Below are 227,119 nucleotides of genomic sequence, written 5' to 3'. Positions count from 1 at the left end.
TGCCCTCGGGCGCGGTGATGGAAGAGGACACGCTCTACCTTCCGAAAGATGGGATGGGATCGAAAACGATCACACAACGTCCATCAAGGCTAGCAGCTCGCGCGCCACGTCCTCGACGGAGGTGTTGACCAAGGTCACATCGAACTCCGGCTCGGCCGCCAGCTCGACCTTCGCGGCCGCCAGTCGCCGCTCGATCACCTCGGGCGGCTCGGTGCCACGTCCGGTGAGCCTGCGCACCAGCTCCTCCCAGGAAGGAGGAGCCAGGAACACCAGCTGGGCGTCCGGCATTGACTCGCGGACCTGCCGGGCTCCCTGAAGGTCGATCTCCAGCAGGACGGGCTCGCCCGCCTCCAGACGCTCCAGCACGGCCTTGCGCGGCGTGCCGTAGCGGTTGCCGGCGAATTCCGCCCACTCCAGCAACTCGCCGTTGGCGATCAGCTTGTCCATCTCCTCGTCGGTGACGAAGAAGTAGTGGACTCCATGCCGCTCGCCGGGGCGGGGCCTGCGGGTCGTCGCCGACACCGAGAGCCAGACCTCGGGGTGTTCCTTGCGCATATGGGCGACGACCGTGCTCTTGCCGACCCCGGAGGGGCCGGAGAGCACGGTCAGCCGCGGACGTTCACTCATGCAGCGATTATTCCAGCTATCCCGGCATGCCCGGGACTCCCTGACCGCATGACCGGACTCAGGAGCCGGTGCTGCCGAATTCACGCTCCAGGGAGGCGATCTGGTTCGAGCCGAGGCCGCGCACGCGGCGGCTCTCGGAGATGCCGAGTCGCTCCATGATCTGCTTGGCGCGGACCTTGCCCACGCCCGGCAGGGACTCGAGCAGCGCGGAGACCTTCATCTTGCCGATGACGTCGTTCTCCTGGCCCTGCTTGATGACCTCGTGCAGGGAGGCGCCGGAGTGCTTGAGTCGATTCTTGACCTCGGCCCGCTCCCGGCGAGCCGCGGCGGCCTTTTCGAGCGCGGCTGCGCGCTGTTCAGGGGTAAGGGGCGGAAGAGCCACGCCTACGTCACCTCGGATGTTGAACTGTCGGATACGGACCGGTGAGGAACCTAGTCGCCCCACACCTGGGGAGCCACGAGCAACACGCTTGCCCGTTAACTCTGCTCGGAGACTAGCGGCCAAGTCCGCCAGAGTCAGCGAGAACAGCGGAAAAGTCCTGGTCAGCCTCTCCAGAGAAGGACATTTCCGACATATTGCCCCGGATTTGAGGATGTATTCAGACTCAAGTCGGTCCCGAGCCACTCATCGGAGGACTGCTTCGACCGGTTCGAACGCCTCATGCGGCGGTCACGGCCGCCCGGATCTCCTCCGCGAAGCGCTCGGCCGCCCCGCGCAGCGCGCCGACGTCGGGCCCGTGCCGCAGCACACCCCGGCTGACGTTCGGAACGACATTGCGCACCGCCGCGCCGAAGACTCCGGGGAGGTCCGCCGGAGTCGCCCCCTGGGCCCCGATCCCGGGCGCGAGGAGCGGACCGTTGATGTCGAGGTCGTACGACGACAGGTCGCCGAGCGTGGCGCCGACGACCGCCCCGAAGGAGCCCATCGGCTCCTCCCCCGCGTTCTCGGCGGCCAGGTGCGCCAGCATGGTCGCTCCGACGTTCCGTCCGTCGGCGCGGACGGCGTGCTGGACCTCGCCGCCCTCGGGGTTCGAGGTGAGCGCCAGCACGAAGAGGCCCGCGCCGCTCTCACGGGCCAGCGCGACGGCCGGACCGAGCGATCCGTAGCCCAGATACGGCGACACGGTCAGCGCGTCGGAGAAGAGCGGGGCGTCCTTCCGCAGGAACGACTCGGCGTACGCGGCCATGGTCGAGCCGATGTCGCCGCGCTTGGCGTCCATCACGACCAGCGCACCGGCCGCCCTGGCATCCGCGACGGACTTCTCCAGGACGGCGACACCCCGCGAGCCGAAGCGCTCGAAGAAGGCGCTCTGCGGCTTGAGGACGGCGACCCGGTCGGCCATCGCCTCGACGACCGTGCGGCTGAACCGCTCCAGGCCGGCGATGTCGTCGTTCAGGCCCCACTCGCCGAGCAGGGACGCGTGCGGGTCGATGCCGACGCACAGCGGGCCGCGCTCGTCCATGGCACGGCGCAGCCGGGCTCCGAAGGGTTCCGGGCTCATGCGGCCTTCCTTACGTCGGCGCCGACCGCGTCGGCGAGGGTGGCGTACGAGCTGGTGCGGAGGCGGGCGGCGAGGCCCTTGTGGAGGGCGCGGCCCCAGAAGGGACCCTCGTAGATGAAGGCGCTGTAGCCCTGGATGAGGGTGGCACCGGCGAGGATGCGCTGCCAGGCGTCCTCGGCGTCCTCGATGCCGCCGACGCCCACGAGGGTGATCCGGTCCCCCACGCGCGCGTAGAGGCGGCGCAGCACCTCCAGGGAGCGTGCCTTGAGCGGGGCGCCCGAGAGTCCGCCGACCTCCTCGACCAGGGAGGGCTCGGAATTCAAACCGAGGCTCTCGCGCGCGATGGTGGTGTTCGTGGCGATGATCCCGTCCAGTCCGAGCTCGACGGCCAGGTCGGCGACCGCGTCGACGTCCTCGTCGGCGAGGTCCGGCGCGATCTTCACCAGGAGCGGGACCCGGCGGTCGGTGACCGTACGGTCGGCGGCCTCGCGGACGGCGCTGAGCAGCGGACGCAGGTGATCCACGGCCTGGAGATTGCGCAGGCCGGGCGTGTTCGGCGAGGAGACGTTCACGACCAGGTAGTCGGCGAAGGGCGCGAGACGCTCGGTCGACTTCACGTAGTCCCCGGCGGCGTCGGCCTCCGGGACGACCTTGGTCTTGCCGATGTTGACGCCCACGACGGTGTTGAAGACGGGCGTACGGGAGGCCAGCCGGGCGGCCACGGCCAGCGAGCCCTCGTTGTTGAATCCCATGCGGTTGATCAGCGCCCGGTCCGGCACCAGCCGGAACAGCCGCTTCTTGGGGTTGCCCGACTGCGCCTCCCCGGTGACCGTGCCGATCTCGACATGGTCGAAGCCCAGCATCGACATGCCGTCGATGGCGATCGCGTTCTTGTCGAAGCCTGCGGCGAGCCCGAAGGGGCCGTGCATACGCAGCCCGAACGCCTCGGTGCGCAGCTCCTTGTAGCGGGGCGCGAGCGTGGCCGCGATGAAGGTGCGCAGCACGGGGATGCGGACGGCCAGGCGGATCCAGCGGAAGGCGAGATGGTGCGCCTGCTCCGGGTCCATGCGCTTGAAGACGAGGTTGAAGAAGAGCTTGTACATGGTGTCCTCACGAAGACGTGGTGTCCTCACGAAGAGGGGGACACCGTTTCCGATGTCCCCCTCAGGGCTGCTAGTCGCGGGCTGCGATCAAATGCTCGGCGTGTTCCTGGAGCGAACGCACGCCCACGTCACCGTGGTTGAGGGCGTCGATGCCCTGGACGGCTGCGGCGAGCGCCTGGACCGTCGTCAGACACGGCACGGACCGCGCCACGGCCGCCGTACGGATGTCGTAGCCGTCGAGCCGGCCGCCGGTGCCGTACGGGGTGTTGACGATGAGGTCGACCTCGCCGTCGTGGATCAGCTGGACGATGGTCCGCTCGCCGTTCGGGCCGGTGCCCTCGGACTGCTTGCGTACGACGGTGGCGTGGATGCCGTTGCGCTTGAGGACCTCGGCGGTGCCGGACGTGGCGAGCAACTCGAAGCCGTGGGCGACCAGTTCACGCGCCGGGAAGATCATCGAGCGCTTGTCGCGGTTGGCGACCGAGATGAAGGCGCGGCCCTTCGTCGGCAGCGGACCGTACGCGCCGGCCTGCGACTTGGCGTACGCCGTGCCGAACACGGAGTCGATGCCCATGACCTCGCCGGTGGAGCGCATCTCCGGGCCGAGGATCGTGTCGACGCCGCGGCCGTGGATGTCGCGGAACCGCGACCACGGCATGACGGCCTCCTTGACGGAGATCGGCGCGTCGAGCGGGAGTTCGCCGCCGTCGCCGGTCGCCGGGAGCAGGCCCTCCGTGCGGAGTTCGGCGATGGTCGCGCCCAGCGAGATCCGGGCGGCGGCCTTCGCCAGCGGCACCGCGGTCGCCTTCGAGGTGAAGGGGACGGTGCGCGAGGCACGCGGGTTGGCTTCGAGGACGTACAGGATGTCGCCCGCCATCGCGAACTGGATGTTGATCAGTCCGCGGACGCCGACTCCCTTGGCGATGGCCTCCGTCGAGGCGCGCAGCCGCTTGATGTCGAAGCCGCCGAGGGTGATCGGCGGCAGTGCGCACGCCGAGTCGCCGGAGTGGATGCCGGCCTCCTCGATGTGCTCCATGACGCCGCCGAGGTACAGCTCCTGGCCGTCGTACAGCGCGTCGACGTCGATCTCGATCGCGTCGTCGAGGAAGCGGTCGACGAGCACCGGCCGGGAGGGGCTGATCTCGGTCGACTCGGCGATGTAGGACGACAGCCGGGTCTCGTCGTACACGATCTCCATGCCGCGGCCGCCAAGGACGTACGACGGCCGTACCAGGACCGGGTAGCCGATCTCGTCGGCGATGGCCTTGGCCCCGGCGAAGGTGGTGGCGGTGCCGTGCTTGGGGGCCGGCAGGCCCGCCTCGGCCAGGACCTGTCCGAAGGCGCCGCGGTCCTCGGCGGCGTGGATGGCCTCCGGCGGGGTGCCGACGACCGGCACGCCGTTGTCCTTCAGCGCCTGTGCCAGGCCCAGCGGCGTCTGGCCGCCCAGCTGGACCACGACACCGGCGATCGGCCCGGCGAGGGACTCCGCGTGGACGATCTCCAGCACGTCCTCCAGCGTCAGCGGCTCGAAGTACAGGCGGTCGGAGGTGTCGTAGTCCGTGGAGACGGTCTCGGGGTTGCAGTTGACCATCACGGTCTCGTAGCCCGCGTCGCTCAGCGCGAAGGAGGCGTGGACGCAGGAGTAGTCGAACTCGATGCCCTGGCCGATGCGGTTGGGGCCGGAACCCAGGATGATCACCGCGGGCTTCTCGCGCGGAGAGACCTCCGTCTCCTCGTCGTACGAGGAGTAGAAGTACGGCGTGCGGGCCGCGAACTCGGCGGCGCAGGTGTCGACCGTCTTGTAGACCGGGCGGATGCCCAGCGCGTGCCGCACCTCGCGGACGACGTCCTCGCGCAGCCCGCGGATCTCGCCGATCTGCTGGTCGGAGAAGCCGTGCCGCTTGGCCTCGGCCAGCAGGTCCGGGGTCAGCTTGGGCGCCCCGGACAGTTCGTCGGCGATCTCCTTGATGAGGAAGAGCTGGTCGACGAACCAGGGGTCGATCTTCGTGGCCTCGAAGACCTCCTCGGGCGTGGCGCCCGCGCGGATGGCCTGCATGACCGTGTTGATCCGGCCGTCGGTCGGCCGGACGGCCTCCAGCAGCAGCCCGGTCTTGTCCCCCGGGTCCCCGACGAAGGTGAACTGGCTGCCCTTCTTCTCCAGCGAACGCAGCGCCTTCTGGAACGCCTCGGTGAAGTTGCGGCCGATGGCCATGGCCTCGCCGACCGACTTCATGGTGGTGGTCAGCGTGGAGTCGGCCTGCGGGAACTTCTCGAAGGCGAACCGCGGTGCCTTGACCACGACGTAGTCGAGGGTCGGCTCGAAGGAGGCCGGGGTCTCCTGGGTGATGTCGTTCGGGATCTCGTCGAGGGTGTAGCCGACGGCGAGCTTCGCGGCGATCTTGGCGATGGGGAAGCCGGTCGCCTTGGAGGCGAGGGCCGAGGAACGCGACACGCGCGGGTTCATCTCGATGACGATGACGCGGCCGTCGACCGGGTCGATCGCGAACTGGATGTTGCAGCCGCCGGTGTCGACGCCGACCTCGCGGATGATCGCGATACCGACGTCACGAAGGCGCTGGTACTCGCGGTCGGTCAGCGTCATCGCGGGCGCGACGGTGATCGAGTCACCGGTGTGCACGCCCATCGGGTCGAAGTTCTCGATGGAGCAGACGACCACGACGTTGTCGTGCTTGTCGCGCATCAGCTCCAGCTCGTACTCCTTCCAGCCGAGGATGGACTCCTCCAGGAGCACCTCGGTGGTCGGCGAGAGCGTGAGGCCCTGCCCGGCGATACGACGCAGCTCCTCCTCGTCGTGCGCGAAGCCGGAGCCGGCGCCGCCCATGGTGAAGGACGGGCGGACGACGACGGGGTAGCCGCCGAGCGTCTCGACGCCCTTGACGACGTCGTCCATGGAGTGGCAGATCACCGAGCGCGCGGACTCGCCGTGCCCGATCTTGGCGTTGACCGCCTCGACGACCAGCTTGAACTGATCGCGGTCCTCGCCCTTGTGGATCGCCTCGACGTTGGCGCCGATCAGTTCGACGCCGTACTTCTCCAACGCGCCGTTCTCGTGCAGCGAGATCGCCGTGTTGAGCGCCGTCTGACCGCCCAGCGTCGGCAGCAGCGCATCCGGCCGCTCCTTCGCGATGATCTTCTCGACGAACTCCGGGGTGATCGGCTCGACATAGGTGGCGTCGGCGATCTCCGGGTCGGTCATGATCGTCGCAGGGTTGGAGTTGACGAGGATGACGCGCAGGCCCTCGGCCTTGAGCACCCGGCACGCCTGCGTGCCGGAGTAGTCGAACTCGGCGGCCTGGCCGATGACGATCGGACCGGAGCCGATGACCAGGACGGACTGGATATCGGAGCGCTTAGGCACGCTGGCCCTCCATCAGGACTGTGTTCATCAAAGACGTGAAGCGGTCGAACAGGTAGGCGGCGTCATGCGGGCCCGCTGCCGCTTCGGGGTGGTACTGGACACTGAAGGCCGGCCGGTCGAGGAGCCGGAGCCCCTCCACCACGTTGTCGTTGAGGCACACATGGGAGACCTCGGCGCGGCCGTAGGGGGTGTCGGACACCTTGTCGAGCGGGGCGTCGACGGCGAAGCCGTGGTTGTGCGCGGTGACCTCGACCTTGCCGGTCGTACGATCCTGCACCGGCTGGTTGATGCCGCGGTGGCCGTACTTCAGCTTGTACGTGCCGAAGCCGAGCGCGCGCCCCAGGATCTGGTTGCCGAAGCAGATGCCGAACAACGGCGTACCGCGGTCCAGCACCGCCTGCATGACGGAGACCGGGTGGTCGGCGGTGGCCGGGTCGCCGGGGCCGTTCGAGAAGAACACGCCGTCCGGGTCGACGGCGTAGACGTCCTCGGCGGTCGCCGTCGCCGGCAGCACATGCACCTCGATGCCGCGCTCGGCCATCCGGTGCGGGGTCATGCCCTTGATGCCGAGGTCCACGGCGGCGACGGTGAACCGCTTCTCGCCGATCGCCGGGACGACGTACGCCTCCTTGGTGGCGACCTCGGCGGAGAGGTCGGCGCCCTTCATCTCGGGCGCCTGGCGCACCTCGGCGAGCATGGTGCCCTCGTCGGGCAGCGCGTTGCCGGAGAAGATGCCGACGCGCATGGCACCGCGCTCGCGCAGATGACGCGTCAACGCGCGCGTGTCGATGCCGGAGATGCCGACGACGCCCTGGCCCCGCAACTCCTCGTCCAGCGAGCGGCGGGAGCGCCAGTTGGAGGGCACGCGCGCGGGGTCCCGTACGACATAGCCCGCGACCCAGATCTGCTTCGACTCCGGGTCCTCGTCGTTGACGCCGGTGTTGCCGACGTGCGGGGCGGTCATCACGACGACCTGGCGGTGGTACGACGGGTCGGTGAGGGTCTCCTGGTAGCCGGTCATGCCGGTGGAGAACACGGCCTCGCCGAAGGTCACCCCCACGGCCCCGTAGGCACGGCCGCGGAAGATACGGCCGTCCTCCAGGACGAGTACGGCGGGAGCCGCCCGGTGCCTCTGAGAGGCGGTCCCCTGGATGGAGGTCGTCATCGTTCGGCGCCTTCCGTGCTGGTTGCTTCGATCATGGAGTTGATGGCGGCGACCCATTCGTTGTGCTCGGCCGCGTGGTCGGAACGGAACCCGGAGTCGAGCAGCCGCTCGCCGTGCGCCCACGTCACGACGAGCAGCCCGCCCTCGGTCAGGACCTTGCCTGCGATGCCCTTGTCGAGCCGGGCCTCGCGCAGGGCCGCCAGGGGGACGAAGAAGTCGGTCGCGCCTGGGCGGACGACGTCCAGTCCCGCATCCGTCAGCGTGAGCTCGACCCGGCTGCGGGTGCCGAGGCCGTGCGCCACGATGCGGTCGAGCCACTGCCCGGCGGTGGTGGAGCCGTGGTAGCGGCCACTCATCGACAACACAGCCAGTTTCGCCGCACCCGGCTCGTCCGGCGCGGTGGGGAGCTCCGGCAGGTCGCCCTGGAGGGTGCCGCGCCACTTCCAGCCCTCGCGCATCAGCCAGTAGATGAGCGCGACGAACAGGGCGAGGCCGACGAGCCAGCCGACCCGGGCGGCCCAGTCGGTCACCTCCGCCGACTTCTGTCCGGCGGCCAGGTAGGTCAGATGCAGAGGTGTCACGTGAGCTTCCCGTCGACGAGCGTGGCCTTGCCCCGGAGCCACGTGTGCGTGACACGGCCCGGCAGCTCACGCCCCTCGTACGGAGTGTTGCGGCTGCGCGAGGCGAAGCCCTTGGGGTCCACGGACCCACGGTATTCCGTGTCGACGAGCGTGAGGTTGGCGGGCTCACCAGCCGAGACGGGGCGGCCGTGCCCACCTGCCTGCCCGATCCGCGCGGGCTTGAAGGACATGCGCTCGGCGACCCCGGCCCAGGTGAGGAGCCCGGTGTCCACCATCGTCTCCTGGACCACTGACAACGCGGTCTCCAGGCCGACCATGCCCATGGCGGCCGCGGCCCACTCGCAGTCCTTGTCCTCGTGCGGGTGCGGGGCGTGGTCGGTGGCGACGATGTCGATCGTGCCGTCGGCGAGGGCCTCGCGCAGCGCCAGCACGTCGCGCTCGGTGCGCAGCGGCGGGTTGACCTTGTAGACGGGGTTGTACGTGCGGACCAGCTCGTCGGTGAGGAGGAGGTGGTGCGGGGTGACCTCGGCGGTGACGTCGATGCCGCGGGACTTGGCCCAGCGGATGATCTCGACGGACCCGGCGGTCGACAGATGGCAGATGTGGACGCGGGAGCCGACGTGCTCGGCGAGCAGGACATCCCGGGCGATGATCGATTCTTCGGCCACCGCCGGCCAGCCGCCGAGACCGAGCTCGGCGGAGACGACGCCCTCGTTCATCTCGGCGCCCGCGGTCAGCCGCGGCTCCTGCGCGTGCTGCGCGACGACGCCGCCGAAGGCCTTCACGTACTCCAGTGCCCGCCGCATGATCACGGCGTCGTCGACGCACTTGCCGTCGTCGGAGAAGACGGTGACCCCGGCCGCCGACTCGTGCATCGCGCCCAGCTCGGCGAGCTTCTTGCCCTCCAGGGCGACCGTGACGGCGCCGATGGGCTGTACATCGCAGTAGCCGTGCTCCTGGCCGAGCCGGTAGACCTGCTCGACTACACCGGCCGTGTCGGCGACGGGAAAGGTGTTGGCCATGGCGAACACGGCCGTGTAGCCGCCGGAAGCCGCCGCGCGCGTGCCGGTCAGCACGGTCTCGGAGTCCTCGCGCCCGGGCTCACGCAGATGGGTGTGCAGGTCGACGAGCCCCGGCAGCAGCACCTTGCCGGCGGCCTCGACGACCTCGGCGCCGTCGTCCGGCAGACCGCTGCCGACGGCGGCGATCTGCCCGCCGTCGATCAGCACGTCCTGCGCCTCGCCGCCGAGCACCTTCGCACCACGGATCAGGATCTTGCTCATCTGTCTTACTTCTCCTCGGTACGGGGGTGGCTGACGGCGGGCTCGCTGCCGCCCAGCAGCAGGTACAGAACGGCCATCCGGATGGAGACTCCGTTTGCGACCTGCTCGATGGCGGTGCAGCGCTCGGAGTCGGCGACCTCGGCGGTGATCTCCATGCCGCGGACCATCGGCCCGGGGTGCATCACGATGGCGTGCTCGGGCATCTTCGCCATGCGGTCGCCGTCGAGGCCGTAGCGCCGCGAGTATTCGCGCTCGGTGGGGAAGAAGGCGGCGGTCATCCGCTCGCGCTGGACGCGCAGCATCATCACCGCGTCGGACTTGGGCAACGTGCTGTCCAGGTCGTACGACACCTCGCACGGCCAGGACTCGATGCCGACCGGCACCAGCGTGGGCGGGGCGACGAGCGTGACCTGGGCGCCGAGGGTGTGCAGCAGATCGACGTTGGAGCGGGCGACGCGGCTGTGCAGGATGTCGCCGACGATCGTGATGTGCCGGCCGGCGAGGTCCTGCCCGATCCCGGCATCCCGCCCGACCAGGCGCCGCCGCATGGTGAAGGCGTCCAACAGGGCCTGGGTGGGGTGCTGGTGGGTGCCGTCGCCGGCGTTGATGACGGCGGCGTCGATCCAGTCGGAGTTGGCCAGGCGGTAGGGCGCTCCGGAGGCGCCGTGCCGGATGACGACGGCGTCGACGCCCATGGCCTCAAGGGTCTGGGCGGTGTCCTTGAGGGACTCCCCCTTGGACACCGAGGACCCCTTGGCCGAGAAGTTGATGACATCGGCGGACAGGCGCTTCTCGGCCGCTTCGAAGGAGATCCGGGTCCGCGTCGAGTCCTCGAAGAAGAGGTTCACGACGGTACGGCCGCGCAGGGTGGGAAGTTTTTTGATCGGCCGGTCGGCGACCCTGGCCATCTCCTCGGCGGTGTCGAGGATCTGGACGGCGTCGTCGCGGGTGAGGTCGGCGGCCGAGATGAGATGACGCTGCATCTTTCAGGCTCCGTAAGGCAGTTCAGTTCGGGAGATTACGGGCAAGTGGGCGTGCGCCGGGGCACACGGGGCACGCCGGATGCTTGCTACTGGGTCGGCTTCACACCGAGCAGCACGGTGTCGCGACCGTCCTCCTCGGCGAGCAGGACCTTGACCGTCTCCCGCAGCGACGTGGGGAGGTTCTTGCCGACATAGTCGGCGCGGATGGGCAGTTCGCGGTGGCCCCGGTCGACGAGGACCGCGAGCTGCACGGCGCGCGGACGGCCGATGTCGTTCAACGCGTCGAGCGCGGCGCGGATGGTGCGGCCGGAGAAGAGCACGTCGTCGACGAGGACGACCAGACGGCCGTCGATGCCGTCTGGGGGGATGTCCGTGCGGGCCAGCGCACGCGGCGGATGCATGCGCAGGTCGTCGCGGTACATGGTGATGTCGAGCGAACCGACCGGGATCTTGCGGTCGGTGATCTCCTCGAGCTTGCGGCCGAGCCGCTGGGCCAGGAAGACGCCTCGGGTCGGAATGCCGAGGAGCACCACGTCGTCGGCGCCCTTGGCGCGCTCGACGATCTCGTGGGCGATACGGGTCAACACCCGTGCGATGTCAGGGCCTTCGAGAACGGGCCGGGCATCGGACTGCGGTACGTCCTGCGGTGTGCTCTGCTGCTTGTCCATATGAAAACGGACCCCCTTCTCCGCCTCACGGGACGGACCTTAAAGGACGCCGGAATTGCGCCATCCACGGTAGCAGGCCGGGAGGACACCCCAGATCACCCCCTTGGCGTAATCCGATGCCGTCACCACGGAAGAGTCGGTGTGGACCATTCGGCTTGACGCACAAGAGTCACGCTGCGTAACCTCACAGTGAGTTACCAGCCGCGCGGCGTGGAACCACACCAGTCGCGTCGACACAGTGCCGGGGAGCTATATGTCCAGCGAATACGCCAAACAGCTCGGGGCCAAGCTCCGGGCCATCCGCACCCAGCAGGGCCTTTCCCTCCACGGTGTCGAGGAGAAGTCCCAGGGCCGCTGGAAGGCGGTCGTGGTCGGTTCGTACGAGCGCGGCGACCGTGCCGTGACCGTACAGCGCCTTGCCGAGCTGGCGGATTTCTACGGCGTTCCGGTGCAGGAGCTGCTGCCGGGCACCACTCCGGGCGGCGCCGCCGAGCCGCCGCCGAAGCTGGTCCTGGACCTGGAGCGGCTGGCCCATGTGCCGGCCGAGAAGGCGGGCCCCCTGCAGCGGTATGCGGCCACGATCCAGTCGCAGCGCGGTGACTACAACGGCAAGGTGCTCTCGATCCGCCAGGACGACCTGCGCACACTCGCCGTCATCTACGACCAGTCGCCCTCGGTCCTGACCGAGCAGCTGATCAGCTGGGGCGTCCTGGACGCGGACGCGCGCCGCGCGGTCTCCCACGTCGAGGAGAGCTGACCGCAGCCGCTTCAGCAGAAACGTGCCGCCGGGGTGGCCGGACCTTCATGGTTCCGGCCACCCCGGCGGCTTTCTGCGTCCCTGTCGACGCTCCCGTGGACAGGGACGCCGGAGGGCCCGCAGCGAGACCGCTGCGGGCCCTCCGGCCAATCCGTGCCTCTTACGCCTCATCCCGACGCAACGACGGCTTCAGGTCCTTCAGACGGCCGAGCAGGCCGTTGACGAACGAGGGCGACTCGTCCGTGGAGAACTCCTTGGCCAGCTGCACCATCTCGTCCAGCACGACGGCGTCCGGGGTCTCGTCGATCCAGATCAGCTCGTACGCGCCGAGGCGCAGGATGTTGCGGTCCACGACCGGCATCCGGTCGAGCGTCCAGCCGACCGAGTACTGCGCGATCAGCTCGTCGATGCGCTGTGCGCGCTGCGCATAGCCCTCGACCAGCTGCATCGTGTACTCGCTCACCGGCGGCTGCCGGGTGTCGTCCCGGGAGAGCCGGATCCAGTCCGCGAGGACCGTCAGGACATCGGCGTCGCGCTGGTCGCCCTCGAAGAGGATCTGGAAGGCGCGCTTGCGGGCCGTGTTGCGGGCAGCCAATTTAGCTGTTCACCCGGCCGAGGTAGTCGCTCGTGCGGGTGTCGACCTTGATCTTCTCACCAGTGGTGATGAAGAGCGGGACCTGGATCTGGTGGCCGGTCTCCAGCGTCGCGGGCTTGGTGCCGCCGGTGGAGCGGTCGCCCTGGACGCCGGGCTCGGTCTCCTGGATCACGAGCTCGACGGCGGCGGGCAGCTCGACGAAGAGCACCTCGCCCTCGTGCTGCGCGACGGTGGCCATGAAGCCCTCGATGAGGAAGTTGGCGGCGTCGCCGACGGCCTTCCGGTCCACCATGAGCTGGTCGTACGTCTCCATGTCCATGAAGACGAAGTACTCGCCGTCCATGTACGAGAACTGCATGTCGCGCTTGTCGACAGTGGCCGTCTCGACCTTGACGCCGGCGTTGAAGGTCTTGTCGACGACCTTGCCGGAGAGCACGTTCTTGAGCTTGGTGCGCACGAAGGCCGGGCCCTTGCCGGGCTTGACGTGCTGGAACTCGACGACGGACCAGAGCTGGCCGCCTTCGAGCTTGAGCACAAGGCCGTTCTTGAGGTCGTTCGTGGAAGCCACGGTTGCGGAATCTCCTGGACTGACGTGGACGACCCCGGGGGCAGGCGCACAGCTCATTCGCTAGAGCGCGAGCAGCTCCTTGGTCGTGATGGTGAGTAGCTCGGGTCCGCCGTCCGCCTCGGGGCGTACGACGAGCGTGTCATCGATCCGGACTCCGCCCCGGCCCGGGAGGTGGACCCCCGGTTCGACGGTGACCGGCACGCAAGCGTCCAGTTTACCCATGGCTGCGGGGGCCAGCTGCGGGTCCTCGTCGATTTCGAGCCCGACACCGTGGCCGGTGAGGGGGGCGAGGCCCTGTGTGTAGCCCGCGGAGTCCAGCACCTGACGTGCCGCGCGGTCCACGTCCCGGTAGGCGGCGCCGGGTGCGAGGGACTCCCTTCCGGCGCGCTGAGCGGCGAAGACGAGGTCGTACAGCTCGATCTGCCAGTCCGCGGGGGACGTACCGATCACGAAGGTGCGGCCGATCTCGCAGCGGTAGCCGCGGTACGTCGCTCCGAGGCACACGGAAAGGAAGTCGCCCTCTTCCACCCGGCGGTCCGTCGGCCGGTGGGCCCGGCGGCCGGAGTTCGGTCCGGTGGCGACGGAGGTCGCGAAGGCGGGGCCGTCGGCGCCGTGGTCGACCAGCCGTCGCTCCAGTTCCAGGGCGAGGTGGCGTTCGGTGCGGCCGACGAGGATGGACTCCAGCAGTTCACCGAGGGCCTGGTCGGCGATCTCGGCGCCGATGCGGAGACAGGAGATCTCCTCCTCGTCCTTGACGACCCTGAGCTGCTCGACGGCTCCGCCGAGGTCGGTGAGGCGCAGGCGGGGAGCCACCGAGCGGATGGCACGGTGGCGGGTCACGGTGAGGTGGTGTTCCTCCACGGCGAGGGAGTCGCCGTGAGCTGCCGCGAGGTCGGCCGCGGCCACCACGGGGTCGCCCCCGGCGCCGGGGAGGGAGTGGATCCGCAGCGCCTCGTCGAGACGGCCGTCGGTGGAGCGGTCCTCGGGCGGGCCGACACAGACGAGCTGGTCTTCGGTCCTGCCGAGGAGCAGCACGGAGCCCTGGCGGGCGGCGCCCGCGAGGTAGCGGACGTTTGCGGGGCGGGAGACGAGCGCGGATTGGCTGCCGCCTGCTTGGCAGCGGTCCCTGAGCCTGGCCCGGCGGGCTGCGTACACCTCTGACATGACACGAGCGTAGGAGGCTCGTCTGGTTTGTGCCGGTTGGGAGGGAGCCGTTCGGAGGAGGGGTGGCTCGTGGGTCCGTGTTCGGCTCCCGGTGACTACCAGTTCGGGGGGCTGGCGATCGATCGGGCCAGGACGTCGTCCAGGACCCGTGCCGTTGCCGGTACGTCGAGTTGTGAGTTGTCGATGATCGGCAGACCCGAGCCGTACCAACCCGCCATCCGGCCGTGGATGCGGGCCACCTCCTCGTCGGTGAGGCGGCGGTTGCCCGCGCGTTCGGCGTTGCGCTCCAGGACGATGTCGAGGCCGGGGAGGAGGACGACGGGGAGAAGGCCGGGGCCGACGTGGCGCTTCCAGCCGCCGAGGCCCACGACGGGGCGGTCGGGGAAGACGGCGTCGTCGAGGATGCAGGAGATGCCGTTGGCCAGGAAGTTGCGGGCGGCGAAGCCGCAGGTGCGGCGGGCCAGGCGGTACTGGGCCTCCGAGTGGTCGTTCCACCCGGACTGCGGGTCGGCGAAGCCGGAGCGCACCCATTCGCGTACGTCGTCGAGGCTGATGTGGGCCGTGGGGACCCGCCGGTGGTCCGCCCAGTACTTGGCGACGCTCGTCTTGCCGGCGCCCGCCGGGCCGATGAGCAGCACCGCGAGGGTGGTGGTCGTGGCGTCGGGGACGGCTGCCGCGGCGGGCGGCGCGCTGGGCATGGCGACCGGACCGCCGGGGGGCAGTGGCACATGGCCGGTGGTGTCGGGTGCGGGTGTGTGCTGCGGGACCGTGTGGTGCGGCGCGGGGCCGGGCGGGGGCGGCGCGGTGAAGCCCGGTGCGGGAGGCGGCGGAGGCACGGGCGCCGAGCCCTGGGCGGGTTGCGGCAAAGGCACCGGGGCGGGCCCTTGGTGCGCACCCGGTTGGTGTGCGGCCGGTCCATGCCCCGGCTGGTGGGGCGGCGGCAGCGGAGAACCCACTGCGTGCTGCATCCGGTGCCACTCCATCTCGTACAGGCAATTGGCGCTGGCAGCGGGGCGCGAGCCCCGCTCCCTACCGAACGGTACCGTCCCCGGCCGCCGTTTGGTGAACGGCCGGGGGCGGTGCGAAGTGCCCATGCCCACAAGGCAAATCGGGCGTACGGCGTCCTGGAGGACTTACTCGCCCACTTCGCCGTACGCGGCCAGCAGGACGGCCGGGTCCGGTCCCTCCAGGACGGTGGGCTTGGCCAGTCCGTCGAGGACGATGAAGCGGAGCAGGTCGCCGCGCGACTTCTTGTCGACCTTCATGGTCTGAAGGAGCTTGGGCCACTGGTCGTAGCGGTAGTGCAGCGGGAGACCGACGGATTCCAGGACGGTGCGGTGGCGGTCCGCCGTCGCCTCGTCCAGACGGCCTGCCAGTCGCCCCAGTTCGGCGGCGAAGTGCATGCCCACCGCCACCGCGGCGCCGTGCCGCCACTTGTAGCGCTCGTTCTTCTCGATGGCGTGCGCGAGCGTGTGGCCGTAGTTGAGGATCTCCCGGAGGCCCGACTCCTTCAGGTCGGAGGAGACGACCTCGGCCTTGACCTTGATGGAGCGCTCGATGAGCTCGGCCGTGTGCGGGCCGGCCGGGGTGCGTGCGGCCTGGGGGTCGGCCTCGATGAGTTCCAGGATCACCGGGTCGGCGATGAAGCCGGCCTTGATGATCTCGGCGAGTCCGGAGACGTAGTCGTTGACCGGGAGGGAGTCCAGTGCGGCCAGGTCGCAGAGGACTCCGGCGGGCGGGTGGAAGGCGCCGACGAGGTTCTTGCCCTCGGCGGTGTTGATGCCGGTCTTGCCGCCGACCGCCGCGTCCACCATGGCCAGCACCGTGGTGGGGACGGCGATCCAGCGCACACCGCGCAGCCAGGTCGCCGCGACGAACCCGGCCAGGTCCGTGGTGGAGCCGCCGCCCACGCCGACGACGACGTCGGAGCGGGTGAAGTTGGACTGGCCGAGCGCCTTCCAGCAGTAGGCGGCGACCTCGGCGGTCTTGGCCTCCTCCGCGTTCGGCACCTGGATGGCGACGGCCTCGTAGCCCTGGCCTGCCAGGTCCGCGCGCAGTGCCTCGCCGGTGTCGGCGAGCGCCTCGGGATGGATGACGGCGACCCGCTTGACCCTGTCACCGATCAACCCGCCGAGTTCGCCCAGGAGTTGACGACCCACCAGGACCTCGTACGGATCGCTGCCCGCCGTGCCTCCGACCTGGATCCTGGTCACTGCCTCGCTCATGCTTCTTTCAACTCCAGTGCGTCCAGGACGGCTTGGGTGACTTCCTCGGGCGTACGGCCGTCGGTCGCCACGACCGCCGCGGCGACCTCCGCGTACAGCGAACGGCGGGCCTCCATCAGCTCGCGCCACTGCTTGCGCGGGTTGATGGCGAGCAGCGGGCGGGCCGCGTTCAGGCCGGTGCGCTTGACCGCCTCCTCGACGTCCATCGAGAGATAGACGACACGGTGCCCGGAGAGCAGCGCACGCGTCTCGGGGTCCAGGATCGAGCCGCCGCCGAGGGCGAGGATGCCGTCGTGCTCGGTCAGCGCGGTACGCACCGCCCGCTTCTCGATCGCCCGGAAGACCGGCTCACCCTCATCGACGAAGATCTCCGCGATGGTCCGGCCCTCGGCCGCCACGATGTCGTCGTCGGTGTCCCGGTATCCGACACCGAGCCGCTCGGCGAGCAGCTGCCCGACCGTCGACTTGCCGACCCCCATCGGGCCGACCAGGACCACCGCAGGCACAGCGCTCACCGGATCGCCAGGTTCTCGAGGTACGACTGGACGTTGCGGCGGGTCTCGGCCACGTTGTCGCCGCCGAACTTCTCCGCGACCGCGTCCGCGAGGACGAGGGCGACCATCGCCTCGGCGACGATGCCGGCGGCCGGCACGGCGGAGACGTCGGAGCGCTGGTGGTGGGCCTGAGTGGCCTCGCCGGTGGTCACGTCCACGGTCTGAAGGGCCCGCGGCACGGTCGCGATCGGCTTCATCGCCGCCCGCACCCGCAGCAGCTCACCGGTGGTCAGACCGCCCTCGGTGCCGCCGGAGCGACCGGAGACACGCCTGATGCCCTCGGGCGTGTTCACGATCTCGTCGTGCGCCTTCGAGCCCGGCACCCGGGCCAGCTCGAAGCCGTCGCCGACCTCGACACCCTTGATCGCCTGGATACCCATCAGGGCACCGGCCAGACGGGCGTCCAGCTTGCGGTCCCAGTGCACATGCGAGCCCAGACCCACCGGCACGCCGTACGCCAGGATCTCGACCACACCGCCGAGCGTGTCGCCGTCCTTGTGGGCCTGGTCGATCTCCGCGACCATCGCCTTCGACGCGTCCGCGTCCAGGCAGCGCACCGGGTCCGCGTCCAGCCTCTCCACGTCTGCCGGGGTCGGGTACACGCCGTACGGGGCCTTGGCCGAGGCCAGCTCCACTACGTGGCTGACGATCTCGATGCCCGCCGTCTCCTTCAGGTACGACCGGGCCACCGCGCCCAGCGCCACCCGGGCCGCCGTCTCACGGGCGGAGGCGCGCTCCAGGATCGGCCGGGCCTCGTCGAAGCCGTACTTCTGCATGCCGGCGAGGTCGGCGTGGCCGGGACGCGGCCGGGTCAGCGGCGCGTTGCGCGCGAGCCCCGCAAGGATCTCGGGGTCGACCGGATCGGCCGCCATGACCTGTTCCCACTTCGGCCACTCGGTGTTGCCGACCATGATCGCGACCGGCGAGCCGAGGGTCAGTCCGTGCCGGACGCCGCCGAGGAAGGTGACCTCGTCCCGCTCGAATTTCATCCGGGCACCGCGCCCATAGCCGAGCCGCCGACGCGCCAAGTGGTCCGCCACCATCTCCGTGGTGATCGGCACACCGGCGGGAAGACCCTCCAGTGTCGCGACGAGTGCGGGGCCGTGGGACTCCCCCGCGGTCAGCCAGCGCAACCTGCTCAACGGTGCTCCTCAGTGCTCGCGCCCTGGTACTGCCTTGCGTATGCGCGTCCTCGCATACGGCAACGGCGTGACCAGGTGCGCGGCCCTGGCCCGCCACCTCCGATCCTCCCACGTCCGGGGCACGGGTCCGGCCGCCGGTCCAGCAGGCGGACGGCAATGAACTGCGGGAGCGGATCTCAGTGGGCGTCGAGCATGTGCTCGCCCGCTTTGCGCATGGCGTCCAGGGGCGCCGGGGCGAGCCCCGTCATCTGCTCCACCTGGAGCACGGCCTGGTGCAACAGCAGGTCGAGCCCGCTGACGACGGCCCCGCCGTACGCCGACCAGCGCGCCGCGAGTGCGGTCGGCCACGGGTCGTAGAGGACGTCGAACAGGGCGGCGGGCCGCTCCGGTACGGCGGAGGCGAGAGCGTCGGTCGTACCGGCCGGGGTGGTGGCGATGACCAGCGGACGGTGCAGCGCCTCGGCGGCGTCCGCCCAGTCCGCCGTACGAACCTCGACGTCGAGCCGTCTGCCCCACTGCCGCATCTCGGCGGCACGGGTCTCACTGCGGACGTAGGCGACCACTTCACCGGTGCAGATCCGGGCCAGCACCGCCAGCGCGGAGGATGCGGTCGCGCCGGCGCCGAGGATCGCGGCGGAGTCGACCTGCTCGATCCCGCGCTCGCGCAGTGCGGCGACCATGCCGGGGATGTCGGTGTTGTCGCCGAGACGGCGGCCGTCCTCGGTGAACACAACGGTGTTGACGGCCTCGACCGAGGCGGCCGTCTCGCTGATCTCGTCGAGCAGCGGGATGACCGCCCGTTTCAGCGGCATGGTCAGTGACAGTCCGGCCCACTCCGGCCCGAGGCCCCTGACGAACCCGGGCAGGGTCGCCTCGTCGATCTCGAACCGGTCGTACGACCAGCCGGTCAGCCCCAGTGCCTCATAAGCGGCGCGGTGCAGCACCGGGGACAAGGAGTGGGCGATGGGCGAACCGAGTACGGCGGCCCGACGGGCGTCAGTTGCCCGAGCTGTCATTGAACCTGTCCTTGATTACTCGAACCTCAGTCGCCGTTCCTCGACGCGTTGAACTCGTCGACCAGCTTCTCGTGCTCCGCGAGCGTCTTCGTGAACTTGCTGGTCTTGCCGTCCAGCGAGATGAAGTAGTACCAGCCGTCGTCCGTCGGGTTGAGCGCACCCTTGAGTGCTTCCTCGCCGGGGTTGTCGATGGGGCCGGGCGGCAGCCCCTTGACGTAGTACGTGTTGTACGGATTGTTGTACTGCTTCAGCTCGGCGATCGTCAGGTCGATCTTGCTCTGGTTCTTCACGTAGTTGTACGTGGAGTCGAACTCCAGGGCACCGTACGTCTGCGGGTTCCCGGTCTTGAGGCGGTTGTAGACGACCTCGGCCATCTTGCGGAAGTCGTCATGGCTGGTGCCCTCGGCCTGCGCCAGGCTCGCCACCGTGAGCAGTTGCCAGGGGCCGTCGAGACCCAGGGTCTCGGCCTTCTTCTCCAGGCCGAGCTCTTCGTAGGTGTCGTTGGCCCGGGAGACCATCTCCTTCAGGATGGTCTCCGGCTTCTGTCCCTTGCTGACCGCGTAGCTGGAGGGGTAGAGGAACCCTTCCAGCGGATCCTTCAGGTTCGGGTGGTTCAACGCCCAGTCGGGCAGCCCGAGGTCCTTGTACTTCGCCTTCGCGGCCTTCGCCGTGGTGCCGCTCGCCACTCCGAGGCGCTTGTCGATCTCCCCGTAGATCCTCGTGTTGCGCGAGCCCTCGGCGATGATCAGGTTGTTCTGGCTCTTGGGGTCGAGCATCAGCTCGACGGCGCTTGCGGCGGACATCTCCTTCTTCAGCAGGTAGGCGCCCGCCTGGATCTTGTCCCCGTCGGGATTCTGCTGCTGAGCGGAGATGAACGCGTCGACGCTCTTCACGACACCGGCCGCTTTCAGCCGACGCCCGATCTCGGATCCGAACGCGCCCTTGGGGATCTCAACGGTCACCGACTCGCCCGTGCCGTCACCCGCGTAGTCCGGGGCCGCGCCGAAACGATCCTGGTAGAACTGGTAGCCGAAGTACCCGACACCGGCCAGACCGCCGCCGAAGACAAGGACGACCACCAGACAGGCGCACCCGCTGCGGCGCTTCTTGGGCTTGCCGCCCCTGCCGCGCCGGTCGCCGCGTCCGCCGCCGTCCCCGGGCTCGTCGGAGTCGTCGTCATCGTCGCCGCCCGCGAAGAAGGCATGCTCGCCCTGGTCAGGGCCGGGGTCCCAGTCGGTCCGCGGCTCCGGCTCCTCACGTCTTCGGCTCGGTGGCTCCGGCGGCGGGTACGCGTCCGGTGTGCCGTAGTAGTCGGGCTGCTGTCCGTCGTAGTCCACGGCCTGCTGGCCGTACGGGTCCGCCGGGTCGGGGTACGGGGCCTGCGCGTGTGTGCCGGTGGGCCAGCCGTTCTCGTCGTACTGCTGGTGCCCCTGGCCGTCGTACTGCTGCTGGTTGTACTGCTGCTGCTGGAACTGCTGCGCCTGACCGTATCCGGCCTGGTCACCGGTGCCCCAGTCGCCGTACTGCGGCTGCTGCGGCTGCGGCTGCTGCTGCTGCGGATAGTGCTGCGGCTGGCCGCCGTAGGCAGGCTGCTGACCCGAGTGGGCCTGCTGCTGCCCTTCCCATCCGCCGTCCCCGAACAACGGGTCCTCCGGATGCCACGGTTCGGAGCCTTGGCCCCGGCCATACTCAGTCATCGATCCCCTAGAGCCGCGAGGCGGCGGTCGCGCAGCTGTTCGGCTCGGCTACCGTCCCGCCTCTCTTTGTGCGGTGGCTGTTCGAACACCGCCGCATCGCGCGGAACGTTACCGTATCGCGATCAGATGACCACTTCGACGCCCTCGCCCGGGGCTTTACCTGACACCCGTTCGGATTCGAGTGCCTGCTGAAGGATAATCACAGCGGCGGCCTGGTCGATGACGGACCGGCCCTTCTTCGACTTCACTCCCGAGGCGCGCAGCCCCTGACTGGCCGTCACCGTGGTCATACGTTCGTCCACGAGTCTGACAGGTACGGGCGCGATCCCCTTGGCCAGGTCCTGGGTGAAGGCGCGGACCTTGACGGCGGCCGGGCCCTCGCCCCCCTTGAGGGAGCGAGGGAGACCGACGACGACCTCGATCGGCTCGTACTCCTCGACCAGTTGCTTCAGCCGGCGGTGGGCGGCCGGGATGTCACGTCCCGGGACCGTCTCCACCGGTGTGGCGAGGATCCCGTCGGGGTCGCACGAGGCGACCCCGATACGGGCGTCCCCGACGTCGATCGCGAGTCGACGTCCCCTTCTCATCACTTGGCCGTTTCCGCCACAAGGCGCTCGACGGCGTCGACGGCCTCACCGATGGCGGCCGGGTTCTGGCCGCCGCCCTGGGCGACGTCCGGCTTGCCGCCACCGCCGCCGCCGAGGGTCTTGGCGGCCGTACGGACCAGGTCACCGGCCTTGAGGCCGCGCTCGCGGGCGGCCTCGTTGGTGGCGATGACCGTCAGCGGCTTGCCGTTGACCGTCGTGAACAGGGCCACCACGACGGCCCGTCCGCCCTGGATGCGGCCGCGTACATCGAGGACCAGCTTGCGCAGGTCGTCGGCGGTCGTGCCGTCCGGGACCTGACCGGTCACGACGGCGATGCCGCGTACGTCCCTGGCGGACTCGGCGAGACCGGCGGCGGCCTGGAGCACCTTCTCGGCGCGGAACTTCTCGATCTCCTTCTCGGCGTCCTTCAGCTTGCCGAGCATGGCGGAGACCTTCTCCGGGAGTTCCTCCGGGCGGCCCTTGATCAGTTCCTGGAGCTGGGCGACAACCGTGTGCTCACGGGCCAGGAAGTTGTAGGCGTCCACACCGACCAGGGCCTCGATACGACGGACACCCGAGCCGATCGACGATTCGCCGAGCAGCTTCACCAGGCCCAGCTGGGCGGTGTTGTGGACGTGCGTGCCGCCGCACAGCTCCTTGGAGAAGTCGCCGATGGTGACGACGCGGACCCGCTCGCCGTACTTCTCCCCGAACTCGGCGATGGCGCCCTGCTTCTTGGCCTCGTCGATGCCCATGACGTCGGCGCGGACGTCGAGGTCGCGGGCGAGCACCTCGTTGATCTTCTGCTCGACGTCGGTCATCACGGCCGTGGGAACGGCGGACGGGGAACCGAAGTCGAAGCGGAAGCGGCCGGGCTGGTTCTCGGAACCGGCCTGGGCGGCCGTCGGGCCGAGGGCGTCGCGCAGGGCCTGGTGGGTGAGGTGCGTGGCCGAGTGGGCGCGGGCGATGGCGGTGCGGCGCCGGTCGTCGATCGAGGCCTGGGCCTTGGCGCCCACGGTGACCTCGCCGACCTGGACGACGCCCTTGTGGACGTACACCCCCGGGACCGGCTTCTGGCAGTCGCGGACCTCGATGACGGCGCCGGTGTCGACCTTGATGCGACCGGTGTCACCGATCTGGCCGCCGCCCTCGGCGTAGAACGGGGTGCGGTCGAGGACGATCTCGACCTCGTCGCCCTCGGTGGCGGCGGGCGAGGAGAGTCCGTCGACGAGGATGCCGACGACCGTGGACTCGCCCTCGGTGTCGGTGTAGCCGATGAACTCGGTCTCACCGGCGGCGTCGGCGATCTCGCGGTAGGCGCCCATGTCGGCGTGACCGGTCTTCTTGGCCCGGGCGTCGGCCTTGGCGCGCTCCCGCTGTTCCTTCATCAGCCGGCGGAAGCCGTCCTCGTCCACGGAGAGGCCCTGCTCGGCGGCCATCTCCAGGGTGAGGTCGATCGGGAAGCCCCAGGTGTCGTGGAGCAGGAACGCCTTGTCGCCGGTGAGGACCGTGCCGCCGGCGGCCTTGGTCTCGGTGACGGCGGTGTCGAGGATGTTGGTGCCGGACTTGAGCGTCTTGAGGAAGGCGTTCTCCTCGGCGAGGGCGACCTTCTCGATGCGCTCCCGGTCGGTGATGAGCTCGGGGTACTGCTGGCCCATCATCTCGATGACCGTGTCGATCAGGTCCTTGACGACCGGACCGGTGGCGCCGAGGAGGCGCATGTTGCGGATGGCACGGCGCATGATGCGGCGCAGGACGTAGCCGCGGCCCTCGTTGCCGGGCGAGACGCCGTCGCCGATCAGCATCACGGACGTACGCATGTGGTCGGTGACCACGCGCAGCGAGACGTCCGAGTCATGGGCCTGGCCGTACTCGACGCCGGTCAGTTCGGTGGCCTTCTTGATGACGGCCATGGAGGTGTCGATCTCGTACATGTTCTGCACGCCCTGCAGAATCATGGCGAGCCGCTCCATGCCGAGGCCCGTGTCGATGTTCTGGCTCGGCAGGTCGCCGAGGATCTCGAAGTCCTCCTTCGAGGTGCCCTCGCCGCGCTCGTACTGCATGAAGACGAGGTTCCAGATCTCCACGTACCGCTCGTCGTTGACGGCCGGGCCGCCCTCGACGCCGAACTCGGGGCCGCGGTCGTAGTTGATCTCGGAACACGGGCCGCAGGGGCCCGGGACGCCCATGGACCAGTAGTTGTCCTTCTTGCCGAGGCGCTGGATTCGCTCCTTGGGCACACCGACGACGTCGTGCCAGATGCGCTCGGCCTCGTCGTCCTCCAGGTACACGGTGATCCAGAGCTTCTCCGGCTCCAGGCCGTAACCGCCCTTGTCCTGGGGGCTGGTGAGCAGCTCCCAGGCGTACTTGATGGCGCCTTCCTTGAAGTAGTCGCCGAAGGAGAAGTTGCCGCACATCTGGAAGAACGTGCCGTGCCGCGTGGTCTTGCCGACCTCTTCGATGTCGGGCGTGCGCACGCACTTCTGCACGCTCGTGGCGCGGGCGTACGGCGGCTTGACCTCGCCGAGGAAGTAGGGCTTGAAGGGCACCATGCCGGCCGGGACGAGGAGCAGAGTCGGGTCGTCCGCGATGAGCGACGCCGAAGGGACGACGGTGTGACCGCGCTCCTCGAAGAAGCTCAACCAGCGGCGGCGGATTTCAGCCGACTCCATCAGTGGTCCTCATTCCGGTTGTACGAGTGCCTCGTCCTGTCGCTGTCGACGGACTTCGGATTGTTGCGGTTCTCGATGGCGGCGAAGCGCCGGGGTGCGGGGAGTTCGGGGTTCTCGTTGATCCCCAGCGCATCCCCCAGCTCGGCCTCACGCTGGGCCATGCCGTCACGGACGTCGAGCGCGAAGCCCACCGCACGGTCCTTGAGCCGGTGACCGGCGTCGAGCGCCTTGTTGGCCGCGGTCGCGGCGAGGCTCTCGGGAGTCAGCTGCTTCAGCTTGCGGTTGACCTTGGTGGTGGCCCACACACCGGCGGCGACGCCCGTGCTGAACCAGAACGTACGGCGGAACATCGGTTTCCTCAGTCCTTCTTGGTCCGGTTGTTCCACTTCGCCCGCCGCGCGGTCGGGACGGTGCGGCCCACGATCACGGTGCGCCGGGGCTCCTTCGCGGGCGCGTCGTCCTTGCGGCCGCCGATGGCCCGGCGCACGCCGTAGCCGAAGGCCGCGACCTTGACCAGGGGGCCGCCGAAGGTGGAGGCGACGGTGGTCGAGAGCGCGGACGCGTTCGACGTGACCTCCTGGACGTCCGAGGCGATCGAGTCGACCCGGTCGATCTGGGTCTGCGCGGAGCGCACCGCCGCGGAGGCGTCTGCCAGGAGCGGGACGGCCTGATCGGTCACGTCCGCGACGAGCTTGGTGGTCGTCTTGAGCGTCTGGGCCAGCCTCACCAGTGCGACGGCGAGGAAGGAGACCAGGATCGCCCAGAAGACGGCCACCAGGATCCCGGCCACCTCTCCACCGGACACTGTGTGCACCCGCTCCCTGAAACGTGCCTCTACATCGAAAAAGTCGTGGGTCGAGCCTATCGCGCCGGGCATGCCGCTCCGTACCGGATTACGGCCCGTGTGGACGTGAGTTGCGCGAAGCGATTGTACGGACTGAATACGGTTCAGTACGCTCCGTGTTCTGTGTGCACCTATCAGCCGGGCGACGCGGCCGGCCGCGGAAATCTGCCGCCGGCACTCGACGCGTTCGTGGGCCGCACGGCCGAACTCGCCGATCTGGCCCGGATGCTCGATGCCTCACGGCTGGTGACGGTGACGGGTGTCGGCGGGGTCGGCAAGTCGCGGCTGGCGGCGCAGGCGGCCGCCCGGTTCGCGGCCCCGGACGGTGTCTGGCGGGTCGAGCTGGCGCCGGTACGCGATCCGGACTTCGTCGACCATGCCGTCGTGGAGGCGCTGGGGCTGACCGACCACACCACGCGTACGCCGCGCGAAACGCTGCTCGCGCATCTTGCGGTACGTCAACTCCTGCTGGTCGTCGACGGGTTCGAGCATCTCGTGGACGCGTGCGCGGAGCTGGTGGCCGATCTGCTGCGGCGGGCGCCGGGGCTCAGGGTGCTCGCCGTGGGCCGCAGACCGCTGGCCGTTGCGGGCGAGCGGGTGCTGCCGCTGGCGCCGCTGGGCGAGGACGAGGCCGTCGAGCTGTTCGTCGAGCGGGCCGCGTTCGCGGTGCGTGACGATCCGGACGTACGGGAGCTCTGCCGGCGTCTGGACGGGATCCCGCTGGCGATCGAGCTGGCGGCGGGGCGGCTGCGGGCGCTGTCTCCGGGGCAGGTGCTGGAGCGGCTCGACGACCGGTTCCGGCTGCTGACCGGCGGCTGCCGGGATGCTCCGCCACGCCATCAGACGCTGCGCACGGCGATCGGCTGGAGCCATGAACTGTGCACGCCCGAGGAGCGGTTGCTGTGGTCGCGTCTCTCGGTGTTCGCCGGACAGTTCGACCTGGAGGCCGTCGAGTACGTGTGCAGCGGCGAGGGCCTGCACGCCGACGACGTCCTCGACACCCTCACGGAGCTGATCAACCAGTCCGTCGTCGTACGCGAGGAGACGGCGACCGGCGTGCGCTACCGGATGCTGGACACGGTCCGGGCGTACGGCGCGGAGTGGCTGGAGGCGACCGGGGACGCCGACCGGCTGCGGCGGCGGCACCGCGACTGGTACATCGGCCTGGCGACGTGGTGCGAGCTCGACTGGTTCTCGCCGCGTCAGGGCGAGGTGGCCGCGCGCGTCGAGGCGGAGCTGCCGAATCTGCGCTCCGCCCTGGAGCACTGTCTGGGCGAACCGGACGACGTGCATCTGGGCCAGTACCTGGCGGGCTCGCTGTGGTTCTGCTGGGCGGGCTGCGGCCGGCTGTCGGAGGGGCGGCACTGGCTGGAGCAGGCGGTCCAACTGGACTCGGACCACGAGCAGTCCCGGCTGAAGGCACTGTGGGTGCTCGGTTACGTGGCGATCCTCCAGGGCGACACCGTGCCCGCGCTGGCCGCGCTCCAGGAGTGCCGGGAGGAGGCGGAGCGCGCCGCGCATCCCACCGCAGTGGCGTACGCCGAACATCGCACCGGCTGCCTCGCCCTGGTCACGGACGACATGGAGCGGGCGGAGACGCTGCTGCGCTCGGCGCTGGACCGCTACCAGGAGATCGGCGAGCTCAACAGCAATGTGCTGATGGGCCAGGTCGAGCTGGCGATGACACGGGCGTTCCAGGGCGATCTGCCGGACGCCGTACGGCTGTGCGAGGACGTCCGCCGGGTCTGCGAGGACCACGGCGAGCGATGGGCCGGGGCGTATGCCCTGTACGTCCTCGGGTACGCGGCCTGGAGCGACGGTGATCTGGCGCGGGCCCGCGGTCTGCTCACGGAATGCCTGGGCAGCGCCCACACCTTCCGCGATCTGCTGGGCTCGGTGCTGACGATCGAACTGCTGGCCCTGGTCACCGCTTCCGACGGCGATCCGGCGGAGGCGGCGGTGCTGCAGGGCGCGGCGGCCGGCATGTGGCCCTCGGTGGGCCTGCGGCTGTTCGGCTCGGCCCACTACAACGCGCCGCACCAGCTGTGCGAGGCGATGACCCGGGAGGACCTCGGCGACCGGCGCTACGAGGAGTGCGTACGGGACGGTGCCCGGCTCGGCCGGGAGGCCGCGGTGAACCGGGCGCTCGGACGGTCCCTGCCCGCCCTGCCGACGCCGCGTGGTCCGGCACGGCACGGGCGAGAAGCCTCGGACATGCGCAAGCCCGCCGCCTCGCCCACCCCGAAGGGCGGGGAGACGGCGGGCTGACACGCAGGTGGTGCTACGTCCGTTGAGTGATCAGCGGGCGTAGTACTCGACGACGAGCTGCTCGTCGCAGATCACCGGGATCTCCTTGCGGTTCGGCTCGCGGTCCAGGCGGAACGCCAGGGCGCCGAGGTTCACCTGGAGGTAGCGCGGGGTCTCGCCGTCGGGGGCGAAGCCACCGGCGCGGGAGACCTCGAACAGCGTCTTGCTGCGGCTGCGCTCGCGGACCATCACGACGTCGTCGGGCTTGACGCGGAAGGACGGCTTGTCGACCTTCTGGCCGTTGACCTCGATGTGGCCGTGGACGACCATCTGGCGGGCCTGATAGATCGTGCGGGCGATGCCCGAACGCAGGACCAGCGCGTCGAGACGACGCTCCAGCTCGATGATCAGGGCCTCACCGGTCTTGCCCTGGACCTTGGAGGCACGCTCGTAGGCGCGGACGAGCTGCCGCTCGGACACGTCGTACTGCGCGCGCAGACGCTGCTTCTCCAGCAGACGGACCTTGTAGTCCGAGTTCTGCTTGCGGCCACGACCGTGCTCACCCGGCGGGTAGGGGCGGGCCTCGAAGTACTTGACGGCCTTCGGGGTCAGCGCGATGCCGAGGGCACGCGACTTCTTGACCTTGGGGCGGGACTGATTCGCCACTTCTTTTCCTTTTCCTTTTCGGCTGCCTCAGGGTTACGGGAGGTCGCATCCGCAGCCGGGGAAATCCCGACAGGTCCCGAGGGACTTGTCAGGCAGCCGTTCCCCTGGTCTGGGCACATACGTGCAGCACACGAACGGCCCACCGACCGGTCCCGGAACCCCGGGTGGTGGTGGGCTGCCCGCGACACCTACGAAGGTGCGCGACGCTCCTGGATCAAAAGATCCGGCTGGATGTCCCGCCTGAGGCGCCGACCGGAGTCGGACACGGGACGCAGCACTGCGCAGGATTCTACAGGGTGCTCAGGACCGCTTTCGACCGAGGTGTTTCCTGGTCCACTCGACCGCGTCCGCGTACCGCGCCTCCGCGCCGTGCCGGGTCGGTGTGTAGTACTCCCGGTCCTTGAGCTCCTCCGGGGCGTACTGCTGCTCGGCGATGCCCTCGGGCAGGTCGTGCGGATAGACGTACCCCTGCGCGTGCCCGAGCTTGGCCGCGCCCTTGTAGTGCCCGTCCCGCAGGTGCATCGGCACGGGTCCCGCATGTCCCTTGCGTACGTCGTCCATGGCGGCGCCGATGGCGGTCGTCGCAGCGTTCGACTTGGGGGCGAGGGCCAGGGCGATGGTGGCGTGGCTGAGGGTGAGGGCGGCCTCGGGGAAGCCGATCATGGCGACGGCCTGGGCGGCGGCCACAGCGATCGGCAGTGCGTTCGGGTCGGCGAGGCCGATGTCCTCGCTGGCGGAGATCATCAGTCGGCGGGCGATGAAGCGGGGGTCCTCGCCGGCCTCGATCATCCGGGCCAGGTAGTGCAGGGCCGCGTCGACGTCGGAGCCGCGGATGGACTTGATGAGGGCGCTGGCCACGTCGTAGTGCTGGTCGCCGTCGCGGTCGTACTTCACCGCCGCCCGGTCGACCGTCTCCTCCAGGGTGGTCAGGCCGATCTCGGCCTCGCCCTTGTCGAGCGCGGCCCCGGCGGAGGCCTCCAGGGCGGTGAGGGCGCGGCGGGCGTCGCCGCCGGCGATGCGCAGGAGGTGGGCCTCGGTGTCCTCGGGAAGGGTGACGGCGTCCTTGAGGCCCCGCTCGTCGGACAGGGCCCGTCGGATGAGGCCCCTGACGTCGTCGTCCGTGAGGGGTTCGAGGGTGAGGAGGAGGGAGCGGGAGAGCAGGGGCGAGATCACGGAGAAGTACGGGTTCTCCGTCGTCGCCGCTATCAGGGTCACCCAGCGGTTCTCGACGGCCGGGAGCAGGGAGTCCTGCTGAGCCTTGCTGAAGCGGTGGATCTCGTCGAGGAAGAGGACGGTCTCCTTGCCGAAGCCGCCGGTGGCGCGGCGGGCGCCGTCGATGACCGCGCGGACCTCCTTGACGCCCGCGGTGATCGCCGACAGCTCCACGAAGCGCTTGTTGGTCGCCTTCGACACGACATACGCCAGGGTCGTCTTTCCGGTGCCGGGCGGGCCCCAGAGGATCACCGAGGAGGGTCCCGCCGGGCCGCCGTCCGACTCGCCGACCAATCTGCGCAGCGGTGAGCCCGGCTTCAGCAGGTGCTGCTGGCCCACGACCTCGTCGAGGACGCGCGGGCGCATCCGAACCGCCAGGGGGCTGCTGGACGGGTCCTTCTCCTGGCGTTCTTCTGCTGCTGCGGTGAACAGATCGGGCTCCACGCTCAGAACCCTAAATCACCGCACTGACAATCCCGACCGGCGTCAGCTGGTCCAGAAGTCCCACCAGCGGGTCAGGATCAGCATGCCGATGATGCCGATGTGCAGCACGGGCAGGACCCAGGTGAACTCGCCGAAGAAGCCCTTGAGCCAGTTCGGCGCGGGCAGGAAGCCCTTGCGGATGTTGAACGAGGTCACGTACCAGAACATGATGATCGTCGCGACCCAGGCCAGGCAGCACCACAGGCACAGCGCGTTGATCCGGTACAGGGACTGGAACATCAGCCAGGCGCAGAAGCCGACGCCGAAGAGGGTGCCGGCGTTGAAGGTCAGCCAGTACCAGCGCGGGAAGCGGGCACGCGCGAGCAGGCTCATGCCGACGCCGATGACGATGCCGTAGGCGACGAGGCCGAGCATCGGGTTGGGGAACCCGAAGGCGTGGGCCTGGTCGCTCTCCATGACACTGCCGCAGGAGACGACGGGGTTCAGGCTGCACCCGGGGGTGAACGTCTTGCCCTCGACCTTGGCCTCGAGCAGCTTGAACTTGTCGATCGTGATGACCCACGCAGCGAGCAGTCCGGCCGCACCGGTGATCACCAGCAGCAGGGCGAGGGCGCGGCTGCTGTCCTCCGCGCGCGGCTCGGGGGCGGCGCGGTCCGGCTTCTGGTCGGTGGGGACGTCTTTCACTGTCGTCTCGCTCATTACGCCGATTCCGTCACTTGAGAGTTGGACCTTCTTCCGGCAGGGCCATTGTGCCGCACGCGCCCCTGTATCCACCGTTCGATGGACATAAGGAGGTACGCATGGTCGTCCCGGACCGTTCGGTTCCGGACGATGATCGTTTCCATGACCACACACGCGAACGGACTCGCGGTGGACGTACGGGGGCTGCGCAAGCAGTACGGGGACGTGACCGCGCTCGACGGCATCGATCTGGGCATTCACAGGGGCGAGGTGTTCGGCCTGCTGGGGCCCAACGGCGCGGGCAAGAGCACCACGGTGGAGATCCTCCAGGGCAACCGGGCCCGGGACGCGGGCGAGGTCCGGGTGCTCGGGGCGGACCCGGCGACGGGCACGCGCGCGTGGCGCTCGCGTGTCGGAATCGTCTGGCAGGACGAATCGGCACCCGTCGAGTTGACGGTCCGTGAGACCGTACGACATTTCGCCCGCTACTACCCGAGGCCCCGGGACCCCGAGGAGGTCATCGGCCTGGTGGGTCTGGAGGCGAAGGCGGACAGCCGGATCAAGGCGCTGTCGGGCGGCCAGCGGCGGCGGCTCGACGTGGCGCTCGGCGTGATCGGCGGGCCCGAGCTGCTGCTCCTGGACGAGCCGACCACCGGCTTCGACCCTGCGGCCCGCCGCCGGTTCTGGGAGCTGATCCGGAAGCTGTCCGACGAGGGCACGACGATCCTGCTGACCACGCACTACCTGGAGGAGGCGGAGGCCCTCGCACACCGGCTGGCGATCGTCTCCCAGGGGCGGGTGGTCGCCGAGGGCGAGCCCGGTGCCCTCCGGGAGCGCCACGGCACCGAGGCCACCGTGCGGTGGACGGAGACCGACGGAACCCAGCGCACCGAGCACACGGCGACCCCCACCAAGACGGTCGCCGACCTCATGCACCGCTTCGACGGGGAGATCCCGGGGCTACGGGTGAGCCGCCCGACCCTGGAGGACGTCTACCTCCGGCTGACCGGGCAGGAGGAGCCACGATGACCGCGACCTTCGTGCGGTCCGGGGCCGCGACCGGACAACTCCCCGGCGCCTGGAGCCTGGGTTTGCACCGGGGTGCCCTGGAGACAAGGCTGTTCTTCCGCCAGCGCGACCAGGCGGTGTTCACCTTCGCCTTCCCGATCGTCTTTCTGTTCCTCTTCGCGTCGATCTTCAGCAACGACATCACGGGCGCGGGCATCACGGCCTCGCAGCTGTACGTCCCGGCGATGATGGCCGCGGGCATCATGACCACCAGCTTCCAGTCGCTCGGTACGTCGATCGCCATCGAGCGGGACGAGAAGGTGCTGCGCCGGCTGCGCGGCACACCGATGCCCCCGGCCGCGTACTTCCTCGGGAAGATCTGGCTGGTCCTGGTCACCGGTGTCCTGGAGACGGCGGTCATGCTCGTCGTCGGTACGACGCTGTACGACGTGGAGCTGCCGTCGAGCGCCGGGAAGTGGTTCGACTTCGCGTGGATCTTCGTCCTCGGTCTGACGGCGTGCGCCCTGCTGGGGATCGCGATCAGCTCGGTGCCGAGCTCCGGCAAGAGCGCCACGTCCGTGGTCGTACTCCCCTTCCTGGTCCTGCAGTTCATCTCCGGGGTGTACATCTCCGTCGGCACCATCCCCGGCTGGATGCTCGACATCGGCGCGCTGTTCCCGCTGAAGTGGATGTGCCAGGGCCTGCGCGGGGTGTTCCTGCCGGAGTCGGCGCAGGTTCTCGAACAGGCGGGAAGCTGGGAGTTCGGACGCGTGGCCCTGGTGCTCGGGGCCTGGTGCGTCGGAGGATTGCTGCTGTGCCTGCTGACCTTCCGCTGGAAGAGCGAGCGCGACCGGTGAGTGCCGCGGTGGGATCGTGCGACGCGTCCGGGACAGGGCCCGCCGGCCCGAACGTCTGGGAGCGCACCTTCCGGCTCTGGGATCCGTACTTCGCCGTGGTGTGGGTGGTCACGGTGGTGTTCGTGCTGGGCGCGGCGGATCCGGGACGGCCGGTCCGACTGGCCGCCATCGGCCTGCTCGCGCTCCTCGTTCCCTGGTACGTGCTGGTGGGACGGCCGGTCCTGATGGCCGAGGGCCAGGACGAGCGGCGGTCGCTCGGCTATGTCGCCGGGGCGGTCCTCCTCTTCCTGCCGCCCGGCATCATGGTCGGAGAGACCCGGGTGCTGACCTTCGCTCTCATCCCGCAGTGCTTCATGGCGCTGCGGATGCGCTGGGCGATGACGGCCGTGCTCGTCATCAACGTCGCGCCGGTGGCGGGTTGGTCGCTGCTGTGGCGGCCCGCACCGCGGATCCTCTTCGCCAACTCCGTCTCCGCGGTGGTCAGCATCGTCTTCTCGGCGGCCATCGGCAGCTGGATCATCCGCGTCATCGAGCAGAGCCGGGAACGGGCCGATCTCATCGCCGAGTTGGACGCCAGCCGCCATGAACTGTCCCGGCTCTCGGCCGCGCACGGCGCGCTCGCCGAGCGGGAACGGATGGCGCGGGAGATCCACGACACACTCGCTCAGGGCTTCACCAGCCTGCTGATGTTGACGCAGGCCGTCGAGGCCGAGCTCGACCGCGACCCGGCACAGGCCCGCCGTCACCTGGCCCTGATGGACGAGACGGCCCGGCAGAACCTCGCCGAGGCGCGTGCCCTGGTCGCCGGGGGTACGCCGGCCGATCTGGACGGCGCCTCGCTCCCGGACGCGCTCGGCAGGCTCGCCGCACGCCATGACGCGACGCTGAAGGTGACCGGCCCGGTGCGCGCGCTGCCCGCCGGCCCCGAGGTGGTCGCCCTGCGTTCCTGCCAGGAGGGACTGGCCAACGCCCGTAAACACGCCGGGAGTTCGACCTCCGTGGCGATCGGGCTGGCGTACGCGGACGACACGCTCACCGTCTCCGTACGGGACGACGGCTGCGGTTTCGACGCCGGTGCCGTACATGACGGGTACGGTCTGGCGGGGCTGCGTGCACGGGCCGCCGAGGTGGGCGGAACCGCGCAGGTCAGCAGCGCGCCGGGCGACGGCACCACGGTGACCGTCCGGCTGCCCGTCCCCGCCGCGAGGAGTGAGGCCCCGTGATCCGCATCATCCTGGCCGACGACCATCCCGTCGTACGGGAGGGGTTGCGGGCGATGCTCAGCGCCGAACCGGACCTGGAGGTGGTCGCCGACGCGTCCAGCGGGCCCCAGGCGGAGGTGCTGGCGGCCGAGTTGCGGCCCGACATCGTGCTGATGGATCTGCGGATGCCGGGCGGCGGGGGTGTCGACTCGATCGTGCGGATGACGGCGGCCGGGCTGGGCTGCCGGGTGGTCGTCCTCACGACGTACGAGACGGACCGGGACATCCTGAGGGCGGTGGAGGCCGGGGCGGCTGGCTATCTGCTGAAGGACCTTCCGCGGGGTGAACTGGCCGAGGCGGTGCGCTCAGCGGCACGCGGGGAGACCGTACTCGCCCCGTCGGTGGCCGCGCGGCTCGTGGACCAGTTGCGTACGAAGCCGGAGCGGCCGCGGTTGTCGGAGCGGGAGACGGCGGTACTGCGGCTGGTGGCCGAGGGGTGCACGAACGCCGAGATCGGGCGTCGGCTGTTCATCGGCGAGTCGACGGTGAAGACCCATCTGCTGCGGGTCTTCGGCAAGTTGGGTGTGGACGACCGGACGGCGGCGGTGACGAGCGCGATGCGGTACGGGCTGCTGGACCAATGACGAAGGCGCCGGGTGCCTCGGAAGGCAACCGGCGCCTCGTGGGCCTCCTGGGTCTCAGCCCAGCCTCGCCTCCAGCTCGGCCACGATTTCGTTCACGCCGATCGCCGTCTGCTCGCCGGACTCCATGTCCTTGAGCTGGACGACGCCCTCGGCGAGGTCGCGTTCGCCGGCCACGAGGGTGTAGCGGGCACCGCTGCGGTTGGCGTTCTTCATGGCGCCCTTGAGGCCCTTGGCGCCGTAGGAGAAGTCCGCCGCGACGCCTGCCCTGCGCAGCTCCGTGACCTTCGCGAACAGGACCCGGCGGGCCTCCTCGCCCAGCGGAACCGCGAACACGCTCGTGGACGCGGGGAGTTGGAGTCGGACGCCCTCCGCCTCCAGCGCGAGGACCGTGCGGTCGACGCCCAGGGCCCAGCCGACGGACGGCAGTGCGGGGCCGCCGATCATCTCGGACAGACCGTCGTAGCGGCCGCCGCCGCCCACCGCGGACTGGGAACCGAGACCGTCGTGGACGAACTCGAAGGTGGTGCGCGTGTAGTAGTCCAGGCCGCGCACCAGCTTCGGGTCGTCCTCGAAGGCGACGCCCGCCGCGGTGATCAGCTCACGGACCTCCTCGTGGTACGCCTTGCAGGCGTCGCAGAGGTAGTCGCGCAGCAGCGGGGCGCCGGTCAGCTGCTTCTGGACCGACTCGCGCTTGTCGTCGAGGACGCGCAGCGGGTTGATCTCCGAGCGGCGCAGGGTGTCCTCGTCGAGGTCCAGGCCGCGCAGGAAGTCCTGGAGGGCCGCGCGGTACACCGGACGGCACTCCTTGTCGCCCAGGCTGTTCAGCAGGATGCGGAAGTCGCTGAGCCCCAGCGAGCGGTACGCCTGGTCCGCCAGGATGATCAACTCCGCGTCCAGCGCCGGGTCCTCGGCGCCGATCGCCTCGGCGCCGACCTGGGAGAAGTGGCGGTAACGGCCCTTCTGCGGGCGCTCGTAGCGGTAGTACGAGCCCGAGTACCAGAGCTTGACCGGGAGGTTGCCCGCCTTGTGCAGGTTGGCCTCCAGGGCGGCGCGCAGCACGGAGGCGGTGCCCTCGGGGCGCAGCGCGAGCTTGTCGCCGCCCTTGGTCTCGAAGGCGTACATCTCCTTGGTCACGATGTCGGTGGACTCACCGACACCGCGCGCGAACAGCTCGACGCTCTCGAGGCCGGGCGTCTCGATGTAGCCGTAGCCGGAGTTGCGCAGCGGGGCCGCGATCGCCTCGCGGACGGCCAGAAACGTGGCACTGTCCGGCGGGATCAGGTCGTACGTGCCCTTGGGGGCCTTGAAGGTGCTCACGGAAGTCTCTCGTCACATTCCTCGTCGGGGAGGGGTGTGGGAACCCTCTCCGCGTTCTGGACGGCCCGCCGCCACCTGCCGCAGATAGGCGTTGGTGGCGCGCTCCTGGCCGATGGTCGTCTGAGGGCCGTGGCCGGACAGCACCACGGTCGAGTCGTCGAGCGGCAGGCACACGCGGGCCAGCGAGTCGAGCATCTCGGCCATGTCACCGCCGGGCAGGTCGGTGCGTCCGATGGAGCCGGCGAACAGCAGATCCCCGGAGAAGAACACCGACGGGATGTCGGCCGTCTCGGGCATCCGGAAGGTCACCGACCCCTTGGTATGGCCCGGCGCATGCGCGACGGACAGCTCCAGACCCGCCAGCTCCAGCCGCGCACCGTCGGTCAGCTCCTTGACGTCGTCCGGCTCCCCGATGGTCAGCTCACCCAGCAGCGGCATCCCGATGGAGCGCCCGAGAGCCTTCTCGGGGTCGCTCATCATGTACCGGTCCTCGGGGTGGATCCAGGCCGGCACGTCGTGCGCGCCGCACACCGGGACGACCGAGGCCACATGGTCGAGATGGCCGTGGGTGAGGACGACCGCCACGGGCTTGAGCCGATGCTTCTTCAGTGCTTCCTCGACTCCTGGGGCCGCTTCGTGGCCCGGGTCGATGATCACGCACTCCTCCCCGGCGGCGGGGGCGACGAGATAACAGTTCGTCCCCCAGGCCCCGGCGGGGAACCCGGCAATGAGCACGATCGTCCTTCGTTGTGTCGGTTCGGGTGGGCTTGCGAATCGGCTGCGCCTGAGGTCAGAGCCTACCGGCGCTGCCGATTACTCAGCGAACCCATATACGGTACGGGGCACACGCAGGCGGTCGGCTCGAACGACGCACGCGTACCGGTCGACGTACGAGACGTATGAGGAGAAACCCGGTGGTCACCCAAGAACAGCGGAAGCGTCAGCTCGCGCGGGAGAAGTTCTTGCGGCAGCAGCAGCGGCGCACCGACGCACGGCGCAAGGCGCGCATGCGCAACGCCGCGATCGCGTCCGCGCTCGGCGTGATCCTGATCGGCAGCCTCGCGCTGTACACGACCGGGGTCCTCAAGGACGACGACAAGAGCAACGCGAGCGCGGACGTCACCCCGAGCGCCTCGGCGCCCAGCAAGGCCCCCGACCCGTGCGAGAAGCCGGCCGCGGGCAAGGTCAAGACGGCGACCTGGAAGAAGGAGCCGGCGATCACGATCGACAAGTCGGCGGCGTACACGATGAAGCTCGCGACGACCTGCGGCGACATAGACATCGACCTCAAGGCGTCGGCCGCGCCGCACACCGTGAACTCCTTCAACTTCCTTGCGGGCAAGGGCTTCTTCGACCACACCAAGTGCCACCGGCTCGTCAACAGCGGTATCTACGTGCTCCAGTGCGGCGACCCGCAGGGCACCGGTACGGGCGGGCCCGGCTACACGATCCCGGACGAGAACCTCAAGGACAAAACCCTCAAGGGCAACGTGTACCCGGCGGGCACGGTCGCGATGGCCAACCAGTACAACGCTCAGACGAAGGAAGGCCGCAACACCGGCGGAAGCCAGTTCTTCCTCGTCTACCAGGACAGTCAGCTGCCCGCCGACTACACACCGTTCGGAACGGTGTCCGAAGCCGGGATGAAGGTCCTGAAGAAGATCGCGGATGCCGGAGCGCAGGCCGCCGACCCCACGACCGGGAACACCGCCCCCAACGCAACGGTCGTGATCAACAAGGCAACTGTCACCAAATCCTGACCCCCCAACTGCGGAATTTCGGTCGCGCGGGATGCGGACAGGCAACCCGCCGGTCGCCTATGTTGGCCGTGACGAAACTGTGGACGATGCCCGGGGGTGCTGAAGCCCTGCGCAGGCATCATGTGGAGGAGGCGCTGTGAGCAGCGACCCGTGGGGCCGCGTCGACGAGACGGGGACCGTGTACGTGCGTACGGCCGACGGCGAGCAGGTCGTCGGTTCCTGGCAGGCCGGCTCCCCTGAGGAGGCGCTGGCCTACTTCGAGCGCAAGTACGAAGGCCTGGTTGTCGAGATCGGCCTCCTCGAGAAGCGAGTCAAGACCACCGACCTCTCCGCGAAGGACGCCCAGGTCGCCATCGGCCACATCCGCGAGCAGGTGGACGCGCACCACGCCGTCGGTGACCTGGACGCGCTGCGGAAGCGGCTGGACCAGCTCGTGGAGACCGTCGAGGCGCGCCGTGAGGAGCGCAAGCAGCAGCGCGCGAAGCAGTCGGACGAGGCGCGCAAGTCCAAGGAGGCGCTGGTCACCGAGGCGGAGCAGCTGGCGCAGTCCGACCAGTGGCGGGCCGCCGGTGAGCGGCTGCGGGCCCTGGTGGACACGTGGAAGGGTCTGCCGCGGCTGGACCGCAAGTCGGACGACGAGCTGTGGCACCGCTTCTCGCACGCCCGGTCGGCGTTCTCCAAGCGCCGCAAGGCCCACTTCGCGTCGCTGGACGCCCAGCGCGAGGAGGCCCGCAAGACCAAGGAGCGGCTGGTCGCCGAGGCCGAGTCCATGTCGGGCTCGACCGACTGGGGTCCGACGGCCGCGCGCTATCGCGAGCTGATGACGGAGTGGAAGGCCGCCGGCCGCGCCCAGCGCGAGCACGAGGACGACCTGTGGAACCGCTTCCGCGGTGCCCAGGACGTGTTCTTCGCCGCCCGCAGCTCGGTCTTCGCGGAACGTGACGCGGAGCAGTCGGAGAATCTGAAGCTCAAGGAGGAGCTGGCCGAGGAGGCCGAGAAGATCCTTCCGGTCACGGACCTCAGGACCGCGCGCGCCGCGTTCCGCTCGATCAACGAGCGCTGGGAGGCCATCGGCCATGTGCCGCGCGACGCCCGGCCGAAGGTCGAGGGCAAGATGCACGCGGTCGAGCGGGCCATCCAGGAGGCCGAGGAGAACGAGTGGCGCCGGACCAACCCGGAGGCACGCGCGCGTGCCGAGGGTCTGACCGGCCAGCTCCAGGCGGCCGTGGACAAGCTCCACAAGCAGATCGAGCAGGCCCGGTCCCAGGGCAACAACGCCAGGGCCGACAAGCTCGAAAGGGAGCTGGAGGGCCGCCAGGCGCTGCTGGACCAGGCGCTCAAGGGTCTCCAGGAGTTCGGCGGCTGACGCGCTTCGGGCATACGACGAAGGGGCTCCCGTACTCGGTACGGGAGCCCCTTCGTCGTATGCCCCTACGACCGGCTGCGCGCCGACGTCACGCGGTACACGTCGTAGACGCCCTCCACACCGCGCACCGCCTTCAGAACGTGGCCGAGATGCTTCGGGTCGCCCATCTCGAAGGTGAAGCGAGAGGTGGCGACGCGGTCGCGGGAGGTCTGGACGGCCGCGGAGAGGATGTTGACGTGCTGGTCGGACAGGACGCGGGTGACGTCGGACAGAAGCCGCGAGCGGTCGAGCGCCTCGACCTGGATGGCGACCAGGAAGACCGACGACTGGGTGGGCGCCCACTCGACTTCGAGGATCCGCTCGGGCTCTCGGGACAGTGACTCCACGTTCACGCAGTTGCTGCGGTGAACCGATACACCGCTACCGCGGGTGACGAAGCCGATGATCGGGTCGCCGGGGACGGGTGTGCAACAGCGGGCGAGCTTGACCCAGACGTCCTCGACGCCCTTGACGACCACACCCGGGTCCTGGCTGCTGCGCCGCTTGCGACTGCGGCCGCGGGCCGGCGGTACCGACTCGTCGATCTCCTCGGTGGCCGCTTCCTCGCCGCCGAGGGCCTGTACGAGCTTCTGCACGACGTTCTGTGCGGCGACATGTCCCTCGCCGATCGCCGCGTAGAGCGAGGAGATGTCCGGGTAGCGCATCTCGTGGGCGAGGGTGACCAGGGAGTCGCCCGTCAGGATGCGCTGGATCGGCAGGTTCTGTTTGCGCATCGCACGTGCGATGGCGTCCTTGCCCTGCTCGATCGCCTCGTCCCGGCGCTCCTTGGAGAACCAGGCGCGGATCTTGTTGCGGGCCCGCGGCGACTTGACGAAGCCGAGCCAGTCGCGCGAGGGCCCGGCGCCGGCGGCCTTGGAGGTGAAGACCTCCACCAAGTCGCCGTTGTCCAGGGTCGATTCGAGCGGGACGAGCCGCCCGTTGACCCGCGCTCCTATGGTGCGGTGGCCGACCTCGGTGTGGACCGCGTACGAGAAGTCGACAGGGGTCGCTCCGGCCGGGAGCGCTATGACGTCGCCCTTCGGCGTGAAGACGAAGACCTCGTTGCGTGAGAGGTCGAAGCGCAGGGACTCCAGGAACTCCCCCGGGTCCTCGGTCTCCTTCTGCCAGTCGAGCAACTGGCGCAGCCACGCCATGTCGTTGAGATGGTCGTCCTTGCCGGTGGCCTTCGGCTGGTCACTGCGCACCTTGGAGGCGCCCGCGACGGCCTCCTGCTTGTACTTCCAGTGCGCGGCGATGCCGTACTCGGCGCGACGGTGCATGTCGAACGTACGGATCTGGAGTTCGACCGGCTTGCCGTTGGGACCGATCACCGTCGTGTGCAGCGACTGGTACATGTTGAACTTGGGCATCGCGATGTAGTCCTTGAACCGGCCGGGGACCGGGTTCCATCGCGCGTGCACGGTGCCCAGGGCCGCGTAGCAGTCGCGGACGGTGTCCACGAGGACGCGGATGCCCACCAGGTCGTAGATCTCCGCGAAGTCACGGCCGCGGACGATCATCTTCTGGTAGACGCTGTAGTAGTGCTTCGGGCGGCCGGTGACGGTCGCCTTGATGCGGGCCGCGCGCAGGTCCTGCTGGACCTCGTCGGTCACTATGGCCAGATACTCGTCACGCTTCGGTGCCCGCTCGGCCACCAGCCGTACGATTTCGTCGTACATCTTGGGGTAGAGGATCGCGAAGGCGAGGTCCTCCAGTTCCCACTTGATGGTGTTCATGCCGAGGCGATGGGCGAGCGGCGCGTAGATCTCCAGGGTCTCGCGCGCCTTCTTCTCCTGCTTCTCGCGCTTGAGGTAGCGCATGGTGCGCATGTTGTGCAGGCGGTCGGCGAGCTTGATGACCAGGACGCGCGGGTCCTTGGCCATGGCGACGACCATCTTGCGCACGGTCTCGGCCTGCGCGGCCTCACCGAACTTGACCTTGTCCAGCTTGGTGACACCGTCGACGAGCAGGGCGACGGAGTCTCCGAAGTCGCGGCGGAGCTGGTCGAGGCCGTACTCGGTGTCCTCCACCGTGTCGTGCAGCAGACCGGCCATCAGCGTCGCCGGGTCCATGCCGAGCTCGGCGAGGATCGTGGTGACGGCGAGCGGGTGCGTGATGTACGGGTCGCCGCTCTTGCGCTTCTGGCCGCGGTGCCAGCGCTCGGCGACCTGGTAGGCCTTCTCGATCTGGCGGAGGGTGGCCGTCTCGATCTTCGGGTCGTTGCTGCGCACTATCCGCAGCAGCGGCTCCAGGACCGGGTTGTACGGGTTGGAGCGCTGGACGCCGAGACGGGCGAGGCGGGCGCGGACGCGGTTGGAGGAGCCGGAGCGGGCGGGCTGGCCGGAGTTCGGGCGGACCGCGGGTGTGGCCGGGCGCTCGGCCGGGGCCGGCTTGGGACGCGACTGCTCGGCCGACTTGTCGACGGGCGCGGACTGGGCGTGCTCGACCGGCCCACGGGTGTCGTTCTTCGCGTTCGACACCGTCGGCGCGGGCTTGGCCACGGGGCCCGAGGCGGACTCGGGCTTGGCGGCGGTCAGGTGCTGGGCCTCGTCTGGCAAGAGGGCTCCTCGTGCGCGATCCGGGTCCCCCGGTCAGGCTCCGGAGACCCCATGGTAGCGATCCCGGGCCGCAGGATCGCCTTCAGGCCGATGTGACGGCCGTCTACCCCGGGAACACGAGGGGCTGCCGCCGGCATTCCGGGAGGTGACGTGCCGGTGCCCTGGCGGTGTCCGGTGGGTTTGGTCGGGGCCTGTGCGGGGTGCCAGATGCATGGCCGGGTGCGGCGCCGTTGTGGCTTGTCGCGCCCACGCGGCGGAGCCGCACATGGATACAGCCCCGCGCCCCTATGAGGCGCGAAACGGCCGGCCCGGATGTGACCGGGCCGGCCGTCTTTCCAGCAAATAGACCTGCCGTCAGTCTCAGACCACCAGGAGCGCTTCCAGCGGGGCGCCCTCCAAGGCCGGTTTCAGGCGAGCTCGGCCTCCCAGGAAGCCCAGCTCCATCAAGACCGCGACGCCGGCGACCTCGGCGCCCGCGCGGCGGATCAGCCGGAGCGAGGCCTCGGCGGTGCCGCCGGTGGCGAGGACGTCGTCCACGATCAGGACGCGGTCGCCACCGGTGAGGTCCTCGGCGTGCACCTCGATCTCGGCGGAGCCGTACTCCAGGTCGTACGCCTGGCTGAGGGTGGCCCCGGGGAGCTTGCCCGCCTTGCGTACGGGGATGAAGCCGACGCCTGCGCGGACGGCGACCGGGGCGCCGAGGATGAACCCGCGGGCCTCCAGGCCGACGACCTTCGTCGCGTTCGTCCGCTCGACGACCTGGGCGAGGGCGTCGGTGAGTGCGCTGAACGCCGCCGGGTCCGCCAGGAGCGGGGTGATGTCCTTGAACATCACGCCCGGCTCCGGGTAGTCGGCCACATCGCGGATGCGGCTGAGCAGCAACCCCTCGATGTCGGTCATCGGCGCTTCCCGGAGGGGCGGCCGCGGCCTCGGTTGCGGGCCGCCGGCTGGGTGCGCGGCGGACCGACGACCGCGGGAGCGGCGTCCTCCGGCTCGTCCGTGTGCGCCTCGTCGGGGATCCGGGTGTCCGGCGTCCCGCCCTGCGCGGCGGCCTGCGCCCGCTTGGCGAGGACGCGCTTCTTGAGCGCCTTGATCTGCGGCTCGCGCTCCTTGAGGTCGGCGACGAGCGGCGTGGCGATGAAGATCGAGGAGTACGCACCGGCCGCGAGGCCGACGAACAGCGACAGCGAGATGTCGTTGAGCATGCCGGCACCGAGGAAGCCACCGCCGATGAACAGCAGACCGGCGACCGGGAGAAGCGCGACCACCGTGGTGTTGATGGAGCGCATCAGGGTGCTGTTGATGGAGTTGTTGGCGACGTCGCTGTACGTCCACCGGGTCTGCTTGGTGATGTCCTTCGCCTGCTCCTTGAGGCTGTCGAAGACGACGACCGTGTCGTAGAGCGAGTAACCGAGGATGGTCAGCAGACCGATCACCGTGCCCGGCGTCACCTCGAAGCCGACGAGGGCGTAGATGCCGACCGTGATGGTGATGTCGTGGATCAGGGCGACCAGTGCGGCCGCGGCCATGCGCCACTCGAACGCGATCGCCAGATAGATCACGACGAGCACCATGAAGATCGCCAGACCCTGCCAGGCCTTGTTGGCGATCTGTTCACCCCAGCTGGGACCGACCAGCTCGGCGTTGATCTTGTCCGAGTCGACCTTCAGATCCTTGGACAGCTCGGTCTTGATCTGGTCGGCCTTGCCGGTGTCGATGCCCGCGATCTGGATCCGCAGGCCACCGCTGCCGAGCTTCTGGACGATCGCGTCATGACCGGACGCGCTCTCCGCCTGCCCCTCGGCCTCGGAGACCGAGACGCTGGTCTTCGGGGTGGTGAAGACCGCACCGCCCTGGAACTCGATGCCCATGTTCAGGCCGCGCACCGCCAGGCCGACGATGGCCGTGATGGTGATCAGGATCGAGATGCCGTACCAGATCTTGCGGTTGCCGACGAAGTCGTAGCCGACCTCGCCACGGTGCAGTCGGGCGCCGAGGTTGCCGAGCTTCGACATCTCACGCCTCCTTCGGGTCGACAGGGCCGGCTGTGGGGCGGGAGGGACGGCGGGTACGGCGCAGCGGGGGCTTGGCGCCCAGGCCCTTCGGGTCGAGGCCGGACCACTTGTGACCGTCGGCGAAGAACTTCTTGCGGGCGAGGATCGTCATCAGCGGCTTGGTGAAGAGGAAGACGACGACCACGTCGAGCACGGTGGTCAGACCGAGCGTGAACGCGAAGCCCTGGACCTTGCCGACGGTGACGATGAACAGCACGGCGGCGGCGAGGAACGACACGAAGTCGGAGACCAGGATGGTGCGCCGGGCGCGCGGCCAGGCCCGCTCGACGGCGGGGCGCAGTGAGCGTCCTTCCCGGATCTCGTCCCGGATGCGTTCGAAGAACACGATGAACGAGTCCGCGGTGATACCGATCGCGACGATCGCACCGCAGACGGCCGGCAGGTTCAGCGCGAAGCCGATGGTCGGGCCGAGCAGCGCCATGATCACGTAGGTCAGGATCCCGGAGACCAGCAGCGAGGGGAGGGCGATGATCGAGAGGCCGCGGTAGAAGACCAGGAGGTAGATCACGACCAGGGCGAGACCGATACCGCCCGCGATCAGACCGGCGTGCAGCTGCTCACCGCCGAGCGCCGCGGTCACCGTGGTGACGCTGTCCTCCTTGAAGGTCAGCGGCAGGGCGCCGTACGACAGCATGTTGGAGAGGCTCTGGGCCGACTCCTGGTTGAAGTTGCCGGAGATCTCCGCGTTGCCGCCGGTCAGGGCCTGGCTGACGTACGGGTCGGAGACGACCTCGCCGTCCAGGACGATGGCGAACTGGTTCTGCGGGGACTGGTTCTGGGCCAGCTTGCCGGTGATGTCCGCGAACTTCTTGGTGCCGGCGCCCGTGAAGTCCATCGTCACGGTCCAGCCCGCGCCGGTCTGCGTGTTGAAGACGGCCTGGGCCTTGTCGACGTCGGTGCCGTCGACCTCGGCGGGGCCGAGGATGTACTTCTGCCACTGGCCCGACGAGTTCTGGCCGCAGGCCACGGTCGACGCGGTGGGCTTCGCGCCCTCTCCGGCCGTGGCGCGGACCGCCTTCTTGGTGCAGTCGAGCGCGGCGTACTTCGCCTGAAGCTGGGTGGTGTCTTCGGCCGGGGCGCTGCCGCTCGCCGACGGGGAGGCACTGGCGGAGGGCGACGCGGAGCTGCTCGGCGTGGCGTCGGCCTTGAGCGCGTCGGTGACCGCGCGTCCCTGCGTGGTCGAGGTCGCCGAGGGGGTCACCGACGGGGAGGAGGACGAGGTCGCCTTGTCGCCCGAGGGGCTCGGCGACACGCTGCCGGACGCGCTGGGCGACGGGCTGGCCGTGGCGGCGGCGCCGGAGACCTCGGTGGCGAGGACCGGACGGAAGTAGAGCTTGGCGGTGGTGCCGACCTGCTTCCGGGCCTCCTCGGAGTTCGTGCCCTTGGGGATGTTGACAATGATGTTGCGATCGCCCTGGGTCTGGACCTCCGCCTCGGAGACACCGAGGCCGTTGACACGGCGGTTCATGATGTCGACCGCGGTGTCCATGTTCTTCTTGTTGATCGCGGACTGGTCGCCGTCCTCGGGCTCCGCGCGGAGCGTGATGCTCGTACCGCCGGCCAGGTCGATGCCGAGACGCGGAGTGGTGTGTCCGGAGGCGAACATTCCCCCGGTGAGCGCCACGATGGCGATCAGGATCAGGGCCAGTGAGCGCCCTGGCTTGCTCTGGGCGCTCGCGCTCCGGCCCTTCTTAGGTGCTGCCACCTTCTCGTACTCCCTCTCGGGCCGCCTCGCGCCCGTGCGGCGGGCGGGCGGCCATGACATGGTGTCGGGATCCCGGGCAAGCTGCGCATGTCCCGGTGCGCGCGGGAGCGGCCCGCGCGCCCGGGGGCATGACTACTTCGCCTCGGAGTCGCCGTTGGTCTTCGTCGGCTCGTCGTCGACCTTCGGCTCGTCGTCCACCTTCGGCTGGTCCACCTTCGGCTCTTCGGCCTTCGCCGCGGCGGCCGGCGTCTCGTCGGCCGACTCCTCGTCCGCGTCCTTCTTACCGAGGTCGACCGGCTTGTCGTCGGAGGCGTCGCCGACGGCGGTCTCGGCGGACTCCGACTCGGTGAGGGCGGAGGCGTCGTCCGGGACGACGTCGCTCTTCAGGTCGTGCTCGATCCCGTGGACGAGGCGGTTGTACTCGTCGTCGGAGAGGACGGCACCGATCGAGTTCTTCGCGAAGAGGAGCTCGACACCCGGGCCGGCGTCGAGGAGGACCGTGTCCTCGTTGACCTCCTTGACCGTGGCGTACATGCCCCCGATGGTGCGGACACCGCTGCCGGGCTGCATTTCGTTCCGCATGTTGGCGGCCTGCTGCTGCTTCTTCTTGGCCGAGCGGGTCATCAGGAACATGGCCCCGATGAGCACGATGAACGGGAGGAGGGTCACGAGACTCACGGGTCGGTACTTCCTTCACGCGACCGCGGTGGTGAGCGGCCTGATGGTTGGGGGTATGTGTGCCGCCGACAAAGGCGGCATCGGCGGAGTCTAAGCGAGTCCGCGCGCAAGGAACAACGCTCAGCATGGCACCGGGGTTCCTGACCCGGCCAATGCCCTCGCCGTCACGCCCCGAACAGGTCCTGTTGTCCGTTTCCCGCCGTTGACGAGTGGGGCGGGGTGAGGCCGAGATGCGCCCATGCGGCCGGAGTGGCGATGCGTCCCCGCGGCGTCCGGGCGAGCAGTCCCTCCCGTACGAGGAACGGCTCGGCCACCTCTTCCACGGTCTCACGTTCCTCCCCCACCGCGACGGCGAGCGTCGACAGGCCGACCGGACCGCCGCCGAAGAGCTTGAGCAGGGCTTCGAGGACGCCCCGGTCGAGCCGGTCGAGCCCCCGGGCATCGACCTCGTAGACCTTCAGGGCCGCCGCGGCGATGTCACGCGTGATGATGCCGTCGGCCTTGACCTGCGCGTAGTCGCGGACACGGCGCAGCAGGCGGTTGGCGATACGGGGCGTGCCACGGGAGCGGCCGGCGATCTCGGCGGCGCCGTCGACCTCGATCTCGAGGTCGAGGAGGTTCGCGGAACGGTGGATGACGCGTTCCAGCTCGGCGGGCTCGTAGAACTCCATGTGCGCGGTGAAGCCGAAGCGGTCGCGCAGCGGGGGCGGCAGCAGGCCGGCACGCGTGGTGGCGCCGACCAGGGTGAAGGGCGGCAGTTCGAGCGGGATGGCGGTGGCGCCCGGGCCCTTGCCGACGATGACGTCGACGCGGAAGTCCTCCATCGCCATGTAGAGCATCTCCTCGGCGGGCCGGGACATCCGGTGGATCTCGTCGAGGAAGAGGACCTCGCCCTCCTGGAGCGAGGAGAGGATCGCGGCGAGGTCGCCGGCGTGCTGGATGGCGGGGCCGCTGGTGATGCGGATCGGGGCGGCCATCTCCGCCGCGATGATCATCGAGAGGGTGGTCTTGCCGAGGCCGGGGGCGCCGGAGAGCAGCACGTGGTCGGCGGTGGCGCCACGCGCGCGTGCGGCGCGCAGGACGAGGTCGAGCTGCTCGCGGACCTTCTCCTGGCCGATGAACTCGCCCAGGTCCTTGGGGCGCAGCGCGGCCTCCACGGCCTGGTCCTCACGGTCCGCGACTGAGCCCACCAGCCGCTCGGGGGCGGGGGTGTCGGCCGGGTCGTCCCAGTTCATTTCGTGTGCCTCGGGGTTCGGGGGGTTCAGCGGGCGCGGTTCAGGGTCTGGAGTGCGGCCTTCAGGAGCTGACCCACTTGCGGGGTGCCGGCGGCCGCCTCGGCCTGCGGGGCCACGGCGGTCACGGCCTCGTCGGCCTCGCGGGTCGCGTAGCCCAGCCCGATCAGGGCGGCGTGCAGCTGATCGCGCCAGCCGCTGGTGACGGGTGCGCCGACCGCCGGAGCGCCGATCGGCTCACCCAGCCGGTCCTTCAGCTCCAGCATCAGCTTCTGGGCACCCTTCTTGCCGATGCCGGGGACCGCGGTGAGCGACTTCTCGTCGGCTGTCGCGACAGCACGGCGCAGGGCGTCCGGGGAGTGCACGGCGAGCATGGCCTGTGCCAGGCGGGGGCCGACTCCGCTGGCGGTCTGGAGCAGCTCGAAGGTCTGCCGCTCGTCGTCGTCCGCGAAGCCGTACAGGGTGAGCGAGTCCTCTCGGACGACCAGCGAGGTGTGCAGCTTGGCGGGCTGGCCGAGGCGGAGCGTGGACAGGGTGTTCGGCGTGCACTGGACGGCCATGCCGACGCCGCCGACCTCGACCACCGCGGCGTCGGGGGCGAGGGCGGCGACCGTGCCGCTGACGAAGGCGATCATGCCGGGCGACCTTTCGATGCGGTTGCTTTCGCGGTGTGCAGGGCGACGGCCTGCTGGAGTCGGTTCTGGGCGGGCGCTCGCCAGATGTGGCAGATGGCGAGGGCCAGGGCGTCGGCGGCGTCGGCGGGCTTGGGCGGTGCGTCGAGCCGCAGCAGGCGGGTGACCATGGCGCCGACCTGTGCCTTGTCCGCGCGGCCGTTGCCCGTGACGGCGGCCTTGACCTCGCTCGGCGTGTGCAGCGCGACGGGGATGCCGCGGCGGGCGGCACAGAGCATGGCGACGGCGCTGGCCTGGGCCGTGCCCATGACCGTACGGACGTTGTGCTGGCTGAACACCCGCTCCACGGCGAGGCATTCGGGCCGGTGTTCGTCCAGCCACTGCTCGATGCCCTGCTCGATGGCGACGAGACGGTGCCCCAGGTCCGCGTCCGCGGGCGTGCGCACGACGCCGACGCCGAGCATGGTGAGCGGCCGGCCGGCGACGCCCTCCACGACACCGACACCGCACCGCGTCAGACCGGGGTCCACCCCGAGAACGCGCACGCACCCTCCCCTCTTTGCGGCTGAACCGCCGCCGCTCTCGCGGACCTGGCTGAGCACCGTCGGGGTTCCTCAATTGTTGGCCGCGGTCCGTGGACGGTGATCTTTCGACCAAGCCAGGCTATCCGCTGCCACCGACAGCAGCGGCGGGCCGGTGGGGTCCCACCGGCCCGCCGAGTCCGCTCAGCTCGCGGCAGCGTTACGCGTCGACCTTCTCCATGATCTCGTCGCTGACGTCGAAGTTGGCGAAGACGTTCTGGACGTCGTCGCTGTCCTCGAGCGCGTCGATCAGCTTGAAGATCTTCTTGGCGCCCTCCTCGTCCAGCTCGACCTGCATGGTCGGGACGAAGTTGGCCTCCGCGGAGTCGTAGTCGATGCCGGCCTCCTGGAGGGCGGTGCGGACCGCGACCAGGTCGGTGGCCTCGCTGAGCACCTCGAAGGACTCGCCGAGGTCGTTGACCTCCTCGGCGCCCGCATCCAGGACGGCGGTGAGCACGTCGTCCTCGGACAGCTCGCCCTTGGGGACGATGACGACGCCCTTGCGGTTGAAGAGGTACGACACCGAGCCCGGGTCGGCCATGTTGCCGCCGTTGCGGGTCATGGCGACGCGGACGTCGGAGGCGGCGCGGTTGCGGTTGTCGGTGAGGCACTCGATGAGCACCGCGACGCCGTTCGGGCCGTAGCCCTCGTACATGATCGTCTCGTAGTCCGCGCCACCGGCCTCGAGACCACCGCCGCGCTTGATCGCGGAGTCGATGTTCTTGTTCGGGACCGACGACTTCTTCGCCTTCTGCACGGCGTCGTACAGCGTCGGATTTCCGTCGAGGTCCACGCCGCCCATGCGCGCCGCGACCTCGATGTTCTTGATCAGCTTCGCGAAGAGCTTGCCGCGCTTGGCGTCGATCACGGCCTTCTTGTGCTTCGTCGTGGCCCATTTAGAGTGGCCGGACATCTGCCTGTCTCCTTCGCGTAACCCATCTCTGAACGAACGCCCCAGATCTTAAGGGTCTGGGGGACCCCCAGATCCTACAAGGACTCCGCTGTCCGGTACGCGCGCACCATGTCGACGAACAGGCCGTGCACGCGGTGGTCGCCGGTCAGTTCCGGGTGGAACGACGTGGCCAGCGCGTTGCCTTGGCGGACCGCCACGATGTGGCCGTCGTGTTCGGCGAGCACCTCGGCCGCGGCACCGACGGACTCGACCCACGGGGCGCGGATGAAGACGCCCTCCACAGGTTCGCCCGCGATGCCCTTCACGTCGAGCGCGGCCTCGAAGGACTCGTTCTGCCGTCCGAAGGCGTTGCGGCGCACGATCATGTCGATGCCGCCGATCGTCTCCTGACCCGAGCGCGGGTCGAGGATCTTGTCGGCGAGCATGATCATGCCCGCGCAGGTGCCGTAGACGGGCATTCCGTCCCGCACGCGCGCGCGGAGGGGTGCCATCACCCCGAAGAGGACGGCCAGCTTGGAGATGGTGGTGGACTCGCCGCCGGGGATGACCAGGCCGTCGATCTCGGAGAGCTCCTCGGGGCGCCGCACCGGCCTGGCCACGGCAGCATCGGCCGCGGCCAGGGCGACGAGGTGCTCCCGGACATCGCCCTGGAGGGCCAGGACGCCTATGACAGGAGTGCTCATGTGTCCCGCTGCCTCTACCAGCCGCGGTTGGCGTAGCGCTCGGCCTCGGGGAGGGTGTCGCAGTTGATGCCGACCATGGCCTCGCCGAGGTTGCGGGATGCGTCCGCGATGATCTTGGGGTCGTCGTAGAAGGTGGTCGCCTTCACGATCGCGGCGGCGCGCTTGGCCGGGTCACCGGACTTGAAGATGCCGGAGCCGACGAACACGCCCTCGGCACCGAGCTGACGCATCAGCGCGGCGTCGGCCGGGGTGGCGACGCCACCCGCGGAGAACAGCACGACCGGGAGCTTGCCGAGCTCGGAGACTTCCTTGACCAGCTCGTACGGGGCGCGCAGCTCCTTGGCGGCGGCGTACAGCTCGTTGTTGTCGTAGCCGCGCAGGCGGGCGATCTCGTTCTTGATCTGGCGCAGGTGGCGGACGGCCTCGACGACGTTGCCGGTGCCGGCCTCGCCCTTGGAGCGGATCATCGCGGCGCCCTCGGCGATGCGTCGCAGGGCCTCGCCCAGGTTGGTGGCACCGCAGACGAACGGCGTGGTGAAGGCCCACTTGTCGGAGTGGTTGACCTCGTCGGCCGGGGTGAGGACCTCGGACTCGTCGATGTAGTCGACGCCGAGGGACTGGAGCACCTGGGCCTCGACGAAGTGGCCGATGCGGGACTTGGCCATGACCGGGATGGAGACGGCCTCGATGATGCCCTCGATCATGTCCGGGTCGGACATACGGGCCACGCCGCCGTCCTTGCGGATGTCGGCCGGGACGCGCTCCAGCGCCATGACGGCCACGGCGCCCGCGTCTTCGGCGATCTTCGCCTGCTCCGGCGTGACGACGTCCATGATCACGCCGCCCTTGAGCTGCTCGGCCATGCCGCGCTTCACGCGCGCGGTACCGGTCTCGGGAGTCTGGGCGGAGTTGGGAAGCGTGGTGGACACGGGTTGACCTCACTCGGTGAAAGAGGGTTTTCTGCGAACACCGAGGAAACGCGAGAGGACCAGGCCACAGCAAGAGCCAATGGGGAGCCGGTGGATCGTTTTCCGTCCGGGAGCGGCCAAGCGCTCCGCGGGAAGTGCGGCGAAAGGTCGTCGGTCGCCTGCGGACCCGTCGTGGCTGGTCGCGCAGTTCCCCGCGCCCCTTCTGCGGCGCTGTCGATCCGCAGCCGACAACGCCAAGGCCGCTCAGGCAGCCCGCACCATCAGGGCCGCCGGGGGCTCGTCGTCCATCTCGAAGGCCAACGGGAACGGCGCGTGCCCGGCCAGCCGGAACCAGCGCACCTTGCGGTGTTCCCGCAGCCTGCGGGCCGCTCCCACCGCGTCGTTGTGGAAGCGGCGGGCCATCGGCACCCGGCGTACCGCCTCCGTGAGTTCGTGTGCGGCCGCCTCTCCCCCGGGCGCCTCCCGTACCGCCTCCACCTGCTGCGCCTCGGCGAACACAGCCCTGAGCGCCTGGCTCAACTCGCTCTCGGCGACCTCCCGTTGCTCCTCCTCGGCCTGCCGTGCGGCGTGCGCGGCCTCGTACAGGACGATCGAGGCGGCCGGATCGAGCACTCCGGAGGTCGCCAGTTCCTGGGCCACCGAGGCGCGGCGCAGCAGCTGGGCGTCGAGCGCGGCGCGGGTCGCGTCGATCCGGGCGTGCAGACGGTCGAGCCGGCCGGCGGTCCAGCTCAGGTAGAGGCCGATCACCACGAGGGCGGCGAGGATCCAGATGAGGGTTGCGGTCACGGGCGGCAAGGTTAGCCGGGCTCTGTGGAGCAACTGTGGTCAGGCGTGCCCGATCGGATGGGCCACGCGCGCGTGCAGGGTCAGTCGCGCGCCAGCCCGAGCCGCGCCCGCAGCCCCGGCGCACGTTCGTCGGCGGCCACCGCGGTCGTGCCGTCGGTCACCGTCTCGTAGACCGACAGGATGTCCGCGCCGACCGTCGACCAGTCGAACCGCCGGACGTGGGCGCTGCCGCGAGCCCGCAGCTCGGCCCGGCGCTCGGGGTCCTCCAGGAGTCGTACGGCGACCTCGGCGAGGGCGTTCGCGTCCTCGTTGGCGAACAGTTCGCCCGCGGCGCCCTGATCGAGGACCTGCGCGAAGGCGTCCAGGTCCGCGGCGAGCACGGGGGCGCCGGCCGACATGGCCTCGACCAGGATGATCCCGAAGCTCTCGCCGCCGGTGTTGGGTGCGACGTACAGGTCGACGCTGCGCAGCAGGCGGGCCTTGTCCTCGTCGCTGACCATGCCGAGGAACTCGACTCGGGAGCGCATCTCCTCGGGCAGCGTCTCGACGGCCTCCTTCTCGTCCCCGCGCCCCGCGACCAGCAGCCGGGTCTGCGGACGGGCGGCGAGGATCTTCGGGAGCGCCTTCATCAGCACCGGCAGGCCCTTGCGGGGCTCGTCGATGCGCCCTATGAAGCCGATGGTGTCGCCCTGCCATTCGGGCTTGGGCTCGGACTTGGCGAAGAAGTCGACGTCGACGCCGTTCGGGATCACCACCGCGTCGCCGCCGAGATGTTCCACGAGGGTGCGGCGGGCGTACTCGCTCACGGCGATGCGCGCGCTGATCTTCTCCAGTGCCGCCTGGAGGATCGAGTACGCGGCGATCATCGCCCGGGAGCGCGGGTTCGAGGTGTGGAACGTGGCCACGATCGGGCCCTGTGCCGCCCAGCAGGTGAGCAGTCCGAGCGAGGGCGAGGACGGTTCGTGGATGTGGACCACGTCGAACGCGCCGTCGTGCAGCCAGCGCCGCACCCGCGCGGCCGACAGGAAACCGAAGTTCAACCGGGCCACCGAGCCGTTGTACGGCACCGGCACGGCGCGGCCGGCCGAGACGACGTACGGCGGGAGCGGGGTGTCGTCGTCGGCGGGCGCGAGGACGGACACCTCGTGGCCGAGGCGGATGAAGTACTCCGCGAGGTCGCGGATGTGGAACTGGACGCCACCCGGCACATCCCAGGAGTACGGGCAGACGATGCCGATCCTCACGGCTGGTCCCCGTCCGACGGTCGGGGTTCCAGGTCGGCGAGCCACAACCGTTGCAGCATGTGCCAGTCCTCCGGGTGCTCGGCGATCCCGCTGGCGAAGACATCGGCCAGCGCCTGTGTCATGACAGACGTCTTCTCGGCCTTCGTACCTGCCTCGGGTACCTCGATCGGAGGATGTACCCGGCCCTGCATGACGGGCGAGTCGTCGTACCAGAGTGTCACCGGCATCAGAAGCGCATCCGTCTGCTGGGCGAGCAGCGCGGGTCCGGCAGGCATCCGGGCCGTGTCGCCGAAGAACTCGACCTCGACGCCGGAGGCGGACAGATCCCGGTCGGCGACCAGGCAGACCAGGCCGCCGTCGCGCAGCCGCCGGGCCAGCGTGCCGAAGGCGGAGCCGCCGCTGTGCGGCAGGACCTCCATGCCGAGGCCCTCGCGGTAGGCGACGAAACGGTCGTAGAGCTTCTCCGGCTTCAGGCGCTCGGCGACCGTCGTGAAGGGCGTGTCGAGCTTGGTGGTGACCCAGGCGCCGGCCAGGTCCCAGTTGCCGAGGTGCGGCAGCGCCAGGACGACACCGCGGTCGGAGGCGAGGCCGTCCGTCAGATGGTGGACGTCCTTGGGGTCGAACCCGGTCTTCATGCGCTCGGCGCTGTAGGCGGGCAACCGGAAGGATTCCATCCAGTAGCGCAGATACGAGCGCATGCCCGCGCGCGAGAGCTCGGCAAGCCGCTCCGGGGACGCGTCCGGCACCACGCGCGCGTAGTTGCTCTCCAGCCGCCGTACGCTCTTGCCGCGCCGCTTCCAGGCGGCGTCCGCGATCGTGTTCCCCAGCCGTACGGCGACCGGCTCGGGGAGCTTCTTGACCGTGCCCCAGCCGATTCCGTACAGCGCGTCCGTCAGCCGGTCCTGGGCGCTCACTGCGCTGCCTCGCTCCCCTGGGAGGCGTTCTCCCGCGCGGCGGCCTCGTCCGCCTCGGCCGACTCCCGGCGGACCGTGACGACCCGCTGGATCAGTGTCACGAGGCTGCCCACGGCGACGATCCACAGGGCGATCGGCAGCAGGTACCGGATGCCGGGCACACCGAAGTCGTGCAGGCCCGCCAGACCCGCGGCGACCAGCGAGATCACCAGCCGCTCGGCCCGCTCGATCAACCCGTTGACCGCGACCGGCAGGCCGATCGACTCGCCGCGGGCCTTGGTGTACGACACCACCTGGCCGCTGGCCAGGCAGAAGATCGAGACGGCGCACAGGACGAGGTCGTCGCCGCCGCCCGCGTACCAAAGAATGAAGCCGCCGAAGATCGCGCCGTCGGCGACCCGGTCGAGCGTGGAGTCCAGGAAGGCGCCCCAGCGGCTGGAGCGGCCGAGCTGGCGGGCCATGTTTCCGTCGACGAGGTCGGAGAACACGAACAGTGTGATCACGACCGTGCCCCAGAAGAACTCCCCCATGGGGTAGAAGACCAGCGCGCCCGCCACCACTCCGGCGGTGCCGAGGAGCGTGACCGTGTCGGGGCTGACGCCCCGCCGGATGAGAAACGCGGCGAACGGTGTGAGGACACGCGTGAAGAATGCACGCGCGTACTTGTTCAGCATGGCCTTCCCGAGGGTCTCGGTGTCGCCGGGCGGCCCCTGCTGGCCACCGGCTGGCCCATCGTAGCCACGCGCGCGTGTCGGCGACGTCCGGGCACCCGTCGCCCGCCCCGGGATCGGGCGGACGATCCGCAACAGACGGCGGGCGGCCAGATCGCGTCCGCCGTATGGACGCACCGTGACGGGAGTGGAAAGCTCGAAGAACCGCGGGCGTCGCCGGAGCCGCCACCGCACGCGGAGCCGCGTGTCCGCGCCCACAGTGACCTCACCGTGCACGGGAGGCAAGGCCATGGGCGACAAGGCGAACGCACACCCCGGAGCCGCCGGCAGGGCAACGGCGGCCGACCATCCCGCGTCCGTACGGAATGTGGTGCTGGTCGGCCACAGCGGATCGGGCAAGACCACATTGGTAGAAGCTCTCGCCCTCACGGCGGGGGCGGTGAACCGGGCGGGCCGGGTGGAGGACGGCGGCACCGTCTCCGACTACGACGAGATCGAGCACCGGCAGCAGCGTTCGGTGCAGCTCTCCCTGGTGCCCGTCGAATGGGACGGCATCAAGGTCAATGTTCTCGACACCCCCGGATACGCCGACTTCGTCGGGGAACTCAGGGCCGGTCTGCGAGCGGCGGACGCGGCCCTTTTCGTTGTCTCCGCGTCGGACGGGGTGGACGGCTCGACCCGCATGGTGTGGGAGGAGTGCGCCGCCGTCGGCATGCCCCGCGCCATCGTCGTCACCCACCTGGAGGCCGCGCGCGCCGACTACGAGGAGATGACGCGGATCTGCGCGGAGGCGTTCGGCGGGGACGACCCCGACGCCGTACTGCCGCTGTACCTGCCGCTGCACGGTCCGCCGGGACCCGACGGGCACGCGCCCGTGACGGGGCTGATCGGGCTGCTGTCGCAGAAGCTGTTCGACTACTCGACCGGCGAGCGCAAGGAGTCCGAACCGGATCCGGAACGGCTGCCGCTGATCGAGGAGGCCCGCAACCGGCTGATCGAGGGGATCATCTCGGAGAGCGAGGACGAGACCCTCATGGACCGGTATCTCGGCGGCGAGAGCATCGACGTCAAGACGCTGATCGAGGACCTGGAGCGGGCCGTCGCGCGCGGGGTGTTCTTCCCCGTCCTGGCCGCCGCCCCCGCCGCCGACGGCGCGAGGCAGGGCCTGGGCACGATCGAGCTGCTGGAACTGGTCACCAGAGGCTTCCCGACCCCGCTGGAGCGCGCGGCGCCCCGGGTCACCACGGTCGACGGGAAGCCGCGCGAGCTGAAGCTCTGCGATCCGGACGGGCCGCTGGTCGCCGAGGTCGTGAAGACGGCGTCCGACCCGTACGTCGGCCGGGTCTCCATGGTCCGGGTCTTCTCCGGCACCCTGCGCCCCGACGCGACCGTGCACGTCTCCGGGCACGGACTGGCCGACCGGGGGCACGAGGACCACGACGTCGACGAGCGCATCGGTGCCCTGTCGGCGCCGTTCGGCAAGCAGCAGCGCACCCTCACCCACTGCATCGCCGGGGACCTGGCGTCCGTGGCGAAGCTGAGCCGCGCGGAGACCGGCGACACGCTCTCGGCCAAGGACGACCCGCTGCTGATGGAGCCCTGGCAGATGCCGGACCCGCTGCTGCCGCTGGCCATCCAGGCACACAGCAAGGCCGACGAGGACAAGCTCTCGCAGGGCCTGTCCCGGCTGGTCGCCGAGGATCCGACGATGCGGCTCGAACAGAACCAGGACACCCACCAGGTGGTGCTGTGGTGCCTGGGCGAAGCTCACGCGGATGTCGCGCTGGAGCGGCTGCGCAGCCGGTACGGCGTCCAGGTCGACGTGATCCCGCACAGGGTCTCCCTGCGGGAGACGTTCGCGGACAAGTCCACAGGGCGCGGCCGGCATGTGAAGCAGTCCGGCGGGCACGGGCAGTACGCGATCTGCGAGATCGAGGTGGAGCCGCTGCCGGGCGGCTCGGGCATCGAGTTCGTGGACAAGGTGGTCGGCGGTGCGGTGCCGCGGCAGTTCATCCCGTCGGTCGAGAAGGGCGTAAGGGCCCAGGCGGCCAAGGGAGTTGCCGCCGGGTACCCGCTCATCGACATCCGGGTGACGCTGCTCGACGGCAAGGCGCACTCCGTGGACTCCTCCGACGCCGCGTTCCAGACGGCCGGCGCGCTGGCGCTGCGGGAGGCCGCGGCCGACGCGAGGATCCATCTGCTGGAGCCGGTGGCGGAGGTGACCGTCCTGGTCGGCGACGACTACGTGGGCGCCGTGATGAGCGATCTGTCGGGGCGGCGCGGCCGGGTGCTGGGCACCGAGCAGACGGTCGGCGCACGGACGCTCATACGGGCCGAGGTACCGGAGTTCGAGATCGGCCGGTACGCCGTCGACCTGCGCTCCCTGTCGCACGGCACTGCACGTTTCAACCGCACGTACGCGCGGCACGAACCGATGCCGCCGCAGATCGCCGAAAGGATCCGCGAAGAAGCACGCGACGCCTAGTAGTTGGCGCCGGGCGCGCCCCGGGCGACCGCACAACAGGCCTCGGCACAAGGGGCTCCTGACGCCCCACAAGTGAATTCCGGCGTCACACAAGCGACTTTTGTGGAACGCTCCCCTCCGCGTCGGCGGGCGGCTTCGGCCGTCCGCCGACGGATGTCGGTGCCTGGGGATACGCTGATCACCTGATCAACAGGTGTGCGGGGCAGGGAAGTCGGGAAGGCCGCAGGAGCGACAGTGGCGGCGATCGGGGGCGGGAATGACCTTTGACAGCGGCTACGCGGACATCTTCGGACCGCAGGTGCCGCGCGCGGGCGACGGGGACCAGACGGCGACGTTCGCGTTGGCCTCGGCGGCCTATCGGGACAATCTGGTCGCCGCCATCAAGAAGGCCGACAACGACTGGCACAAGACCGACGTCAAGGACGGCCTCAAGTGGGCGAAGATATTCCGGCCCAATCTGGGTGAGGCCTTCTCCCGGGCCGTGGTGGACCGCATGCTGGGCCCCGGCCGCAAGCCCCTGATCCAGTCCTTCGGCACCGAACCGCAGGTCGTCGTCGAGCACTGTCTGGCCGCCAACAACATCCGCAAGGACCGCGACCGGCTGCTGGCCCTGGTCATGGTGGTGTGCGGTCTGCTGTTCCTGCCCGGGCTGCTCGTCTGGCTACTGGTCTTCACCCTCCGCACCATGATCGCCAAGCGGGAGGACAAGCAGGCCGGCGCGTTTGCCACCGGGCTGCTCGTCGCGGTGGGCGCCCTCGCCGTGATCTTCCTGATCCGGACACCGTTCTCGGGTTTCTGGCTCTGGTATGCGCGAGCGTGTGTCGTCATGCCGGTGGTCGGCTGGTTCTGGGCCAAGCAGATCTGCGAGCGCACGGCGAAGGACCTGCGCGGGCGGTGGGACAGTCTGCTGGCCGGCAGCAGCGTCGGCGCGAAGGTGCCGGAGGCGGTGCCCAGCAGTCCCGGTGAGACCGCGGCCGAGCAGCTGCGCCAGTCCCTCGCCAAGCTCAGCGCCGAGCAGCAGTCCAACTCCGTGTTCTACGCCGGGCCCAAGGGCATACTCGGCATGGGCACGCGCTGGGGCTCCTGGCAGCTCGCCGAGGATCTGATCCCGGCCGACGCGGACCGGGAGATCCATCCGTTCCGCAGCTGGGACGTCATCCGCTCGATCCACGACCAGTTGCGCATGCTGGAGCGGAACACACTGAACACGGGCGGCTTCCCGAAGGCGTCCATACGGCACTGGATCGTCACGCCGATCGCGGAGAACGCCAAGGCGGTGTCCCGCCCCGAGGGCACCGACGTCGACGCCTACCAGATCAAGTCGCACGCCATACAGGACATCTGCAACAAGCAGCAGTTCGGCAGTGGTGACCGGCACTACCTGGGTGTCCAGTGGACGCTCTGGGACGGGCAGTTGGTGATCACCATGCTGATCACCGTCACGGTGCTGCACCAGACGCTGCGCATCGAGGTCACCGGCCACGCCCTCGGCCCGGTGAACGGGCTGTTCACCAGCAAGCCCGAGGCGCCGACCAAGGAGGTCGCCAAGTCGCTCAAGCCCTGGGAAACCCGGAAGGTGAAGCTTCCCCTGGTCAACAGCGACGAGGTGGTACGGCTGGCGGTGCGGGCCCCGATCTCCTGGTATCCGCCCCTGCTGAACTGGCTCGGCGGCACGATCGCCCTGCCCGAGCCCTTCGGCCTGCGGCACGCGTGGGCCGATCAGCCGTGGCGGCACCGCTTCATGGCCGACGACGCGCTGCGTGCCGCCACGCCGGTGCTGCGCGTGGTGCACTCGGCGGCGATCAAGGTGCTCGAGGAGAACGGCGTGGACACCGAGAAGTTCGGCAACAGGTCGGCGTTCCTCAGCACGGCCGTTCAGGATCCGATGCCGAGGAAGGCGGATCTGTACGACGCGTAGCGGGTCGGCGCAGGCCTGGCCGGGCTCAGAGCGCCGGCCAGGCCTCCGCCAGCATCTTGCGGGTGTCCGCGAGGAGCTGTGGCAGCACGCGCGTGTGCCCGACGACCGGCATGAAGTTCGTGTCGCCGCCCCAGCGCGGGACGATGTGCTGGTGCAGATGGGCGGCGATGCCCGCGCCCGCCACGGAGCCCTGGTTCATGCCGATGTTGAAGCCGTGCGCGCCGGACGCGGTCCGTAGCGCCGTCATCGCCTGCTTGGTCAGCGCGGCCAGCTCGACGGTCTCCGGCGCGGTGAGGTCCGTGTAGTCGGCGACATGGCGGTAGGGCACGACCATCAGGTGCCCGCCGTTGTACGGGTACAGATTGAGCACGGCGTAGACCTGCTCGCCGCGCCTGACGATCAGACCGTCCTCGTCGGACTTGGCCGGAATGGAGCAGAAGGGGCAGCCGTCCTCGGCACCCGGGCCGGTCGGCTTGCCCTCGCCCTGGATGTAGGCCATCCGATGAGGCGTCCACAGGCGCTGGAACGCGTCCTGCGTCCCCACTCCCAACTGCTGCTCCGGCTCACTCGTCATGCAAGGCAGCATATTGCTTCGCCCGTTCGCGGCGTGTCGGCGGGGTTGCGGGAAAGGCCCGCCGCGACAAGCTGGGCGAGTGGACAATGACCGTCGCGATGCACGCTGGCAACAGCGCACCGAGCTGCCGCTCGCCGTGGCGTCGCTGGCCTTTCTGGCCTCGTACGCGATCCTCGTACTGGCCCACGGCATGCCGGACGTCTGGCAGGACCTGTGCCTCGCGGTGCTGCTGGGCGCCTGGGCCCTGTTCGGCATCGACTACGCGGTGAGCTGGCGGCTGAGCGGGCAGCGGCTGGGCTACGTGCGGACCCACGTGCTGGACACGGTGGTGCTCGTCCTGCCGCTGCTGCGGCCCCTGCGGGTCGTGAAGGTCTACGAGGCCGTGCAGCGGCGGCACGACAGACCACGGCTCGCGCTGTACGGGCGCGTGATCGTCTACGCCGGGCTGTCCGCCGTGCTGCTGGGCTTCGCCGGAGCGCTCGCCGTGTTCCAGCAGGAGCGCGGGGCGCCGGGGGCCACGATCCGCACCTTCGGGGACTCCGTCTGGTGGGCCTGCGCGACCTTCACCACCGTCGGCTACGGCGACGTGGTCCCGGTGACCCCGATGGGACGGGTGATCGCGGTCGGCATGATGTTCATCGGCCTGGCGCTGCTCGGCGCGGTGACCGGTACCTTCGCCTCCTGGCTGCTCCAGGTGTTCTCGCGCGAGGACGACGAAAGGCCCCCGGGGGGCTGAATCCCCGAGGGCCCTCGATCGAGAACGGATCAGACCTGCGCCCGGTCCTCCACGACCTTCGCGATCTTGGCGATGGCCTCGTCGAACGGAATGCCGTTCTCCTGCGAGCCGTCGCGGTAGCGGAAGGAGACCGAGCCGTTCGCCATGTCCTCGTCGCCCGCGATGACCATGAAGGGCACCTTCTGCTTCTGGGCGTTGCGGATCTTCTTCTGCATACGGTCGGAGGACGAGTCGACCTCGACGCGCAGCCCCTGCTTCTTGGCCGCGGCGGCGAACTTCTCCAGGTAGTCGACGTGCCCGTCGCCGATCGGGATGCCGACCGCCTGCACCGGGGCCAGCCACGCCGGGAAGGCGCCCGCGTAGTGCTCCAGGAGCACCGCGAAGAACCGCTCGATGGAGCCGAACAGGGCGCGGTGGATCATGACCGGGCGCTGCTTGGAGCCATCGGGTGAGGTGTACTCGAGGTTGAACCGCTCGGGCAGGTTGAAGTCGAGCTGGATCGTCGACATCTGCCAGGTGCGGCCGATGGCGTCCTTGGTCTGGACGGAGATCTTCGGGCCGTAGAAGGCGGCACCGCCCGGGTCCGGGACCAGCGGCAGGCCCTGCTTTTCGGCGACCTGGCGCAGCGTCTCGGTCGCCTCCTCCCAGGCGTCGTCGGAGCCGACGAACTTCTCCGGGTCCTTGGTCGACAGCTCCAGGTAGAAGTCGGTCAGGCCGTAGTCGCGCAGCAGGCCGAGGACGAAGGTGAGCGTCTTGTCGAGCTCCTCGGCCATCTGCTCGCGGGTGCAGTAGATGTGCGCGTCGTCCTGGGTGAAGCCGCGGGCGCGGGTCAGGCCGTGCACGACGCCCGACTTCTCGTAGCGGTACACGGTCCCGAACTCGAAGAGCCGCAGCGGCAGTTCGCGGTAGGAGCGGCCGCGCGCGTCGAAGATCAGGTTGTGCATCGGGCAGTTCATGGGCTTGAGGTAGTAGTCCACGCCCTCGTCGAGCTGCATGGGCGGGTACATGCCCTCGGCGTACCAGTCCAGGTGGCCCGACGTCTCGAAGAGCTTCCCCTTGGTCGCGTGCGGGGTGTAGACGAACTCGTAGCCCTCGTCCTCGTGACGGCGCCGCGAGTAGTCCTCCATGACCCGGCGGATGATGCCGCCCTTGGGGTGGAAGACCGCGAGACCGGAGCCGATCTGCTCCGGGATGGAGAAGAGGTCCAGCTCGCTGCCCAGCTTGCGGTGGTCGCGCTTCTCGGCCTCGGCGAGGAAGTCGAGGTGTGCCTTCAGCTCGTCCTTCGTCGGCCAGGCGGTGCCGTAGATGCGCTGGAGCATCGGGTTCTTCTCGCTGCCGCGCCAGTAGGCGGCCGCGTTGCGCATCAGCTTGAACGCCGGGATGTTCCGGGTGGAGGGCAGGTGGGGACCGCGGCAGAGGTCCTTCCAGCACAGGTCGCCGGTCTTGGCGTCGAGGTTGTCGTAGATCGTCAGCTCGCCGGCGCCGACCTCGACGTCCGCGCCATCGGCCCCGTCCTGAACGGCGGGCGAGCCCTTGAGACCGATCAGCTCCAGCTTGTACGGCTCGTCCGCCAGCTCCTCGCGGGCCGCCTCGTCGGTGACCACGCGGCGGGAGAACTTCTGCCCCCGCTTCTGGATCTCCTGCATCTTCTTCTCGACGGCCTTGAGATCCTCGGGCGTGAACGGCTTCTCGACGTCGAAGTCGTAGTAGAACCCGTCCTTGACCGGCGGGCCGATGCCCAGCTTGGCCTCGGGGAAGAGCTCCTGCACGGCCTGCGCCATGACGTGCGCGGTGGAGTGGCGCAGGATGTTCAGGCCGTCCTCGGAGGAGATCTCGACGCCCTCGATCTCGTCGCCCTCCGAGACGGCGTACGCCAGGTCCTTCAGCTCGCCGGCCACGCGCGCGGCGATGATCGAGCGCTCGCCGGCGAACAGCTCGGCGGCCGTGGTGCCCGTCGTCACCGTTCGCTCTTCCCGCTCGGAATCGCGTTGGATGATCACACGGACGTCTGACACCGGTCTCTCCTGACTGAAGGTGGATGCGGGCGCCGTACCTGGAGCGCGCGCAATACCGGATCGTACCGACCCGGGACCGCCCACCGCGAAATGAGTTTCCGGACCGGCTGCCGGGGCCGGTGCCGGGCTCAGTCGTCGAAATCGCCGTCCAGGTCGGTGCCGTCCGCTCCGCAGGCCTCCTCGAAGAAGGCTGTGATCTCTGCGGTCTCCTGGAGCGACTTCATCAGCCGGTCCCGCTCGGCTTCGTCCACCTGCACCGGTGCGACCCCGGAGGCGCCGGTGAGCCTGCGGAAGCCGCCCCGGCTCTCCAGCCGGCCGTGCACCCGCACCGGCAGTCCGACGAGGTGGGCGTGCCCGGCGATGCGGTACGCCTCCTCGTCCAGGGTCAGCCGGATGTGCGGGACCTCGGCCCCCGCGATCACCCGAAGCCGTACGGCGCCCTCGCCGCGCGGCCCCGACCTGCGCATCCGTGTCACCGTCCCGGTGATCCGCACCGGCACGGCCGGTTCCTCGCGCAGATAGCGGGCCCCCGCCTCACGCAGCACGGGCAGGTCACCGGGCGAGAACTCGACGGCCTCGACGGGTGCCGCGCAGCCCTCGGGGACCCCGGCGCCGGGCGCCCACTCGACGGCGATGCGGGCGCCCTCGCTGCCGCGGACCAGGGCGACGATCGCCTCGGTCAGTTCGCGGCTGACGCCTGCTTCGACAGCGCCGTCGAAGGCGTCCATCCCGCCGGTGGCCCGCTGGTAGTCGATGGCCTCACGGGCGGCGTACAGGGCCTGGTGCAGTCGTACGGCGAGCAGGCGGCCGGTGTCGACGGGCACGAACGCGGCCAGCTGACGGCCGCCGGGTGCGTTGCCCACGAGGACGTTCTCCAAGGACGCGGCGGCGGGGCGGCGGTGCCGGGCGCCGTAATAGCCCGCACGCGCGCATGTGGCGAGAGCGCCCGCCAGAAGCATCTGGCGGGCGGCGGTGCGCAGTTGTTCCTCGACGGTCCATGGCGCGGCGCCGGCCGGGCCGGTCGGCACATCGCGCCACCAGCGGACCTCGTCGCTGGGCACGGTGAGACCGACCAGGACGTCGCGTGCGGAGGGCGAGCCGCTGCGGGACAGCGCGATGAGGGCCTCGCCGAGCAGGTCGTCGCTGTCGGGAAAGGCCCGGTTCTCGGGCACGAGCAGGCTCGTACCGGCGCCGCCGGGACCCGGCGGGGTCCAGCGGCCGTACCGTCCGGCGGCGCCGCCGCGGCGCTGCCAGCCGTGCCGGTGCAGCAGGGCGCTGAGCACCGCGGGGTCGACCTCGTCGGGCTGGGGCGGACGGTTCCACTGCGCATCCACCGGATGCGGCCGCCCTGGTCGTACCGGCTCCTCCAGCGAGCGGTGTGTCATGGCCTGCCTCCCGTCCCGACGCGCGTCATGATCTCGCAGAGCGCCCGGTCGTCGAAAATGCGTGAGGTCGATACCCGCACGGTGGTCCGGCGCCGACCGGTGATGGGGTGGCCGGCCAGGTTGACCCAGTAGCAGCAGTGCCTCAGGTCGAGCCGGTCGTGGCTGGCGCGCAGCCAGTCGTCCTGGGACCGCGGGACGAGCATCACGACCATGATCTTGTGCACGGACACCGGGGTGCGGGCGAGCTTCGCGAGATGGTCGTTGTCGAGCGTGAAGGAGAAGGAGCGCCCCATCTGACGGGGCGGGGGCGCAGCCCCCTCGGTTGAGGGTGGTGGTGGGAGACGGGCGGGCGGGTTCGGCGGGATCTGGTAGGTGGCCTTGAGCTGCACCTTTATGGTCACTTCGTCGTCGACGGTGTGCCCGGCGGCGCTGTGGCTGACGTGCCAGTCGATGCCGTTGTCCGGAAATGGCTGGGACAGCGAACAGCCCGCCGCGGCGGCGACGGCATGCAGATAGCCCACCTGCAGTGTCTCCATGCAGGCGGTGGTGGCGAGTGAACCGCGATGGGGGCCCGTCCGAGCGGGCAGCAGCCCGCCCCGTTCGGGCTGCGCTATCGCCATGACCAACAGCCTTCCACGCCGGTGAATCCCCGCAATGGGCCCGCTGAACTGCAAAGACCCGCACTCCTGTTGTGTCCTTCCGGCGTACGGCGCAAACAGCCCGGGTATCACCAAACGGGCAGAAGACGGTGCGTCAGCTGCCGTGGGTGAACGAGGAGTTGTGTAGGTATGACGTGCTGGTACGAGGGCCCTCTGGCCGCGTTCGACACGGAGACCACGGGCGTGGACGTCGAGACCGACCGGATAGTGTCGGCCGCTGTTGTCGTCCAGGATGCCCCGGGTGCCCGGCCTCGGGTGCGCCAGTGGCTGGTGAACCCGGGTGTGCCGGTGCCCGAAGGGGCCACGGAGGTACACGGACTGACGGATGAGCATCTCCAGCGCAACGGCCGTTGGCCCGCGCCGGTGATGCATGAGATAGCCAGTGAACTGGCCGAGCAGATGGCGGCGAGCCGTCCGCTCGTGGTGATGAACGCACCCTTCGATCTGACCATTCTGGACCGCGAGTTGCGGCGCCATCGGGCCTCGTCCCTGGACCACTGGTTCGAGACGTCGCCGATGCTGGTGCTCGACCCTCGGGTCCTCGACAAGCATCTGGACCGCTACCGCAAGGGCCGCCGCACACTGACCGACCTGTGCGCGCACTACGGCGTCGTCCTGGACGGCGCGCACGACGCCGCGGCCGACGCCACGGCCGCACTGGATGTCGTACGGGCGGTGGGGCGCCGTTTCGCAGCCCGGCTGGAACGCCTCTCCCCCGCCGAACTGCACACCCTGCAAGCCGTGTGGCATGCGGCGCAGGCGCGTGGCCTACAGGCGTGGTTCGCACGCAGCGGCACCGAGGAGGCAGTGGACCCGGCGTGGCCCCTGCGTCCGGACCTGCCGGCGGCGGCGTGAACACACCACGAGTGCACAAGAAGGCCGGTCCGCCAAGGCGGACCGGCCTTTTCCCGGTGGGCGATACTGGGTTCGAACCAGTGACCTCTTCGGTGTGAACGAAGCGCTCTCCCACTGAGCTAATCGCCCGGGACCGGACTGAACAATACAGGTCCCGGCGGGTTTGCATCAAACCGCTTCCAAGTACGCGGTCAGCCCCCGCCGTCCGGCCCGCATCATCAGCCGGTGGTTGGCCCGGAAGACCGGCCGCCCCGGCACGGCGAGGCGCCTGAGCAGCGGCTTGCTCACATCGACGACCTGGTCGTAGCGGACGCGGGTGCCCGCGCCGTGCGCACTGACCGTCCAGCGCGCCCAGCCGTCCAGGTCGCCGGACATCTCGATCTCCAGCACCCCGGCCGTACGATCGCGCACCATCTCACGCGCGGTGAAGGTCAGGTCGTACGGCAGCGCGGCGCGGATCCTGACGAAGCCGCTGGAGTCGTCGATCGGGTCGACCTCCCTGACCTGCGGCCACCAGTCGGGGTAGTCCTCGGCCCGCTCCAGCACGGCGAACACGGTGGCGGGCGGCGCACGCAGGACCCACACGGTGCGGAAGCGGTAGTGGGACCAGTCCATGGTCCGAGTCTGCCCCGTGCGCCTACACAGCGGATACATATGAGTACGTTCTGAGTATCCGCACTCATGCCGTACGACGTGATGCGGACCACACTCCAAGACATGACGCACACGCCACCACCGGCCGAGGAGTTGCGAATCCTCGACTGGGAGCTACGGCAACTGGACGCCCGTCGGGCGCAGTTGCTGGCCCGTCGGGCCTGGCTGATCGCCTCGCTGCACCCGGTCAAGCAGCCGTCGGCCGAGCCGCCCCGCGTCGAGGCCACCGCCCCGCGGGTCCAGAACGTCCTGCTGCTGCTCGGCGGCGTCCTGCTCACCCTCGCGGCGACGGCGTTCACGCTGGTCAGCTGGCGGCACCTGGGGGTCGGCGGGCGTGCTCTGGTGCTCGGCGCGGTCACCGCGGCCGTGCTCGCCGCGCCGGCGGCACTGCTGAAGCGCGGGCTGCGCTCGACGGCCGAGTCGGTGGCGGGCCTGGGACTGGCACTGACGGTGCTGGACGCCTACGCGCTGCACGAGGTCGCCTTCGCGGGGGCCGACGGCATGAGGTTCGCGGCGGCGTCGGCGGCGCTGCTGGCGGGCGCGTGGGCCGCGTACGGGTTCCTTCCGCGCATGCGGGAGATGCGTCTGCCGCTGCCCGCAGCGCTGGCGGCGGCCCAACTCCCGCTGCTCCTCTGGTCCGTCTCGGTGGACGCGGGTGGGTACACGATCACGGCCGCGCTTCTCGCGACGGCCGGGTTCGACACGGTTGTCGCGCTCCGGGCGACCGCCGGGTCCGTACGTCTCGTCGCCGCCGGCGGCGCGTACGGCCTGGGCGGCTGGGGCGTGCTGGCGGCCGGCCGGCTGTCCTGGACGGCCACCGGTCCGAGCGCCGCCGCCCGTGCGGCGGCGCTCCTCCTCCTTGCCGCGGCCTTCGCACTGGGCGCGGCCTGGCAGGCGGGCGAGAAGCAGGCGAGGGGGCTCGCCGCCGCTTCCGGGCTGCTCGTCGTCGCCGCACTCGGCGGCGCGCTGCGCCCGGTGCTGCCGGACGCGTGGACCGTGCCCGTCCATCTCGCCTGCGGTCTCGCCCTGTTGGCAGCAGCAGCACTGAGTCGGCTCCCGGAGGCCGTGCGGCGGGGTATCGCCTGTGCCTCCGCGGCCGTACAGGCCCTTGCCGTGCTGTGGACGCTTCCCGTGGTGGCCGTCGCCCTGCTGGGGTCGGCCGACTGGTTGGGGCATGTGTGGTCGGGGGCGCCGGAGTCGGCACGCGACGCGGTCACGGTCGAGGTGCCGTGGCCGCCGGACTCGGCCACCGCGTCCCTCGTCCTCGCCGCGGTCGCCGGGGTACTGGCGCTGACGGTGCGGCAGGCCACCTGGCGGCCACGGGCTCTCGACGCGTCCCTGACCCTGGCCTGGGCGGGCGTGCTCGTCGTCCCCGCGACGCTGGAACTGCCGTACACCGCAACCCTGTTGATCCTGGGACTCGGCACAGCGGCGCTTCTGCTCCTCGGGCGGACCACGGCGACCGTCCTCGCCCTTCTCACCTCCCTGAGCCTCGCTTTCCTCGCCCTCGCCTCCGAACCGGCCACCCTGGCGACTCTCGCGTCCCTGACCGTGCTCTTCGCGGTCGGCGTGCGCAGGCCGCTGCCCGCAGCCGCGTCCCTGGCGTACGCCACCGCGCTCGCGGTCGCAGTGGGGGCGGCGCTGGACCTGCGGCCGGAGCACACGGCGCTGTGCGTCCTGGTCGTCACCGCGGCCGCGGCGCTGCTGGCGGCGTACGTCCAGGAGAAGACGACGACTGCCGTCGAGGTGACCGGGGCGGTCGCGGGCCTCGTCGCCGTCGGTCTGGCGATGGGCGAACCGCCGATGCTGGCCCTGGTGCTCGCGCTCGGCGGGGTGATCGCGGCCGGCACGGCGATCCGACCGGACCGTCGCGCCGCCGGATACGTCGCCGCCGCCCTCTTCGTCCTGGCCACCTGGGTGCGGCTCGCGTCCTGGGACGTCGCCACGCCCGAGGCGTACACGCTGCCGGTCACCGTGCCCGCCCTGATCGTCGGCGCCCTGCGCAGGCAGCGCGATCCGCAGACGTCGTCCTGGACGGCGTACGCCCCCGGCCTCGCGGCGACCCTCGTGCCGAGCCTCGTCGCGGTCTGGGCCGGCCAGCAGGGCCCCCGCCCGCTGCTCCTGGGCGCGGCGGCCCTGCTGATCACCCTGCTGGGCGCCCGCCATCACCTCCAGGCACCCCTGCTGCTCGGCGGCTCGGTACTCGTCCTGGACACGCTGCACGAACTCGCCCCGTACCTCGCCGAGATGACGACCACACTCCCCCGCTGGGTGCCACCCGCACTCGCCGGCCTCCTGCTGCTGGCACTCGGAGCGACGTACGAGCAGCGCATCAGGGATGCCAGAAAGGTGCGGGACATCCTGGGAAGGATGAGCTGAAGCGCCCCGAAGGGGCGCGGGGAACTGCGCGACCAGCCCCCACCGGCCCGCAGTTCCCCACAATCCTCAAGGCATCCGATCTCCGAGCAGCGCCAGATTCTCGATCGCCGCAAGCCCGTACAACGCAGTGTCGTTCGTGGACACCCAGCTCGCCTCACGCCCCGCCACCAGCGTCACCGGCCCGCTCAACTCCTCCGTCTTCCAGGGCGCAGCCTCCATGTACCCGTCGGAGTTGTAGAACTTCTCCCACGCGCGCGTGGCCAGCTTCTCGTCCCCCGTCTGCACAGCCGCATACGCATCGAGCCGCGAGTGCCCCTGGAAGAGCAGCAGGGAGCCGAAGTTGGAGCCGTACCGCGCCGCCTGCTCCGCCTTCGTCGCGTTGAAGTAGCGGCAGTAGTCGAAGTACGCCTCATTGAACTTCGGCATGTCGATCAGGTCGATCAGCTCCGCGCACAGTTCGTTGAGGCCGAACACCGCGGAGAGGTGCGAGACACCGACCACGGGCGACGCGGCGACCGCGAACCTGCCGGTGTCGAGGTCGTACAGCCCACTGCCCTGAACGAACCCGTTGGGCTGCGCCGCGATGGTCTCCATCGTCGACAGCACGCGCGCCTTGGCCTTCTCCCACTTGGGGCCCTTGCGCTCCCATTCCGTCAGCCACGCCGACACCAGCCCGCTCCAGTCCGTGCCGAAGCCGATCGACAGGGCGTGCCGGTCGGGTGTGTACGGCTCGGTGCGGATCTTCCGGATGGGGTCGAGGACGAGGAAGGTCTCGTCGGAGTCGACGTTGGCGTGCATGAGGTCGCCGACCCGTTCGTCGGCGGTGAGGAAGTAGTAGTAGCGCCGGTAGGTGGTGTTGGCGATGCGCTGCTGCTTGGCGCTGTCGGCGTAGTGCTGCACGCCGTGCCGGGTGCCGAGGCCCGCCCATTCGCCCAGGTGGTAGACGTCGACCTCGCCGGTGTGCCGGGTCATCGCCTCGGCGAAGCGGAAGATGTCGGCACGGCCCGAGCGGAGGTACGCGTACCAGAGCCAGAGGTCGGGCGAGAGTTCCGAGTTGTCCCAGGCGTAGCCGCCGATGTCGTACCGCCATTGGTGCCGGACCGTGTCGTACGAGTGCATGACGTCGCCGTAGTCCCAGAAGCCGTACCAACGGCGCATCTCCACCTGGTCCTTGTAGTAGGTGAAGAGGAAGTCGAGGTGGTCCTCGATCTTTGCCTTGGCGGGCGTGGAGCGGTCGGGCTCGGCGAAGAGACCCGGGCCGAAGACCTGGGCCCTGACGAGCTGCTTCGGCGGGGCGGCGAGTTGCGGCAACACGCGTACGGCCTCGACCTGTTCGGCGAGCTCGTCGGCCGTCGGCGTGGACTCGTTGGCCCAGAAGAGGAGTTCGGAGGTGCGGGCGATGCCGTAGGGGGTGCCGAAGCCGGGTTCGTAGTCCTCGTAGGTGATGTTGAGGCCTTCGAGCTGCTCGGGGTAGGTGTCCTGGTCCATGCCGTCGTGGTAGAAGCGCAGGTCCATGGGGAGCGCCTCGGGCGACCAGAGCCACATGGTGACCTCGGCCTCGTCGGTGTGGGCGTCGCGGATGTCGAGCTGGGCCGGGAACTTCTCCCAGAAGTCCCGCAGCCCGAAGGAGAGTCCGCCGCTGACGCCACCGACGTATCCGAAGCCGGACGCGCGCCTGCCGCCTCCGGCGCCGATCCAGCCGTAGCCCTTCTTGGTCCGCTTGCGGACGGTGAACCCGTCGGCGGAGAGCTGGGAGAGGGTGTGGTCGCCCCACTCGGGGATGTACTGGAGCCGGGTCGTCACCCGCTGGTCCCAGGTCGACGGGTCGGGCAGTTTCTCCCCCGCGAACTGCGCCGCCTGCACGGCCGCGCCCGGGTCGCGGCGCAGTCCGGTGATGCCCTTGACGGCCTCGCGGAGCAGTCCGGTGCCCTCTCCGCCGATGCGGATGTGGCGGTCGTACGACTCGTCCCGCATCGGCACGGTGAAGCGCACGCCGATGCCGCGGATGAAGTCGCCACTTGCCTTGCCGGGCTCCTGGGTGCCGTCGTAGGTGATGGTGTGCACCATGCGGAAGGAGTCGGCGCCCGCGTAGAAGTAGAGGCGGATGGAGAACGGCAGCCAACTCCGGCCGCCCTTGCGGTGCTTGCCGTCGATGCGGACGACGGCCCGGACCGGGCCCTCCTGCTCGACGGTGACCTCTGCGATCGCCCCCTCGAAGCGCTCGTACTTCACCGTCCCCTGGTCGCCGTCCTCGATCTCCGGCTGACGGAGCAGGACGAGCCTGCCGTTGCGCGCGATCTCCGTCGTGCCCCGCGTGACGGACTTGACCAGCGTGGCGCCGGACTTGCCGATCCTCGCGGTGATGACGCCGGTCGATATGTCGATGGTGCCGCCGCTCTTGTCGACGGTGACCTTGTGTGCGGGTGCGGCGGGCTCGCCGGCGGCGAGGGTGAGCTTGCCGTTGCCCGAACTCACCGCGTGCGCCGACCACTTGAGGGAGCCGTCCGGCCAGTAGGCGATGGGCCACGACTGGACGGGCACGGCCTTGCCGTCGGCGTCGGTCAGCACGAAGGTCTGGTCCGCCTGGTACGCGCCCTTCGGCCAGGGGACGCCGACCGTGGAGCCGGGTGCGGCGCCGAGGCCGCCGTCCTCCAGCCAGTCCAGGGTCACCGGGTCCGCGTCGGCCGGCTCGGCTCTCGGGGCCGCCACCGCGTTCGTACCGAGGGCCCAGCTGAACTGGGCGGCGGCTCCGGCGACGGCGGCAGCCTTGAGAAGGGACCTGCGAGGGATGGGAGACATGGGAGTTTCCACCTTTCCTTTCCGTGCGGATGCAGGGTGGTCAGGGGCATGACAGAGAGAGGTACGACGCCCGGGGCGCCGACCTGTTACGAGCGCACCGCGCGTCAGCGGTGCCGATACCGCTCCTCCACGGCGACGGCCGCCGCCGCGACGGCCCCGAGCACGGGGACCGCCAACGGTGCGATCAACCAGGCGGACAGGGCCACCACCGCCAGTCCGGCGATCACCAGGAAGGATCCGGCCGGGTCGAGGACGGTCCGCCGCCCGGCCGCCGCGAGCAGATCCCGCCAGCGTGCGTCCGGCGTCCACACCGCCGCCGCACGCAGCCCGGCGACGGCGAGCCCGATCAGTGCGCACACCCCGACGGCCCCCACCAGCGGCCCGCCGGGAATCCCGGCCCGCACGGCCTGGACGTCCACCCAGACCGCGGCCGCCGCGATCCATCCGGCGAGCCCGGCGAGCCATCCGCCGCGCACCGCCGCCCGGAAGTCCGCGACGAACTCCCGCCATCCGCCGTCCTCGTGTGCGGTGAGCCGCCGCAGGTGCCGGGCGCCGGCGGCGAAGGCGGCGGGGTAGGTGACGACGCCTAGTGAGGCGACCGTGATCCAGACACCGGTGAGGAGACACTCGGCGAAGACGGCGAACCGCTCGGCGAGGACCGACTCCTTGCGCGGCTTGGCGCGTACCTGGGCCATCGTGACCGCCTCAGCCCTTCAGTCCGGACGTCGCCATACCGTCGATCAAGTACCGCTGGAAGGCGAGGAAGAAGGCCAGCACCGGCAGCAGCGCGACCAGCGACATCGCGATCATGCCGCCGTAGTCGGCCACGCCCTCCTGGTCCACGAACATCTTCAGGCCCAGCGAGACCGTGTACTTGTCGGGCTCGTTCAGATAGATCAACGGGCCCATGAAGTCGTTCCAGGAGTTGATGAAGGTGAAGATCGCGCTGGTGATCAGGGCCGGGCGGCACAGCGGGAGCACGATCGACCAGTAGATGCGCAGGTGTCCGCAGCCGTCGAGGCGGGCGGCCTCGTCGAGTTCCTTGGGCAGGTTGCGCATGAACTGCATCATCAGGAAGACGAAGAACGCCTCCGTCGCGAGGTACTTCCCCAGCAGGAGCGGGGTGTACGTGTTGATCATCTCCATGTTGCGGAACAGCACGTACTGCGGGATCAGCAGCACGTGGTACGGCAGCAGGAGGGTGCCGATCATCAGCGTGAACAGCAGATTCCGGCCCGCGAACCGGATCCTCGCGAAGGCGTACGCCGTCAGCGAGCACGACAGCAGGATCCCGACCACGGAACCGATCGCGAGCGTGAGCGAGTTGACGAAGAACGTGGAGATCGAGATGTCCGCGATGCCTTCGGACAGCCGGGTGTAGTTCGAGGTGATCGGGTCGCTCGGGAGGAGGTCCAGGCTGCCGACGATGTCCTCGCTCTTCTTGAAAGAGCCGCCGATGACCCAGATCACCGGATAGAGGATCACCGCGAGGATCAGCAGGGACCCGAGGTGCCAGGCGAGCGAGCCCGGCAGTTTGCGGCGCAGAGCCCCCGCCCTCGTGGAGGGGGCCGGCGTGATGTCGGTGGCCTGTGCGCTCATCAGGCGCCCTCCTCGTAGTGCACCCAGCGCTTCTGGGACCAGAACAGCACCGCCGTCACCAGGGCGACCGCGACGAGCAGCATCCAGGCCATGGCGGAGGCCAGGCCCATCCGGCTGTTCTCGAAGCCCTGGACATAGAGGTAGCAGGTGTAAACCATCGAACCGTCCGCGGGACCACAGGCGTTGCCTCCGGCTCCGCCGCCGACGATGTACGCCGAGCTGAAGATCTGGAAGGAGTGGATCGTCTCCAGCAGCACATTGAAGAAGAGAACCGGGGAAATCATCGGCAGGGTGACGTTCCAGAACCGCCGCAGCTTGCCCGCCCCGTCGACCTCGGCGGCCTCGTACAGCTCACGCGGGACCTGCTTGAGCCCGGCGAGGAAGATGACCATGGGGGCGCCGAACTGCCAGACGGTGAGCGCCACCAGGCTGTAGATGATCAGCTCCGGGTCACCGGTCCAGCCGCCGGCGTCGATCCCGAACAGCTTCTGCGTGCGGTCGACGATCGCGTCGTCCGAGAAGATCGCCTTCCAGACGATGGCGACGGAGACGCTCGCCCCGATCAGCGACGGCGCATAGAAGGCGGCCCGGTAGAAGGCCTGTCCGCGCCGCTGCTGCGCGAGCAGCAGCGCCACACCGAGGGCGGCGAGCAGCTTGAGCGGCGTACCGACGACGACGTACCACATCGTGACCTGCACCGAGTGGCGCCAGCGGGGGTCGCCGAACATCTCGGAGAAGTTGTCGAGGCCGATCCACTGGGGCGAGTCGAACAGGTTGTAGTCGGTGAAGGCGAAGTAGAGCGAGGCGATCATGGGGCCTGCCGTGAGCAGCAGGAACCCGGCGATCCAGGGGGACATGAAGAGATAGCCGGCCAGGTTCTCCCGGCGCCGCCGCCGCTTGAGGGCGGCGGGGCGCACGGGCTTCACCGGACCGTGCCGCGGCTCGGAGTCCTTGGACAGGCCCTCCATCGCAGGGGCGTGTGTCACGGTGGTTCCCATCAGGCGACGAGAGCCGTCTTCGACTCGGTGAAGAACTGCTTGACGGCCTCGTCCACGGAGCGGGTGCCCAGGCCGAGTTCCTCGCCGATGCGCAGGAACGCGGCCTCACAGATGTCCGCGCCGTTCGGGTGCGGGGTGATGGGCTCCAGGACTCCCGCCTCGACGAGGGACTCCTCGTAGGCGGCGATCGCCTTGTTGACCTCGTCGGTCGGCTTGAACGCGTCGTACTGCGCCTGCGTCGCCGGCACCCCGCGGTCGTACCCCATGATCTTGGCGACCTCGGGGTCGTGCACCATGAAGTCGATGAACTGCGCGACTTCCTTCGGGTGCTGGGTGCGCTTGGAGGCGCTGAGCATCAGCGAGCCGAGGTACTGGCCGGTCTTCTTGCCGTCCGTCGTCGGGATGGGCGCCAGGCCGTACTCGCTCTTGCCCTCGGCGGTGTAGCGGACGGTGAAGTTGTCCCAGGTGAACTCGCCCCCGGAGAGTTCACCGGTGACCGCCGACTTGGGTTTGATCTGGCCGACTTTCTTGACGTCGGCGTAGTAGCCGTCCTCGACGCTCTTCTTGGCCTTCGTCCACCAGTCCGTCAGATCGGCTTCGGTGAAGCCCAGACCGTCCTCGGTGAAGAAGGCCTTGCCGTTCTGGCGCAGGTAGAGGTCGTAGAGGTACATGACGTTGTACGGGCCGGTGTCACCGGCCCGTCCGGTCCTGTCGTGGATCTTCTTCATCGCCGCGTCGAAGTCGTCCCAGGTCCAGCCCTGTTCCGGGGTCACCCCCGCCTTGGTGTAGACGGGCTTGTCGATCACCAGGGCCATCGAGTTGGAGCCGACCGGAACCCCGAGGAGCTTTCCGTCGATCTCGCCGAACGTGTCCAGGCCTGCCCGGAAGCCGTCCATGGAGAGGTTGCCCGCCTCGACCTGAGCCTTGAGATCGAGGAGTACGTTCTTCGCGTCGTATTTCCGCAGGAATCCAATGGCATTCTGGAACACGTCCGGTGGATTTCCGCCGGAGGCCTGCGTGTTGAACTTCTTCCAGAAGTCGGTGTACGGCTGGAAGTCCGTTTTCACCTTGATCTTCGGGTACTTCTTCTCGAAGAGCGCGATCGTCTTGTTGATGCGCTGGGCACGGTCCTCGGCACCCCACCATGCGTAACGGATCGTCACCGTCCCATCGGAGGAGGTGCCTCCGTCGCCGCCGCACCCCGTCGTCGCGGCCAGCCCGAGCGTGACCGCCGTCGCGCCGGCCGCCTTCAGGATTGTGCGTCTCTCAACATTCCTGCTGGTTCCCACAGTCGGGCCCCTCCCCGCAGCGTCGTTGCCGCCTGCATGAATCGTTTCAAGTAAGCGCTTGCTGGCACAAGGTACGGAGGGCTTGAGGGTGCGTCAATGATTCGGACAGGAATTTATTGCCGGGCGGCCGGGCCATCGTGGCGGCACCTGACGGGAGTTGTCGCGGCACGGGGATTGACGTCACAGGTGAGAGGCGCAGGGTCGGCCGGCCGAACGGGGAGTGGTGCGTCGCACGTGTGTGGCGAGCGGCCTGAAATCGCCCAGAGGGAAGGGACTTGAGGGCAGGGAAGGGACGTCGGCAGCGGCATCACTCCCGCAGGCCCAGTGCGCACGAACGACGGCGGCCCGCCTGCTCTCTCGCAGACGGGCCGCCGTTTCGGGTGGGCGATACTGGGTTCGAACCAGTGACCTCTTCGGTGTGAACGAAGCGCTCTCCCACTGAGCTAATCGCCCGGACGCAGGAAGAAGATTACCCCATGTCAGGGGGTGCCTGTGACCTGGGACCAGCGGTCACCGCACCCCCTCGCCGATCACTGGTCCTTGATCTTCCAGGGCATCACGACGCCGAACTTCCAGAGGTAGATCCCGAGAAGAACGGCGATGATCACCAGGGCGATCGCCGTCAGGATGATGTTGCGGCGCCGCACCTTCGGATCGAGCGCGCGCTGTGCCGCCTCGGTCACCTTGCGTTTGGTCCAGCGGAGCACCAGCTGGGCCCAGACGAACTCGGTCGCCCAGATCGCCATGCCGCCGAAGATGACCACCCAGCCCGGTCCGGGCAGCGGCAACAGGATGATGCCCACGACCACGACGGCGAGGCCGATGGCGAAGACACCGACCTGCCAGCTCAGGTGCAGCATCCGCCGCGCCTTGATGAAATCCGGTGCTCTCGAGCCGAGCCCTTGCTCGCTCTTCGCTCCGTCCGCCTTCGTCTCGTCCGCGGCCATGGCGACCTCGCCCGGCTCGTCACTCCCCGTATTCATACGGCCAAACCCTACCGGAGAGAAACCCGTCACCGGAATGGAGGTACCACGCGAACTGGTTCTCGGCCGGAAGAGTTACGTAAAGGCACGCAAAACACTCAGAGGGGTTTACAACGGCACCGTAGGTGGCATGTCGATTTCGCCGACGTGCGAATCCCCGAGCGCACACTGAGCGAAAGGCCCTGGCGCTTATGAACACCACGGTCAGCTGCGAGCTGCACCTGCGCCTCGTTGTGTCGAGCGAGTCCTCCCTGCCTGTCCCCGCAGGCCTGCGGTATGACACGGCCGACCCCTACGCCGTGCACGCCACCTTCCACACCGGTGCCGAAGAGACCGTCGAGTGGGTGTTCGCCCGCGACCTCCTCGCGGAGGGCCTCCACCGCCCCACGGGCACCGGCGACGTCCGTGTCTGGCCGTCGCGCAGTCATGGTCAGGGGGTCGTGTGCATCGCTCTGAGCTCTCCGGAGGGCGAGGCACTGCTCGAGGCCCCGGCACGTGCTCTGGAGTCCTTTCTGAAGCGCACGGATGCGGCTGTGCCCCCCGGCACGGAGCATCGGCACTTCGATCTCGATCAGGAGCTGTCTCACATCCTGGCGGAGAGCTAGGGCGAGGCGCTCACCAAGCCGCCCGGCGCCGTCGACTCGGGGTGACGGCTCGGGCTCAGACAACCGCATATCGCATACAGCGGCACCGCCCGGCTCGTCCGGGCGGTGCCGCTGTGTCGTGCAGGCAACCGGTGCGCCGCACTCCGCTTCGGTGCGGGTCCGTCAGCCATTACCATCGGCCAGCATCGGCGGGCGTCTGCCCGACCCCCCAGGCCAGGGAGCGAAACGTGCTGATCACCCACGACACCCGGTGTTCGCTGGACACCGTGGTGGATCTGGTGAACACCGCGGCGGATGACGATACGACGCCGGACGGGCTGTCGGATCTTGCGGCTCTCGAAGATTTCGTACGAAAGCACGAAATCAGCGAGGTCGGGGTGCTCTCGGAGTTCGATCTCTCGGCGGTACGGAAGATCCGCAGCCGGTTCGCCGGGATCTTCGCGGCACCGGACCCGCGCGCCGCTGCCGGGATGATCAATGAACTGATCGCCGCCGCGGGAACGACACCCCGGCTCACCGACCACGACGGCTACGACTGGCACGTCCACTACTTCGCGCCCGGCGCCTCCGTCGCCGATCACCTGGCGGCGGACTGCGGGATGGCGCTGGCGTTCTTCGTGGTGGCCGGGGAGCAGGAGCGGCTGCGGCGGTGCGAGGCACCGGACTGCCGGCATGCCTTCGTCGACCTCTCGCGGAACCGCTCACGGCGGTACTGCGACAGCCGCACCTGCGGGAACCGGCTGCATGTCGCCGCCTACCGGGCGCGGCGGAAAGAGGCGGCGGGCTGAGGCCCGGAAGCGATCACGCCCCGGTCGGACATCGGTGCCGACGTGGCCCCGGCGGGTGGCGCCGGGGACCACGGGTTGGGCTCACAGCAACAGCAGGTCGTGCAACGCGGCCATGAGCAGCAGACACCCGATCACCGCAAGGAAGATCATCAGCGGTGGCTGGGACAGGGCGAAGAGGCAACCGCGCGGCTCGTCCTGCGGCGGCGCGGATTCCCTCTGGGTCGTATCCAGCATCTCGCCGCGATGATGACGCAGGTGATGCCCCCGGCGCGATCAACACGCCCGGAATGTACGGTAGTTCGCTGTAATCCGTGACGGCAGGCTCAGACCGTGATCATTTCTGGCTGCGCACCGGTCGACTGTGTCGTTTCAGTCCGGTGTGCTGCCGTCATATTCCGTGCTTCTTCAGGATGGCCTCGATGTCGCTGAAGTCGTCCGCCTTGCCGGCGCGCGGCGCGGTCGCGGGGCGGGTCGCCGGGCGGGAGGCCGGGCCGAGCGAGGGCGCCGAGGCCGCCGGTGCGACCGCCTCGCTCTGTGCGGACCGGGCGGCCGCCTTGCGCTCCTTGCGGGTGCCGCCGCGGCGGCGCTCCACCGCGCGCGTGCCCGCGAACAGCAGCCAGGAGACGCCGAGCACACCGAAGCCCGCCCAGGCCACGGGGCTGAACGCGGTGTCGGCGACCCAGTCGACGACCCCGGTCATCACCAGGCCGAGAGGGATGAGGGAGTAGGCCGCGATGCGGGTGGCCGCGAGGAAACGCTTGCGGTACGCCGTGACCGCCGCGATGCCCAGGCCTGCCGCGGCAGCGGCGGAACAGACGGTCTCGGCAATCATCCGGTCCTCCAGGCAGGGCTGTGTCGGGCACTTCGTCCCTTCCATCCTGCACCGTCCTGCCCCCGGCATGCCATGGTCCGGGCGGACATCAGGGACATCTCCGGGTCGCCTCCTCCGAAGGTGCCGGACGGCGGCGCACGCCCCGGGTGCTCGGGCGTCGATTGGGTCGTCCGGGCCGGGGCTGGGAGACTGTGACCATGAGCGACTCCCCCTCCCCCGCCGCCCCACCCGTCCTCGACGTGTGGTGCGAGCTTCAGTGCCCGGACTGCCGTGGCGCGCTGGACGATCTCCGCGCTCTGCGGGCCCGCTACGGCGACCGGCTGGAGCTGCGGCTGCGGCACTTCCCGCTGGAGAAGCACAAGCACGCCTTCGCCGCCGCGCAGGCCGCCGAGGAGGCGTTGGAGCAGGGGCAGGGATGGCCGTACGTCGAGGCGGTCCTCGCCCGGGTCGAGGAACTGGACCGTAAGGGAGAACCCTTCCTGGTCGAGGTGGCCCGTGAACTGGGTCTCGATGCCGGGGAGTTCGACACCGCCCTGATCGACGGCCGGCACATCCTGATCGTCGACGCCGACCAGGCCGAGGGCAAGGCGCTCGGTGTGACCGGCACCCCGACGTACGTCATCGACGGCGAGCGGCTGGACGGCGGCAAGAGCCAGGCGGGGCTGCGCGAGCGCATCGAGGAGATCGCGGACCGGCTGCTCGCCGAGGGCGAGTGAGATTCAGAGCAGGTTCTTGTACAGGGCGTACCGCTTCGTCTCGTAGCCGAGTGACTCGTAGAGCCGCTCGGCCGGGGGGTTGCCCGCGTGGACGTGGAGTCCGAGGGCACGCCGTCCGGCCGCGATCGCCTGGGCTTCCGCCAGCAGCATGAGCGTACGGCCGTGTCCCTTTCCCCGATGGGCGGGTGCGGACTCGACGTCGAAGACGAACGCCGTGTCTTCGCGCCGGGCCACCCACAGGGTGCCCACGGGCGTGCCCTGGTGTTCCAGCACGCTGAACAGCATGTCCTCGGTGGCCAGGCCTCGCGGCAGGAACGATTCCTGATCGCGCCGCGCCTTGGCGTACGCCTCCGCCTCGGGTACGCCCCGCTCGATCCACAGGCGCGCGTACTGCTCGGACGAGACCTCGTGCCATGTCTCGAACTCGGCCTCCGTCATGGGGCGCGCCCGGCTGCCGGCGGGCAGTGCGGGCGGGGTGTCGCCGAGTTGCTTCTCCAACTCGCGGCCGCGAAGGACGTAGCCGAGCGTCTCGAAGAGCTTCAGCGCCGCCTCCGCGCGGCCCGGCACGCCTGTCTCGATCTGCCGGCAGCCCCAGCCGCGCGCCACCTCCTCCGCGGCGAGTGCGGCCACCGTCGCCCGGCCGCGACGCCGGTCGGGCTCTTCGATGCGCAGATCCAGGATGCGGGCCGTCGTGGCGCCGAAGGCGGGAGATGTGCCGAGGTGTATCTCGCCCACGGGACGGCTGTTCACGCATACCTGGTAGCGGCGTGAACGCGTCCCGTCGGCGGCGTGCTGAAGCGGCTCGGTCGGCCGCAGGGTCGTGGTCATCAGAGGAGTTCTACCCGCCGTACCAGCCCGAGTCAGCCCGTTTTTCCAGGCCCTTACGGATCTTGGTCGTCCCCGGACCGCTCGGCGAAGATCCCCATGGCCTTGGCGGTCGCCGGGCCGGGTGCGCCATCGAGCAGCCGGTCGTCGATCCGGTGCACGGCCTGGACGTCCCGCAGTGTGGACGTCAGGAAGACCTCGTCGGCCCGGTCCAGGACGTCCAGCGGCAGGTCCGTCTCCTTCGCCCCGGTCCACTCGATCGTCAACGCGCGCGTGATGCCCGCAAGGCAGCCGGAGGCGAGCGGCGGGGTGTGGATCTCACCGTCCAGGACGACGAAGACGTTCGACCCGGTGCCCTCGCAGAGTTGTCCGACCGTGTTGCCGAACAGCGCCTCGGAGGCGTCGTGTTGGTGGGCGCGGGCGAGGGCAACGACGTTCTCGGCGTACGAGGTCGTCTTCAGGCCCGTGAGTGCACCGCGTTCGTTGCGGGTCCACGGCACGGTGACGACTGCCGTGGAGTCGGGGCGCCGGGCGGTCTCACCGAGGGCGACCACCAGGGTCGGGCCGTGCTCGCCGCGGTCGGAGCCGAGGGGGCCGTGGCCGCCGGTGTAGGTGATGCGCAGCCGGCCGAGCGGCATCGGGTTGGCTTCGAGGACCGCGGCGCAGGCGCGCCGAACCTCGTCGTGGTCCGGGTCCGGCAGGCCCAGTCCGCGCGCGGAGCGGGTCAGCCGGTCGAGGTGGCGGGTGAGCGCGAACGGCTTCCCGTCGGCCGCCTTCACCGTCTCGAAGATGCCGTCGCCCACGGTCAGCCCGTGGTCGAAGACGGAGACGCGGGCGGCCTCGATGTCCTGGAGCCCGCCGTCGAGCCAAAGCTTCACTGGTCCTACCTCGCAAGAATGTGCCGGACGTGTCCCGTCGGCCGGGTTCGGCGCGTCAGAGTCCCGCTCCACTGTCCTCGTACGCTCCCGACGCTACCGCGAGCAGCCGGGACGCCTTCAGTTCGGTCTCCCGCCACTCCCCCTCCGGGTCGGAACCCCAGGTGATGCCGGCCCCCGTGCCGAAGCGCAGGACCCCCTCCGCACGGTCGATCCAGAAGGTGCGGATGCCGACGGCCAGCTCGCCGGTGCCACGGTCCGCGTCGACCCAGCCGATGCCACCGCAGTACGGCCCCCTGGGCTCCGTCTCCAGCGCCTCGATGATCCTCAGCGCACTCGACTTGGGCGCCCCGGTGACCGAGCCGGGCGGGAAGGCGGCGGCGAGCAGCTCCGGCCAGCCGGCGCCGGTGCGCAGCTCGCCGTGGACGGTGGAGACGAGATGGACCAGGCCGGGGTGCTTCTCTACGGCGCACAGATCGGGGACGGTCACGCTGCCGGTGCCGCAGACACGCCCGAGATCGTTGCGCACCAGATCCACGATCATCACGTTCTCGGCGTAGTCCTTATCCAGGAGGTCCGCCTCGGTGCGTCCGGTGCCCTTGATCGGCCCGGACTCGACGATCCGGCCGTCCCGGCGCAGGAAGAGTTCGGGCGAGGCAGTGGCTATTTCCACGCCCTGGACAGGCAGCCGGATCGTTCCTGCGTACGGTGCCGGGTTGCCGCGCGCCAGCAGGGCGGTCAGCGCGTCCACGTCGGCGTCGGGCGGAATCGACGCCGAGAGCACCCGGCAGAGGTTCGCCTGGTACACCTCACCGGCGGCGATGTACTCGCGGATGCGCCGCACCGCGGCCGTGTACGCGGCGCGGTCGAGGGAGGACGTCCAGTCACCGGCCGCCGGTCCGCGCCAGCGCCCCGGCACCGGGGCGGGCACCGGCTCGCGTCGTACGTCGCCGAAGCGGGCGCAGGTCAGCCGGCCCTCGAAGTCCGCGCAGACGGCCCAGAAACCGGTGGAGTCCAGGGCCGCGGGGTCGCTGGTGACATCGAGGAGACCGGTGGCGACACGGTCGCCGAAACGGGCGAGAGGAGGCAGGTCGGGCACGCAGTCGAGTCTATGGCGGGTGTCCCGCAGGTGACCTGGCCATGTCCCTTCGGCCGCCCCGGCCGCGTCCGCGAGCAGGTGCAGCGCAGCACGCTGCACAAACGCGTTTTTGTGCTGGCCCCGGAATCCGCTAGAGTTCAACTCGTCGCCGGGCCGCGCGAGCGGACGGAAACGACAAGCGGACGTAGCTCAGTTGGTAGAGCGCAACCTTGCCAAGGTTGAGGTCGCGAGTTCGAACCTCGTCGTCCGCTCGGATGGAACAGGGGATCTTCCCGACCCCCGCACTCCTGGTGGAGTGGCCGAGAGGCGAGGCAACGGCCTGCAAAGCCGTCTACACGGGTTCAAATCCCGTCTCCACCTCCAAGGACGATTAGCTCAGCGGGAGAGCGCTTCCCTGACACGGAAGAGGTCACTGGTTCAATCCCAGTATCGTCCACTGGATCTTCGGGTCCCCCGCGCGATTAGCTCAGCGGGAGAGCGCTTCCCTGACACGGAAGAGGTCACTGGTTCAATCCCAGTATCGCGCACGCAAGATCCACAGCCTCCGGGCTGTGATCCCGAGGACGATTAGCTCAGCGGGAGAGCGCTTCCCTGACACGGAAGAGGTCACTGGTTCAATCCCAGTATCGTCCACACACCGAAACCCCCGGCCATCTCGTACGGCCGGGGGTTCGTGTTTGCCGGTTTGCCGGGTCAGCAGCCAGCTGTCAGCTGGAGAACAGCATGTGACCGAAGCTCTTGTGACGCTTGTGGCCGTAGTGACCGCCGTGGTGGCCGCCGCCGTGCGGGGCGCCCCAGGCGGGCGCCTGAGGGGCGGGGTACGCCTGCGGGGCGCCCGGGGGCGGCGGGGCGGGCTGGGACCACTGGGACTCGACGCGAGCCAGCGCCTCCAGCTCGCCGTAGTCGAGAAAGATCCCGCGGCAGCCGCTGCACTGCTCGATCTGGACGCCGTTGCGGTTGTACGTGTGCATGGGCGCATGGCACTTCGGACACTGCATGGTCGGCTCAACTCCTCGCCGGTCGGTCCTGCTTCGCGTTTCGCCAGGACAGACTCTGTCCGGCTGCGGTCGGTTGCACACTACTTCGCCGTGTCTGGGCTCAACTCCGGTGGGGCCGAACTCATTCGGTCGCAGGCGTCGACGAGGGACTGCTCGATCTCGTCGAGAGGACGGTCCGCGGCTGCCGCCTTGGTGATCGCACGGGCGGCGGTCTGGACGGTGAGTGCACGGGCGGGGACGTCCAGGGCGGGCCAGGGGTCGCCGTCCGCGGGGACGGCGGGGCCGCCGGCCGCGCGGTAGGCCGCCAGGAAGCGGGTCCATTCGTCGGGTGGCAGGAGGCCGCAGGCGTACCAGGACGCGGGGCGGGCGAGGTCCCAGGCCGGGACGCCGGTGCCGAGGTCGTCGACGTCTATGAGTCGCCAGGCGCCGTCCGGGGCGGGGTGGCGGACGAGTTGGCCGAGGTGGAGGTCGCCGTGGCAGACGGTGGTGGTGTCCGGCATGGGGGCCTCGTCGCGAGCCCAGGCGGGGAGGAGGGTCCAGGCGCGGACGACGGCGGATGCGGCTGCGGCCGGGTGCTGGGCGAGGGCGTGGAGGCCGGCGACGGCGCGGGCTGCTTTGGCGGGGCCTCGCATGGGGGGCAGCGCGTGGGGCGCGGGGGTTCCGTGGAGGCGGGCGAGGAGGGTGGCTGCGGCTTCCCAGGGGGCGGTGTCGGGCTCCTCCGGGTCTACGGGGGCGCCGTACGGCCAGAACGTCACCAGGCGGCCGTGCAGGGTAACGGGCGTCGGCGTGAGCGGCGGGAGGAGGACGCCGGGGAGGTGGGCCGCCAGGGCGAGGCGGGGGGTGAGGTCTGTTGGGGAGGCGTCGGGGGCGTGGGCCTTCGCGACCGTGTTCGCGTGGCGGACGACTGTGGCGTCCGGTCGTTCCGCCAGGGTGACCGGGGCTCCGCAGGGGCAGGCCGGGGTGCGGGCGTGGGCGGCGGCCCTTGCCTTTGCGGTGAGCTCGGGGAGGAGGGGGTTGGCGGTCACGGGGCCCCTTGGTGTGCGGATGGCTTCCTTGGCGAGGGTACGGACGCCTGGGCGGGCGGGGTTTCGGGGGGCGGCAGCCCTGCTGGAGCTTGGGGTCGGATGTCGCTGGGCGGCGCCTGCGATGTGCCCGGCGCTGTCGTTGGAGGGGGGTGGGTCGCGCGGCCCGGCGCCGGCGGGGTGCCGCCTGCGCCCACCCGTGCCGCCCCAGGCGGCACGAATGCCCGCAGCTTGACGGGAGCGGGGCCCACAGCTTGGCGCGACGAGAGCGGCGCCGGTTCAGGCGCAAAGGGGGCACAGCAATGCCGGCGCAGCTCCCCAGCTGCGCCGGCATTTGTGCCGTCCGCCGCACCCCCGTCCCCACGGGGTTTCATGGATGGATGTCCCCGCCCGGACCGCTCTTCCGGGCCTGGGGTCGCCGCTCAGCGCCCCAGCATCACACCCACGGACGACGCCTGTGTGGCCACTGTCTCCCAGCCGTCGAAGACGAGCAGGAGCAGGACCGCCAGGGGAAGGGCCATTGCCGTTGCCACCAAGGGGTGGCGGCGGCCCTGGCGGCGGGGGTGGAACGCGGCGCTGTACGCCCTGCGTCCCTGTGTGCGGATCATCGTCCGCGGTGCCGTTTGGGCCATGGTCCCTCTCCTGACCGAACTCGGTTGTCGTTGGCAGCGGCGGGTGTCTGACCTCGGGGGACGAGTGCTGCACCCGCCGCTTGACTTCAAATCTAGGGGTGGGGCGAGCTCGGGGCGTCATGCCCTCGTACCGATTGGCGGGCCTCCCGGAGGATGAGCGATTCCTCCTGGAGTACTCCCCTGGGTGGAGACGAGGTCCTGGGTCTCGGGGTCTTCCCGGAGGGGGTGCCCGTCCTGTCACGGTTTTTCCGAGCTGTCCTCCCGGGGTATCGGCTGCTCGACCAGCGCCAGGACCCGGTTCGCCATGAAACGGGCCGTCCGCACCACGGACCCGCTTCGGGTGACTTCGCTCACTTCCACGACACCTCGGCGTACCGCCGTCTCCACCCGGCGGCCCGCTCTGCTTGCCACCACCTCGTACGTGCGCGTCGTGTCCCCGGCGTCCACGACTATCTCCACGCGATCACCCTTCACGGGTTCAATCCCCCTTCTGTGACGGGTCGTTGGGATCACGGCGAACGCGAAGTCGACCTGCTCGCACGCTCCCTGACCACCTTTCAAGTCTCCCACCCGGCACTGACAATCCATCGGGCCGAGAGGGCGCGGCCTCTGCGCGCAGGCGGCCGTGGAAACGTAAGCTGTGGCTCGTCACAGGGACCGGGCAGCGGGGATGAACATGGCGATGATGCGCCTGAGGCGCGAGGACCCGCGCGTCGTCGGCTCGTTCAGGCTTCACAGACGGCTCGGCGCGGGTGGGATGGGCGTGGTCTACCTGGGCTCCGACAAGAAGGGGCAGCGGGTCGCGCTCAAGGTCATCCGGCCTGATCTGGCGGAGGACCAGGAGTTCCGGTCGCGGTTCGCGCGCGAGGTGTCGGCTGCCCGGCGGATCCGGGGCGGGTGCACCGCCCGGCTCGTCGCGGCGGATCTCGACGCCGAACGGCCGTGGTTCGCCACCCAGTACGTGCCCGGCCCGTCCCTGCACGACAAGGTCGCCGGCGAGGGGGCGCTCGGCGCCGCCGACGTCGCCGCCGTCGGGGCCGCCCTGTCGGAGGGGCTGGTCGCCGTGCACGAGGCCGGGGTGGTGCACCGGGACCTGAAGCCGTCCAACATCCTGCTGTCCCCGAAGGGGCCGCGGATCATCGACTTCGGCATCGCGTGGGCCACCGGGGCCTCGACCCTCACACACGTGGGGACGGCTGTGGGCTCCCCCGGCTTCCTCGCGCCCGAGCAGGTGCGCGGCGCCGCGGTGACGCCCGCCACGGACGTGTTCTCCCTCGGTGCGACGCTGGCCTACGCGGCGATGGCCGACTCGCCCTTCGGACACGGCAGTTCCGAAGTGATGCTGTACCGAGTGGTGCACGAGGAGCCGCAGCTGCGCGGCGTGCCCGACGCGCTGGCGCCGCTGGTGCGGGCCTGTCTCGCGAAGGACCCCGAGGAGCGCCCCAGCACCCTCCAGCTGTCGCTGCGCCTGAAGGAGATCGCGGCGCGCGAGGCACAGGGACTCGCCGAGGCACGTCCGCCCGCGCCCCGCGCCGGGGAGGCGGACCGGCCCACGGGACGACTCGCCGACACCTACCCCGAGCGCGGCCTCCAGCGGCGCACCCAGGGCCAGCCGGGACTGCCGCCGGGAACGCAGGGGGGCCCGCCCGCACCTCGGGGGGCCACCGGGTCACGCGGTCCCGTCACAGGGCGGGACACGACGCCGCCGTCGCGGAACGGAACTCCGTCGCGGGGCGCCGGCGGTGTTCCGCGCGCTGCCAATGGCTCGCGGGGCGGCAATACGTCGGCCGCCCGGCCGGGGACCGCACGGACCACCCCCGCATCCCGGAACCCGACGCGCTCAGGCAATGGAAACGGAAGCAGACCCGCGCAGCGCGGCGGTGCCGGTCGTCCGCCCTCCCGGCCCACCGGGACCGGACGGCGGCCCGCCAACCCGCGGCTGCTGCGGCAGCGGCTGTTCGTGTTCGTCGTGGTGACCCTGCTGGTGGCGCTGGGTATCGCGGCCGCCCAGGGCTGCCAGGGACCCTCGCGCGGGCTCGGCGGCGACGGGGACGTCGTACGACAGCAGGAGCCGAGGGACGTACCACCGGATGACGCGCCGTTGGACGGGTCGTCGATGCCGGAGCGGTTCGGGTCGACGTCGGCGAGCGCCGATCAGAGCCTGTCCGGCGGTCAGGTCACCGAGCCCTAGAGCTGGGGACGGCCGGTGGCCACCGCGTAGAAGGCGACCGCGGCCGCCGCTCCGACGTTGAGGGAGTCGACGTCGTGGGACATGGGGATGCGGACCCATTCGTCGGCGGCGACCAGGGCCTGGGTGGACAGGCCGTCGCCCTCGGCGCCGAGCATCAGAGCCACCCGGTCCATCCGGTGCGGTGCGGCCTCGTCCAGTGTCTTGGCCTTCTCGTCCGGGGTGAGGGCGAGGAGGGTGAAGCCGGCCTCGCGGACCGACTCCAGGCCCTTGGGCCAGGTGTCGAGACGGGCGTACGGCACGGAGAAGACCGCACCCATCGAGACCTTCACGCTGCGGCGGTAGAGCGGGTCCGCGCAGTCCGGGGAGAGCAGGACCGCGTCCATGCCGAGGGCCGCGGCGGAGCGGAAGATCGCACCGATGTTGGTGTGGTCGTTGACGGACTCCATGACCACCACCCGGCGCGCGGTCTGGAGGAGGTCGGTCGCCGTGGGGAGCGGCTTGCGCTGCATGGAGGCCAGTGCGCCTCGGTGCACGTGGTAGCCGGTGACCTGTTCGGCCAGTTCCGGGCTGACCGCGTAGACGGGGGCGGGGAGTTCGTCGATGACATCGCGCATGACGTCGACCCACTTGGCGGAGAGCAGCATCGAACGCATCTCGTAGCCCGCGTCCTTCGCGCGCCGGATGACCTTCTCGCCCTCGGCGATGAACAGGCCCTCGGCGGGTTCGCGCTTGCGCCGCAGCTCGACGTCGGTCAGGCCCGTGTAGTCGTGCAGGCGCGGGTCGTCGGGATCCTCGACGGTGATGAGATCTGCCACAGGGTGATACTGCCTTGTCGTACGTGCGGTGCCAACGGCCCGGGACGGGTTCTGTTACCCGGGGTTACTCGGAGGTGTGCGGGCCTACGCCGACCACGGCGCCGATGACGATGACCGCCGGGGGCTTCACCTCGTGGGCGAGCACCGCTTCGCCGGCCGTCGCGAGGGTCGCGTCGACCCGGCGTTGACCGGCCGTCGTGCCCTCCTGGATCAGGGCGACGGGCGTGTCCGGGGACTTGCCGTGGGCGATGAGCGTCTCGGCGACCTTGCCGAGCGTGCCGACCCCCATGAGGATCACCAGCGTGCCGGTCAGCCGGGCGACGGACGGCCAGTCGACCAGGGAGCGCTCGTCGTCGGGGGCGATGTGACCGCTGACCACCGTGAACTCATGGGCGACGCCCCGGTGGGTGACCGGGATACCGGCCGCGCCCGGGACCGAGATCGAGCTGGAGATGCCGGGCACGACCGTGCACGGGATGCCGGCCTCGGCCAGCGCCTGGACCTCCTCCATGCCACGCCCGTAGACGAAGGGGTCGCCGCCCTTGAGCCGTACCACCGACCTGCCCTGCTTGGCGTGTTCGATCAGCGCGTTGTTGATGGCCTCCTGAGCCATGAACCGGCCGTACGGCAGCTTCGCCGCGTCGATCACCTCGACGCTGGACGGCAGCTCCGCGAGCAGATCGCGCGGGCCCAGGTGGTCGGTGATGACCACGTCGGCCTCGGCGAGCAGGCGGCGGCCGCGGACGGTGATCAGGTCCGGGTCGCCGGGGCCGCCGCCGACCAGGGCGACGCCGGGTGTGCGGGTGCGGTGGTGGGGGGCGACCAGCGTGCCGTCGCGCAGGCCCTCGACGACCGCGTCGCGGATGGCGGCGGTGTGGCGGGGGTCCCGGCCGCGCGCGTCCGTCGTGAGGACGGCGACCGTGACGCCCTCGCTGTGGCCGGTCGCCGGGGTCCAGGCGGTGGCCGCGTCGGCGTCGTCGGAGCGGACGCACCAGACGCGGTGGCGCTCCGCTTCGGCGGAGGCGCGTTCGTTGGCGTCGTGGTCGCTGGTGGCGATGAGGGCGTACCAGGCGGCGGCCAGGTCGCCGTCCGCGTACGGGCGCCGCTCCCAGACGAGTTCGCCCGCTTCGGCCATCGCCTCGACGGACGGGGTCGCCTCGGGCGATACGAGCGTGATGTCGGCGCCGGCCGCGATGAGGGCGGGGAGACGGCGCTGGGCCACCTGACCGCCGCCGAGGACGACGACCTTGCGGCCGGTGAGGCGGAGGCCCACGGGGTAGGCGGGGTGTTCGGCCATGAGGGTGCGGCTCCTCGGACAGGCGGTGGTTCAGCGGGCGTGCTGCTGCGTTGAAGCGGCCCTGACGTGCGGATTTTAAGGCGCGGGCTCGGTGGGTGGCTTGGGTGGGTGGGTTTTCCTTCCCCAAGCCCGCCCCTTCCCGAAACCGGGGGCTCTGCCCCCGGCCCCCCGAACGTGCGGGTGGGTGGGCACAGCCGCGCGGCCTACTTCTCGGTTACCCCCGCCGAGTCGAACGTCGCCACCTCGTGCATCGCCCGTGCCGTGCTCTGGACCAGCGGGAGCGCGAGGAGGGCGCCGGTGCCCTCGCCGAGGCGGAGGTCGAGGTCGACCAGGGGGCGCAGGCCCAGCTTGTTCAACGCGGCCACATGGCCGGGCTCGGCGCTGCGGTGGCCCGCGATGCACGCGGCCAGGACCTCGGGGGCGATCGCGCGGGCCACCAGGGCCGCGGCACCCGCGCTGACGCCGTCGAGGATCACCGGCGTACGCAGGGACGCGCCGCCCAGCAGCAGACCCACCATCGCCGCGTGTTCGAAGCCGCCGACCGCGGCGAGTACGCCGATGGGGTCGGCCGGGTCCGGCTGGTGGAGTTCGATGGCGCGGCGGACGACCTCGGTCTTGCGGGCGAGGGTCTCGTCGTTGATACCGGTGCCCCGGCCCGTCACCTCGGCAGGGTCCGTGTCCGTGAAGACCGAGATCAGTGCCGCGGACGCCGTCGTGTTCGCGATGCCCATCTCGCCGGTGAGCAGCACCTTGTTGCCGGCCGCCACCAGGTCGCGGGCCGTCTCGATGCCGACCTCGATGGCCTGCTTGGCCTCCTCGCGGGTCATCGCGGGGCCGGTGGTCATGTCGGACGTGCCTGCCCGGACCTTGCGGGGCAGGAGACCTGGGGTCGCCGGGAGGTCGGTCGCGACACCCACGTCGACGACGCAGACCTCGGCGCCCACCTGGCCGGCGAAGGCGTTGCAGACCGCGCCGCCGCCGAGGAAGTTGGCCACCATCTGGGCGGTGACCTCCTGCGGCCAGGGGGTGACGCCCTGGGCGTGCACTCCGTGGTCGCCGGCGAAGATCGCGACCGCCGCGGGCTCCGGGATCGGCGGCGGGCACTGCCGGGACAGGCCCGACAGCTGCGCGGAGATGATCTCCAGCATGCCGAGCGCGCCCGCAGGCTTCGTCATCCGCTTCTGCCGCTCCCAGGCCTCGCCGAGCGCCTTGGCGTCGAGCGGACGGATCTGGGCGACGGTCTCGGCGAGGAGGTCGTGCGGGTCCTCGCCGGGCAGTGCGCGACGGCCGTACGTCTCCTCGTGCACGACCCAGGACAGCGGGCGGCGCTTGGACCAGCCCGACTGCATCAGCTCGGGCTCCTCCGGGAACTCGTCGACGTAGCCCACACAGAGGTAGGCGACGACTTCGAGGTGATCGGGCAGGCCGAGGGCGCGGACCATTTCGCGCTCGTCGAAGAAGCTGACCCAGCCGACGCCGAGGCCCTCGGCGCGGGCGGCCAGCCAGAGGTTCTCGACCGCGAGCGCGGAGGAGTACGGGGCCATCTGGGGCTGGGTGTGACGGCCCAGGGTGTGACGGCCGCCGCGGGTGGGGTCGGCGGTGACGACGATGTTCACCGGGGTGTCGAGGATGGCCTCGATCTTCAGTTCCTTGAACTGCTTCGCCCGGCCCTTGGGCAGCGACTTGGCGTAGGCGTCGCGCTGACGCATGGCCAGTTCGTGCATCGTGCGCCGGGTCTCCGCCGAGCGGATGACCACGAAGTCCCAGGGCTGCGAGTGGCCCACGGAGGGGGCGGTGTGCGCCGCCTCCAGGACGCGGAGCAGGACCTCGTGCGGGATGGGGTCGCTGCGGAAGCCGTTGCGGATGTCGCGACGCTCGCGCATGACCTTGAGGACGGCCTCGCGCTCGGCGTCCTCGTAGGCGGGCGCGGCCGGGCCGGTGGACTCTCGTGTTTCTGCCACTGCGGCCGTGCTTTCTTCAAGGTCGGCGGCCCTGGTGTCCAGGTCCTCCGCGTGCTGTACGAGTTCGGGTTCGGGCTCCGCCGCCAGGGGCTCGGCGTCTCCCTCGCGCGGGGCGGGGACGACCACCACGGGTTCCTGTTGCTGCGGGTCCTGGTGCTCGTCCGACGGGAACCGGAGCGGGTGCGGGGGCGTCGGCGCGAGGTGCGGGGTCGTCGGCACCGAGCCGTCCACCGGGACGAACTCGCCCAGCGGCTCCTCCTCGGCCAGGGGCTCCAAGGGGACACCTGCGGGCGCCTCGAACGGGGCCTGCTCGTCGACGGCTTCGGCCGGGGCCACTTCCTCGGCGTCCTCGATCGGCATCGGCATGGCTACGACCATGTCCTGCGCGTCGGCCGTCTCGGCGTCCGGCATCTCCGGCTGCACGACGGCGAGGGGCTCGTGCGGGGTCGCGTGTTGCGGGCCCTGCGTGTGGGGTGCCTCGGCGACCGGCTGCTCGTGCGGATCCTGCACGAGGTGCTGCTCGACGTCGGCGGGCGGCAGGGGCTGCACGGCTTCCGGTGCCGCGGGGAAGTCCACGCCCAGATCGGGGGGCAGCGGCGCGGGAGTTGACAGGGCCGGCTCGGCCTCGGGTACGGCCGGATCGGGAGCGTGCACCGTCTCGGGGGCGGTGGCTTCCGCGGCGGGCACGGCTTCGGGTACTCCCGTTTCCGCGGCCTGCACCGGCTCGGCGTCGTCCAGTGCCGGTACGGCAACCAGGCCCTGACCGGCGTCCTCGGTGGGGGCGACCTCCACAGGGTGCCCGGTTTCGGGGAGCCCGGCGTCCGGGACGGCCTCGGTCAGCGGAACCTGAGCGGCATCCGGGGCGGCGGCCATACCGGGCAAGTACTCGGCTTCCGGAGCCGACGGAGGTTCGGCCACCGGCACTGCCTCGGGAATCACCAACCCCTCGGGCAGCTGTCCGGCATCCAGAACCGCAGAGCCCTCGGGCAGCTGTCCGGCATCCAGAACCGCGGAACCCTCGGGCAGCTGTCCGGCATCCAGAACCGCGGAACCCTCGGGCTCCTGCCCGGCATCCACAACCGCAAGGTCCTCGGCCACCGGCCCGGCATAGGAGCCGGACTCAACGCCGGCCTCCTGACCGCCCTCGGGTGCAGTCACGCCCTCCGGTGCCGGCCCGTCCTGCGGTCCACCGGCACCGAATTCGGGAGCCGGAGCTCCGGGCACGTCACCGATCGGACCGGCAGCGTCTCCGTGCAGCCGACCGGCGTCCGGCTCAGCCCCGCCCGCCGGAATCGGACCACCGTCCGCCCCGTACATCTGCACGGCGTCCCCGCCGTACAGCGGCTCGCCGCCCTCCGGGGCCGCACTGGGCTCGACGGTCGGGACAACCGTTTCCGCAGGGGGTGCCTCGGTATGCACCGGGGCCTGTACCGTGCCCGGCGCCGGGGCGCCCCAGGGGGACGCGCCCTGTGGGGCTGTCTCGCGGAGCTGTGGGGCGTCGAGGTACTCGGGGCCGGCGGCGGGCACGCCGGGCTGGCGGGCCGGCCTGCCCGCGGGGCCTCGGTCGGCGAGGGAGCGGACCGGGCTGGCGGACTGGTCGGGGGTCGGCGGGCCCATGTGCAGCGGGCGGCGGTGCGTCGAGGGCGCCGCGGCAGCCTGGGGCGCCACCGAGACCGGCGGCGGCGTCAGATGGGGTAGACGGATACCGCTGAGGTCGACATTGCCGCTGTCGCGGCCTGCCGTCTCGTGCGGGCCCGGCTCGTGGACGGTCTCGACGACCGGCTCCGGCACGGGCGGCGGCACCTCGTTGCCCCACGCGCCCTGGGCGCCCGGCAGCAGCAACAGGTCTTCGTCCTCGGCGGTGGCTTCGGAGAGGTAGGTGTACGCACCGTGCGCGGGGGCGCTCGGCTGCTCCACCATGCCTGCGTTCTCCGGCAGCCCCTCGCCCGGGACCTGGCCGGTGTCGGTCATGCGTACCCCTCGCCCATCGGTTAGTGCTTCCACGACCTGCTCACCGGGGACGGCGCACCGACCGCCCCCGTAGTGAAGAACGAGCGTGCGTGCCCAGCGGCACGAACGACCCGTCGACAAATGACGACAAAGCCATTAACTGGCATTGTCGCGGCCGTTCCCCCGTCACGTCAGCGTGATCCGCGACGAGGCCGCTGTGGACTGCGCCACGTTGCGCGTCCTCCGGTTCTGCCGTACCACAGCCACCCCAAAACGGGTGCGCTTTCCGGACATTGACCGACGAAGCGCCGGGTGACCGAGAGCGGTACAACGATCGGCCAGCCTACCGCGCGCGGTACGACAACAGGATCACGGGGACGAGATCGGGATCAGCCCGAGCGCTCCGGCAGAACCCCGCTGAGCAGGAACGCGACGCTCCGTTCCCGCTCCGTCCAGGCCCGCGTGTCGAGTTCGACGGACTGCAGCAGGGCGCACTCGACCTGGTAGCCGTGTTCCGTCAGGTCGCGACCGACGAGTTCGGCGGCGTCACGGGTCGCCGCGTGGGCGACGATGCGCTGCGGGCGGCGGTCGGCGACCGCGGAGACCACGGCCGCTCCCCCGCCGCCGACCCGGACGACATCCGGCTCGGGGAGGTTCTCCAGGACGTGCGGAGCGCTGCCGTGCACGACTTGGAGCTGGACGCCGTGGTGCCGGGCGGCGGACTCGGTGCGGGCGCAGGCCTCGATCGCGCTGTCCACGGCGATGACGGCGGCACCGGCGCGGGCGGACTCGACGGCGAAGGCGCCGCTGCCGCAGCCTATGTCCCACACGAGGTCGCCGACGCGCGGGCCGAGACGGGCGAGTTGGGCCGCGCGGAGCGGTTCCAGTTCGCCTTCCCCCATGAGACCGCCGTACGCCTCGGCGGGCAGCGTCCAGCCGCGCGGGCCGGCGGCAGCCGGGTCACGGCCGGCGATCCAGCCCCCGCCCTCGGCGACCGCGGGGCCGGCGGGGCCGCCCATGACGATGACGACGTTCGGGTCGCGCCAGGTGTGGTCGGCGGCCTTGTCGGAGGTGAGGATCGTGACCCGTTCGCGGTCAGTGCCCAGTTCCTCGCAGATCACGAAGGTGCGGTGGACACCTTCGAGGAGCAGGCCGAGTTCGGCGGGTCCGGCGCCGGGTGAGGTGAGGACGGCGACCTTGGTGTGGGCGCGGCACACATTGACCGCGCGTCGCAGGGTGCGGCGGTGTGCGACGACCACGTGGGCGTCGTCCCAGGGCATTCCGGCGCGGGCGAAGGCGGCGGCCACGGAGGAGACGGCGGGGACGACTTCGACCTCAAGGCCGAACTCGGGTGCGCGCAGGGTCCGTACGACACCGAAGAAGCCCGGGTCGCCGTCGGCGAGCACGACCGCGGTGCCGCGGTGTCCGGCGACGCGGCGGGCGACGAGGGCGACGCTGCCGAGTCGGATCCGCTCGGCGGTGTGCGGCACCTCGGGCAGCGCCAGGTGGTGGGGGGCTCCGGCCACCAGCGTGGCGGCGCCCAGGGCCGAGCGTGCCGCGGCGGTCAGGGGCGAACCGTCCCAGCCGATCACCGTGACCCGGTCGGCCATCTTCGTCAGTCTCCAGAGGATTTGCGCAGGTCGTCAGGGGTGGGCCCGTACCCGGGCTCCGTGAGAGTACCTGGTGGCGCCAGGAGACCCGCGAGGGTGGTGGCCGCCAGGTGCTCAGTTCCAGTCGGCGAACGTGGTGAACCCACCGTCGCCGACGCCCGCGAGGTCCTCCGGCAGGAGGCTCCACACGATCACATCGGTGCGTACGTCGGCCCAGTCGCCGCTGTCGGTTCTGCTGCGGGCTATCCAGGCGTTGCGCAGGACGCCCTCGCTGATGCACCCGATCTTCTGGGCGACCTGCTGGGAGGCGGTGTTGTCGGCGGCGGTGCGCAGTTCCAGACGCTCGAACTTCTGGTCGTTGAACAGCCACTGGGCGGTGGCGAGGGCCGCTTCGGAGGCGTAGCCCTCGCCGCGGGCCCAGGGGGCGATGACGTAGGCGAGCTCGCTGGCACGGACTCGCCAGTCGGTGTTCTGGAGGTGCACGATGCCGACGAGCCGCTGGGTGAGGAACTCGGTGACCGCGAAGACGATGCCGCGGCCGCCGGTGCGTTCGGCGGGGGCCTGCTCGGTGACCCAGGCGCGTGCATGGGCGTGGGTGTAGGGGTACGGCACCGAGGTCCAGGCGGTGACCATCTCGTCGTTCATCATCTCGGCCAGCGCGGACACGTCGTCCTCGTCGAGGGGGCGCAGCACCAACCGCTCCGTGCTGATGGAGATGTTGGGGAAGGTGCTAGTCATGCGCCACTCCGTAACCTTCGGAAAACCTGCGGGGCCTGCTGAACTGCCCAGCATGCAGCATGAAACCACCGAGGCGCACCACGGGGTCGACTCCGGTTCGAGGAGCCGACCCCGTGCGTGGTGATACGCCGTATACGTCAGCCGTTTGTCACCGGCAGTACCGAGCCCTGGTACTTGTCCTCGATGAACTTCTTCACATCGGACGAGACGAGGAGCTTGGCGAGCTTCTCGATCCGGGGGTCGTCCTCGTTGCCGCGCTTCACGGCCAAGAGGTTGGCGTAGGGGTTGTCCTTCGCCGACTCCAGCAGGATCGCGTCCTCGGTGGGGCTGAGGCCCGCGTCCTGGGCGTAGTTGTTGTTGATGACCGCGGCGCCCACGTCGTCGAGCGAGCGCGGCAGCTGGGCGGGCTCCAGCTCCTTGAACTCCAGGTGCCTGGGGTTCTCGGCGATGTCCGCGGGGGACGCGTCCGTGCCCGCGTCGTCCTTGAGCGTGATGACGCCCTTGGAGGCGAGCAGCTTCAGGGCGCGACCCTCGTTGGTGGTGTCGTTCGGCACGGCGACGGTGGCTCCGTCGGCGAGCTTCGTGACGTCCGTGACCTTCTTCGAGTAGACGCCCATGGGCGGCAGATAGGCGTCCACGACCGGGACCAGGTCGGTGCCCTTGGACTCGTTGAAGTCGTCCAGGTAGGGCTCGTTCTGGTAGAGGTTCGCGTCGAGCGAGCCTTCCTGGAGCGCGGTGTTCGGCAGGACGTAGTCCGTGAACTCCCTGATCTCCAGGTCGAGGCCGGCCTTCTCGGCGAGGTTGTCCTTGATGTACGTCAGGACCTCGCCGGCCGGGACGGCGGTGGCGCCGACGACGAGGGTGTCGTCGTCGCTCTCGGAGGAGCCGCAGGCGGTGAGCGTCAGGCCGAGGGCCAGCGTGGCCGTCAGGAGTACGTTTCGGTGCTTCATGGCGATCAGAAGGCCGCGACGACGGCGCCGTCGTACTTGTCCTGGATGAACTTCTTCACCTCGGGCGAGGTGAGCAGCTCGGCCAGCTTCCGGACGCGCGGGTCGTCCTCGTCGCCCTTCTTCACGGCGAGGAAGTTGCCGTACGGGTTGTCCTTCGGCGACTCGGCGACGAGGGCGTCCTCGGCCGGGCTGAGGTCGGCCTCCAGCGCGTAGTTGCCGTTGATCACGGCGGCGTCGACGTCACCGAGGGAGCGCGGCAGCTGGGCCGCCTCAAGCTCCTTGAACTGGAGGTTCTTGGGGTTGGAGGCGATGTCCTTGGGGGTCGCTGCGTAACCGACGCCCGCCTTGAGCTTGATCACGCCGTTGGTCTCCAGCAGCTTCAGCGCGCGGGCCTCGTTGGTGGTGTCGTTCGGCAGGGCGATGGTGGCGCCCTTGGCCAGGTCCGCGAGCTTCTTGACGCCCTGCGAGTACACGCCGAGCGGCTCCAGGTGCACCGTGGCGTCGGGCACGGCGACGATGTCGGTGCCGTTCTTCTTGTTGAAGTCGTCCAGGTACGGCTGGTGCTGGAAGTAGTTGGCGTCGACCTCGCCCTGCTGGACGGCCGTGTTCGGCGTCACGTAGTCCGTGAACTCCTTGACCTCGAGTTCGAGGCCGGCCTTCTTCGCCAGGTTGTCCTTGACGTAGGTCAGGATCTCGCCCTGCGGTGTGGGCGTGGCGGCGACGGTCAGCGGCGCGTCGGCGTCGGCGGTGTCGTTGTCCGAGCCGCAGGCGGAGAGTCCGAGGGTGAGGGCTCCGGCAGCGAGGGCAGCGGTGGTGATCTTGGCGGTGTTACGCACGAAAAGTGCCTTTCCTGTGGTGGTACGACCCCGTGCTGGGTGTTACGGGGAGTCTTCAGACGGTCTTGCTGGTGGCCGTGGACGCCTTCAGCAGCCGTAGCCTCGGCGCCGGGCCCGAGACACCGCCGCGGCGGTGCAGGGAGCGGGCCGCGTAGTCGCCGGCGAACTGGATGAGTGAGATGACGACGGCGAGGATCGCGACGGTGAACCACATCAGTTCGGTCTCGAAGCGCTGGTAGCCGTAGCGGATGGCGATGTCGCCGAGGCCGCCGGCGCCGACCGTGCCGGCCATCGCGGAGTAGCCGATGAGGGCGACGATCGTGGTGGTAGTGCTGGCGATCAGCGAGGGCAGCGACTCGGGTACGAGGACCTTGCGGACGATCGTCCAGGTGTTGCCGCCCATCGACTGCACGGCCTCGACGAGCCCGCCGTCCACTTCGCGGACGGCCGTCTCGACGAGCCGGGCGAAGAAGGGGATGGCACCGATGGCGAGCGGCACGATGGCGGCCTCGCGGCCGATGGTCGTCCCGGTGATCGAGCGGGTGAAGCCCATCAGCGCGACCATCAGGATGATGAACGGCATCGAACGGGCCACGTTCACGATCTGCCCGATCACCTTGTTGGCGACGACGTTCTGGAGCAGACCGCCCCGGTCCGTGAGGACCAGCAGGACGCCGAGCGGAAGGCCGCCGACGACGGCGATGAGCGTGGACCAGCCGACCATGTAGAGGGTGTCCCAACACGCCTGCTCCAGCAGGGGCTGCATCTCGGACCAGGTCACTTGGCACCTTCCTTCAGCAGTACGGGCTCCTGGCCCAGTACGTCAATCTGCAGGCCCTGTTCGCGCAGGAAGCCGATCGGCACGACGTTGTCCTCGTAGCGGCCGGGCAGTTCGATGCGCATCCGGCCGACCTGGAGACCGCCGACGGTGTCGATGGCGGCGCCGAGGATCGAGATGTCGACGTTGTAGGTGCGCGAGAGCTGGGAGATGACCGGCTGGGTGGCGGCCTCGCCCTGGAAGGTGACGTCGACGACGGTGCGGTCGTCGCCGGTGGCCTCGCCGCCCACGGGGAACAGCGCGGCGGCCAGTTCGGAGCCGGGGGTCGCGAGCAGCTCGCTGACCGTGCCGGACTCGACGATGCGGCCGTTCTCCATGAGTGCGGCCGAGTCGCAGATCGACTTCACGACGTCCATCTCGTGGGTGATGAGCAGGACGGTCAGGCCCAGCTGCCGGTTCAGGTCGCGCAGCAGCTGGAGGATCGAGCGGGTGGTCTCGGGGTCGAGGGCGCTGGTGGCCTCGTCGGAGAGGAGCACCTTGGGGTCGCCGGCCAGGGCGCGGGCGATGCCGACGCGCTGCTTCTGACCGCCGGACAGCTGGGCGGGGTAGGCCTTGGCCTTGTCCGCCAGACCCACCAGGTCCAACAGCTCAAGTGCCTTGCGGCTGCGTTCCTTCCCCGAGGTGCCGAGGATTTCGAGCGGCAGCTCGACGTTGTCCTGCACGGTCCGGGAGGACAGCAGGTTGAAGTGCTGGAAGACCATGCCGATACGGCTGCGCGCCTGCCGCAGCTCCTTGCCGGCGCGCGGTCCGCGCCCGGCGAGCGCGGTGAGGTCCCGGCCGGCGACGGTGACCGTGCCGGCGGTGGGGCGCTCCAGGAGGTTGATGCAGCGGATGAGCGAGGACTTGCCGGCGCCGGACTGGCCGATGACGCCGTACACCTCGCCTTCGCGGACGTGGAGATCGACGCCGTCGAGGGCGGTCACCTCACGTCCGCGGCCGCGGTAGACCTTTGTCAGGCCGGATGTGGTGATCACTGGGGTTTCCGTCACTGTCGAGTACGCGGGCGTGGGTGTGCCCTCGCACGGGAGAGGAGATGTGCGCGGGCAGTGTGGTCACGTACGGCAATGGGCGTACGGACATGCCACGGCGGCTCGCTTCGGGGCGCGAGCTCAGGGGGTGGTGCGGGGGCCCTCTAGAAGGCGCACATTCGGCACGTGCGACACATACAACGAGCACCGGGCGTCAGGGTCGCCTCGGTCGCAGGGATGCGGATGCTCGTCGTGGTCATGCGATCAGTAAACCAGACGTACGGTCCTTACCGAGCGCCGCTGTCCGCATGATGGACAGCGGCGGACGGGTGTCAGCGGCGGACGGAGATCTCCACTCCCCCGTCGGTGACCAGCGCGGACAGGGCGGAGAGGTCCGGCACGACCAGGTCGGCGTCGAGCTCGTGGGCCTGGTGGGTTGTGGCCAACGCCACGGTGGTCATTCCGGCGGCGCGACCCGCCGCGAGGCCCACGGGGGCGTCCTCGAAGACCACACAGTGGGCCGGGTCGATGCCCAGTTCGCGGGCGGCGAGGAGGTAGGGCTCGGGGTCGGGCTTGCCGCGCCTGATGTCGTCGGCGGTGACCATGGTCTTGGGGAGGATCCCGACCGCGTCGAGCCGGGCCTCGGCGAGCCGCCGGGTGGCGGAGGTGACGACGGCCCAGCGGTCGGCCGGCAGCGAGTCGAGGAAGTCCCTCGTGCCGGGCAGCAACCGCACGCCGCCGTTGGGCACGTCCTCGACCTCCATCGCCTCGATGCGCGCGAGGGCCTGCGGCACCACGTCGGCGGGCAGCAGGTCGGCGACTATCTCGACGGCCGGGCGTCCGTGCAGCTCGACCCTGCCGAACTCCTCCGTGATGCCGTACTCCTCCGCCCAGCGCGCCCAGCAGCGGTCCACGGAGGCGAGGGAGGAGACGAGGGTGCCGTCGTTGTCGAACAGGAGGGCTTGTGCACGGATCTTCATGTCCTCGACCCTACGGTGCCCGCCGGGGGCGGCCGCATCAGGCCTTTTGGCCCGTAATAGGCTCGCCGCATGCTTGATGCCCTGACGCCGGCGACCGGTCTCGCCGCGCTGCTGCTCGCCGCGTGGTGCGGCTGGGCGGCGTACCGAGATCAGCCGACCAAGGACTGGCACTTCATCGGGATGGCCGTGGTGTCGGTGCTGGCCCTGGTCCAGCTGGTGATCGGGATCGTGCAGCTGGCGCGGGGCGAGGAGCCGGAGCAGGGTACGACGATCTTCGTCGCGTATCTGCTGGGTGCGTTCGCCTGCATCCCGGCGGCGGGGTTCATGTCGTTGGCGGAGCGGACGCGGTGGGGTTCGATCACCGTCGCGGCCGGTGGTGTGGTGCTGGCGGTTCTTGAGGTGCGGCTCTATGACATCTGGGGAGGCTGAGATGACGGCCGTGGAGGAGAAGCGGACCCGGCTCATCAGCGGGCCCGGCATGCTGCTGGTCTGGTTCTACGGCGTGATGGTCGTCGGTGCGGTGTCGCGCTCGGCCGTGCAGATCTCGACGGAGTTCGACCATGCGCCGCTGGCGTACTCGCTGTCCGCTGTGGCCGGGTTGGTGTACGGCTTCATCACGTACTCGCTGGTGCGCGGTGGGGAGACGGCCCGCAAGGCGGCGCTGGTGTGCTGTGCCGCGGAGCTTCTGGGTGTGCTCGTGGTCGGCACGTGGACCTTGGTCGAGCCGTCCGCGTTCCCCGATGCGACCGTGTGGTCGGACTACGGGATGGGCTATCTCTTCATCCCGGTGCTGCTGCCGTTGACGGCCATGTACTGGTTGCGGAAGGCGCGGGGCGACCAGCCTGGCTGATCATCGCCCGAGCGCCGCCGGTCACGCAGTCGCCGCGTAGGAACCCGCCGCCTTCTCCAGGACGATCATCGGTACCCCGTCCTCGCCCCTCGACGTGCCCACCGTCTGGTAGCCCACCTTGCGGTACAGCCGCAGGTTGCCCTCGCTGCGGTGGCCCGTGTGGAGGCGGAACCTCTTGGCGCCGTGCTGCTCGGCGAGGGCCGATTCGGCCGCGCGCAGGAGCCGTGCGCCGATGCCGTGGCCCTGGAGCCGAGGGTGGACGCAGAGCTTGCCGATGGCGGCGGCGCCGTCGTCGGTGAGCGCGCCGCGGACCGAGCCGACCACCTCGTCGCCGAGGCGCGCGACGAAGACGCAGTCCTTGGCGACCTCCTCACGCACCGAGTCCAGTGGCTGGACCAGCGGGTCGATGCGGTAGTTGCCGTACAGCGCCGCCTCGCTCTGGAAGCAGAGGTACTGGAGCCGGAAGATCTGCTCGGCATCCTGCTCGGCCGCCACGGAGATGGTCACGCTCATGCCCATGTGTGCACGCCTCCCGCTCACCTGTCGCCTGTTGTTCCTCGTTCCTATCCCCGCGCTTCGCGAGCCGCAACCTCCGGGGTGAGCAATCGACGCAGACATCCCAGGCATCTGGAACGTTCCGGACCGAGACTGCCCTGTGAGATACCCAACTCCCCCGCGATTTCCCGGTATGTGAGGTCCTTCGGCGACAAGAGGGCTTCCAGAAGGCGGGGGCAACGGCCGGGCAGGCGGCGCACGGCGTCCCGCAGGGCGCGGTGGCGGGCGGCGGTGAGGGCGAGGTGTTCCGGGCCGTGGTCGGCCGGGTCGGCGGGTTCGGTGTCGTACGGCCGTTCGTGTCGGTTCGTACGGCGGGTGCGGCGGGCCTCGGAGCGGACGGCCTGGCGGAGCCAGCGCTGGGGGTCGCGCGGCGGACCCTCGGCGTCCAGGTGCTCCAGTAGGCGGAGCCACACCGCCTGCTCCAGGTCGCCGGCCTCGGTTCCGGCGGCATGTGCCTCCGCGGAGGCCTCGGCGGCGAGCAGCGGGCGCAGTGCGGTAACCAGCTCGTACGTCATATGCAGCACGACGCGGCCGCCCGGGCGGCGGGTTGCCCGGGCGGCCGGAAGTCACCCCAACCGGGGTGGAGGGCTCAGCCGTTGACGAAGTCCTGGCGGGCCAGCAGACCGGTGTCGGCGTTGTCGGTGAACACGCCGTCGATGCCGGTCGCGAAGTACACCTTGTAGGCGCCGAAGACATCGCCGTAGGCGTCCGCGTCGGTGCCCTTGCGGAAGTCCGCCGGGAGGAAGGGGTTCTCGTTGCGCAGGGTGTACGGGTGCAGGATCAGGCCCGCCGCGTGGGCGTCCTTGACCAGCGTGGTCGGCTTGGTGAGGTAGCCGTTCGCGTCCTTCGGGATGATCAGGTCCAGCGTCGGGCCGATGCCGTTCGCGAAGGAGGCGATCCACTTCAGGCCCTCGGGCTTGACGAGGTCGGCGACCGTACGCGGGTCACCGGCCTCGACGAAGTCGAAGGGGCGGGTGTTCGCCGCGTCCAGCAGCACCGCGAGCGGGTTGCCCACCAGCTTGTTCAGGCGCTGGATGCTGCTCGGCTCGAAGGACTGGATGATGACCGGCGAGTTCTTCTTGTCCTTGCCGTACTTGCGCAGCAGCTTGGCGAGCCGCTCCTCCAGGCCCAGGCCCAGCTTGCGGAAGTAGGTGGGGTGCTTGGTCTCGGGGTAGATCCAGACCTGCTTGCCGCGCTTGCGGGTCTGCTCGTCCTGCCACTGGAGCACCTCTTCGAAAGTGGGGATCTCCCAGCGGCCGTTGTACAGGTTGTTGTGCGGGCGGTTGGCCGGGATGCGCTCCTTCGCGCGGAGGGTCTTCAGCTCGGCGAGCGTGAAGTCCTCGGTGAACCAGCCGGTGGTGGAGACGCCGTCGAGGAGCTTGGTCGTCCTGCGGCTCGCGAACTCGGGGTGGTCGGCGACGTCCGTGGTGCCGCCGATCTCCGGCTCGTGGCGGCAGACGATGTGACCGTCCTTGGTGGGCACCAGGTCACCGGCCTCGACGATGTGGGCGCCCATGTCGAGGGCCAGCTGGTACGAGCCGAAGGTGTGCTCCGGCCGGTAGCCGCTGGCACCCCGGTGGCCGATGATCGTCGGTACGGGCAGGCTCCTCACACCGCCGCCCCCGTGCCGGGCGTCGGCGCTCGCCGTACCGGGCAGGCCGAGAACCGCTCCGCCCGCGCCGAGCACCGCCGCGCCGAGCACTGCCCGTCGTCCGGTCCCGCGCCCCTGCTCGTTCGACTCCTGCGTCCCCATATGCGCCATCCCTCGATCGACCCGTCACTGCGGGCCGATCGTAAGTGCGTGCACATGACGAACGGGAGACCGGGGCGGGAACACGGGGGTGACGCCTGATGTCGCATGGGGACAGAGTTCTGATGGTTCGTCGGCATCGGGCGCATCGTTCCGGGTAGACGCTCAGTTGCCACGGTTAGAGGCTCCCCTCCCCGGCGGTCGCGCGACCTCCGTCACATCGTTCCGGGCGGATTACCGGCGCGCAACGGGACGCCACCGCAGGTAAACCTGGGTCAACAGTGCGTAAGACCTCGGTGAACCCGACAATCCCGATGTGCGCTACCCCGGGGACCGCGAGTATCGTCCTCACCTGCACAGACTTATACAGATCCCTCACCATCCTCTTGACCCCGGAGGGCCCGTTGTCCCGCTTCGTGCTCATCAAGGCAGTGCTCGGACCGATCATGCGCCTGATGTTCCGCCCACGGGTGGAGGGCGCGGAGCACATCCCGGGAGACGGCCCGGTCATCCTGGCCGGCAACCACCTCACGTTCATCGACTCGATCGTGCTGCCGCTGGTCTGCGACCGCCAGGTCCTCTTCATCGGCAAGGACGAGTACGTCACCGGCAAGGGCTTCAAGGGCCGGCTGATGGCCTGGTTCTTCACCGGCGTCGGCATGATCCCCGTGGACCGGGACGGGGCCAACGGCGGTGTGGCCGCGCTGATGACCGGACGCCGGATCCTCGAGGAGGGCAAGGTCTTCGGCATCTACCCCGAGGGCACGCGCTCGCCCGACGGACGTCTGTACCGAGGCCGCACGGGTATCGCACGGCTGACGCTGATGACGGGTGCGCCGGTCGTGCCGTTCGCGATGATCGGCACGGACAAGTTGCAGCCGGGGGGTGCGGGGATTCCGCGGCCCGGCCGCGTGACCGTCCGCTTCGGTGAGGCGATGGAGTTCTCGCGGTACGAGGGGATGGACCGCGACCGGTATGTGCTGCGGGCCGTGACCGACTCCGTGATGGCTGAGGTCATGCGGTTGTCGGGGCAGGAGTACGTCGACATGTACGCAACGAAGGCGAAGGCGGCGTAGCCCGGCGGGTCGTGTGTCGGGTGCCGGTCCGCGGTGGCTGGTCGCGCAGTTCCCCGCGCCCCTAGAAGGGCGCTCCGCGCCCATCAGGCGGGCCGCCGCTCGTGCGTTCGGCACCCGGTGCGGGAAACCACAGCACGAACGTCGAGCCCTCGCCCACTCTGGAGAACAGGCGGATCTGACCGCCGTGTGACTCCACGATCTGGCGGACAATGGCGAGGCCCAGGCCCGCGTGCCGGTCGCGGTTGCCGCCGTTGCCCTTGGCTCTCCAGAAGCGGTCGAAGACTCGGGACTGGTCGTCGTCGAGGATGCCGGGGCCCTCGTCCCGAACCGCCACCCAGAGCCAGCCCTCCGTCCGGCCCGCCGCGACCGTGATGAGGGTGCCGGGCGGGGACAGTCGTACGGCGTTGGAGAGCAGGTTGCCGACGGCGCGGCGCAGGGCGTCGTGGTCGCCGATGACGGTCAGGCCGGTGGCGAGGCGGCGGTGCAGGGTGAGGCCGCGTTCGACGGCGAGGGGGGCGAAGTCCTCGCAGGCCTCGGACGCCGCGGCGGCCAGGTCGACATCGGCGTCGGCGAGGGCGGGCGCGCTGCGGCGGGCGGTGGCGAGCAGGTCCTCGACGAGACGGGTCATCCGGGTGGTGGCCCGGTCGACGCTGCGGGCGGCGATGCGCCGCTCCTCCTCGTCTGACTCCTCGGCCGTGAGGACGGCGTCCACATTGGCGCGGATGATGGCGAGCGGGCTGCGCAGCTCGTGGGAGGCGTCGTCGATGAGCTGACGCTGCGCGCGGAACGCCTCGTCGAGCCGGTCGAGCATGGAGTCGACGGTGTCGGCGAGGTCGCGCAGCTCGTCCTTGGGGCCGCCCAGGCGGATGCGCTGGGAGAGGTCGGTGGCCTGGATCTCGGCGGCCGTACGGGAGATGGAGCGCACGGGGCGCAGGGCGCGGCCGGCGAGGACCCAGCCGATGGCGAGGCTGGCGACGGCGAGGCCGCCCAGCAGGCCGAGGGAGAAGCGGCGGAGGTTGGCGAGGGTCTCGTAGTTGACGGCCGCCTCCACCTCCTGGACCTTCACCGCGTCGAACTCGCCGATCTCCTGACCGTCCCTGATCTTCGTGACGGAGAACTGGTTGGTGACGGGGTGTGCCTCGCCGCTGCGTTCCACGGCCAGGTAGGTGCCGCCCAGGACGAGCGCGGTGAGGACGAAGAGGAGTCCGGAGTACAGGACGGTGAGGCGGAAGCGGATGGTGTGGGTGAAGGCCGGCAGGCGGAAGCGGCGGAGAAGGCGCGGGCGCTTCATGACGTCTCCTTCAGCCGGTAGCCCTGCCGTATCACCGTCTCGATGAGCGGCTCCTCCTCACCGGTGATCTTCCGGCGCAGCGAACCGACCGTGACACGCACGGTGTTGGTGAACGGGTCGGCGTGCTCGTCCCACACGTGCTCCAACAGCTCCTCGGTCGGTACGACGCGTCCGGGGCGGGTCATCAGATAGTGCAGGACGCCGAACTCCTTGGGGGTGAGCTGGAGTTGGCGGGCGCCGCGGAACGCCTCGAAGCGGGCGGTGTCCAGCCGGAGTTCGCCGACCTCGACGACCGAGGTGCCGCCGTCCTCGCGGCGGAGCAACGCCCTGATACGGGCGAGGAGTTCGGGCAGGGCGAAGGGTTTGACGAGGTAGTCGTCGGCGCCCTCGTCGAGGCCGCGCACCCGGTCGGCGAGCCGGTCGCGGGCGGTGAGCATCAGGATGCGGGGGCCGCCGGGGGTGGTGCGGATGGCACGGCACACCGAGAAGCCGTCCCCGTCGGGCAGGTTGAGGTCCAGCAGGACCAGGTCGTAGTCGTTGACGGCGAGCTTCTCGGTCGCGGTGTCGACGTCCGGGGCGACATCGACGGCGTACCCCGCCCTGACCAGCCCGACCTTGAGCGCGACGACCAGGTCCTCCTCGTCCTCGACCACGAGCAGTCTCATGTACGACCACCTACCCACCGTCGATGATGGTCTGCGCGGCGTCCGCCGCGTCGGCCACGGGGATCGCGAAGCCGATGCCGATGGAGCCGCCCCTTTGCTGGTCCAACGTCGCGATGGCCGTATTGATGCCGATGACCCGTCCGTCGTCGTCGACGAGCGGGCCGCCGGAGTTGCCGGGGTTGATCGAGGCGTCGGTCTGGAGGGCGCGCTGCTGCCTCCCGGCACCCTCCCCCAGGGTCACGGCCCGGTCCAGGGCGCTCACGATGCCGGAGGTGACGGTGCCGCTCAGGCCGAGCGGGGAGCCGATCGCGAGGACCGTGTCGCCGACGGCCGGACGGCCGACGGTGGCCAGCTCGGCGGCCCGCAGCCCCCGCCCGGTCTCCGGCTCCAGCACGGCCACGTCATGCGCGGGATCGTCGCCGATCACCTCGGCGCTCAGCCTCCGTCCGTCCTGGAACTCGACGGACACCCGTGAACTGCCCTCCACGACATGCGCGTTGGTGAGGATCCGCCCCCGCTCGTCGAACACGAACCCCGACCCCTGTCCGGACGCGGTCACCACGGAGACGACGCTGGGCAGAACGCGGGCCGCCACGGCTTCGAGGTCGCCGGAGGCGGCGGTGGCGATCGGGGCTGCGGGATCGCGGTCTCCGAAGGCTCCGGCGACGTATCCGGCGCACCCGCCCGCGAGGACGGCGGCGAGGACCGCGGCGGTGAGGGGGCGGCGGGTGGTGGTGCGGGGAGGGGACGGGGGCGGCGATTGCGAAGTGGCGTGGGTGACGGCCGGGGTCTGTCCGGGGGCGGCGACGTCGAAAGGTACCGGTGGCCGGCCGGGCAGGAAGGCGGGACCGCGGGGCTCGCCCAGGCCGGTGTGGGGGACGGGGGATGCGTCGGACGGGTGAGAGGAACCGGGCACCGGACCCGGGGAGCCGGGAGGGCCGGTGTACGACTGGTCGGGCATCGTTCCTCCAACGTCGGTGAATGGGTCCGGTCAGGGCAGCCGGGAGAACCAGAGCAGCGAGGTCGCGGCGGCGGCCAGGGCGGTGATGAGGCCGGCGGCCACGAACCACTGCCAGATCTCACGTTCCTCGGTGCGATGGCCGACGGAGCTGCCGATGTCCTCGTACACCTCCTGGAGTTCCTCTCCCGTCGCGGCCTCGTGGAAGTCGCCGCCGGTGGTGGAGGCGAGCCGCTGGAGTGCCGGTCCGTCGACGGGGACCGGGACGCTGTCGCCGGTGGGCAGGTCGATGCTGCCGTCCTCCGTGCCGTACGCGATGGTCGAGACGGGGATGCGGTCGGCGGCCACTTCCCGGGCGGCCGACTCCACGGAGCGGCCCGCCGTGTTGGAGCCGTCGGAGAGCAGCACGATATGGGCGGGTGGAGGCTGGGTCTCGGCCTGCTTGTCGAGCGTGCGGACCGCGTCGCGGGACGCGACCACCGCCTCGCCGATGGCCGTGCCCTCGGCGGTCGTGAGCCGCTCGATCGCCGTACGCAGCACCGTACGGTCGGTCGTCGGCGCCACCGCCACCGTCGCCGAGCCGCTGAACGGCACCAGCCCCGCGTTGAACCGTTCCGGCAGCTGGTCGACGAAGGCGAGGGCCGCGCGCCGGGCGGCCGCGAAACGGGTCGGCTCCACGTCCGTGGCCTCCATGGAGGCGGAGACGTCGAAGGCGATGACGATGGTGGCCCGTTCCCGCTCCACTTGGACCTCGGTGGTCGGCCGGGCGAACCCCACGATCAGCAGCCCGAGCATGGCGCAGAAGGCAGCGGCCGGGACATGCCGCCGCCACCCCGGCCGATGGGGCGCCACCTTGTCGAGCAGATCGAGGTTGGTGAACCGGACGGCGTAGCGGCGGCGCCTGCGCTGCACCAGCAGATACGCGCCGATCAGTCCGGCGAGCGGCACCAGGAGCAGCAGCCAGCCGGGCGAACGCAGACTCATCGGATCTCCTCGCGCGAGGGGCCGCCTCCCGCTCGGCGCCGCTGGTCCTCGACGTACCGAGCGATGTCCTTCACCCAGTCCCGGTCGGTGCGGAGCCTGAGATGGGCGGCGCCCGCGCGGCGGATGGACTGCTTGATGACGGCCCGCTGCTCCTGCGCGGCAGCGGCGTACCGTTCGCGCAACCCCCTTGCATGGGTGGGGATTTCACGCCTGCGTCCGGTCTCCGGGTCGACGACGGTGAGCAGTCCGACGGCGGGCAGCTCCATCTCGCGCGGGTCGACGATCTCCACGGCGAGCACCTGGTGGCGACGGGCCGCGACACGCAGCGGCTGCTCCCAGCCCGTCTCCAGGAAGTCGGAGACGACGGCGACGAGCCCGCGGGCGGGCAGCGCGCGCAGGGCGGCCAGGGCGTCGGCGAGGGTGTGTTCGGGGAGGCCCGGGCTCACCCGGGGCCGGTCGAGGGCGGCGCGCAGGATCGTCAGCAGGTGGTGGCGTCCGGTGCGCGGCGGTATCCGCCGGCTGCCGGACGGTCCGGTGATCTGCGCGCCGAGCCGGTTGCCGGCCCGCTCGGTGAGAAACGCGACGGCCGCGGCCGCGCCCACCGCGAGGTCCCGTTTCTCCATACGGGCGGTGCCGAAGTCCATGCTGGCGGAGGCGTCGAGGACGATCCAGGTGGTGAGTTCACGGTCGGCGAGGGTGAGCCGGACATGGGGGACGGTGGTGCGGGCGGTGGCGTTCCAGTCCATGCGGCGTACGTCGTCGCCGACGATGTACGGGCGGCTCTCGGAGACTTCGCTGCCTGGACCGGGGTGGAGGGCGGAGTGGTCTCCCTGGAGCAGTCCGTCGGGGCGACGGGTGAAGATCAGTTCCAGGTGTTTCAGGGCCTGTTCGGGGGTGAGTTCGCGGAGCGTCGGTGTGCTGCTCATGCCGCTTCCTCCTCGGCGGCCTGGCGCGGGCTGATGCGGGGCTGCTCGACCGCCGCCAGGACCTCGTCGACGATCGCGCCGGGTTCGATGCCGTCGGCGAGCGCGTCGAAGGACAGCACCAGACGGTGCGCGACGACCTCGTGCGCCAGGTCGCCGACATCGGCCGGGAGTACATAACTGCGGCCCCGCAGCAGGGCCAGCGCGCGAGCCGCCGCGACCAGGCCGAGCGTGGCACGCGGGCCCGCGCCGTGCGCCAGCCTCCGCTCCGGGCCCGCCTGTTCGCGGGTCGCGCAGACCAGTCGTACGGCGTACTCGGCGACCGCGTGGTGCACGAACACCTGGTCCACGGTGCGCTGGAGGGTGATCAGCTGCTCGAGGGTGAGGACGCGGCGCGGGCGGGGCGGGTCGACGCTCATCCGGTAGAGGATGGCGAGTTCCTCGGACTCACTGGGCGTGGCCACGTCCACCTTGAGCAGAAAACGGTCGCGCTGGGCCTCGGGGAGGCGGTAGACGCCCTCGGACTCGATCGGGTTCTGGGTGGCGAGCACGAGGAACGGCTCGGGGACGGGGATGGTGGTGCCGCCGATGGAGACCTGGTGCTCCCCCATGACCTCCAGGAGCGCGGACTGCACCTTGGCGGGGGCGCGGTTGATCTCGTCGGCGAGGACGACATTGGCGATCACCGGCCCGGGTTCGATGTCGAACGCCTCCCGGGACGGACGGTAGATCCGGGTGCCGGTGATGTCGGACGGGACGAGGTCGGGGGTGAACTGGAGCCGCGTGAAGCGTCCGCCGGCGACATGGGCGAGCGTCTTCGCGGCGAGGGTCTTGGCGACGCCCGGCACGCCCTCCAGCAGACAGTGGCCGCGGGCCAGCACCGCGGTGAACATCCGCTCCACCATGCGGTCCTGACCGACAATCACCCTCTTGACCTCGAAGAGGGCCTCTTCGAGGAGCTTGTCCTCGGGGGTTGCGGGGCTCACAGCGCCGAACTGCCCTTCTCCGGGCAGTCGCCGTGTTCCGTGACGACGAACCTCACCTGCCCGCGCGGCGCCTCATCTCCGTCGGCGGCGAGCGCGGTGGCGCCTCCGGCCAGGGTGAGGGCGGTGAGGGTTGCGCCGATGACGAGGAACTTGCGTGTACGTCGTGTCATGATCTGTGGCTCCTTCGGCCGTGGGGACGACGTCGGGTACGGAGCCAAGACCATCAGGCGCAGCCGAAAAGGGGGGTAAAGCCGCGGACTGTGGGGGCTGGTTGGGGCCGGTTCGCGGGTGCGGGTCGTCGGTGGCTGGTCGCGCCCACGCGGCGGAGCCGCATATCGATACAGCCCCGCGCCCCTAGCCGGCGTTGTCCAGCCGTTGGTTGCGGAGCAGGAACCATGCTGCTGCCGCCGCCGCGAGCAGGACTGCCGCGCCCGCGCCCGCCGCGATGGCGAGTCCGTCCACGAAGGACTGGCGGGCCGCCTCCAGCATCGCCTCCCCCGACTGCGCCGGCATGCCCGCCGCCGCCTCCACCGCACCGCCCAGCGACTCGTGCGCCGCGTCCGGAGTGCCCGCCGGGCCGGCGAAGCCCCGGTAGACGCCCGTGACGATCGAGCCGAGGACGGCGATGCCCAGGGCGGCGCCCAGTTCGTACGCCGTTTCGGAGACCGCCGATGCCGCGCCCGCCTGTTCCTTGGGCACGCTGGAGAGGATGACGTCTGCGGTGACGGTGAAGGAGAATCCGGCGCCGATGCCTACGACCAGCAGCGCGGCGCCCAGCAGTGGATAGCCCGTGGACTGGTCGATCACCGTCAGCGCGGCCAGTGCGAGGCCGACCGCCGCGAGGCCGCCGGCGACGACGGCGCGCACGGAGAAGCGCCGGGCCGTGCGACCGGCGATCAGACCGGCCGCCACCGCCCCGATCGCGGCGGGCAGTTCGGCCAGGCCCGCTTCGAACGGACCCCGGCCCTGGACGAGTTGCAGATACTGCGAGAGGAAGAACACCAGCCCCGACAGACCGAGGATGGTCAGCAGGTCGGCCAGGACCGCCCCGCTGAAGCCGCGCTTGCGGAACAGCCGCATGTCCAGCAGTGGGGTCGGCAGGGTGAGTTGGCGGCGCACGAACCAGTACAGCGAGGCCGCGCCCAGCGCGCCCGCGGCGACCGTCTCCCCGGTGAAGCCGTGGGTCGCGGCCTCCTTCACGGCGTACACGATCGCGACCATGCCGACGAGCGACAGCACGACACTGGCCAGGTCCCACGGGCCCGGATTCGGATTGCGGGACTCCGGCAGCATCTTGATGCCGACGACGACCAGGACCGCCATCACGGGCAGGTTGATCAGGAAGACCGAGCCCCACCAGAAGTGTTCGAGCAGGAAGCCGCCCACGATCGGCCCGACGGCCGTACCGGCGGAGGCGGTCGCACCCCAGATGCCGACGGCGAGGCTGCGTTCGCGCGGGTCGTGGAAGAGGTTGCGGATCAGGGCGAGGGTGGCGGGCATCAGCGTCGCGCCCGCGACACCGAGCAGCGCCCGGGCCGCGATCATCATCTCCGGCGTCGTCGCATAGGCGTTGAGCACGGATATCGCGCCGAACGCCGCGGCGCCGACGAGCAGGATCCGCTTGCGGCCGATGCGGTCGCCGAGGCTGCCCATGGAGACGAGCAGTCCGGCGATCACGAACGAGTAGACGTCGCCTATCCACAGGAGCTGGGTGCCCGAGGGCTTCAGGTCCTCGCTGATGTAGGGGGTCGCGAGACCGAGGACGGTCGCGTCGACGGCCACCAGCAGCACGGCGAGCACGAGGACGGACAGCGCGAGCCAACGGCCGGGGCGCCTCACCGCCTCGGTCGTGTTCGCCGGCTGCAAGGTGCTGGTCATGGTTCCTCTCTCCGTACTGCGCCGCCGAGCAGCAACTCGGCGATCATGTGCGTGAAGTCGTTGGCCGCGACCCTGCCCTCCTGGACGGCCCAGGCGCCGGAGGCCATCAGGCCGTACAGCGCCTCGGTGAGCCAGGCAGGGGTGAGGTCGATGCGGAACTCGCCGGAGTCCTGGCCGCGCCGGAACAGGCCGGCGATCCGGACGTCGATGCGGTTCCAGCCCTCGTTCTGCCCGTCGCCCTCGAACAGTTGGTTCTCGGTGTAGAGGAACGCGAGCAGTTTGGCCGCGGGCTCTATCTCGCGGATGAGCCGCCGTACGGCGTCACTCGCGCTGCCGTCGTCGAGGCGGGCCGCGTCGAGCGCGGCCTCGCACTCCTCGATACCCAGCGCTTCCAGGGCCCGGACGAGTGCGTCACGCCCGGCGAAGTGGCGGTGCAGCGTGGCCCGGCTGATCCCGGCCGCCTTGGCGACCTCGTCCATGGTCGCGGTGGATTTCCGGGTGAGCAGGGCGGCTGCGCTGCGCAGCATGTGGTCACGGTCGACGGCCATGAGACAACCATAACCCACGTGAGACACATCTGTCTCATCCTGGGCATGCACGTCTCACGCCATCTGGACCCTTCAGTCCCTCAGTGCCAGGGCAGCTGCCCGCGCCGCTCCCAGTACGCGGGCGGCTCCTCGACCAGCTCGGTCAGCCGGGACAGCTGTTCCTCGTCGAGGTCCACGACGGCGGCGTGCAGGTTGGACGCGAGCTGGACGACGGTCGCGGCGCCGGAGAGGACGACACCGGCCCACGGCTGGCGCAGGACCAGCGCAAGGGCTACGGCATCGCACCCCAGAGACGTTTCTTCCGCTACGGCCTTCAGCGCGTCCGGCGCATACGGTTCCGCGAGCCGTCCGTTCGCCATGGCCTCCTTGACGATCACCGTGAGCCCGGCGTCATGGGCCTCGGCGAGGGCAGGGCCGGCCGAGGTCTCCAGGGCGTTGTACGTGGACTGGACGGTGCGGAAGAGGGGTTCGCCGTCGACCGTCACGGCGAGCGCGGCCCGGATCGCGTCGGCCTGGGCGGGGCCGCTGGTGGAGAAGCCGACGGTCAGGCCCTGGGCGGCGGCCTCGGCGAGCTTGGCGTGGAGTTCCTTGTCGGTGAGGGCCGGGCTGTCCGGGGTCACCGAGTGGATCTGGTAAAGGTCGAGCCGGTCGCCGAGCAGAGAGCCGGTCTCGGCGCGCTGCCGCTCGTACGTCGCGACGCCGTGGTCCTTGACCTCGTGCTGCTCGGCGTCGGTGGACCAGCCCGCGGTGTAGGTGTAGCCCCACTTGCTGCCGACGACGATGTCGTCGAGGTCGGGGCGGGCGTTCAGCCAGTCGGCGAGGAACTCCTCCGAACGGCCGTAGGAGCGGGCCGCGTCGAAGTAGCGGACGCCCTGGAAGTAGGCGGCGTCGAGGAGTTCGTGGGTGCGGGTGCGCAGCGTTTCGACGCTGCGGTTCTCTCCGAGGTCTTCGTCCCGGCCGAGGTTGATGTAGCCGGGGCGGCCGATTGCGGCGAGGCCGAGTCCGATGTGGCACGTGGGGGTCGTTGCTGTGGCCAGCCGGGCAAAGGGCATCGCGGGCTCCGTTCGGTCAGGTCCGGTACGGCTCCTGACCAACGTAACCCGCGATGACCTTCGGTGAGGCGGGGGCGCCTCGGAGCTCGGGGGGTGCGGCGCGCTGGCGGGTGCGGGTACGTCGTGCGTGCTCGCGCAGTTCCCCGCGCCCCTTGGCGGCGTGCCCTACCGCTCCTGACCAACGTGGTCCGCGATGAGCGCGGCGTGATCGCCTCAGAGCTCGGGGGGTGCGGCGCGTTCGCGAGTACGGGTACGTCGTGGTTGCTCGCGCAGTTCCCCGCGCCCCTTGGCGGCGTGGCTCTACTGCTTCTTGGCCGTGGCCCACTCGTGTTGGGCCGCCACGTTCGCCTTCACCTCTGCCAGCTGCATCGCGACCGCACTCGGTGCCGTGCCGCCTCGGCCGTTGCGGGAGGCCAGGGCGCCCGGGACGTTGAGGACGGAGCGCACCTCCGGTGTGAGGTGGGCGGAGATCTTTGCGAACTGGTCGTCGGTCAGTTCGGCGAGTTCCTTGTTCTCGGACTCGGCGACCTTGACGCACTCGCCGGCGACCTCGTGGGCGACGCGGAAGGGGACGCCCTGCTTGACGAGCCACTCGGCGATGTCGGTGGCGAGGGAGAAGCCGGCGGGGGCCAGTTCCTCCATGCGCTCGCGGTGGACGGTGAGGGTCGCCATCATGCCGGTGAAGGCGGGCAGGAGGACCTCGAGCTGGTCGCAGGAGTCGAAGACCGGCTCCTTGTCCTCCTGGAGGTCGCGGTTGTACGCCAGCGGGAGCGCCTTGAGCGTGGCCATGAGGCCGGTCAGATTGCCGATCAGGCGGCCGGACTTGCCGCGAGCCAGCTCCGCGATGTCCGGGTTCTTCTTCTGCGGCATGATCGACGAGCCGGTGGAGAAGGCGTCGTGCAGGGTCACGAAGGAGAACTCCTTCGTGTTCCAGATGATGACCTCCTCGGCGATCCGGGAGAGGTTGACCCCGATCATCGCCGTGATGAAGGCGAACTCGGCGACGAAGTCACGGGAGGCCGTGCCGTCGATCGAGTTGGCGGCCGACCCGTGCTCGAAGCCGAGGTCCTTCGCCACCGCCTCCGGGTCCAGGCCGAGGGACGAACCGGCCAGCGCGCCCGAGCCATACGGGGAGACCGCCGTCCGCTCGTCCCACTGACGCAGCCGCTCCGCGTCCCGGGACAGGGACTGCACGTGGGCCAGGGCGTGGTGGGCGAACAGCACCGGCTGGGCGTGCTGGAGGTGGGTGCGGCCGGGCATCGCCACGTCCGGGTGGGCCTCGGCGAGGCCGATCAGCGCGTCCTGGAGGTCGGCGATCAGCCCGCCGATGATCCGGGCGTGGTCCCGCAGATACATCCGGAAGAGGGTCGCGACCTGGTCGTTCCTGGACCGGCCCGCGCGCAGCTTGCCGCCGAGATCGGGGCCGAGGCGCTCCAACAGGCCACGTTCCAGGGCGGTGTGGACGTCCTCGTCGGCGATCGTGCCGACGAAGGAGCCGTCCGCGACGTCCGCTTCCAGCTGGTCGAGCCCGGCGAGCATCCGGGTCAGCTCGTCGTCGGTGAGCAGGCCCGCCTTGTGCAGCACGCGCGCGTGGGCACGCGAACCGGCGATGTCGTAGGGCGCGAGCACCCAGTCGAAGTGGACGGAGGCGGACAGCTTCGCCAGGGCCTCGGCGGGACCGTCGGCGAAACGGCCGCCCCAGAGCCGTACGTCACCGCTGTTGCTGCTCACTTGCGTTGCTCCTAGAGAGATACGGATATGCCGCCGCCTCCCCACTCGCGAGCGGGGAGGCGGCAATCACGCTACTGCTTACGCGAGGTCACGTCGGGCTACGCCCGCAGTTGACGCTGTGCCGCGATCTTCGACGACATGCTGTAGATGTCGATGAAGCCCTTGGCCGCGGCCTGGTCGAAGGTGTCGCCCGTGTCGTACGTGGCCAGGTTGAAGTCGTACAGCGAGGTCTCGGAGCGCCGGCCGGTGACGACGGCGCGGCCGCCGTGCAGGGTCATCCGGATGTCGCCGTTGACGTGCTGGTTGGCCTCGTCGATGAAGCCGTCCAGGGCGCGCTTGAGCGGGGAGAACCACAGGCCGTCGTAGACGAGCTCGCCCCAGCGCTGCTCGACCTGCCGCTTGTAGCGGGCGAGTTCACGCTCGACCGTGACGTTCTCCAGCTCCTGGTGGGCGGTGATCAGCGCGATCGCGCCCGGGGCTTCGTACACCTCGCGGGACTTGATGCCGACGAGCCGGTCCTCGACCATGTCGATCCGGCCGATGCCCTGGGCGCCGGCGCGCTCGTTGAGCTGCTGGATGGCCTGGAGCACGGTGACGGGCTTGCCGTCGACGGCGACCGGGACGCCCTCCTTGAAGGAGATGATCACCTCGTCGGCGTCGCGCTGGACGGCCGGGTTCTGGGTGTACTCGTAGATGTCCTCGATCGGACCGTTCCAGATGTCCTCCAGGAAGCCCGTCTCGACGGCGCGTCCGAAGACGTTCTGGTCGATGGAGTACGGGGACTTCTTGGTGGTCGCGATCGGGAGGTTCTTCGACTCGCAGAACGCGATCGCCTTGTCACGGGTCATCGCGTAGTCGCGGACCGGGGCGATGCACTTGAGGTCGGGGGCGAGGGCGACGATGCCGGCCTCGAAGCGGACCTGGTCGTTGCCCTTGCCGGTACAGCCGTGGGCGACCGTGGTGGCGCCGTGCTTCTGGGCGGCGGCGACGAGGTGCTTGACGATCGTCGGCCGGGAGAGGGCGGAGACCAGCGGGTAGCGGTCCATGTAGAGGGCGTTGGCCTTGATCGCCGGGAGGCAGTACTCCTCGGCGAACTCGTCCTTGGCGTCGGCCACTTCGGCCTCCACCGCACCGCAGGCGAGTGCCCGCTTGCGGATGACGTCCAGGTCCTCGCCGCCCTGGCCGACGTCGACCGCAACGGCGATGACCTCGGCGCCCGTCTCCTCGGCGATCCAGCCGATGGCGACGGAGGTGTCCAGTCCGCCTGAGTAGGCGAGTACGACGCGCTCGGTCACGGGTTTCTCCTTACAGTGCATTCCCTGTCATGCATGAGTATGCAGGAGTCTGCATGATTCGTCAATCCCGGAGTGGTTTGAACGGTGGAAACCGCTTTCCCGTATCTCTCGCCGACGCAGGCGCCGCGTCCTCAGACAACTCCGCAATCAACACCGCAATCAACTCCGCACAACAACCAAGTCACCCGACCCGAGTGAGGCATCCGCATGTCCAGGGCTCTTCCGAAGTACAACAAGCGACGCGTCGCCTTCATCGGCGGCGCCGCCGCGGTCGTGCTGACCGGCGCGGTGATCGCCCAGTCCGCCCTAGCCGGGGAGACGTCCAAGAGCAACGACAGCGCCCGCACGCTGGCGGGCCCCGGCACGATCTCCTGCCCGGACGTGGCGTCCCAGCTGCCGGAGATCCCGGCCTCGGCCCAGGCCGAGGTCGACCGCAACCTGGCCCTGCTCCAGACCCAGATCGCCGAGGCCAACCAGCGGCTCGTGGACACCGTCGGCCAGGGCGGCGCCAACTTCGTCCAGAACGCCATCCTCGGACCGCTCGAGGACAAGCGCATCGCCACCGTCAACCGCATCGCCACGGCCATCGGCCGCACGGCCGAGAAGCCCCAGGGTCTCGACGCGCTGGCGCCCTGCTCGCTCGGCGCCGACGGTGCAGCGGGCGGGGCGGGCGAAGAGGCGGGCGCCGGTGACGAGGCGGGAGCCGGCGAGGAGGTCGAGGCCACGCCGAGCGACACGGCCACCGAGGGGGCCGGCGGCACCGACACCGGCGAGGACGCGGGGAACACCGGCGTCGGCACGATCAGCTGCCCGGACGTCGCTTCCCAGCTGCCGGAGATCCCGGCCTCCGCGCAGGCGGAGGTGGACCGCAACCTGGCCCTGCTCGACACGCAGATCGCCGAGGCCGACCAGCGGCTGGTCGACACCGTCGGCCAGGGCGGCCCCAACTTCGTGCAGAACGCCATCGTGGGCCCGCTCGCGAGCAAGCGCACCGCTGCCATCGAGCGCATCGCGATCTCCATCGGCCGTACCGCCGAGAAGCCCGAGGGCCTCGACTCCCTGGCCGCCTGCACGGTCACCCAGTGACGTGACAGGCGCTGTGGCCGCCCCGTGCAAGCGCCGGCCGGGGCGGCCACGGTCCACGCGGTCCTCCGCGCAACCGGAGTATTCAATTCATTAGACAGGCGAACTAACTGCGCCCATAATCCTTAGGCATGGGAAAGACTTATGAGCGCATAGACGGCCGACTCCGTACGTTCATCGAGGCGCAGCCCCTCTTCTTCACCGCGACCGCCCCGCTCTCCGGCGACGGCACCGTCAACCTCTCCCCCAAGGGCCTCAAGGGCTCCTTCGTGATCCTCGACGAACACACCGTCGCCTACCTCGACTTCGCGGGCTCCAACGCGGAGACCGTCGCGCATCTGCGCGAGAACGGCCGGATCACCCTCATGTGGTGCGCCTTCCAGGGCCCGCCGAACATCGTCCGCGTGCACGGCCGGGGCGAGCCCGTCTTCCGCGACGACCCCCGCTTCCAGGAGTTCCTCTCCCACTTCCCGGACATCGACCCGACGCTGCACGGGCTGCGCGCGATCATCGTCGTCACCGCCGAGCTCATCCGGGACAGCTGCGGCTACGCGGTGCCCCTCATGACGTACGACGAGGACCGCGATCTGCACGGCAAGCGCTTCGCGCGCGAGGACGACGCCTCGCTCAGCGCCTACTTCCAGAAGAAGGATCACATCGCAACCAGCCTGGATGGCCTACCCGGGCTGCCGTTGCCGCTGCCGCCGTCTAGCGTCTGAGCCATGCGCCCCGGTGTCGTCGCCACCCTCGCCGCCTCGTCCCTCCTCATGCTCGCCGCCGCGCCCGGCGGCGCCCCGCCGCTGCCCGCGCGGATGGCGGCCACCGGCGGCGGCACCCAGCTGATCACCGCCGTGGCACCCCGCATCGGCGCCACGACGGGCACGGTCACCTGGTGGGACCTGAGCGACGGCCACTGGGTGAAGACGGGTTCCGCCGCGGCCCGCTTCGGCGCCAACGGCCTCACCGAGGGCGCCTCGCGCAAGCAGGGCACGAACACCACTCCCACCGGCCTGTACGGACTGCCGTACGCCTTCGGCATCAAAGCGGCGCCGCCCGGGACGACGTACAAGTACCGTCCCGTGCACCAGAACTCCTACTGGTGCCAGGACAACGACTCGCGCTCCTACAACCGCTGGACCGAGCCCCTCGCCGCCGACTGCCGGGCCGCCGAGTCCGAGCATCTGATCTCGTACGCCGCGCAGTACGCACACGCACTCGTCGTCGACTTCAACTACGGCAAGCCGGTACGCGGCCGCGGGGCCGGAATCTTCCTGCATGTCAACGGGCGCGGGGCGACGGCCGGTTGTGTGTCGGTGCCGGCGGACGCGATGCGACGGATCCTCCAATGGGCCGATCCGGGCCAGAGGCCGCACCTCGCGATCGGGACGACGAGCGGGCCGACGGCGATCACGCGGTACTGACCCTCCCGTCCGCTGCTGAACCCTCGTCAGGTTCCTTGTATCCCCTCCACGTTGCCCGTCTGCGGTGCCATCATGTTGACGCCGAAAAGGGGGGACTGACATGGGGCATTCGGCACGCAGGGCACTGCTGGTCGGGGTCGGGGACACACCCGCGGCACCATCGGGCGCCGAATCGCTCGACGCGGCCGTGGCGGCTGATCTGACGCGGATGAAGTCGGTGCTCCACGACTCGCACTACGAGGTGCGGACCCTGCACAACGCGGAGGCGGGCCGCTCCCGGATCAGGGCGACGATAAGCGAGGTGGCCGGGGCCACGCCCGAGGGCGGCACGCTGCTGCTCTATTTCACCGGCCACGGCATCCGTGTCGGTACGGATGACTTCCTCGTCCCGTGGGACGTGACCCCGCCCGAGGACGGGAACTGGGAAGAGCCGTACATCGACTCGCTGCTGCCGGCGAAGATCAGCCCCCTGCTCAAGAGATGTAGGGCGACAACGGTCCTCTGGCTCATCGATGCCTGCCGTACCGAGATGCCCGACGACGGCGTGCCCTTCGGTAACAGCATCGACAACGGTCCGCCGCACGGAGGATTCGCCGTGATGACCGGCTGCTCGCCCGGGGAACTCAGTGGCTTCACCCCCCGGGGCAGCTTCTTCACCGGAGGACTCGTCGAGGCCCTGGACTCGATGACATCCGCGCGCACCGTCCAGAGCGTCTTCACGATGGCCCGGCAGGCGGCGCAGACCGAGGCGAACCGGCATCGAGTACCACAGCTGGCAACCATCCGGTACGGCACCAACCTGGAGGCGGAGACCCGGGCGGCGGAGATCTGCGAGGGTCAGGAACTTCTGGAGGCCTGGCGCGACGCCGTACGGAGCTGCCCGCTGTGGAAGCGCGTCGAGGAGAGCCAGCAGGCCTGCGTGCCGGGTCTGTTGCAGTCCTTGGAGACGTGGGTGAAGGGCTGCGCGGACACACTCCACACGGCCCGCAAGCGCATGCCCGAGCCGGATCCATGGGTCGACGACCTGTTCCCCATCCGTCTGCTCGGCGATCGGCTGCCGCGGCTGCTGCCGGACACCGTCACGCTCTCCGCCGTGGAGGCGGCGGTCCTGGTGGCCGCCCCCTTTCTCCACGAGGCCGCCTGGGCGGACCGACTGAGCCGTGCGGCCGAGGCCGATCCCCTCACCCTCGACCCGCAGACCCTGCCGAACGAGGATCGCAGACACTACGAGCAGGTCATCGACCAGTACGCGCGCATGGCCCGCAAAGTGGCCGACTGCCGTGCTCGTGGCCGCGAGCAGGACGCGACAACCGTGACCATGTGGCTGGTGCACCGCTGGATCGCCGAGCGCTTCGAGACGGACAGCTCCCCGGTGCCCGTCGGTCCGGCCGACGATCTCGCCTCGCTGCTGCTCGGTCAGGACAGGGAGGATGGCCGGGTGAAGGAGCTGTCCGAGCTGCTGTGCTCGGCGGCCGCCGCCATCGGGCTGCCCGAACCACGCGAGGACACGCACCTGCACGCCCGCGGCAAGGTACTCCTCAACGGCAACCACCAGACACTGCGGATCCAGCCACTGGCAGCGCTGCTGCGCCTCGCTGCCGTACTCGCCGTGGACGTGCGCACCTTCCCCGAGATCGTGGCCGAGCACCTGGCCGTGAGCGACCCGGTACAGCCGCACCAAGTCATCGCGATCGTCCGCCAGTTGGCCTGGGAGAAGGACCACGACGCGCTGCATCTCGACGCACTCTGCCCGCACCAGGCCCTGCATGCCGCGCTGACCGAGGTGGCCGAGCGGGCGGACCAGATCGCCGAGGAGGTCCTGACGCTGGCCGACACACGGCCGGCCTCCGAGGCAGGACTGCTGGCAGCGGTGCCGAGAAAGGTCACCCCGCGAGGGGTGGGGCCCACCCAGGTCGGCAACGTTCTGGCGTACGAGACGCCCCTGCTGCGCTTCCGCCTGGCCCAGACCGAGGTCCGCGAGCTGCTGATGGGCGAGCAGCTCTACTCCGGAGAACCCCAGCTCGCCCTGCGCGAGTTGTACCAGAACGCCATGGACGCGTGCCGGTACCGTGCGATGCGCTGGAAGTACCTCACGAGCATGGGCATGAACCCGGACGACTGGTCCGGCCGCATCACCATCAGACAGGGCGAGGACGCCCGCGGCCGCTTTGTGGAGTGCCGGGACAACGGCGTGGGCATGAGCGCCGAGCAGTTGAAGTACACGTTCACCCGGGCCGGTAGCCGTTTCGAGCAGTCGAAGGCCTTCCGCCGCGAACAGTCGCGCTGGCTCCGCCACGACCCCGAACTACGGCTCTACCCCAACAGCCGCTTCGGCATCGGGGTGTTCAGCTACTTCATGCTCGCCGACGAGATGACCATCGTGACTCGTCAGGTCAACCAGGAGGGCATTCCCGACGAACACGCGCTCCAGGTCGACATTCCGAGCAGCGGCAGTCTTTTCCGCATCAAGCGTCACGACGGGGCCGGGGACAGCATGTCGGGCGGCGGCACCCTCGTCCGCCTGTACTTGCGCGACGGCCCCGTCACCGACGGACTGTCGTGCGTGAAGACGCTGCGCGAGCTGGTCCAGGTCAGCGAGTTCGCACTGCGGGTGTGTGACGCGTCCGGTCTCGATCGCACATGGGCTCCTCGTGTGCTGCACCAGGAAGCCGGCGCGGTTGCCGAGGCACTCGAAGCCGTCCCGGACGTGCTGTGGTGGGTGCCCGGGCGCGGCGCTGTGCTGTGCGACGGCATCGCCACGGACAAGCAGCCGTTCGGCTACGTACTCAACCTGACCGGCCCGCACGCGGGGCGGCTGAGCGTGAACCGGAAGGAACTCCAGGCTTACGACCCTTCCTGGGCCGAGCAGAACTGGCGCGCGGGGGCCGCCGCCCTCGCCCGGTGGCCGGAGCTCACCATGGAGTGGCTGTGGCAGTTGGAAAGCGACCAACTGCCCGCCGCCACCGCCCTGCACGACGAATGGCGCGGCCAGGGGATGACGGTACGCAGGGGCGCGTCGGACGTACATTCCCTCGATGTGCAGGGCTGGTTCCGTCTGGATCAACCGATTCTCGAGCGCTGGGGGAGGGACCGCGAGCCCTTTGACACCGACATGGAGCTCCGATACATCGCACCATGGAGAGCCGCCGCTCTCGCGCTCGCCCGGGGCTCGGGCGAAACAGCACAGCCTTTGAGCGTGGAGGGTTATCCGGTTCCAGAACCCGGAGACGCCGACATCTGGGGGATCGCCAACACCTGGTGGGGAGTGGTCGCGCACGCCGAGCAACGGCGCTTGACGGTGGCCGAGGTGATCAATCGGAGGCGGCGGCTGCGCCCGGCCCACAAGCGGCAGGCGCCGCCGCCGATCACCGGAGAGGTTCCGTCCCAGGTTCCGGACGGGGGCGACCGCGCCATCATCGAGGCATTCTCCAATCCTTGGAGCATCGTCAGCGACGGACCGGGAGGGCCGGACGACCTCGGCGGCGTGGTGCTCGCCTCCGAGCGGCTGGCGCTGCCCCTCGGAGAGGTCGTCCGACGGTGCGCCCGCTATGCCTGCCTGGGCCGTGAGACGCCTTGGCCGGCCGTCCCGGCACATCACGAGGAATACGTGTGCACGGCCGACGACATCGACCGGCTGGTGCTCGCCAGGAATGACGTGTACAGCACCAGTCTCAGCCGGGTGAGCACACCGGAGCACGTCCAGGAGACCAGCCGGCACCTGGGGCTGCCGGCCTCCGAGATCCTGGCCGCGCTCTCCCGCTTCGAGTGGCTCGGCTGGACTGCTCCCCCGGCCGAACAGGTCACCGCCTGGGCGGAACTCGAGGCCGATGTCCAGGCCGTTCTTCAGAGTCGTCTCCGCGTCGACAGCGAGGGGCACGACACGTTGCCCTGGACCGCGACGTTCGACCTGGCGTCCGGTCGGGGAATCAGTCTCGGCGAGGCCGAGGAGTGCCTGGCGCACGCGGCTGCCCGTCTCGGCATGATCCACGAGCGGCAGTACGCCCACGACTCGCTCGCATCACAGGTCGTCCCCGCCCCCTACGTCGTCGAAGTCATCGACACGAGTCTCGGGGACAGTCACGGGTTGGAGGACCGTGTCGGACTGGAGCAGTTGGGGCGGGCAGCCCGGCCATGGACCGGCGTCGAGAACAGATTCCTCGACGCCGTCGAGCAGTTGCGCACCGCGGGCGTCGCCGTCCCGGACGACCTCACTCCCCTTTTCGCCTGGCGGGATCTCCCATTGCGCACACGCTTCGTCCTGTCGGGGAAAGAGGCCTCCAGCGACACGGAGAACTGGCCCACGGACCGGCTGACCACGGCCTCCCTCTTCCAGTCCGCCGGATTCCTGCACGAATCCCTGCGCGAGGTGTGGGGGATCGCCGAGCGCGAGGCGCCCCGTTTCGGTCTGACCGTGCCCGTGCTCCCGGAGGAACTCGCCGATCACCATCCCTCCGCCGAGGAGTGCAGCGCCCTCACGGATCAGCGCCAGGCGCACAGTTACTACCTGCCGAGCGAATGGCAACCGCTCACGCCCCTCTCGCTGGCCGATTTCGCGGCAGAACTCAAGATCGGCACCGCTGCGGCCTATGCACGGCTGGCCGCGCTGCGTCCGCTCGGCGCCCTCGTGCCGGAGCTGTCCCAGGCCGCCGCCGAAGCGCTGCCCGACTCTCCCCCCACCCGGCACGACCTGGCCGCTCTCGACGAGGAGTACCGGGTGAGCGGCCCGGACCAGCCGCTCACTCCCCTCGACCTGGTCAGCCTCGCCGCCCGGCTGGGCGAGCCGCTCCCCGACCTGGTCCGCCGCATCGAGCCCTACATTCCCCTTCTGCCGGTCCCGGTCGCGCTGCCGCCCGTGCCTGGCGTGGTCCCCCTGTGGCAGGACCTCGCCCTGCTCAGCAGGTGTTTCGACGGCGTACTGCCTGCGGTGGAGGGACTGGTGACGGCGCGGCACATCACACTCGCCGCGCAGGCCACCGACGAGACCGAGGACTGGATCAGAGGACGGCTGCGCCTGTACTCCGCCATGTTCGACCTGCGCCTGGAGGGGGACGATGCCTGAACATCCGTCCCGCAGCCACGACTTCGACGCCCTCTATGCCGACACCGACATCGGCCGTACGACGGTCCCCTTCACCTGGCGCGACTCGGCGGACGGTCTCGGCGTCGTCGTCGAGGGTCCCTGCCCCCGGTGCCACGGCAGAACGAGGCGGGAGATCCGGCGCGTCATGCCCGGCACGGGGACCAAAGGGCTGCCCTCGTGGCTCCGGGGCACGCCCCCCGAACCCGCGACGGACCAAGAGGTACTGCTGGCCGAGCGGTACTTCTGTGCCTGCGGGCACCCCCACCCGAACCGGCCGTCCGGCGTTCACGCCAGCCATGCGGGCTGCGGTGCCAGCTGGGTGCTCGGCTCCCTCTCGAGGAACGAGGCCCCGTGAGTCTGGAGTCCGACCGGCGATGGGACCTGCTCGCCGATGCACTGGAGTTCACGCAGCTCGGGGAGTTGCGCAGACAGGCGGAGGGCTGGCGCTCCGGTCTTTCCGGCCTGGCCGCACTGCTCACCGTCCTGGTGGTGCTCAAGGGCAGGGACGATCTGGCCCAGCTGCCCACGGCGGCGAGGAATGTCGCCTCCGGGCTGGTGGCTCTGGCGTTCCTCCTCCTGGTCGCCGGTTCCGTACTCGCGACCCGGGCCGCGCACGGCCGGATGGACGAGAGGTCCAGGCTGATGGGCGGTCAGGCGCTGCGTCGCTGGACCGTTCGTGAGGTGGACCGGGTCACCCGGTCCCTGTACCGGGCCGCTCTCTGCTGCTGTGCCGGGATCGTCTTCACGGTCGCCGCGATCGCTGTTGCCTGGTCGACGACCGAGTCGGCTCCGGATCATCTGGTCCGCGTCGGCACGACGACCGGTGACCGGTGCGGGGCCTTCCTGGCCTCGGGGCCCGATGCCGTCGTACTCGGCGTCGAAGGGAAGGGCGGCGACCGCGAGCGGATCACCCTGCCCGACACCGTCGTGACCTCGGTGACACCCGTTACCTCCTGCCCCGAGCAAGGGTGAGCCGCCGCGGACGACCAGCGACGGTTACCGCCAGTCGCATCCATCGCACGGGACTCCACCGGACTCTGAACACACTGCCGTCGCGGCACGTATCTGTGGGCCAAGGCCACAGCCCGTCCACGGAGGAACCGTGACCAGCACGCTCGCAGGCGGCCGCGCCGCCCGACGCCAGACGATGCGCCGCATTCGTCCGCGCCGCTCACCGGCGACCCTGCTGTTGCTCGCCGTCTGGGCCGGTGCGGCCGGTGTGCTGTGGTTGTGGTGGTCCAACACCCCTTCCATCGGCGACACCAACGCCAAGATCCTCGCCGCGGGCCGTATCACCGGCCTGCTCGCCGGCTATCTCATGGCGCTCGTCGTGCTCCAGATGGCCCGCGTGCCCGCACTGGAGCGCCGGGTGGGCTCCGACCGAGTGGCACGCTGGCACGCGATGAGCGGCCGCTACACGCTCTGTCTGACCGTCGCCCACGTCTTCCTGATCATGTGGGGCTACGCCCTTCAGGCAGGCAAGGGCCTCGGCGACATCGTCCAGCAGACGATGGACTCGATCAACCAGCTGCCGGACATGGGCAAGGCCGCCATCGGCACCGGTCTGCTGTTCTTCATCGGGCTGATCTCGATCGGCGGGATCCGCCGCAGGATTCCGTACGACACCTGGTACCACGTCCATCTGCTGACGTACGCGGCGGTGTTCCTGACGTTCTGGCACCAGCTCACCACCGGCAACGAGTTCGTCGTCGAGCCGCTCGCGAAGACCGTCTGGTACGGGCTGTACGGCACGGTGACCGCCCTGGTGATCTGGTACCGGATCCTCACCCCGATCCGCCTCAACATGCGTCACCGCATGCGGGTCGAGGCGGTCATCGAGGAGACGCCCGGGATCGTGTCCGTGCTGATCGGCGGCCGGAAGCTGCACCGGATGGGCGCGGAGGCCGGCCAGTTCTTCCGCTGGCGGTTCCTGGCGCCCGGCATGCGGTTCAGCTCGCACCCGTACTCCCTGTCGGCGGCGCCGCGGCCGGACATGCTGCGGATCACGGTCAAGGCGATCGGTGACCACAGCGCCCGCCTGCGGGAACTGAGGCCCGGCACGCGCGTGTGGGCCGAGGGCCCGTACGGCGCGCTGACCGCCCAGCGCCGCAGCCGCGGCAAGGTGCTGCTGGTCGCCGGCGGAGTCGGCATCACCCCGATGCGGGCGCTGTTCGAGACGCTGCCCGGAGCCTCCGGTGACATCACCCTGCTCTACCGGGCCAACAGCACGCAGGATCTCGCCCTGTGGGACGAGCTGGCCGCCATCGCGGACGAGCGGGGCGCCCGGCTGATGTACGCCGTCAACTCCCCCGACGGGGAACGCCCGGACATCTCGGCGGAGCGGTTGCGCCAGAAGCTGCCGGACATCGACGACCACGACGTCTTCATGTGCGGGCCGCCCGGCTTCGCACAGGGCGTGTACGAAGCACTGCGCGGCGCGGGGGTCCCCGCCCGCCGTATCCATCACGAGTCGTTCGAGATGTGACGACGGGAATCGTCGGACCCACGGAAAACTTCGGGAATCTTCGGGAATCAGGAGCTCAGGAGCGATGAGGAAGACCCATCCCCTTCGGCGTGTCGTGCTCGCAGGCGCCGCCACCGTGTCCGGGATCGTGCTGTTGCTGTCGCTCAAACCGGGGTCGGATTCCGGAGCCGAGTCGGTGGGCGGCGCTGCACCGGGCCAGTCGATCGGCGCACAGGAGTCCGCCCAGGGCGGCGCCCAGGCGATCGGCTCCGGATCGTTCACCGGTGACGTGGCCGACACGCAGTACGGACCCGTGCAGGTCAAGCTGACCGTCAGCGACGGGAAGATCACCAAGGCCGAGGCGGTGCAGGCACCCAGCGGCGGCCAGAGCACCCAGATCACCGGCAACGCCGTACCCAAGCTCAACCAGGCCGCGGTGACCGCAGGGACCGCCGACATCGACGCCGTCTCCGGCGCGACCTACACCAGCGCCGGCTACAAGAAGTCCCTCCAGTCCGCGCTCGACAAGGCAGCGGCACAGGGCGGCTCGGCGCAGGACGCGGGCGGCGGCGCCGCACAGGCCCAGACCGTCACCGGTGACGTGGCCGACACGCAGTACGGACCCGTACAGGTCCGGATCACGGTGAACGGCGGAAAGATCACCAAGGCCGAGGCGGTGCAGGCGCCCAGCGGCGGCCAGAGCACCCAGATCACCGGCAACGCCGTACCCAAGCTCAACCAGGCCGCGGCGGCCGCCGGGACCGCCGACATCGACGCCGTCTCCGGCGCGACCTACACCAGCGCCGGCTACAAGAAGTCCCTCCAGTCCGCGCTGGACAAGGTCAAGCCCGCCGAGGAGTCCGGCACCGGGGCGGAGGCCGGCGCAGGTGCCGCCGCCAGCCCCAGCCCCAGTGCCACCGCCGGTGCAGGCGCCGGTGCCGGGCAGGGCGCGAGCGGCGGGGTCAGCAACGGAACCGGCACCGTCACCGGCAAGGTCTCGCAGACGGAGTACGGGCCCGTTCAGGTCCGGATCACGCTGCGCAACGGCAAGATCATCCAGGCTGCGGCGGTACAGGCGCCCAGCGGTGGGCGGAGCACCCAGGTCTCCAACAACGCGGTGCCCAAGCTCAACCAGGAGACGGTGGCCGCGGGCAGCGCCGACATCGACTCGGTGTCCGGGGCGACCTACACGAGCGCCGGGTACAAGAAGTCCCTCCAGTCGGCGCTGGATGAGGCCGGTGTCTGAGGCAGTGGCCGATCCCATCGAATCGGCAGCAGCTCCCGCCGCGGTGCGTCATGTGGAGGAGGTCATGGGGACCGTCTTCTCCTTCGACGTCCGCGGCGGGGATCCCGGTGCGGTCAAGGCGGCGCTGGAGGAGGCCGTCGCCGGGCTGCACCGGGTGAACGAGGTGTTCAGCACGTACCGCGAGGACAGCCAGGTGTCGCGGCTGGCGCGCGGTGAGCTGAGCGTCGGTGACTGCGATCCGGAGGTCGCCGAGGTGCTGGAGCTGGCCACCGAGGCGGAGCGGGTGAGCGAGGGCTGGTTCAGCACGTCGTACGAAGGTCAGCTCGATCCGACCGGGATCGTCAAGGGGTGGGCCGTCGAACGGGCGGCACGGTCGCTGGCGGCGGTCGGGGCGAGCGGCGTGAGCGTCAACGGCGGCGGCGATGTCCAGCTGCTCGGTACGCCCGGGCCGCATCGGCCCTGGCGGGTCGGGGTCGCGGATCCCTTGCGGCCGGGTGGCCTCGCGGCGGTCGTGTCGGCGGCCGGTGCGGAGGAGTTGGCCGTCGCCACGTCCGGGACCGCCGAGCGCGGCGCCCATATCGTCGATCCCCGCACCGGGCGCTCCGCCGTGACCGACCTCGTGGCGGTGACCGTGGTGGGGCCTTCCCTGACCTGGGCGGACTGCTGGGCCACCGCCGCGTTCGCGATGGGTTCGCGGGCGGGGCTGCGGTGGCTGGAGTCGCTGCCGGGGGTGGAGGCGCTGCTGATCACCGCCGGGGACGAGGTGCGGTGCACTGGGGGGTTGGCGGCGCGGCTCGGCTGACGGGGGTGGGCCGCGCAACCCGGCGCTGACGGGGTCCCGCAGACTGACGGCAACTGGTCCGCCCCCAAGGGGCGCGGGGAACTGCGCGACCAGCCCCCACCCACCCGCACCCGGCAGCCAACCCCCGCCACCCCCCTCAGCGCCCGTTCAGTGCCCGTTCTGAGCCAACCTCAGCAGATGATCCGCCAAGGCCTGCCCACCCGTAGGATTCCGGCTGATCAGCAGCAACGTATCGTCACCCGCGATCGTCCCGAGGATGTCGTGCAGTTCGGCCTGGTCGATCGCCGAGGCCAGGAACTGCGCGGCCCCCGGAGGAGTCCGCAGCACAACCAGGTTCGCCGAAGCCTCCGCAGAGATCAGCAGCTCCGCGGAGAGCCGCCGCATCCGCTCCTCCTTCGCCGACTCCCCCAGCGGCGCACGGGGCGTCCGGAAACCCCCCTCACTCGGCACCGCATAGATCAGGTCACCGTCGGTGTTGCGGATCTTCACCGCGTTCAGCTCGTCCAGGTCCCGGGAGAGCGTCGCCTGAGTGACGGTCAGCCCGTCATCGGCCAGGAGCTTCGCCAACTGGCTCTGACTCCGCACCGGTTGCCGGTTGAGGATGTCCACGATCCGGCGGTGACGCGCGGTGCGGGTCTGCGGCACGGCGGGCCCCACGGGGTGCTCGTGATCCTGCGCCTGGCTCATGGTCGTCTCATTCTCCGGATCGTCCGTCCCCGTCGGCCACCGCGTCCAGGACCCCGGGGAGCGCCCCGAGGAAGGCGTCCACCTCGTCGTCGCCCAGGGTGAGGGGCGGCATCAGTCGTACGACATCGGGGGCGGGCGCGTTCACCAGGAAACCGGCGTCCTGAGCCGCCTGTTGCGCCTGCGGCGCGAGTGGCTCGGTGAGCACGATACCCAGCAGGAGGCCCGCACCCCTGACATGGGAGATCAACGGGTGGTTCAGCGACTCGATTCCGTCCCGCAACCTCTCGCTCTGCTGCTTGACGTTCTCCAGCAATCCGTCGTTCGCGATGGTGTCGAGAACGGCGAGTCCGGCCGCGCAGGCGACCGGATTGCCGCCGAAGGTCGTGCCGTGCTGGCCGGGCTGGAGCAGCTCGGCCGCCCGCCCGAAGGCCACGGTCGCGCCCAGCGGCAGTCCGCCGCCGAGGCCCTTGGCGAGCGTGATGACGTCCGGCAGTACGCCTTCGTGGGCCATGTACTCGAACCAGTGCCCGGTACGCCCGACACCGGTCTGTACCTCGTCCAGGACCAGCAGGCTGCTGGTGGCGGCGGTGATGGCGCGCGCCGCCTTCAGATAGCCCGCCGGCGGCACCACGACGCCGTTCTCGCCCTGGATCGGCTCGATGATGACGAGGGCCGTGTCCTCGGTGACCGCGGCGGCCAGTGCCTGCGCGTCGCCGTACGGAACGTGTGTGACGTCGCCGGGCAGCGGCAGGAAGGGGGCCTGCTTGCCGGGCTGTCCGGTGAGCGCGAGTGCGCCCATGGTGCGGCCGTGGAAGCCGCCGTCGGTGGCGACCATGTGGGTCCGCCCGGTCAGCCGCCCGATCTTGAACGCGCCCTCCACCGCCTCGGCGCCGGAGTTGCAGAAGAACACCTTGCCGTCCCGGCCGAAGAGCTGGAGCAGCCGTTCGGCGAGCGCGACCGGCGGCTCGGCGATGAACAGGTTGGAGACATGGCCGAGCGACGCGATCTGCTTGCTCACGGCCTCGACGACCGCCGGGTGGGCGTGGCCGAGCGCGTTGACGGCGATGCCGCCGACGAAGTCGACGTACTCCTTGCCGTCGGCGTCCCACAGCTTCGCGCCCGCGCCACGCACGAGGGGCAGCCGCGGGGTGCCGTAGTTGTTCATGAGCGCGTCCTGCCACCGCTCGGTCAGTTCCTGATTGGCGGTCATACGGCATCCCCCTCCGGCTCGTCCGGCACGACCATCGTGCCGATGCCTTCATCCGTGAAGATCTCCAGCAGGATCGAGTGCTGGACCCGGCCGTCGATGACGCGGGCGGTGGTCACGCCGTTGCGCACGGCGTGCAGACAGCCCTCCATCTTCGGCACCATGCCGGAGGACAACTCCGGCAGCAGCTTCTCCAGTTGGGAAGCGGTGAGGCGGCTGATCACCTCGTCGCTGTGCGGCCAGTCCTCGTAGAGGCCCTCGACGTCGGTGAGGACCATGAGGGTTTCGGCGCCCAGCGCAGCAGCGAGTGCCGCAGCCGCCGTATCAGCATTGACGTTGTAGACATGTCCGTCGTCCTGGCTACGGGCGATCGACGAGACGACCGGGATACGGCCGTCGGCGAGCAGTGCCTCGATCGCGCCCGTGTCGATCTCGGTGATCTCGCCCACCCGCCCGATGTCGACGAGCTCGCCGTCGATCCGGGGCTGGTGCTTGGTGGCGGTGATGGTGTGCGCGTCCTCGCCGGTGAGACCGACGGCGAGCGGCCCGTGCAGGTTGAGCAGTCCGACCAGTTCCCGCTGTACCTGTCCGGCCAGCACCATGCGTACGACGTCCATGGCGTCCTCGGTGGTGACCCTGAGGCCCGCCTTGAACTCGCTGACGATGCCGTGCTTGTCGAGGGCGGCACTGATCTGCGGGCCGCCGCCGTGCACGACGACCGGTTTGAGGCCGGCCTGTCGCAGGAAGACGACGTCCTGGGCGAAGGCGGCCTTCAAGTCCTCGTTCACCATGGCGTTTCCGCCGAACTTGATGACGACGGTCTTGCCGTTGTGCCGGGTCAGCCAGGGCAGCGCCTCGATGAGGATCTGCGCCTTGGGCAGGGCGGTGTGCTTACGAGTAGTGCTCATGACGAGTATGCGCTGTTCTCGTGGACGTAGTCGGCGGTCAGGTCGTTGGTCCAGATGGTGGCCGTGTCGGAGCCCGCGGCCAGGTCGGCGACGATGTGGACCTCGCGGTAGCGCATGTCGACCTTGTCCCGGTCCTCGCCGACGCCGCCGTTCTTGCACACCCATACGCCGTTGATGGCGACGTTCAGCCGGTCGGGTTCGAAGGCGGCGGAGGTGGTGCCGATGGCGGACAGGACGCGGCCCCAGTTGGGGTCCTCGCCGTGGAGGGCGCACTTGAGGAGGTTGTTGCGGGCGATGGAGCGGCCCACCTCGACGGCGTCGTCCTCGGTCGCGGCGCCCACCACCTCGACCTTGATGTCCTTGCTCGCGCCCTCGGCGTCCCGGATGAGCTGCTGGCCCAGGTCGTCGCAGACGGCGCGGACGGCCTCGGCGAACTCGTCGTACCCCGGGGTGATCCCCGTGGCGCCCGACGCGAGCAGCAGCACGGTGTCGTTGGTGGACATGCAGCCGTCGGAGTCGACGCGGTCGAAGGTCGTGCGCGTGGCGGCGCGCAGGGCCTTGTCCAGTACGTCGCCGTCGAGTTCGGCGTCCGTGGTGATGACGACCAGCATGGTGGCGAGGCCCGGCGCGAGCATGCCGGCGCCCTTGGCCATACCGCCGACGGTCCATCCTCCCTTGGTCACAACGGACGTCTTGTGGACGGTGTCGGTGGTCTTGATGGCGATGGCGGCCTTCTCACCACCGTGCTCGCTCAGGGCCTCGGCGGCGGTCTCGACGCCCGGCAGCAGCTTGTCCATCGGGAGCAGGACCCCGATGAGGCCGGTGGACGCGACCGCGACCTCGGCGGCGTTCAGACCGAGCGTGTCCGCGACCTTCTCGGCGGTGGCGTGCGTGTCCTGGAAGCCCTTCGGACCCGTACAGGCGTTGGCGCCACCGGAGTTGAGGACGACGGCGGAGACCTGTCCGCCCTTGAGGACCTGCTCGGACCACAGCACCGGCGCGGCCTTGACGCGGTTGGAGGTGAAGACGCCCGCGGCGGTGAGGCGGGGCCCGTTGTTGACCACGAGGGCCAGGTCCGGGTTGCCGTTCGCCTTGATCCCGGCGGCGATCCCGGCCGCCGTGAATCCCTGTGCTGCCGTGACACTCACGGTGCGACTCCGATCGTGGAAAGCCCTGCGGTCTCGTCGAGCCCGAGGGCGAGGTTCATGCTCTGGACGGCACCGCCCGCGGTGCCCTTGGTCAGGTTGTCCATGGCGCTGATCGCGATGATGCGGCCCGCTGCCTCGTCGAATGCGACCTGCACCTGAACGGCGTTGGAACCGTGGACGGACGCCGTGGCGGGCCACTGCCCCTCGGGGAGCAGGTGCACGAAGGGTTCGTCGGCGAATGCCTTCTCATAGGTGGCGCGCACGGATTCGGCGGTGGCCCCGGCCTTCGCCTTCGCGCTGCAGGTGGCGAGGATGCCGCGGGGCATCGGGGCCAGCGTCGGCGTGAAGGACACCGAGACCCGCTCGCCGGCGGCCGCGCTGAGGTTCTGGATCATCTCGGGGGTGTGCCGGTGGCCGCCGCCGACGCCGTACGGCGACATGGAGCCCATGACCTCGCTGCCCAGCAGATGCGGCTTGGGCGCCTTGCCCGCGCCGGAGGTGCCGGAGGCGGCGACGATCACGGCCTCGGACTCGGCGAGGCCCGCCGTGTACGCCGGGAAGAGGGCCAGCGAGACGGCGGTCGGGTAGCAACCGGGTACCGCGATGCGCTTGGACCCCTCCAACGCCGCGCGGGCACCCGGCAGTTCGGGCAGGCCGTAGGGCCAGGTCCCGGCGTGCGCGGAGCCGTAGAACCGCACCCAGTCCGCCGCGTCCTTCAGCCGGAAGTCGGCCCCCATGTCGACGACGAGCACATCCGGGCCGAGCTGCTCGGCGACGGCGGCGGACTGTCCGTGCGGCAGCGCGAGAAAGACGACATCGTGCCCGGCGAGAACGTCCGCCGAGGTCTCCTGGAGCACACGGTCGGCCAGCGGCAGCAGGTGCGGCTGGAGCGCGCCGAGCCGCTGACCGGCGTTGGAGTTCGCGGTGAGTGCGCCTGTCTCGACCTCGGGGTGCGCCAGGAGCAGCCGCAGCAGCTCCCCGCCCGCGTACCCGCTCGCTCCGGCCACCGCCGCACGTACCGCCATGACATCCTCCTCCTGGATGGCATGACTATACGTTTCGCTGCACTTTTATGCAATCCCGTGATCCACCTGGGCCGCCCTGTCACCGGCGGGATACGTTCATGCTGTCAGTCACAGGAGGCCGACAGCAGGCCGACAGGAGGACACGGCATGACTCCCGAGCCCACCGGTCAGCTCGTTCCCACTCCAGCGGGCTTCGACCTGATCATCACCCGCACCTACCGCGCCCCGGTCGACGACGTCTGGGCGAGCGTCACCGAGTCCGAGCGCACGGCACGCTGGTTCGGACCGTGGCGTGGCGAGGCGGCCCCCGGGCGCACCGTCGAAGTGCAGATGGTGTTCGAGGAGGAGGCGCCCTGGAGCCCGCTCCGGATCGAGGCCTGCGAGCCACCGCGCCGGCTGGCGCTGTCGGCGCAGGACGAAGCCGGTTCCTGGTCGCTGGAGCTGCTGCTCGCCCAGACGGAGACCACCGGGACAACCGAGCTGCGGCTCGTCCACCACCTCACGTCCACGGAGGACCTCGGATCGATCGGCGCCGGCTGGGAGTACTACCTCGACATGCTCACCGCCTCACGCACGGGCGGGCCCCGGCCCGATTTCAACGACTACTTCCCCGCGCAGAAGGCGTATTTCGAGTCCCTGGCGTGAGCGAATCGATCGGTGCGGTCCGGCCACCCGCAGTCTGTGCTGTGCCCAGCTGGCCTCCGTCGATGTTCGTCACGGTCCGAAGACTGCCTGGCGGATGCCCTCGACGAGTGCCAGTGCGCCGCTACCTGTGGCGAAACCACCGTTGATGGTGTCGAGCCAGCGGCCGACCTTGGTCCGGTCGACGGGTTCGCCTGCCGAAACGGAACGATCCAGTTCGGAGTTGAGCGACTCGGCCGCGACGCTCACCGGACCGCCCTCGGTGCCGACCAGCCGCAGCAGTTCCACGGTCAGGCGCAGGGCCTCCGCCGTTCGCTCGGGGTCGGGCACCGACGGGTCGGGGACCTGGCCGAAGTCCGCTCCGTGGATCGTCATGTTGTTGTGGTCACCGGCCTGCACCGGTCCGTGGATCGGACCGGAGAACGAGATGTCGCTCATGTGTCTTCCTTCAGTTGCCGGGAGCGGGCGGTCCGCCTTCGGGAGACGGGCCGCCCGCTCCGGTTCCGCCACCCGGTGGTGGAACCGGCCCGTTGACGGTCATTTGGTTCTCCGAGCCGGCCTGCACTCCGCCGTGGATGACCCCGTTGAAGTTGAAGACCTGCTCGCGGATGATCTGCTGCCTCTGGGACCGCAGGTCGGAGGCGTCGATGTGGTGTTCCGTCAGGAAGGACTCGGTACAGGTCAGCGTCGCCTGCACGATGCTCTTGAAGTAGATCTGCGCGTCACGCAGTTCGCTGTACCCCATGCGGCTCCAGGCGGAGGCCTGCTCACGCAGGCTGCTCCTGGCGCCGTAGTCGTAGCGGCCGTAGTCCTTACGGATCTCCTTGCGCAGCCGCGTCAGCCGACGCCGCCGAAGGGCCCGGTGCCAAGACCTTCCGCCGAGCCGTGACCACGAACGAAGCAGTGCCTCGCTCGTTGCGTGCACCGCGTGTGCGGCGGTTCTGGCCTTCAGCCGGGCACGGGTCCCCGCGAGCCACGGCGGTTCGTCGAAGCGTTCCCCGAGCGGCGGGAGTACATAGGCGGCGACCTCCCAGGACAGCTGCGGCCAGTGGAGCTGTGCACGCAGGTGCACCGACACCACGACCTTTCCGCCGCCGCTGAAGGCTCGCAGACTGAGGTAGGTCTCCATGCCGCCACCCGGTTTGTCGGCCCCCTCCTGGACCAGAGCGTCAGGGATCACGGCAAGGGGCTGCCGAAGGGGGTCGGGAAGCACTTCCGGGCCGAGGTCGACCACATGAAGGCCCCGGACATAGAGCCGGCTGTCGGCTTTGAGGTTGCCGAGACCGGTCACCCCCGGCAGCCGCTGGGCCAAGTGGTGATGGAGATCGCACACGTCGAAGGGAACAGGCTTGAGGATCTGGCCCGCGGGGCCCTTGGCAGGTCGGCTGACGTCCACGGGCGCCCACACGGATTCGGAGATCCGCCAGCCGCTGCCGACAAACGGGGTCCTGGCCTCCGCGTCGGCGTGATACGGAATGATGTTGACCCGCTTCAAATCGTCCAGCCGTCGCTCGAGTTGAGCGGGCAGAGGCGGAGCGAGGCTCTGCGGCGGTGAAAGGTCGTCCCTGAGCGCGAGAGCCATCGAGCGGGCGGCCCACCCGTTCCGGAAGACGACCAGCCACGCCCCGGGCAGGACCGTGGCGGAGGCGGCCAGGCAGGCGAGGCCGAGTGTCCCGTTCCCTGTGGCCAGCAGTGCGCCGCCGGAGACCAGCAGCGCCAGCAGCAGACCCAGCAGTGCCGCCAGCTTGCGATCACGGGCGATCCCCCGCTCCTCGGCGAGGCGCGCGTGCCGCACCACCGCGACGAGATTCACCCCCAGGGCGGGTCCTACGGCATTGAGGCCGTCTTCCGCGTATTCCTCGATCACTTCCCGCGCGAACCCCGCATCAAGGTGGGCCGTGGCACACATGCGACGGGTGACGAGATCAGGCAGATAGACGGGAAGAATACTAGGCTTGATCGCGACCATTTCCGTTCCCCCGGGGTAGGCACTCCCACGCACCCGAGTCCACCGTACAGCGCGCGGAGTGTCCAGGATCCGAATATGCGCTCTTCCCTTTGCGGAGCCGACTTCAATACCCCGATCTTGTGCCATTCTCAGGGCAAGTCGGTCTGTTGTCGCCGTGTGACGTAAGCGGCTATGGGGAACGCGGGGGCGGAATGCAATGGCAGTAAGGGTTGTGGCAGCCGTCGATTTTGGGACTCACGGATCCGGATTCGCCTGGTGCGCGATCGATAGAATCAACGACATCCCGTCCGATCGAAAGATCTTCTATTTCGATCAATGGCGGAAACAGCCGGTGGTATATCCAAAGAATCTCAGCGCGTTGCTCCTGGACGGCAAGGGCACGGTGCTGGATTGGGGTTATTCCGCCCGCCGGGCCCTCTCGACCGCCCGTGCGGGTGGCGCCGCCCCGTCGCCGCGACTGGTCCAGGGTTTCAAGATGTGGCTCCGCGGTGGTGACGACCCCGTCGCCGGGCACCTCAACGGGACACCGGCCCAGGCCCTGCCACTGATCACGGCCTATCTGGAGCGGCTGCGCAAGGTGGCCGTCCGGCACATCACCGACGGGGGCTACCAGGAGAACGAGATCCGCTGGTGCCTCACCGTCCCGGCCATGTGGACCGACTATCAACGGGATGCCATGCGCAAATGTGCACAGAAGGCGGGGTTCCCGAGCACTCGCGAACAGTTGTTGCTGATCACCGAGCCGGAGGCAGCCGCGATCCACGCTCTGGTCCGCATCCCCTCAGGGAGGACATCGTCACCGATCATGATGGTGGACTGCGGCGGCGGAACCATCGACATCTCGGCGTACCTTCCCGGGCCGAACAGGCATCTGGCGCAGCTGGGGCACACCACCGGCGGGCACCTCGGATCCGCCTACATCAACGAACGTTTCCTGGCCACGGTCGTCCGGCCCAGGCTCGGCCCCGATCTGGTGGACGAGCTCGAACGGACCATGCCGGCCGCCGTCCAGGACATGATGGACGCCTTCGAGAACGCAAAGATGCACCACGACGCCGGCCGGACGGAAAGGCTCTCCGTCAGCATTCCCGGCCAGGTGTACCGACTGCTGCTGACCCGGGGCCGGCTCGAGCACCTCGCCCGGATGCAGGGTGGGGAGGACTTCCACATCGCGCTCGACGCGAAGGCGGCGGACAGTCTGTTCGAAGGCGTGGTCCGCCCCCTGCTGTATCTGGTCTCCGAGCGGATCGTGGAGCTACGCGGTCTGCTGCCGGACGATCAAAAGAAAATCAAAGTGGTCGTGGTGGGAGGTTTCGCCCAGTCCCCCTATCTGCGCACCCGCCTCACCGAATTCCTCGGGGAACGGTACGGCACCGACGTACAAGTGATCATCCCGCCCGATCCCGCCCGGACTGTTCTCGCCGGTGCGGTGCACTATGCGTACGAGCCTGAGGTTGTCACCTCCCGCACCGTGGGGTTCACATACGGCGTCGAGTGCTGGCTTCCTTTCGAGGAGGATGTCGATCCGCCGAGGCTTCGCAGCCGGACGGACGACGGCAGAACAATGTGCCGCGACCGGTTCTTGACCTTCACGCAGATCGGTGAGTCCGTGGAAGTCGACCAGGAAATCACACAGACCCTGCTCCCTCTCCTCAGCGACCAGGAAGCGGTCGAATTCGGATTCTACGCTTCCACCGAGAAAACCCCCCGGTATATCAGCAGAAACGACGCCCGCCTTCTGGGCAGTATCACCATCGAGCTCGGGGGCGCCATGAAGGTCCCGCTCGACGAGCGGGCCATCGACATCACCCTGCGTTTCGGCGGTACCGAGATCGAGGCGACTGCCCTCAACCAGCACACCGGTCAACGGATGCGCACATCGTTGGCGTTCAGTCCCGATACTGGATCATGACGGGGGCACAGTGAACCAGTTCCATGCCGCGGCGCGTGAGCCCGAGACCCTCCAGGCGCTGGCGCACCACCTCGCCAAGTCCGCGTCCGACCTCATGACACAGTCCCAGCTCATCCAGGAGCTGGCGGATCGACGAGGCCACGAACTCGATGGCGTCAACCGGGCCTTGGCGGAGTTACAGGGTGCGGTGACCATGCAGGACAACCGCCTGAACGAGATCCTCGGACGCTTCAACCAGTCGCGGGACGATGTGACGAGTGCCACCGAGGCTCAGCACCACGAGCTGGCCCGCGAGTTCAGGAATCTGATCGACCAGCAGGCGTTCTTCCTCTGCTCCCAGGTCACGCAGATCGGAACTCACTCGGACCCTGCCCGACGGGCATCCCGGTACCTCCAACTGGCTCAGCACCTGTGCCGGCTGCTCTTCGGCCCGCTGCCGCCGCTGTCCGCCGAGATCAGTTCGCTGTTCGAGAGCTTCGGCGCGCCGAAGAAGGACACGGATGCCCACTGGGACACGCAGATTGACCGGCTGCTCCAGCGCCTCTCTGCGCTCCGGCGGCGGGTGGCCGCGGTCGGGACTCCGTTCCGCTGGGACTTCGAGGTCGCCATCGGCGAGCCGTACGCCGCCGATCGGTACCAGCTCTGGACGACCGCATCACCCGACTCGCCCATCGAGCTCGCTGTGGCGCCTGCCTATTCCGTTCCGGGCAGGCCGCCCTATGTCCCCGCCATGGTGTTCACGGCCTTCCTCACGGACCCCCGTTGAACAGGCAGCCCGACGCGCCTTCCCGCATTCGAGCTCTCGTACACGAACAGAGGCAGACATGACCACCAAAGCGATCCTGCTCCCCTTCTACGTGATCGTCGACACCTCGCTGTCGATGTCCGGTGAGCCGATCAACGCAGCCAACGACATCGTCCCCTCTCTCTGCGATCTGCTCCGAGAGAACCCGACGCTCCGCGACAAGGTGCGCTTCAGCCTGATCGACTTCTCCTCCCAGGCCAACCTGCGCATCCCACTGAGTGATCTGCGCAATGTGCGTCCCCCGGTCCTCACCGCTGACGGAGCGACGTCGTACGCCGCCGCGTTCCGGCTGCTGGGCGAGCAGATCGCAAAGGACGTCGACCAGTTGCGGGCCGACGGTTACGCCTACCACCGCCCTGCGGCGTTCTTCATCACCGACGGCGAGCCCACCGACGCCGACGACGTATGGCAGCGCGAACTCGACGAACTCAGCACCGGCACCAACCCGCCGAACATCGTGCCCTTCGGCGTGGGGGAGACCAATCCCGCCACGCTCACCACACTGGTACGTCCCGCGGACCGCTTCTCCGCATACCGGGTGGCGGAGGGCCACACCGCATCGGAGGCGATCAAGGACACCACCAGCATCCTGATCCAGAGCGTGATCTCGTCGGCCTCGGGCAAGGCCGAACAGGAGGGCGGGGAAGGCTTCGTCCTCGACCCCGGATACCAGCCCGAAGCCGTCGAACCCGTGCCGAGCGACATCACCTGGGGATGAACGCCGACCCGCAGGCCGCAGGAGTACCCATGCAGGGCGATGAACACCCTCACGCGGCGTCATCCGACGAGGACCTCCCGGATGCCGAACCGGCGCTCGACAAGGCATCGGGGGCCCGCGCACCCGCGCCACCCGGGCGATGGGCGGGAAAAGGCTTCGCGATCGGCGACCCGGGATCGCACCGGGACATCCTCCCGCGGCTCACCGTCCCGTCCCGGCCCGAGATCGGTCCGCAACGATTCGCCGCCCTGGTCTCGCCCGGCTGGCGCCGGCCCGACACGGTCTTCGACGGGGCGAGATGCGGCGCGCTGACCGTGCGCGCCGCGAGTACCCGAGGTGACAGTCACCGCCACGAAGGCATCCCACGGCAGGACGACTACTGCCTGCTGGCCGACGCCGGCTGGCTGATCGCCGCGGTGGCGGACGGGGTCTCGCAGGGAGAGCTCTCCCACCTCGCCGCCGATGCCGCAGCAGCAGGCGGATGCCGCAGTCTGCTGCGGCAACTGCATGCCGGCACGGCCGAGCAGGTCGACTGGGAACGGGTGCTTCGGGACAGCGCCAAGGCCGTCGTGCAAGCAGTGCACCAGTCGATCGCGCAGGAAACGGGAGAGACCACACCGCTGGCCCTCGACCAGGTCGCGAAACTCGCCTCGACCGCCGTTGTCTTCACTGCCGTGCCCATGAAGGCGGACGCCGAGGGCATCCGGCGCTGCATTCTGCTTCAGGTCGGAGATGTGAGCGCCTGGGCGCTCAGCGTCGGTGACGGCTGGGTGCCGCTCACGGAGATCAAGTCGACCCGTGCGGGAGAGGCCGTGAGCGGTGCCACATCAGCGCTGCCCCTGCTCGGCCGGGACGTCTGGTTCCAGAGTGCGCCCGAGCTGAGGCAGGGTGACGTGCTGATGCTCATGACCGACGGGGTGGGGGACGCCCTCGGTGACGGGACCGGAGAGGTGGGCCAGGTGCTCGGTTCCGTCTGGACCAGGCCTCCCGACCCGCACCTTTTCGCGGCCCAGGTGGACTTCCAGCGGATGACGTACACGGACGACCGCACGGTGGTCGGGATCTGGTCGTCATGACGGGCAGCCGCAATCATCTGGTGCTGGACCGGGCAGAGCTCGGCAAACTGGTACCGATCGACCGAGGTGGGCAGGCAACGATATTCGACCTGCCGGATCTGTCCCTCGCCGAATGTCCCGGCCCGCTGGTCTACAAGGAGTACCACCGCTCGCTGCCGGACGGCTTCGCGGAACCCATGCTCGCGATCGTGGCGGTGCGCGACCGGCTGAGACAGAATCATCGGCTGTTACTGGACCGGAGGGCCGTGTGGCCGCTTCGGTTGATCACGTCCGACAACAGGGCCACGGGGATCGTGATGCTGCGGCTCCCGGAGCGGTTCTTTCAGGATTTCCCACACCACAACAGCCAGTTCGTCCGGCGCCCCAGGGACGCGCAGCACCTGATGGCGCCGGCCGAGGACAACCTGGAGGCCGGTATCGCCCCGCCACGTCTGGGGCAGCGGGGCGCGCTCTGCCGCGAACTGTCGTTGGTCCTCGGGCTGTTGCACGGTGCCGGTGTGGTGTACGGGGACCTCAATCCCCGTAACGTCCTGTTCTGGGCCGCGTCCGGCGGTGGCTGCGGGGTGATGCTCGTCGACTGCGACGCGGTGCGCATCGCGGGCAGCGTCGCGCCGCTGCTCCAGCTCCACGGTCCGGACTGGTTCCCCCCTGAGGGCGGAGCCGTGCAGAACCGTGAGTCGGACCGGTACAAGTACGGCCTGTTCGTCCTGCGCACGCTCGCCGGCAGACGCATGGGCAGCATCAGCAGGGACCCGGCCGATCTCGAGCAGGTGCTGGATCCGGCGGGCCTGACCCTGCTCAGGCGCTCCGTGGCGGAGCAGCCTGCCCTGCGTCCCTCCATGCGCGACTGGTACGGCTATTGGAGCGGTGTGCTGCCGCGGTGAGCGCGGGACGTCCCGTACGACGCTCACCGGGCGGCCCCGGCTCTCCCCCGGACCCTCGGTGCGTACCGAAAGACCCCGAAGTCCCGGTCGGTGTCAGTCCGCGATCATCCGATACCCCCGCCCACCCGATCGGTCGGTGACGCGTTCACGCTGCCGCCGCACGACGTACCGGCCGGGCGCGATGCCGGTCGCCCCATGCTCCGGGTGGATGAGGTAGGCGACCGCCGACGTGTCGATCATGCCGAGGGCGAGTTGCTCGTCGTCGAGCACGAAGGTGGTCCAGCGGCAGGTGCCGGGGTCGGCGACGAGGGTGTGCGGGTTGCCGCCGGCGGCGCTGCGGAGCAGTTCGATGCCGGTGGCGGGGACGTCGTCCCAGCGCCGGTAGTGGACCCGGACGGCGTCCGCCACGAGCGTGTGCGGGATGACGATCAGGTCTCCCTGGGCCTGGATCCCGTGGACGACGGGGACGGCGACCTGCCGTTCGAGGTGGTCGAGGACGTCAAGGCCGGTGCGGGCGGTCAGTTCGGACAGTGTCATGGTCATATGCATCACCTTTGAAGAGTCGGAAGAACTGGAAGAACTGGCGGAATCGGAGAGTCAGGTTCGGCGGACGAGCTGCGCGTACTGCTCGCCGGACAGGCCGTACGTCCAGCCGGCGGCCGCGACCGGGTCGTCGAAGCGGTCGGGCACGCCGAGGCCGTAGCGGCGGCGGGTGCCGTCGGGTTCGACGGAGCCGTTGACGGTGAGCAGCAGGCGCGCGGGGCGTCGCCAGAGGTCCAGTGGTACGTCGTAGAGGTGCAGGTCGGAGTCCGGGTTCCCGGGGTCGGCGGCGGTGGCCACCAGACGCAGCCGGGCCTGTTCGACGTAGGAGTGCCAGCCGATGCGTTCGATGGCGCTGCGCCGCACCTCGACGTTGTGCTCGGCGTGGATGCGCTCGACGGTCGGGTCCGTGATCACCCACTCGGGGACGATCGTGCCGTGCAGCGCGTGCAGCCGGGTGCCGTCGGCGAACCGCACGGCGGGCCCGTCGGCGTGGTGGAGCCGCCGTTCACCCCGGTCGCCGAGGCGCTCGGTGTGCAGCTCGACGGGCCGCTCCGCCATGACGCACACCCCCTCCCCGGCCCACCACCAGCCGGTCGACCGGGCGAGGTCGACCCAGAGGCCGAGCTGGAAGGCGTCGGCGTCGAGGTAGCGGACGAGGCCGAGGCGGGCGCGGATCTCGTAGGGCGCGATCCAGTACGCCTCGTGCTGGCCGTGCCAGGTCAGGGTGAGCGCGTCGGTGCCGGTGGGCAGGAGCGCGGTCCGCAGCGGGGCGCGTACGGCGTCGCGCAGGGTCGTGGTCAGGGGGCCGTCGACCAGGGAGCCGAGCACCGTATCCCGGGAGGCGCCCGCGGCGAGCGCGGCCTCCGGCGTCGGTCCCACACCCTCCGGATCGCTCGGGCGGCCCCACCCTCTGGGGTGCGGACGACGTCTCAGCCGTACGTCCATCCGGTCCCGCAGGTCCCCGGCCAGGGAGGCCAGCCGTGAGGGCAAGGCCAACTGCCGGGCGCCTGTGGCGCGCAGGCTCGCACGCGGGAAACGGCGCTTGTCGTCGAGTACCGCCCGGACCGCCGCCGCGGGCGACGAGACCCATACGAAACGGGGTGGCGGCTCGCCCAGGAGGCGGTACAGATCGGTGACGGCCGATTCGGCCCGGGCCCGGTCGGACGGGCCAGTGGTGAGTCCGTGCCGCAGCCAGTCGTCGCGCAGGGCGCGGGCCGGGGCAACCCACTCGGCGGTGGAGTGGGGACGTGCAGTCTCGGGGCTCACCGGAGCACTTCGAGGTCCGCCTTTCGCATCATCATGCGGAGGATCGTGACACCGACATCACCGGGCTGCAACCGAGTTGATCGTGAGTCCTGCCGCACTTGACCTGGAGTGTGCTCGAACTCCTAGCGTTCTCGTCGTGACCGGTTCCGAGTCCGAGCAGAACGGAAGAGCTGACATGAGCGAGAGCACCACCCGGGAAGAGCGTTTCGCGCACGGTCTGGAGGTCCTGCGGAAGGTCGACGGCGAGGCCGGGCAGCGGGTCATCGACTCACTCGCCGACATCAGCCCCGAACTCGGCCACCAGATCGTCTCCTGGGGCTTCGGCGAGATCTACGACCGGCCCGCACTCGCCCCGCGGGACCGGCAGTTGGTGACGCTGGGCATGCTCACCGCGCTGGGCGGCTGCGAGCCCCAGCTGGAGGTGCACGTCAACGCGGCCCTGAACGTGGGCCTGACACCCGAGCAGATCGTCGAGGCCCTGCTGCACTCCGCCGGATACTGCGGCTTTCCCCGGGCCCTCAACGCCACGTTCGTCGCCAAGAAGGTGTTCGCCGAGCGTGGGCTGCCGCCGCTCGGAGAGCAGCCCACGCCGGACTCTACTTCTGCCTGATCCTCAGGAACGTGACCGAGTTCGCCGGGAAGGTGTACGTGAACTTCTCGGCGGCTCCCCGGAAGGTGGACGTCACCGGAGTCACCGGCGTGTCCGTCTCGGTGTTCATGTCCTCCGGCTCGGCGGCCAGGGTGGTCACCCGGGCCTTCGCGGCGACCTCGGCGACGCCCAGGTCGATCGCCGTACGGGCCGCCGCGGACTGGGCGTTGACGACCTTGACGATCAGGTCACCGGTCTTCGCGTCCTCGGTGACGACCTGGCGGAACGGCTCGGCCGGCTTGTCGTCGGTGAAGCTGCCCCACTCCTGGCCGTCGAGGAGGAGGGTCACCTGACGGCCCCGCACCTTGATGTCGATGTCGTAGGCACGGCCCGTCTCGACCGACCCGGCCTTGGACATCAGCGTCGACTTGCCGCCGTCGACGGCCTGTTCTACGGCGGACTGGGTGTTGTTCCAGCCGCCCAGGTTCCACCAGTAGTAGTTGCCGGTGTCCTTGACGCCGAAGGCGACGAGGAAGCCCTCCTTGCCGGACTTCTTGGTCGCCTTCACATGGAGGTCGTAGTTCTGCCAGGTGGGGTCGCCCGCCGTGACCAGGGTGTTCTCAGCCGCGGTGTCCGTCTGGACGTACTGCCCGTCCTGGATGCTCCAACTGCCGGTGCCGCCCGGCGTCCACTGCGACGCGTCACCGGAGAAGTCGTCGCTGAGCAGCGTCGTTCCGTCCTCGCCGGTGACCTTCACATCGTCGTACGCCGCACTGGTCGCCCAGGTCGACAGGCCGACGGCGCCGGTGATCGGGCCGCTGACGTCCGGGGTGCCGGTCGCGGTGGACGGGACGACGCGGTCGCCGACGTTGGTCATGAACAGTTTCTGGACCTCGTAGTTGGCCGAGTTCCAGGAGGCGTGGTTGTTGAACCAGATCAGGTCCGGGCGCCACTGCACGTAGTCCTCGTTGGCGAGGAGTGGGGCGTAGGAGGCGAGCTTGACGATGTCGGCGTTGCGCTCCAGGCCGGTCATGTAGGCCGCTTCGGAGAGGGCGTTCTTGAAGGCGTTGCCCTGGGAGGCGTACTCGCCGAGGAAGACCTTGGGGCCGCCGCGGTCGTAGCCGTCGTAGCGGTCGTTGTTCTGGAGGAACCACTGCGGGCTGTTGTAGTAGTGCTCGTCGACCATGTCGACGTCGCCCTCGCGGTTGAGTCTCCAGGCCGTGTCGAAGGTCGTGCCGGCGTCGTCGGGGCCGGAGTTGGAGATGACCGTGATGTCGGGGTACTTCGCCTCGATCGCGGCGCGGAACTTCTGGAAACGGGCGAAGAATTCGTTCGGCAGGTTCTCCTCGTTGCCGACGGCGAGGTGCGTGAGGTGGAAGGGCTTGGGGTGGCCCATCTCGGCGCGCTTCTCGCCCCACTCACTCGTGACCGGGCCGTTGGCGAACTCGATGAGGTCCAGGGTGTCCTGGATGTGCCGCTGGAGCAGCGCCTCGTCGTCGGTGGCCCGGTTCTGGCCGCAGCCGGTGACGAGGGCCGGCACGACGGGCAGCGGCATCGCGCCGATGTCCTCGGAGAAGCGGAAGTACTCGTAGTAGCCGAGTCCGTAACTCTGGTTGTATCCCCAGAAGTTGGAGTTGGTGGCGCGCTGCTCGACCGGGCCGACGGTGTCCTTCCACTGGTACGAGCGCTTGCGCTGCCAGCCGGAGGCCGCGCTGTAGTCCTGCATGGAGCCGGTGTTGACCAGGCAGCCGCCGGGGAAGCGCACGAAGCCCGGGCGCAGGGCCTCGATCTTCTCGGCGAGGTCCTTGCGCAGGCCGTTCGGCTGGTGCTTGTAGGTGTCGCGCGGGAAGAGCGAGACCTCGTCGAGCGCGGCGGTGCCCGACGAGACGACGGTGAGGCGGCCGCGGTTGCTGGTGCGGGTCGCGGTGAAGCCGGCCGTGTACTTCGCCCAGCCGCCCTTCACGGCGACCTGCCGCGTGGCTGCCAGGGTGCCCGGCGCGTCCTTCAGGGCCACGCTGAGCGTGGTGCCGCTCTCGGCGCGGGCCCATACGGAGAAGTCGTACTTCTTGCCCTGTTCGACGCGAATGCCGGTGTTGTATCCGGCGTTCGTGACCGCCGAACCGGCGTCCAGGGAGAGGTAGTTGCGGTTGCGCTCGTTGAGGCGCCCGTCGTCGTTCACGACCTCGGCCGTACCGGCGACCGCCCAGGAGGTGAGGGGCGTGTACGAGCCGTTGTCGGCGGTGGAGTACTCGAAGGACCGGTTCTGCACGAGCTCGGCGTACAGTCCGCCGTCGGCGGCCCGGTTGATGTCCTCGAAGAAGACGCCGTACATCGTGTCGTCGATCTTCGCGCCCTGGGTGGCCGGGTCGACGGTGATCGCGTAGTCGGTGACGTCCTCGGCGTGCGCGGGCGCGGGCAGGGCGACGGCCGCCATCAGGAGGGCGGTTGCCGTGAGGCCTTGTCTCCAGCGTGTGCGGGTGGTGCGTGACATGGATACTCCGCGGCTCTAGCTGTTCGAAATATCGGACTATGGTCAGCACTTCGAACGGCAAGATAGGGAGGGGGCACAGACGCGTCAATGGGTCGCGCAGCCGCAGATGTGATGGGAAGCGGTACGGAATGGGCGAGTTCTGGCCAGTGCCGGATGCGCTGGCGTATCTGGCCGGACGGTGGCGGGTCGAGCGGTCGGTGCGGGATCTCGCGAGCGGGGAGCAGGGGGAGTTCCGCGGAACCACGGAATTCGGCCCGCTCGATGACGGCGGACTGCTGCACCGGGAGTCCGGCACGTTCGCCTGGCAGGGCGTCCCCCGGCCCGCCGAACGGACCCTGCGTTTCCTGCCGTCCCGGGAGCCCGGTGCCGCGGACGTACGGTTCGCGGACGGACGCCCCTTCCACGACCTGGATCTCACGTCCGGACGGCACACCGCCGACCACCCCTGCTCGGCCGACCTCTACCGCGGCGAGTTCACCGTCGCCGACGCGGACCACTGGCGGACGGTGTGGCGGGTGCGCGGCCCGGCGAAGGACCTCGTCCTCACGACCGACTACGCGCGCGTGGGCTGAGCCGAGGCGGCCTCGAAGCGCAGGTTCCAGCGCCCCGACCAGCCCGTGACAGTGGTCGTGGACAGCGGGCGGACATCGATGTTCCAGTACGTCGACGGGGGCGCCTTCAGCGCGTAGACCAGCGCGGCGCGGATCACCGAAGGCTCCGCCACGGCGACGATCCGGCCCCCGTCGCCGACCGGCCTGGTGTCCAGCCAGTTGCCGACCCGGGTGATGAAGGCGAGCAGCGACTCACCGCCGTGCGGCGTGCCGCGCGGGTCGGCGAGCCAGGCGTCCACCGCCTCCGGCTCACGGGCCATCGCCTCGCCCAGCGTGAGCCCGCGCCAGCGGCCCATGTCGCAGTCGCGCAGGGCGAGTTGCACCAGCGGCGCATAGCCCAGGGCATCGCCGGTGGCGCGGCTGCGTGGCGTCGGCGAGCAGTAGCGCAGCTCGGCCGCCGCGAGCGGAATGAGCCCCTGGGCGGCACGCTGCACCTCGTCCCAGCCGGCCTGGTCCAGCGGACGGTCGTCCTCGAAGCGCTCCGCGAGCAGCGGGGAACTGCGCGCAGCCGCGACGAACGTGACCCGAAGTTGCATGATGCGATCGTGAATCGAAGAAAGTGTGCAGGTCAAGGGGCGTTACTTGGGAGTTACCCAGGGTGTGCGAAGACTTACGTCGAGGTCAGGACCGATCGGGCAAGTCACTCGAAACGAGCGCCATCCAGTGGTCGGGCCTCTCCAGCGGCGCGAAGCCGAGCTTCGCGTAGACGTCGTGCGCGTCGTACGTGGCCAGCAGGATGCGGCGCAGCCCGTACGGCCGCAGATGCTCGCGTACGGCCGCGACCAACGCCGTACCGAAGCCCTTGCCGCGCACGGACGGGTCGACGTACACATCGCAAAGCCAGGCGAAGGTCGCCCGGTCGGTGATGACTCGGGCATACGCCACCTGCTCCCCCGAAACCACCTCGTACACCCCGAAGTTGAGCGAACCCTCCATCGCCCGGTCCTGCTTCTCCCGGGACCGGCCGAGCGCCCAGTACGCGTCTTCGGACAGCCAGCGGTGCACGCGCTCGGTGTCGACACGGCCGGGGTCGGTGGAGATCTCGTAGCCCTCGGGCATCTCGGTCATGCGGTCTTCTCCCAGATCGATACGTGCCGCCCGCTCTCGCCCGTGAACGGCTCCCGTGACCATCCCTCCCACCGGTCCCGCAGCCTCAGCCCGGCGAGGCGTGCCATCAGGTCCAGCTCGGAGGGCCACACGTAGCGGAACGGCAGGGACCAGTGCTCGGCGCGGCCGTCGACGACGGTGACGTAGTTCGAGCTCATCGCCTGGGTGGCGACGTCGTATGTGTCGAACGCCCACTGGGTGGGGCTGATGGTGAACGGCACGGCGGTTTGCCCCGGCGGCAGCAGGCGCAGTTGCGGCACTCCGACCTCGACGACGAAACAGCCGCCGGGTGCCAGATGCGCGGCGGCGTTGCGGAAGCAGTCCACCTGGGCGTCCTGCGTCGTCAGGTTGTTGATGGTGTTGAAGACGAGGTAGGCGACGGTGAACTCGCCCGCCACCCGTGTCGTCGCGAAGTCGCCGATGGTCGTCTCGACCCGGTCGCCGCCGGGCTTTGCACGCAGCCGGTCCACCATCGCCCGTGACATGTCGATGCCGTGCACCGGCACCCCGCGCTCGACGAGCGGCAGCGCGATCCGGCCGGTGCCGACGCCGAACTCGAGCGCCGGGCCGCTGCCCGCGAGCCCGGCCAGCAGGTCGACCGCGGGGTCCACCGCATCGGGGCTGAACATGGGTGCCGCCGACCGGTCGTACCCGGCCGCGACGGTCTCTCCGAAGTAACCGTCCTCGTCGTCCACGCCGGGACCGTACCGCCCACGGCCGCGCCGACGCGTGTCATTTTCGCCCGGACACCTCGTCGAAGGCCGTACGCAGCCGCCGTACCCCTTCGGTGATCTCCCCCGGCCCCGCCACGGCCGCGAAGCTCAGACGCACGTGTCCGGCCGGGGGTTCGGCGCTGAAGTAGGGGCGGCCGGGGGTGAGCGCGACGCCCGCGCGCAGGGCGGCCGCGGTGAGGAGGGCCTCGTCGGTGCCGTCCGGCAGCCGCAGCCACAGGTGGTAGCCGCCGGACGGAATGTGCGGCAGGGCGAGTTCGGGGAGGTCCAGGCGCAGGGCGGCCGTCATCGTGTCGCGGCGGTTCTTCAACTCCGTGGAGATCGACCGCAGATGGCGTGGCCAGGCGGGCGAGCCGGCGAGTTCGAGCGCGGCCTCCTGGAGGGGTCGGGGCACGAAGAAGCTGTCGACGATCTGGATGGCCCGCAGCCGTTCCAGGGCCGGTCCGCGCGCGGCAAGGGCGCTCACCCGGAAGCTGGGCGAGGTGGCCTTGGTGAGCGAGGTGACGTGGACGACGACTCCGTCGGGGTCGTCGGCGACCAGCGGACGCGGCAGCGGTCCCGCGTCCTCGTGCACCAGCCGTCGTACGAAGTCGTCCTCGATCACGAACGCGCCCGCCTCGCGCGCGATGGCCAGCACCTCCGGGCGGCGGCCCGCCGAGAGCACCGCTCCGGTCGGGTTCTGGAACAGCGGCTGGCAGACGAAGACCCGGGCGCCCGTCACCCGGAACGCGTCGGCGAGGAGGGCCGGGCGGACGCCGTCGGGGTCGGCCGGCACCGGCACCGGGCGCAGTCCGGCCGCACGGGCGATGGCCAGCATGCCCGGGTAGGTGGGCGACTCGACCAGCACCGGCGCGCCGGGCGGGGCGAGCGCGCGCAGCGCCGTGGTCAGTCCCGCCTGGCCGCCCCCGCCGACCAGCACCTCCCCGGCCGTGACCGCGCCGCCGATCTCACGCGCGAACCACTCGCGCAGCTCCGGCAGTCCGTCCATGGGCGGCCGCCCCCACGCTCCGGGCCGGCGTCCCGCACGGGCCAGCGCGGCGGTCAGCCCCCGCTCGGGCTGGAGCGAGGGATGCAGATAGCCACCGGTGAACTCGATCACTCCGGGCGGCGGAGCGGCGAGCGAGACCACGACCCCGGAGGCGTCGACCGAGCGCGGTACGACATCGGCGGCGCCGTCCGCACTGAGCGCGACCTCCTGCCAGGAGGTGTCCCCGGCGGGCGCGGGCGACGTACGGGGCCGGGCACGGAAGGCGCCAGCGCCGGGGCGGGTCACCACCAGTCCCTCGGCGGCGAGCTGCGCGAGGGCGCGGGAGACGGTCACCGGGCTGACCCGGTACCGCTCCACCAGGGCCCGGCTCGACGGGAGCTTTCCACCCGGTGAGTAGCGGTCGATCTCCCGTCGCAGCTGATTCGCCAGTTCACCCACGCTGCTACGCTCTTGCATGAGAACACAGAGTAGCGCTATCGCCCGGACCGGGATAGCGGTCAGCGGTCGGCCCGGTACCTCGATCGGCACCGCTCAGGCCGCCCTGGGGGTCATCGCCTTCTCCCTCACCTTCCCCGCGACCGCATGGGGACTGGAGGGCTTCGGACCGTGGGCCCTGGTCGCCGTGCGCAGTGTGCTGGCGGCGCTGCTCGCCGGCGGCTGTCTGCTCGCGCTGCGGGTGCCGCTGCCCGGACGGGAGCACTGGCCGGGACTGGCGGTGGTCGCCCTCGGAGTCGTCGTCGGCTTCCCGCTGCTGACGACCCTCGCCCTCCAGACGTCGACCACCGCGCACGCCGCCGTCGTGGTCGGCCTCCTCCCGCTGACCACCGCGCTGTGCTCCGCCCTCCGCATCGGCACCCGCCCGTCCCGCACCTTCTGGGCGGCCGCGCTCACGGGCGCCGCCGCGGTGGTCGCCTTCACCGTGCAGCAGAGCGGCGGCGCGCTGACCACCGCCGATCTGTATCTCTTCGGGGCGCTGCTGGTGTGCGCGGCCGGCTACACCGAGGGCGGCCGGCTGGCCCGGGTGATGCCCGGCTGGCAGGTCGTCGGCTGGGCGCTGGTGCTGTGTCTGCCGCTCACCGTGCCCGCCGTCGCGCTCGCCCTGTCGTACGAGCCCGTGCAGCTGACCGCGCACAGCGTGACCGGAGTGCTGTGGGTCGCGGCGGGCTCGCAGTTCCTCGGCCTGGTCGTCTGGTACCGGGGCATGGCGGCGATCGGCATCCCGAAGGCCAGCCAGTTGCAGTTGGCCCAGCCGCTGCTCACACTGGTGTGGTCGGTGCTGCTGCTGGGCGAGCACCTGACAGTGGCCGCCCCGCTCACGGCCGCGGCGGTGCTCGTGTGCATTGCCGTCACCCAGCGGGCGCGAGGCTGAGCGGCGTGCGCGGCCGGTCCCAACCGGCGTCTCCCGCCGTAGACTCAAGGCCACGGACCGCTGCTCCCGCACATGGTGAGGAGGCCCTACAGAATGCGTGCAACCGTGGGCGACCAGCTTGTCCAGCACGGCAGGGTGGTCGGACAGCACGACAAGGTCGGCGAGATCGTCGAAGTGATGGGGCGGGAGGGAAACCCCCCGTACCGCGTCAGGTTCCAGGACGGGCACGAGGGCGTGTGCTCACCCGGCCCCGACACCGAGATCCGCCACAAGGAAATCCAACACTAGGTCAGCGCGGGGACCTCGCCGACTGCGCATAGTGGTCGGCGACCACCCGTTCCATCGCGCCGATCCGGTTGGCGGCCACGTCCTTCGCGGCGAAGTAGACGTGCCCACGCGCCTGCGGATACTTCTTGGCGAGCGTCAGATGCCGGGACAGTTCGCCGGCGTCCCGCCAGTCGGCGGGCTGTGCTTTGTCGCCCGCCTTGTACAGCGCCTCGCCCACGTACAGCCGCGTCCCGCTGTCCCGCGCGACCGAGGCCCACCAGGGCAGCAGCTTGGCGTAGTCGGCAGCGGCGTTGCCGATGTGCCAGTACAGCTGCGGGCAGATGTAGTCGATCCAGTGCTCGCGGACCCACATGCGGGTGTCGGCGTACAGGTCGTCGTACGTCTGGACGCCCGCCCGGGTGTCGGAGCCGCGGGAGTCGGTGGCGGCGTTGCGCCACACCCCGAAGGGGCTGATCCCGAACTGCGTGCTCGGCCTGATCGTCTTGATGCGGGACAGCATCTCGCTCACCAGCCGGTTGATGTTGTCCCGCCGCCAGTCGGCCCGGCTCGCGAAGCCGCCGCCGTACCAGTAGAAGGCGGCATCGTCGTCGAGCGTCTGCCCCGACACCGGATACGGGTAGAAGTAGTCGTCGAAGTGGACCGCGTCGACGGGGTACTTGCGCACCGCGTCGAGCATGGCGTCCTGGACGAAGGCGCGGACCTGGGGCAGCCCCGGGTTGTAGTAGAGCTTCCCGCCGTACGTCATCACCCACTCCGGGTAGCGGCGGGCCGGGTGGGAGGCGGCGAGCCGCTGCGGGTCGGTGTGGTTGGCGATGCGGTACGGGTTGAACCAGGCGTGCAGTTCCAGGCCCCGGGCGTGCGCCTCCGCCACGGCCGTGCCCAGCGGGTCCCAGCCCGGGTCCTTGCCCTGGGTGCCGGTGAGGTACTGCGACCAGGGCTCGTACGACGACGGCCACATCGCGTCGGCCGTGGGGCGCACCTGGAAGATCACGGTGTTGAGGCGGTTGCGGACCGCGGTGTCGAGGTGGGCGATCAGTTCGGCACGCTGCTGGGACGCGCTCAGGCCAGTCCGGGAGGGCCAGTCCCGGTTGGCCACGGTCGCCAGCCACATACCTCGCATCTCGGTCGTCGCCCTTGGATGCCGCGGGTGCCGCGGCACGGCCGACGCACTCGACGCCGGCGTGAGGGCCGCCAACGCCGCCACCGCGAACGCCCGACGTGACATCCGTCCCATCTGCACACCCCCATACGCTGTGGATCCGCTCGGTCACGGATCGTCTCCGCGCCCCAGGATGCCCGCACCCACGCGATCGATCATCGATACTTACGGGTAACGTGCACGATCGGAGCAGGCACCACGCAAATGGCGGCCTGTCGCAGGCGTCGATCAGTAAGGGGACGGTGTGACCGACATCGAACGCGTCGGAGTCGTGGGCTGCGGCCAGATGGGAGCGGGCATCGCCGAGGTGTGCGCCCGCGCCGGACTGGACGTGAAGGTCGCCGAGACCACCGGCGAGGCCCTGGAGATCGGCCGGACCCGGCTGTACAGCTCCCTTTCGAAGGCGGCCGGCCGCGGCAAGATCTCCGCGGAGGAGCTGGAGGCGACGCAGGCGCGGCTCAGCTTCACCACCGACCTCGGCGAGTTCACCGACCGCGACCTGGTGATCGAGGCCGTCGTCGAGAACGAGGGGGTGAAGACCGAGATCTTCCAGGTGCTGGACCAGGTCGTGACCCGCCCGGACGCGATCCTCGCCTCCAACACCTCCTCCATCCCGCTGGTGAAGCTCGCGGTCGCCACCTCACGGCCCGACCACGTCATCGGCATCCACTTCTTCAACCCGGCCCCGGTGCAGCAGCTGGTCGAGCTGATTCCGGCGCTCACCACCTCCGAGGGCACGCTGAGCCGGGCCCAGGCCTTCGCCGAGAAGGTGCTCGGCAAGCACGCCATCCGCGCCCAGGACCGCTCCGGCTTCGTGGTCAACGCGCTGCTGATCCCCTACCTGCTCTCCGCGATCCGCATGTTCGAGTCGGGCATCGCCAGCCGCGAGGACATCGACAATGGCATGGAGCTCGGCTGCGCCCACCCGATGGGCCCGCTGAAGCTGTCCGACCTGATCGGCCTGGACACGGTCGCCTCGGTGGCGTACTCGATGTACGAGGAATACAAGGAACCGCTGTACGCCGCTCCCCCGCTGTTGCAGCGCATGGTGGACGCCGGACGGCTGGGCCGGAAGTCCGGGTCGGGCTTCTACAGCTACGGCTGATTGCACAGTGCCCGTTCCAGGGTGCTGATTACACAGTGCGACGCTCTCGGGCCCGGCACTCTTCGGAGTGCCGGGCCCGTCGCATTCACACACCGTGTGCACGCCTGGCACGCATATGCCCCTCGCACACTCTCCCCACGCGCCCACCAGGCGAGTTGACTCACCATGCGCATGCAAGAGATACGTCCGAATACGGAAAGGAGTGGACCCGTGGCCGCCGACCCCGAGCATCCCGTGGTCCAAGGAGAACTCGCAGAGTTACGCCGCCGCCTCGATGTCGCGTACGCGCGCGTCGAGGGAGGGCTTGCCCTGCTCAGCCATCGCACCGAGGAGACGGACAAGGAACTCGACGATCTGAGCTCACGGATCGTCTCACTGGAACACGCCCGTTGGCCCCTGCCCGCCGTCGCGGCCGTGACCGCCGTGGGCGCACTCGTCGTGGCCGTCTGGCAGGCCGTCGGCCACTAGGGCCCTGGGGCAGGGGCGCGGTGGGGGGATCAGGGCAAGGCGTCCTGCCCGAGCCTGAGGTGGTGCAACAGCAGTAACGCGGCCGCCATGTTGGCGGCCGGGACCTCCCCACGGGCGACCATGTCGGGAACGAGCTTCAGAGAGACCCATTCCCGACGGTCCGACTCGAAGTCGTCCACGGGGTGTCCGACGTACTCCCCCTCGTCGGCCCAGTAGATGTGGTGCCGGGCGTCGGTGAGCCCGTTGGACGGCTCCACGCTCATCAAGTGGCGCAGAGGTCCCGGTCGCCAGCCGGTCTCCTCCTCGAGTTCCCTGGCGGCCGCGTAGGCGATGTCCTCGCCGTCCTCGACGACCCCTGCCGCGAGTTCCCACCCCCAGCTGTCGGTGATGAAGCGGTGGCGCCACAGGAGGAGGACTTCATTGGCCTCGTTCACCACCGTCGCCACGGCGACCGGCCGCAGCCGAATGAGGAAGTGGTCCAGGTGCCGGCCGTCGGGCAGCTCCACGTCTGCCAGGTTGACGGTGAACCAGCGGTTTTCATACACAGTTTGTTCGTTCTGTTTCGTCCACTGCACGGTTCTGCCACCTTCCGTCGAGTAAGTGGCAATATCGCAGCAGGGACTATGAGGTGTGGTGTTCGAGCGGCGGTCTACAGCGGTACGCGCAGTGCGCCGTCGATGAGTTCGGCGGCCTCGGCCGTGCCCGCACAGCCGCTGCGCACCAAGTGCTCGCGTACCGCCCGGAGTCTGTCGCGCAGCCGCTGGGACTCCATCCCCCGGGCCTGTTCGGCCATCTGCACCGCGGTGGCCACCGCCTTGTCGGCATTGCCCTGCCGCAGCTCGATCGTGCTGAGCATGGCGAGCCGGTGCACCCGGCCCCGGTCATGGGCCGGGTTGCCGACGGCCGCCGCGGCATGCTCCCCCGCCGCCGCCAGCTCACCGAGACTGAGAAGCGCCTCAGCCACCTGGACGTTGACCAGTCCCGGCTGGACATAGCCCGTCTCGTCGGGCTCGTATCCGCGCCGGATGCGTTCGGCGGCCGTCTCGGCACGCCGGATGCAGGACAGGGCGCTCGTGCCGTCGCCCAGGTGCGCGTACGCCTTCGCCTGCATCGCGTACAGATCGGAGGCGAGGGCCGGGGTGATGTGCTTGCCGGCGGCGCGCAGCGCGGCCTCGGCGAAGGCCACGGCCTGGCGGTGTTCCCGCATGAACAGGGCCTGGTTGACGAGGAGCGCGATGATGTAGGCCCCGAGCCCCCGGTCCCCGCTGGCCTTCGCGAGCCGGAGCGCCTGGTGGAAGTAGCGCTGGGCGAGCCCGTGCGCGTCGGAGTCGTACGCGCAGATCCCGGCGATCGCCACCAGCCCGCCGGTGGCCCGGTGCACCTGGCGGCCGGTGGCGTCGGTGTAGCTGCCGCGCAGCAGCGGCGCGGCCTCGGAGTTGAGGAAGCCGACGATCCGGGTGCGGGTCGCTATGCCGCCGGCCTTGCGGTACATCTGCTCGTAGTGCGTGCGGGCGGCGCGCAGCATGTCCAGGTCGCTCGGGGTGACCCGGTGCCGGCCCCCGCGGGAGACGTCGACGTCCTCCGGCGGGTTCTCCCACTCCCATACGGGCATCACGGCGGGCGTACCGGTGACGGCGGGCGCGCCCAGGATGTGCGGGCGCTGCTGTTCGTCGGAGCGCCACAGGGCGGTGGCCCGCTCGACGAAGCCGGACAGCGAGGTGCCGTGCGGGGCGGACGGCTCGCCGGGCACACCGAGGCCGATGTCGTCGAGTGTGACGGGACGTTGCAGTCGGGTGGCGAGCACCTCGCAGATCAGGTCGGGGACTTGGCCGCGGGGCCGCTGGCCCTTCAACCACCGGGCGACCGCGGTGTGTTCGTACCTGAGCGCGAGGCCGCGGGCCCGCCCCGCCTGGTTCACATGTGCGGCGAGGCCCGCGTGCGATATCCCCGCCTCGTCCAGGATCGCGTCGAGCAGAGTGTTGGGCTGCATGGGTGGCCCCCCGGATGGCTCGGTGGCGTCAGATTAGTGGTTCCGCCTTCACACGGGGTGTGAAGCGAGTGCGCGAATCCGTACCGTGCGCGCGCTGTTGCGGAGAGTTGCCGGCCGGTTGACTGAGATGCCTCGCAAGAGGCCGGCCGGGCCGCCGGCTCCCCCTCGTACAGTGCGGCGGCCCGGGCCGGGGGCTCCGCCGGTTTGGCGGTGCGACCAAGCGCCGTTCGGCTAGAGGTGGTTTGTCGGCTGGCGGTGTGTGGGGGCTGGTCGCGCAGTTCCCCGCGCCCCTGGCGGGGCGCTGCACTGAACGCGAGTTCGCTCGTTGCGGAGTATCAACAGTGCTACGTCGTCCGTGAGTCTGCCTGCTGTGTGGCGCAGGAATTGGGTGAAGACCGCGCCCAGCACGGACTGTGGGGTGGTCGCCCCGTTGCACACCGCCTCCGTGAGCACCGTCGGCAGCGGGAAGAACCGGCCATGAGCATCGCGGGCGTCTTCCGCGCCGTCCGTGTAGAGGAACAGTGCCTCCTCGGGCTTCAGTTGGCCGCAGGGTACGGCGGGCAGGTCGGGCGGGAGTGGGAACGGGCCCAGCGGGGGCAGTGGGTCGGCGCGGGCGAGGGGTTCGACGTGGGTGCCGGAGAGGCGGTACGGCCAGGGGTGGCCGCAGTTGAGGGCCTGCACCTCTCCGTCCGGATCGATCTCCAGCAGCAGGACCGTGATGAACTCCTCGCCGATCGGGCTGTCGGGAACCGAGCCGGCCCGCTCGCGCAGATGCCGGGCCAGCGCCCGGTCCAGCCTGCGCAGCACACCGCCGAGGTCGGGCTCGTCGTGCACGGCCTCACGGAAACTGCCGAGGACGGCGGCGACGGTGCCGATGGCGGCGAGACCGTGTCCGCGTACGTCACCCATCACGGCCCGTACGCCGTGCTCGGTGGCGATGACCTCGTACAGGTCGCCGCCGATGACCGCACCGCGGTCCGCGGACAGTTGGGCGGCGGCGACGTGCAGCCCGTCGATGCGGGGCGGCAGCGGCCGCAGCAGCACACTCTGGGCGGCGCCCGCGACCCGGCGGACCTGCCGCAGCTCACGCAGCAGCGCCTGCCGTACATGGAAGATCAGCCCGGTGCCGACGGCGAAGAAGACGGCGCTGGTGACGATGCGCGCTCCCAGCCCGTTCTGCTGCGCGAGCGGACAGGCCATCTTGTACGTGACCGCTATCGCCCCCCACACCGTCGGCAACCCGAGTGCGAGCACCCGGCGCCCCGTCCTGCGGGGAACCCCAGCCTTGATGCGGTTCATGCCGATGGCCCCCCAATAGGCCCTGACAGCACAGACGGACCGGCCTCGAAAGGCCGGTCCGATTCTGTCGACCGCATGGCCCGAAGGGACCAGATCACCCGAAAAGGTCACCCTATTGAGTGAGGTGACTGCAGCGCCCCTCAGGGGCGCGGGGAACTGCGCGATCAGCCACACACAACCCGCAGCCGGCAGACCACACAGTCCCCCACGGCGTCTAGCCTCTCAGGACAGCCCCGGTCCGCTCGCCCGCCAGGGAAACCGCCGCATCCCGTGCAGCAGAAGCCTCATCAACGGTCAGCGTCCGATCAAGCGCACGGAACCGCAGCGCATACGCCAGCGACTTCTTCCCGTCCCCGAGCTGCTCGTCGTTCTCGTACACGTCGAACAACCGGATCGCCTCGAGGAGTTGACCGGCGCCCTCACGCAGCGCGGCCTCCACGTCGGCGTGCGGCACGAACTTGTCGACGACCAGGGCGACATCCTGCGTGGCCACCGGGAAGGTGGAGATGCGCGGCGCCTGGGGCGTGCCGTCGCCGGCCTTCTCCAGGGCGTCCAGATCCAGCTCCATCGCACAGGTACGCGCAGGCAGACCCAGAGCCTTGAGCACACGCGGGTGCAACTCGCCCGCATGGCCCACGACCGTCTCGGTGCCGTCGACGACGACCGCGAACTCGGCGCAACGGCCCGGGTGCCACGGACCGTACTGACCGCTGCGGACGATCAGCTCCGTCCCGGCCTCCCGCGCGGCGACGCGCCCCGCCTCGACCGCGTCGGCCCATCCGGCCGGACGGCCCCCGCCCCACCAGCCGGCCTGCTCGCGAGCGCCCGCGAGGACGACGGCGACATGCCGCGGCTGCTCGGGCAGCACGGCGTTCAGTGCGGCGAGCTCCTCGTCCGTGGGACGCCGGTCGACCGGCAGATGGGCGGCGGCCCGCTGCTCCTCGCGCGGCTGGAAGACCAACCCGGTCTCGAACAGGGCGAGATCGTGCGAGCCCCGGCCGTCATTGCGCCGCAGGGCACCGAGCAGACCCGGCAGCAGCGACGTACGGAGCGCGGGCTCCTCGTCGTTGAGCGGGTTGACGAGCTTCACGACCCGGCGGGCGGGGTCGTCCGCGGCCAGGCCGAGCTGGTCGAAGACCTGCTCGGCGATGAACGGGTAGTTCGGCGCCTCGACGTACCCGGCACCGGCCAGCGCCCGGCCGACACGGCGGTGCAGCCGCTGCCGGTGGGTCAGACCGCGGCCGGACGGCGGCTTGGGCAGCGTGGAGGGCAGGTTCTCGTAGCCCTCCAGGCGGATGACCTCTTCGGCCAGGTCGTTCTGCTCCATCAGGTCGGGCCGCCAGGACGGCACGGTGACGAGCAGCTCGTCCTGCCCGTACACATCGCAGCCGACCTGTTGCAGCCGTCGTACGACGGTCTCCCGGCCGTAGTCGACGCCCGCGACCTTGTCCGGGTGGTCGGCCGGGACGCTGATCGTGTGCGGCGCGGACGGGGCGATGACCTCGGTGACCCCGGCCTCGGCGGTGCCGCCCGCGAGCAGCACCAGCAGGTCGACCGTGCGCTGGGCGGCGGCCGCCGCGGCCTGCGGGTCGACGCCGCGCTCGAAGCGACGGGACGCCTCGGAGGACAGCTTGTGGCGGCGGGCGGAACGGGCGATCGCCACCTGGTCGAAGTGCGCGGCCTCGATCACGACGCCGGTCGTCGCGTTCTCGACGTCCGCGTGGTCGGCGATCTCGGTGTCGGCGCCGCCCATGACACCGGCGAGGCCGATCGGGCCACGGTCGTCGGTGATCACCAGGTCCTCGGCGTGCAACTGCCGCTCGACGCCGTCGAGGGTGACGATCTTCTCGCCCTCGGCGGCACGCCGGACACCGATCGTGCCCTGGACGAGGGAACGGTCGTAGGCGTGCAGCGGCTGGCCGAGCTCCATCATCACGTAGTTGGTGATGTCGACGGCGAGCGAGATCGGGCGCATGCCGACCTTCTGGAGCCGGCGCTGGAGCCAGATCGGGGAGCGCGCGTCGGCGTTCAGACCGGTGACGGTGCGTGCGGTGAAGCGGTCGCAGCCGGCGGGGTCGGAGACCTGCACGGGGTACCCGAAGGCGTTCGGGCCCGGGACGTCGAGAAGGGCCGGGTCGCGCAGCGGGAGGCCGTACGCGATGGCCGTCTCGCGGGCGACACCGCGGATGGACAGACAGTCGCCGCGGTTGGCGGTGACGGCGATGTCCAGGACCTCGTCGACCAGCTCCAGGAGCTCGATCGCGTCCTTGCCGACCTCGGTCTCCGGCGGCAGCACGATGATGCCCTTGGTGCCGTCGTCGCCCATGCCCAGCTCGCCGCTGGAGCAGATCATGCCGTGGGAGGTCTTGCCGTAGGTCTTGCGCGCGGAGATCGAGAAGCCGCCCGGCAGGGTGGCGCCGGGGAGCACCACGACGACCTTGTCGCCGACGGCGAAGTTGCGGGCGCCGCAGACGATCTCCTGCGGCTCACCCGTGCCGTTGGCCTGCCCGACGTCGACGGTGCAGAAGCGGATCGGCTTCTTGAAGCCCTCCAGCTCCTCGATGGTCAGCACCCGACCGACGACCAGGGGGCCCTTGAGGTCGGCGCCGAGCGGCTCGACGGTCTCGACCTCCAGACCGGCCGAAATGAGCTTGGCCTGCACGTCACGACCGGTCTGCGTCGCCGGCAGGTCGACGTACTCCCGCAGCCAGGAAAGCGGGACCCGCATCAGATCTCCATCCCGAACGGCCGGGTGAACCGGACGTCACCCTCGACCATGTCTCGCATGTCCTCGACGTTGTGGCGGAACATCAGCATCCGCTCGATACCGAACCCGAAGGCGAAGCCGCTGTACTTCTCCGGGTCGACACCGCAGGCGATGAGCACCCGCGGGTTGACCATGCCGCAGCCGCCCAGCTCGATCCAGCCCTCGGACGAGCAGGTGCGGCAGGGGCGGTCGGGGTTGCCGACGGACTCGCCGCGGCAGACGTAGCACACCATGTCCATCTCGGCGGACGGCTCGGTGAACGGGAAGAAGTTCGGCCGCAGCCGCGTCTTCATGCCCTCGCCGAACAGGGACTGGACCATGTGGTCCAGGGTGCCCTTGAGGTCCGCCATGGTGAGGCCCTCGTCGACCGCGAGCAGCTCGACCTGGTGGAAGACCGGGGTGTGGGTGGCGTCCAGCTCGTCGGTGCGGTACACGCGGCCGGGGCAGATCACATAGACCGGCAGCTCACGGTCGAGCAGCGAGCGGATCTGCACGGGCGAGGTGTGGGTGCGCAGCACGACGCCGGACTCGGTGCCGCCCTCGGGGCCCTGCACGAAGAACGTGTCGGCCTCACCGCGCGCCGGGTGGTCCGGGCCGATGTTGAGCGCGTCGAAGTTGAACCACTCGGCCTCGACCTGCGGGCCCTCGGCGACCTCGTAGCCCATGGCCACGAAGACGTCCTCGATGCGCTCCGAAAGCGTGGTCAGCGGGTGCCGGGCGCCTTCCGGAACCCGGTCGTAGGGCAGCGTGACGTCCACCGCCTCCTCGACCAGCACCCGGGCGTCGCGCTCGGCCTCCAGCTCGGCCTGGCGCGCGGCCAGGGCCTTGTTCACCGCGCCGCGGGCCTGGCCCACGCGCTTGCCGGCCTCGGCCTTGGCGTGCGGGGGCAGGGCGCCGATCTCGCGGTTGGCGAGGGCCAGCGCGGAGGTGCCGCCGGTGTGCGCGACCTTGGCCTCCTGGAGCGCGTCGAGGGAGTCCGCGGCGGCGAAGGCGGCGAGCGCCTCGTCCCGCATGCGCTCGATCTCTTCCGGTTTCAACGCCTCGACCTCGACAGGGTCGTACGACTTATTCGGTGCCGACATCTCTTCCCGTGCTTCCGATTGTCCCCCAGCTACCGCTGGGAGGTGCCCCCAGGCTGAAGGTCCCGTACCGACTCGTGGACAGTTCGTCACGGTTTTTGGGACACAAAGGTGCCAAAGGCCGAGTCTAACGGGGTTGGGACAGGCGATTGCGCCCGCGGGCCGCTCAGGTCAGGTAGGCCGGAGTGCTCACGGGCAACGTAAATCGGAACTCGGCGCCGCCGCCGGGGGCGCGGCCGACCGTGATGGTGCCGCCGTGGGCCTCGACGATGCCCTTGACGATGTAGAGCCCGAGGCCGGTGCCGCCGCGCTTGCTGCCCCGCCAGAAGCGGGTGAAGACGCGGTTCATGGACTCCTCCGGGATGCCTGGGCCCTCGTCGCTCACGGTGACCGATGTGGCCGCGTTCTCGACGTCTTCCCTCTCCCGGGGAGACGCCGCGGGCGTGACATCGATGGTGACGGTTCCCTCGCCGTGCCGCACCGCATTTTCCAGCAGGTTGCTCAGCACCTGGTCGACCTTGTCGGGGTCGGCCCACAGGTCGGGCAGCGGCTGCTCGATGCGCAGCAGGAACCGGTCGGCGGGCAGCCCCGCGGCGACGTACGCCTGGATGTGCCGGCCGACGGCGGCGCCGATGTCGACGGGCTGGCGGCGCAGTTCCAGCCGCCCGGAGTCGATGCGGGAGATGTCGAGGAGTTCCGCGATGAGGCGGGTGACGCGGTCGGCGTCGGCGTCGACGGTCTCCAGCATCAGCCGTTTCTGGTCGTCGGTGAACCGTTCCCACTTGGCGAGGAGGGTGGCGGTGAAGCCTTTGACGGAGGTGAGGGGGGAGCGCAGCTCGTGGGCGACGGTGGCGATCAGTTCGGCGTGGCTGCGCTCGGTGCGGCGGCGGGCCTCGGTGTCGCGGAGGGAGACGACGACGCGGTGCACGGGCCCGGTGGGTGCGGTACGGACGTACCGGGCGGAGACGAGGACTTCACGTCCGCCGGGCAGCAGCAGGTTCCGCTCGGGCTGCCCGACCCTGATGGCGAGCCCGCCGTACGGATCGGTCAGCTGCCACCAGCGCCTGCCCTCCAGGTCCTCTAACGGGAGGGCCTTCTCCAGGAGCAGGCCGAGGGCGTCGGAGGCGGGGACGGCGGTGATGCGCTCGGCGGCGGCGTTGAAGCAGATGACCCGGCCGTGCTCATCGGCGACGACGAGGCCGTCGGGCAGCTGGTCGGGGTCGATGCCGAGCCCGGCGAGATCACCGGACGGCCGGGACGCGGGCGGTCGCCCCACATCCCGTGCTTCCGGTGCGCTGCTGGTGCCGATGCTCATCCCCGTACCCCACCTCTCAGACGGCGCAGGGCCCCGAGCAGGTCACCCTACTAGCTCGCAGTGACGGAGCGGCACCCTCCGGAGGCGCGCTGTGCACGGGCGGATGCATAGAGACATACGGCGGCCGCGGTCGCGAGGTTCAGGCTCTCGGCCTTCCCGTGGATCGGAACGCGCACGACGGCGTCCGCGAGTGCGCGGGTCTCCTCCGGGAGCCCCCAGGCCTCGTTCCCGAACACCCAGGCGGTCGGCCCGCCCATGGTGCCGTTGTCCAGTTCGTCGTCCAGATCGTCGGTCCCCGCCCCGTCGGCGGCGAGGATCCGCACACCGGCGTCCTTGAGCCCCGCCACGGCCCGCTCGACGGGGACGCCGACGGCGACGGGCAGATGGAACAGCGAGCCCACGGAGGCGCGCACGGCCTTGGGGTTGTACAGATCGACGGAGGCGTCGGTCAGTACGACGGCCTCGGCACCGGCGGCGTCGGCGCACCGCAGCACGGTGCCCGCGTTGCCGGGGTCGCGGACATGGGCGAGCACGGCGACCAGCTTGGGCCGGGCGGCGAGGATCTCCTCGAACGGCGTGTCCAGGAACCGGCAGACACCGACGAGCCCCTGAGGCGTGACGGTGGTCGAGATGTCGGCGATGACCTGCTCGGAGGCAAGGTGCACCCGCGCGCCGGTGTCCCGGGCCCGCCCGATGATGTCGGCGTACCGCTCCGCGGCCTCGACGGTGGCGAACAACTCGACCAGCGTGTCCGGCCGTTCCCCGGCCTCCCGCACGGCCTGCGGCCCCTCCGCGAGGAACAGCCGCTCCTTCCCCCGGAAGTTCCGCTTGGCCAGCCGCCGCGCGGCCAGCACACGGGGCGAACGCGGGGAGATGAGCTCGGGGGCGACGGGGGACATGCAACTCACCTTCAGCATCTGTTCTTGTGCTCACACAGCAACGGACCCGCAGGCAGAAACCTACGGGTCCGTCCAGTCACGTCGGCCTGGGCCAAGCGCCTGCGTCACGCAGCCTTGGGGGCGTTGACGTCCGCCGGAAGCGCCTTCTGAGCGACCTCGACGAGCGCGGCGAACGCAGTGGCGTCGTTGACGGCGAGCTCGGCGAGGATCTTGCGGTCGACCTCGACGTTCGCGGCCTTCAGACCCTGGATGAAGCGGTTGTACGTGATGCCGTTGGCGCGGGCAGCGGCGTTGATGCGCTGGATCCACAGCTGGCGGAAGTCACCCTTGCGCTTCTTGCGGTCGTTGTAGTTGTAGACCAGCGAGTGGGTGACCTGCTCCTTGGCCTTGCGGTACAGGCGCGAGCGCTGACCGCGGTAGCCGGAGGCCTGCTCGAGGATCGCCCGGCGCTTCTTGTGGGCGTTGACTGCCCGCTTGACGCGTGCCACTTGTTAACTCCTTGTAGCGGGGCCGTGGTTGGACTCACACGGCCCGGAATCGATGGGGTCCCGGTCCAGACGTACGACGCTCAGTGGCGCCCGTACGTCACTTGCCGAGAAGCTTCTTGATCTTCTTGGCGTCGCCCGGGGCCATCTCGGCGTTGCCGGTGAGGCGGCGCGTCAGTCGGGACGACTTGTGCTCGAGCAGGTGGCGCTTGCCGGCGCGCTCACGGAGCACCTTGCCGGAGCCGGTGATCTTGAAGCGCTTGCTGGCACCGCTGTGCGACTTGTTCTTCGGCATAGCGCCGTTATCTCCTCGTCGGTGGCGCTCCGGTGCCCGGTCGTGAAACCGGGCACGGTGGAGCGTCGCTCTTGTTTCGGTTACATCCTGGGGACTGGCGTCCCCCGGGATCACGCGTCGGCAGAAGCCTCGGCCGGAGCCTCGGCGTCCACGTCGTGGTCGGTCTCCGCGGCGTTCTGCGACTTGCCCGGGTTGGCCTTCGCTTCGGCCTTGCGGGCCTCCTGCGCCTGGCGAGCCTCGGCCATCGCCTCGGTCTTCTTCTTGTGCGGACCGAGAACCATGATCATGTTTCGGCCGTCCTGCTTCGGATTCGACTCCACGAAGCCGAGGTCCTGGACGTCCTCCGCGAGACGCTGGAGCAGTCGGTAGCCCAGCTCGGGGCGGGACTGCTCACGGCCACGGAACATGATCGTGATCTTGACCTTGTCGCCCTGCTTGAGGAACCGAACGACGTGACCCTTCTTGGTGTCATAGTCGTGCGGGTCGATCTTCGGCCGGAGCTTCATCTCCTTGATGACCGTGTGCGCCTGGTTCTTGCGCGCCTCACGGGCCTTCATGGCCGACTCGTACTTGAACTTCCCGTAGTCCATGAGCTTGCACACGGGCGGACGGGCGTTCGCCGCGACCTCGACCAGGTCCAGGTCGTACTCCTGCGCAAGCTCCAGGGCCTTGGCCAGCGGGACAATGCCCACCTGCTCGCCACTGGGACCGACAAGTCGCACCTCGGGAACGCGAATCCGGTCGTTGATGCGGGGCTCGGCGCTGATGGATCCTCCTCGGTTAGCACCACACGGCGGTCTGGCGGACAGCCGCGTATGTCTCTTTCGTTAGACCTAACCGCGCCGAGGTAACAAAAATGCCCCGGACGATCACATGCGGGGCTCCAAACACTGCCGGAGCACCGCCGCAGTGACGCGGGGCGCAATTTCGGGCGACTCCATCGTCCGTACGGAACGATGGTGGCCGCCTGACCGGGGTGACCCGCCGTCCCGGGGGACGGTCAGGTGGGAGATCGGAGCCTCCACTTGTGGGCCGAGCACAGCTGTGTCCGACCGGTCGTGACTCAAGGTTAGCAGCAAGCCGGGGGTGGTGCGAACCGGCGTGCATCGGGGCCTATCGTGTGCGGCATGAGTGACACCCCTCCTGAGACGCCCGACTTCGACGCCATGACCCGTGACATCGCCGAGGTCCCCGCGGTCGAGGTGATCGTGACGGTCGCCGTGAACCTGATGAGCGCCGCCGCGGTCAAGCTCGGCCTGACGGAGGAGGGTGACAAGCACAAGGACCTGGACGAGGCCCGCAAGCTGGTGTCCGCCCTCGCCGGTCTGCTCGACGCGAGCACCACCGAGATCAGCTCCTTCCACGCGGCCCCCCTGCGTGACGGTCTGAAGTCCCTCCAGCTGGCCTTCCGCGAGGCCTCCGTCGTCCCGGACGAGCCGGGTCAGGGCCCGGGCGAGAAGTACACCGGCCCGATCTACGGCTAGTTCATCCCCGTACGTACAAGGGCTCGCCGGGTGGCGTCGTCCCGGCCGGCAGCAGTGCCAGGTCGAGGCCGTGCACCAGGCGGGCCCTCAGTGTTTCGTCGGCGGCCAGCCGCTCGGCGAGCGTGCGGGCGGCGGGGCCGGGGGTCGCGTCGGGGTCGAGGACGAGGGCGAGCGTGCCGTCCGCCTGTCCGGGGCCGAGGTAGGCGCGCAGGACGGCGGGCTCGGCGGCCACGGCGGCGCGTACGGCGCCGGTCACGGCGGGGTCGGCGAGCGGATCGGCCGTCGTACGGCCCTCGGCCAGCGCCAGCAGCGCGGGGCCCGCCAGCTCGTACGGCACCGGTCCGGCCAGGTCCAGCACGATCGTGTCCGCCTTCTCGTGGGCCGCCGCCTGGAGCGCCTGGTGCAGGGGTACGGCGACGGGGCGGGCCTCGGGGTCCCAGCGGGTCAGCGAGTCGGTGGAGGTGAAGGCGGGCAGGGCGGTGCGGGCGCCGGCCTTCAGGGTCGGTACGGCCATGTCGCTGGTCTTCTCGCGGCGCAGCCCGTTCTCGTCCTCCTCGACCTCGCCGAGCACGGCCACGACGGGGACGAGGAGCCGGGCGCCCTTCAGGGCCTCGAGCACCGGGCCCACGGCGGTGCGGTCCTCGGCCCAGGCGGCGAGCGCGGCGCTCAGCCGGGGATCGGCGGAGCCGTCGTCGTCGGGGAAGCCGGAGTCGGGAATGTTCTTGTTCGCCACGGTCACCGACCCTATCGGGGGGATGCTGCTGTGGTTGTGCGGCCCCGGAAACCTGGGCTTCACGCTTTCAGTACTTTCTCAGGCATCCCTGACACAGATCTAACCTCCGTCTAACAGACAGCACAGCCGCGGGCCCGACCATCCCGGAATGGAGTCTCCCAGAGCCGCCCGACGCAGTGATCGGCTTCGCCGCCGCATCCCGGTGTACACCGCGCTCGCCGCCGTCGCCGTCGTGGGCGCCACGGCAGCGGGGACCGTGTACGTGAAGGCGCAGGCGCACTCCCCCGTGGGGGCCGTATCGTCGGTCTCCGCATCGCCGTCGGCTTCGGCGAGCGGGGAGGCATCGGGGGAGGCATCGGTGGAAACGGTGGCGCAGCCGGTGGTGGACCACGACGAGCTGCTGGCCGAGGCGATGGGGTCGGTGACCGTCGAGGACGGTGCCGAGGTGTCGGTGGCGGTGCTGGACCTGGAGTCCGGTGAGAGCGCCACCTACGGGGACGGCGCGTTCGATACGGCGAGCATCGTGAAGGTCGACATCCTGGCGGCGCTGCTGCTCCGGGCGCAGGACGCGGGGCGTGGGCTCACCGTGACGGAGAAGTCGTACGCCACCGCGATGATCGAGAACAGCGACAACGCCTCCGCGTCGGCCCTGTGGCGGACGATCGGACAGGCGGACGGCCTCGACGCCGCGAACGAGCGCCTCGGGCTCACCGGTACCGAGGGCGGCGACGGCATGCTGTGGGGGCTGACGCAGACCACGGCGGCTGATCAACTCGTCCTGCTCCAGCAGGTGTTCGGGGAGGACTCGGAGCTGAGCGAGACCTCGCGGTCCTATCTTCAGGGGCTGATGGGGCAGATAGCCGTCGGGCAGCAGTGGGGGGTGTCGGCCGCGGCCGACGGCTCGGCGTGGGCGCTGAAGAACGGCTGGTTGCCGCGCAGCGCCACCGGGCTGTGGGACATCAACAGCATCGGGCGGGTCACCGTCGGCGGTCACGACTGTCTGGTGGCGGTGCTGTCCGACGGCAACTCGACGCAGGCGAAGGGGATTTCACTGGTCGAGGCGGCGGCGCGGGCGGCCGTCTCGGTGTTCACGGGCACGGATTCGACGGCGTCGGCGTCGGCGTCGGCCTCCTAGGCTCGCCGGGCGGGCGGCTACGCGTCTTCGTGGCGGCGGCCGCGCCAGACGACGACCGCGACGACCAGCAGCACGCCGCCGACGCTGCCCGCCAGCGGGGCGGCCCAGCTCGATGTGGCGTCGTCGTCCGAGTCGGCGTCGGGGCCGGAGCCGAAGTACTTGTCGCCGTAGGCCGCCGCGCGCAGGGCCTCCGGTTCGAGGCGGTCGGCGGCCTTGATGGCGGCGGCCGGGTCGATGAGGCCGTAGCCGCGGGAGTCGTCGCGGCCGCCCGCCGGGGCGTTGCGGGCGGTGTCCTCCAGGAGCTTCTTGATCTGGGCCGGGGTCAGGCCCGGGTGGGCCGCCTTGACGAGGGCGACGGCTCCGGAGACGAAGGCCGCTGCGGCACTCGTACCCCAGCCTTCGTAGTACTTGTGGTCGGGGTCGGCGATGACGACGTCGACGCCGGGGGCGCTGACCGTGGCGTACCAGCGGCGGGTGGAGAAGGAGGCGCGGGTGCCGAAGCGGTCGACGGCGGTCGCGGCGATCACGCCCGGGTAGGCGGCCGGGTAGGAGATGTGGTCGCCCTTCTCGCCGCCGTTGCCGGCCGAGGCGACGACGACGGAGCCCTTCTTCAGGGCGTACTGGACGGCCTCGTCCTCGGCGGGTTCGGGGTGGGCGGACTTGGAGTCGTCGCCGAGGGAGAGGTTGATGACGTCGGCGCCCTGGTCTGCGGCCCAGCGGATGCCTTCGGCGAGGGCGTTGCCGCGGGTGTTGCGGGCCTTGCCGCGGGCGGAGTCGCCCTCTTCGAGGATCACGCGGACGGGGAGGATCTTGGCTTCGGGGGCGATGCCCATGACGCCGTCGGCATTGCCCACGCCATGGCCGTGACCGGCGATGATGCCGGCCATCGCGGTGCCGTGGCGGGCCCAGGCGCGGTCGCCCTGTCCGGCGCCGAAACCGACCATGTCCTTGGCGTCGAGGACGTTGCCGGCGAGGTCGGGGTGGTCGGACTCGACGCCGGTGTCCAGGACGGCGACGGTGATGCCCCGGCCCTTGGTGGTCTGCCAGGCCTCGTCGGTGTGCATGGCCTCGAGGGCCCACTGCTTGGCGCGTATGCCGTCGGCGTGCGCGACGGTGGGCGGGACGAGGGCGACGGAGGCGGCCAGCAGGACGCTGAGCAGGCCGATCCGGCGGGTGGCGGTCATGACGGCTGCTCCGTGGCCGAGTCGACGGTCTTGCGCAGCGCGCGTTCGATGCGGTCGGCGAGGCCCTTCGCCTCGTGGCCCAGGCCCGCCTGCGCGAGGGCCGTGGTGGCGCCGGACTTCATGGCCTCGGCGGCGGGCTGCGGTTCGTCGACGGTACGGCCGTCGGCCCAGCCGGAGACTGCGAAGACGACGACCGGGGCGTCGGTGAGGACGGAGACGGTCCACGAGGCACGCTGCTCGTCGCCGAAGCCGGCGGCCACGGTGTCCTTCGCGGCGTACCCGCGGGGCATCAGGTCGGTACGGCTGACCAGGCCCTCGTTCTTGAAGCGGGTGCGCAGGGAGGTCATGGCGGCGGAGTCCGCCTTGGCGAAGAGCAGGCCGACGGTGGTGACGTAGCTCTGCGTGGAGTCCGTGTAGGTGGCGCGCAGCAGGCGCTGGCAGCCGACGGGGGCGAGGGCCTTGCGCAGCAGCGGGTCGAAGGCGTCGTTGCAGCCGCTGTCCGGGGCGACCGCGATACGGGTCCAGCTGCGGTCGGCGCCGCCGGGTCCGGCCCCCTGGCCTTCGACGGCGGGCGGGAACAGCTGGTCGACCGGCACGCTGTGCCACAGGCTCCCGGCCGTGGCGAAGGTGCCGCTCGCGCCGCCCGCTCCCGCTTCGGGGATGAGCCAACTCCCGGTCACCGCACCGCCGATGAGCCCGAGCCCGAGCACGAGACAGGCTGCCGCCATGACGGTACGGTTGCGCACCCGACTCCCCAGCGGACGCGGCCGCGTCCGCTCGTCGTATCCCTCGGGCTCCCCCAACGACACAAAGGGCCGCCCCGCCCCGCCCGGCGCCACAGGTGCACCCCAGGAGTACGCAGGATCAGGCCCCGTCCGAACCTCGGACCGCACAGACCCACCGCCCTCAACAGAAGATGCCGGCTCCGCCGGAATCGGGCGCAGCCGGGTGGTCATCTCGGAGACGGTCTCGACGGGGGCGGGTGCGGGGGGTACGGCGGGGCGCCGGGGGGGCTCGGCGGGAGCCGGGGGTACGGCGGGGCGCCGCGGGGTCTCGGCAGGTGCCGGTGGGACGACCGGACGCTGGGAGGTCTCGGTGGGAGCCGGTTGTGCTGCCGGACGGCGTGGGGTCTCGGTAGGTGCCGGGCGTGGGACGGCACGGCGTGGGGTCTCGGCCGGGAGTGGTTGTGCGGTGGGACGGGGCGGGGCCTCGGGAGGCAGCGGTTGTGCGAGGGGGCGGCGCGGGGGCTCGGCGGGGCGCCTCAACTCCTCGGCGGGTGTGGGCGGTACGCCCGTACGGGCCGAGGGCGTTGCGGGGGCGTCCGGGCGGGGCGGCGGTGTCGACGGCTGCCGGTCCGGGCGTGGCGGTACGACGGTGTCGGCGGTGGTCGGCGGCGGGGTGTCCGGGAAGCGTGCCGAGGCGATCGGCGGGGGCGGAGCGGTGTCGGCGGTGTCCAGGGAGGACGGGCCGCGTCGGCCGGGGAAGCCGGGCCGGGTGTCGGAGGAGGCGGATGCACCGCGCTCATCCTGTGCGCCCGGTGCGGTCCGCCGAGTGCCCCTGCCCTGGGACGGCACGTCCGGCGTCGGGGCTCCGCCGGATGACGTATCCGGACCCGCACCGGAATCCGACGTACCGTTCACCCGCTGCTCAGTGGACGCCTGTCCAACGGTCCCCGTCTCGTCGTACTCCTCCGGAACCGTGGGCGGCGTCGTCGGGCGTGGGGGGACGGGCGCGCGCCTGGCTTCCGTGCTCATGCACCCCCCGTTTCGTCGTGCCCGGGCCTTGCGCCGGCCGGAGTCGTTCCTGCGTGCGTGCGCGTAACTCTACGGGTTGCCCCCGGTCGAACGGGAACCAGTCCACGACGCCGGGGCATCTGCCCGGAACGTCCCCCTACCCTGCGGTAATCCAGTCTGGCAGGCTTCGTTCATGACTGCGCGCGCCGCCGACCGGGCCCGTTACGACCGGGCCACCGCCCATCTCGACGCTCCTCTCGCGATCGTGGACCTGGACGCCTTCGACACAAACGCGGACGACTTGGCCCGGCGGGCAGCCGGGAAGCCGATCCGGGTGGCCAGCAAGTCCGTGCGCTGCCGGGCCCTGCTCGAACGGGTCCTCGCCCGGGACGGCTTCGCGGGCATCATGTCCTTCACCCTCGCCGAGTCCCTGTGGCTGGCGCGGTCGGGGTTCGACGACATCCTGCTCGCCTATCCGTCGGCCGACCGTTCCGGATTCGCCGAACTGGCCGGTGATCCCAAGCTTGCCGCGGCGGTCACCGTGATGGTCGACGACCCGGCACAGCTCGAACTCATCGACGCGTCCCGGGGCGGTGGAAGTGAAGTCGTGCGCGTCTGCCTGGAGTTGGACACGTCCCTGAAGCTGCTCGGCGGACGCGTACGGATCGGGGCGCGGCGCTCCCCCCTGCACTCCCCCGCCCAAGTCGCCGACATGGCCCGTACGGTGGCCCGTCGGCCCGGCTTCAAGCTCGTGGGGATCATGGCCTACGAGGGGCACATCGCCGGTGTCGGCGACGCGATCGCGGGGCGGCCGCTGCGCTCCCGTGCCGTCCGGCTGATGCAGACCACCGCCCGCCGGGAGCTCGCCGAGCGCCGGGCCGAGGTGGTGCGGGCGGTCCGGGCCGTCGTACCCGATCTGGAGTACGTCAACGGCGGCGGCACCGGCAGTGTGCAGCACACCGCCGCCGAGGACGCCGTCACGGAGATCGCGGCCGGGTCGGGACTGTATGTGCCGCGGCTGTTCGACAACTACACGTCCTTCAGGGGGCGTCCGGCCGCGCTGTTCGCCCAGCCCGTCGTGCGCCGGCCGGGCGTGGGCGTGGTGACCGTCCTCGGTGGCGGCTACCCGGCGTCCGGTGCCGCCGGGGCCGACCGCTCGCCCGTGCCGTATCTGCCGCAGGGGCTGCGCTACGACCCGCAGGAAGGGGCCGGTGAGGTGCAGACGCCGCTGCTGGGACCGCCCGCCGACGATCTGCTGATCGGCGACAAGGTGTGGTTCCGGCACGCCAAGGCCGGCGAGCTGTGCGAGCGGTTCGACGTACTGCACCTGATCGAGGGCGACACGGTCACGGGGACGGTCCCGACGTACCGGGGCGAAGGTCAGACGTTCCTGTAGGACCGTGGGCTACAGGGGCGTGACGTACGCCCCCGCGATTCCGCCGTCGACGAGGAAGTCGGTGGCGTTCACGAACGAGGAGTCGTCGCTGGCCAGGAAGGCGACGGCGGCGGCGATCTCCTCGGCCTCCGCGAAACGGCCGACGGGGATGTGGACGAGCCGGCGTGCCGCCCGCTCCGGGTCCTTGGCGAACAGCTCCTGGAGGAGTGGGGTGTTGACCGGCCCGGGGCAGAGGGCGTTCACGCGGATGCCCTCCCGTGCGAACTGCACGCCCAACTCGCGGGACATGGCCAGGACGCCGCCCTTGGAGGCCGTGTACGAGATCTGGGACGTCGCCGCGCCCATCCTCGCCACGAAGGACGCCGTGTTGATGATCGACCCCTTGCCCTGGCGCCGCATGTAGGGAATGGCGGCCTTGCAGCACAGGTAGACGGAGGTGAGGTTGACCTCCTGGACGCGCTTCCAGGCCTCCAGGCCGGTCTCCAGGATGGAGTCGTCGTCGGGCGGCGAGATGCCCGCGTTGTTGAAGGCGATGTCGACGCTGCCGTAGGTGTCGTACGCCGTCCTGAACAGCGTCTCGACCTGCTCCGGGTCGGTGACGTCGACCTTCACGAAGATCCCGCCGACTTCTTCGGCGGCCGCCTTGCCGCGCTGCTCGTCGACGTCGCCGCAGACGACGTGCGCGCCCTCGGAGGCGAGCCGGCGGGCGGTGGCGAGGCCGATGCCGCTGCCGGCGCCGGTGATGACGGCGGTGCGGCCGACCAGTCGGCGGCACACGATTTCTTCGGTCACTGTGCGGGGCCCTCCGTGCTGATGAAGACGTTCTTGGTTTCGGTGAAGGCGGTGAGTGCGTCCGGGCCCAGCTCGCGGCCGACGCCGGACTGCTTGAAGCCGCCGAAGGGGGTCCAATAGCGGACGGCGGAGTGGGAGTTGACGGACAGGTTGCCGATGCGGACGGCCCCCGAGACGCGCAGGGCGCGGCCCAGGTCGCGGGTCCAGAGGGAGCCCGCGAGGCCGTACGGGGTGTCGTTGGCGAGCCGGATCGCGTCCGCCTCGTCGGTGAAGGGCAGCAGGACGGCGACCGGGCCGAAGATCTCCTCGCGGGCCGCCTCGGAGTCGTGCCGCTCGCCGGTGAGGACGGTCGGCGGGAACCAGAAGCCGGGTCCGTCGGGTGCATCGCCGCGCAGGGCCGGGGCGTCCTCGGGGACGAGCGACCGTACGCGGTCCAGCTGTTGGCGGCTGATCAGCGGGCCCATCTGGGTCTTCTCGTCGGCGGGATCGCCCACCACCACGGCGGCCAGCGCGTCGCCGAGCAGTTCGCGGACCTCGTCGAACACCGGCTCCTGGACCAGGATCCGGGTGCGGGCACAGCAGTCCTGGCCGGAGTTGTCCAGGAACGAGAAGGGGTCGACGGCGGTCGGCAGGTCGGCGTCGGCGAAGACGATGTTGGGGCTCTTGCCGCCGAGTTCGAGGGTGACCGGCTTGACCAGGCGGGCGCAGCGCTCCATGACCTCGCGGCCGGTGCGGGTGGACCCGGTGAACACGATCTTCGCCACGTCGGGGTGGTCGACCAGGGCCCGGCCCGCGATGTGGCCGTAGCCGGGGACGACCTGGAACAGGTGCTCCGGCAGGCCTGCCTCCAGCGCGAGTTCGGCGAGCCGCAGCGCTGTCAGCGGGGTGGTCTCGGCCGGCTTGAGCACGACCGCGTTGCCCGCGGCGAGGGCGGGGAAGGAGCCCCAGGCGGCGATGGGCATCGGGAAGTTCCAGGGCGCGATGACACCGACCACGCCGAGGGGTTCCTGGAAGGTGACGTCCCAGCCGCCCGGTACGGGGATCTGCCTGCCGAGGAGGCGTTCGACGCCGCCGGCCGCGTACAGCAGCAGGTCGCGGGCGTTGCCGGCCTCCCAGCGGGCGTTGCCGAGGACGTGGCCCGCCTCGCGGACCTCCAGCCGGGCCAACTCCTCGACGTGGGTGTCGACGACGTCGGCGAAGCGGCGCAGCAGCCGGGCCCGGTCGGCGGGGGCGACGGCCGCCCAGGACCGCTGGGCGACGATCGCACGGCCGACGGCGCGGTCCACCTCGGCCGCGTCGGCGGCGGGGACGGTGGCCACGACCTCTTCGGTGGCCGGGTTGAGTACTTGGAGCCGGTCGGACACGAAGGGCCTCACATGCGTTCGAAGGAGCGGCGCAGCTCCCAGTCGGTGACTGCGGCGTCGAAGGTGTCCAGTTCGACGCGTGCCATGTTGCGGTAGTGCGCGACGACCTCGTCGCCGAAGGCGGCCTTGGCGATGGCGCTGTTCTCCCACAGCTCGGCGGCCTCGCGCAGGGTGGTGGGCACATGCTCGTACTCGGCGGTGTAGGCGTTGCCGGGGCAGGGATCGGGCAGCTCCAGCTTGTGCTCGACGCCGTACAGCCCGGCCGCCACCAGCCCGGCCACCGCGAGGTGCGGGTTGACGTCGCCGCCGGGCAGCCGGTTCTCGAAGCGCAGGGAGCGGCCGTGGCCGACGATCCGGAGTGCGCAGGTGCGGTTGTCGTGGCCCCAGGCGACGGCGGTCGGGGCGAAGGAGCCCGGCTGGAACCGCTTGTACGAGTTGATGTTGGGGGCGTACAGCAGCGAGAAGTCCCGCAGCGCGGCCAGCTGTCCGGCGAGGAAGTGCCGCATCACCTCGGACATGCCGCCGGGCCCGTCCCCGGGCATGACGTTGTTGCCCGCGGTGTCCGTGAGCGAGAGGTGGATGTGGCAGGAGTTGCCCTCGCGCTCGTTGTACTTGGCCATGAAGGTCAGGGAGACACCCTCCTGGGCGGCGATCTCCTTGGCGCCGGTCTTGTAGATCGCGTGCTGGTCGCAGGTGACGAGTGCCTCGTCGTAGCGGAACACGATCTCGTGCTGGCCGGGGTTGCACTCGCCCTTGGCGGACTCGACGGTCAGGCCGGCGGCCGCCATCTCGTTCCGGATGCGGCGCAGCAGCGGCTCGATGCGGCCGGTGCCGAGGACGGAGTAGTCGATGTTGTACTGGTTCGCCGGCGTCAGCCCCTGGTAGCCCGCGTCCCAGGCCTGCTCGTAGGTGTCCTTGAAGACGATGAACTCCAGCTCCGTGCCCACCTGGGCGGTGAGGCCGAGTTCGGCGAGCCGGTCCAGCTGGCGGCGCAGGATCTGCCGCGGGGCGGCGACGACCGGGGAGCCGTCGGCCCAGGCGAGGTCGGCGACGAGCATGGCCGTGCCCTCGTTCCAGGGGACCCGGCGCAGGGTGCTCAGGTCGGGGTGCATGGCGAAGTCGCCGTAGCCACGGTCCCAGGACGACATGGCGTAGCCGTCGACGGTGTTCATCTCGGTGTCGACGGCCAGGAGGTAGTTGCAGCCCTCGGTGCCGTGGTGGAGGACCTCGTCGAGGAAGAAGCGGGCGGCGAACCGCTTGCCCTGGAGCCGCCCTTGCATATCGGGGAAGGCCAGGACGACAGTGTCGATCTCACCGCCCGCGACGAGGGCGTGCAGCTCCTCGATGCCGAGCGGTGGTGTGCGGTCTGGCACGGGAAGGGCCTCCTTCGGGCTGCTGCGCACTGGTTTCGCCCAGGCCGAGGGCCATAAGGTCGAGAGCCATAAGGTATTGCCGAGAACCATTGCTTGGGAAGGGGGTACGTCCCTATGCCGGTCGATCCGGTCGAACCTGACAGCGCGGCGGCGGACCGGCTGGCCCCGGTGCTACGGCCGGTGCGGGCGGGCAACGGCTTCGAGGAGGCGCTGGAGCAGATCCTCCAGGTCGTCCGTCTCGGCCTGGTGCCCGGCGGTGAGCGGCTGCCCGCCGAGCGGGAGCTGGCGGAACGGCTCGGCATCAGCCGGGTCACGCTGCGCGAGGTGCTCAAGGTGCTCCAGGACCAGGGGCTCGTCGAGTCGCGGCGCGGACGCTACGGCGGGACCTTCGTGCTGCCCCGCAGGGACGGTGGCGGCGAGGACGAGCTGCGGCGGCGGGTCGCCGAGGTCGACATCGAGGACGTGCTGCGCTTCCGGGAGGTGCTGGAGGTGGGCGCGGCCGGCCTGTGCGCCGCGCACGGCCTGACCGACGAGCAGGCGGCCCGGCTCCGCGAGGCCCTCGCACAGACCCAGGACGCGCCGCTGTCGGACTACCGCCGGCTGGACACACTGCTCCATCTCACCCTCGCCGACCTGTGCGGGTCGCCGTCGCTGACCGCGCAGTACGCGGCGGTCCGGGCGACCGTGAACGACCTGCTGGACTGCATCCCGCTGCTCGTGCGCAACCTGGAGCACTCCCAGCGGCAGCACATCGGAGTCGTCGAGGCGGTGCTGGACGGGGACGCGGACGGGGCGCGGGAGATGATGCGGGAGCACTGCGGGGGCACTGCGGCGCTGCTGCGGGGGTTCCTGACCTGAGGGCGGGCTTGCCGTTCACGGGTGGTTACGGCAATGGTGTGAGCGCGATCCATTGGCGGGAGCGGGAGGACGTATGACCGGCAGGCCGTTGATCGGCATCAGTACGTATCTGGAGGCCGGGACGCGCTGGGGCGTGTGGGAGCTGGAGGCCGCGCTGCTGCCCGCCGGGTATCCGCGGCTCGTGCAGGCGGCGGGCGGGCTGGCCGCGATGCTCCCGCCGGACGACCCGGAGCGGGCCGCCGCGGCGGTCGCCCGGATCGACGCTCTGGTGATCGCGGGCGGTCCGGATGTCGAGCCGGTCCGGTACGGCGCCGAGCGCGACGCCCGGACCGGGCCGCCGGCGCGGGCGCGGGACGCCTGGGAGCTGGCGCTGATCGACGCCGCCCTGGCCGCCCGTGTCCCGCTGCTGGGCGTCTGCCGGGGCATGCAGCTGCTGAACGTCGCCCTCGGTGGCACGCTCGTGCAGCACCTCGACGGACACGCAGAGGTGGTCGGGGTGTTCGGGCGGCATTCGGTCAAGCCCGTGCCGGGGACGCTGTACGCCGGTGTCGCCCCGGAGGAGACGGTCGTACCGACGTATCACCATCAGGCGGTGGACCGGCTCGGGGTGGGGCTCGTGGTGTCGGCGTACGCGGTGGACGGGACCGTGGAGGCGGTGGAACTGCCTTCCCGGGGCTGGGTGTTGGGGGTTCAGTGGCATCCGGAGATGGGGGAGGATCTGCGCGTGGTGGAGGCGTTGGTGCGCGCGGCGGGGTGCTCCTCAGACGCCGGAAGGGCCGGATTGCCGCGTCAGTGACAGCAGGTCCCTCGCCGGGCCCGTCGGGCGGTGTCCCGTCGGCCAGACCGCGCGCAGGTCGCGGGCCAGGGAGACCTCGGCCACCGGGACGCTCACGAGCCTGCGCATCGAGAGTTCCTCGCCGACCGCCAGCTCGCTGAGCACCGCCGGGCCAGCGCCGCTCACCGCCGCGGCCTTCACCGCCGTGGTGGAGGAGAGTTCGATGAGGGGGCGGGCCAGGCCGCCCAGGGCCGCGTCCAGGACCTGGCGGGTTCCTGAGCCCTCCTCGCGGAGGATCAGCGGGGTGGCGGCGAGTTCGTCCGCTGCGAGGGGGCGTCGGCGGCGGGCCCAGGGGTGGTCGGGGGCGGTGACGACTATCAGGTGGTCGTGGGCGATGACGACCGAGTCGAGGCCCGTCGGGACGGTCAGGCCCTCCACGAAGCCGAGGTCCGCCTCGTCCGAGAGCAGCCGTTCCGCGACCGCCGCCGAGTTGCCCGCGTGGAGCGACACCGCCGTGTCCGGGCGCCCGGCGCGCAGCGCCAGCAGCCAGCCCGGCAGCAGGTATTCGGCGATCGTCATGCTGGCCGCCACCCTGAGGCGGGAGTCCCTCCGGTCCCGCAGGGCCTGCGCGCCCACGTCGAAGGCCTCCGCCGCCTCCACGATCCTGCGCGCCCAGTCCGTCACCAGCGCGCCCGCGTCCGTGAGGCGGGAGCCGCGGGGTGAGCGGTCGACCAGGGCGACGCCCAGCTGGCGTTCCATCGAGCGGATGCGGCTGCTCGCGGCGGGCTGGGTGATGCCCAGTTCACGGGCCGCCCCGCCCAGGCTGCCGAGCCGTGCCACCGCCAGCAGCAGCTCCAGGGCTCCCAGGTCCGGCACCCGGTGGGCGAGGGCGGCCGGTGGACGGTGGTGGTCTGCCGTGGCGCTGCTCATAAATACAGCTTATGCCCTGATAGAAACGTACCCCCTGGTCGGCGGCGTTCCCCGGCGGCACCGTTGCAGCATGGTCACCGCAGCCCAGCCCCTCCCCCGTGCCACCGCACGGCCTCCACGTGCCACGGCCGTCCGTCACCTCGGACCGAACTGGTACGCCTGCGTCATGGGCACCGCCATCGTCGCCACCGCCGGCGCCGCCCTGCCCGCTCCCCTCTCCGGCATCCCCGGCCTGCGCACCCTCTGCGCGACGGTGTGGGCCCTCTCCTTCGTCCTGCTCGTCGCCCTGCTCCACGCCCGGGCGCTGCACTGGACCTACCACCGTGACCAGGCCCGCGCCCATCTCCTCGACCCGGCCGTCGTCCCCTTCTACGGCTGCCTCGCCATGGCTCTGCTGGCCGTCGGCGGCGGAGCCCTGACCGTCGGGCGGGACTGGATCGGGACGGACGCGGCCGTCGCCCTCGACGCCGTGCTGTTCACCGCCGGTACGGTCGTCGGGCTCGCGGCCGCCGTCGCCGTCCCGTATCTGATGGCCGTACGGCATCGGGTGGAGCCGCACCAGGCCACGCCCGTGTGGCTACTGCCCGTCGTCGCGCCCATGGTGTCGGCCGCGCTCGGGCCGCTCCTCGTGCCGCATCTGCCGCCGGGGCAGGCTCAGGAGACGCTGCTGCTCGGCTGCTTCGCGATGTTCGGGCTCAGTCTCCTCGCGACGCTGCTCATGCTGCCGATGATCTTCGGCCGACTGATCACCGGAGGGCCGCTGCCGCTCGCCCTCACGCCCACGCTCTTCCTCGTCCTGGGACCGCTCGGACAGTCCACCACCGCCGTCGGCAACGTCGCGGACGTGGCCCCCGGTGTGGTGCCCGCCCCCTACAGCGAGGGGTTCGGGATGCTCGCCGTCCTGTACGGCGTGCCGGTCATGGGCTTCGCGCTGCTCTGGTTCGTATTCGCGTCCGCCCATGTGGTGCGCGCCCGGCGGGACGGGATGAGATTCTCCATGACCTGGTGGGCGTTCACCTTTCCCATCGGAACCTGCGTCACCGGCAGCGAGGCGCTGGCCCGGCACACCGGCCTCGTCGCCTTCGAGTGGCTCGCGATCGGCTTGTACGCCGTCCTCGTCGTCGCCTGGGGCACGGCCGCGCTGCATACAGTGCGCGGCCTCGTCAGCGGTGAGCTGCTCGCAGGGCCTCGGCCAGCACTCGTGGCGCCTCGGTCAGCGACGGTCCGTACCAGGTGAGATGGCGGCCGCCGACCAGCGCGCAGGGCAGATCCGGGAAGGCCTCCGGACCGTCGTCGGCCGTGAAGCGGTACGGCTCGTCCGGGAGCACCACCAAGTCGGGCGCCGCCGAACACAGTTCGGCCACCGGGATGCGGGGGTAGCGCTCGGAGTGGGCGGCGTAGAGGTTCTCCACGCCCAGGCGGGACAGTACGTCGCCGGCGAAGGTGTCCCGGCCCAGGACCATCCAGGGGCGGCGCCAGATGGGGACGACCGCCGTCGTGCGGGTCTGCGGGGCCGGGAGCGTCGACCAGAGCGTCTCCGCCTCGTCCAGCCAGCGGGGGCGGCTCTTCGCTCCGCAGGCGGTCAGCATCCGGTCCAGTTCGCGGAAGGCCTGCGGCACACTGCGCACCTCGGTGACCAGGACCGCGATCCCCTTGGAGCGCAGGGCTTGCAGGTCCGGTGCCTGGTTCTCCTCCTCGTTGGCGAGGACCAGGTCGGGGCGCAGGGCGGTGATCCGGCCGATCGCCGGGTTCTTCGTGCCGCCGACGCGGGTCACGTCCAGGTCCGCCGGATGCGTGCACCAGTCGGTGGCGCCGACGAGGGCGCCCGGCAGCGTCTCGGCCACCGCCTCGGTGAGCGAGGGCACCAGGGAGACGACCCTCACCGGCGCGGCCGGTCCCGGACCGCCTCGATGTGCTCGGCCACCGCGACGACGACCACCCGTGTGTCCGGCTCGGTCGCGCGCCAGCGGTGGCGCACGCCGCCGGTGAGATACAGGGTGTCGCCGCGGCCCAGGCGGTAGGCGCGGCCCTCCGCCTCGATCTCCACCACTCCGTCGGCCACGTACATCAACTGGTCGTTGCGGTACTGGAATTCACGGCGTGCGTCATGGTCGCCGGTGAACTCAGAGGCGTGCATCTGGTGGTGACCCCGCACCAGGGAACGCACATGGGGTTCCGGCCCCGGATCGCCGTCGGCGCGCACCACGTCGACGCTGCATGCCGGGTCGGCGGCGGCGAGGAGTTCGACGGCGGTGGTGCGCAGGGCGTCGGCCATCTTCTCCAGGGAGCTTCTGCTGGGGCGCGCACGGTCGTTCTCGACCTGGCTCAGGAACGGGACCGACAGGCCGCTGCGCTCGGCCACGACGGCGAGGGTGAGTTCCAGCGCACGGCGCCGCCGCCGTACGGCCGCACCCACGCGAAGCGGTTGTTCTTTGTGGTCGCCCATCGCTCCGACTCCCTCCTTCGCTCTGGCTCGTCGGTCCGCGGCCCGTGCACCGCCGTCCGGGCGCACTCCTTCTGGTGAGTTCTCTGCACCCTACGCATGTTCGCCAAACCGTTTTATGCGCCTGTCACATCCCCGACACACAGCGTGCCGGACGACCCCACAGTTCTCGCCAGTAGATCAGCTCTCCGGATTCCGCGGGCGCGGATTCCTCCTTAGGGACGAAGAGGCTGGCCAGAAGGGCGGGGTGACCGTCCGGATCGGGGACGGCGCCCTGACCCTCGATCAGCACGAAAGAGGTCCTGTTCAGTTCAATGCGTACGCAGTCCCAGGTGTTCCCGGGCTCGGGTGATGACGTAGCGCTGTGTGGTTGTCCGGATTCTTTTGGTCGGCCCGGACCGTGCCGGGGAATGCCGCGAGGGGTGGGCCTCGCCGTACGCACGGAAGACGTACGGCGATGCCCACCCCTCGGGCGACGCGCATCCGGGGCCGGTCAGGTGGCCGGGGTGCGCGCCGGGTCGGCGGCTACGCGGCCGGGGTCATCCGGTTCACCATGTCCGGGTGCTCCTTGAGCCAGGCGGCGACGGCCTCCTCCTCGTGGCCCTGGCCGCGGTTCTTGATCTCCTGCTCCAGCGAGCCGAGCTCGTCCTCGCTCATCTTGAAGTTCTTGATCCACTTCGTGAGCTGCGGGTACTGCCCGGGGAACGCCTTGTTGGAGATGGTGCGGATCGTGTTGCCCTCGCCGAAGTACTTGTCCGGGTCGGCGAGCTTGGTCAGCTTGTACTCGCTGTACGCCCAGTGCGGCGACCAGAGGACGACGGCGATCGGCTCCTGCTTGGCGTAGGCCCGCTTGAGCTCGGCCAGCATCGCCGGTGTGGAGCCGTCGACGACGTCGTACTCCTTGTCGAGGCCGTACCCGGGCAGCACCTTGGTCTTGAGGAGGTTCATCTCCCCGGTGCCGGGCTCGATGCCGATGATCTTCCCGTCGAAGGTGTCGGCCTTGCCCTTGAGGTCCTCCAGGGAGTCGATGCCCTTCACGTACGAGGGCACGGCGACCTCCAGTGACGTGGGCTCGTACCAGGTGCCCAGGTCGTGGAGTTTGTCCTTGCTCTTGTCCCAGTACTGGGACTGTGCGTACGGCAGCCACGCGTCGAAGTTGAGATCGAGGTCGCCCGAGGCCAGGCCGGTGTAGACCGGGCCGACGTCCATCTGCTTGAGGTTCAGCTTGTAGCCGCGCCGCTCCAGGACGTTCTTCCAGAGGTAGGTGACGGCGACGTCCTCGTCCCAGGGGAACCAGGCCACGTCCACGGGACGCTTGGCCTCGGCCGGGGTCGTGGTGCTCTTCACCGGGGCCAGCTTGTCGACGACACCGGGGTTGGCCTTCAGCCAGGTGCGCACGGCTTCCTGCTGCTTGCCCTGGCCGGCCTTGTTGATCTCCGACTCCAGGCCGGTGAGCTGGTCCTCGGTCAGCTTGAAGTTCTTCAGCCACTCGCCGACGACCGGGTTGTCCTTGGCGAAGCCCTTGCGCGCGAGGGTGTGCACGCCGTCGCCCGAGCCCCAGGCGCCCTTCGGGTCCTCGAGCTTCTTCAGCTTGTAGTCGCTGTACGCCCAGTGCGGTGACCAGAGCGTGACGACGATCGGCTCCTGCTTGTCGTAGGCCCGCTTGAGCTGGGCCAGCATCGCAGGCGTGGAGCTGTCGACGACCTTGTACTCCTTGTCGAGGCCGTACTCCTTGAGGACCTTGCTCTTGAGCAGGCTCATCATGCCGGCGCTGGACTCGATGCCGGTGATCTTGCCGCCGAACTTCGACGCCTGGCCCTTGAGGTCCTCCAGGGAGTCGATGCCCTTCATGTAGGAGGGCACGCTCAGCTCCAGGGAGGTGGGGCCGTACCAGGAGCCGAGGTCTTCGAGCTGCTTGCCGTACTTCTTCCAGTACTGCTCGTGTGTGACCGGCAGCCAGGAGTCCGTCTCGAAGTCGACGTCGCCCTGGGCGAGCGAGGTGTAGAGCGGTCCGGCCTCGAACTGCTTGGTCTCCACCTCGTAGCCGCGCTGCTCCAGGATCTCCTTCCAGAGATAGGTGGAGGCGACGCCCTCGTCCCACGGGATGTAGCCGATGCTGAGCTTCTTGCCCTGACCGATGTTCGTGTCGGCGGCGACCGGTTCGCTCTTGTCCCCGCCGAAGACGCCCATGCCGCCCGCGACGAGCGCGAGGACGACGACGCCGACCATGGCGACGGCCGGGCGGGGACGGTACGACCAGATCTTCAGGCCCTGCGCGGCACGCAGCCGGGCGGCGGCGCGGCGGCCGAGCGGCGACACCTGGGTGCCGAGCGCGCTGGTCATGCGGTCGAGGTAGATCGCGAGGATCACGATGGCGATACCGGCCTCGGCGCCCAGGCCGACGTTGAGCTGGCCGATGGCCTCGTTCACGTCGCCGCCGAGACCGTCGGCGCCGACCATGCCGGCGATGGCGGCCATGGACAGGCCGAGCATGATGACCTGGTTCACGCCGGCCATGACCGTGGGCAGCGCGAGCGGGAACTGGACGCGCAGCAGGGTGTCGCGCGGGGTGGTGCCGAACGCCTCGGCGGCCTCGACCAGTTCCTTGTCGACCTGGCGGATGCCCAGCTCGGTCATGCGCACGCCGGGGGCGAGAGCGAAGATCAGGGTCGCGACGATGCCCGCGGCGGCACCGCTGCCGAAGAAGAGGATCGCCGGGATGAGATAGACCATCGCCGGCAGCGTCTGCATGAGGTCCAGGGCGGGCCGTACGACCGCGCTGACCCGGTTCGAGCGCGCCGCCCAGATGCCCACCGGGACCGAGAGGACGAGGGCGATGACGGTGGCGACGAAGACGAGCGACAGCGTCATCATCGCGTTCTCCCACAACTCCAGGGAGATGATGAAGGCGAATCCCGCGAAGGTGAGGACACCCGCGACCGTGCCGCGCAGCCAGAACGCGATCACTGCGAAGATGCCTGCGAGGAGCAGCGGTTCGGGCGCCTGAAGGACGGCGTCGACACCCTCGTAGGCGCCGCGGAACACCTCCTCCAGGAAGTCGAAGAGCCATCCCAGGTGGGTGGTGAGCCAGTCGACCGCGTCGTTGACCCAGGAGCCGAACTCGATCCTAGGCACGGGCCGTCACCTTCTCTCCGCCCTTGTCCCGCGGGGAGTCGCACGGTGCCGGGCTCCCCGTCTCGTCACCGAGGAAGCCGACGAGCCGCTGTCGTGGCACGACCCCGACCAGCTTCCGCTTGCCGTCGAGCACGGCGACGGGGTGGGAGAGGCGGGCGCTGAGCGCGCACAGCTCGTGGAACGGGGTGCTGGGCGTCGCGGTCGCGCAGTCGCAGTCGGCCTCGTCGCCGCGCAGGTCCGTGTCCATGACGGAGGACGCGGTGAGCACGCGGGAGCGGTCGACGTCCTTGGTGAACGAGGCCACGTAGTCGTCGGCGGGGCGCACGAGGATGTCCTCGGCGGTGCCGATCTGGACGATGCTGCCGTCGCGCATGACGGCGATGCGGTCGCCCAGTCGCATGGCCTCGTTGAGGTCGTGGGTGATGAACACGATGGTCTTCTTCAGGCGCTGTTGGAGCGTCAGGAGCTGGTCCTGCATGTCACGGCGGATCAGCGGGTCGAGCGCGCTGAACGACTCGTCCATCAGCAGCAGATCGGCGTCGGTGGCCAGGGCGCGGGCCAGGCCCACGCGCTGCTGCATACCGCCGGACAGCTCGTCGGGCCAGGACTTCTCCCAGCCGGCCAGCCCGCACATCTCCAGCGCCTCGGTGGCGCGCTTCTCCCGCTCGGCGCGGGGGACGCCCTGGACGGCGAGTCCGTAGGCGGCGTTCTCCAGGACGCTGCGGTGCGGGAAGAGCGCGAAGTGCTGGAACACCATGCTGATCTTGTTGGCGCGGACCTCACGCAGTTCCCGGGCGCCGAGAGCGGTCAGGTCCTGTCCGTCGAACCGGACCTGTCCCGCAGTCGGCTCCAGGAGCCCGTTGAGCATGCGCAGCAACGTGGACTTGCCGGACCCGGACAGGCCCATCACGACGAATATCTGGCCGGGTTCCACGGTGAAGGACGCGTCGATCACGGCGGCGGTGGTGCCGTCGGCGCGCAGCTCGTCCCGGTCGGCCCCCGTCCGTAGCCGCTCGACTGCGTCGTCCGGTCGTCTGCCGAACACCTTGTACAGATGCTCTGCCTCAAGCCTTGATGACACGCGTACCTCTTTGCTCGACAGCCAGGAATGGGGCGCGGCTCGCGCGCAAACGTTTAACTGCGCAACCGGCATCGCTCCGAGGCGGCGCCTGCCCTGGCTTTGACAGGTCAAACGCACGAGTGTTCCAGTTCACAAGTCCTTTACCTGCGTGCGGTGCTCGCAATGAGCGCGGCATCCGGGTGATGCATACGGGTGACTGTCGGTGCCGTACGGCATGATTGCGAGGCGTGATGGGACGACTGATGCTCCTCGACACCGCCTCGCTCTACTTCCGCGCCTATTTCGGCGTCCCGGACTCCGTGAAGGCCCCGGACGGCACGCCGGTGAACGCCGTGCGCGGACTGCTGGAGTTCATCGACCGCCTGGTCAAGGACCACCGCCCGGACGCCCTGGTGGCCTGCATGGACGCCGACTGGCGGCCGCAGTGGCGGGTCGACCTGATCCCCTCGTACAAGGCGCACCGGGTGGCCGAGGAACGCGAGGCCGGCCCGGACGAGGAGGAGGTGCCCGACACGCTGTCGCCGCAGGTGCCGGTCATCGAGGACGTCCTGGACGCGCTCGGCATCGCCCGCGTGGGCGTCGAGGGGTACGAGGCGGACGACGTGATCGGCACGTTCACCGCCCGCGCCACCGGCCCGGTCGACATCGTCACCGGCGACCGTGACCTGTACCAGCTGGTGGACGACGCGCGCGGGGTGCGCGTTCTGTACCCGCTCAAGGGCGTGGGCACGCTCCAGCTCACCGACGAGGCGTGGCTGCGCGAGAAGTACGGCGTCGACGGAAAGGGGTACGCGGATCTGGCGACGCTGCGCGGGGACCCGAGCGACGGCCTGCCCGGTGTGCCCGGCATCGGTGAGAAGACGGCCGCCAAGCTGCTCGCCGAGTTCGGGGACCTGGCCGGGATCATGGCCGCGGTCGACGACCCGAAGGCCAAGCTCACCCCGTCGCAGCGCAAACGGCTCGACGAGTCGCGGCCGTATGTCGCGGTCGCGCCGACGGTGGTGAAGGTCGCGGGCGACGTCCCGCTGCCGGATGTCGACACGGCGGTGCCGCGTACACCGCGGGACTCGGCGGCGCTGGACGCGCTGGCGGTGCGCTGGGGGCTGGGCGGTTCACTGCAGCGGCTGCTCACGACGCTCGGGACGTGACGATTCCGGGGGCGTGCGCTCATCAAAACATCATGAGCTGGGTGTTAACTGGGGGAAGATGCTAACTTAGGTAAGCCTAAGCAATGGAGCACGGAGGTCGTCATGGCAGAGCGTCCGGACCGCAAGCCGCGTAAGCCCCATGCCGCGCAGGTCGTCCGTACCGAACGGCTCACCCCGCACATGCAGCGCGTGGTGCTCGGCGGCGACGGACTGGCCGAGTTCGCGGCGGACACCTGCACCGACCACTACGTCAAGATCCTGTTCCCGGCCGAGGGCGTGACCTACCCCGAGCCCTTCGACATGCAGCGCATCCGCGAGGAGTTCCCGCGCGAGCAGTGGCCGGTCACCCGGACCTACACCGTGCGCCACTGGGACGCCGAACACCGCGAGATGTCCCTGGACTTCGTGATCCACGGCGACGAGGGCCTCGCGGGCCCCTGGGCCGTGCGCGTACAGCCCGGCGAGACCGTCCTGTTCATGGGTCCGGGCGGCGCCTACGCCCCCGACACGGACGCCGACTGGCATCTGCTCGTGGGCGACGAGAGCGCACTGCCCGCCATCGCCCGCTCCCTGGAGGCGCTGCCCGCCGGCGCCCGAGCCCATGCCTTCGTGGAGGTTTCCGGCCCCGAGGAGGAGCAGAAGATCGACTCGGACGTGGAGGTCGTCTGGCTGCACCGCGGCGCCCGGCCCGTCGGCGAGGCACTCGTGGAGGCGGTCCGCGCACTGGAGTTCCCGGAGGGCCGACTGCACGCCTTCGTCCACGGCGAGGCGGCCTGCGTGAAGGAGCTGCGCGCACTGCTGCGGGTCGAGCGGCAGATCGCGCGCGAGGACCTCTCGATCTCCGGCTACTGGCGGCTCGGCCACAACGAGGACGGCTGGCAGGCGTCGAAGCGGGATTGGAACGCGCGCATCGAGGCGGAGCAGGAAGGCGCGTCGCCCGCGGCGTGACAACGTACGGAGGCGGCCCGCGCGTTGAGAGCGCGGGCCGCCTTTGTGTTGTCAGACCGACCGCTCGTCGAACCGAAGGCCGTCACCGTCAGACCGACCGCTCGTCCAACCGGAAGGCCGTCAGACCGACCGCTGGTAGGACCGGAACGTCCGGATCGACAGCCACACCGCCGCGACCGCGAGCGCCAGCAGCGCGCCGCCGCGGCTGAGTACGTCACCCCAGTCGGGCGAGTCGGCCATGGCCGAACGGCCCGTGACCATCGCCCAGTTGAGCGGGTTGAAGTCGGCGATGTGCCGCATCCAGCCGGGCATCTGGGCGGGCGCCATGAACGCGCTGGACAGGAAGGTCAGCGGCAGCAGCAGGAAGGTGTTGATGCCGATGATCGACTCCCGCTGCCGCACCAGCATGCCGAGCGCGTTGGACAGCGCCCCGAAAACCGTGCCCAGCAGCACGGAGGCGAGGATCAGCACCAGGATGCCGCCGATGCCGCCCGGGTAGTCGGCGCCGCCCAGCAGGCCGAGCAGCACGATGATGACCGACTGCAGGGCGGTGACCAGGCCGTTGTTGACGACGTTCCCGTTCATCAGCGCGGCCCGGCTGACCGGCGTGGTCAGGAAGCGGTCGAGCGTGCCGCGCTGGATCTCCTCCAGCGTGCCCATGCCCGCCCACAGGTTGGAGCTGAGCGCGCTCATCACGACCACGCCCGGCACCAGGTAGTCGAGGTACGAGGTGGTGCCGAAGCCGCCCAGTTCGACGACCTTCTTGAAGAGGTTGCCGAACAGGAACAGCCAGATCACCGGCTGGATGAGGGTGATGATCGCGTACGCGGGCTGGCGGGCGAACACCATCAGCTGACGCTGGGTCATGTACCAGGTCTGGGACACCGCGGTGCTCATCGCACACCTCCGGCCACGAGAAGGTCACCGGTGCCGTCGGCCTCGGAGTAACGGCGGCCCGCGTACCGCAGATAGACGTCGTCGAGGGAGGGACGCGCGACCGTCGCGGCGGCGACAGCGACCCCGGCTCGCGCGAGTGCCCCCAGCAGTTCGGGCATCGCCGCCGCCCCGTCGTCGGCGCGGACACTGATCCGGTGCCCGTCGACCAGCACCTCGTGCAGGCCCGGCAGTTCACCGAGGGCGGCCTGAAGCAGCGTACGACCGGCTTCGCCGACCGGTGTGCGCAGTTCCATGTGGACGGCGTCGCCGCGGAGTTCGCCCTTGAGGGAGTGCGGGGTGCCCTCCACGACGATCCGGCCACGGTCGACGATCGCGATGCGCTCGGCGAGCCGGTCGGCCTCTTCGAGGTAGTGGGTGGTGAGCAGGATGGTCAGGCCCTCGTCGCCGGCGAGCCGGGCGATCTCGTCCCACATCGCGGTGCGGGCCTCCGGGTCGAGGCCGGTGGTGGGCTCGTCGAGGAAGAGCACCTCGGGCCGGTGCACCAGGCCGAGGGCGACATCGAGGCGGCGTTGCATACCGCCGGAGTAGCCCTTGACCGGGCGGCGGGCGGCGTCGGCGAGCTGGAAGCGGTCCAGCAGCTCGTCCACCCGACGGTTCAGGGCGGCGCCCTTCAAGCCGTAGAGCCTGCCTTGGAGTTGGAGGTTCTCACGGCCGGTGGCGACCGGGTCGGCGCCGGAGTTCTGGGCGACCACACCGATCGCGCGGCGCACCCGGTCGGGGTGGCGCAGCACGTCGTGCCCGGCGACGGTGGCGGTGCCCGAGTCGGGGCGGGCCAGGGTGGTGAGGATCTTGACGGTGGTGGACTTGCCGGCGCCGTTGGGCCCGAGGAGGCCGAAGACGGTGCCGGGCTCGACGGTGAGGTCCATGCCGCCCAGGGCGGTGACCTCGCCGGGGTAGGTCTTGATCAGGTCGTGCGCCCGCACTGCGGGCGCACGTGTACTGCTACTCATCACGACAGCTCTCCTGAGTGAGCGGATGACAACTGATCCGCGTGCAGAGCGCCGGGCTATCCTGAGTGTGCCGCACCTCGATGGCCTGGCTGCGCTGCACGGCGGAGTCGGTTCGGGGTTCGTGACCCCGGCGGGCTGCTGCAACAGCCCTGCCGGGGTTCTTCTCGTTACGTCCTTACGTGAACTCCGGTGGCAGCTCCCCCGTTTCGTGGTAGTACCGCCATCCTTCGACGCCGGGCAGCGAGCCCTTCCTGACCTCGTCGAGGAAGCCGCGGATCCAGTCGGCCTGCGCCTCGACCATGTGCAGTTGGTACTCGACCTCGACGAGGAAGAGCCTCGGCAACGTCTCGTAGAGCTTCTCGAGCGCCCCCCGGCCACTCGCCACCTGCACCTCCAGCGAGCTCAGCCGCATCTCCAGCAGCCGCACCACCTCGTCGGGAGGCAGCGCCGCCATCAGCGAGAGCGACGTCTCGAAGATCGGGTACTCCTTCGCCGGGATGGCCAGCAGGTCGGAGAGCCACTCGGTCATCTCCTCACGCCCGGCCTCGGTGAGCCCGTACACCGTGCGCTCGGGGCGGTTGCCCTGGCGTTCCACACCGGTCACCTCGACGAAGCCGTGCTTCTCGAGGTTCTGCACGACCGTGTAGAGCGAGCCGTAGTTGGTTTTCGTACTGGCGTCCTTGCCCTGGCTGCGCAGGGTCTGGGCGATCTCGTACGGATGCATCGGCTTCTGAAGGAGGGTCGTCATCACGGCGAGCGCCAACGGGTTGCTGAGCTTGCGGCGCTTCCTCGCCATGGCGTCCACCTCGTTTCCGAATATCCGTGGCCGAACATATCGCGAGGCATCAGGAACCGTCAACACACACGATGTATCGCGACCCGGCGCGCACGGCAAGGGCGTGAGTATTTGGGTTCGCCGTGGACATGCCTAAGTGACGCTCCCGAAACAGGCCCTCCCTAATTTCTGTCATCCGACAGGAATCCCCGTCGCTTCCGCGCCGAAGGCAGGTGCCGCTCGTGACCACCGCCCCCTCCGACGTACGCCCGGACCCGCCGGAGTCGTCCGACGACCGCTCCCTCGCCGAGTTCGGCTACCCCCAGGAGCTGCACCGCAGCCTCGGCGAGTACGCCTCGTTCGCGGCCGGGTTCTCCTTCATCTCCGTACTGACGACCGTCTTCCAGTTCTTCGCGTTCGGGTACGCGTTCGGCGGCCCCGTCTTCTTCTGGGCCTGGCCGGCGGTGCTGCTCGGGCAGCTGCTGGTGGCCGCCTGCTTCGCGGAGCTGGCCGCGCGCTATCCGATCTCGGGTGCGATCTACCAGTGGTCCTCGCGTCTGTCGAACCTCACCTTCGGCTGGTTCGCCGGCTGGATCATGGTCATCGGGCAGATCGTGGTCGTCGCCGCGGCGGCGCTCGCCCTCCAGGTGGTCATGCCCGCGATCTGGTCCGGCTTCCAGCTGATCGGCGACGACCCGGCGCCCACCTCGGCGAGCGGCGCGGCCAACGCGGCGCTTCTCGGTGTGATCCTGCTGGCCCTGACGACCTTTGTGAACATCCTCGACAACCGAGTGCTGTCGCTGGTCAACCGCGTCGGCGTCACCGCCGAGATCATCGGCGCCGTCCTCATCATCGTCCTGCTGCTCACCCACTCCGAGCGCTCCCCGGGCATCACCTTCGAGACCGGGACCGCCGCCGAGTCGGGTCTGGTGGGGGCCCTGCTGGTGGGCTCGTTCACGGCGGCGTACGTGATGATCGGGTTCGACAGCGCCGGCGAGATGAGCGAGGAGACACGCCGGCCGCGGCGCACCGCTCCCCGTACGATCCTCACCGCGCTCGCCTCGGCGGGCCTGCTCGGCGGCCTGATCATCCTCGGCGGACTGCTGGCCGCGCCCAGCCTCACCGACGGCCGGCTCGGCATCGAGGGCATGAGTTACGTCCTCACCAGCAGCCTGGGCGACGGCGTCGGGCGGGCCCTGCTGGTCGATGTGGTGGTGGCGATCACCGTGGCGACCCTGGCCATCCAGACGGCGGCCTCCCGCATGCTGTTCTCCATGGCCCGCGACGGCCAGCTGCCCTTCGCCGCAAGCCTCGCGAAGGTCAACCCGCGCACCGGTATGCCCATGGCGCCCGCCCTGGTGGTCGGCGTGCTCGCGGCCGCGCTGCTGCTGCTCAACTTCGGTTCCCCGGAGGCGTTCCTGGCCATCGGCACCACCTGCATCGTGATGCTGTACCTCGCCTACGCGATGGTCACCGGCCCGCTGCTGATCCGTCGGCTCCGCGGCGAATTCACCGCCGAAGGCACCGACGAGAGGGGCACCCCCCTGTTCTCCCTCGGCCGCTGGGGCATCCCGGTCAACGCCCTCGCGCTGGTGTACGGCCTGTTCATGACGGTCAACCTGGCGTGGCCGCGGGCCGCGGTGTACGACCCGGCGGGCGGGCACTGGTACTTCCAGTGGTTCACGGTGCTGTTCCTCGCGGTGACCGTGGTGGCGGGTGCGGCGTACCGCATCCACAAGAGCCGTACGGCAACGGCGGTCTCGTAGGCTTGACCGGGTGAGACGCAAGACCCCGATCCCGTCCTCCCCCCTGCCGCAGCGCGACGGGGTGGACGCGGTGCGGGTGCGGCTGCCCGTCGAAGGGCCGTGGGCCACGGTGCGCGAGCATCTTGTGGAGCGGCTGTCCGGGGCGGGGTCCGGGGTGGTCGACGGGATGTTCGGCGACGGGCTGATCGTGGGGGCGGACGGACGGGCCGTGGCGGCCGACGCGCCCTATGTGCCGGGGATGTTCGTGTGGTTCCACCGGGAGCTGCCGGCCGAGGTGCGGGTGCCGTTCCCGTTGGAGGTCGTGTACCGGGACGAGCACATCGTGGTCGTCGACAAACCGCACTTCCTGGCCACCACGCCGCGCGGCAGCCATGTCACCGAGACCGCCCTGGCACGGCTGCGGCGGGAACTGGGCATCGAGTCGCTGGGCGCCGCGCACCGGCTCGACCGGCTCACCGCGGGGATCGTCCTGTTCATGGTGCGGCCTCAGGAGCGCGGCGCCTACCAGGCACTGTTCCGCGACAAGCGGGTGCGCAAGGAGTACGAGGCCGTGGCCCCGTACGATGCCGGGCTCACCCTGCCCCGGACCGTGCGCAGCCGGATCCTCAAGGAGCGCGGGGTGCCGGCCGCACGGGAGGTCGCCGGCGAGGTGAACGCCGTCAGCCGCGTCGAGCTGATCGAGCGGCGTGCGGACGGGCTGGGCCGGTACCGGCTCACGCCGAGCACCGGCCAGACCCATCAGCTGCGCGTCCACATGAACACGCTCGGGGTGCCGATCCTCGGCGATCCGCTCTACCCGGAGGTGACCGCCCCCGTGCCGGCCGGCGACTTCCGGCGCCCGCTCCAACTGCTGGCGCGGGCACTGGAGTTCACCGATCCGGTCACCGGGGTCGAGCATGTCTTCCGCAGCGGGCGGACGCTCGAGGCGTGGGCTTCGTACGACACGTGGACGGGGAGTTAGGGCTCCGCCGGACGGGCGGTTCGCCGGCTGCGGGCCGGCGGGGTCCGTCAGGTGCCGCTCCACCAGCGCAGGAAGCGGCGCCAGGCGCTCGGACGGTGGGTCGGTTCGGTGGGAGTCGTGGCCGTCGGCTGGGGTTCGGCGGGGGTGGTGGGGACCGGTGCCGGGGCGGGCGGGGCCGGTTGGGGCGGGAGCGTGCCGATCTGCCAGCTGTCGGCGCGCTGTTGCGGGACCGGGGCGTGGCTCGGCTTCTGCATCACGTCCTGCTGCGGCTTCGGTGCGAACCGGACCGGCAGCTCGACCAGGTGACGGGAGGCGATCGACTCCGTCCACCGCAACTCGTCCTCCTCGCAGTCGAGTTGGACGTCCGGCAGTCGTAGCAGCAGCGCGTCGACGCCGACGTCGGCGATGGCGCGGCCGAGGTCCTGGCCGGGGCATTCGTGCGGGCCGCCGCCGAACGCGAGGTGCGAACGGTTGCCCTGCATATGGGCGGAGAGGTCGGGGCGCATACGCGGGTCGACGTTGCCCGGCGCCGGGGCGAAGAGCAGTCCGTCGCCCCTGCGGATGCGCTTGCCGCCCAACTCCGTGTCGTGCTTGGCGAAGTAGGCGAAGACGGTACTGAACGGCGGTTCGTCCCACAGGGACTGCTCGACCGCTTCGGGCACGGTCATCTGGCCGCCGTTGAGCTGGGCGAGGAAGCGCGGGTCGGTGATCACCATCCGCAGCGCGTTGGACAGCAGGTTGACCGTGGCCTCGTAGGCGGCGAAGAGCACCAGGCGCAGATGCTCCCTGACCTCGTCGTCCGTCAGCCGCGCCGGGTGGGTGATGAGGTGGCTGGCGAAGTCCTCCATCGGCCTGGCGCGGCGGGCGGCGGTGAGCCGGCTCAGGGCGTCCATCACGTAGCCGTGGCTGGCGATCGCGGTCTCGGTGCCCTTGAGCGCGTCACGGGCGGCCTGCACCATGCGGTCGTCGTACTCCTCGGCCATGCCGAGAACCTCGCACATCACGGCCATCGGCAGATGCTCGGAGAACTGGCTGACCAGGTCGGCCCTGCCCTTCCCGCAGAAGTCGTTGACGAGGCGCTGGGTGTAGCGGTTGATCTGCCGGCGGATGCCGCGGTGGTCGATGGTCGACATGGCGCCGGTGACGGCGCTGCGCAGCCGCTGGTGCTCGTCGCCCTCGGCATGGGAGCAGATGGGCTGCCAGGCGATGTGCGGCATCAGCGGGTGGTCGGGCTTGACCATGCCCTCCACGAGCGGGGTCCAGGTACGGCTGTCCCGGCAGAACTGCGAGGGCGTGCGCACCATGTGCAGGTTCTCGGTGTGACCGAGGACCACCCACATCGGCACGTCGTCGTGGAGCAGCACGGGGGCCACCGTGCCGTGTTCGTCGCGGAGTTGCTCGTACAGGGCACCCAGGTCCGTCGCCTCGGGACCGTAGAGCCGGTGCATTCCCCCGGGGCCGGCGCCGTGTGCGGGGCAGCCCGGGGGCGGGGCGGCGATCGGGTCGTGCGGGCCGGCCAGGGAGTGGGATTCAGGCGTCACAGGGGTCGCTCCGAAAGGGGTTCCGATGTCCAGGGTTTTCGATGTCCGGGTTTTTCGATGTCCGGGTCTTCGATGTCCGGGAGTGGCGGATACGGCGGTCAGGTGAGCGCGCCCGTCATCGCGAGCGAGTGCAGGAAGCGCATCAGGGTCATGAGGGTGTCCCGGCTGGAGGCCCGGCGGCGTGCGTCGCACTCCACGATGGGGATCTCCGCGGGCAGGTCGAGCGCGGCCCGCAGGTCGGCCAAGGGGTAACGGGGCGCGTCCGGGAAGGAGTTGACGGCGACGACGAAGGGCACGCCGCGCTCCTCGAGACGCCCTATGACGTCGAAGCTGGTCTCGAGCCGGCGGGTGTCGATGAGCACGACGGCGCCCAGTGCCCCTTCGAACAGGCCGTTCCACAGGAACCAGAAGCGTTCCTGGCCGGGGGTGCCGAAGAGGTACAGCACGAGCTGGTCCGTGATGCTGATACGGCCGAAGTCCATCGCCACGGTGGTGGCCGTCTTGGTCTCGGAGCCGTAGTTGTCGTCGACGCCGATACCGGCCTGCGTCATGGTCTCCTCGGTGGTCAGCGGCCTGATCTCGCTGACCGAACCGACCATGGTCGTCTTGCCGACACCGAAGCCGCCGACGATCACGATCTTCACCGCGGCCTGGGCCGTGTGCGGCAGATGGTCCTCGGTGCGTGGGCCCGGGATCGTGTCAGAGCTTTTGAAGTCCATGCATCACCGCTTCGAGAAGGGAACGGTCGGCGACCGACTGCCGCACGATGGGGGCGCGCGCCTGTACCAGATCGGCCGCCAGCAACTCGGTGAGCAGCACCGTCATCACGCTGAACGGCAGGTTGAGATAGGCCGAGAGCTCGGCCACGGACAGTGGGGCGGTACACAGCCGGAGCAGCGCCGTCTGCTCGGGTGTGGAGGAGGCCGGCGGATCGGCGCACGCCACGATTAACGTGACCAGGTCGAGGGGGGCGCGGGCGCCGTCCTCGCCGGAGATCACGTACAGCCGCTCGACCTTCTTCACGACCTTCTGGCCGCCGCCCTCGGGTCGCGGCGGCGGAGGTGGTGGTTCCGCCTTGGGAAATCGGCGTCGGCGTTGCGGAGGAGTCATACGGTCTGCCCGTTGCGCCTGGGCGGACTGGTGAGATGGGCGCCGATGCGGACGACGAGATCGGCCATGCGGTTACTCATCAGGCCGGGCTCGGCAATGATGTCGGAGAGAACGGCGAGATAGGCGTTGGGGCCGGCGGCCATCAGATAGAAGTAGCCGCCGTTGATCTCGATGAGGACCATCTTCATCTTGCCGTCGCTGCCCGGGATCTCCTGGGCGACCGCGCCCGCCAGGCTCTGGAGGCCCGCACAGGCCGCGGCGACGCGGTCGGCCGCGTCCGGGTCGCCGCCGTGGCGGGCGATGCGCAGGCCGTCGGCGGAAAGCACCACGATCATCTCGATGCCGGGTACGCCGTCGGCGAGATCCTTGAGCATCCAGTCGAAGTTGGCTCGCGCTTGGATCACTTGAGGTCTCCCTCGTCGTCGGCCGGGGCGTGGGCCGGCTCATTGGTCGGCTGGGCGGATGCGGTGGGGTCCGGGTCGCGCTTGAGTCCGTTCCAGAACGCCTCGACCCACTGGCCGGGTACGGGCTCGTCCTTCTCCTCCGGCTCGGGCTCCGGCTCGGGCGCCGTCGTCCAGACGGACTCCCCGGCCCTCCCGGCCTCCCGGGCCTCCTGCTCGGCGCGCTCGAAGGCGGCCTGCTCGGCGAGCCGCTGGCTGAGCGGGATCTTGACCCGGCTGCGGCGCTGCGGCAGGCCCTGGGCGGTCCACTCGGTGACCTCCGGGATGTCGTCCTCCATGGAGACCGACGCGGGGATCTTGGGGCTGGTGGGACGGCGCCGCTTCTCCTTGCGCTTGGGTCCTTCGAGCGCGCCGAGTTCGGGCTTGGGCACCGCGGCCGCGCCGATGCCGTGTGCGTAGGCGGAGGCGGGTTCCTCGGTGATCATCGCGCGCGGCACCACCAGGATGGCGCGCACACCGCCGTACGCCGAGGTGCGCAGCGAGACCTGCATGTCGTACCGCGCGCAGAGCCGGCCGACGACGGCGAGGCCGAGACGCGGGCTCTCACCGAGGTCCTGGAGGTCGGCGCTGGCCTTGGCGCGTTCCAGCATGGCCTCGACCCGGGCGCGGGCCTCCTCGCTGAGGCTGACGCCGGCGTCCTCGATCTCGATGGCGACGCCGGTCTGCACCTCGACGGCGTTGACGTGCACCTTGGTCTGCGGCGGGGAGTAGCGGGTGGCGTTGTCGAGGAGTTCGGCGGCGGCGTGGATGACCGGCTCGATGGAGATGCCGCGGATGTTGACCTTGGCGATGACGTCCAGCGAGATGCGCCGGTACTCCAGGATCCGGGACATGGCGCCGCGCAGCACGCTGTACAGCGGTACGGGTTCGGGCCACTGGCGGCCCGGGCGGCCGCCGCCGAGGACGGAGATGGAGTCGGCGAGGCGGCCGATCAGCGCGGTGCCGTGGTCGATGCGGAGCAGGTCGTCGAAGACCTCGGGGTTGCGCCCGTGGTCCTCCTCCATCTCCCGCAGTTCCACGTTCTGCTGGTGGACGATGGCCTGGACGCGGCGGGCGATGTTGACGAAGGAGCGCTGTGCGGAGTCGCGCAGGGTCTCCTCGAAGTCGACCAGTTCGAGCATCGACCTGATCAACAGCACCTGGGATTCGGGGAGTTCGCGATACGACGGGTCGATGAGACCGAGGTCGCGAATCACCTCGAAGGGGGCGTTGCCGTGTCGCAGCCGGTAGATGGCGGCGGGCACGATCTCCTGCGCGAGGCGGTACATCTCCTCGTCGCGGGCGGCGAGCCGCCGTTCCAGATACGCGCGGTGACCGGCGTACTCCGTGCGCAGGTCCCGCAGGGCACGGCCGCGGCGCACCGCTTCGGCTGCCGTCGCGATCACCAGCAGTGTGGCGACGGCACCGCACAGGCCGACGGCCACCCGGGCCGGCACCGTCACCAGGGCGACGGCGGCTCCGGTCGCCGCGGCCATCAGTATGGCCGGCAGCAACAGCACGCGCGCGTACGGCAGTTCACGTCGACGGGGCGGAGAGGCGGGAGGAGCTTGGACACTCACCATGTAGGCCCTCTGAAATGAATCGGCGGGGTATCGGGGGAGCTTGCAGTGGGTACGTCATGGAACTGTCGGGATTTTTTGCATGTTTGGGAACAAGCGCACGAATATGTGCCAACTCGGTGCGCTGCGGGCGAGCTTAGTCCGACCGGATCATCGCTGTGTCATATTCAGCAAGCACCTGAAATGGGGCACAGGACGCGAGTATTCTCAGCCCCATTTGCACGCTCAGAGATCATTCGCACACGGTGCGTGACGGCGTACGGACGTACGAAAACCACTCACCGTGACGGGTGAAGATCACCTTCCGTGGGCGGCGCTCAGACCCCGGCGATCCGCAGCGCCGCATCCGCCGTGGCCTCGGCGAACACCGAGACGGGGCGCTCGGGCTCGGAGCGGCGGACCAGGATCACGCCCTCGATCAACCCGAACAGCAGATCCGTCCGCAGCTCCAAGTCGCTCTTGGCGAGCGCACCGCCGGCGGCCGTGGCGGCGAGCAACTGCCGGTAGGCGTCCTTGAGTTCGGCGCGCACGGCATGAAAGCCGGCGAACCGCTCGGCGTGCACCTCGGGCAGCAGATAGAGGCCACCGAGATTGTGCGGGCCGCTGCACAGCAGTTCCACGTCGGCGCGGCACAGCTCCCAGAGCCGGTCCTCGGCCGGGGTCGGGTCCTCGGCCGAGTCGGCGAGCAGTTCACGCGCGTAGGCCAGCGACGGAGCGACCGTGGACTCCAGGAGCGCGGCGAGCAGCTCCTCCTTGCCGGAGACGTAGTGGTACATGGACGCCTGCCGCATGCCCGCGCGCTCGGCGACGGCCCGCGTGGTGGTGGCCGCATAGCCGCGCGTGGTGAACAACTCGGCGGCGGCCGCGAGCAGTTCGTCCCGCGGCTCGAGCCCGCTCTCGGGCCGTTGCGCGGCCCGCGGTCTGCCGACGCGTCGACCCCTGCTCGTGCCCATGCGGTCGATCCTCGCACATCGGCGCAGGTCGTGATCTCCGTGAGGAACGGGTAACCAGGCGGCAACAGCCGGGCAATGCCGGTGACGCGCCCGGTGCCTAATTTCTGTCAAGCGACAGAAATGAAGCGACGGAAATCAAGACACCCGAGCCGGAGGTCCGCGATGACGACGGGGAAGGCGACAGCGACCACCTACGGAGCCCGCGCACATGCGCGCGCCCAGGAGGGCGCGCAGACCGAGACCATGCCCGTCATCCCGGCCGGCACCTGGCCGGCGCCGCCTTGCGAGGCGGGCCACCTGGTGTGGGCGGAGACGGTGGCGGGCGGCAACTACACCCACCGCGTGCTGGCCCGCGGCACCGAGCTGCGACTGACCGACCTGCGCGGCGACGCCTGCGCGCATCTGCTGCTGTACGTCGCCGACCGGCCCTGGGAGCGGCTGAACGTCGCCGACACCGTCAAGGTGCAGTGGAACGCCTACCTCGGCGAGGGCCTGCTGCTCCTCTCCGACCAGGGCCGGGTCCTCGCCTCGCTCGTCGCCGACACCTCAGGGCGGCACGACGCGCTGTGCGGCACCTCCACCCTCGTACGGAACACCGAGCGGTACGGCGACGGCACCCCGCAGTCCGGCTCACCGGCCGGACGTGAACTCCTCAAGCTGGCCGCCGCGAAGAACGGCCTTCAGCCGCGCGATCTGCCGCCGTCGCTCTCCTTCTTCCAGGGCGTCGAGGTGCGCGAGGACGGCGCGCTCGACTTCACCGGTTCGGCAGGACCGGGCGGCAGTGTGACGCTGCGCGCCGAGCAGGACGTCACCGTACTGATCGCCAATGTGCCCCACCCGGTCGATCCGCGGGACGACTACGTCAGCACCCCGCTGGAGGTCCTCGCCTGGCGCGCCGAGCCCACCAGGGCCGACAACCCGCTGTGGGACGCCTCCCCCGAGGGCCGCCGGGCCTTCCTGAACACCGCCGAATTCCTTGCCGCGAGGGGGCTCGTATGAGCACGAGCACGACCGTCGTTCCGGCCCGCGCCGCCTGGTCGTCCGTCGTCCGCGCCGGCGAGACCCTGACCATCACCGACCTGCACGGCAATCAGGCCGTCGACTTCCTGGTGTACGACGCCCATGACACCTCGGTCCGCTACAGCGCGCCCGACACGATCCAGGCGCAGCGGAACCTCTTCCTCACCACCGGCAGTGTGCTCATGTCCAACGAACACACACCGCTGATGAGCGTGGTCGCCGACGACGTCGGCCGGCATGACACGGTCGGCGGCGCCTGCTCCAAGGAGTCCAACACCCTCCGGTACGGCCATCACACGTGGTCGCAGCACGCGTGCGTGGACAACTTCCTCGCGGAGGGCTCGAAGTACGGGCTGGGCAAGCGGGATCTGGTCTCCAACATCAACTGGTACATGAACGTGCCGGTCGAGAAGGACGGCACGCTCGGCATCGTCGACGGCATCTCGGCACCCGGCCTCTCCCTCACCCTGCGCGCGGAACGCGACGTGCTGGTCCTGGTCTCCAACTGCCCGCAGATCAACAACCCTTGCAACGGCTTCGAGCCGACCGCGGTGGAGATGACGATCGGATCCGCTCCCCAAGAGGCCGGCGCATGAGCTTCGACACGCTGCTGGTCGCCAACCGAGGCGAGATCGCCGTACGTGTCATCCGTGCCGCCCGTGAACTCGGCCTGCGCACGGTCGCCGTGTACTCCGACGCCGACCGCGGCGCACCCCATGTCCGGCTCGCAGACACGGCGGTACGGCTGGGCCCGGCACCCGCGAAGGAGTCGTACCTCGACGCGGACCTGGTGCTGAAGGCCGCCAAGGACACCGGCGCGGACGCGATCCACCCCGGGTACGGCTTCCTGTCCGAGGACGCGGCGTTCGCGCGGCGCTGCGAGGACGCCGGGATCGTGTTCGTGGGGCCGACGCCGGAGCAGCTGGAGCTGTTCGGCGCGAAGCACACGGCACGGGCGGCGGCCGAGGCGGCCGGGGTGCCGCTGGCGCCGGGCACGGGGTTGCTGGGCTCGGTCGCGGAGGCCCTGGACGCGGCCCGGGCGATCGGCTTTCCCGTCATGCTCAAGGCGACCGGCGGAGGCGGCGGTATCGGCATGTCGGCATGTCGCTCGGCCGACGAACTGACCGACGCCTGGGAGCGGGTGCAGCGCGTCGCCGCCGCGTCCTTCTCCTCCGCGGGTGTCTTCCTCGAACGGCTCGTCGAGCACGCCCGCCATGTCGAGGTGCAGGTCTTCGGCGACGGAACGGGGAAGGTCGTCACCTTCGGCGACCGGGACTGCTCCCTCCAGCGGCGCAACCAGAAGGTGCTGGAGGAGGCGCCCGCACCCGGGCTGCCGGACCGTGTGCGGGATCGACTCGCCTCATCCGCACGTGACTTGTGCGCCTCGGTCGACTACCGCTCCGCCGGAACCGTCGAGTTCGTCTACGACGCCGCCCGCGAGGAGGCCTACTTCCTGGAGGTCAACACGCGCCTCCAGGTCGAGCACCCGGTCACCGAGGAGATCTACGGCGTCGATCTGGTCGCCTGGATGCTGCGGCTGGCCCGCGGCGAGACGGACGTCGTACGCGACCCGGGCGCACCGCGCGGCCACGCCGTCGAGGCACGCCTCTACGCGGAGGATCCGAGCCGCGAACACCGGCCCAGCGCCGGCCTGTTGACGCGGGTGGAGTTCCCGCCGGGCGTGCGGGTCGACGGCTGGGTGGAGACGGGCACCGAGGTGACGACGTCGTACGACCCTCTGCTCGCGAAGGTCATCGCGTACGGCCCGGACCGTGAGCATGCGCTGCGGCGGCTCGACGAGGCGCTGGCCCGCACCCGGGTCGACGGCATCGAGACGAACCTGGGGCTGGTGCGGGCGGCGCTCACGGACCGGGATTTCGCTGCGGCCACGCACTCGACGGCCACCCTGGCGCAGGTGACGGACCCGACGCCGCGCGTCGAAGTCGTCTCCGGCGGGACGCTCACCACCGTTCAGGACTGGCCCGGCCGCACCGGGTACTGGCAGGTCGGCGTGCCGCCGTGCGGCCCGATGGACGACCTGTCCTTCCGCCTGGGCAACCGGGCGCTGGGCAACCCCGAGGGCACACCCGGTCTCGAATGCACCCTCCAGGGACCGGCGTTGAGGTTCACACGGGCGACGACCGTGTGCGTGACGGGCGCTCCCGCGCCGGTGACCGTCGACGGTGCGCCGGTCGCCCAGTGGGAGCCGGTGACGGTGCCCGCGGGCGCCGTACTGGAGATCGGGGCGCCCGCGGAGCACGGGCTGCGGACGTATGTGCTGTTCGCGGGCGGTCTGGACGTGCCCGCGTTCCTGGGCAGCGCGAGCACCTTCACGCTGGGCCGGTTCGGCGGGCACGGGGGCCGGGCACTGCGGACGGGCGATGTACTGCACGGGGGAACGACCACGGAAGGCATGCCCACACCCGTCGAAGACCGCCCTGCTTTCGACACGGTGTGGCACATCGGCGCCGTCGAAGGCCCGCATGCCGCACCGGAGTTCTTCACCGAGGAGGACATCCGGGACTTCTACGCGGCCGACTGGAAGGTGCACTTCAACTCGGCGCGGACCGGCGTCCGGCTGGTCGGCCCGAAGCCCCGCTGGGCCCGCACCGACGGCGGTGAGGCAGGCCTGCACCCGTCCAACATCCACGACACCCCGTACTCCGTCGGCGCCGTCGACTACACCGGCGACATGCCGGTGCTGCTGGGCCCGGACGGCCCCTCGCTCGGCGGGTTCGTGTGCCCGGCGACCGTGCTGAGCGCGGAGCGGTGGAAGATGGGCCAGCTGCGGCCGGGTGACACCGTGCGGTTCGTGCCGGTCGGTGTCGACGGCGCGCCCCGGGCCGGGATCGTGGACGGCGGGGTGCTGGCGCGGGACGGCGACGTGACGTACCGGCGCAGCGGTGACGACAACCTGCTCGTCGAGTTCGGGCCGATGCAGCTGGATCTGGCGCTGCGCATGCGGGTCCACGCGCTGATGGAGGCGGTGGCCGCGGAGTCCCTGGTCGGGGTCACGGACCTCACGCCGGGCATCCGCTCCCTCCAGATCCAGGCAGACCCGCGACGGCTGCCGCAGCACGAACTCCTCGCCGCGGTGAGGGAGACGGTCTCCACGCTCCCTCCCTCCGACGAACTCGTCGTGCCCTCCCGCACCGTCCATCTGCCGCTCTCCTGGGACGACCCCGCGACCCGCGAGGCCATCGCCCGCTACATGGCGGGCGTGCGCGACGACGCGCCCTGGTGTCCGTGGAACATCGAGTTCATCCGCCGGGTCAACGGACTCGACTCGGTGACGGACGTGTACCGCACGGTCTTCGACGCGGAGTACCTCGTACTCGGCCTGGGAGACGTCTACTTGGGCGCGCCGGTGGCGACCCCGCTCGACCCGCGGCACCGGCTGGTCACCACCAAGTACAACCCGGCACGCACCTGGACGGCCGAGAACTCGGTCGGTATCGGCGGGGCGTATCTGTGCATCTACGGCATGGAGGGCCCGGGCGGATATCAGTTCGTGGGCCGTACGACCCAGGTCTGGTCCGGGTGGCAGCAGCGCGGCGCGTTCGAGCCGGGGTCGCCCTGGCTGCTGCGCTTCTTCGACCGGATCAAGTGGTACCCGGTGGATGCCGGGGAGCTGCTGGAGCTGCGCGCCGACATCAAGTCCGGGCGCTTTGTGCCGCGTATCGAGGAGGGCACGTTCTCGCTCGCCGAGTACCAGGCCTTCCTCGCCGAGAACGCCGAGTCCGTCGCCGGGTTCCGGGCCCGGCAGGGTGCCGCCTTCGCGGCGGAGCGGGACGCCTGGGAGGCGGCGGGCGAGTTCACCCGGGCGGAGGCGCCGATGGCAGCACCGCCCGCCGACGTGCTGGTGCCGGAGGGCGGTCGGCTGGTGGAGGCCGAGTTCGCCGCGTCGGTCTGGCAGGTGAGCGTCTCGCCGGGAGACACGGTGACCGCCGGGCAGCCGCTGCTCGCCCTGGAGGCGATGAAGATGGAATCCAGGGTGCATGCGCCGGCCGACGGCGTGGTGACCGAGATCCTGGTCCGGCCCGGGGACACGGTGGAGGCAGGGACGGCCTTGCTCGTCCTCGCGCCCACCCCGCGCTGAGCGCTCAGCTGGAAGGCCGTGACTCGTCTGCAGGTCCGTCGTAGCTGGTCGCGCAGTTCCCCGCGCCCCTTACGGGGCGCTTCCCTCGGCGGATTTCACCAGTCCCGCTCAGCAATACTGAGGAGCACAAGCAATGCCGACGACTCTGTCCCGTGTCCATGCCGCCTATGCCCGTATCGAGGCCGTGGACCGTCCCGAGGTCTGGATCGATCTGCGCCCGCGGGAGGAGGTCGAGTCGGAGGCCGCCGCGCTCGACGAACGCGTCGGCCGCGGTGAGCGGCTCCCGCTCGCGGGCCGCCTGTTCGCCGCCAAGGGCAACATCGACGTGGCCGGGTTGCCGACCACGGCGGGCTGTCCGTCGTACGCCTACCGGCCGGAAGCCGATGCTCCGGTCGTGGCCCGGCTGCGTGCCGCCGGCGCGCTCGTCCTCGGCACCACGAACCTCGACCAGTTCGCGACCGGCCTGGTCGGCACCCGCTCCCCTCACGGTGCCGTGCGCAATGCCCACGACCCCTCCAGGATCAGCGGCGGTTCCAGTTCCGGATCGGCCGTGGCGGTGGCGCTCGGCATCGTCGACTTCGCGCTCGGCACGGACACCGCGGGCTCGGGCCGGGTTCCGGCCGCCTTCAACGGCATCGTCGGCCTCAAGCCCACCCGTGGTCTGGTCCCGACCGAGGGCGTCGTCCCGGCCTGCGCCTCGCTCGACTGCGTGACGGTGTTCGCGCGGACGCTCCCGGAAGCCGAGCAGGCGATGTCGTACATGACGGCGCTGCCCCAGCAACTCCCCCGGCGCGCTCCGGGCCCCTGGCGGATCGCGGTGGCGTCACCGGATCAGCTCGGCGAATTGGATCCGGGCTGGTCGGACGCCTACGAAGCGGCCGTACGACAGGTCGCCGAGGCGGGCGCGGAGGTGCGCACGCTCGACCTCACCCCGTTCACCGAGGCCGCCGCGATGCTCTACGAGGGCGCCTTCGTGGCCGAGCGCTACACCGCCGTCGGGAGCTTTGTCGACAAGTTGCTCTCCGAGGGCGGCGCCGGACTCGATCCCACCGTCGCCGGCATCATCACCCGCGCCCGCGACATCCCGGCCCACCAGCTCTACGCGGACCAGGAGCGGCTCGCGGTCCTGCGCGCCCGCGCCGAGGCCGAACTCGCCGACGCGGACGCCCTGTTGCTGCCCACCGCACCCGGCCACCCCACCCTCGCCGAGGTCGCCGCCGATCCGCTGGGCGCCAACGCCCGGTTGGGCCGCTTCACCAACTCCACGAACCTGTTCGATCTGGCGGCGGTGGCGGTCCCGGCGGGCGAGGTGAACGGCCTGCCGTTCGGCGTGATGCTGATCGGAGGGGCGTACACCGACGAACGGCTGACCCGGATCGCCGGACTGCTCCGGCCTCAGACCCGCCTCGCGGTCGTCGGCGCCCATCTGTCGGGCCAGCCTCTCAACCCCCAACTCCTCACGCTCGGCGCCCGGTTGGACCGTACGACCACCACCGCCCCCGCCTACCGCCTATACGCACTCACGACCACCCCGCCCAAGCCGGGCCTCGTCCATGTCGGCGAGGGCGGCGCGGCCGTCGAGGCCGAGGTGTGGCGCCTCCCGGCGGAGGGACTGGGCCGTCTGCTGGCCGCCCTCCCCCGCCCGATGGCGCTGGGCAGCGTCGAACTGGCCGACGGCAGCCGCGTCCCCGGTTTCCTGTGCGAGCCCGGAGCGCTGGACGACGCGGCCGACATCACGTCGTACGGAGGCTGGCGCGCGTATCTCGCGGCGGGCACCTCGGCGCAGCCGCCGCTTTAGCCGCGGTCACGACCATCGGAGGCCGCACACCCTGCCCGCTCACCAGGGAACCCCAGCCAGTCCCGGGGATTCAGGGAGGACGCCTCCGATGACCAGCTCGCCCCCGCCCACCCCGCCGAACAGCAGTCGTACAACCCGTGCGCTCACCGCCCGTCCACGCCTCACCCTCCTGCTCGTCCTGCTGCTCACCGCGGCGGCCGTTCTGCTCGGCAAGGGGGTCGCGGACCGGCTCGGCAGCGGCGGCTCGCAGATCCCGGGCTCCGAATCGACGTACGCCACCGCCCAGTTGGAGCAGCGGTTTCCCGCGTCCCAGCCGAATCTGCTGCTGCTCGTCCGCGCACCGAACGGTGTCGACGATCCGAAGGTGACCGCCGAGGCCCGCTCCCTCGCCCGCGATCTGACGCGGGAACCCGGCGTCGGCGGCGTCGTCTCGTACTGGGACGGCGGGGACAAGGCACTGCGCGCCAAGGACGGCGGCGAGGCGCTGATCACCGCGCACCTCAGCGGTGACGAGGATGCCGTCGACGACACCCTCAAGGAACTGGAGCCGCGCTACGGCGGTGAACACGGTGTGATGGACGTGGAGTTGGGCGGTCCGGCCGCTGTGCGGCACGCCTCGCAGGAGGTGATCGCCGAGGATCTGGTGCGGGCCGAGATGATCGCACTGCCGCTCACTCTCGTCCTGTTGGTGATCGTGTTCGGCAGTGCGGTCGCGGCGCTGCTGCCGCTGCTGGTGGGGATCGTGGCGATCCTCGGCACGAACGCGGTGCTGCGGATCGTCACCGAGTTCACCGATGTCTCGGTGTACGCGCAGAACCTCACGACGGCGCTGGGGCTCGGGCTCGCCATCGACTACGCCCTGCTCATCGTGCGCCGCCACCGCGAGGAGCTGGCGGCGGGGCTCGCACCCCGGGAGGCGGTGATCGCGACACTGCGGACGGCGGGCCGTACCGTGCTGTTCTCGGCGCTGACCGTCGCCGCGTGTCTGGCGTCGATGTTCGTGTTCCAGCAGTACTTCCTCAAGTCGTTCGCGTACGCCGGGATCGCCGTCGTACTGATCGCGGCGGCGGCCTCGTTGATCGCACTGCCTGCCGTGCTGGTTCTGCTGGGGCAGCGGGTGAACGCGCTGCGGCTGCCGATCGCCAGGAAGAGGTCGGGAGAGCCTGGGGCGGCCTGGGGCCGGCTCGCGCGGCTCGTGATGCGCCGCGCCCCGTACTTCGTCGTCGGCACGGTGGCCGTCCTCGTGGCCCTCGGCCTGCCCTTCAAGGACGTCCGCTTCGGCACGGCGGACGACCGGCAACTGCCCGAGTCGGCCGGTCCGCGGGTCGTGCAGCAGCAGCTGCGGGAGGAGTTCCCGGCGAGTCCGGGCAGTGCGCTCACCGTGCTCATCGAGGGTTCCGCCGACCGGGCGGCGGTCGCCGACTACAGCCGCGAGGTCTCCGCACTGCCGCATGTGGTCCAAGTGACGGGCCCCGCAGGACAGTTCGTGAAGGGAGCGCGGGCGGCCGGTGCGAGCGAGCAGCCGGGGTATCTCACGGTGCTGCACTCGGGTGAGGCCACCTCGCGCTCCAGCCTGGATCTGGTCGACGAGATCCGCGACGTCCCGGCGCCCTTCGACGCCTCGGTGACGGGCCCCGCCGCCGTCCTCGCCGACACCCAGGACGGCACCGCCGAACGTCTGCCCTGGGCGCTGGGCGTCATCGCCGCCGCCACCCTGGTCCTGGTCTTCCTGTTCACCGGCAGTGTGCTGCTGCCGGTGCTCGCGATCGTGCTCAACGCCCTGAGTCTGACGGCCATGTTCGGCGCGATGGTGTGGATCTTCCAACAGGGCCATCTGTCGGGGCCGCTGGGATTCACGCCCACGGGTGATATCGAAACCGCACTCCCCGTGCTGATGTTCTGTGTGGCGTTCGGACTGTCCATGGACTACGGGGTGTTCCTGATCTCCCGCATCAAGGAGGAGTACGAGTCCGGCGGCGACCACCGGGCCGCGATCGCGGACGGCATCCGCCGCACCGGCGGGCTGATCACCGCGGCGGCACTCATCCTGGCCGTGGTGATGGTCGCGATCGGTACCTCTCGGGTCACGAACATCAAGATGCTCGGCCTGGGTGTGGGGCTCGCGGTGCTGATGGACGCCATGGTGGTGCGGAGTCTGCTGGTGCCCGCCGTGCTGCGGCTGACCGGACGGGCCACCTGGTGGGCGCCGAGCGCGCTGCGGAGGCTGCACCGGCGCGCGGGAATGACCGAAAACACCACAGACACTCGGGAGTTGGTGCCTCAGTAGCGCCACACCCACATACCTGGCAGAGCGTTACCACACCTCCACCCTCCGCACAAATCCCGCACAAAACGGCCATAAGGCGGGGATACACTCCGGGCCTCAATCGGCGGACCCTGCTGTCCGCGTCTGCCTGGGGGGTGGATTGATTCGGATCCTGCTGGCCGAGGACGTCTCCATGGTGCGCGGTGCCCTGGTGGCCCTGCTCAACCTGGAGCCCGACCTGGAGGTGGTCGCGGAGGTCGAATCGGGGGACGAGGTGCTCGACGCCGCGCTCGCCTCCCGGCCCGACGTCGCGGTCATCGACCTCGACCTGCCCCGCATAGACGGCATCACGGCGGCGGCGCAGCTGCATCAGCGGCTGCCCGGCTGCCGTACCGTCATCCTCACCAGCCTCGGCAAGCCCGGCACCCTGCGCCGGGCGCTGGCCGAGCGGGTCACCGGATTCGTCCTGAAGGACTCGCCCGCCTCCTATCTCGCCGAAGTGGTCCGCAAGGCCGCCGAGGGCGAGCGGGTCGTCGACCCGGAGCTGGCGCTGTCCGCGTTCTCCGACGGGGAGTCCCCACTCACCGAGCGCGAGACGGAGATCCTGCGGCTGGCGGCGCGGGGCGCCGACGCCACGGAGATCGCCGAGGCACTGCATCTGTCGACGGGCACCGTCCGGAACTACCTCACCTCCGCCGTCACCAAGCTCAACGCGCGCAACAGGCTGGACGCGGTACGGATCGCGCAGGAGTCCGGCTGGTTGCTGTAGCGGCTCGAGGCGGTTCGCCCCGTCGTGGCTACCCGAAGTGCGCCGGCGCCTCCGCCGTCACGCGGTACCACCCCCGTTCGTCGGTGTCCACGCTGAGCCGGCCGCCGATCGCCGCGAGCCGCTCGGCGAGGTTGGCGAGACCTCCCGAGCCGTCGCCCTCCAGACACGGGAAGGGCCCCGAACGCGCCGCCCCCGCCCCGTCGTTGGCGATGACCAGCCGCACGAACCCCCCGTCCGTGCGCCGGGTCTCGATCCGGCACTCGGTGGCCTTGCTGTGCCGGACGATATTGGTGACGCCCTCCCGCAGCACCGTCGACAGCACCGTCCCGACGGGTCCCTGGCTCTCGCAGCGCAGATCCACACTGGCGCGGACGTCGGCGGCGGTGAGCAGCGAACGCGCCGACTCCGCCTCCAGGGTGAGCGACAGATCGCGGTAGCCGCGCGCCACGGTGCGTACGTCGGACAGCGCCTGGCGGGCCACCACCAGCAGACCGTCCAACTCCTCGCGGGAACGCTCGGGTTGCTGCCGTACGAGTCGTTGTGCGAGATCCGCCTTGAGGGTGATCGCGGAGAGGCTGTAGCCGAGTAGGTCGTGCAGGTCACGGGCGTAGCGGCGGCGCTCCTGCTCGACCGCGCGCCAGGCCAGCATCTCCCGTTCCTCACGGGCGGTCCGCACCAGCCGGCTCAGGCGTGCGGTGCCGTACACGACGAGGGCGACGACGGCGGTGGACCAGCCCGCGTACAGCCAGCGGGCGAGCCCGGCGCCCTCCGAGAAGGCGGCGGCGCACTCCCCGACGACTGCGAGCGCGGCGAGTACACGGCCCGTGCGCGCCGCCACCGTGAGCAGCAGTGAGCCGGCGAAGTATCCGGCCATCCCGGGCCACACAGGTCCCGGCGTGACGACGGGCAGGAAGCAGAGGACCCCCTGCGCGGTGAGCGTCAGGCCCAGCCGATGCCCGCGGATCCGGGGCCGCAGATCCAGGCTGAGCAGCAGGAACAGCAGATACGTCCCCAGGAGCGCGGCCACGCCGAGCGCGGCGGCGGCAGGGCGCGGGTGTTCGGCGGCAATCGCGCACACGCCCAGGGGCAGGAACACGACGGGCATGATCAGGACGGCGCGTGTGACGTGCTCCGGCGCCGTCTGTGGTGCGGTGGCGCGTGCGGGCATGCCAAGCGCCCATTCGGCCGGTGCGGACATCGGACTCCCCCCAGAGTCTCCCCGGAGTCTCCCCAACTCTCGGGTCCAGACGGGCGGATGGTAGGCGAGGCGGAGCCCCCGCCGACAGTGCGCATCTGTTACGCCGCCGAATTGAGCCATATCACCCATGTGGGTGCGTGATGGATTCATGTCGGCTTCGTGCCGTGGTCACTGGCGCCCGGTGCACACCTGCTGCCACCGTCGAAAGGGCATTCCATGCGGTGTGCTGAACCATCTGGGGGACAACTTGATGGAGATCGCCTTACTCGGACCGCTCGGCGCTCGGATCGGTCAGGCGTCAGTCGTTCCGAGTGCCGCAAAACCACGCAAGGTCCTGGCGCTGCTCGGGCTCAACTGCGGGCGTCCGGTGAGTGTTTCCATACTGGTGGACGAGCTGTGGGGGGACCGGCCGCCGCGTTCGGCCGAGGCCACGCTCCACACGTATGTGAAACAGCTTCGCCGGCTCATCGCGCACGCACTTGATCCCGACGTGCCCTCGGGGTCTGTCTCGGAAGTGGCGCCGCTTCCGACGCAGGCCGTCGGCCCCCGGGACGTGCTGCGGCGCGTCCCGGGGGGCTATCTCCTCGATGTCCCCGCCGACTCGACCGACGCCGCCCGCTTCGAACAGCTCGCCGCGGCGGGCCGCCGGGCGCTGGAGGAGGGGGTGGTCGAGGAGGGCTGCGCACTGCTGGTGCGGGCGCTCCGGCTGTGGCGGGGGCCCGTACTCGCCGATGTGGAGCCGGGGTTCGTGCTGCGCGCCGAGGTGCTGCGGCTCGACGAGCTGCGGATGGCGGCCTTCGAGGAGCGCTTCGACGCGGAGCTGCGACTCGGCCGGCATCGGGCCGTGCTCGGTGAACTCGCCTCGCTCGCCTCCCGGTTCCCGCTGCACGAGACCCTGCACGCACAGCTGATCCTCGCCCTGCACCGGGGCGGCCGCTCCTGGCAGGCCCTGGAGACGTTCCGCGCGCTGCACCGCACCCTCGTGGACGAGCTCGGACTCCAACCGTCCCCCCGGCTACGGGAGTTGCACGCGGCGGTGCTGCGCGGGGATCCGGCGCTGGAGAGCGGGGGGACCTGGTTGCCGCGGCCGCTGGCAGCCCGGTGACGGAGTACCTGTCGCGTCCACCGCGACCCGACGCCGCCGGCCGGCTGATCTGCTTCCCCTACGCGGGCGGGGGCGCCTCCGCCTACGCCCGCTGGGAGCAGGGGCTGGCCCGGCGGGGCGCCGCGGTGGACGTCCTGCCGGTACGGCTGCCCGGCCGCGAGGGCCGCATCGCCGAACCCCGCCGCACCGAACTCGCCCCGCTCGTAGCGGAGTTGGACGCCGAGCTGGGCCCGGTACTGGACGCGGACGGTCCGCCGGTGCTGCTGTACGGGCACAGCATGGGCGCCCTGCTCGCCTACGAGGTCATACGACGCCGCCGGCAACGCGGCGCCCGCCCACCGACCGCCGCCCTGCTCGCCGCATACCGCGCCCCACACCTGCCCCCGCCACGCATCGGCACCTCCAACACGTCGGACGAAGACCTGACCCGAGAGCTTGCGGCACTCGGCGGCCTGCCACCGGTGCTCCTCGGCCACCCTGAATGGCTGCTCGCCCTGCTGCCGGTGGTACGGGACGACCTCAAACTGTGCGCCGACGCGAACGGCACGGCGGACCCGGTCGACGTCCCGCTGTACCTGTTCGCCGGGGAGACGGACACGTTGGTGCCCGAGGCAGACATCAGGGAATGGCGCACATGCACCACCCGCGGCTGGGAACTCCGGACCGTCCCGGGCGGTCACTTCTTCCTCCGCACCCACGAGCCCGCCCTGCTCGACGCGGTGGCGTCGGTGGTACGGCGGTACGTCACGCCGCCGCGTCCTGTACGGCGACCGGGGCCGGACCCCGTCGCCTCCGCACCCGAAGAAGCCTGATCGCCGTCACCCCGCCGACCGCGGCCAGGGGCACGTCGGCCCAGAAGGTCCAACGCCAGTGGGACGCGGGCACGTTGGCTCCGGCAACGAGTCCCACGGTTATGCCGACGATGAGCACGGCGCCCCACATCACGATCAGCCGGTTCGTGTGTACCGGCACAAGGAGGAGCGCGGCGGCGGTCAGTGCGGCCGCCCCCGCGCCCTGTGCCGCTCGCAGTGCGAGGAAGGGTTCGGTGTCCGGTACGAGCGTGGCGGCGACGGAGGCCTGGGCGAACAGCCACAGCCCGATGAGCAGCATCACCAGCGGGCCGGTGCGTCGGCCGAGTCGCCGGGCGGGCAGGACGAGGGCGCCGAGGCCGGCGGCGTAGGCGATGACGGCCCATGGCAGCCAGGTCGCGGACAGGCCGTTCGCGGCACGCAGTTCGTCCCCGAGCGTCGCGACGACGGCACCGGCGCCGGCGATGACGAACTGGTGGAGGGCGAGGGCGGCGAGGAGTGGGCGGGGTGCGTCAACCATGGGCGTCCTGCTGCACCTTGGCGACCCGCTCCCCCGGCTGCTGGAGCTGGAAGTAGGCGCCCGCGAGGACCTTGTGGGTGAGGCGTTCGCTGTGGTCGACGGTCCGGTACAGGGTGCGGCGCCAGGCGCCGCCGATTCGGCCGCCGAGGGAGAAGAGGCGTTCCTGGCGCAGTTGGAGGGCGCGGGAGCGGGCCACGGATGCCTCGCGGGCGCGCTGGAAGCGGTCGGTGGCGTCGGTGAGGGCGGCCGGACCCTCGGGGAGCGCCTCCTGGAGCAGCGGCGCCAGTGTCACCGCGTCGATGATGGCGTGGTTGACGCCCTGGCCGAGGATCGGTGTGAGGGTGTGCGCCGCGTCGCCGACGAGGACGAGACCCGGGGCGGACCAACGCGGAACCACGGTCGTGAAGATGTCGAGCATGGATGTGTCCGACCACCCGCGGATGTGATTGCGAACGGCGTCCGACAGTTCGGACGCGAGCAGATCGAGGCGCTGGTGCAGCAGCGGAAGCCCGTGCTTGCGGATCTCCTTCAAGCCACCCTTGGGAATGTTGAAGCCGACGCGCACACTGTCGGGCCGGGTCGGGATGAACAGCCCGTGCTGGTCGCCCCGGATGCGCACCCGGTATGTACGGTCGTCCCAACTGTCGTACGGAAACGGCAGCTTGAGCCAGACCACGTCACGGTCGAGCGGCATCACCTCCGCGTCCAGCCCCGCCATCTCCCGCACCTTGCTGAACCGGCCGTCCGCGCCGACGGTGAGCGTGGCGCGGACGGTGGTCTCACCGTCACCGGTGCGCGCCCGCACGCCGGTGACCTGGTCCCCGTCCTGCAGCAGCTCCATGGCCGTCGCACCCCGGATCAGCGTGAACGCGGGGTTCTCGGCGCCGGCTTCGGCGAGCGTCGTCAGCAGGGTGTGCTGCGGAAGCTCGACGGGGAACGGGTGCGGGTACCGGAAGCGGTCGAAGTCGGCGTGGAGCACGCGGTGCCCGGAGTCCTCGATCTCGAACCGGTGCATCTGGACGTACGCCCCGTCGAGCCGGTCGAGGATGCCCAGCCGGTCCAGGAGCCACACCGAGTCGGGTGACACGGACTCCCCGCGGAACGAGCGGTTGAAGTGCTTCGACGCCTCCAGCACGACGACGTCGACCCCGCTCCGGGCGAGTTCCACGGCGAGGGTGAGTCCGGCGGGCCCGCCGCCCACCACACAGACCTGGGTACGCAGTTCGCGCCCTGTTACGTCCATCGTCCCGCCTTCCGTGGGCCGTACTGTCGTGCCCCACCCTCGGCAGCCGCCCTTGCGCCCGCCTTGCGCCACCGGTGACCGCACAAGGGACCGTTAAGGCCCGGCTCGCAGGCTCCCTGCCATGACCACCGAGACGACGGCGGCGGCCGGTCCACTCGACCGGCTGCGCCTGATGCACTCCGACGGCAGCCTCACGGCACGCCGGCACGATCTGCCCGCGCTGCTCGACTCGCTGGCCACCGGCGACGACCCGGCGGCAGCGCTGCGGACGGCGGGACGGCTCATCGGTTCCGTCCGCGAGCAGCTGGCCGGCACCGGGATCGCGACGCTCACCGTGTCGATCGACGGCAGCGGCACGCTCGACGGCCTGGTGCCTTCGCTGACCGCGGAGCTGGCCAGGCACCGCCTGCTGCTGCGCCCGCTCACCGGCGACCACGGCGCCTGGCAACGGTCCCTGCTGGACGCGCACAGCTCCGTGTACGCGCCCGGCACCGCCCTCGCCCTGTGTGTGCTCGACGCCTCGGTGGTCTTCGACTCGCTCCCGACGCCCTGGACGGCGAAGGACGTCACGTCGGCCGCACGGGACTTCCTCTCCCGCCTCGACCGCCTCACCGCCCACCACGCCCGGCACGGCCACGGCACCCTCGTCCTCAACACCCTCCCGCTGCTGCGCGAGCACACGCACCAACTCGTCGACCACCGTTCGCGCATCGAACTCGGATTGGCATGGCGGGAGTTGAACGCAGGCCTCCTCCGACTGGCCACCACCCACCCCCGCACCCACACCGTCGACCTGGAGCCACTGGCGAACGCGAGCGGCCCGGTCCGCGACACCCGCCTCGCCGGATACGCCCGCGCCCGACTCGGCGCCGAACTGCTCGCCGGGTACGCCCGCGAGGTCGCCCATCTGGCCCGCACCCTGCGCGGCCGTACGAAGAAGGTCCTGGTCCTGGACGCGGACAACACCCTGTGGGACGGCGTCCTGGGCGACGCGGGCCCCGAGGGCATCGCCGCCGCGTCCACCCTGCGCGGCGAGGCATTCGGCCGGTTCCAGCGGGTGATACGGCAGCTCGGCGCCCAGGGCGTACTGCTCGCCGTCTGCTCGAAGAACGACCAGGAGCCACTGGTCCACGTCCTGCGCACGCACCCCGACATGGCCCTGTCCGAGGACGAGTTCACCGTCGTACGCGGGGACTGGGGACCCAAGGACGAGGGGCTGCGGGTGATCGCCGAGCGGCTGGGGCTCGGGGTGGACGGTCTCGTCTTCGCGGACGACTCGCCGTTCGAGCGGGCGCAGGTCTCCGCGGCGCTGCCCGAGGTGGCGGTCGTACCGCTGGACGACGAACCGGCCCTGCACGCCGAACGCCTCCTCGCCGACGGCTGGTTCGACGTGCCGGAGCTGACGGACACGGACCGGCAGCGCGGCGCGCAGTACCGCAGCGAGGGCGAGCGGCGGGAGCTGCTGGAGAACGCGGAGTCGTACGAGGACTTCCTCGCGCGGCTCGAAGTGACGGTGGACGTGACTACACTGCGGCCGCACGAGGTGGCCCGTGTCGCCCAACTCACCCAGCGCACCAACCAGTTCAACCTGACGACCCGGCGCATGACGGCGGACGGGGTGCGCGAGGCCGCCGAGTCGGGCCTGGTCCTCACCGTCGCCGCCGCCGACCGGTTCGGCGACAACGGCCTGGTCGGCGCGGTGTTCGTGACGTACGAGGACGACGGCTGGCACATCGACAACGCGCTGCTCAGCTGCCGGGTCTTCGACCGCCGTATCGAACACGCGGCGTTCGGCGGGGTGTTGGCGCTGGCCCGGGACGCGGGAGCGGTCGCGGTGCACGGCCGGTTCCGGCGCACTCCGAAGAACCACCGTTTCGCGGACTTCTATCTCTCGCTCGGCTTCACACCGTCCGGCCCGCCACAGCCCGGCGGGGCCGCCGACTTCCGGCACGCGTTACGGGACCTGCCCGCCGTGCCCGGCCACATCGCACTCACCGTGACAGGGGGACGGCCGTGACCAGCACATCGCTCCGCTCCGCGCCGGCGCAGCAGGACACGTTCACCCGCGTCGTCCTGGAGCGTGCCGCCGCGCACCCGGAGCGCGCCGCGTTCATCTATCTCCCGGACCGCTCGGACGGCACCGATCCCGAGCAGCTGACGTATGGCGACCTGGACGTGCAGGCGCGCAGGGTCGCGGCCTGGCTCCAGGAGCGGCACGCGACCGGCCGCCCGGTGCTGCTGCTGCACCCGCCGGGCCCGGAGTTCCTGGCGGCGTTCGCGGGCTGCCTGTACGCCGGAGCCGTCGCGGTGCCGGCCCCGCTGCCCACGGACCAGGGCGAGCAACTCACCCGCGTGGGCGGCATATTGCGCGACTCCGAAGCGGTGGCCGTGCTCACGACGTCCACGTACGCGCCGCTGCTCCAGGCCTGGCTGAACTCCCTGGACCTGCCCCACGTCCACACCCTGGCCACCGACGCGGGGGCGCTGATGCACGCCCCCGGCCCCGAGCAGTGGCGCCCGACGGCCGTCCGCCCGGACGATCTCGCCTTCCTCCAGTACACGTCGGGCTCGACCAGCGACCCCAAGGGCGTCATGGTCACGCACGCCAATCTGCTCGCCAACGAGGCGGCGATCCACCGCTGGGGCGGCACCAGGGAGCACATGGTCGTCGGCGGCTGGCTGCCGCACTACCACGACCTCGGGCTGATCGGTCATCTCCTCCAGCCGCTGTACGCGGGCGGCGTCTCGGTCCAGATGTCGCCGCTGTCGTTCCTGAAACGGCCCTGGCGCTGGCTGGAGATGATCGGCACCTACCAGGTCGAGGGGTCGGGAGCGCCCGACTTCGCGTTCGAGCTGTGCACCCGCCGTATCACCGACGAACAGTTGGAGCGGCTCGACCTGTCCAGCTGGCGGGTGGCCCCGAACGGCGCCGAGCCGGTACGCGCCGAGACCCTGCGGGCCTTCGCCGAGCGGTTCGCGCCGGCCGGCTTCCGCGCCGAGGCGTTCACCCCCTGCTACGGCCTCGCCGAGACGACGCTCCTGGTCACCGGCGCCGACTCCGCGAAGCAGCCCACCGTTCTGACGGTCGACTCCGCCGCCCTCGAACAGGGCGTCCTGGCCGAGGGCACGGACCGCACCCTGGTCTCCAGCGGCACGGTCCGCGACTGCGAGATACGGATCTGCGACCCGGAGACGGGCGCCGAACCGGGGGACGGGCGGGTCGGCGAGGTGTGGGTGCGCGGACCGAGCGTGACGGCGGGCTACTACGGCAACAAGGCGGCCACCGCGGAGTGCTTCCGCCCGGACGGCTGGGTGCGCACGGGCGACCTGGGGGTCCTGGACGGCGGCGAGCTGTATGTCACCGGCCGGATCAAGGAGGTCGTGGTCCTCGCGGGCCGCAACCTCTACCCGCACGACGTCGAGCGCGCCGCCAGGTCGGCCGATCCGTCGCTGGCCCGTGGCGCGGGCGCGGCATTCGGCGTGACCGCGGACGGCCGCGAGCATCTGGTGCTGATCCTGGAGGTGCGCCTGAGAAGGTCCGGTTCGGACGCGCCCCAAAGGGGCGCGGGGAACTGCGCGACCAGCCACGACGGACCCGCAGACGAGCAACGGCCAATCGCGGCGCTGCACGAAGTGGCGACCGCCGTCCAGCACACGCTCGGCCGGGAGTTCGCGCTCCCCGTCGGCACCGTCCTGCTGGTCCGCCCCGGCTCGGTCCGCCGTACGACCAGCGGAAAGGTCCGCCGTCGTGCGATGCGGGAGCTGTTCCTGCAAGGCGAGGTGACACCGCTGTACGAGGTGCTGGACCCGGCGGTACGGGCCGTACGGGAGGGCGGCTCATGACGGAGCACTCCCCCTACCGCCTCGCCGAGGAGCTGGAGCACGCCCTCGGCGACCCCACCGACGCCCGCACCACGTTCTCGTACACCACCTGCCTGGACCTGGACGCCCGCGAGGAGTTCCCGGCGCGGATCTGCCGGGACCTCGACGCCTGGGGCCTGCCCGACTACTACGTGCCGGTCCGCCACGGCGGCCGGCTGCGGGACTACGAGCATGCGCTCCAGCTCGTCCGGACGGTCGCCCGGCGCGATCTGACGGTGGCCGTCGCGCACGGCAAGACGTATCTGGGCGCGGTGTGCGTGTGGGTCGCGGGCGGCGACGAGCAGGCGTCGCGGCTCGGCGCGGACGTACGGGCCGGGGTGCCGGTCGCGCTCGCGCTCACCGAACGGGCCCACGGAAGCGACCTGTTGGCGGGCGAGGTGACCGCGCGGCGGACCGACGGCGGCTGGCGGCTGCACGGCGAGAAGTGGCTGATCAACAACGCCACCCGCGGCACGCTCCTCTCCGTCCTGGCCCGCACGGACCCGGGGGGCGGCCCCCGCGGCTTCAGCGTCCTGCTCACCGACAAACGCGAGCTGGCGCCGGCCGCCTACCGACACCTGCCGAAGGTGCCCACCCACGGCATCCGCGGCGCCGACATCTCCGGGATCGTCCTGGACGGCGCCCAGGTGGGCCCGCACGCCCTGGTGGGAGCGGAGGGCACGGGCATCGAGACGGTGCTCAAGGCCCTCCAGCTCACCCGCACCATGTGCGCCTCCCTCTCCCTCGGCGCCGCCGACCACGGCCTGCACAGCGCCCTCGGCTTCGCCCGCGAACGCCGCCTGTACGGCCGTAGCCTCACCGAACTCCCGCAGGCACGGCATGTGTTGGCGTCCGCGGCGGCCGACGTCATCGCCCATGAGGCGCTCGCGCTCGTCGCGTCCCGCATGGTGCACACCGCCACGGACGAACTGTCGCTCATCGCCGCCGTGACGAAGTACCTGCTGCCGACCGGCACGGAAGACGTGCTCTGCGCACTCGGCGGAGTGCTCGGGGCGCGGGCCTTCCTGGTCTCGGGGCAGGGCGTCGGGCCGTACGGCATGTTCCAGAAGGTGGAGCGCGACCACCGGATCGTCGGCCTCTTCGACGGCAACACGCTGGTCAATCTGACCGCGCTGGTGCAGCAGTTCCGTTCGCTGGTACGGCATTGGACGCGCTCCACGGCCGACCCCGCCCCGGCGCTGGCGGCCTGCGAACTGGCCGTACCGCTCCCGGAGTTCGAGCCCACGCGGCTGTCACTCAAGGCCCGCGGCGGCAGTTCGCTGCCGGCCGCGCTGCCCGGGCTGATCGAGGAGCTGCGGGAACAGGCCGCGGAGCAACCCGCCTTGAAGTGGGCGGTGGACGCGGCCCTGCGGCTGCTGGACGTCACCGACCGGCTCCACGACCGGATGGCCGGCTTCGCCGACCTGGTCGCCGATGTCCCCGAGGACGCCTTCGAACTGGCCCGCCACTACTGCCTGTGCGTCACGGCCGCCGCCTGTCTGGGGCTGTGGGTGTGCAACACCCGTGGTGCCGCCGGGCAGGACGGGCTGTGGCGGGACGGGGTGTGGCTGCGGGCCGTGCTCGACCGGCTGCTCGTACGGCTGGGCGAGGAGCCGCCGGATACCGGTGACGCGTATGACGAGCTGCTCGAAGAGGCCCTCCGCGCGCATGAGCGGGGCCGGCTGTTCTCGCTGCTGCGGCTCGACCTGGTGCGGGGGTCCGTGTGATGACGGAAACGGCACTGCGGGCGGCAGAGCTCGCGCGGGCTTTCGGAGACCCCCACAACCCCGAAAACCCCCTCGGGCAGGAGCAGTTGACGGCCGCCGACGAGCGCGGTGAACTCAGCGCGGACGGCGAGGCGCTGCTCGACGGGTTCGAGCTCGGTGCCGAGTACGTGCCGGTGGAGCTGGGCGGGCGGCTGACCCGGCTCGACGGTCTGGTGCGGGTGCTGCGCGAGGTGTTCCGCCGGGATGTGGGCCTCGGCCTAGGGCACGGTGTCACGTCGTTCATGGCGGCGGTGAACGTCTGGGCGGCGGGCTCGCCCGAGCAGCGTGCCGGGCTGGCGCGGCTGCTGCTGGACGGCGGCAAGGTGTCCGTCGCCTACCACGAGCTGGCACACGGCAACGACTTCCTGCGCGTGGACTTCACCGCGCGTGCGGGGCGCGGCGGCTATCGCCTGTACGGGGCGAAGGAGGTCATCAACAACGCGGACCGGGCACGGGCCTGGGTGCTCTTCGCCCGTACCGACCCGGCGCCGGGCAGCCGCAGCCACTCGGTGCTGCTCGCGGGCCCCGACCAGGTGCCGGCCGACCGCTGGCAGCCGCTCCCCCGCTACCGCACGGCGGGCGTACGCGGCTGCCGGATCTCCGGGCTCGCCTTCCGGGACTGTCCGTTGCCCGCGTCGGCCCTGGTCGGCGAGGAGGGGCGGGGCGGCGAGGTCGCGCTGCGGTCCTTCCAGGTGACCCGGAGTGCGCTGCCCGGGATGGCGATCGGAACGGCGGACAGCTGCCTGCGCACGGTGCTGCGTTTCGCGCTGGGACGGCGCCTGTACCACCGCACCGTCATCCAACTCCCGCACGCGGCAGCCGTACTGACGAACGCGTTCGCCGACCTGCTCCTCTGCGACAGCCTGTCGCTCGCCGCCACCCGCACGGTCCATCTGCTGCCCGAGCAGGCCAGTGTCACATCGGCGGCCGTGAAGTACCTGGTGCCGAAGCTGCTCACGGACAGTGTGCGTGAGCTGTCGGTGGTGCTAGGCGCCCGCTTCTATGTCCGCGAGGGCGAACACGCGGCCTTCGGACGGCATGTGCGGGACCTGCCGGTGCTCTCGCTCGGCCACGCCGGTCCGACGGCCTGTCTGGCGACGCTGGTACCGCAACTGCGGAGGCTGGCAACCGCACGACAACTCACCTCCCCCGACGGCCTGTTCACGATCGAGGACGAAGACGTCCCGCCCGGGATCCCCTTCGACCGGCTCACGCTCGCCGCGACCGGAGACCCGCTCACCGCGACACTCACCCAGACGGACGCACCCGTCCCCGACCTGCTGCGGGACCTGACCGCGGAGTTGGCCGAAGTCCGCCGCGCCTGCCGCGCCCTGTCCCCGGCCGACCGCACTCCGCTCGCCTCCCCGGCCGCGTTCGCCCTGGCCGCGCGGTACGCCGAACTGCTCGGCGCCGCTGCCGCCGTCGGCGTCTGGCGGTCCGCCCGCGAGGGGTTCCTCGCGGACCCGGCATGGCTGGGCGCGGCCCTGCACCGCTCGGCACGCCGCCTGGGCCTGCGCGAGGGCGGCATCCCCGCGGCATACGCGGAACCGCTCCGGGCCGAACTGCTGAGCAGATACGAGACGTCGCATTCATTCGATCTCTACGACCACGCGTAGCAACGGCGCCACGCGGACCGCTCCCGATCCTGCCGCTCTCAACCTGGAGGACGTCATGTCCTTGCCCACCGTCCCCACGGAGCAGTCCCTGATCGACTGGCTCACCACCCGCGTAGGCGCCTATCTGCGGCGCGACCCGGCCGAGATCGACCCCACGGTGCCGCTCGCCGAGTACGGACTGGACTCGGTGGCCGCGCTCAGCCTCTGCGGCGATGTGGAGGACCACTTCGGCATCCCCGTGGATCCCACGGCCGCCTGGGACTTCCCGACCGTGCGGGCGCTCGCCGGTCACCTCTGGAAAGAGCTGGAGAACGCCGGATGAGCGCAGTTGCCGTAACCGGTCTCGACTGCCGTTTCCCGGGTGCTGAGGATCCGCACGGCTTCTGGGACTTACTCATGCGCGGCGGCGACGGCATCGGCCGGGTCCCACGCGAACGCTGGGATCCGGCGGTGACGGGCGGACCGACCGAAGCCGGCTTCATCGCGGACGCGGACGCCTTCGACCACGGCTTCTTCACCATCACCCCGCGCGAGGCCGGCTCCATGGATCCGCAGCAGCGGCTGATGCTCCAGTGCGCATGGCGGGCCTTCGAGGACGCGGGCATCGCGCCGCACCGGCTGGCGGGGTCGGCGACCGGGGTGTTCGTCGGGGTGATGGGCAGCGAGTGGGCGCAGCTGACGCTGACCGACCTGCCGGGCATCACCCCGCAGATCGGTTCCGGCAACGGCTACTGCATGATCGCCAACCGGGTCTCGTACCACCTGGACCTCAGGGGCCCGTGCCTGGCCGTCGACACGGCGTGCTCGTCCTCGCTGGTCGCGGTGCATCTGGCGGTGAACGCACTGCTGTCCGGTGAGTGCGACCGGGCCCTCGCGGGCGGCGTCAACATCACGATGACGCCCGCGCTCGGCCTGTTCTACGAACGGGCGGGGCTCGCGGCACCGGACGGCCGCTGCAAGCCGTTCAGCGCGGAGGCGAACGGCATCGGGCGCGGTGAGGGCGTCGGGGCCGTCGTGCTGCGGCGCCTGGAGGACGCGCTCGCCGACGGCGATCACGTGTACGCGGTGATCCGCGGCACAGCCGTCAACCAGGACGGCCGGAGCAACGGCCTGACAGCGCCGAGCCGTTGGTCGCAACAGGAGGTGATGGCGGCGGCGTACCGCAGGGCGCGCACAGACCCGGGCGACGTCGTGTTCACCGAGGGACACGGCACCGGCACCGCCCTCGGCGACATGATCGAGGCAAAGGCCCTCGGTGCCTGGCACACGGGCCGCGCCCGCCCGATGGCCCTCGGCTCGGTCAAGGGCAACCTCGGCCACACGGAGGGCGCCGCCGGGATCGCCGGCCTCATCAAGGTGGCCCTCGCCCTGCACCACCGCACGGTCCCCGTCAGCCGCTTCGCCGCACACGAGAACCCGGGCCTGCTGCTCGCGGAGAAGGGGCTGAGGCTCCTCAAGGCACCCCTACGACTCTCCGGCGGCCCGGCACTGGCGGGCCTGAGCAGCTTCGGCATGGGCGGCACGAACGCACACGCCGTCCTGGAGTCGGCGCCATCCCTCCGCCCCAAGGCTTCGGCGCCGCCCGCACTCGGCGCCCACGTCTTCACCCTCACGGCTCCTGACGCGCCCGCGCTGCGCCGCAACCTCACCGCGCAGTCCGAGGCCATCGGCCGACGCCGGTCACCGGTAGCGCCACTGTGCCGGGCCTCGCACCGGGTCAAGTCGGGGCACGCGATACGGGCGGCGGTCGTGGTGGGCACGGAGGACGGCAGCACACGGCTGGCGGAGGTACTGCGCACGGCAGCCAAGGAGAACGGCAGCAAGCCGCCCGCAGCCAGCGCCCCTGCAACCGCGCCACCCACCTCCCCCCGTCAACCCCCGCTGATCGCCGCCCTGTTCACCGGCCAGGGCGCCCAGTACCCCACCATGGGCGCCCGCCTCTACCGTTCCTCCCCGCTCTACCGCCGTCACCTCGACGCGGCCGACGCGGCGCTGTTGCCGTACACCGAAAAGTCCGTACGCGACCTGCTCCTGCGCGGCGACGCGGCCGTGCACCGCACGCGCTGGGCGCAACCGGCCCTGTTCGCCGTCGGCTACGCGCTGGGTGCCGCCCTCGCGGAGGTAGGCGTGCACCCGGGGCTGCTGCTCGGGCACAGCGTGGGCGAGTTCGCGGCGGCGGTGCATGCCGAGGCCCTGTCCCTGCCGGACGCGGCCAGGCTGATCGCGGCGCGGGGCGCGCTGATGGAGGAACTCCCCGACGGCGGCGGCATGCTGGCCGTCCAGGCGCCGGCGGACCGGCTGCACGAGCTGGTCGAGCCCGAACCCCTGGTCGGCTTCGCCGCCTTCAACGGCCCCCGGTCCACGGTCCTCTCCGGCGATCTGGCCGCCCTGGACCGTATCGCGTCCGCCCTCGACGGCGTCCGCGTCCGCCGGCTGGAGGTCTCGCACGCCTTCCACTCCCCGCTCATGCGGCCGGTTCTCGAACCGTTCCACCGCATCGCCGAGGAGACGGCGGGCGGCGTCCCGCGCACCCCGTTCTACTCGACGGTGCGCGGCAAACTCCTGGAGTCGGAGCCGCTGGACGCCGCGTACTGGACGGAGCACATCGACGCTCCCGTCCTCTTCGCGGACGCCGCCGCCCAACTCCTGGACGAACGCCCCACGCACGTGATCGAGCTGGGCCCCCGCCCGGTCCTGACCGCCCTGGCCCGCCGTATCGCGACCGACCACCCCCCGGTCCCGCTGCACCCGCTGCCGGGCGAGTCCGCGACCGGCACGGAACTGGCGGCGACGGTGGCCGCCCTGTACCGGGCGGGCCTGGAAGTGGACTGGCACGACGAGGGCCCGACGAGGCGACTGATGCCGTACGTCTTCGCGACGGAAGCCCGCTTCTGGCGCGGCGGCCCGCCACCCCCACCCCCACCCGACACAGAACCCGACCACCTCCCACCCACCAACTCGATCGAGACCTGCGTCCTGGAAGCCGTGGCCGAACTGGGCGGCTACGACCTCACCGCCCTCTCCCCCCACTCACGCCCCCAGGAGGACCTCGGCCTGGACTCGGTCACGCTGATCGAGTTGAAGGCACGCGTGGAGGCACGGCTGCCCGCTCTCGGGCCACTGCCGGTCCAGGAGTTGCTCGGCCATCTGTCCACGCTCGGCGACCTCATCGCGTACGTCACCGCGCGCGCCGCACAAGGTGGCGTCACCTCACCGTCGGAGCCCGCCAAATGACCGTGTCCGCGCCCCTCGCTGGCCCCATCGTCCACATAACCGCCGCCGGTTCGGCGCTGCCCGGCGCACCCGTCGACAACGCCTCCCTGGCCGCGTCCCTGGGCGTCAACGAGGAGTGGATCGACCACTTCATCGGCACCCGCACCCGCCACTTCGCCCGCGATCTCGCCACCGGGGAGGTCCGCTGGTCCCTGGCCGACCTGTGCGCCGAGGCCGCCTCGCAGGCGATGGAGTGCGCGGGCACCGACCCGGCCGAGATCGAGTTCGTGGTGCTGGGCACGGCGACACCGGACCATCTGATGCCGGCCACCGTCAACGAGGTCGCCGACCGTCTCGGCCTCGATCAACTCCCCACCTACCAGCTCCAGTCGGGCTGCGCGGGCGCGGTCCAGGCCCTCGCGCTCGCGCACACCTTCATCAGCAGCGGCACCCACCGCACCGGCCTCGCCATCGGCGGCGACGTCTGCACCAAACACCTCGACCTGCGCCGCGACCTCGCCTCGGCGGCACCCGGCGACCTGGTCAACTGCGTCCTCTTCGGCGACGGCGCGGGCGCCGCCGTCATCGGCGCCGACTACGGCGAGCACCCCGTCGCCCTGCGCCGCACCCTCAACCGCTGTACGGGGCTCGGCCGCACCCCAGGCCAGATCATCGACTGGTTCGGGCTGGCCGACCGGCACGACCAGCGCCAGGCGCTCACCGAGGACTACAAGGCCATCGAGACCTCGGTGCCCGCGATGGCCGTGGAGATCCTCTGGGAACTCCTCGACGAACTGGGCTGGTCGGCCGAGGACCTGGACTTCCTCCTCCCACCACAGCTGTCCGGCCGTATGACCCGGCTGATCACCGAGCGTCTGGGACTGCCCGACGCACGCGAGATCAGCTGCGTGGCGGACACCGGCAACAACGGCAACGCACTCCCCTTCCTCCAGCTCGAACAGCTGATGAAGGAGATCGCGCCCGGCCAGAAGGCCCTGGCGGTCGCGGTCGAGTCAAGCAAGTGGATCAAGGCGGGATTCGCCTTGGAAGGACTGTAGAAGTCGAAAGGACTGCCAGAGATGCCCACAGAGACAGACCCCCACCCCCACCACCCCCTCCCCCTCCCCGAGTTCGCGCGTCTGGTGCGCGACGAGACGGGCCTCCCGCTGGGCACGACACCCGCCGAGGAAACGGCCCTGCTGGACGCCGACTTCGACGAGCTGCCCGAGTGGGACTCCATGTACCTGCTGAAGCTGGTGACCGCCCTGGAGCAAGCTCTCGGCCACTCCGTCCCGGTCGGCCACCTCCTCGAAGCACGCAGCCTCCGGCGCATCCACGAGCTGGTGATGAAGCCATGAGGGCCTCTTCGAGCACCGTCCACCCCGTACGCGACCGCCGTCACACCCTCTACTTCCTGGAGTACGCCGCCCGCCAGCGCCCGGTGTTCCTGGACACGGACGTAGACATGGGCGCCGTCCACGCCCACCGTGCCGCCGCCGAGCGCCGCTACTCGACGGTGACGTACGTCCTGCACGCCGCGGGCCGCACCCTGCACCGCCACCCCGAAGCCAACGCCGCCCTGGCACCGCGCCGACTGCGCGCCCCACGCACAGTCCGCTTCCCCTCGGTCACCGCCAAGCTCGCGCTGGACGCCAAGTCGCTCTCCGGGGAACGTGTCGTACTGTCCGCGCTGATCCCCGACCTGGAGACGGCGAGCCTCGACACCATCCAGGACCAGATCGACCGCTACCGCTCGCCGGATGTGGCCGCCCTCCCGGAGTTCCGTGGCGTACGGGCCCTCGTACGGCTCCCGGTATGGCTGGGCCGCGCCGCGTTCGCGCACGCCGTCCGCGGCGCCCGACGGCGCGCGGCGGTCCTCGGCACGGTCTCCGTCAGCTCCCTGGGCCATCGCCCGGTGGACGGCTTCCACTCCACGGGCGGTACGGCGGTGACATTCACCTGCGGCCGTACGACCCCCCGTCCGGTCGTCCGCGAGGACGGCAGCATCGAGGCCGCCCCCGTCATGCGACTGGGCCTCGCCTTCGACCACCGCGTCCTGGACGGCGCGGCCGCGGCCGACGTCCTAGGGGAGCTGACGTACACGCTGGAGCACGGCAGTTGGGAGGCCCCTTCCGATGCCCCACCACACCTCGCCCCCGTCACCACCCTGCGCTCCCCCTCCCCCTCTCCCGCCCGTGCCCCTCACCGCCCGGCCGGCTGAGGCGGCGGCCCTGTTGCTGGCTCGGGGGACGGTCGCGGCGTACGGCTCCGTATCCGACTGGTCCGACCGGGCGCCGCGTCTACGGGGCACGGACGCCACCAGGCTCCGCGGGTCGACCCATCCCGACGTCCGGGCTCGATTCCTCGCGGCACGGGCCCTTCTCCACCACATCACCGGCACGGCGGAGCTCACCTACACCTCCACCGGCCGCCCTTGCCTGCGCGAGTACGCCGTCAGCCTCAGCCACACCGGCGACCTGGTGCTCGTAGGCCTGTGTACCCGCACCCGCCTCACGATCGGCGTCGACGTGGAGCGCGCCGACCGTCGCCTGGACGGCCCTCGCTTCCCGAGCCGCATGTGCACTCCGGGGGAGCTGACCCGCCTGGCCCGCACGCCGCCGGACGCCCGCAACGCGCTACTGCTGCGCTGGTGGACGTCGAAGGAGGCATACAGCAAGGCGCTCGGCCACGGCCTGGGCCTGGACTTCACGACGTTCGACGCACACCCGCCACCCACCTGGACCCTGCACACCCAAACCCTCACCACGGAGACCCCCTACACGACGGCAGTCGCGATCGGCCCCGCCTCCCCCAAGGACACCCCATGAGCCTGGACCCGACCCCGGTCACCCTCCCCGGCCCCCTCGCCGAACTCAAGGAGTACGCGCGACTGCACGCCCGCAACCAGGGCCTGTCCGCCCGCGACACGACCCGCATCCTGGACCGCATAGACAACGACACCCCCGGCTCCCCGTCCTCCTGGACCCGAGTCTGGCGCACCCGCGCAGACGAACTCGCTGCCCGCGGCCGCCTGTTGGACGCCTGCCGCCACTACACGCTGGCCCGCTTCCCATACCCATACGACGAACCACGCCACCACGCACAACAAGCAGCTGTAGAGACCTTCAACCGCTGGCGCACCACACAACCCGCCATCGAACGCATCGAACTACCCCACCCGACCGACCCATTGGCCTGCTGGGCAACGGGTCTGGACCGCGACCGCCCCCTTCTCCTCGTCATGGGCGGCATCATCAGTGTCAAGGAGCAGTGGGCCCCCCTGCTGCCCCGCCTCAGCCGCATGGGCTACGCGGCGGTCGTGGCGGAACTGCCCGGCGTAGGCGAGAACACCCACCGCTACACACCGGATTCATGGCGCCTGCTCCCCCACCTCCTCGACGCCCTCGCCCCCCGAGCCCGCACGGACGCCACCTCGCTCCTCTTCCTCAGCTTCAGCGGCCATCTGGCCCTGCGCGCGGCCGCCGCCGACACCCGCATCCGGCGCATCCTGACGGTGGGCGCCCCCGTGTCGGAGTTCTTCACCGACGCTGACTGGTGGCAGCGCCTACCCAGCCTGACCAGGGACACCCTGCGCCGCCTGACGGCCACAGCCCACGAGACAGAACTCCGCACCGCACTCAGGGACTTCGCCCTCGCCCCGACAACCCTGCGGGACATCGACGCATCCGTGCGCTACGTCGCCAGCACGCGCGACGAGATCATCCCACCCACAGATCCGGCCCTCCTGAGTGCCACACTGGCCGACATCCGGATCAAGCAGATCGACGATGTGCACGGATCACCCGGTCATCCGGGGACGGTACGGCGCTGGCTCGCCTGGAACCTACGGGGAAAGCCGACCGGCTGACCGGCACCGGCCCGCCGACGACCCGCGAGTGCGCGCGGGCGAGGCCGGGCCCCGGCTCCACGCCCAACTCGTCGTGAAGCGCACGCCGTACGGTCCGATAGGCACGCAGCGCGTCCGCCGTCCGTCCCGCCCGCCGCAGCGCCTCCATCAGATGACAGTGCAACTGCTCCCGCAACGGATGGGCATGGGCCAGCTCCGTCAGCTCACCGGTCAGCTCCTCGTGCCGCCCGAGCCGCAGATCGGCCTCGATGCGCAACTCGATCGCTTCGAGCCGCAGTTCCTCCAACCGGGCGGCAGCGGCGGCCAGCGCGGGCCCGTGCTCCACCCCCGACACAGCGGGCCCCTGCCACAGGGCAAGCGCCTCACCCAGCGTCCGTGAAACGGCCACGAAGTCACCCCGCCGTGCGGCCCCGCGCCCGTCCCGGTGCAACTCCTCGAACCGCGCCAGATCGAACTCGCCGGGCGCCACGCGCAGCAGATACCCAGGAGCCCGCGTCTCCAACGGCGTGCCCCCACCCTCCCCGATCGCCTTGCGCAAATGGGAGACGTAGACCTGAAGGGTGGTAGCCGCGGTGCGCGGCGGCCCCTGCGGCCACAACTCGTCGAACAGCGAGGACGCGGACACCACCCGCCCCGCCCTGAGCAGCAGCGCGGCGAGCACGGCCCGCTGCTTGGCCGCCGAGGGCGTACGGGGTTCGAGCCGAACGGGACCGAGCACACGAAAGCGCATGCCGACAGCTCCTCTCCACTACGGGCGACCAGCCTCCCGCGCCCCCCGGGAGCGGGACGGGAAACCCACGGGAGATCCACTGGAGCGCCCCTGTAGCACGAGCCCGCACTCGCAGACGGCGGCAAGGGGACGTGGCGGGGGTGTCCGCCCGCAGCGGTTGGCGCGTCAACACGGGCACCTTTCCAAGAGACCGATTCCGCGCCGTTCCGAGGACGGACAC

207 protein-coding genes, 7 tRNA genes and 1 pseudogene (1 of these 215 cut by a window edge) are annotated in these 227,119 nt (G+C 70.5%); 75 read left to right on the top strand and 140 right to left on the bottom strand.

What is annotated here, in order from left to right:
- The 11 genes from rpoZ to pyrR all read right to left on the bottom strand — a co-directional run.
- Nucleotides 1–31, bottom strand: partial view of a DNA-directed RNA polymerase subunit omega gene (gene rpoZ / locus ACIHFB_RS37990; protein ID WP_003982715.1) — the beginning only. Its footprint begins 242 nt before the window's first position; only the first 31 of its 273 coding nucleotides appear in the window; it begins with the start codon at nt 29–31; its stop codon lies beyond the left edge, outside the window.
- Nucleotides 32–69: 38 nt separating this feature from the next.
- Entirely contained in the window at nt 70–627 is a 558-nt protein-coding gene (gene gmk / locus ACIHFB_RS37985; protein ID WP_365282558.1) for a guanylate kinase, read from the bottom strand.
- Between the two features lie 58 nt (nt 628–685).
- On the bottom strand, nt 686–1,009 hold the full coding sequence (locus ACIHFB_RS37980; RefSeq protein WP_003977346.1) for an integration host factor: 324 nt from the start codon (nt 1,007–1,009) through the stop codon (nt 686–688).
- Nucleotides 1,010–1,286: 277 nt separating this feature from the next.
- Nucleotides 1,287–2,129 carry an orotidine-5'-phosphate decarboxylase gene (gene pyrF / locus ACIHFB_RS37975; protein ID WP_400129280.1) on the bottom strand — a complete coding sequence of 281 codons (843 nt, stop codon included), beginning with the start codon at nt 2,127–2,129 and terminating at the stop codon, nt 1,287–1,289.
- On the bottom strand, nt 2,126–3,232 hold the full coding sequence (locus tag ACIHFB_RS37970) for a quinone-dependent dihydroorotate dehydrogenase (RefSeq protein WP_365282556.1): 1,107 nt from the start codon (nt 3,230–3,232) through the stop codon (nt 2,126–2,128). Before ACIHFB_RS37970 ends, pyrF begins: the two co-directional genes overlap by 4 nt.
- A 70-nt stretch (nt 3,233–3,302) precedes the next feature.
- Nucleotides 3,303–6,611: a carbamoyl-phosphate synthase large subunit gene (gene carB, locus ACIHFB_RS37965; protein WP_400129279.1), complete on the bottom strand. Its 3,309-nt coding sequence runs from the start codon at nt 6,609–6,611 to the stop codon at nt 3,303–3,305.
- Nucleotides 6,604–7,776: a glutamine-hydrolyzing carbamoyl-phosphate synthase small subunit gene (gene carA / locus ACIHFB_RS37960; RefSeq protein ID WP_400129278.1), complete on the bottom strand. Its 1,173-nt coding sequence runs from the start codon at nt 7,774–7,776 to the stop codon at nt 6,604–6,606. The genes carB and carA overlap by 8 nt, the downstream gene beginning before the upstream one ends.
- Complete coding sequence (locus ACIHFB_RS37955; RefSeq protein ID WP_365282553.1) at nt 7,773–8,357, bottom strand: hypothetical protein; 585 nt, start codon at nt 8,355–8,357, stop codon at nt 7,773–7,775. The genes carA and ACIHFB_RS37955 overlap by 4 nt, the downstream gene beginning before the upstream one ends.
- The gene (locus ACIHFB_RS37950; RefSeq protein ID WP_365282552.1) at nt 8,354–9,640 is read right to left on the bottom strand and encodes a dihydroorotase; all 1,287 of its coding nucleotides are present in this window, start codon (nt 9,638–9,640) and stop codon (nt 8,354–8,356) included. Before ACIHFB_RS37950 ends, ACIHFB_RS37955 begins: the two co-directional genes overlap by 4 nt.
- Nucleotides 9,641–9,645: 5 nt before the next feature.
- Nucleotides 9,646–10,623: an aspartate carbamoyltransferase catalytic subunit gene (locus ACIHFB_RS37945; RefSeq protein WP_400129277.1), complete on the bottom strand. Its 978-nt coding sequence runs from the start codon at nt 10,621–10,623 to the stop codon at nt 9,646–9,648.
- A gap of 86 nt (nt 10,624–10,709) precedes the next feature.
- Complete coding sequence (pyrR, locus tag ACIHFB_RS37940) at nt 10,710–11,291, bottom strand: bifunctional pyr operon transcriptional regulator/uracil phosphoribosyltransferase PyrR (protein WP_365282550.1); 582 nt, start codon at nt 11,289–11,291, stop codon at nt 10,710–10,712.
- A gap of 253 nt (nt 11,292–11,544) precedes the next feature.
- Between pyrR and bldD the strand changes: the two genes are divergently transcribed.
- Nucleotides 11,545–12,048: a transcriptional regulator BldD gene (gene bldD / locus ACIHFB_RS37935; RefSeq protein ID WP_365282549.1), complete on the top strand. Its 504-nt coding sequence runs from the start codon at nt 11,545–11,547 to the stop codon at nt 12,046–12,048.
- 160 nt (nt 12,049–12,208) lie between these two features.
- Here the strand turns inward: bldD and nusB are convergent, their stop codons facing one another.
- The 13 genes from nusB to ACIHFB_RS37870 all read right to left on the bottom strand — a co-directional run bounded on the left by nusB (nt 12,209) and on the right by ACIHFB_RS37870 (nt 25,082).
- Nucleotides 12,209–12,643 (bottom strand): transcription antitermination factor NusB, encoded by a 435-nt coding sequence (gene nusB, locus ACIHFB_RS37930; RefSeq protein ID WP_365282548.1) that lies wholly within the window; start codon nt 12,641–12,643, stop codon nt 12,209–12,211.
- Nucleotide 12,644: 1 nt separating this feature from the next.
- Nucleotides 12,645–13,211: an elongation factor P gene (gene efp / locus ACIHFB_RS37925; protein ID WP_365282547.1), complete on the bottom strand. Its 567-nt coding sequence runs from the start codon at nt 13,209–13,211 to the stop codon at nt 12,645–12,647.
- A gap of 60 nt (nt 13,212–13,271) precedes the next feature.
- Nucleotides 13,272–14,375, bottom strand: coding sequence for a M24 family metallopeptidase (locus ACIHFB_RS37920; protein ID WP_400129276.1), 1,104 nt, complete (start codon nt 14,373–14,375; stop codon nt 13,272–13,274).
- A 95-nt stretch (nt 14,376–14,470) separates the two neighbouring features.
- Nucleotides 14,471–15,343, bottom strand: a complete 873-nt coding sequence (locus ACIHFB_RS37915; protein WP_365282545.1) for a Pro-rich N-terminal domain-containing protein — start codon at nt 15,341–15,343, stop codon at nt 14,471–14,473.
- Nucleotides 15,344–15,508: 165 nt separating this feature from the next.
- A complete protein-coding gene (gene aroB, locus ACIHFB_RS37910; RefSeq protein WP_365282544.1) occupies nt 15,509–16,600 on the bottom strand; it encodes a 3-dehydroquinate synthase in 1,092 nt (363 codons plus the stop codon).
- Nucleotides 16,597–17,115 carry a shikimate kinase gene (locus ACIHFB_RS37905; RefSeq protein ID WP_400129275.1) on the bottom strand — a complete coding sequence of 173 codons (519 nt, stop codon included), beginning with the start codon at nt 17,113–17,115 and terminating at the stop codon, nt 16,597–16,599. The genes aroB and ACIHFB_RS37905 overlap by 4 nt, the downstream gene beginning before the upstream one ends.
- Complete coding sequence (gene aroC, locus ACIHFB_RS37900) at nt 17,112–18,296, bottom strand: chorismate synthase (protein ID WP_365282542.1); 1,185 nt, start codon at nt 18,294–18,296, stop codon at nt 17,112–17,114. The genes ACIHFB_RS37905 and aroC overlap by 4 nt, the downstream gene beginning before the upstream one ends.
- A gap of 176 nt (nt 18,297–18,472) precedes the next feature.
- Entirely contained in the window at nt 18,473–19,312 is an 840-nt protein-coding gene (locus ACIHFB_RS37895) for a shikimate dehydrogenase (RefSeq protein ID WP_365282541.1), read from the bottom strand.
- A gap of 26 nt (nt 19,313–19,338) precedes the next feature.
- Nucleotides 19,339–21,009 (bottom strand): endolytic transglycosylase MltG, encoded by a 1,671-nt coding sequence (gene mltG / locus ACIHFB_RS37890; protein WP_400129274.1) that lies wholly within the window; start codon nt 21,007–21,009, stop codon nt 19,339–19,341.
- A 122-nt stretch (nt 21,010–21,131) separates the two neighbouring features.
- Nucleotides 21,132–21,596, bottom strand: a complete 465-nt coding sequence (gene ruvX, locus ACIHFB_RS37885; RefSeq protein ID WP_365282539.1) for a Holliday junction resolvase RuvX — start codon at nt 21,594–21,596, stop codon at nt 21,132–21,134.
- Nucleotides 21,596–24,268, bottom strand: a complete 2,673-nt coding sequence (alaS, locus tag ACIHFB_RS37880) for an alanine--tRNA ligase (protein ID WP_365282538.1) — start codon at nt 24,266–24,268, stop codon at nt 21,596–21,598. The genes ruvX and alaS overlap by 1 nt, the downstream gene beginning before the upstream one ends.
- A complete protein-coding gene (locus tag ACIHFB_RS37875; RefSeq protein ID WP_365282537.1) occupies nt 24,268–24,618 on the bottom strand; it encodes a hypothetical protein in 351 nt (116 codons plus the stop codon). Before ACIHFB_RS37875 ends, alaS begins: the two co-directional genes overlap by 1 nt.
- An 8-nt stretch (nt 24,619–24,626) precedes the next feature.
- Complete coding sequence (locus ACIHFB_RS37870) at nt 24,627–25,082, bottom strand: DUF948 domain-containing protein (protein ID WP_365282536.1); 456 nt, start codon at nt 25,080–25,082, stop codon at nt 24,627–24,629.
- A gap of 153 nt (nt 25,083–25,235) precedes the next feature.
- On the opposite strand from ACIHFB_RS37870, the gene ACIHFB_RS37865 reads away from it, so the two are divergent.
- Nucleotides 25,236–27,380 carry an ATP-binding protein gene (locus tag ACIHFB_RS37865; RefSeq protein ID WP_400129273.1) on the top strand — a complete coding sequence of 715 codons (2,145 nt, stop codon included), beginning with the start codon at nt 25,236–25,238 and terminating at the stop codon, nt 27,378–27,380.
- Between the two features lie 30 nt (nt 27,381–27,410).
- On the opposite strand, the gene rpsD is transcribed toward ACIHFB_RS37865, so the two are convergent.
- The 3 genes from rpsD to ACIHFB_RS37850 all read right to left on the bottom strand — a co-directional run bounded on the left by rpsD (nt 27,411) and on the right by ACIHFB_RS37850 (nt 30,380).
- Nucleotides 27,411–28,025: a 30S ribosomal protein S4 gene (rpsD, locus tag ACIHFB_RS37860; protein ID WP_019066381.1), complete on the bottom strand. Its 615-nt coding sequence runs from the start codon at nt 28,023–28,025 to the stop codon at nt 27,411–27,413.
- A 300-nt stretch (nt 28,026–28,325) separates the two neighbouring features.
- On the bottom strand, nt 28,326–29,681 hold the full coding sequence (locus tag ACIHFB_RS37855; protein WP_365282534.1) for a replication-associated recombination protein A: 1,356 nt from the start codon (nt 29,679–29,681) through the stop codon (nt 28,326–28,328).
- A gap of 42 nt (nt 29,682–29,723) precedes the next feature.
- Nucleotides 29,724–30,380, bottom strand: a complete 657-nt coding sequence (locus ACIHFB_RS37850; protein ID WP_365282533.1) for a vitamin K epoxide reductase family protein — start codon at nt 30,378–30,380, stop codon at nt 29,724–29,726.
- Between the two features lie 144 nt (nt 30,381–30,524).
- On the opposite strand from ACIHFB_RS37850, the gene ACIHFB_RS37845 reads away from it, so the two are divergent.
- Genes ACIHFB_RS37845 through ACIHFB_RS37830 form a run of 4 tightly spaced genes read left to right on the top strand, consistent with a single transcriptional unit; the run spans nt 30,525 to nt 34,073 of the window.
- Nucleotides 30,525–31,391 carry an ABC transporter ATP-binding protein gene (locus ACIHFB_RS37845; protein ID WP_400129272.1) on the top strand — a complete coding sequence of 289 codons (867 nt, stop codon included), beginning with the start codon at nt 30,525–30,527 and terminating at the stop codon, nt 31,389–31,391.
- The gene (locus ACIHFB_RS37840) at nt 31,388–32,227 is read left to right on the top strand and encodes an ABC transporter permease (RefSeq protein WP_365282531.1); all 840 of its coding nucleotides are present in this window, start codon (nt 31,388–31,390) and stop codon (nt 32,225–32,227) included. Before ACIHFB_RS37845 ends, ACIHFB_RS37840 begins: the two co-directional genes overlap by 4 nt.
- Nucleotides 32,224–33,450 (top strand): sensor histidine kinase, encoded by a 1,227-nt coding sequence (locus tag ACIHFB_RS37835; protein ID WP_400129271.1) that lies wholly within the window; start codon nt 32,224–32,226, stop codon nt 33,448–33,450. The genes ACIHFB_RS37840 and ACIHFB_RS37835 overlap by 4 nt, the downstream gene beginning before the upstream one ends.
- Nucleotides 33,447–34,073, top strand: coding sequence for a response regulator transcription factor (locus ACIHFB_RS37830; RefSeq protein ID WP_365282529.1), 627 nt, complete (start codon nt 33,447–33,449; stop codon nt 34,071–34,073). The genes ACIHFB_RS37835 and ACIHFB_RS37830 overlap by 4 nt, the downstream gene beginning before the upstream one ends.
- A gap of 54 nt (nt 34,074–34,127) precedes the next feature.
- Here the strand turns inward: ACIHFB_RS37830 and hisS are convergent, their stop codons facing one another.
- Together hisS and ACIHFB_RS37820 are read right to left on the bottom strand one after the other, a co-directional pair.
- Nucleotides 34,128–35,390 (bottom strand): histidine--tRNA ligase, encoded by a 1,263-nt coding sequence (gene hisS / locus ACIHFB_RS37825; protein ID WP_365282528.1) that lies wholly within the window; start codon nt 35,388–35,390, stop codon nt 34,128–34,130.
- Nucleotides 35,391–35,402: 12 nt separating this feature from the next.
- Nucleotides 35,403–36,125, bottom strand: coding sequence for an MBL fold metallo-hydrolase (locus tag ACIHFB_RS37820; protein WP_365282527.1), 723 nt, complete (start codon nt 36,123–36,125; stop codon nt 35,403–35,405).
- Nucleotides 36,126–36,304: 179 nt separating this feature from the next.
- On the opposite strand from ACIHFB_RS37820, the gene ACIHFB_RS37815 reads away from it, so the two are divergent.
- The gene (locus ACIHFB_RS37815) at nt 36,305–37,150 is read left to right on the top strand and encodes a peptidylprolyl isomerase (protein WP_365282526.1); all 846 of its coding nucleotides are present in this window, start codon (nt 36,305–36,307) and stop codon (nt 37,148–37,150) included.
- A 136-nt stretch (nt 37,151–37,286) separates the two neighbouring features.
- Nucleotides 37,287–38,516: a DUF349 domain-containing protein gene (locus ACIHFB_RS37810; protein ID WP_400129270.1), complete on the top strand. Its 1,230-nt coding sequence runs from the start codon at nt 37,287–37,289 to the stop codon at nt 38,514–38,516.
- Between the two features lie 65 nt (nt 38,517–38,581).
- On the opposite strand, the gene ACIHFB_RS37805 is transcribed toward ACIHFB_RS37810, so the two are convergent.
- The 15 genes from ACIHFB_RS37805 to pgsA form a co-directional block, all read right to left on the bottom strand.
- Nucleotides 38,582–41,113 carry a RelA/SpoT family protein gene (locus ACIHFB_RS37805; protein WP_365282524.1) on the bottom strand — a complete coding sequence of 844 codons (2,532 nt, stop codon included), beginning with the start codon at nt 41,111–41,113 and terminating at the stop codon, nt 38,582–38,584.
- 360 nt (nt 41,114–41,473) lie between these two features.
- Nucleotides 41,474–42,013: an adenine phosphoribosyltransferase gene (locus tag ACIHFB_RS37800; RefSeq protein WP_365282523.1), complete on the bottom strand. Its 540-nt coding sequence runs from the start codon at nt 42,011–42,013 to the stop codon at nt 41,474–41,476.
- Nucleotides 42,010–43,128 (bottom strand): protein translocase subunit SecF, encoded by a 1,119-nt coding sequence (secF, locus tag ACIHFB_RS37795; protein WP_365282522.1) that lies wholly within the window; start codon nt 43,126–43,128, stop codon nt 42,010–42,012. The genes ACIHFB_RS37800 and secF overlap by 4 nt, the downstream gene beginning before the upstream one ends.
- Before the next feature lies 1 nt (nt 43,129).
- Nucleotides 43,130–44,893 carry a protein translocase subunit SecD gene (secD, locus tag ACIHFB_RS37790; protein ID WP_365282521.1) on the bottom strand — a complete coding sequence of 588 codons (1,764 nt, stop codon included), beginning with the start codon at nt 44,891–44,893 and terminating at the stop codon, nt 43,130–43,132.
- A gap of 132 nt (nt 44,894–45,025) precedes the next feature.
- Nucleotides 45,026–45,571 (bottom strand): preprotein translocase subunit YajC, encoded by a 546-nt coding sequence (gene yajC, locus ACIHFB_RS37785; protein WP_365282520.1) that lies wholly within the window; start codon nt 45,569–45,571, stop codon nt 45,026–45,028.
- Between the two features lie 164 nt (nt 45,572–45,735).
- A complete protein-coding gene (ruvB, locus tag ACIHFB_RS37780) occupies nt 45,736–46,806 on the bottom strand; it encodes a Holliday junction branch migration DNA helicase RuvB (RefSeq protein ID WP_365282519.1) in 1,071 nt (356 codons plus the stop codon).
- A 26-nt stretch (nt 46,807–46,832) separates the two neighbouring features.
- The gene (gene ruvA, locus ACIHFB_RS37775) at nt 46,833–47,438 is read right to left on the bottom strand and encodes a Holliday junction branch migration protein RuvA (RefSeq protein ID WP_400129269.1); all 606 of its coding nucleotides are present in this window, start codon (nt 47,436–47,438) and stop codon (nt 46,833–46,835) included.
- Nucleotides 47,435–47,980 carry a crossover junction endodeoxyribonuclease RuvC gene (gene ruvC, locus ACIHFB_RS37770; RefSeq protein WP_365282517.1) on the bottom strand — a complete coding sequence of 182 codons (546 nt, stop codon included), beginning with the start codon at nt 47,978–47,980 and terminating at the stop codon, nt 47,435–47,437. Before ruvC ends, ruvA begins: the two co-directional genes overlap by 4 nt.
- 196 nt (nt 47,981–48,176) lie before the next feature.
- A complete protein-coding gene (locus ACIHFB_RS37765; protein WP_365282516.1) occupies nt 48,177–48,929 on the bottom strand; it encodes a YebC/PmpR family DNA-binding transcriptional regulator in 753 nt (250 codons plus the stop codon).
- Nucleotides 48,930–49,003: 74 nt separating this feature from the next.
- The gene (pdxT, locus tag ACIHFB_RS37760; RefSeq protein WP_400129268.1) at nt 49,004–49,612 is read right to left on the bottom strand and encodes a pyridoxal 5'-phosphate synthase glutaminase subunit PdxT; all 609 of its coding nucleotides are present in this window, start codon (nt 49,610–49,612) and stop codon (nt 49,004–49,006) included.
- A gap of 14 nt (nt 49,613–49,626) precedes the next feature.
- Nucleotides 49,627–50,541 (bottom strand): pyridoxal 5'-phosphate synthase lyase subunit PdxS, encoded by a 915-nt coding sequence (pdxS, locus tag ACIHFB_RS37755; protein WP_365282514.1) that lies wholly within the window; start codon nt 50,539–50,541, stop codon nt 49,627–49,629.
- A gap of 243 nt (nt 50,542–50,784) precedes the next feature.
- Nucleotides 50,785–51,327, bottom strand: coding sequence for a hypothetical protein (locus tag ACIHFB_RS37750; protein WP_365282513.1), 543 nt, complete (start codon nt 51,325–51,327; stop codon nt 50,785–50,787).
- A gap of 80 nt (nt 51,328–51,407) precedes the next feature.
- The gene (locus ACIHFB_RS37745; protein WP_365282512.1) at nt 51,408–52,571 is read right to left on the bottom strand and encodes a glycosyltransferase family 4 protein; all 1,164 of its coding nucleotides are present in this window, start codon (nt 52,569–52,571) and stop codon (nt 51,408–51,410) included.
- Nucleotides 52,568–53,485 (bottom strand): phosphatidylinositol mannoside acyltransferase, encoded by a 918-nt coding sequence (locus ACIHFB_RS37740; protein ID WP_365282511.1) that lies wholly within the window; start codon nt 53,483–53,485, stop codon nt 52,568–52,570. The genes ACIHFB_RS37745 and ACIHFB_RS37740 overlap by 4 nt, the downstream gene beginning before the upstream one ends.
- Entirely contained in the window at nt 53,482–54,159 is a 678-nt protein-coding gene (pgsA, locus tag ACIHFB_RS37735; RefSeq protein ID WP_400129267.1) for a phosphatidylinositol phosphate synthase, read from the bottom strand. The genes ACIHFB_RS37740 and pgsA overlap by 4 nt, the downstream gene beginning before the upstream one ends.
- Before the next feature lie 286 nt (nt 54,160–54,445).
- Here pgsA and ACIHFB_RS37730 point away from each other — a divergent pair, with 286 nt between their 5' ends.
- Together ACIHFB_RS37730 and ACIHFB_RS37725 are read left to right on the top strand one after the other, a co-directional pair.
- Nucleotides 54,446–56,641, top strand: a complete 2,196-nt coding sequence (locus tag ACIHFB_RS37730) for an elongation factor G-like protein EF-G2 (protein WP_365282510.1) — start codon at nt 54,446–54,448, stop codon at nt 56,639–56,641.
- A gap of 256 nt (nt 56,642–56,897) precedes the next feature.
- Complete coding sequence (locus tag ACIHFB_RS37725; protein ID WP_400129266.1) at nt 56,898–58,559, top strand: hypothetical protein; 1,662 nt, start codon at nt 56,898–56,900, stop codon at nt 58,557–58,559.
- 25 nt (nt 58,560–58,584) lie between these two features.
- On the opposite strand, the gene ACIHFB_RS37720 is transcribed toward ACIHFB_RS37725, so the two are convergent.
- Complete coding sequence (locus ACIHFB_RS37720; protein WP_365282508.1) at nt 58,585–59,145, bottom strand: HIT domain-containing protein; 561 nt, start codon at nt 59,143–59,145, stop codon at nt 58,585–58,587.
- 67 nt (nt 59,146–59,212) lie between these two features.
- Here ACIHFB_RS37720 and ACIHFB_RS37715 point away from each other — a divergent pair, with 67 nt between their 5' ends.
- Nucleotides 59,213–59,869 carry an ion channel gene (locus tag ACIHFB_RS37715; protein ID WP_365282507.1) on the top strand — a complete coding sequence of 219 codons (657 nt, stop codon included), beginning with the start codon at nt 59,213–59,215 and terminating at the stop codon, nt 59,867–59,869.
- Between the two features lie 29 nt (nt 59,870–59,898).
- On the opposite strand, the gene thrS is transcribed toward ACIHFB_RS37715, so the two are convergent.
- The 3 genes from thrS to ACIHFB_RS37700 form a co-directional block, all read right to left on the bottom strand.
- Nucleotides 59,899–61,884 (bottom strand): threonine--tRNA ligase, encoded by a 1,986-nt coding sequence (gene thrS / locus ACIHFB_RS37710; protein ID WP_400129265.1) that lies wholly within the window; start codon nt 61,882–61,884, stop codon nt 59,899–59,901.
- A 128-nt stretch (nt 61,885–62,012) separates the two neighbouring features.
- On the bottom strand, nt 62,013–63,269 hold the full coding sequence (locus ACIHFB_RS37705; protein ID WP_365282505.1) for a hypothetical protein: 1,257 nt from the start codon (nt 63,267–63,269) through the stop codon (nt 62,013–62,015).
- Nucleotides 63,266–63,889, bottom strand: a complete 624-nt coding sequence (locus ACIHFB_RS37700) for a DUF4365 domain-containing protein (RefSeq protein ID WP_400129264.1) — start codon at nt 63,887–63,889, stop codon at nt 63,266–63,268. Before ACIHFB_RS37700 ends, ACIHFB_RS37705 begins: the two co-directional genes overlap by 4 nt.
- Before the next feature lie 168 nt (nt 63,890–64,057).
- On the opposite strand from ACIHFB_RS37700, the gene ACIHFB_RS37695 reads away from it, so the two are divergent.
- Nucleotides 64,058–64,783, top strand: coding sequence for a 3'-5' exonuclease (locus tag ACIHFB_RS37695; RefSeq protein ID WP_365282503.1), 726 nt, complete (start codon nt 64,058–64,060; stop codon nt 64,781–64,783).
- A gap of 57 nt (nt 64,784–64,840) precedes the next feature.
- Here the strand turns inward: ACIHFB_RS37695 and ACIHFB_RS37690 are convergent.
- A tRNA-Val gene (locus ACIHFB_RS37690) sits at nt 64,841–64,912 on the bottom strand.
- Nucleotides 64,913–64,951: 39 nt separating this feature from the next.
- Nucleotides 64,952–65,398 (bottom strand): SRPBCC family protein, encoded by a 447-nt coding sequence (locus ACIHFB_RS37685; protein ID WP_400129263.1) that lies wholly within the window; start codon nt 65,396–65,398, stop codon nt 64,952–64,954.
- Between the two features lie 66 nt (nt 65,399–65,464).
- On the opposite strand from ACIHFB_RS37685, the gene ACIHFB_RS37680 reads away from it, so the two are divergent.
- Nucleotides 65,465–67,816 (top strand): SCO7613 C-terminal domain-containing membrane protein, encoded by a 2,352-nt coding sequence (locus ACIHFB_RS37680; protein ID WP_400129262.1) that lies wholly within the window; start codon nt 65,465–65,467, stop codon nt 67,814–67,816.
- Nucleotides 67,817–67,882: 66 nt separating this feature from the next.
- On the opposite strand, the gene ACIHFB_RS37675 is transcribed toward ACIHFB_RS37680, so the two are convergent.
- The 7 genes from ACIHFB_RS37675 to ACIHFB_RS37645 form a co-directional block, all read right to left on the bottom strand.
- Nucleotides 67,883–70,615, bottom strand: coding sequence for a Tat pathway signal sequence domain protein (locus ACIHFB_RS37675; protein ID WP_400129261.1), 2,733 nt, complete (start codon nt 70,613–70,615; stop codon nt 67,883–67,885).
- 104 nt (nt 70,616–70,719) lie between these two features.
- Complete coding sequence (locus tag ACIHFB_RS37670) at nt 70,720–71,310, bottom strand: hypothetical protein (RefSeq protein ID WP_365282499.1); 591 nt, start codon at nt 71,308–71,310, stop codon at nt 70,720–70,722.
- Nucleotides 71,311–71,320: 10 nt separating this feature from the next.
- Complete coding sequence (locus ACIHFB_RS37665; protein ID WP_365282498.1) at nt 71,321–72,214, bottom strand: carbohydrate ABC transporter permease; 894 nt, start codon at nt 72,212–72,214, stop codon at nt 71,321–71,323.
- Nucleotides 72,214–73,212 carry a sugar ABC transporter permease gene (locus tag ACIHFB_RS37660; protein ID WP_365282497.1) on the bottom strand — a complete coding sequence of 333 codons (999 nt, stop codon included), beginning with the start codon at nt 73,210–73,212 and terminating at the stop codon, nt 72,214–72,216. The genes ACIHFB_RS37665 and ACIHFB_RS37660 overlap by 1 nt, the downstream gene beginning before the upstream one ends.
- Nucleotides 73,212–74,501, bottom strand: a complete 1,290-nt coding sequence (locus tag ACIHFB_RS37655) for an extracellular solute-binding protein (RefSeq protein WP_365282496.1) — start codon at nt 74,499–74,501, stop codon at nt 73,212–73,214. Before ACIHFB_RS37655 ends, ACIHFB_RS37660 begins: the two co-directional genes overlap by 1 nt.
- Before the next feature lie 381 nt (nt 74,502–74,882).
- A tRNA-Val gene (locus ACIHFB_RS37650) sits at nt 74,883–74,954 on the bottom strand.
- Nucleotides 74,955–75,031: 77 nt separating this feature from the next.
- Entirely contained in the window at nt 75,032–75,484 is a 453-nt protein-coding gene (locus tag ACIHFB_RS37645) for a TIGR02611 family protein (protein WP_365282495.1), read from the bottom strand.
- Nucleotides 75,485–75,675: 191 nt separating this feature from the next.
- Between ACIHFB_RS37645 and ACIHFB_RS37640 the strand changes: the two genes are divergently transcribed.
- Together ACIHFB_RS37640 and ACIHFB_RS37635 are read left to right on the top strand one after the other, a co-directional pair.
- A complete protein-coding gene (locus tag ACIHFB_RS37640; protein ID WP_004002642.1) occupies nt 75,676–76,089 on the top strand; it encodes an SsgA family sporulation/cell division regulator in 414 nt (137 codons plus the stop codon).
- A gap of 227 nt (nt 76,090–76,316) precedes the next feature.
- A complete protein-coding gene (locus ACIHFB_RS37635; protein ID WP_365282494.1) occupies nt 76,317–76,877 on the top strand; it encodes a CGNR zinc finger domain-containing protein in 561 nt (186 codons plus the stop codon).
- Nucleotides 76,878–76,958: 81 nt separating this feature from the next.
- Here the strand turns inward: ACIHFB_RS37635 and ACIHFB_RS37630 are convergent, their stop codons facing one another.
- Nucleotides 76,959–77,111, bottom strand: coding sequence for a hypothetical protein (locus ACIHFB_RS37630; RefSeq protein ID WP_365282493.1), 153 nt, complete (start codon nt 77,109–77,111; stop codon nt 76,959–76,961).
- A 154-nt stretch (nt 77,112–77,265) separates the two neighbouring features.
- Nucleotides 77,266–77,709 (bottom strand): hypothetical protein, encoded by a 444-nt coding sequence (locus ACIHFB_RS37625; RefSeq protein WP_400129260.1) that lies wholly within the window; start codon nt 77,707–77,709, stop codon nt 77,266–77,268.
- Nucleotides 77,710–77,906: 197 nt separating this feature from the next.
- On the opposite strand from ACIHFB_RS37625, the gene ACIHFB_RS37620 reads away from it, so the two are divergent.
- Nucleotides 77,907–78,425 carry a DsbA family protein gene (locus tag ACIHFB_RS37620; RefSeq protein WP_365282491.1) on the top strand — a complete coding sequence of 173 codons (519 nt, stop codon included), beginning with the start codon at nt 77,907–77,909 and terminating at the stop codon, nt 78,423–78,425.
- A 3-nt stretch (nt 78,426–78,428) separates the two neighbouring features.
- On the opposite strand, the gene ACIHFB_RS37615 is transcribed toward ACIHFB_RS37620, so the two are convergent.
- The 3 genes from ACIHFB_RS37615 to ACIHFB_RS37605 are packed head-to-tail and all read right to left on the bottom strand — an operon-like array spanning nt 78,429 to nt 81,224.
- Nucleotides 78,429–79,253, bottom strand: coding sequence for a GNAT family N-acetyltransferase (locus tag ACIHFB_RS37615; RefSeq protein ID WP_400129259.1), 825 nt, complete (start codon nt 79,251–79,253; stop codon nt 78,429–78,431).
- Nucleotides 79,254–79,306: 53 nt separating this feature from the next.
- Entirely contained in the window at nt 79,307–80,128 is an 822-nt protein-coding gene (locus ACIHFB_RS37610; RefSeq protein WP_365282489.1) for an aminodeoxychorismate lyase, read from the bottom strand.
- A 55-nt stretch (nt 80,129–80,183) separates the two neighbouring features.
- A complete protein-coding gene (locus ACIHFB_RS37605) occupies nt 80,184–81,224 on the bottom strand; it encodes a chorismate-binding protein (RefSeq protein ID WP_400129258.1) in 1,041 nt (346 codons plus the stop codon).
- Nucleotides 81,225–81,402: 178 nt separating this feature from the next.
- Here ACIHFB_RS37605 and ACIHFB_RS37600 point away from each other — a divergent pair.
- From ACIHFB_RS37600 to ACIHFB_RS37580, 5 genes are all read left to right on the top strand, one after another.
- Nucleotides 81,403–81,475, top strand: a tRNA-Gly gene (locus ACIHFB_RS37600).
- A 38-nt stretch (nt 81,476–81,513) separates the two neighbouring features.
- Nucleotides 81,514–81,587 (top strand) — tRNA-Cys (locus tag ACIHFB_RS37595).
- 1 nt (nt 81,588) lies between these two features.
- Nucleotides 81,589–81,660: transfer RNA gene (locus ACIHFB_RS37590), tRNA-Val, on the top strand.
- A gap of 19 nt (nt 81,661–81,679) precedes the next feature.
- A tRNA-Val gene (locus ACIHFB_RS37585) sits at nt 81,680–81,751 on the top strand.
- Nucleotides 81,752–81,785: 34 nt separating this feature from the next.
- Nucleotides 81,786–81,857: transfer RNA gene (locus ACIHFB_RS37580), tRNA-Val, on the top strand.
- 74 nt (nt 81,858–81,931) lie between these two features.
- Here the strand turns inward: ACIHFB_RS37580 and ACIHFB_RS37575 are convergent.
- The 4 genes from ACIHFB_RS37575 to ACIHFB_RS37560 form a co-directional block, all read right to left on the bottom strand.
- Entirely contained in the window at nt 81,932–82,222 is a 291-nt protein-coding gene (locus ACIHFB_RS37575; protein WP_365282487.1) for a zf-TFIIB domain-containing protein, read from the bottom strand.
- Nucleotides 82,223–82,302: 80 nt separating this feature from the next.
- The gene (locus ACIHFB_RS37570; RefSeq protein ID WP_400129257.1) at nt 82,303–83,247 is read right to left on the bottom strand and encodes a phosphotransferase family protein; all 945 of its coding nucleotides are present in this window, start codon (nt 83,245–83,247) and stop codon (nt 82,303–82,305) included.
- A gap of 419 nt (nt 83,248–83,666) precedes the next feature.
- The gene (locus ACIHFB_RS37565) at nt 83,667–83,876 is read right to left on the bottom strand and encodes a hypothetical protein (RefSeq protein ID WP_365282485.1); all 210 of its coding nucleotides are present in this window, start codon (nt 83,874–83,876) and stop codon (nt 83,667–83,669) included.
- Between the two features lie 237 nt (nt 83,877–84,113).
- Entirely contained in the window at nt 84,114–84,350 is a 237-nt protein-coding gene (locus ACIHFB_RS37560; protein WP_365282484.1) for a hypothetical protein, read from the bottom strand.
- Between the two features lie 196 nt (nt 84,351–84,546).
- On the opposite strand from ACIHFB_RS37560, the gene ACIHFB_RS37555 reads away from it, so the two are divergent.
- Nucleotides 84,547–86,067 (top strand): protein kinase, encoded by a 1,521-nt coding sequence (locus tag ACIHFB_RS37555; protein WP_400129344.1) that lies wholly within the window; start codon nt 84,547–84,549, stop codon nt 86,065–86,067.
- On the opposite strand, the gene ACIHFB_RS37550 is transcribed toward ACIHFB_RS37555, so the two are convergent.
- The 10 genes from ACIHFB_RS37550 to ACIHFB_RS37505 form a co-directional block, all read right to left on the bottom strand.
- Entirely contained in the window at nt 86,064–86,882 is an 819-nt protein-coding gene (locus tag ACIHFB_RS37550; RefSeq protein WP_400129256.1) for a TrmH family RNA methyltransferase, read from the bottom strand. The two genes, ACIHFB_RS37555 and ACIHFB_RS37550, sit on opposite strands and share 4 nt — an antisense overlap.
- Nucleotides 86,883–86,946: 64 nt before the next feature.
- Complete coding sequence (cobA, locus tag ACIHFB_RS37545) at nt 86,947–88,179, bottom strand: uroporphyrinogen-III C-methyltransferase (protein ID WP_400129255.1); 1,233 nt, start codon at nt 88,177–88,179, stop codon at nt 86,947–86,949.
- A gap of 203 nt (nt 88,180–88,382) precedes the next feature.
- A complete protein-coding gene (gene cobT / locus ACIHFB_RS37540) occupies nt 88,383–92,111 on the bottom strand; it encodes a nicotinate-nucleotide--dimethylbenzimidazole phosphoribosyltransferase (RefSeq protein WP_400129254.1) in 3,729 nt (1,242 codons plus the stop codon).
- Nucleotides 92,112–92,479: 368 nt separating this feature from the next.
- A complete protein-coding gene (gene cbiE / locus ACIHFB_RS37535; protein WP_400129253.1) occupies nt 92,480–93,700 on the bottom strand; it encodes a precorrin-6y C5,15-methyltransferase (decarboxylating) subunit CbiE in 1,221 nt (406 codons plus the stop codon).
- Nucleotides 93,701–93,814: 114 nt separating this feature from the next.
- Entirely contained in the window at nt 93,815–94,438 is a 624-nt protein-coding gene (locus tag ACIHFB_RS37530; protein ID WP_365282479.1) for a GNAT family N-acetyltransferase, read from the bottom strand.
- 137 nt (nt 94,439–94,575) lie between these two features.
- Complete coding sequence (locus tag ACIHFB_RS37525) at nt 94,576–95,388, bottom strand: MetQ/NlpA family ABC transporter substrate-binding protein (protein ID WP_365282478.1); 813 nt, start codon at nt 95,386–95,388, stop codon at nt 94,576–94,578.
- A 5-nt stretch (nt 95,389–95,393) separates the two neighbouring features.
- A complete protein-coding gene (locus ACIHFB_RS37520) occupies nt 95,394–96,224 on the bottom strand; it encodes a MetQ/NlpA family ABC transporter substrate-binding protein (protein ID WP_365282477.1) in 831 nt (276 codons plus the stop codon).
- A 55-nt stretch (nt 96,225–96,279) separates the two neighbouring features.
- Nucleotides 96,280–97,005, bottom strand: coding sequence for a methionine ABC transporter permease (locus ACIHFB_RS37515; RefSeq protein WP_365282476.1), 726 nt, complete (start codon nt 97,003–97,005; stop codon nt 96,280–96,282).
- Nucleotides 97,002–98,036, bottom strand: a complete 1,035-nt coding sequence (locus ACIHFB_RS37510) for an ATP-binding cassette domain-containing protein (protein ID WP_365282475.1) — start codon at nt 98,034–98,036, stop codon at nt 97,002–97,004. The genes ACIHFB_RS37515 and ACIHFB_RS37510 overlap by 4 nt, the downstream gene beginning before the upstream one ends.
- A gap of 326 nt (nt 98,037–98,362) precedes the next feature.
- A complete protein-coding gene (locus ACIHFB_RS37505) occupies nt 98,363–99,010 on the bottom strand; it encodes an HAD family hydrolase (protein ID WP_365282474.1) in 648 nt (215 codons plus the stop codon).
- Nucleotides 99,011–99,079: 69 nt separating this feature from the next.
- On the opposite strand from ACIHFB_RS37505, the gene ACIHFB_RS37500 reads away from it, so the two are divergent.
- On the top strand, nt 99,080–99,439 hold the full coding sequence (locus ACIHFB_RS37500; protein ID WP_365282473.1) for a hypothetical protein: 360 nt from the start codon (nt 99,080–99,082) through the stop codon (nt 99,437–99,439).
- 1 nt (nt 99,440) lies between these two features.
- Nucleotides 99,441–99,860: a hypothetical protein gene (locus ACIHFB_RS37495; RefSeq protein WP_400129252.1), complete on the top strand. Its 420-nt coding sequence runs from the start codon at nt 99,441–99,443 to the stop codon at nt 99,858–99,860.
- 21 nt (nt 99,861–99,881) lie between these two features.
- Here the strand turns inward: ACIHFB_RS37495 and ACIHFB_RS37490 are convergent, their stop codons facing one another.
- From ACIHFB_RS37490 to ACIHFB_RS37480, 3 genes are all read right to left on the bottom strand, one after another.
- Nucleotides 99,882–100,379 carry a GNAT family N-acetyltransferase gene (locus ACIHFB_RS37490; protein ID WP_365282471.1) on the bottom strand — a complete coding sequence of 166 codons (498 nt, stop codon included), beginning with the start codon at nt 100,377–100,379 and terminating at the stop codon, nt 99,882–99,884.
- Nucleotides 100,380–100,423: 44 nt separating this feature from the next.
- Complete coding sequence (locus ACIHFB_RS37485) at nt 100,424–100,930, bottom strand: sigma-70 family RNA polymerase sigma factor (protein ID WP_365282470.1); 507 nt, start codon at nt 100,928–100,930, stop codon at nt 100,424–100,426.
- A 74-nt stretch (nt 100,931–101,004) separates the two neighbouring features.
- Complete coding sequence (locus ACIHFB_RS37480) at nt 101,005–102,168, bottom strand: glycerophosphodiester phosphodiesterase (protein WP_365282469.1); 1,164 nt, start codon at nt 102,166–102,168, stop codon at nt 101,005–101,007.
- Nucleotides 102,169–102,569: 401 nt separating this feature from the next.
- Between ACIHFB_RS37480 and ACIHFB_RS37475 the strand changes: the two genes are divergently transcribed.
- Nucleotides 102,570–103,241: a lysophospholipid acyltransferase family protein gene (locus tag ACIHFB_RS37475; RefSeq protein ID WP_365282468.1), complete on the top strand. Its 672-nt coding sequence runs from the start codon at nt 102,570–102,572 to the stop codon at nt 103,239–103,241.
- Nucleotides 103,242–103,302: 61 nt separating this feature from the next.
- On the opposite strand, the gene ACIHFB_RS37470 is transcribed toward ACIHFB_RS37475, so the two are convergent.
- The 12 genes from ACIHFB_RS37470 to ACIHFB_RS37415 form a co-directional block, all read right to left on the bottom strand.
- Entirely contained in the window at nt 103,303–104,532 is a 1,230-nt protein-coding gene (locus tag ACIHFB_RS37470) for a HAMP domain-containing sensor histidine kinase (protein WP_365282467.1), read from the bottom strand.
- A complete protein-coding gene (locus tag ACIHFB_RS37465) occupies nt 104,529–105,197 on the bottom strand; it encodes a response regulator transcription factor (protein ID WP_365282466.1) in 669 nt (222 codons plus the stop codon). The genes ACIHFB_RS37470 and ACIHFB_RS37465 overlap by 4 nt, the downstream gene beginning before the upstream one ends.
- 10 nt (nt 105,198–105,207) lie before the next feature.
- Entirely contained in the window at nt 105,208–106,158 is a 951-nt protein-coding gene (locus ACIHFB_RS37460) for a trypsin-like peptidase domain-containing protein (protein WP_365282465.1), read from the bottom strand.
- 30 nt (nt 106,159–106,188) lie between these two features.
- Entirely contained in the window at nt 106,189–107,139 is a 951-nt protein-coding gene (locus ACIHFB_RS37455) for a VWA domain-containing protein (protein WP_365282464.1), read from the bottom strand.
- Nucleotides 107,136–108,065, bottom strand: a complete 930-nt coding sequence (locus ACIHFB_RS37450) for a DUF58 domain-containing protein (RefSeq protein ID WP_365282463.1) — start codon at nt 108,063–108,065, stop codon at nt 107,136–107,138. Before ACIHFB_RS37450 ends, ACIHFB_RS37455 begins: the two co-directional genes overlap by 4 nt.
- Nucleotides 108,062–109,048 (bottom strand): AAA family ATPase, encoded by a 987-nt coding sequence (locus tag ACIHFB_RS37445; RefSeq protein ID WP_400129251.1) that lies wholly within the window; start codon nt 109,046–109,048, stop codon nt 108,062–108,064. The genes ACIHFB_RS37450 and ACIHFB_RS37445 overlap by 4 nt, the downstream gene beginning before the upstream one ends.
- Nucleotides 109,045–109,218: a hypothetical protein gene (locus ACIHFB_RS37440; RefSeq protein ID WP_365282461.1), complete on the bottom strand. Its 174-nt coding sequence runs from the start codon at nt 109,216–109,218 to the stop codon at nt 109,045–109,047. The genes ACIHFB_RS37445 and ACIHFB_RS37440 overlap by 4 nt, the downstream gene beginning before the upstream one ends.
- A 184-nt stretch (nt 109,219–109,402) precedes the next feature.
- Nucleotides 109,403–110,926 carry an MFS transporter gene (locus ACIHFB_RS37435; RefSeq protein ID WP_365282460.1) on the bottom strand — a complete coding sequence of 508 codons (1,524 nt, stop codon included), beginning with the start codon at nt 110,924–110,926 and terminating at the stop codon, nt 109,403–109,405.
- Nucleotides 110,923–111,474: a helix-turn-helix domain-containing protein gene (locus tag ACIHFB_RS37430; protein ID WP_365282459.1), complete on the bottom strand. Its 552-nt coding sequence runs from the start codon at nt 111,472–111,474 to the stop codon at nt 110,923–110,925. The genes ACIHFB_RS37435 and ACIHFB_RS37430 overlap by 4 nt, the downstream gene beginning before the upstream one ends.
- Nucleotides 111,475–111,554: 80 nt before the next feature.
- Nucleotides 111,555–112,526 (bottom strand): aldo/keto reductase, encoded by a 972-nt coding sequence (locus ACIHFB_RS37425; RefSeq protein ID WP_400129250.1) that lies wholly within the window; start codon nt 112,524–112,526, stop codon nt 111,555–111,557.
- A gap of 300 nt (nt 112,527–112,826) precedes the next feature.
- Nucleotides 112,827–114,257: an argininosuccinate lyase gene (gene argH, locus ACIHFB_RS37420; protein ID WP_365282457.1), complete on the bottom strand. Its 1,431-nt coding sequence runs from the start codon at nt 114,255–114,257 to the stop codon at nt 112,827–112,829.
- Nucleotides 114,258–114,355: 98 nt separating this feature from the next.
- On the bottom strand, nt 114,356–115,552 hold the full coding sequence (locus tag ACIHFB_RS37415; protein ID WP_365282456.1) for an argininosuccinate synthase: 1,197 nt from the start codon (nt 115,550–115,552) through the stop codon (nt 114,356–114,358).
- Between the two features lie 207 nt (nt 115,553–115,759).
- Here ACIHFB_RS37415 and ACIHFB_RS37410 point away from each other — a divergent pair, with 207 nt between their 5' ends.
- The 9 genes from ACIHFB_RS37410 (at nt 115,760) to ACIHFB_RS37370 (ending at nt 127,648) form a co-directional block, all read left to right on the top strand.
- Entirely contained in the window at nt 115,760–116,638 is an 879-nt protein-coding gene (locus tag ACIHFB_RS37410; RefSeq protein ID WP_400129249.1) for a hypothetical protein, read from the top strand.
- Nucleotides 116,639–116,766: 128 nt separating this feature from the next.
- Nucleotides 116,767–117,354: a pyridoxamine 5'-phosphate oxidase family protein gene (locus ACIHFB_RS37405; protein WP_400129248.1), complete on the top strand. Its 588-nt coding sequence runs from the start codon at nt 116,767–116,769 to the stop codon at nt 117,352–117,354.
- Nucleotides 117,355–117,357: 3 nt separating this feature from the next.
- Nucleotides 117,358–118,056 (top strand): L,D-transpeptidase family protein, encoded by a 699-nt coding sequence (locus tag ACIHFB_RS37400; RefSeq protein WP_365282453.1) that lies wholly within the window; start codon nt 117,358–117,360, stop codon nt 118,054–118,056.
- Between the two features lie 100 nt (nt 118,057–118,156).
- On the top strand, nt 118,157–123,115 hold the full coding sequence (locus ACIHFB_RS37395; RefSeq protein ID WP_400129247.1) for a caspase family protein: 4,959 nt from the start codon (nt 118,157–118,159) through the stop codon (nt 123,113–123,115).
- Nucleotides 123,108–123,491 carry a hypothetical protein gene (locus tag ACIHFB_RS37390; protein ID WP_400129246.1) on the top strand — a complete coding sequence of 128 codons (384 nt, stop codon included), beginning with the start codon at nt 123,108–123,110 and terminating at the stop codon, nt 123,489–123,491. The genes ACIHFB_RS37395 and ACIHFB_RS37390 overlap by 8 nt, the downstream gene beginning before the upstream one ends.
- Nucleotides 123,488–124,108, top strand: coding sequence for a hypothetical protein (locus ACIHFB_RS37385; RefSeq protein WP_400129245.1), 621 nt, complete (start codon nt 123,488–123,490; stop codon nt 124,106–124,108). The genes ACIHFB_RS37390 and ACIHFB_RS37385 overlap by 4 nt, the downstream gene beginning before the upstream one ends.
- Before the next feature lie 130 nt (nt 124,109–124,238).
- Nucleotides 124,239–125,621 carry a ferredoxin reductase family protein gene (locus ACIHFB_RS37380; protein WP_365282449.1) on the top strand — a complete coding sequence of 461 codons (1,383 nt, stop codon included), beginning with the start codon at nt 124,239–124,241 and terminating at the stop codon, nt 125,619–125,621.
- 64 nt (nt 125,622–125,685) lie between these two features.
- A complete protein-coding gene (locus ACIHFB_RS37375; RefSeq protein ID WP_400129244.1) occupies nt 125,686–126,846 on the top strand; it encodes an FMN-binding protein in 1,161 nt (386 codons plus the stop codon).
- A gap of 64 nt (nt 126,847–126,910) precedes the next feature.
- Nucleotides 126,911–127,648: an FAD:protein FMN transferase gene (locus ACIHFB_RS37370; protein WP_400129343.1), complete on the top strand. Its 738-nt coding sequence runs from the start codon at nt 126,911–126,913 to the stop codon at nt 127,646–127,648.
- A 147-nt stretch (nt 127,649–127,795) separates the two neighbouring features.
- Here ACIHFB_RS37370 and ACIHFB_RS37365 read toward each other — a convergent pair whose 3' ends face one another.
- Genes ACIHFB_RS37365 through argC form a run of 5 tightly spaced genes read right to left on the bottom strand, consistent with a single transcriptional unit; the run spans nt 127,796 to nt 132,623 of the window.
- A complete protein-coding gene (locus tag ACIHFB_RS37365; RefSeq protein WP_365282446.1) occupies nt 127,796–128,335 on the bottom strand; it encodes an arginine repressor in 540 nt (179 codons plus the stop codon).
- 7 nt (nt 128,336–128,342) lie between these two features.
- Entirely contained in the window at nt 128,343–129,545 is a 1,203-nt protein-coding gene (locus tag ACIHFB_RS37360) for an acetylornithine transaminase (protein ID WP_400129243.1), read from the bottom strand.
- Nucleotides 129,542–130,450, bottom strand: a complete 909-nt coding sequence (gene argB / locus ACIHFB_RS37355; protein WP_365282444.1) for an acetylglutamate kinase — start codon at nt 130,448–130,450, stop codon at nt 129,542–129,544. Before argB ends, ACIHFB_RS37360 begins: the two co-directional genes overlap by 4 nt.
- Nucleotides 130,447–131,598: a bifunctional glutamate N-acetyltransferase/amino-acid acetyltransferase ArgJ gene (gene argJ, locus ACIHFB_RS37350; RefSeq protein ID WP_400129242.1), complete on the bottom strand. Its 1,152-nt coding sequence runs from the start codon at nt 131,596–131,598 to the stop codon at nt 130,447–130,449. Before argJ ends, argB begins: the two co-directional genes overlap by 4 nt.
- Entirely contained in the window at nt 131,595–132,623 is a 1,029-nt protein-coding gene (gene argC / locus ACIHFB_RS37345; RefSeq protein WP_400129241.1) for an N-acetyl-gamma-glutamyl-phosphate reductase, read from the bottom strand. The genes argJ and argC overlap by 4 nt, the downstream gene beginning before the upstream one ends.
- Nucleotides 132,624–132,770: 147 nt before the next feature.
- Here argC and ACIHFB_RS37340 point away from each other — a divergent pair, with 147 nt between their 5' ends.
- Entirely contained in the window at nt 132,771–133,268 is a 498-nt protein-coding gene (locus tag ACIHFB_RS37340) for an SRPBCC family protein (RefSeq protein ID WP_365282441.1), read from the top strand.
- Between the two features lie 69 nt (nt 133,269–133,337).
- On the opposite strand, the gene ACIHFB_RS37335 is transcribed toward ACIHFB_RS37340, so the two are convergent.
- A complete protein-coding gene (locus tag ACIHFB_RS37335; RefSeq protein ID WP_365282440.1) occupies nt 133,338–133,703 on the bottom strand; it encodes a hypothetical protein in 366 nt (121 codons plus the stop codon).
- 10 nt (nt 133,704–133,713) lie between these two features.
- Nucleotides 133,714–135,234, bottom strand: a complete 1,521-nt coding sequence (locus tag ACIHFB_RS37330; RefSeq protein WP_400129240.1) for a hypothetical protein — start codon at nt 135,232–135,234, stop codon at nt 133,714–133,716.
- A gap of 211 nt (nt 135,235–135,445) precedes the next feature.
- Between ACIHFB_RS37330 and ACIHFB_RS37325 the strand changes: the two genes are divergently transcribed.
- The 5 genes from ACIHFB_RS37325 to ACIHFB_RS37305 are packed head-to-tail and all read left to right on the top strand — an operon-like array spanning nt 135,446 to nt 140,629.
- Nucleotides 135,446–137,146 (top strand): Hsp70 family protein, encoded by a 1,701-nt coding sequence (locus ACIHFB_RS37325; RefSeq protein WP_365282438.1) that lies wholly within the window; start codon nt 135,446–135,448, stop codon nt 137,144–137,146.
- Between the two features lie 10 nt (nt 137,147–137,156).
- Nucleotides 137,157–137,912: a hypothetical protein gene (locus ACIHFB_RS37320; protein ID WP_400129239.1), complete on the top strand. Its 756-nt coding sequence runs from the start codon at nt 137,157–137,159 to the stop codon at nt 137,910–137,912.
- A gap of 58 nt (nt 137,913–137,970) precedes the next feature.
- Entirely contained in the window at nt 137,971–138,669 is a 699-nt protein-coding gene (locus tag ACIHFB_RS37315) for a VWA domain-containing protein (protein ID WP_365282436.1), read from the top strand.
- A gap of 29 nt (nt 138,670–138,698) precedes the next feature.
- Entirely contained in the window at nt 138,699–139,745 is a 1,047-nt protein-coding gene (locus tag ACIHFB_RS37310) for a protein phosphatase 2C domain-containing protein (protein ID WP_400129238.1), read from the top strand.
- Entirely contained in the window at nt 139,742–140,629 is an 888-nt protein-coding gene (locus tag ACIHFB_RS37305; RefSeq protein WP_365282434.1) for a hypothetical protein, read from the top strand. The genes ACIHFB_RS37310 and ACIHFB_RS37305 overlap by 4 nt, the downstream gene beginning before the upstream one ends.
- A 93-nt stretch (nt 140,630–140,722) precedes the next feature.
- Here ACIHFB_RS37305 and ACIHFB_RS37300 read toward each other — a convergent pair whose 3' ends face one another.
- Nucleotides 140,723–141,172, bottom strand: coding sequence for a hypothetical protein (locus ACIHFB_RS37300; protein ID WP_365282433.1), 450 nt, complete (start codon nt 141,170–141,172; stop codon nt 140,723–140,725).
- 54 nt (nt 141,173–141,226) lie between these two features.
- On the bottom strand, nt 141,227–142,438 hold the full coding sequence (locus tag ACIHFB_RS37295) for a DUF6745 domain-containing protein (RefSeq protein WP_365282432.1): 1,212 nt from the start codon (nt 142,436–142,438) through the stop codon (nt 141,227–141,229).
- A 175-nt stretch (nt 142,439–142,613) separates the two neighbouring features.
- On the opposite strand from ACIHFB_RS37295, the gene ACIHFB_RS37290 reads away from it, so the two are divergent.
- A complete protein-coding gene (locus ACIHFB_RS37290; RefSeq protein WP_400129237.1) occupies nt 142,614–143,048 on the top strand; it encodes a carboxymuconolactone decarboxylase family protein in 435 nt (144 codons plus the stop codon).
- On the opposite strand, the gene ACIHFB_RS37285 is transcribed toward ACIHFB_RS37290, so the two are convergent.
- Nucleotides 143,035–145,518 carry an alpha-L-arabinofuranosidase C-terminal domain-containing protein gene (locus ACIHFB_RS37285; protein ID WP_400129236.1) on the bottom strand — a complete coding sequence of 828 codons (2,484 nt, stop codon included), beginning with the start codon at nt 145,516–145,518 and terminating at the stop codon, nt 143,035–143,037. The genes ACIHFB_RS37290 and ACIHFB_RS37285 overlap by 14 nt on opposite strands.
- A gap of 128 nt (nt 145,519–145,646) precedes the next feature.
- On the opposite strand from ACIHFB_RS37285, the gene ACIHFB_RS37280 reads away from it, so the two are divergent.
- Nucleotides 145,647–146,090 carry a DUF6314 family protein gene (locus ACIHFB_RS37280; protein WP_400129235.1) on the top strand — a complete coding sequence of 148 codons (444 nt, stop codon included), beginning with the start codon at nt 145,647–145,649 and terminating at the stop codon, nt 146,088–146,090.
- On the opposite strand, the gene ACIHFB_RS37275 is transcribed toward ACIHFB_RS37280, so the two are convergent.
- The 4 genes from ACIHFB_RS37275 to ACIHFB_RS37260 all read right to left on the bottom strand — a co-directional run bounded on the left by ACIHFB_RS37275 (nt 146,072) and on the right by ACIHFB_RS37260 (nt 149,411).
- Complete coding sequence (locus tag ACIHFB_RS37275; protein ID WP_365282428.1) at nt 146,072–146,665, bottom strand: histidine phosphatase family protein; 594 nt, start codon at nt 146,663–146,665, stop codon at nt 146,072–146,074. The genes ACIHFB_RS37280 and ACIHFB_RS37275 overlap by 19 nt on opposite strands.
- Nucleotides 146,666–146,750: 85 nt before the next feature.
- Nucleotides 146,751–147,197, bottom strand: coding sequence for a GNAT family N-acetyltransferase (locus tag ACIHFB_RS37270; protein WP_400129234.1), 447 nt, complete (start codon nt 147,195–147,197; stop codon nt 146,751–146,753).
- Complete coding sequence (locus ACIHFB_RS37265) at nt 147,194–147,931, bottom strand: class I SAM-dependent DNA methyltransferase (RefSeq protein WP_400129233.1); 738 nt, start codon at nt 147,929–147,931, stop codon at nt 147,194–147,196. Before ACIHFB_RS37265 ends, ACIHFB_RS37270 begins: the two co-directional genes overlap by 4 nt.
- 37 nt (nt 147,932–147,968) lie before the next feature.
- Nucleotides 147,969–149,411 carry a PLP-dependent aminotransferase family protein gene (locus ACIHFB_RS37260; RefSeq protein WP_400129232.1) on the bottom strand — a complete coding sequence of 481 codons (1,443 nt, stop codon included), beginning with the start codon at nt 149,409–149,411 and terminating at the stop codon, nt 147,969–147,971.
- Between ACIHFB_RS37260 and ACIHFB_RS37255 the strand changes: the two genes are divergently transcribed.
- On the top strand, nt 149,410–150,324 hold the full coding sequence (locus ACIHFB_RS37255) for a DMT family transporter (RefSeq protein ID WP_365282424.1): 915 nt from the start codon (nt 149,410–149,412) through the stop codon (nt 150,322–150,324). The genes ACIHFB_RS37260 and ACIHFB_RS37255 overlap by 2 nt on opposite strands.
- Nucleotides 150,325–150,417: 93 nt before the next feature.
- Entirely contained in the window at nt 150,418–150,612 is a 195-nt protein-coding gene (locus ACIHFB_RS37250; RefSeq protein WP_365282423.1) for a DUF1918 domain-containing protein, read from the top strand.
- Between the two features lies 1 nt (nt 150,613).
- Here the strand turns inward: ACIHFB_RS37250 and ACIHFB_RS37245 are convergent, their stop codons facing one another.
- The gene (locus tag ACIHFB_RS37245; protein ID WP_400129231.1) at nt 150,614–151,846 is read right to left on the bottom strand and encodes a glycoside hydrolase family 10 protein; all 1,233 of its coding nucleotides are present in this window, start codon (nt 151,844–151,846) and stop codon (nt 150,614–150,616) included.
- A 169-nt stretch (nt 151,847–152,015) separates the two neighbouring features.
- On the opposite strand from ACIHFB_RS37245, the gene ACIHFB_RS37240 reads away from it, so the two are divergent.
- Both ACIHFB_RS37240 and ACIHFB_RS37235 read left to right on the top strand, forming a co-directional pair.
- Nucleotides 152,016–152,876 carry a 3-hydroxybutyryl-CoA dehydrogenase gene (locus tag ACIHFB_RS37240; RefSeq protein ID WP_365282421.1) on the top strand — a complete coding sequence of 287 codons (861 nt, stop codon included), beginning with the start codon at nt 152,016–152,018 and terminating at the stop codon, nt 152,874–152,876.
- Between the two features lie 210 nt (nt 152,877–153,086).
- Entirely contained in the window at nt 153,087–153,344 is a 258-nt protein-coding gene (locus ACIHFB_RS37235) for a hypothetical protein (protein WP_365282420.1), read from the top strand.
- A gap of 29 nt (nt 153,345–153,373) precedes the next feature.
- Here ACIHFB_RS37235 and ACIHFB_RS37230 read toward each other — a convergent pair whose 3' ends face one another.
- The 10 genes and pseudogenes from ACIHFB_RS37230 to infC all read right to left on the bottom strand — a co-directional run bounded on the left by ACIHFB_RS37230 (nt 153,374) and on the right by infC (nt 164,265).
- Nucleotides 153,374–153,919: an NUDIX hydrolase gene (locus tag ACIHFB_RS37230; RefSeq protein WP_365282419.1), complete on the bottom strand. Its 546-nt coding sequence runs from the start codon at nt 153,917–153,919 to the stop codon at nt 153,374–153,376.
- 74 nt (nt 153,920–153,993) lie between these two features.
- Complete coding sequence (locus tag ACIHFB_RS37225) at nt 153,994–155,334, bottom strand: transcriptional regulator (RefSeq protein WP_365282418.1); 1,341 nt, start codon at nt 155,332–155,334, stop codon at nt 153,994–153,996.
- Between the two features lie 231 nt (nt 155,335–155,565).
- Nucleotides 155,566–156,633: a PP2C family protein-serine/threonine phosphatase gene (locus ACIHFB_RS37220; RefSeq protein WP_400129230.1), complete on the bottom strand. Its 1,068-nt coding sequence runs from the start codon at nt 156,631–156,633 to the stop codon at nt 155,566–155,568.
- Nucleotides 156,634–156,847: 214 nt separating this feature from the next.
- Nucleotides 156,848–159,361, bottom strand: a complete 2,514-nt coding sequence (gene pheT / locus ACIHFB_RS37215) for a phenylalanine--tRNA ligase subunit beta (RefSeq protein ID WP_400129229.1) — start codon at nt 159,359–159,361, stop codon at nt 156,848–156,850.
- Entirely contained in the window at nt 159,361–160,482 is a 1,122-nt protein-coding gene (gene pheS / locus ACIHFB_RS37210) for a phenylalanine--tRNA ligase subunit alpha (protein WP_400129228.1), read from the bottom strand. The genes pheT and pheS overlap by 1 nt, the downstream gene beginning before the upstream one ends.
- A 163-nt stretch (nt 160,483–160,645) precedes the next feature.
- A complete protein-coding gene (locus ACIHFB_RS37205) occupies nt 160,646–161,794 on the bottom strand; it encodes an ATP-binding protein (protein WP_365282414.1) in 1,149 nt (382 codons plus the stop codon).
- 50 nt (nt 161,795–161,844) lie between these two features.
- Complete coding sequence (locus ACIHFB_RS37200) at nt 161,845–162,693, bottom strand: RNA methyltransferase (protein WP_365282413.1); 849 nt, start codon at nt 162,691–162,693, stop codon at nt 161,845–161,847.
- A 104-nt stretch (nt 162,694–162,797) separates the two neighbouring features.
- Nucleotides 162,798–163,181 carry a 50S ribosomal protein L20 gene (gene rplT / locus ACIHFB_RS37195; protein WP_004933571.1) on the bottom strand — a complete coding sequence of 128 codons (384 nt, stop codon included), beginning with the start codon at nt 163,179–163,181 and terminating at the stop codon, nt 162,798–162,800.
- A 97-nt stretch (nt 163,182–163,278) separates the two neighbouring features.
- On the bottom strand, nt 163,279–163,473 hold the full coding sequence (rpmI, locus tag ACIHFB_RS37190) for a 50S ribosomal protein L35 (RefSeq protein ID WP_003947156.1): 195 nt from the start codon (nt 163,471–163,473) through the stop codon (nt 163,279–163,281).
- 110 nt (nt 163,474–163,583) lie between these two features.
- Nucleotides 163,584–164,265: pseudogene (gene infC, locus ACIHFB_RS37185) on the bottom strand (translation initiation factor IF-3).
- Between the two features lie 335 nt (nt 164,266–164,600).
- On the opposite strand from infC, the gene ACIHFB_RS37180 reads away from it, so the two are divergent.
- Nucleotides 164,601–164,957, top strand: a complete 357-nt coding sequence (locus ACIHFB_RS37180; RefSeq protein ID WP_365282412.1) for a DUF1844 domain-containing protein — start codon at nt 164,601–164,603, stop codon at nt 164,955–164,957.
- Nucleotide 164,958: 1 nt separating this feature from the next.
- Here ACIHFB_RS37180 and ACIHFB_RS37175 read toward each other — a convergent pair whose 3' ends face one another.
- The gene (locus ACIHFB_RS37175; RefSeq protein ID WP_365282411.1) at nt 164,959–165,690 is read right to left on the bottom strand and encodes an SseB family protein; all 732 of its coding nucleotides are present in this window, start codon (nt 165,688–165,690) and stop codon (nt 164,959–164,961) included.
- A gap of 148 nt (nt 165,691–165,838) precedes the next feature.
- On the opposite strand from ACIHFB_RS37175, the gene ACIHFB_RS37170 reads away from it, so the two are divergent.
- Nucleotides 165,839–166,825 (top strand): serine hydrolase, encoded by a 987-nt coding sequence (locus ACIHFB_RS37170; RefSeq protein WP_400129227.1) that lies wholly within the window; start codon nt 165,839–165,841, stop codon nt 166,823–166,825.
- Between the two features lie 17 nt (nt 166,826–166,842).
- On the opposite strand, the gene mycP is transcribed toward ACIHFB_RS37170, so the two are convergent.
- Together mycP and ACIHFB_RS37160 are read right to left on the bottom strand one after the other, a co-directional pair.
- Nucleotides 166,843–168,009, bottom strand: a complete 1,167-nt coding sequence (gene mycP, locus ACIHFB_RS37165) for a type VII secretion-associated serine protease mycosin (RefSeq protein WP_400129225.1) — start codon at nt 168,007–168,009, stop codon at nt 166,843–166,845.
- Nucleotides 168,006–168,755: a hypothetical protein gene (locus ACIHFB_RS37160; protein WP_365282408.1), complete on the bottom strand. Its 750-nt coding sequence runs from the start codon at nt 168,753–168,755 to the stop codon at nt 168,006–168,008. Before ACIHFB_RS37160 ends, mycP begins: the two co-directional genes overlap by 4 nt.
- Nucleotides 168,756–169,935: 1,180 nt before the next feature.
- Here ACIHFB_RS37160 and ACIHFB_RS37155 point away from each other — a divergent pair.
- The gene (locus ACIHFB_RS37155; RefSeq protein WP_365282407.1) at nt 169,936–171,138 is read left to right on the top strand and encodes an amino acid deaminase/aldolase; all 1,203 of its coding nucleotides are present in this window, start codon (nt 169,936–169,938) and stop codon (nt 171,136–171,138) included.
- A gap of 9 nt (nt 171,139–171,147) precedes the next feature.
- Here ACIHFB_RS37155 and ACIHFB_RS37150 read toward each other — a convergent pair whose 3' ends face one another.
- Genes ACIHFB_RS37150 through ACIHFB_RS37140 form a run of 3 tightly spaced genes read right to left on the bottom strand, consistent with a single transcriptional unit; the run spans nt 171,148 to nt 174,667 of the window.
- Nucleotides 171,148–171,930 carry a 3-oxoacyl-ACP reductase gene (locus ACIHFB_RS37150; protein ID WP_365282406.1) on the bottom strand — a complete coding sequence of 261 codons (783 nt, stop codon included), beginning with the start codon at nt 171,928–171,930 and terminating at the stop codon, nt 171,148–171,150.
- Nucleotides 171,927–173,294 carry an aldehyde dehydrogenase family protein gene (locus ACIHFB_RS37145; protein WP_400129224.1) on the bottom strand — a complete coding sequence of 456 codons (1,368 nt, stop codon included), beginning with the start codon at nt 173,292–173,294 and terminating at the stop codon, nt 171,927–171,929. Before ACIHFB_RS37145 ends, ACIHFB_RS37150 begins: the two co-directional genes overlap by 4 nt.
- Before the next feature lie 8 nt (nt 173,295–173,302).
- A complete protein-coding gene (locus ACIHFB_RS37140; RefSeq protein WP_365282404.1) occupies nt 173,303–174,667 on the bottom strand; it encodes a glutamine synthetase family protein in 1,365 nt (454 codons plus the stop codon).
- Between the two features lie 114 nt (nt 174,668–174,781).
- Between ACIHFB_RS37140 and ACIHFB_RS37135 the strand changes: the two genes are divergently transcribed.
- Together ACIHFB_RS37135 and ACIHFB_RS37130 are read left to right on the top strand one after the other, a co-directional pair.
- Entirely contained in the window at nt 174,782–175,525 is a 744-nt protein-coding gene (locus ACIHFB_RS37135) for an FCD domain-containing protein (RefSeq protein WP_365282403.1), read from the top strand.
- Between the two features lie 73 nt (nt 175,526–175,598).
- A complete protein-coding gene (locus ACIHFB_RS37130) occupies nt 175,599–176,321 on the top strand; it encodes a gamma-glutamyl-gamma-aminobutyrate hydrolase family protein (RefSeq protein WP_400129223.1) in 723 nt (240 codons plus the stop codon).
- Here ACIHFB_RS37130 and ACIHFB_RS37125 read toward each other — a convergent pair.
- Complete coding sequence (locus ACIHFB_RS37125) at nt 176,286–177,230, bottom strand: LysR family transcriptional regulator (protein ID WP_365282401.1); 945 nt, start codon at nt 177,228–177,230, stop codon at nt 176,286–176,288. The genes ACIHFB_RS37130 and ACIHFB_RS37125 overlap by 36 nt on opposite strands.
- Before the next feature lie 70 nt (nt 177,231–177,300).
- On the opposite strand from ACIHFB_RS37125, the gene ACIHFB_RS37120 reads away from it, so the two are divergent.
- Nucleotides 177,301–178,467: a TDT family transporter gene (locus ACIHFB_RS37120; RefSeq protein WP_400129222.1), complete on the top strand. Its 1,167-nt coding sequence runs from the start codon at nt 177,301–177,303 to the stop codon at nt 178,465–178,467.
- Here the strand turns inward: ACIHFB_RS37120 and ACIHFB_RS37115 are convergent.
- The 4 genes from ACIHFB_RS37115 to ACIHFB_RS37100 all read right to left on the bottom strand — a co-directional run bounded on the left by ACIHFB_RS37115 (nt 178,394) and on the right by ACIHFB_RS37100 (nt 183,889).
- Nucleotides 178,394–179,113, bottom strand: coding sequence for a helical backbone metal receptor (locus ACIHFB_RS37115; protein WP_365282399.1), 720 nt, complete (start codon nt 179,111–179,113; stop codon nt 178,394–178,396). The two genes, ACIHFB_RS37120 and ACIHFB_RS37115, sit on opposite strands and share 74 nt — an antisense overlap.
- Nucleotides 179,110–179,676: an XRE family transcriptional regulator gene (locus ACIHFB_RS37110; protein WP_365282398.1), complete on the bottom strand. Its 567-nt coding sequence runs from the start codon at nt 179,674–179,676 to the stop codon at nt 179,110–179,112. The genes ACIHFB_RS37115 and ACIHFB_RS37110 overlap by 4 nt, the downstream gene beginning before the upstream one ends.
- A 522-nt stretch (nt 179,677–180,198) precedes the next feature.
- A complete protein-coding gene (locus tag ACIHFB_RS37105) occupies nt 180,199–182,808 on the bottom strand; it encodes an ABC transporter permease/substrate binding protein (RefSeq protein ID WP_365282397.1) in 2,610 nt (869 codons plus the stop codon).
- On the bottom strand, nt 182,801–183,889 hold the full coding sequence (locus ACIHFB_RS37100; RefSeq protein WP_365282396.1) for a glycine betaine/L-proline ABC transporter ATP-binding protein: 1,089 nt from the start codon (nt 183,887–183,889) through the stop codon (nt 182,801–182,803). Before ACIHFB_RS37100 ends, ACIHFB_RS37105 begins: the two co-directional genes overlap by 8 nt.
- A 230-nt stretch (nt 183,890–184,119) precedes the next feature.
- Between ACIHFB_RS37100 and ACIHFB_RS37095 the strand changes: the two genes are divergently transcribed.
- Nucleotides 184,120–185,037, top strand: a complete 918-nt coding sequence (locus tag ACIHFB_RS37095; protein WP_400129342.1) for a 5'-3' exonuclease H3TH domain-containing protein — start codon at nt 184,120–184,122, stop codon at nt 185,035–185,037.
- Nucleotides 185,038–185,139: 102 nt separating this feature from the next.
- Nucleotides 185,140–185,985, top strand: a complete 846-nt coding sequence (locus ACIHFB_RS37090; protein WP_400129221.1) for a siderophore-interacting protein — start codon at nt 185,140–185,142, stop codon at nt 185,983–185,985.
- A gap of 120 nt (nt 185,986–186,105) precedes the next feature.
- On the opposite strand, the gene ACIHFB_RS37085 is transcribed toward ACIHFB_RS37090, so the two are convergent.
- The 3 genes from ACIHFB_RS37085 to ACIHFB_RS37075 all read right to left on the bottom strand — a co-directional run bounded on the left by ACIHFB_RS37085 (nt 186,106) and on the right by ACIHFB_RS37075 (nt 188,688).
- Nucleotides 186,106–186,882, bottom strand: a complete 777-nt coding sequence (locus ACIHFB_RS37085) for an ABC transporter permease (protein ID WP_400129220.1) — start codon at nt 186,880–186,882, stop codon at nt 186,106–186,108.
- Nucleotides 186,879–187,892, bottom strand: coding sequence for an ATP-binding cassette domain-containing protein (locus ACIHFB_RS37080; RefSeq protein ID WP_365282393.1), 1,014 nt, complete (start codon nt 187,890–187,892; stop codon nt 186,879–186,881). The genes ACIHFB_RS37085 and ACIHFB_RS37080 overlap by 4 nt, the downstream gene beginning before the upstream one ends.
- 175 nt (nt 187,893–188,067) lie before the next feature.
- On the bottom strand, nt 188,068–188,688 hold the full coding sequence (locus ACIHFB_RS37075) for a PadR family transcriptional regulator (protein WP_400129219.1): 621 nt from the start codon (nt 188,686–188,688) through the stop codon (nt 188,068–188,070).
- Nucleotides 188,689–188,900: 212 nt separating this feature from the next.
- Between ACIHFB_RS37075 and ACIHFB_RS37070 the strand changes: the two genes are divergently transcribed.
- Together ACIHFB_RS37070 and ACIHFB_RS37065 are read left to right on the top strand one after the other, a co-directional pair.
- Nucleotides 188,901–190,433, top strand: a complete 1,533-nt coding sequence (locus tag ACIHFB_RS37070; protein ID WP_400129218.1) for an amino acid permease — start codon at nt 188,901–188,903, stop codon at nt 190,431–190,433.
- A gap of 10 nt (nt 190,434–190,443) precedes the next feature.
- On the top strand, nt 190,444–191,394 hold the full coding sequence (locus ACIHFB_RS37065; protein ID WP_365282390.1) for an RluA family pseudouridine synthase: 951 nt from the start codon (nt 190,444–190,446) through the stop codon (nt 191,392–191,394).
- A gap of 47 nt (nt 191,395–191,441) precedes the next feature.
- Here the strand turns inward: ACIHFB_RS37065 and ACIHFB_RS37060 are convergent, their stop codons facing one another.
- From ACIHFB_RS37060 to ACIHFB_RS37035, 6 genes are all read right to left on the bottom strand, one after another.
- Nucleotides 191,442–192,935 carry a cytochrome P450 gene (locus ACIHFB_RS37060; protein ID WP_400129217.1) on the bottom strand — a complete coding sequence of 498 codons (1,494 nt, stop codon included), beginning with the start codon at nt 192,933–192,935 and terminating at the stop codon, nt 191,442–191,444.
- Nucleotides 192,936–193,033: 98 nt separating this feature from the next.
- Complete coding sequence (locus tag ACIHFB_RS37055) at nt 193,034–193,654, bottom strand: GTP-binding protein (RefSeq protein ID WP_400129216.1); 621 nt, start codon at nt 193,652–193,654, stop codon at nt 193,034–193,036.
- Nucleotides 193,635–194,045 carry a DUF742 domain-containing protein gene (locus tag ACIHFB_RS37050; RefSeq protein ID WP_400129215.1) on the bottom strand — a complete coding sequence of 137 codons (411 nt, stop codon included), beginning with the start codon at nt 194,043–194,045 and terminating at the stop codon, nt 193,635–193,637. The genes ACIHFB_RS37055 and ACIHFB_RS37050 overlap by 20 nt, the downstream gene beginning before the upstream one ends.
- On the bottom strand, nt 194,042–194,449 hold the full coding sequence (locus ACIHFB_RS37045) for a roadblock/LC7 domain-containing protein (RefSeq protein ID WP_365282386.1): 408 nt from the start codon (nt 194,447–194,449) through the stop codon (nt 194,042–194,044). The genes ACIHFB_RS37050 and ACIHFB_RS37045 overlap by 4 nt, the downstream gene beginning before the upstream one ends.
- Nucleotides 194,446–196,068, bottom strand: coding sequence for a sensor histidine kinase (locus tag ACIHFB_RS37040; RefSeq protein WP_400129214.1), 1,623 nt, complete (start codon nt 196,066–196,068; stop codon nt 194,446–194,448). The genes ACIHFB_RS37045 and ACIHFB_RS37040 overlap by 4 nt, the downstream gene beginning before the upstream one ends.
- 314 nt (nt 196,069–196,382) lie before the next feature.
- Entirely contained in the window at nt 196,383–197,018 is a 636-nt protein-coding gene (locus ACIHFB_RS37035) for a TetR/AcrR family transcriptional regulator (RefSeq protein WP_400129213.1), read from the bottom strand.
- Nucleotides 197,019–197,180: 162 nt separating this feature from the next.
- On the opposite strand from ACIHFB_RS37035, the gene ACIHFB_RS37030 reads away from it, so the two are divergent.
- From ACIHFB_RS37030 to ACIHFB_RS37005, 6 genes are all read left to right on the top strand, one after another.
- The gene (locus ACIHFB_RS37030) at nt 197,181–198,017 is read left to right on the top strand and encodes an urea amidolyase associated protein UAAP1 (RefSeq protein WP_400129212.1); all 837 of its coding nucleotides are present in this window, start codon (nt 197,181–197,183) and stop codon (nt 198,015–198,017) included.
- The gene (locus tag ACIHFB_RS37025) at nt 198,014–198,634 is read left to right on the top strand and encodes an urea amidolyase associated protein UAAP2 (RefSeq protein ID WP_365282382.1); all 621 of its coding nucleotides are present in this window, start codon (nt 198,014–198,016) and stop codon (nt 198,632–198,634) included. The genes ACIHFB_RS37030 and ACIHFB_RS37025 overlap by 4 nt, the downstream gene beginning before the upstream one ends.
- A complete protein-coding gene (locus tag ACIHFB_RS37020; RefSeq protein ID WP_400129211.1) occupies nt 198,631–202,137 on the top strand; it encodes a 5-oxoprolinase/urea amidolyase family protein in 3,507 nt (1,168 codons plus the stop codon). The genes ACIHFB_RS37025 and ACIHFB_RS37020 overlap by 4 nt, the downstream gene beginning before the upstream one ends.
- A 133-nt stretch (nt 202,138–202,270) precedes the next feature.
- Complete coding sequence (gene atzF, locus ACIHFB_RS37015) at nt 202,271–203,935, top strand: allophanate hydrolase (protein ID WP_400129210.1); 1,665 nt, start codon at nt 202,271–202,273, stop codon at nt 203,933–203,935.
- 88 nt (nt 203,936–204,023) lie between these two features.
- Nucleotides 204,024–206,222, top strand: coding sequence for an MMPL family transporter (locus tag ACIHFB_RS37010; RefSeq protein WP_400129208.1), 2,199 nt, complete (start codon nt 204,024–204,026; stop codon nt 206,220–206,222).
- Nucleotides 206,223–206,361: 139 nt separating this feature from the next.
- Nucleotides 206,362–206,970 carry a response regulator transcription factor gene (locus ACIHFB_RS37005; RefSeq protein WP_365282378.1) on the top strand — a complete coding sequence of 203 codons (609 nt, stop codon included), beginning with the start codon at nt 206,362–206,364 and terminating at the stop codon, nt 206,968–206,970.
- Nucleotides 206,971–206,998: 28 nt separating this feature from the next.
- Here ACIHFB_RS37005 and ACIHFB_RS37000 read toward each other — a convergent pair whose 3' ends face one another.
- On the bottom strand, nt 206,999–208,168 hold the full coding sequence (locus tag ACIHFB_RS37000) for a sensor histidine kinase (RefSeq protein WP_400129207.1): 1,170 nt from the start codon (nt 208,166–208,168) through the stop codon (nt 206,999–207,001).
- A 250-nt stretch (nt 208,169–208,418) separates the two neighbouring features.
- Here ACIHFB_RS37000 and ACIHFB_RS36995 point away from each other — a divergent pair, with 250 nt between their 5' ends.
- The gene (locus tag ACIHFB_RS36995) at nt 208,419–209,273 is read left to right on the top strand and encodes a BTAD domain-containing putative transcriptional regulator (protein WP_400129206.1); all 855 of its coding nucleotides are present in this window, start codon (nt 208,419–208,421) and stop codon (nt 209,271–209,273) included.
- Entirely contained in the window at nt 209,270–210,085 is an 816-nt protein-coding gene (locus tag ACIHFB_RS36990) for a thioesterase II family protein (RefSeq protein WP_400129205.1), read from the top strand. The genes ACIHFB_RS36995 and ACIHFB_RS36990 overlap by 4 nt, the downstream gene beginning before the upstream one ends.
- Here the strand turns inward: ACIHFB_RS36990 and ACIHFB_RS36985 are convergent.
- Entirely contained in the window at nt 210,018–210,602 is a 585-nt protein-coding gene (locus ACIHFB_RS36985; protein ID WP_400129204.1) for an MFS transporter, read from the bottom strand. The two genes, ACIHFB_RS36990 and ACIHFB_RS36985, sit on opposite strands and share 68 nt — an antisense overlap.
- Nucleotides 210,595–211,845, bottom strand: coding sequence for an FAD-dependent oxidoreductase (locus ACIHFB_RS36980; protein WP_400129203.1), 1,251 nt, complete (start codon nt 211,843–211,845; stop codon nt 210,595–210,597). The genes ACIHFB_RS36985 and ACIHFB_RS36980 overlap by 8 nt, the downstream gene beginning before the upstream one ends.
- Before the next feature lie 121 nt (nt 211,846–211,966).
- Here ACIHFB_RS36980 and ACIHFB_RS36975 point away from each other — a divergent pair, with 121 nt between their 5' ends.
- From ACIHFB_RS36975 to ACIHFB_RS36925, 11 genes are read left to right on the top strand one after another with little or no spacing between them, the layout of a single operon-like run.
- Nucleotides 211,967–213,862 (top strand): HAD-IIIC family phosphatase, encoded by a 1,896-nt coding sequence (locus ACIHFB_RS36975; RefSeq protein ID WP_400129202.1) that lies wholly within the window; start codon nt 211,967–211,969, stop codon nt 213,860–213,862.
- A complete protein-coding gene (locus tag ACIHFB_RS36970; RefSeq protein ID WP_400129201.1) occupies nt 213,859–215,688 on the top strand; it encodes a fatty acyl-AMP ligase in 1,830 nt (609 codons plus the stop codon). Before ACIHFB_RS36975 ends, ACIHFB_RS36970 begins: the two co-directional genes overlap by 4 nt.
- Nucleotides 215,685–217,433 (top strand): acyl-CoA dehydrogenase family protein, encoded by a 1,749-nt coding sequence (locus tag ACIHFB_RS36965; protein ID WP_400129200.1) that lies wholly within the window; start codon nt 215,685–215,687, stop codon nt 217,431–217,433. Before ACIHFB_RS36970 ends, ACIHFB_RS36965 begins: the two co-directional genes overlap by 4 nt.
- Nucleotides 217,433–219,088: an acyl-CoA dehydrogenase family protein gene (locus ACIHFB_RS36960; protein ID WP_400129199.1), complete on the top strand. Its 1,656-nt coding sequence runs from the start codon at nt 217,433–217,435 to the stop codon at nt 219,086–219,088. The genes ACIHFB_RS36965 and ACIHFB_RS36960 overlap by 1 nt, the downstream gene beginning before the upstream one ends.
- 55 nt (nt 219,089–219,143) lie before the next feature.
- Complete coding sequence (locus ACIHFB_RS36955) at nt 219,144–219,410, top strand: acyl carrier protein (protein ID WP_301978518.1); 267 nt, start codon at nt 219,144–219,146, stop codon at nt 219,408–219,410.
- Complete coding sequence (locus ACIHFB_RS36950; RefSeq protein WP_400129198.1) at nt 219,407–222,322, top strand: type I polyketide synthase; 2,916 nt, start codon at nt 219,407–219,409, stop codon at nt 222,320–222,322. The genes ACIHFB_RS36955 and ACIHFB_RS36950 overlap by 4 nt, the downstream gene beginning before the upstream one ends.
- The gene (locus ACIHFB_RS36945) at nt 222,319–223,359 is read left to right on the top strand and encodes a 3-oxoacyl-ACP synthase III family protein (protein WP_400129197.1); all 1,041 of its coding nucleotides are present in this window, start codon (nt 222,319–222,321) and stop codon (nt 223,357–223,359) included. The genes ACIHFB_RS36950 and ACIHFB_RS36945 overlap by 4 nt, the downstream gene beginning before the upstream one ends.
- 21 nt (nt 223,360–223,380) lie before the next feature.
- Nucleotides 223,381–223,659, top strand: coding sequence for a phosphopantetheine-binding protein (locus ACIHFB_RS36940; protein WP_365282366.1), 279 nt, complete (start codon nt 223,381–223,383; stop codon nt 223,657–223,659).
- A complete protein-coding gene (locus ACIHFB_RS36935) occupies nt 223,656–224,522 on the top strand; it encodes a 2-oxo acid dehydrogenase subunit E2 (protein WP_400129196.1) in 867 nt (288 codons plus the stop codon). Before ACIHFB_RS36940 ends, ACIHFB_RS36935 begins: the two co-directional genes overlap by 4 nt.
- Nucleotides 224,497–225,129: a 4'-phosphopantetheinyl transferase superfamily protein gene (locus ACIHFB_RS36930; protein WP_365282364.1), complete on the top strand. Its 633-nt coding sequence runs from the start codon at nt 224,497–224,499 to the stop codon at nt 225,127–225,129. The genes ACIHFB_RS36935 and ACIHFB_RS36930 overlap by 26 nt, the downstream gene beginning before the upstream one ends.
- Complete coding sequence (locus tag ACIHFB_RS36925) at nt 225,126–226,169, top strand: alpha/beta hydrolase (protein ID WP_365282363.1); 1,044 nt, start codon at nt 225,126–225,128, stop codon at nt 226,167–226,169. Before ACIHFB_RS36930 ends, ACIHFB_RS36925 begins: the two co-directional genes overlap by 4 nt.
- Here ACIHFB_RS36925 and ACIHFB_RS36920 read toward each other — a convergent pair.
- Nucleotides 226,075–226,899 (bottom strand): BTAD domain-containing putative transcriptional regulator, encoded by an 825-nt coding sequence (locus tag ACIHFB_RS36920; protein WP_400129195.1) that lies wholly within the window; start codon nt 226,897–226,899, stop codon nt 226,075–226,077. The genes ACIHFB_RS36925 and ACIHFB_RS36920 overlap by 95 nt on opposite strands.
- Between the last annotated feature and the right edge of the window lie 220 nt (nt 226,900–227,119).

The sequence above is a fragment of the Streptomyces sp. NPDC051963 genome, from assembly GCF_044593495.1.
GTDB lineage: Bacteria > Actinomycetota > Actinomycetes > Streptomycetales > Streptomycetaceae > Streptomyces.
The sequence above is the reverse complement of the archived record's forward strand: the minus strand, read 5'-3'. Positions and strand labels throughout refer to the sequence as shown.

Excerpts from the sequence above, each read along its gene's own strand:
- gmk (WP_365282558.1), bottom strand. The coding sequence starts at position 627 with ATGAGTGAACGTCCGCGGCTGACCGTGCTCTCCGGCCCCTCCGGGGTC.
- pyrF (WP_400129280.1), bottom strand. The coding sequence starts at position 2,129 with ATGAGCCCGGAACCCTTCGGAGCCCGGCTGCGCCGTGCCATGGACGAG.
- ACIHFB_RS37970 (WP_365282556.1), bottom strand. The coding sequence starts at position 3,232 with ATGTACAAGCTCTTCTTCAACCTCGTCTTCAAGCGCATGGACCCGGAG.
- carA (WP_400129278.1), bottom strand. The coding sequence starts at position 7,776 with ATGACGACCTCCATCCAGGGGACCGCCTCTCAGAGGCACCGGGCGGCT.
- ACIHFB_RS37950 (WP_365282552.1), bottom strand. The coding sequence starts at position 9,640 with ATGAGCAAGATCCTGATCCGTGGTGCGAAGGTGCTCGGCGGCGAGGCG.
- ACIHFB_RS37945 (WP_400129277.1), bottom strand. The coding sequence starts at position 10,623 with ATGCAGCGTCATCTCATCTCGGCCGCCGACCTCACCCGCGACGACGCC.
- pyrR (WP_365282550.1), bottom strand. The coding sequence starts at position 11,291 with ATGGACAAGCAGCAGAGCACACCGCAGGACGTACCGCAGTCCGATGCC.
- bldD (WP_365282549.1), top strand. The coding sequence starts at position 11,545 with ATGTCCAGCGAATACGCCAAACAGCTCGGGGCCAAGCTCCGGGCCATC.
- ACIHFB_RS37920 (WP_400129276.1), bottom strand. The coding sequence starts at position 14,375 with ATGTCAGAGGTGTACGCAGCCCGCCGGGCCAGGCTCAGGGACCGCTGC.
- ACIHFB_RS37915 (WP_365282545.1), bottom strand. The coding sequence starts at position 15,343 with ATGCAGCACGCAGTGGGTTCTCCGCTGCCGCCGCCCCACCAGCCGGGG.
- aroB (WP_365282544.1), bottom strand. The coding sequence starts at position 16,600 with ATGAGCGAGGCAGTGACCAGGATCCAGGTCGGAGGCACGGCGGGCAGC.
- ACIHFB_RS37895 (WP_365282541.1), bottom strand. The coding sequence starts at position 19,312 with ATGACAGCTCGGGCAACTGACGCCCGTCGGGCCGCCGTACTCGGTTCG.
- mltG (WP_400129274.1), bottom strand. The coding sequence starts at position 21,009 with ATGACTGAGTATGGCCGGGGCCAAGGCTCCGAACCGTGGCATCCGGAG.
- ruvX (WP_365282539.1), bottom strand. The coding sequence starts at position 21,596 with ATGAGAAGGGGACGTCGACTCGCGATCGACGTCGGGGACGCCCGTATC.
- alaS (WP_365282538.1), bottom strand. The coding sequence starts at position 24,268 with ATGGAGTCGGCTGAAATCCGCCGCCGCTGGTTGAGCTTCTTCGAGGAG.
- ACIHFB_RS37875 (WP_365282537.1), bottom strand. The coding sequence starts at position 24,618 with ATGTTCCGCCGTACGTTCTGGTTCAGCACGGGCGTCGCCGCCGGTGTG.
- ACIHFB_RS37850 (WP_365282533.1), bottom strand. The coding sequence starts at position 30,380 with ATGAGCGAGACGACAGTGAAAGACGTCCCCACCGACCAGAAGCCGGAC.
- ACIHFB_RS37845 (WP_400129272.1), top strand. The coding sequence starts at position 30,525 with ATGACCACACACGCGAACGGACTCGCGGTGGACGTACGGGGGCTGCGC.
- ACIHFB_RS37840 (WP_365282531.1), top strand. The coding sequence starts at position 31,388 with ATGACCGCGACCTTCGTGCGGTCCGGGGCCGCGACCGGACAACTCCCC.
- ACIHFB_RS37800 (WP_365282523.1), bottom strand. The coding sequence starts at position 42,013 with ATGACCGACATCGAGGGGTTGCTGCTCAGCCGCATCCGCGATGTGGCC.
- secF (WP_365282522.1), bottom strand. The coding sequence starts at position 43,128 with ATGTCGAAGCTCGGCAACCTCGGCGCCCGACTGCACCGTGGCGAGGTC.
- ruvB (WP_365282519.1), bottom strand. The coding sequence starts at position 46,806 with ATGAACTGGGACGACCCGGCCGACACCCCCGCCCCCGAGCGGCTGGTG.
- ruvA (WP_400129269.1), bottom strand. The coding sequence starts at position 47,438 with ATGATCGCCTTCGTCAGCGGCACGGTCGCCGCCCTCGCCCCCGACGCC.
- ACIHFB_RS37765 (WP_365282516.1), bottom strand. The coding sequence starts at position 48,929 with ATGTCCGGCCACTCTAAATGGGCCACGACGAAGCACAAGAAGGCCGTG.
- pdxT (WP_400129268.1), bottom strand. The coding sequence starts at position 49,612 with ATGAGCACTCCTGTCATAGGCGTCCTGGCCCTCCAGGGCGATGTCCGG.
- pgsA (WP_400129267.1), bottom strand. The coding sequence starts at position 54,159 with ATGCTGAACAAGTACGCGCGTGCATTCTTCACGCGTGTCCTCACACCG.
- ACIHFB_RS37730 (WP_365282510.1), top strand. The coding sequence starts at position 54,446 with ATGGGCGACAAGGCGAACGCACACCCCGGAGCCGCCGGCAGGGCAACG.
- ACIHFB_RS37725 (WP_400129266.1), top strand. The coding sequence starts at position 56,898 with ATGACCTTTGACAGCGGCTACGCGGACATCTTCGGACCGCAGGTGCCG.
- ACIHFB_RS37720 (WP_365282508.1), bottom strand. The coding sequence starts at position 59,145 with ATGCTGCCTTGCATGACGAGTGAGCCGGAGCAGCAGTTGGGAGTGGGG.
- ACIHFB_RS37705 (WP_365282505.1), bottom strand. The coding sequence starts at position 63,269 with ATGACACACCGCTCGCTGGAGGAGCCGGTACGACCAGGGCGGCCGCAT.
- ACIHFB_RS37700 (WP_400129264.1), bottom strand. The coding sequence starts at position 63,889 with ATGGCGATAGCGCAGCCCGAACGGGGCGGGCTGCTGCCCGCTCGGACG.
- ACIHFB_RS37695 (WP_365282503.1), top strand. The coding sequence starts at position 64,058 with ATGACGTGCTGGTACGAGGGCCCTCTGGCCGCGTTCGACACGGAGACC.
- ACIHFB_RS37685 (WP_400129263.1), bottom strand. The coding sequence starts at position 65,398 with ATGGACTGGTCCCACTACCGCTTCCGCACCGTGTGGGTCCTGCGTGCG.
- ACIHFB_RS37680 (WP_400129262.1), top strand. The coding sequence starts at position 65,465 with ATGCCGTACGACGTGATGCGGACCACACTCCAAGACATGACGCACACG.
- ACIHFB_RS37675 (WP_400129261.1), bottom strand. The coding sequence starts at position 70,615 with ATGTCTCCCATCCCTCGCAGGTCCCTTCTCAAGGCTGCCGCCGTCGCC.
- ACIHFB_RS37670 (WP_365282499.1), bottom strand. The coding sequence starts at position 71,310 with ATGGCCCAGGTACGCGCCAAGCCGCGCAAGGAGTCGGTCCTCGCCGAG.
- ACIHFB_RS37665 (WP_365282498.1), bottom strand. The coding sequence starts at position 72,214 with ATGAGCGCACAGGCCACCGACATCACGCCGGCCCCCTCCACGAGGGCG.
- ACIHFB_RS37660 (WP_365282497.1), bottom strand. The coding sequence starts at position 73,212 with ATGGGAACCACCGTGACACACGCCCCTGCGATGGAGGGCCTGTCCAAG.
- ACIHFB_RS37645 (WP_365282495.1), bottom strand. The coding sequence starts at position 75,484 with ATGAATACGGGGAGTGACGAGCCGGGCGAGGTCGCCATGGCCGCGGAC.
- ACIHFB_RS37640 (WP_004002642.1), top strand. The coding sequence starts at position 75,676 with ATGAACACCACGGTCAGCTGCGAGCTGCACCTGCGCCTCGTTGTGTCG.
- ACIHFB_RS37630 (WP_365282493.1), bottom strand. The coding sequence starts at position 77,111 with ATGCTGGATACGACCCAGAGGGAATCCGCGCCGCCGCAGGACGAGCCG.
- ACIHFB_RS37625 (WP_400129260.1), bottom strand. The coding sequence starts at position 77,709 with ATGATTGCCGAGACCGTCTGTTCCGCCGCTGCCGCGGCAGGCCTGGGC.
- ACIHFB_RS37620 (WP_365282491.1), top strand. The coding sequence starts at position 77,907 with ATGAGCGACTCCCCCTCCCCCGCCGCCCCACCCGTCCTCGACGTGTGG.
- ACIHFB_RS37615 (WP_400129259.1), bottom strand. The coding sequence starts at position 79,253 with ATGACCACGACCCTGCGGCCGACCGAGCCGCTTCAGCACGCCGCCGAC.
- ACIHFB_RS37575 (WP_365282487.1), bottom strand. The coding sequence starts at position 82,222 with ATGCAGTGTCCGAAGTGCCATGCGCCCATGCACACGTACAACCGCAAC.
- ACIHFB_RS37565 (WP_365282485.1), bottom strand. The coding sequence starts at position 83,876 with ATGGCCCAAACGGCACCGCGGACGATGATCCGCACACAGGGACGCAGG.
- ACIHFB_RS37555 (WP_400129344.1), top strand. The coding sequence starts at position 84,547 with ATGAACATGGCGATGATGCGCCTGAGGCGCGAGGACCCGCGCGTCGTC.
- cobA (WP_400129255.1), bottom strand. The coding sequence starts at position 88,179 with ATGGCCGAACACCCCGCCTACCCCGTGGGCCTCCGCCTCACCGGCCGC.
- cobT (WP_400129254.1), bottom strand. The coding sequence starts at position 92,111 with ATGACCGACACCGGCCAGGTCCCGGGCGAGGGGCTGCCGGAGAACGCA.
- cbiE (WP_400129253.1), bottom strand. The coding sequence starts at position 93,700 with ATGGCCGACCGGGTCACGGTGATCGGCTGGGACGGTTCGCCCCTGACC.
- ACIHFB_RS37530 (WP_365282479.1), bottom strand. The coding sequence starts at position 94,438 with ATGACTAGCACCTTCCCCAACATCTCCATCAGCACGGAGCGGTTGGTG.
- ACIHFB_RS37525 (WP_365282478.1), bottom strand. The coding sequence starts at position 95,388 with ATGAAGCACCGAAACGTACTCCTGACGGCCACGCTGGCCCTCGGCCTG.
- ACIHFB_RS37505 (WP_365282474.1), bottom strand. The coding sequence starts at position 99,010 with ATGAAGATCCGTGCACAAGCCCTCCTGTTCGACAACGACGGCACCCTC.
- ACIHFB_RS37500 (WP_365282473.1), top strand. The coding sequence starts at position 99,080 with ATGCTTGATGCCCTGACGCCGGCGACCGGTCTCGCCGCGCTGCTGCTC.
- ACIHFB_RS37495 (WP_400129252.1), top strand. The coding sequence starts at position 99,441 with ATGACGGCCGTGGAGGAGAAGCGGACCCGGCTCATCAGCGGGCCCGGC.
- ACIHFB_RS37490 (WP_365282471.1), bottom strand. The coding sequence starts at position 100,379 with ATGGGCATGAGCGTGACCATCTCCGTGGCGGCCGAGCAGGATGCCGAG.
- ACIHFB_RS37485 (WP_365282470.1), bottom strand. The coding sequence starts at position 100,930 with ATGACGTACGAGCTGGTTACCGCACTGCGCCCGCTGCTCGCCGCCGAG.
- ACIHFB_RS37480 (WP_365282469.1), bottom strand. The coding sequence starts at position 102,168 with ATGGGGACGCAGGAGTCGAACGAGCAGGGGCGCGGGACCGGACGACGG.
- ACIHFB_RS37470 (WP_365282467.1), bottom strand. The coding sequence starts at position 104,532 with ATGAAGCGCCCGCGCCTTCTCCGCCGCTTCCGCCTGCCGGCCTTCACC.
- ACIHFB_RS37465 (WP_365282466.1), bottom strand. The coding sequence starts at position 105,197 with ATGAGACTGCTCGTGGTCGAGGACGAGGAGGACCTGGTCGTCGCGCTC.
- ACIHFB_RS37460 (WP_365282465.1), bottom strand. The coding sequence starts at position 106,158 with ATGCCCGACCAGTCGTACACCGGCCCTCCCGGCTCCCCGGGTCCGGTG.
- ACIHFB_RS37455 (WP_365282464.1), bottom strand. The coding sequence starts at position 107,139 with ATGAGTCTGCGTTCGCCCGGCTGGCTGCTGCTCCTGGTGCCGCTCGCC.
- ACIHFB_RS37450 (WP_365282463.1), bottom strand. The coding sequence starts at position 108,065 with ATGAGCAGCACACCGACGCTCCGCGAACTCACCCCCGAACAGGCCCTG.
- ACIHFB_RS37440 (WP_365282461.1), bottom strand. The coding sequence starts at position 109,218 with ATGACACGACGTACACGCAAGTTCCTCGTCATCGGCGCAACCCTCACC.
- ACIHFB_RS37435 (WP_365282460.1), bottom strand. The coding sequence starts at position 110,926 with ATGACCAGCACCTTGCAGCCGGCGAACACGACCGAGGCGGTGAGGCGC.
- ACIHFB_RS37430 (WP_365282459.1), bottom strand. The coding sequence starts at position 111,474 with ATGGCCGTCGACCGTGACCACATGCTGCGCAGCGCAGCCGCCCTGCTC.
- ACIHFB_RS37425 (WP_400129250.1), bottom strand. The coding sequence starts at position 112,526 with ATGCCCTTTGCCCGGCTGGCCACAGCAACGACCCCCACGTGCCACATC.
- ACIHFB_RS37410 (WP_400129249.1), top strand. The coding sequence starts at position 115,760 with ATGTCCAGGGCTCTTCCGAAGTACAACAAGCGACGCGTCGCCTTCATC.
- ACIHFB_RS37405 (WP_400129248.1), top strand. The coding sequence starts at position 116,767 with ATGGGAAAGACTTATGAGCGCATAGACGGCCGACTCCGTACGTTCATC.
- ACIHFB_RS37400 (WP_365282453.1), top strand. The coding sequence starts at position 117,358 with ATGCGCCCCGGTGTCGTCGCCACCCTCGCCGCCTCGTCCCTCCTCATG.
- ACIHFB_RS37395 (WP_400129247.1), top strand. The coding sequence starts at position 118,157 with ATGGGGCATTCGGCACGCAGGGCACTGCTGGTCGGGGTCGGGGACACA.
- ACIHFB_RS37390 (WP_400129246.1), top strand. The coding sequence starts at position 123,108 with ATGCCTGAACATCCGTCCCGCAGCCACGACTTCGACGCCCTCTATGCC.
- ACIHFB_RS37375 (WP_400129244.1), top strand. The coding sequence starts at position 125,686 with ATGAGGAAGACCCATCCCCTTCGGCGTGTCGTGCTCGCAGGCGCCGCC.
- ACIHFB_RS37370 (WP_400129343.1), top strand. The coding sequence starts at position 126,911 with ATGGGGACCGTCTTCTCCTTCGACGTCCGCGGCGGGGATCCCGGTGCG.
- ACIHFB_RS37365 (WP_365282446.1), bottom strand. The coding sequence starts at position 128,335 with ATGAGCCAGGCGCAGGATCACGAGCACCCCGTGGGGCCCGCCGTGCCG.
- ACIHFB_RS37360 (WP_400129243.1), bottom strand. The coding sequence starts at position 129,545 with ATGACCGCCAATCAGGAACTGACCGAGCGGTGGCAGGACGCGCTCATG.
- argB (WP_365282444.1), bottom strand. The coding sequence starts at position 130,450 with ATGAGCACTACTCGTAAGCACACCGCCCTGCCCAAGGCGCAGATCCTC.
- argC (WP_400129241.1), bottom strand. The coding sequence starts at position 132,623 with ATGGCGGTACGTGCGGCGGTGGCCGGAGCGAGCGGGTACGCGGGCGGG.
- ACIHFB_RS37340 (WP_365282441.1), top strand. The coding sequence starts at position 132,771 with ATGACTCCCGAGCCCACCGGTCAGCTCGTTCCCACTCCAGCGGGCTTC.
- ACIHFB_RS37335 (WP_365282440.1), bottom strand. The coding sequence starts at position 133,703 with ATGAGCGACATCTCGTTCTCCGGTCCGATCCACGGACCGGTGCAGGCC.
- ACIHFB_RS37330 (WP_400129240.1), bottom strand. The coding sequence starts at position 135,234 with ATGGTCGCGATCAAGCCTAGTATTCTTCCCGTCTATCTGCCTGATCTC.
- ACIHFB_RS37315 (WP_365282436.1), top strand. The coding sequence starts at position 137,971 with ATGACCACCAAAGCGATCCTGCTCCCCTTCTACGTGATCGTCGACACC.
- ACIHFB_RS37310 (WP_400129238.1), top strand. The coding sequence starts at position 138,699 with ATGCAGGGCGATGAACACCCTCACGCGGCGTCATCCGACGAGGACCTC.
- ACIHFB_RS37305 (WP_365282434.1), top strand. The coding sequence starts at position 139,742 with ATGACGGGCAGCCGCAATCATCTGGTGCTGGACCGGGCAGAGCTCGGC.
- ACIHFB_RS37300 (WP_365282433.1), bottom strand. The coding sequence starts at position 141,172 with ATGACCATGACACTGTCCGAACTGACCGCCCGCACCGGCCTTGACGTC.
- ACIHFB_RS37290 (WP_400129237.1), top strand. The coding sequence starts at position 142,614 with ATGAGCGAGAGCACCACCCGGGAAGAGCGTTTCGCGCACGGTCTGGAG.
- ACIHFB_RS37285 (WP_400129236.1), bottom strand. The coding sequence starts at position 145,518 with ATGTCACGCACCACCCGCACACGCTGGAGACAAGGCCTCACGGCAACC.
- ACIHFB_RS37280 (WP_400129235.1), top strand. The coding sequence starts at position 145,647 with ATGGGCGAGTTCTGGCCAGTGCCGGATGCGCTGGCGTATCTGGCCGGA.
- ACIHFB_RS37275 (WP_365282428.1), bottom strand. The coding sequence starts at position 146,665 with ATGCAACTTCGGGTCACGTTCGTCGCGGCTGCGCGCAGTTCCCCGCTG.
- ACIHFB_RS37270 (WP_400129234.1), bottom strand. The coding sequence starts at position 147,197 with ATGACCGAGATGCCCGAGGGCTACGAGATCTCCACCGACCCCGGCCGT.
- ACIHFB_RS37255 (WP_365282424.1), top strand. The coding sequence starts at position 149,410 with ATGAGAACACAGAGTAGCGCTATCGCCCGGACCGGGATAGCGGTCAGC.
- ACIHFB_RS37260 (WP_400129232.1), bottom strand. The coding sequence starts at position 149,411 with ATGCAAGAGCGTAGCAGCGTGGGTGAACTGGCGAATCAGCTGCGACGG.
- ACIHFB_RS37250 (WP_365282423.1), top strand. The coding sequence starts at position 150,418 with ATGCGTGCAACCGTGGGCGACCAGCTTGTCCAGCACGGCAGGGTGGTC.
- ACIHFB_RS37245 (WP_400129231.1), bottom strand. The coding sequence starts at position 151,846 with ATGGGACGGATGTCACGTCGGGCGTTCGCGGTGGCGGCGTTGGCGGCC.
- ACIHFB_RS37225 (WP_365282418.1), bottom strand. The coding sequence starts at position 155,334 with ATGCAGCCCAACACTCTGCTCGACGCGATCCTGGACGAGGCGGGGATA.
- ACIHFB_RS37220 (WP_400129230.1), bottom strand. The coding sequence starts at position 156,633 with ATGAACCGCATCAAGGCTGGGGTTCCCCGCAGGACGGGGCGCCGGGTG.
- pheT (WP_400129229.1), bottom strand. The coding sequence starts at position 159,361 with ATGCGGGTCCCGCTTTCCTGGCTGCGGGAGTACGTCGACCTGCCGGCG.
- pheS (WP_400129228.1), bottom strand. The coding sequence starts at position 160,482 with ATGTCGGCACCGAATAAGTCGTACGACCCTGTCGAGGTCGAGGCGTTG.
- ACIHFB_RS37205 (WP_365282414.1), bottom strand. The coding sequence starts at position 161,794 with ATGAGCATCGGCACCAGCAGCGCACCGGAAGCACGGGATGTGGGGCGA.
- ACIHFB_RS37200 (WP_365282413.1), bottom strand. The coding sequence starts at position 162,693 with ATGTCCCCCGTCGCCCCCGAGCTCATCTCCCCGCGTTCGCCCCGTGTG.
- rpmI (WP_003947156.1), bottom strand. The coding sequence starts at position 163,473 with ATGCCGAAGAACAAGTCGCACAGCGGTGCCAGCAAGCGCTTCAAGATC.
- ACIHFB_RS37180 (WP_365282412.1), top strand. The coding sequence starts at position 164,601 with ATGAGTGACACCCCTCCTGAGACGCCCGACTTCGACGCCATGACCCGT.
- ACIHFB_RS37170 (WP_400129227.1), top strand. The coding sequence starts at position 165,839 with ATGGAGTCTCCCAGAGCCGCCCGACGCAGTGATCGGCTTCGCCGCCGC.
- mycP (WP_400129225.1), bottom strand. The coding sequence starts at position 168,009 with ATGACCGCCACCCGCCGGATCGGCCTGCTCAGCGTCCTGCTGGCCGCC.
- ACIHFB_RS37155 (WP_365282407.1), top strand. The coding sequence starts at position 169,936 with ATGACTGCGCGCGCCGCCGACCGGGCCCGTTACGACCGGGCCACCGCC.
- ACIHFB_RS37135 (WP_365282403.1), top strand. The coding sequence starts at position 174,782 with ATGCCGGTCGATCCGGTCGAACCTGACAGCGCGGCGGCGGACCGGCTG.
- ACIHFB_RS37130 (WP_400129223.1), top strand. The coding sequence starts at position 175,599 with ATGACCGGCAGGCCGTTGATCGGCATCAGTACGTATCTGGAGGCCGGG.
- ACIHFB_RS37125 (WP_365282401.1), bottom strand. The coding sequence starts at position 177,230 with ATGAGCAGCGCCACGGCAGACCACCACCGTCCACCGGCCGCCCTCGCC.
- ACIHFB_RS37120 (WP_400129222.1), top strand. The coding sequence starts at position 177,301 with ATGGTCACCGCAGCCCAGCCCCTCCCCCGTGCCACCGCACGGCCTCCA.
- ACIHFB_RS37110 (WP_365282398.1), bottom strand. The coding sequence starts at position 179,676 with ATGGGCGACCACAAAGAACAACCGCTTCGCGTGGGTGCGGCCGTACGG.
- ACIHFB_RS37095 (WP_400129342.1), top strand. The coding sequence starts at position 184,120 with ATGGGACGACTGATGCTCCTCGACACCGCCTCGCTCTACTTCCGCGCC.
- ACIHFB_RS37090 (WP_400129221.1), top strand. The coding sequence starts at position 185,140 with ATGGCAGAGCGTCCGGACCGCAAGCCGCGTAAGCCCCATGCCGCGCAG.
- ACIHFB_RS37085 (WP_400129220.1), bottom strand. The coding sequence starts at position 186,882 with ATGAGCACCGCGGTGTCCCAGACCTGGTACATGACCCAGCGTCAGCTG.
- ACIHFB_RS37080 (WP_365282393.1), bottom strand. The coding sequence starts at position 187,892 with ATGAGTAGCAGTACACGTGCGCCCGCAGTGCGGGCGCACGACCTGATC.
- ACIHFB_RS37075 (WP_400129219.1), bottom strand. The coding sequence starts at position 188,688 with ATGGCGAGGAAGCGCCGCAAGCTCAGCAACCCGTTGGCGCTCGCCGTG.
- ACIHFB_RS37055 (WP_400129216.1), bottom strand. The coding sequence starts at position 193,654 with ATGGACTTCAAAAGCTCTGACACGATCCCGGGCCCACGCACCGAGGAC.
- ACIHFB_RS37050 (WP_400129215.1), bottom strand. The coding sequence starts at position 194,045 with ATGACTCCTCCGCAACGCCGACGCCGATTTCCCAAGGCGGAACCACCA.
- ACIHFB_RS37040 (WP_400129214.1), bottom strand. The coding sequence starts at position 196,068 with ATGGTGAGTGTCCAAGCTCCTCCCGCCTCTCCGCCCCGTCGACGTGAA.
- ACIHFB_RS37035 (WP_400129213.1), bottom strand. The coding sequence starts at position 197,018 with ATGGGCACGAGCAGGGGTCGACGCGTCGGCAGACCGCGGGCCGCGCAA.
- ACIHFB_RS37030 (WP_400129212.1), top strand. The coding sequence starts at position 197,181 with ATGACGACGGGGAAGGCGACAGCGACCACCTACGGAGCCCGCGCACAT.
- ACIHFB_RS37025 (WP_365282382.1), top strand. The coding sequence starts at position 198,014 with ATGAGCACGAGCACGACCGTCGTTCCGGCCCGCGCCGCCTGGTCGTCC.
- ACIHFB_RS37020 (WP_400129211.1), top strand. The coding sequence starts at position 198,631 with ATGAGCTTCGACACGCTGCTGGTCGCCAACCGAGGCGAGATCGCCGTA.
- atzF (WP_400129210.1), top strand. The coding sequence starts at position 202,271 with ATGCCGACGACTCTGTCCCGTGTCCATGCCGCCTATGCCCGTATCGAG.
- ACIHFB_RS37010 (WP_400129208.1), top strand. The coding sequence starts at position 204,024 with ATGACCAGCTCGCCCCCGCCCACCCCGCCGAACAGCAGTCGTACAACC.
- ACIHFB_RS37000 (WP_400129207.1), bottom strand. The coding sequence starts at position 208,168 with ATGTCCGCACCGGCCGAATGGGCGCTTGGCATGCCCGCACGCGCCACC.
- ACIHFB_RS36995 (WP_400129206.1), top strand. The coding sequence starts at position 208,419 with ATGGAGATCGCCTTACTCGGACCGCTCGGCGCTCGGATCGGTCAGGCG.
- ACIHFB_RS36985 (WP_400129204.1), bottom strand. The coding sequence starts at position 210,602 with ATGGTTGACGCACCCCGCCCACTCCTCGCCGCCCTCGCCCTCCACCAG.
- ACIHFB_RS36980 (WP_400129203.1), bottom strand. The coding sequence starts at position 211,845 with ATGGACGTAACAGGGCGCGAACTGCGTACCCAGGTCTGTGTGGTGGGC.
- ACIHFB_RS36975 (WP_400129202.1), top strand. The coding sequence starts at position 211,967 with ATGACCACCGAGACGACGGCGGCGGCCGGTCCACTCGACCGGCTGCGC.
- ACIHFB_RS36965 (WP_400129200.1), top strand. The coding sequence starts at position 215,685 with ATGACGGAGCACTCCCCCTACCGCCTCGCCGAGGAGCTGGAGCACGCC.
- ACIHFB_RS36960 (WP_400129199.1), top strand. The coding sequence starts at position 217,433 with ATGACGGAAACGGCACTGCGGGCGGCAGAGCTCGCGCGGGCTTTCGGA.
- ACIHFB_RS36955 (WP_301978518.1), top strand. The coding sequence starts at position 219,144 with ATGTCCTTGCCCACCGTCCCCACGGAGCAGTCCCTGATCGACTGGCTC.
- ACIHFB_RS36950 (WP_400129198.1), top strand. The coding sequence starts at position 219,407 with ATGAGCGCAGTTGCCGTAACCGGTCTCGACTGCCGTTTCCCGGGTGCT.
- ACIHFB_RS36945 (WP_400129197.1), top strand. The coding sequence starts at position 222,319 with ATGACCGTGTCCGCGCCCCTCGCTGGCCCCATCGTCCACATAACCGCC.
- ACIHFB_RS36940 (WP_365282366.1), top strand. The coding sequence starts at position 223,381 with ATGCCCACAGAGACAGACCCCCACCCCCACCACCCCCTCCCCCTCCCC.
- ACIHFB_RS36935 (WP_400129196.1), top strand. The coding sequence starts at position 223,656 with ATGAGGGCCTCTTCGAGCACCGTCCACCCCGTACGCGACCGCCGTCAC.
- ACIHFB_RS36925 (WP_365282363.1), top strand. The coding sequence starts at position 225,126 with ATGAGCCTGGACCCGACCCCGGTCACCCTCCCCGGCCCCCTCGCCGAA.
- ACIHFB_RS36920 (WP_400129195.1), bottom strand. The coding sequence starts at position 226,899 with ATGCGCTTTCGTGTGCTCGGTCCCGTTCGGCTCGAACCCCGTACGCCC.